The sequence below is a fragment of the Variovorax gossypii genome (assembly GCF_003965815.1).
GTDB classification, from domain to species: Bacteria; Pseudomonadota; Gammaproteobacteria; order Burkholderiales; family Burkholderiaceae_C; genus Variovorax; species Variovorax gossypii.
The window spans coordinates 167926-383919 of sequence record NZ_RXOE01000005.1 but is presented as its reverse complement, the minus strand read 5'-3'; the positions used below and the strand labels follow the sequence as shown (position 1 = coordinate 383919).

212 protein-coding genes and 6 pseudogenes (1 of these 218 only partly in view) are annotated in these 215994 nt (G+C 65.4%); 114 read left to right on the top strand and 104 right to left on the bottom strand.

Features of this window, described 5'->3' with window-relative positions; translation table 11 throughout:
• Both EJP69_RS20655 and EJP69_RS20650 read left to right on the top strand, forming a co-directional pair.
• Positions 1–502: YadA-like family protein (locus EJP69_RS20655; protein WP_206169366.1), on the top strand; the 502-nt coding region annotated here is incomplete at its 5' end.
• A 20-nt stretch (positions 503–522) separates the two neighbouring features.
• Positions 523–1371 carry an OmpA family protein gene (locus EJP69_RS20650; RefSeq protein WP_126472317.1) on the top strand — a complete coding sequence of 283 codons (849 nt, stop codon included), beginning with the start codon at positions 523–525 and terminating at the stop codon, positions 1369–1371.
• A 51-nt stretch (positions 1372–1422) separates the two neighbouring features.
• Here EJP69_RS20650 and EJP69_RS20645 read toward each other — a convergent pair.
• Positions 1423–2112, bottom strand: a pseudogene (locus EJP69_RS20645) (autotransporter outer membrane beta-barrel domain-containing protein); the annotation flags it as partial.
• Positions 2113–2134: 22 nt separating this feature from the next.
• Between EJP69_RS20645 and EJP69_RS20640 the strand changes: the two are divergent.
• The 3 genes and pseudogenes from EJP69_RS20640 to EJP69_RS20630 all read left to right on the top strand — a co-directional run.
• Complete coding sequence (locus EJP69_RS20640; protein ID WP_126472316.1) at positions 2135–2476, top strand: hypothetical protein; 342 nt, start codon at positions 2135–2137, stop codon at positions 2474–2476.
• Complete coding sequence (locus EJP69_RS20635; RefSeq protein ID WP_170217198.1) at positions 2437–3105, top strand: hypothetical protein; 669 nt, start codon at positions 2437–2439, stop codon at positions 3103–3105. Before EJP69_RS20640 ends, EJP69_RS20635 begins: the two co-directional genes overlap by 40 nt.
• Before the next feature lie 60 nt (positions 3106–3165).
• Positions 3166–3702, top strand: a pseudogene (locus EJP69_RS20630) (IS66 family transposase); the annotation flags it as partial.
• Between the two features lie 177 nt (positions 3703–3879).
• Here the strand turns inward: EJP69_RS20630 and EJP69_RS20625 are convergent.
• Positions 3880–4506, bottom strand: coding sequence for a TetR/AcrR family transcriptional regulator (locus EJP69_RS20625; RefSeq protein ID WP_093208558.1), 627 nt, complete (start codon positions 4504–4506; stop codon positions 3880–3882).
• A 58-nt stretch (positions 4507–4564) separates the two neighbouring features.
• On the opposite strand from EJP69_RS20625, the gene EJP69_RS20620 reads away from it, so the two are divergent.
• Both EJP69_RS20620 and EJP69_RS30120 read left to right on the top strand, forming a co-directional pair.
• Positions 4565–5293, top strand: coding sequence for a nitroreductase family protein (locus EJP69_RS20620; protein WP_126472313.1), 729 nt, complete (start codon positions 4565–4567; stop codon positions 5291–5293).
• An 86-nt stretch (positions 5294–5379) separates the two neighbouring features.
• Positions 5380–5685, top strand: coding sequence for a LysR substrate-binding domain-containing protein (locus EJP69_RS30120; RefSeq protein WP_420824228.1), 306 nt, complete (start codon positions 5380–5382; stop codon positions 5683–5685).
• 691 nt (positions 5686–6376) lie between these two features.
• On the opposite strand, the gene EJP69_RS20605 is transcribed toward EJP69_RS30120, so the two are convergent.
• Entirely contained in the window at positions 6377–7273 is an 897-nt protein-coding gene (locus EJP69_RS20605) for a helix-turn-helix domain-containing protein (protein ID WP_170217197.1), read from the bottom strand.
• Between the two features lie 136 nt (positions 7274–7409).
• Between EJP69_RS20605 and EJP69_RS20600 the strand changes: the two genes are divergently transcribed.
• Genes EJP69_RS20600 through EJP69_RS20590 form a run of 3 tightly spaced genes read left to right on the top strand, consistent with a single transcriptional unit; the run spans position 7410 to position 10592 of the window.
• Entirely contained in the window at positions 7410–8396 is a 987-nt protein-coding gene (locus EJP69_RS20600) for a Bug family tripartite tricarboxylate transporter substrate binding protein (RefSeq protein ID WP_126472310.1), read from the top strand.
• A gap of 3 nt (positions 8397–8399) precedes the next feature.
• Positions 8400–10142 carry a thiamine pyrophosphate-binding protein gene (locus EJP69_RS20595; RefSeq protein ID WP_126472309.1) on the top strand — a complete coding sequence of 581 codons (1743 nt, stop codon included), beginning with the start codon at positions 8400–8402 and terminating at the stop codon, positions 10140–10142.
• A gap of 24 nt (positions 10143–10166) precedes the next feature.
• A complete protein-coding gene (locus tag EJP69_RS20590) occupies positions 10167–10592 on the top strand; it encodes a GlcG/HbpS family heme-binding protein (protein ID WP_206169365.1) in 426 nt (141 codons plus the stop codon).
• Positions 10593–10599: 7 nt separating this feature from the next.
• Here the strand turns inward: EJP69_RS20590 and EJP69_RS20585 are convergent, their stop codons facing one another.
• Positions 10600–11541, bottom strand: a complete 942-nt coding sequence (locus EJP69_RS20585; protein ID WP_170217196.1) for a LysR family transcriptional regulator — start codon at positions 11539–11541, stop codon at positions 10600–10602.
• A gap of 87 nt (positions 11542–11628) precedes the next feature.
• On the opposite strand from EJP69_RS20585, the gene EJP69_RS20580 reads away from it, so the two are divergent.
• The 7 genes from EJP69_RS20580 to EJP69_RS30115 all read left to right on the top strand — a co-directional run bounded on the left by EJP69_RS20580 (position 11629) and on the right by EJP69_RS30115 (position 18266).
• Complete coding sequence (locus tag EJP69_RS20580; protein WP_126472307.1) at positions 11629–12603, top strand: Bug family tripartite tricarboxylate transporter substrate binding protein; 975 nt, start codon at positions 11629–11631, stop codon at positions 12601–12603.
• Between the two features lie 20 nt (positions 12604–12623).
• Positions 12624–13649, top strand: a complete 1026-nt coding sequence (locus EJP69_RS20575) for an amidohydrolase family protein (protein ID WP_126472306.1) — start codon at positions 12624–12626, stop codon at positions 13647–13649.
• A complete protein-coding gene (locus tag EJP69_RS20570; protein ID WP_126472305.1) occupies positions 13646–14551 on the top strand; it encodes a VOC family protein in 906 nt (301 codons plus the stop codon). Before EJP69_RS20575 ends, EJP69_RS20570 begins: the two co-directional genes overlap by 4 nt.
• A gap of 24 nt (positions 14552–14575) precedes the next feature.
• Positions 14576–15439 (top strand): fumarylacetoacetate hydrolase family protein, encoded by an 864-nt coding sequence (locus EJP69_RS20565; RefSeq protein WP_093208579.1) that lies wholly within the window; start codon positions 14576–14578, stop codon positions 15437–15439.
• On the top strand, positions 15436–16986 hold the full coding sequence (locus EJP69_RS20560) for a bifunctional 3-(3-hydroxy-phenyl)propionate/3-hydroxycinnamic acid hydroxylase (protein ID WP_240652245.1): 1551 nt from the start codon (positions 15436–15438) through the stop codon (positions 16984–16986). The genes EJP69_RS20565 and EJP69_RS20560 overlap by 4 nt, the downstream gene beginning before the upstream one ends.
• A 395-nt stretch (positions 16987–17381) precedes the next feature.
• On the top strand, positions 17382–17849 hold the full coding sequence (locus EJP69_RS20555; protein ID WP_093307632.1) for a hypothetical protein: 468 nt from the start codon (positions 17382–17384) through the stop codon (positions 17847–17849).
• Positions 17850–18017: 168 nt separating this feature from the next.
• On the top strand, positions 18018–18266 hold the full coding sequence (locus EJP69_RS30115; RefSeq protein WP_170217195.1) for a nucleotidyltransferase family protein: 249 nt from the start codon (positions 18018–18020) through the stop codon (positions 18264–18266).
• Here the strand turns inward: EJP69_RS30115 and EJP69_RS20545 are convergent.
• From EJP69_RS20545 to EJP69_RS20535, 3 genes are read right to left on the bottom strand one after another with little or no spacing between them, the layout of a single operon-like run.
• The gene (locus EJP69_RS20545; protein WP_126472304.1) at positions 18201–19541 is read right to left on the bottom strand and encodes a metal-dependent hydrolase family protein; all 1341 of its coding nucleotides are present in this window, start codon (positions 19539–19541) and stop codon (positions 18201–18203) included. The genes EJP69_RS30115 and EJP69_RS20545 overlap by 66 nt on opposite strands.
• A 60-nt stretch (positions 19542–19601) precedes the next feature.
• On the bottom strand, positions 19602–20390 hold the full coding sequence (locus EJP69_RS20540) for an alpha/beta fold hydrolase (RefSeq protein WP_093307619.1): 789 nt from the start codon (positions 20388–20390) through the stop codon (positions 19602–19604).
• 10 nt (positions 20391–20400) lie between these two features.
• Positions 20401–21270, bottom strand: a complete 870-nt coding sequence (locus EJP69_RS20535; RefSeq protein WP_126472303.1) for a fumarylacetoacetate hydrolase family protein — start codon at positions 21268–21270, stop codon at positions 20401–20403.
• A 186-nt stretch (positions 21271–21456) separates the two neighbouring features.
• Between EJP69_RS20535 and EJP69_RS20530 the strand changes: the two genes are divergently transcribed.
• Positions 21457–22326, top strand: coding sequence for a helix-turn-helix domain-containing protein (locus EJP69_RS20530; protein ID WP_093208587.1), 870 nt, complete (start codon positions 21457–21459; stop codon positions 22324–22326).
• Between the two features lie 190 nt (positions 22327–22516).
• Here the strand turns inward: EJP69_RS20530 and EJP69_RS20525 are convergent, their stop codons facing one another.
• The 6 genes from EJP69_RS20525 to EJP69_RS20500 form a co-directional block, all read right to left on the bottom strand.
• Positions 22517–22927, bottom strand: a complete 411-nt coding sequence (locus tag EJP69_RS20525; RefSeq protein ID WP_093208590.1) for a hypothetical protein — start codon at positions 22925–22927, stop codon at positions 22517–22519.
• 146 nt (positions 22928–23073) lie between these two features.
• Positions 23074–23619, bottom strand: a complete 546-nt coding sequence (locus EJP69_RS20520; protein WP_126472302.1) for a hypothetical protein — start codon at positions 23617–23619, stop codon at positions 23074–23076.
• 193 nt (positions 23620–23812) lie between these two features.
• Positions 23813–24160, bottom strand: a complete 348-nt coding sequence (locus EJP69_RS20515; protein ID WP_126472301.1) for a hypothetical protein — start codon at positions 24158–24160, stop codon at positions 23813–23815.
• A complete protein-coding gene (locus EJP69_RS20510) occupies positions 24157–24420 on the bottom strand; it encodes a type II toxin-antitoxin system ParD family antitoxin (RefSeq protein ID WP_256230371.1) in 264 nt (87 codons plus the stop codon). Before EJP69_RS20510 ends, EJP69_RS20515 begins: the two co-directional genes overlap by 4 nt.
• Before the next feature lie 350 nt (positions 24421–24770).
• Complete coding sequence (locus EJP69_RS20505) at positions 24771–25961, bottom strand: MFS transporter (protein WP_093208621.1); 1191 nt, start codon at positions 25959–25961, stop codon at positions 24771–24773.
• Positions 25958–26659, bottom strand: coding sequence for a class I SAM-dependent methyltransferase (locus EJP69_RS20500; protein WP_126472300.1), 702 nt, complete (start codon positions 26657–26659; stop codon positions 25958–25960). The genes EJP69_RS20505 and EJP69_RS20500 overlap by 4 nt, the downstream gene beginning before the upstream one ends.
• Positions 26660–26789: 130 nt before the next feature.
• Here EJP69_RS20500 and EJP69_RS20495 point away from each other — a divergent pair, with 130 nt between their 5' ends.
• On the top strand, positions 26790–27452 hold the full coding sequence (locus EJP69_RS20495; RefSeq protein WP_093208626.1) for a TetR/AcrR family transcriptional regulator: 663 nt from the start codon (positions 26790–26792) through the stop codon (positions 27450–27452).
• Between the two features lie 93 nt (positions 27453–27545).
• On the opposite strand, the gene EJP69_RS20490 is transcribed toward EJP69_RS20495, so the two are convergent.
• Positions 27546–28808, bottom strand: a complete 1263-nt coding sequence (locus EJP69_RS20490; RefSeq protein WP_093208628.1) for a type II toxin-antitoxin system HipA family toxin — start codon at positions 28806–28808, stop codon at positions 27546–27548.
• Positions 28801–29115, bottom strand: a complete 315-nt coding sequence (locus EJP69_RS20485; RefSeq protein WP_093208631.1) for a helix-turn-helix domain-containing protein — start codon at positions 29113–29115, stop codon at positions 28801–28803. The genes EJP69_RS20490 and EJP69_RS20485 overlap by 8 nt, the downstream gene beginning before the upstream one ends.
• A 464-nt stretch (positions 29116–29579) precedes the next feature.
• Between EJP69_RS20485 and radC the strand changes: the two genes are divergently transcribed.
• Together radC and EJP69_RS20475 are read left to right on the top strand one after the other, a co-directional pair.
• Complete coding sequence (gene radC, locus EJP69_RS20480) at positions 29580–30230, top strand: RadC family protein (protein ID WP_126472299.1); 651 nt, start codon at positions 29580–29582, stop codon at positions 30228–30230.
• 285 nt (positions 30231–30515) lie between these two features.
• On the top strand, positions 30516–30911 hold the full coding sequence (locus tag EJP69_RS20475) for an ATPase (RefSeq protein WP_093208635.1): 396 nt from the start codon (positions 30516–30518) through the stop codon (positions 30909–30911).
• Between the two features lie 208 nt (positions 30912–31119).
• On the opposite strand, the gene EJP69_RS20470 is transcribed toward EJP69_RS20475, so the two are convergent.
• The 5 genes from EJP69_RS20470 to EJP69_RS20450 form a co-directional block, all read right to left on the bottom strand.
• Positions 31120–31539, bottom strand: a complete 420-nt coding sequence (locus EJP69_RS20470; protein ID WP_240652244.1) for a nucleotidyl transferase AbiEii/AbiGii toxin family protein — start codon at positions 31537–31539, stop codon at positions 31120–31122.
• Positions 31536–32057, bottom strand: coding sequence for a helix-turn-helix domain-containing protein (locus EJP69_RS20465; RefSeq protein ID WP_093308082.1), 522 nt, complete (start codon positions 32055–32057; stop codon positions 31536–31538). Before EJP69_RS20465 ends, EJP69_RS20470 begins: the two co-directional genes overlap by 4 nt.
• A 428-nt stretch (positions 32058–32485) precedes the next feature.
• Positions 32486–32899 (bottom strand): hypothetical protein, encoded by a 414-nt coding sequence (locus tag EJP69_RS20460; protein WP_126472297.1) that lies wholly within the window; start codon positions 32897–32899, stop codon positions 32486–32488.
• Between the two features lie 11 nt (positions 32900–32910).
• Positions 32911–33195, bottom strand: coding sequence for an autotransporter outer membrane beta-barrel domain-containing protein (locus EJP69_RS20455; RefSeq protein ID WP_170217194.1), 285 nt, complete (start codon positions 33193–33195; stop codon positions 32911–32913).
• A 410-nt stretch (positions 33196–33605) separates the two neighbouring features.
• Complete coding sequence (locus EJP69_RS20450; RefSeq protein WP_126472295.1) at positions 33606–36020, bottom strand: ankyrin repeat domain-containing protein; 2415 nt, start codon at positions 36018–36020, stop codon at positions 33606–33608.
• 538 nt (positions 36021–36558) lie between these two features.
• Here EJP69_RS20450 and EJP69_RS20445 point away from each other — a divergent pair.
• From EJP69_RS20445 to EJP69_RS20435, 3 genes are all read left to right on the top strand, one after another.
• Complete coding sequence (locus EJP69_RS20445; RefSeq protein WP_126472294.1) at positions 36559–36999, top strand: hypothetical protein; 441 nt, start codon at positions 36559–36561, stop codon at positions 36997–36999.
• Positions 37000–37149: 150 nt separating this feature from the next.
• Positions 37150–37488, top strand: a complete 339-nt coding sequence (locus EJP69_RS20440; RefSeq protein WP_093307979.1) for a hypothetical protein — start codon at positions 37150–37152, stop codon at positions 37486–37488.
• A gap of 222 nt (positions 37489–37710) precedes the next feature.
• Positions 37711–38061 (top strand): hypothetical protein, encoded by a 351-nt coding sequence (locus tag EJP69_RS20435; RefSeq protein ID WP_126472292.1) that lies wholly within the window; start codon positions 37711–37713, stop codon positions 38059–38061.
• Between the two features lie 425 nt (positions 38062–38486).
• Here the strand turns inward: EJP69_RS20435 and EJP69_RS20430 are convergent, their stop codons facing one another.
• From EJP69_RS20430 to EJP69_RS20420, 3 genes are all read right to left on the bottom strand, one after another.
• On the bottom strand, positions 38487–38873 hold the full coding sequence (locus EJP69_RS20430; RefSeq protein WP_093208656.1) for a hypothetical protein: 387 nt from the start codon (positions 38871–38873) through the stop codon (positions 38487–38489).
• Positions 38874–39162: 289 nt separating this feature from the next.
• Positions 39163–39669, bottom strand: coding sequence for a DUF4189 domain-containing protein (locus tag EJP69_RS20425; RefSeq protein WP_126472291.1), 507 nt, complete (start codon positions 39667–39669; stop codon positions 39163–39165).
• A 64-nt stretch (positions 39670–39733) separates the two neighbouring features.
• Entirely contained in the window at positions 39734–40783 is a 1050-nt protein-coding gene (locus EJP69_RS20420) for a helix-turn-helix domain-containing protein (RefSeq protein ID WP_126472290.1), read from the bottom strand.
• Positions 40784–41098: 315 nt separating this feature from the next.
• Between EJP69_RS20420 and EJP69_RS29540 the strand changes: the two genes are divergently transcribed.
• From EJP69_RS29540 to EJP69_RS20390, 6 genes are all read left to right on the top strand, one after another.
• Positions 41099–41941 carry a PASTA domain-containing protein gene (locus EJP69_RS29540; protein ID WP_093208794.1) on the top strand — a complete coding sequence of 281 codons (843 nt, stop codon included), beginning with the start codon at positions 41099–41101 and terminating at the stop codon, positions 41939–41941.
• 176 nt (positions 41942–42117) lie between these two features.
• Positions 42118–42747 (top strand): hypothetical protein, encoded by a 630-nt coding sequence (locus EJP69_RS20410; RefSeq protein WP_206169364.1) that lies wholly within the window; start codon positions 42118–42120, stop codon positions 42745–42747.
• Positions 42748–42769: 22 nt separating this feature from the next.
• Positions 42770–43417 carry a hypothetical protein gene (locus EJP69_RS20405; protein WP_126472287.1) on the top strand — a complete coding sequence of 216 codons (648 nt, stop codon included), beginning with the start codon at positions 42770–42772 and terminating at the stop codon, positions 43415–43417.
• On the top strand, positions 43393–44028 hold the full coding sequence (locus EJP69_RS20400; RefSeq protein WP_206169363.1) for a hypothetical protein: 636 nt from the start codon (positions 43393–43395) through the stop codon (positions 44026–44028). The genes EJP69_RS20405 and EJP69_RS20400 overlap by 25 nt, the downstream gene beginning before the upstream one ends.
• Before the next feature lie 12 nt (positions 44029–44040).
• Positions 44041–44610, top strand: a complete 570-nt coding sequence (locus EJP69_RS30005) for a DUF4189 domain-containing protein (RefSeq protein ID WP_126472286.1) — start codon at positions 44041–44043, stop codon at positions 44608–44610.
• Between the two features lie 23 nt (positions 44611–44633).
• Complete coding sequence (locus EJP69_RS20390; RefSeq protein ID WP_093307969.1) at positions 44634–45134, top strand: DUF4189 domain-containing protein; 501 nt, start codon at positions 44634–44636, stop codon at positions 45132–45134.
• Between the two features lie 548 nt (positions 45135–45682).
• Here EJP69_RS20390 and EJP69_RS20385 read toward each other — a convergent pair.
• The 4 genes from EJP69_RS20385 to EJP69_RS20370 all read right to left on the bottom strand — a co-directional run bounded on the left by EJP69_RS20385 (position 45683) and on the right by EJP69_RS20370 (position 47750).
• The gene (locus EJP69_RS20385) at positions 45683–46102 is read right to left on the bottom strand and encodes a type II toxin-antitoxin system RelE/ParE family toxin (RefSeq protein ID WP_093208672.1); all 420 of its coding nucleotides are present in this window, start codon (positions 46100–46102) and stop codon (positions 45683–45685) included.
• Positions 46103–46107: 5 nt separating this feature from the next.
• The gene (locus EJP69_RS20380; RefSeq protein ID WP_093208675.1) at positions 46108–46425 is read right to left on the bottom strand and encodes a type II toxin-antitoxin system Phd/YefM family antitoxin; all 318 of its coding nucleotides are present in this window, start codon (positions 46423–46425) and stop codon (positions 46108–46110) included.
• A 741-nt stretch (positions 46426–47166) separates the two neighbouring features.
• A complete protein-coding gene (locus EJP69_RS20375; RefSeq protein ID WP_093208678.1) occupies positions 47167–47496 on the bottom strand; it encodes a type II toxin-antitoxin system RelE/ParE family toxin in 330 nt (109 codons plus the stop codon).
• Complete coding sequence (locus EJP69_RS20370) at positions 47493–47750, bottom strand: type II toxin-antitoxin system ParD family antitoxin (RefSeq protein ID WP_093208681.1); 258 nt, start codon at positions 47748–47750, stop codon at positions 47493–47495. Before EJP69_RS20370 ends, EJP69_RS20375 begins: the two co-directional genes overlap by 4 nt.
• A 320-nt stretch (positions 47751–48070) precedes the next feature.
• On the opposite strand from EJP69_RS20370, the gene EJP69_RS20365 reads away from it, so the two are divergent.
• From EJP69_RS20365 to EJP69_RS20355, 3 genes are all read left to right on the top strand, one after another.
• Positions 48071–48430, top strand: a complete 360-nt coding sequence (locus EJP69_RS20365; RefSeq protein WP_093208684.1) for a DUF2958 domain-containing protein — start codon at positions 48071–48073, stop codon at positions 48428–48430.
• 404 nt (positions 48431–48834) lie between these two features.
• A complete protein-coding gene (locus EJP69_RS20360) occupies positions 48835–49620 on the top strand; it encodes a DUF932 domain-containing protein (protein ID WP_170217191.1) in 786 nt (261 codons plus the stop codon).
• A gap of 406 nt (positions 49621–50026) precedes the next feature.
• Positions 50027–50653: a type IV toxin-antitoxin system AbiEi family antitoxin domain-containing protein gene (locus EJP69_RS20355; RefSeq protein ID WP_240652243.1), complete on the top strand. Its 627-nt coding sequence runs from the start codon at positions 50027–50029 to the stop codon at positions 50651–50653.
• A 4-nt stretch (positions 50654–50657) separates the two neighbouring features.
• Here the strand turns inward: EJP69_RS20355 and EJP69_RS20350 are convergent, their stop codons facing one another.
• Positions 50658–51053, bottom strand: a complete 396-nt coding sequence (locus EJP69_RS20350) for a helix-turn-helix domain-containing protein (RefSeq protein ID WP_240652242.1) — start codon at positions 51051–51053, stop codon at positions 50658–50660.
• A 478-nt stretch (positions 51054–51531) separates the two neighbouring features.
• Here EJP69_RS20350 and EJP69_RS29910 point away from each other — a divergent pair, with 478 nt between their 5' ends.
• Together EJP69_RS29910 and EJP69_RS20340 are read left to right on the top strand one after the other, a co-directional pair.
• A complete protein-coding gene (locus EJP69_RS29910; protein WP_240652241.1) occupies positions 51532–52098 on the top strand; it encodes a hypothetical protein in 567 nt (188 codons plus the stop codon).
• Positions 52091–53179 (top strand): relaxase/mobilization nuclease domain-containing protein, encoded by a 1089-nt coding sequence (locus tag EJP69_RS20340; protein ID WP_177213767.1) that lies wholly within the window; start codon positions 52091–52093, stop codon positions 53177–53179. The genes EJP69_RS29910 and EJP69_RS20340 overlap by 8 nt, the downstream gene beginning before the upstream one ends.
• A 51-nt stretch (positions 53180–53230) precedes the next feature.
• Here the strand turns inward: EJP69_RS20340 and EJP69_RS20335 are convergent, their stop codons facing one another.
• From EJP69_RS20335 to EJP69_RS20270, 14 genes are all read right to left on the bottom strand, one after another.
• Positions 53231–53941, bottom strand: a complete 711-nt coding sequence (locus EJP69_RS20335; RefSeq protein ID WP_093208690.1) for a TraX family protein — start codon at positions 53939–53941, stop codon at positions 53231–53233.
• A 28-nt stretch (positions 53942–53969) separates the two neighbouring features.
• Complete coding sequence (locus tag EJP69_RS20330) at positions 53970–54209, bottom strand: hypothetical protein (protein ID WP_093208693.1); 240 nt, start codon at positions 54207–54209, stop codon at positions 53970–53972.
• 19 nt (positions 54210–54228) lie between these two features.
• Complete coding sequence (locus EJP69_RS20325; RefSeq protein ID WP_126472283.1) at positions 54229–55341, bottom strand: LPD7 domain-containing protein; 1113 nt, start codon at positions 55339–55341, stop codon at positions 54229–54231.
• A 69-nt stretch (positions 55342–55410) separates the two neighbouring features.
• Positions 55411–57315 carry a type IV secretory system conjugative DNA transfer family protein gene (locus EJP69_RS20320; RefSeq protein WP_126472282.1) on the bottom strand — a complete coding sequence of 635 codons (1905 nt, stop codon included), beginning with the start codon at positions 57313–57315 and terminating at the stop codon, positions 55411–55413.
• On the bottom strand, positions 57281–58360 hold the full coding sequence (gene virB11 / locus EJP69_RS20315; protein ID WP_240652239.1) for a P-type DNA transfer ATPase VirB11: 1080 nt from the start codon (positions 58358–58360) through the stop codon (positions 57281–57283). The genes EJP69_RS20320 and virB11 overlap by 35 nt, the downstream gene beginning before the upstream one ends.
• Positions 58361–58397: 37 nt before the next feature.
• On the bottom strand, positions 58398–59729 hold the full coding sequence (gene virB10 / locus EJP69_RS20310; protein ID WP_093208703.1) for a type IV secretion system protein VirB10: 1332 nt from the start codon (positions 59727–59729) through the stop codon (positions 58398–58400).
• Positions 59726–60556 (bottom strand): TrbG/VirB9 family P-type conjugative transfer protein, encoded by an 831-nt coding sequence (locus tag EJP69_RS20305; protein WP_093208706.1) that lies wholly within the window; start codon positions 60554–60556, stop codon positions 59726–59728. The genes virB10 and EJP69_RS20305 overlap by 4 nt, the downstream gene beginning before the upstream one ends.
• Entirely contained in the window at positions 60553–61275 is a 723-nt protein-coding gene (locus tag EJP69_RS20300; RefSeq protein WP_093208709.1) for a VirB8 family type IV secretion system protein, read from the bottom strand. The genes EJP69_RS20305 and EJP69_RS20300 overlap by 4 nt, the downstream gene beginning before the upstream one ends.
• Before the next feature lie 153 nt (positions 61276–61428).
• The gene (locus EJP69_RS20295; RefSeq protein ID WP_240652238.1) at positions 61429–62493 is read right to left on the bottom strand and encodes a TrbL/VirB6 family protein; all 1065 of its coding nucleotides are present in this window, start codon (positions 62491–62493) and stop codon (positions 61429–61431) included.
• On the bottom strand, positions 62493–62732 hold the full coding sequence (locus EJP69_RS20290) for a hypothetical protein (RefSeq protein WP_126472281.1): 240 nt from the start codon (positions 62730–62732) through the stop codon (positions 62493–62495). Before EJP69_RS20290 ends, EJP69_RS20295 begins: the two co-directional genes overlap by 1 nt.
• A gap of 17 nt (positions 62733–62749) precedes the next feature.
• The gene (locus EJP69_RS20285; protein WP_240652237.1) at positions 62750–65986 is read right to left on the bottom strand and encodes a VirB4 family type IV secretion/conjugal transfer ATPase; all 3237 of its coding nucleotides are present in this window, start codon (positions 65984–65986) and stop codon (positions 62750–62752) included.
• Positions 65987–66010: 24 nt separating this feature from the next.
• Positions 66011–66376, bottom strand: a complete 366-nt coding sequence (locus EJP69_RS20280) for a VirB3 family type IV secretion system protein (protein ID WP_093208719.1) — start codon at positions 66374–66376, stop codon at positions 66011–66013.
• An 11-nt stretch (positions 66377–66387) separates the two neighbouring features.
• On the bottom strand, positions 66388–66765 hold the full coding sequence (locus tag EJP69_RS20275; RefSeq protein WP_240652236.1) for a TrbC/VirB2 family protein: 378 nt from the start codon (positions 66763–66765) through the stop codon (positions 66388–66390).
• Positions 66762–67328 carry a hypothetical protein gene (locus EJP69_RS20270; protein WP_126472280.1) on the bottom strand — a complete coding sequence of 189 codons (567 nt, stop codon included), beginning with the start codon at positions 67326–67328 and terminating at the stop codon, positions 66762–66764. Before EJP69_RS20270 ends, EJP69_RS20275 begins: the two co-directional genes overlap by 4 nt.
• 136 nt (positions 67329–67464) lie before the next feature.
• On the opposite strand from EJP69_RS20270, the gene EJP69_RS20265 reads away from it, so the two are divergent.
• On the top strand, positions 67465–68244 hold the full coding sequence (locus tag EJP69_RS20265; RefSeq protein WP_240652248.1) for a ParA family protein: 780 nt from the start codon (positions 67465–67467) through the stop codon (positions 68242–68244).
• Positions 68241–69179, top strand: coding sequence for a ParB/RepB/Spo0J family partition protein (locus tag EJP69_RS20260; protein WP_126472279.1), 939 nt, complete (start codon positions 68241–68243; stop codon positions 69177–69179). The genes EJP69_RS20265 and EJP69_RS20260 overlap by 4 nt, the downstream gene beginning before the upstream one ends.
• A 3-nt stretch (positions 69180–69182) precedes the next feature.
• On the opposite strand, the gene EJP69_RS20255 is transcribed toward EJP69_RS20260, so the two are convergent.
• Complete coding sequence (locus tag EJP69_RS20255; protein ID WP_126472278.1) at positions 69183–70160, bottom strand: GlxA family transcriptional regulator; 978 nt, start codon at positions 70158–70160, stop codon at positions 69183–69185.
• Between the two features lie 245 nt (positions 70161–70405).
• On the opposite strand from EJP69_RS20255, the gene EJP69_RS20250 reads away from it, so the two are divergent.
• A complete protein-coding gene (locus EJP69_RS20250) occupies positions 70406–71116 on the top strand; it encodes an autoinducer binding domain-containing protein (protein WP_126472277.1) in 711 nt (236 codons plus the stop codon).
• Between the two features lie 41 nt (positions 71117–71157).
• On the opposite strand, the gene EJP69_RS20245 is transcribed toward EJP69_RS20250, so the two are convergent.
• Positions 71158–71754: an acyl-homoserine-lactone synthase gene (locus EJP69_RS20245; RefSeq protein ID WP_126472276.1), complete on the bottom strand. Its 597-nt coding sequence runs from the start codon at positions 71752–71754 to the stop codon at positions 71158–71160.
• A 482-nt stretch (positions 71755–72236) separates the two neighbouring features.
• Between EJP69_RS20245 and EJP69_RS20240 the strand changes: the two genes are divergently transcribed.
• The gene (locus EJP69_RS20240; protein WP_093208812.1) at positions 72237–72809 is read left to right on the top strand and encodes a helix-turn-helix domain-containing protein; all 573 of its coding nucleotides are present in this window, start codon (positions 72237–72239) and stop codon (positions 72807–72809) included.
• Positions 72810–72879: 70 nt separating this feature from the next.
• Here EJP69_RS20240 and EJP69_RS20235 read toward each other — a convergent pair whose 3' ends face one another.
• From EJP69_RS20235 to yjjJ, 3 genes are all read right to left on the bottom strand, one after another.
• Positions 72880–73743: a DMT family transporter gene (locus EJP69_RS20235; RefSeq protein ID WP_256230360.1), complete on the bottom strand. Its 864-nt coding sequence runs from the start codon at positions 73741–73743 to the stop codon at positions 72880–72882.
• Positions 73736–75883 carry an aminodeoxychorismate synthase component I gene (gene pabB / locus EJP69_RS20230; protein ID WP_093307892.1) on the bottom strand — a complete coding sequence of 716 codons (2148 nt, stop codon included), beginning with the start codon at positions 75881–75883 and terminating at the stop codon, positions 73736–73738. The genes EJP69_RS20235 and pabB overlap by 8 nt, the downstream gene beginning before the upstream one ends.
• Before the next feature lie 351 nt (positions 75884–76234).
• A complete protein-coding gene (yjjJ, locus tag EJP69_RS20225) occupies positions 76235–77620 on the bottom strand; it encodes a type II toxin-antitoxin system HipA family toxin YjjJ (RefSeq protein ID WP_126472275.1) in 1386 nt (461 codons plus the stop codon).
• Positions 77621–78170: 550 nt separating this feature from the next.
• On the opposite strand from yjjJ, the gene EJP69_RS20220 reads away from it, so the two are divergent.
• Together EJP69_RS20220 and EJP69_RS20215 are read left to right on the top strand one after the other, a co-directional pair.
• Positions 78171–79865 (top strand): phage integrase family protein, encoded by a 1695-nt coding sequence (locus tag EJP69_RS20220; RefSeq protein ID WP_126472274.1) that lies wholly within the window; start codon positions 78171–78173, stop codon positions 79863–79865.
• A gap of 303 nt (positions 79866–80168) precedes the next feature.
• A complete protein-coding gene (locus EJP69_RS20215; RefSeq protein ID WP_126472273.1) occupies positions 80169–80357 on the top strand; it encodes a hypothetical protein in 189 nt (62 codons plus the stop codon).
• A 98-nt stretch (positions 80358–80455) separates the two neighbouring features.
• Here the strand turns inward: EJP69_RS20215 and EJP69_RS20210 are convergent, their stop codons facing one another.
• From EJP69_RS20210 to EJP69_RS20200, 4 genes and pseudogenes are all read right to left on the bottom strand, one after another.
• Positions 80456–82360 (bottom strand): tetratricopeptide repeat protein, encoded by a 1905-nt coding sequence (locus EJP69_RS20210; RefSeq protein ID WP_126472272.1) that lies wholly within the window; start codon positions 82358–82360, stop codon positions 80456–80458.
• A 95-nt stretch (positions 82361–82455) separates the two neighbouring features.
• Positions 82456–82671: pseudogene (locus EJP69_RS29905) on the bottom strand (DDE-type integrase/transposase/recombinase); the annotation flags it as partial.
• Positions 82672–83069: 398 nt separating this feature from the next.
• The gene (locus EJP69_RS20205) at positions 83070–84212 is read right to left on the bottom strand and encodes a sigma-54 interaction domain-containing protein (RefSeq protein ID WP_126472271.1); all 1143 of its coding nucleotides are present in this window, start codon (positions 84210–84212) and stop codon (positions 83070–83072) included.
• Positions 84209–85336 (bottom strand): acyl-CoA dehydrogenase family protein, encoded by a 1128-nt coding sequence (locus EJP69_RS20200; RefSeq protein ID WP_240652235.1) that lies wholly within the window; start codon positions 85334–85336, stop codon positions 84209–84211. The genes EJP69_RS20205 and EJP69_RS20200 overlap by 4 nt, the downstream gene beginning before the upstream one ends.
• A gap of 40 nt (positions 85337–85376) precedes the next feature.
• Here EJP69_RS20200 and EJP69_RS29525 point away from each other — a divergent pair, with 40 nt between their 5' ends.
• The 11 genes from EJP69_RS29525 to EJP69_RS20150 all read left to right on the top strand — a co-directional run bounded on the left by EJP69_RS29525 (position 85377) and on the right by EJP69_RS20150 (position 96463).
• Entirely contained in the window at positions 85377–85646 is a 270-nt protein-coding gene (locus EJP69_RS29525) for a hypothetical protein (protein ID WP_170217165.1), read from the top strand.
• An 8-nt stretch (positions 85647–85654) separates the two neighbouring features.
• The gene (gene ssuD, locus EJP69_RS20195) at positions 85655–86836 is read left to right on the top strand and encodes an FMNH2-dependent alkanesulfonate monooxygenase (protein WP_126472269.1); all 1182 of its coding nucleotides are present in this window, start codon (positions 85655–85657) and stop codon (positions 86834–86836) included.
• Positions 86833–88023 (top strand): acyl-CoA dehydrogenase family protein, encoded by a 1191-nt coding sequence (locus EJP69_RS20190; protein WP_126472268.1) that lies wholly within the window; start codon positions 86833–86835, stop codon positions 88021–88023. Before ssuD ends, EJP69_RS20190 begins: the two co-directional genes overlap by 4 nt.
• Before the next feature lie 349 nt (positions 88024–88372).
• The gene (msuE, locus tag EJP69_RS20185) at positions 88373–88975 is read left to right on the top strand and encodes an FMN reductase (RefSeq protein WP_126472267.1); all 603 of its coding nucleotides are present in this window, start codon (positions 88373–88375) and stop codon (positions 88973–88975) included.
• Positions 88976–89020: 45 nt separating this feature from the next.
• Complete coding sequence (gene sfnG / locus EJP69_RS20180) at positions 89021–90169, top strand: dimethylsulfone monooxygenase SfnG (RefSeq protein ID WP_126472266.1); 1149 nt, start codon at positions 89021–89023, stop codon at positions 90167–90169.
• Positions 90166–91074: an ABC transporter ATP-binding protein gene (locus tag EJP69_RS20175; RefSeq protein WP_240652234.1), complete on the top strand. Its 909-nt coding sequence runs from the start codon at positions 90166–90168 to the stop codon at positions 91072–91074. The genes sfnG and EJP69_RS20175 overlap by 4 nt, the downstream gene beginning before the upstream one ends.
• Positions 91074–91970 carry a branched-chain amino acid ABC transporter permease gene (locus tag EJP69_RS20170; RefSeq protein ID WP_126472265.1) on the top strand — a complete coding sequence of 299 codons (897 nt, stop codon included), beginning with the start codon at positions 91074–91076 and terminating at the stop codon, positions 91968–91970. The genes EJP69_RS20175 and EJP69_RS20170 overlap by 1 nt, the downstream gene beginning before the upstream one ends.
• Before the next feature lie 3 nt (positions 91971–91973).
• The gene (locus EJP69_RS20165; protein WP_126472264.1) at positions 91974–92987 is read left to right on the top strand and encodes a branched-chain amino acid ABC transporter permease; all 1014 of its coding nucleotides are present in this window, start codon (positions 91974–91976) and stop codon (positions 92985–92987) included.
• A gap of 53 nt (positions 92988–93040) precedes the next feature.
• Positions 93041–94363: an ABC transporter substrate-binding protein gene (locus EJP69_RS20160; protein WP_126472263.1), complete on the top strand. Its 1323-nt coding sequence runs from the start codon at positions 93041–93043 to the stop codon at positions 94361–94363.
• 32 nt (positions 94364–94395) lie between these two features.
• Positions 94396–95661, top strand: a complete 1266-nt coding sequence (locus EJP69_RS20155) for an SfnB family sulfur acquisition oxidoreductase (RefSeq protein WP_126472262.1) — start codon at positions 94396–94398, stop codon at positions 95659–95661.
• 1 nt (position 95662) lies between these two features.
• Positions 95663–96463: an ABC transporter ATP-binding protein gene (locus tag EJP69_RS20150; protein ID WP_126472261.1), complete on the top strand. Its 801-nt coding sequence runs from the start codon at positions 95663–95665 to the stop codon at positions 96461–96463.
• Positions 96464–96512: 49 nt separating this feature from the next.
• On the opposite strand, the gene EJP69_RS20145 is transcribed toward EJP69_RS20150, so the two are convergent.
• Entirely contained in the window at positions 96513–97406 is an 894-nt protein-coding gene (locus EJP69_RS20145; protein WP_126472260.1) for an SDR family oxidoreductase, read from the bottom strand.
• A gap of 126 nt (positions 97407–97532) precedes the next feature.
• Here EJP69_RS20145 and EJP69_RS20140 point away from each other — a divergent pair, with 126 nt between their 5' ends.
• Complete coding sequence (locus EJP69_RS20140; RefSeq protein ID WP_240652233.1) at positions 97533–98054, top strand: TetR family transcriptional regulator; 522 nt, start codon at positions 97533–97535, stop codon at positions 98052–98054.
• 281 nt (positions 98055–98335) lie between these two features.
• Here EJP69_RS20140 and EJP69_RS20135 read toward each other — a convergent pair whose 3' ends face one another.
• From EJP69_RS20135 to EJP69_RS20120, 4 genes are all read right to left on the bottom strand, one after another.
• Entirely contained in the window at positions 98336–98704 is a 369-nt protein-coding gene (locus tag EJP69_RS20135) for a type II toxin-antitoxin system VapC family toxin (protein WP_240652232.1), read from the bottom strand.
• Positions 98705–98712: 8 nt separating this feature from the next.
• A complete protein-coding gene (locus tag EJP69_RS20130) occupies positions 98713–98916 on the bottom strand; it encodes a type II toxin-antitoxin system VapB family antitoxin (RefSeq protein ID WP_126472257.1) in 204 nt (67 codons plus the stop codon).
• A gap of 584 nt (positions 98917–99500) precedes the next feature.
• On the bottom strand, positions 99501–99749 hold the full coding sequence (locus EJP69_RS20125) for a hypothetical protein (protein ID WP_126472256.1): 249 nt from the start codon (positions 99747–99749) through the stop codon (positions 99501–99503).
• A gap of 117 nt (positions 99750–99866) precedes the next feature.
• Entirely contained in the window at positions 99867–100310 is a 444-nt protein-coding gene (locus tag EJP69_RS20120; RefSeq protein WP_170217190.1) for a MerR family transcriptional regulator, read from the bottom strand.
• Positions 100311–100322: 12 nt separating this feature from the next.
• Between EJP69_RS20120 and EJP69_RS20115 the strand changes: the two genes are divergently transcribed.
• The 5 genes from EJP69_RS20115 to EJP69_RS20095 all read left to right on the top strand — a co-directional run bounded on the left by EJP69_RS20115 (position 100323) and on the right by EJP69_RS20095 (position 106016).
• On the top strand, positions 100323–100919 hold the full coding sequence (locus tag EJP69_RS20115; RefSeq protein ID WP_126472254.1) for a glutathione S-transferase family protein: 597 nt from the start codon (positions 100323–100325) through the stop codon (positions 100917–100919).
• A gap of 585 nt (positions 100920–101504) precedes the next feature.
• A complete protein-coding gene (locus EJP69_RS20110) occupies positions 101505–102326 on the top strand; it encodes an IclR family transcriptional regulator (protein ID WP_126472253.1) in 822 nt (273 codons plus the stop codon).
• Positions 102327–102531: 205 nt separating this feature from the next.
• The gene (locus EJP69_RS20105) at positions 102532–104112 is read left to right on the top strand and encodes an AMP-binding protein (RefSeq protein WP_240652231.1); all 1581 of its coding nucleotides are present in this window, start codon (positions 102532–102534) and stop codon (positions 104110–104112) included.
• A 106-nt stretch (positions 104113–104218) separates the two neighbouring features.
• Positions 104219–105214, top strand: coding sequence for a Bug family tripartite tricarboxylate transporter substrate binding protein (locus EJP69_RS20100; protein ID WP_170217189.1), 996 nt, complete (start codon positions 104219–104221; stop codon positions 105212–105214).
• Positions 105215–105293: 79 nt separating this feature from the next.
• Positions 105294–106016: an enoyl-CoA hydratase/isomerase family protein gene (locus EJP69_RS20095; protein WP_170217188.1), complete on the top strand. Its 723-nt coding sequence runs from the start codon at positions 105294–105296 to the stop codon at positions 106014–106016.
• Between the two features lie 70 nt (positions 106017–106086).
• Here EJP69_RS20095 and acs read toward each other — a convergent pair whose 3' ends face one another.
• The 13 genes from acs to EJP69_RS20030 form a co-directional block, all read right to left on the bottom strand.
• The gene (acs, locus tag EJP69_RS20090; RefSeq protein WP_240652247.1) at positions 106087–108009 is read right to left on the bottom strand and encodes an acetate--CoA ligase; all 1923 of its coding nucleotides are present in this window, start codon (positions 108007–108009) and stop codon (positions 106087–106089) included.
• Positions 108010–108111: 102 nt separating this feature from the next.
• Positions 108112–109023, bottom strand: coding sequence for an ACP S-malonyltransferase (locus tag EJP69_RS20085; RefSeq protein ID WP_126472249.1), 912 nt, complete (start codon positions 109021–109023; stop codon positions 108112–108114).
• The gene (locus tag EJP69_RS20080; RefSeq protein ID WP_126472248.1) at positions 109020–109883 is read right to left on the bottom strand and encodes a triphosphoribosyl-dephospho-CoA synthase; all 864 of its coding nucleotides are present in this window, start codon (positions 109881–109883) and stop codon (positions 109020–109022) included. Before EJP69_RS20080 ends, EJP69_RS20085 begins: the two co-directional genes overlap by 4 nt.
• Complete coding sequence (gene mdcG / locus EJP69_RS20075; protein WP_126472247.1) at positions 109880–110563, bottom strand: malonate decarboxylase holo-[acyl-carrier-protein] synthase; 684 nt, start codon at positions 110561–110563, stop codon at positions 109880–109882. Before mdcG ends, EJP69_RS20080 begins: the two co-directional genes overlap by 4 nt.
• Positions 110564–110578: 15 nt before the next feature.
• A complete protein-coding gene (locus tag EJP69_RS20070; protein ID WP_126472246.1) occupies positions 110579–111280 on the bottom strand; it encodes a biotin-independent malonate decarboxylase subunit gamma in 702 nt (233 codons plus the stop codon).
• A gap of 14 nt (positions 111281–111294) precedes the next feature.
• Positions 111295–112173, bottom strand: coding sequence for a biotin-independent malonate decarboxylase subunit beta (locus EJP69_RS20065; RefSeq protein WP_126472245.1), 879 nt, complete (start codon positions 112171–112173; stop codon positions 111295–111297).
• Positions 112170–112502: a malonate decarboxylase acyl carrier protein gene (gene mdcC / locus EJP69_RS20060; RefSeq protein WP_126472244.1), complete on the bottom strand. Its 333-nt coding sequence runs from the start codon at positions 112500–112502 to the stop codon at positions 112170–112172. Before mdcC ends, EJP69_RS20065 begins: the two co-directional genes overlap by 4 nt.
• A gap of 14 nt (positions 112503–112516) precedes the next feature.
• Positions 112517–114199, bottom strand: coding sequence for a malonate decarboxylase subunit alpha (gene mdcA / locus EJP69_RS20055; protein WP_126472243.1), 1683 nt, complete (start codon positions 114197–114199; stop codon positions 112517–112519).
• Between the two features lie 30 nt (positions 114200–114229).
• Positions 114230–115603, bottom strand: a complete 1374-nt coding sequence (locus EJP69_RS20050; RefSeq protein ID WP_126472242.1) for an SLC13 family permease — start codon at positions 115601–115603, stop codon at positions 114230–114232.
• 133 nt (positions 115604–115736) lie between these two features.
• Positions 115737–116651 carry a LysR family transcriptional regulator gene (locus EJP69_RS20045; protein ID WP_126472241.1) on the bottom strand — a complete coding sequence of 305 codons (915 nt, stop codon included), beginning with the start codon at positions 116649–116651 and terminating at the stop codon, positions 115737–115739.
• Positions 116652–116782: 131 nt separating this feature from the next.
• Positions 116783–117547: a malonate transporter subunit MadM gene (gene madM, locus EJP69_RS20040; RefSeq protein WP_126472240.1), complete on the bottom strand. Its 765-nt coding sequence runs from the start codon at positions 117545–117547 to the stop codon at positions 116783–116785.
• Positions 117548–117552: 5 nt separating this feature from the next.
• Positions 117553–117969, bottom strand: a complete 417-nt coding sequence (gene madL / locus EJP69_RS20035; protein ID WP_126472239.1) for a malonate transporter subunit MadL — start codon at positions 117967–117969, stop codon at positions 117553–117555.
• 369 nt (positions 117970–118338) lie between these two features.
• Positions 118339–119244, bottom strand: a complete 906-nt coding sequence (locus EJP69_RS20030; protein WP_206169362.1) for a LysR family transcriptional regulator — start codon at positions 119242–119244, stop codon at positions 118339–118341.
• Positions 119245–119330: 86 nt separating this feature from the next.
• On the opposite strand from EJP69_RS20030, the gene mdlC reads away from it, so the two are divergent.
• Genes mdlC through EJP69_RS20005 form a run of 5 tightly spaced genes read left to right on the top strand, consistent with a single transcriptional unit; the run spans position 119331 to position 126212 of the window.
• Complete coding sequence (gene mdlC, locus EJP69_RS20025) at positions 119331–120959, top strand: benzoylformate decarboxylase (RefSeq protein ID WP_240652230.1); 1629 nt, start codon at positions 119331–119333, stop codon at positions 120957–120959.
• 46 nt (positions 120960–121005) lie between these two features.
• Positions 121006–122457 (top strand): aldehyde dehydrogenase, encoded by a 1452-nt coding sequence (locus EJP69_RS20020; protein ID WP_126472237.1) that lies wholly within the window; start codon positions 121006–121008, stop codon positions 122455–122457.
• A 25-nt stretch (positions 122458–122482) separates the two neighbouring features.
• Positions 122483–123451: a Bug family tripartite tricarboxylate transporter substrate binding protein gene (locus tag EJP69_RS20015; RefSeq protein WP_126472236.1), complete on the top strand. Its 969-nt coding sequence runs from the start codon at positions 122483–122485 to the stop codon at positions 123449–123451.
• A gap of 52 nt (positions 123452–123503) precedes the next feature.
• Positions 123504–125228, top strand: a complete 1725-nt coding sequence (locus EJP69_RS20010) for an FAD-dependent oxidoreductase (RefSeq protein ID WP_240652229.1) — start codon at positions 123504–123506, stop codon at positions 125226–125228.
• Between the two features lie 18 nt (positions 125229–125246).
• Positions 125247–126212, top strand: coding sequence for a Bug family tripartite tricarboxylate transporter substrate binding protein (locus EJP69_RS20005; protein WP_126472235.1), 966 nt, complete (start codon positions 125247–125249; stop codon positions 126210–126212).
• A gap of 118 nt (positions 126213–126330) precedes the next feature.
• On the opposite strand, the gene EJP69_RS29520 is transcribed toward EJP69_RS20005, so the two are convergent.
• Complete coding sequence (locus tag EJP69_RS29520; RefSeq protein ID WP_170217187.1) at positions 126331–126474, bottom strand: hypothetical protein; 144 nt, start codon at positions 126472–126474, stop codon at positions 126331–126333.
• A 215-nt stretch (positions 126475–126689) separates the two neighbouring features.
• Here EJP69_RS29520 and EJP69_RS20000 point away from each other — a divergent pair, with 215 nt between their 5' ends.
• The 9 genes from EJP69_RS20000 to EJP69_RS19960 all read left to right on the top strand — a co-directional run bounded on the left by EJP69_RS20000 (position 126690) and on the right by EJP69_RS19960 (position 137515).
• The gene (locus tag EJP69_RS20000) at positions 126690–127319 is read left to right on the top strand and encodes a TetR/AcrR family transcriptional regulator (RefSeq protein WP_126472234.1); all 630 of its coding nucleotides are present in this window, start codon (positions 126690–126692) and stop codon (positions 127317–127319) included.
• Positions 127316–127864 carry a MarR family winged helix-turn-helix transcriptional regulator gene (locus EJP69_RS19995; protein ID WP_126472233.1) on the top strand — a complete coding sequence of 183 codons (549 nt, stop codon included), beginning with the start codon at positions 127316–127318 and terminating at the stop codon, positions 127862–127864. The genes EJP69_RS20000 and EJP69_RS19995 overlap by 4 nt, the downstream gene beginning before the upstream one ends.
• Before the next feature lie 83 nt (positions 127865–127947).
• The gene (locus tag EJP69_RS19990; protein WP_170217186.1) at positions 127948–129657 is read left to right on the top strand and encodes a tannase/feruloyl esterase family alpha/beta hydrolase; all 1710 of its coding nucleotides are present in this window, start codon (positions 127948–127950) and stop codon (positions 129655–129657) included.
• Positions 129658–130509: 852 nt separating this feature from the next.
• Positions 130510–131334 carry an IclR family transcriptional regulator gene (locus EJP69_RS19985; protein ID WP_126472231.1) on the top strand — a complete coding sequence of 275 codons (825 nt, stop codon included), beginning with the start codon at positions 130510–130512 and terminating at the stop codon, positions 131332–131334.
• A gap of 7 nt (positions 131335–131341) precedes the next feature.
• Entirely contained in the window at positions 131342–132541 is a 1200-nt protein-coding gene (locus EJP69_RS19980) for a M24 family metallopeptidase (protein WP_126472230.1), read from the top strand.
• Complete coding sequence (locus tag EJP69_RS19975) at positions 132538–133830, top strand: pyridoxal-phosphate dependent enzyme (RefSeq protein ID WP_126472229.1); 1293 nt, start codon at positions 132538–132540, stop codon at positions 133828–133830. Before EJP69_RS19980 ends, EJP69_RS19975 begins: the two co-directional genes overlap by 4 nt.
• Positions 133827–134798: a Bug family tripartite tricarboxylate transporter substrate binding protein gene (locus EJP69_RS19970; protein ID WP_126472228.1), complete on the top strand. Its 972-nt coding sequence runs from the start codon at positions 133827–133829 to the stop codon at positions 134796–134798. Before EJP69_RS19975 ends, EJP69_RS19970 begins: the two co-directional genes overlap by 4 nt.
• Positions 134799–134907: 109 nt before the next feature.
• A complete protein-coding gene (locus EJP69_RS19965) occupies positions 134908–135915 on the top strand; it encodes an Ldh family oxidoreductase (protein WP_126472227.1) in 1008 nt (335 codons plus the stop codon).
• A gap of 61 nt (positions 135916–135976) precedes the next feature.
• Positions 135977–137515 (top strand): IS3 family transposase, encoded by a 1539-nt coding sequence (locus EJP69_RS19960; protein WP_126472226.1) that lies wholly within the window; start codon positions 135977–135979, stop codon positions 137513–137515.
• A 793-nt stretch (positions 137516–138308) separates the two neighbouring features.
• On the opposite strand, the gene EJP69_RS19955 is transcribed toward EJP69_RS19960, so the two are convergent.
• From EJP69_RS19955 to EJP69_RS19930, 6 genes are all read right to left on the bottom strand, one after another.
• Positions 138309–138656, bottom strand: coding sequence for an alpha/beta hydrolase (locus EJP69_RS19955; protein WP_126472225.1), 348 nt, complete (start codon positions 138654–138656; stop codon positions 138309–138311).
• A gap of 193 nt (positions 138657–138849) precedes the next feature.
• Complete coding sequence (locus EJP69_RS19950; RefSeq protein WP_126472224.1) at positions 138850–139755, bottom strand: LysR family transcriptional regulator; 906 nt, start codon at positions 139753–139755, stop codon at positions 138850–138852.
• Between the two features lie 38 nt (positions 139756–139793).
• Complete coding sequence (locus tag EJP69_RS19945; protein ID WP_126472223.1) at positions 139794–140600, bottom strand: oxidoreductase; 807 nt, start codon at positions 140598–140600, stop codon at positions 139794–139796.
• A gap of 41 nt (positions 140601–140641) precedes the next feature.
• Positions 140642–143719 carry an efflux RND transporter permease subunit gene (locus EJP69_RS19940; protein WP_126472337.1) on the bottom strand — a complete coding sequence of 1026 codons (3078 nt, stop codon included), beginning with the start codon at positions 143717–143719 and terminating at the stop codon, positions 140642–140644.
• A gap of 8 nt (positions 143720–143727) precedes the next feature.
• Positions 143728–144852 (bottom strand): efflux RND transporter periplasmic adaptor subunit, encoded by a 1125-nt coding sequence (locus tag EJP69_RS19935; protein WP_126472222.1) that lies wholly within the window; start codon positions 144850–144852, stop codon positions 143728–143730.
• Between the two features lie 82 nt (positions 144853–144934).
• On the bottom strand, positions 144935–145552 hold the full coding sequence (locus EJP69_RS19930; RefSeq protein ID WP_126472221.1) for a TetR/AcrR family transcriptional regulator: 618 nt from the start codon (positions 145550–145552) through the stop codon (positions 144935–144937).
• A gap of 106 nt (positions 145553–145658) precedes the next feature.
• On the opposite strand from EJP69_RS19930, the gene EJP69_RS19925 reads away from it, so the two are divergent.
• Positions 145659–147116 (top strand): efflux transporter outer membrane subunit, encoded by a 1458-nt coding sequence (locus EJP69_RS19925; protein WP_126472220.1) that lies wholly within the window; start codon positions 145659–145661, stop codon positions 147114–147116.
• A gap of 53 nt (positions 147117–147169) precedes the next feature.
• Complete coding sequence (locus tag EJP69_RS19920; protein ID WP_126472219.1) at positions 147170–147400, top strand: hypothetical protein; 231 nt, start codon at positions 147170–147172, stop codon at positions 147398–147400.
• Between the two features lie 46 nt (positions 147401–147446).
• Here EJP69_RS19920 and EJP69_RS19915 read toward each other — a convergent pair whose 3' ends face one another.
• Positions 147447–148142: a Crp/Fnr family transcriptional regulator gene (locus tag EJP69_RS19915; RefSeq protein ID WP_126472218.1), complete on the bottom strand. Its 696-nt coding sequence runs from the start codon at positions 148140–148142 to the stop codon at positions 147447–147449.
• 101 nt (positions 148143–148243) lie between these two features.
• Between EJP69_RS19915 and EJP69_RS19910 the strand changes: the two genes are divergently transcribed.
• The gene (locus EJP69_RS19910) at positions 148244–149833 is read left to right on the top strand and encodes a tannase/feruloyl esterase family alpha/beta hydrolase (RefSeq protein WP_170217185.1); all 1590 of its coding nucleotides are present in this window, start codon (positions 148244–148246) and stop codon (positions 149831–149833) included.
• A gap of 150 nt (positions 149834–149983) precedes the next feature.
• Here EJP69_RS19910 and EJP69_RS19905 read toward each other — a convergent pair whose 3' ends face one another.
• From EJP69_RS19905 to EJP69_RS19895, 3 genes are all read right to left on the bottom strand, one after another.
• The gene (locus EJP69_RS19905) at positions 149984–150490 is read right to left on the bottom strand and encodes a DUF421 domain-containing protein (protein WP_420824226.1); all 507 of its coding nucleotides are present in this window, start codon (positions 150488–150490) and stop codon (positions 149984–149986) included.
• On the bottom strand, positions 150487–151029 hold the full coding sequence (locus EJP69_RS19900) for a DUF421 domain-containing protein (RefSeq protein WP_126472216.1): 543 nt from the start codon (positions 151027–151029) through the stop codon (positions 150487–150489). Before EJP69_RS19900 ends, EJP69_RS19905 begins: the two co-directional genes overlap by 4 nt.
• Before the next feature lie 381 nt (positions 151030–151410).
• On the bottom strand, positions 151411–152346 hold the full coding sequence (locus tag EJP69_RS19895; RefSeq protein ID WP_206169361.1) for a LysR family transcriptional regulator: 936 nt from the start codon (positions 152344–152346) through the stop codon (positions 151411–151413).
• Between the two features lie 92 nt (positions 152347–152438).
• On the opposite strand from EJP69_RS19895, the gene EJP69_RS19890 reads away from it, so the two are divergent.
• The 6 genes from EJP69_RS19890 to EJP69_RS19865 are packed head-to-tail and all read left to right on the top strand — an operon-like array spanning position 152439 to position 157391.
• Positions 152439–153092 carry an RraA family protein gene (locus tag EJP69_RS19890; protein WP_126472215.1) on the top strand — a complete coding sequence of 218 codons (654 nt, stop codon included), beginning with the start codon at positions 152439–152441 and terminating at the stop codon, positions 153090–153092.
• A gap of 14 nt (positions 153093–153106) precedes the next feature.
• Positions 153107–154351 (top strand): aminotransferase class I/II-fold pyridoxal phosphate-dependent enzyme, encoded by a 1245-nt coding sequence (locus EJP69_RS19885; protein WP_126472214.1) that lies wholly within the window; start codon positions 153107–153109, stop codon positions 154349–154351.
• Positions 154344–155165 (top strand): ABC transporter substrate-binding protein, encoded by an 822-nt coding sequence (locus EJP69_RS19880; protein WP_126472213.1) that lies wholly within the window; start codon positions 154344–154346, stop codon positions 155163–155165. Before EJP69_RS19885 ends, EJP69_RS19880 begins: the two co-directional genes overlap by 8 nt.
• Before the next feature lie 25 nt (positions 155166–155190).
• Entirely contained in the window at positions 155191–155886 is a 696-nt protein-coding gene (locus EJP69_RS19875; protein WP_126472212.1) for an amino acid ABC transporter permease, read from the top strand.
• Positions 155887–155892: 6 nt separating this feature from the next.
• The gene (locus EJP69_RS19870) at positions 155893–156642 is read left to right on the top strand and encodes an amino acid ABC transporter permease (RefSeq protein ID WP_126472211.1); all 750 of its coding nucleotides are present in this window, start codon (positions 155893–155895) and stop codon (positions 156640–156642) included.
• 20 nt (positions 156643–156662) lie between these two features.
• The gene (locus tag EJP69_RS19865) at positions 156663–157391 is read left to right on the top strand and encodes an amino acid ABC transporter ATP-binding protein (RefSeq protein ID WP_126472334.1); all 729 of its coding nucleotides are present in this window, start codon (positions 156663–156665) and stop codon (positions 157389–157391) included.
• A gap of 51 nt (positions 157392–157442) precedes the next feature.
• On the opposite strand, the gene EJP69_RS19860 is transcribed toward EJP69_RS19865, so the two are convergent.
• Positions 157443–157949, bottom strand: coding sequence for a tetratricopeptide repeat protein (locus EJP69_RS19860; protein ID WP_126472210.1), 507 nt, complete (start codon positions 157947–157949; stop codon positions 157443–157445).
• A 165-nt stretch (positions 157950–158114) separates the two neighbouring features.
• Positions 158115–158351, bottom strand: coding sequence for a hypothetical protein (locus EJP69_RS19855; protein WP_126472209.1), 237 nt, complete (start codon positions 158349–158351; stop codon positions 158115–158117).
• 296 nt (positions 158352–158647) lie between these two features.
• Here EJP69_RS19855 and EJP69_RS19850 point away from each other — a divergent pair, with 296 nt between their 5' ends.
• A complete protein-coding gene (locus EJP69_RS19850) occupies positions 158648–159445 on the top strand; it encodes a winged helix-turn-helix domain-containing protein (RefSeq protein ID WP_126472208.1) in 798 nt (265 codons plus the stop codon).
• 1 nt (position 159446) lies between these two features.
• Here the strand turns inward: EJP69_RS19850 and EJP69_RS19845 are convergent, their stop codons facing one another.
• From EJP69_RS19845 to EJP69_RS19835, 3 genes are read right to left on the bottom strand one after another with little or no spacing between them, the layout of a single operon-like run.
• Entirely contained in the window at positions 159447–161744 is a 2298-nt protein-coding gene (locus tag EJP69_RS19845; protein WP_170217184.1) for a CHASE2 domain-containing protein, read from the bottom strand.
• Between the two features lie 17 nt (positions 161745–161761).
• The gene (locus EJP69_RS19840; protein WP_170217183.1) at positions 161762–163000 is read right to left on the bottom strand and encodes a FecR family protein; all 1239 of its coding nucleotides are present in this window, start codon (positions 162998–163000) and stop codon (positions 161762–161764) included.
• Between the two features lie 41 nt (positions 163001–163041).
• Complete coding sequence (locus EJP69_RS19835; protein ID WP_126472205.1) at positions 163042–163770, bottom strand: response regulator transcription factor; 729 nt, start codon at positions 163768–163770, stop codon at positions 163042–163044.
• 305 nt (positions 163771–164075) lie between these two features.
• Here EJP69_RS19835 and EJP69_RS19830 point away from each other — a divergent pair, with 305 nt between their 5' ends.
• The 5 genes from EJP69_RS19830 to EJP69_RS19810 all read left to right on the top strand — a co-directional run bounded on the left by EJP69_RS19830 (position 164076) and on the right by EJP69_RS19810 (position 170260).
• Positions 164076–166862: an ESPR-type extended signal peptide-containing protein gene (locus EJP69_RS19830; protein ID WP_126472204.1), complete on the top strand. Its 2787-nt coding sequence runs from the start codon at positions 164076–164078 to the stop codon at positions 166860–166862.
• Between the two features lie 46 nt (positions 166863–166908).
• A complete protein-coding gene (locus tag EJP69_RS19825) occupies positions 166909–167724 on the top strand; it encodes an OmpA family protein (protein ID WP_126472203.1) in 816 nt (271 codons plus the stop codon).
• Between the two features lie 410 nt (positions 167725–168134).
• The gene (locus EJP69_RS19820; protein ID WP_126472202.1) at positions 168135–168581 is read left to right on the top strand and encodes a hypothetical protein; all 447 of its coding nucleotides are present in this window, start codon (positions 168135–168137) and stop codon (positions 168579–168581) included.
• Positions 168582–168875: 294 nt separating this feature from the next.
• The gene (locus EJP69_RS19815; protein WP_126472201.1) at positions 168876–169487 is read left to right on the top strand and encodes a DUF6630 family protein; all 612 of its coding nucleotides are present in this window, start codon (positions 168876–168878) and stop codon (positions 169485–169487) included.
• Between the two features lie 77 nt (positions 169488–169564).
• Positions 169565–170260, top strand: coding sequence for a hypothetical protein (locus EJP69_RS19810; RefSeq protein ID WP_240652228.1), 696 nt, complete (start codon positions 169565–169567; stop codon positions 170258–170260).
• A 27-nt stretch (positions 170261–170287) separates the two neighbouring features.
• Here the strand turns inward: EJP69_RS19810 and EJP69_RS19805 are convergent, their stop codons facing one another.
• Positions 170288–171205, bottom strand: coding sequence for a LysR family transcriptional regulator (locus EJP69_RS19805; protein WP_126472200.1), 918 nt, complete (start codon positions 171203–171205; stop codon positions 170288–170290).
• A gap of 120 nt (positions 171206–171325) precedes the next feature.
• Between EJP69_RS19805 and EJP69_RS19800 the strand changes: the two genes are divergently transcribed.
• The 4 genes and pseudogenes from EJP69_RS19800 to EJP69_RS19785 all read left to right on the top strand — a co-directional run bounded on the left by EJP69_RS19800 (position 171326) and on the right by EJP69_RS19785 (position 174898).
• Entirely contained in the window at positions 171326–172030 is a 705-nt protein-coding gene (locus EJP69_RS19800; protein ID WP_126472199.1) for a type 1 glutamine amidotransferase domain-containing protein, read from the top strand.
• A 202-nt stretch (positions 172031–172232) separates the two neighbouring features.
• On the top strand, positions 172233–173435 hold the full coding sequence (locus EJP69_RS19795) for a major royal jelly family protein (RefSeq protein WP_240652227.1): 1203 nt from the start codon (positions 172233–172235) through the stop codon (positions 173433–173435).
• Positions 173436–173566: 131 nt separating this feature from the next.
• Positions 173567–174380, top strand: a pseudogene (locus EJP69_RS19790) (AraC family transcriptional regulator); the annotation flags it as partial.
• A gap of 92 nt (positions 174381–174472) precedes the next feature.
• Complete coding sequence (locus EJP69_RS19785; RefSeq protein WP_126472196.1) at positions 174473–174898, top strand: cupin domain-containing protein; 426 nt, start codon at positions 174473–174475, stop codon at positions 174896–174898.
• An 86-nt stretch (positions 174899–174984) separates the two neighbouring features.
• Here the strand turns inward: EJP69_RS19785 and EJP69_RS19780 are convergent, their stop codons facing one another.
• Positions 174985–175986: a LysR family transcriptional regulator gene (locus tag EJP69_RS19780; RefSeq protein WP_170217182.1), complete on the bottom strand. Its 1002-nt coding sequence runs from the start codon at positions 175984–175986 to the stop codon at positions 174985–174987.
• A 142-nt stretch (positions 175987–176128) separates the two neighbouring features.
• Between EJP69_RS19780 and EJP69_RS19775 the strand changes: the two genes are divergently transcribed.
• Positions 176129–179005, top strand: coding sequence for an endo-1,4-beta-xylanase (locus tag EJP69_RS19775; protein WP_126472195.1), 2877 nt, complete (start codon positions 176129–176131; stop codon positions 179003–179005).
• Positions 179006–179045: 40 nt separating this feature from the next.
• On the opposite strand, the gene rrtA is transcribed toward EJP69_RS19775, so the two are convergent.
• Together rrtA and EJP69_RS19765 are read right to left on the bottom strand one after the other, a co-directional pair.
• Positions 179046–179738: a rhombosortase gene (rrtA, locus tag EJP69_RS19770; protein WP_126472194.1), complete on the bottom strand. Its 693-nt coding sequence runs from the start codon at positions 179736–179738 to the stop codon at positions 179046–179048.
• Positions 179739–179798: 60 nt separating this feature from the next.
• Positions 179799–180071: pseudogene (locus EJP69_RS19765) on the bottom strand (IS3 family transposase); the annotation flags it as partial.
• A gap of 430 nt (positions 180072–180501) precedes the next feature.
• Between EJP69_RS19765 and EJP69_RS19760 the strand changes: the two are divergent.
• On the top strand, positions 180502–180780 hold the full coding sequence (locus EJP69_RS19760; protein ID WP_338067649.1) for a GSU2403 family nucleotidyltransferase fold protein: 279 nt from the start codon (positions 180502–180504) through the stop codon (positions 180778–180780).
• Between the two features lie 239 nt (positions 180781–181019).
• Here EJP69_RS19760 and EJP69_RS19755 read toward each other — a convergent pair whose 3' ends face one another.
• From EJP69_RS19755 to EJP69_RS19720, 8 genes are all read right to left on the bottom strand, one after another.
• On the bottom strand, positions 181020–181301 hold the full coding sequence (locus EJP69_RS19755) for a hypothetical protein (protein ID WP_148112196.1): 282 nt from the start codon (positions 181299–181301) through the stop codon (positions 181020–181022).
• A 66-nt stretch (positions 181302–181367) separates the two neighbouring features.
• Positions 181368–181901 (bottom strand): hypothetical protein, encoded by a 534-nt coding sequence (locus tag EJP69_RS19750; RefSeq protein ID WP_126472191.1) that lies wholly within the window; start codon positions 181899–181901, stop codon positions 181368–181370.
• Between the two features lie 254 nt (positions 181902–182155).
• Positions 182156–182539 (bottom strand): TA system antitoxin ParD family protein, encoded by a 384-nt coding sequence (locus EJP69_RS19745; RefSeq protein WP_170217179.1) that lies wholly within the window; start codon positions 182537–182539, stop codon positions 182156–182158.
• A gap of 126 nt (positions 182540–182665) precedes the next feature.
• Positions 182666–183796: a sterol desaturase family protein gene (locus EJP69_RS19740; protein ID WP_126472189.1), complete on the bottom strand. Its 1131-nt coding sequence runs from the start codon at positions 183794–183796 to the stop codon at positions 182666–182668.
• Between the two features lie 20 nt (positions 183797–183816).
• A complete protein-coding gene (locus EJP69_RS19735) occupies positions 183817–184899 on the bottom strand; it encodes a GNAT family N-acetyltransferase (protein WP_126472188.1) in 1083 nt (360 codons plus the stop codon).
• Positions 184890–185747, bottom strand: coding sequence for a hypothetical protein (locus tag EJP69_RS19730; RefSeq protein ID WP_126472187.1), 858 nt, complete (start codon positions 185745–185747; stop codon positions 184890–184892). The genes EJP69_RS19735 and EJP69_RS19730 overlap by 10 nt, the downstream gene beginning before the upstream one ends.
• Positions 185744–186982 (bottom strand): multidrug effflux MFS transporter, encoded by a 1239-nt coding sequence (locus tag EJP69_RS19725; protein ID WP_206169360.1) that lies wholly within the window; start codon positions 186980–186982, stop codon positions 185744–185746. Before EJP69_RS19725 ends, EJP69_RS19730 begins: the two co-directional genes overlap by 4 nt.
• Positions 186976–188829 (bottom strand): AMP-binding protein, encoded by a 1854-nt coding sequence (locus EJP69_RS19720; protein WP_126472186.1) that lies wholly within the window; start codon positions 188827–188829, stop codon positions 186976–186978. Before EJP69_RS19720 ends, EJP69_RS19725 begins: the two co-directional genes overlap by 7 nt.
• Positions 188830–188998: 169 nt before the next feature.
• Here EJP69_RS19720 and EJP69_RS19715 point away from each other — a divergent pair, with 169 nt between their 5' ends.
• From EJP69_RS19715 to EJP69_RS19630, 18 genes are read left to right on the top strand one after another with little or no spacing between them, the layout of a single operon-like run.
• On the top strand, positions 188999–189793 hold the full coding sequence (locus EJP69_RS19715) for a phosphodiesterase (RefSeq protein ID WP_126472185.1): 795 nt from the start codon (positions 188999–189001) through the stop codon (positions 189791–189793).
• A gap of 36 nt (positions 189794–189829) precedes the next feature.
• The gene (locus tag EJP69_RS19710; protein ID WP_126472184.1) at positions 189830–190921 is read left to right on the top strand and encodes a DUF6001 family protein; all 1092 of its coding nucleotides are present in this window, start codon (positions 189830–189832) and stop codon (positions 190919–190921) included.
• A complete protein-coding gene (locus EJP69_RS19705) occupies positions 190905–191468 on the top strand; it encodes a DUF6031 family protein (protein WP_126472183.1) in 564 nt (187 codons plus the stop codon). The genes EJP69_RS19710 and EJP69_RS19705 overlap by 17 nt, the downstream gene beginning before the upstream one ends.
• A complete protein-coding gene (locus EJP69_RS19700; protein WP_126472182.1) occupies positions 191465–192733 on the top strand; it encodes an aspartate aminotransferase family protein in 1269 nt (422 codons plus the stop codon). The genes EJP69_RS19705 and EJP69_RS19700 overlap by 4 nt, the downstream gene beginning before the upstream one ends.
• The gene (locus EJP69_RS19695; RefSeq protein WP_126472181.1) at positions 192726–193187 is read left to right on the top strand and encodes an aromatase/cyclase; all 462 of its coding nucleotides are present in this window, start codon (positions 192726–192728) and stop codon (positions 193185–193187) included. Before EJP69_RS19700 ends, EJP69_RS19695 begins: the two co-directional genes overlap by 8 nt.
• Positions 193184–194299 carry an SDR family oxidoreductase gene (locus EJP69_RS19690; RefSeq protein ID WP_126472180.1) on the top strand — a complete coding sequence of 372 codons (1116 nt, stop codon included), beginning with the start codon at positions 193184–193186 and terminating at the stop codon, positions 194297–194299. The genes EJP69_RS19695 and EJP69_RS19690 overlap by 4 nt, the downstream gene beginning before the upstream one ends.
• Complete coding sequence (locus tag EJP69_RS19685) at positions 194296–195309, top strand: fatty acid desaturase family protein (RefSeq protein WP_126472179.1); 1014 nt, start codon at positions 194296–194298, stop codon at positions 195307–195309. Before EJP69_RS19690 ends, EJP69_RS19685 begins: the two co-directional genes overlap by 4 nt.
• Complete coding sequence (locus tag EJP69_RS19680; RefSeq protein WP_126472178.1) at positions 195290–195808, top strand: dCTP deaminase; 519 nt, start codon at positions 195290–195292, stop codon at positions 195806–195808. Before EJP69_RS19685 ends, EJP69_RS19680 begins: the two co-directional genes overlap by 20 nt.
• Positions 195805–196413 carry a dCTP deaminase gene (locus tag EJP69_RS19675; protein WP_126472177.1) on the top strand — a complete coding sequence of 203 codons (609 nt, stop codon included), beginning with the start codon at positions 195805–195807 and terminating at the stop codon, positions 196411–196413. The genes EJP69_RS19680 and EJP69_RS19675 overlap by 4 nt, the downstream gene beginning before the upstream one ends.
• 15 nt (positions 196414–196428) lie before the next feature.
• Positions 196429–198372, top strand: a complete 1944-nt coding sequence (locus EJP69_RS19670) for a PEP/pyruvate-binding domain-containing protein (RefSeq protein WP_126472176.1) — start codon at positions 196429–196431, stop codon at positions 198370–198372.
• Complete coding sequence (locus EJP69_RS19665; RefSeq protein ID WP_126472175.1) at positions 198369–199589, top strand: hypothetical protein; 1221 nt, start codon at positions 198369–198371, stop codon at positions 199587–199589. The genes EJP69_RS19670 and EJP69_RS19665 overlap by 4 nt, the downstream gene beginning before the upstream one ends.
• Positions 199586–200710, top strand: coding sequence for a hypothetical protein (locus EJP69_RS19660; protein ID WP_126472174.1), 1125 nt, complete (start codon positions 199586–199588; stop codon positions 200708–200710). Before EJP69_RS19665 ends, EJP69_RS19660 begins: the two co-directional genes overlap by 4 nt.
• Positions 200707–201756, top strand: a complete 1050-nt coding sequence (locus EJP69_RS19655; protein ID WP_126472173.1) for a phosphoenolpyruvate carboxykinase (ATP) — start codon at positions 200707–200709, stop codon at positions 201754–201756. The genes EJP69_RS19660 and EJP69_RS19655 overlap by 4 nt, the downstream gene beginning before the upstream one ends.
• A 27-nt stretch (positions 201757–201783) precedes the next feature.
• On the top strand, positions 201784–202410 hold the full coding sequence (locus EJP69_RS19650; RefSeq protein ID WP_206169359.1) for a dephospho-CoA kinase: 627 nt from the start codon (positions 201784–201786) through the stop codon (positions 202408–202410).
• Positions 202407–204053, top strand: coding sequence for a hypothetical protein (locus EJP69_RS19645; protein ID WP_126472172.1), 1647 nt, complete (start codon positions 202407–202409; stop codon positions 204051–204053). Before EJP69_RS19650 ends, EJP69_RS19645 begins: the two co-directional genes overlap by 4 nt.
• The gene (locus EJP69_RS19640; protein WP_126472171.1) at positions 204044–204829 is read left to right on the top strand and encodes an HAD-IIA family hydrolase; all 786 of its coding nucleotides are present in this window, start codon (positions 204044–204046) and stop codon (positions 204827–204829) included. Before EJP69_RS19645 ends, EJP69_RS19640 begins: the two co-directional genes overlap by 10 nt.
• Positions 204830–204875: 46 nt before the next feature.
• Positions 204876–206012 (top strand): alanine racemase, encoded by a 1137-nt coding sequence (locus tag EJP69_RS19635; protein ID WP_126472170.1) that lies wholly within the window; start codon positions 204876–204878, stop codon positions 206010–206012.
• Between the two features lie 6 nt (positions 206013–206018).
• Positions 206019–206849 (top strand): hypothetical protein, encoded by an 831-nt coding sequence (locus EJP69_RS19630; RefSeq protein WP_126472169.1) that lies wholly within the window; start codon positions 206019–206021, stop codon positions 206847–206849.
• A gap of 161 nt (positions 206850–207010) precedes the next feature.
• On the opposite strand, the gene EJP69_RS19625 is transcribed toward EJP69_RS19630, so the two are convergent.
• A complete protein-coding gene (locus EJP69_RS19625; protein ID WP_240652225.1) occupies positions 207011–208267 on the bottom strand; it encodes an ABC transporter substrate-binding protein in 1257 nt (418 codons plus the stop codon).
• Positions 208264–209931 carry a cyclic peptide export ABC transporter gene (locus tag EJP69_RS19620; RefSeq protein ID WP_240652224.1) on the bottom strand — a complete coding sequence of 556 codons (1668 nt, stop codon included), beginning with the start codon at positions 209929–209931 and terminating at the stop codon, positions 208264–208266. The genes EJP69_RS19625 and EJP69_RS19620 overlap by 4 nt, the downstream gene beginning before the upstream one ends.
• Before the next feature lie 366 nt (positions 209932–210297).
• On the opposite strand from EJP69_RS19620, the gene EJP69_RS19615 reads away from it, so the two are divergent.
• Together EJP69_RS19615 and EJP69_RS19610 are read left to right on the top strand one after the other, a co-directional pair.
• Positions 210298–210987 (top strand): response regulator, encoded by a 690-nt coding sequence (locus EJP69_RS19615; protein ID WP_093209516.1) that lies wholly within the window; start codon positions 210298–210300, stop codon positions 210985–210987.
• A 44-nt stretch (positions 210988–211031) separates the two neighbouring features.
• Complete coding sequence (locus EJP69_RS19610) at positions 211032–212186, top strand: ATP-binding protein (protein ID WP_170217178.1); 1155 nt, start codon at positions 211032–211034, stop codon at positions 212184–212186.
• Between the two features lie 285 nt (positions 212187–212471).
• On the opposite strand, the gene EJP69_RS19605 is transcribed toward EJP69_RS19610, so the two are convergent.
• The 5 genes and pseudogenes from EJP69_RS19605 to EJP69_RS19585 form a co-directional block, all read right to left on the bottom strand.
• Positions 212472–212909, bottom strand: a complete 438-nt coding sequence (locus EJP69_RS19605) for a helix-turn-helix domain-containing protein (protein ID WP_093209512.1) — start codon at positions 212907–212909, stop codon at positions 212472–212474.
• A 322-nt stretch (positions 212910–213231) separates the two neighbouring features.
• Positions 213232–213534 (bottom strand): annotated as a pseudogene (locus tag EJP69_RS19600) (IS3 family transposase); the annotation flags it as partial.
• A 97-nt stretch (positions 213535–213631) separates the two neighbouring features.
• Positions 213632–213844 (bottom strand): type II toxin-antitoxin system RelE/ParE family toxin, encoded by a 213-nt coding sequence (locus EJP69_RS19595; RefSeq protein WP_126472166.1) that lies wholly within the window; start codon positions 213842–213844, stop codon positions 213632–213634.
• Entirely contained in the window at positions 213841–214149 is a 309-nt protein-coding gene (locus EJP69_RS19590) for a type II toxin-antitoxin system RelB/DinJ family antitoxin (RefSeq protein ID WP_126472165.1), read from the bottom strand. The genes EJP69_RS19595 and EJP69_RS19590 overlap by 4 nt, the downstream gene beginning before the upstream one ends.
• Before the next feature lie 536 nt (positions 214150–214685).
• A complete protein-coding gene (locus tag EJP69_RS19585; protein WP_093209508.1) occupies positions 214686–215318 on the bottom strand; it encodes a YkgJ family cysteine cluster protein in 633 nt (210 codons plus the stop codon).
• A 152-nt stretch (positions 215319–215470) separates the two neighbouring features.
• On the opposite strand from EJP69_RS19585, the gene EJP69_RS19580 reads away from it, so the two are divergent.
• Positions 215471–215994, top strand: partial view of a tyrosine-type recombinase/integrase gene (locus tag EJP69_RS19580; protein ID WP_126472164.1) — the 5' portion only. Its footprint extends 511 nt past the window's final position; only the first 524 of its 1035 coding nucleotides appear in the window; the start codon lies at positions 215471–215473; its stop codon lies beyond the right edge, outside the window.

Below are 215994 nucleotides of genomic sequence, written 5' to 3'. Positions count from 1 at the left end.
GAACGTCTCGCAGCTGCGGGGCGTGCAGGGCACGGTCGCCGCCATCGACCAGTCGACGGTGAAGTACGACACCAACGCGGACGGCTCGGTCAACTACAACAGCGTGACCATGGGCGGCAGCAATGCCACCGCGCCGGTCACAGTGCACAACGTGGCGCCGGGCGTGGCCGGCACCGATGCCGTCAACGTCAACCAGCTCAATGCGACCAGCGCCGGTCTCAACAACCGCATCAATGCCCTGGGCGACAAGGTCGATGCCAACACGCGGATGCTCTCGGGGGGCATCGCGGCCTCGGCAGCGATGGCGGTGGTCACGCCGGTGGAGCCGGGGCGCTACCACGTGAGCGGTGCGGTCGCAGGCTACAACGGGCAGGCCGGCATCGGCTTCAACCTGCTCAAACGCTCGGAGAACGGGCAGACCACCCTGCATGCGGGCGTGGGCTGGGCCACCGGCGGCAGCAAGGCCATCGTGCGCGTGGGCTTCGGGTTCTCGTTCGACTGAGCGCAAGAGGAACAACATCCATGAAAACACACACTACATTCCATTGCCTCGCACTGACCGCCCTGGTGGCGATGCTGGGAGGCTGCGCGACGGGCACCGCCGTGCCCGAGCAGAGCGGTGCGGCGCCTGCCGCCACCGACTCCGTGCACTTTCCTGAGGCGGGCAGCGCCTGGCTCAAGGGCGGCACCTTCGTCAATGTGGAGCAGTTGCGCCGCGTCGGCCGGGGGATGACGAAGAACCAGGTGCGCGAGCTCATCAGCTATCCGCACTTCGGCGAAGGCCTCTTCGGCCCGAAGGAGTGGGATTACCTGTTCAACTTCCGCACCGGCCGTGGCGACGAATTCGTCACCTGCCAGTACAAGGTGGTCTACAGGGACGGCCTCTCCGATGCGATGTACTGGAAGGACCCGGCCTGCGCGGGTTACCTTTCGCCGAAGGTCGATGTGGCGGCGCCGGTGCCGGCGGCTGCCGCCGCCTCCGCGCCGCAGCGCTTCAGGATGGCAGCCGATGCGCTGTTTGCCTTTGACAAGTCGGGCATGGCCGACATGTCGGCCGACGGACGCGAGCAGCTCGACCAACTGGCCGCCCAGCTCAAGGGCCAGTACAAGCGCTTCGACGCGATCACCGTGATCGGCCACACGGACAGGCTGGGCAGCGACGCGTACAACCAGGCGCTGTCGGCTGCGCGGGCTGCAACCGTGCGTGACTACCTGATCGCACGGGGCCTGCCGCCGTCGGCACTGCGCGCCTTCGGGGTCGGCAAGACGCAGCCGCTGGTCTCGTGTGTCGACGGCCGGCAGCGCGCCCAGCTCATCGCCTGTCTGCAACCCAATCGACGCGTCGAACTCGAGGTCACCGGCGAGCGATAGGCCGTCGTGGTCTCGCGGCGTGGCTGGCGGGATCTCTGCCCCGCCGAGGTTTCACCACTTCATGCGCACGCCGACGGACCCGTTGATCGAGCTCTTCACTCTGGCGTTGCCGCCGCTCGCCCAGAGCTTGCCGACTTCGCCGTAGAGGCTGGTCGACTGGCCCAGCGCGAGCGTGAAGCCGCCCGCGAGTTCGGTGCTCGTGCCGCCGGTCGGCGCGGAGATGTCGGTGGTGGTCGCGCCGTTCACGAAGCGGGCGACGTCCGCGCCGCTCGATGTCCGGTAGACGTTGAAGCGGCCGTACGGCTGCAGCGTGCCGACGCCCGTAGCGATCTCGCCCTTGACCCGCACGCCCGCACGGGCGATCCAGCCGCTGTCGGCCTGCGGCTGGACGACCGCACCGGCGATGACGGAGTTGTTCAGGTCCATGTGCTGATGGATCAGCTGCAGCTGCGGCTCGATGCTCCAGCCGCTGCCGCCCAGCGCGAAGGCCTGCCCCACTTCGATCGAGCCCAGCAGGCTGTTGCCCTTGCCGCTCGTGCCCGGGCTCGCCAGGGGCTCGACCGTGTAGCGATGGCGTCCCGACTGCGCCACCGCGTCGGCATAGAAGCCGCTGTCGCTGGTGTAGGTGCCGTACACGCCCAGGTACTGGCTGCGCAGGTCGTTGCGGCCCACGCTCAGGTTCTGGATGCCGCTGGCAAAGCCTCGCACGCTGGCGCCGCCATCGAGCTGGCCGACGTAGACGAAGTACGTGGCGAGCAACGGCGTGACCATCAGCCAGGACAACGACGACGCTGGCTCGGTCGGGGCCAGCGTGCTCCTGGGCAAGGCTGTGCGGTTGCTCGACCTGAGCGGTGACATCTATCTGCGGTTTTCTGCGATCAACTATTTCGGCGATGGTTTGTCGATCACTGCCGCCAAGGGGAGCGGCAGCCGTCCTGTTGAAACCGAAAGCCGCAACGGCGCGGGCGGTGAAGTGAGGGTAGGCGGCCGCTTCGCATTCCTGCCGCGGCGAGGATTTGTCTATTTCGAGGCTTCCAGCCTGGCCGCCAAAGGCATCCGGCGGACATGGAGCCTGCGCTCGGGCTTGCGCTACGAGTGGCAATGATGGCAACAAGTCCTCTGTGCTGGCTGGCGCGTTGGCTGAACGAGCGCGGCGCTTGGGCTGCAATGGTGGTGGCTGCCGGCCTGGCCTTCGCGCCACTCCTCGCAATGGCCGGGGATGGAGAAAGAAAGAGCTTCGCCTGGGGCACGCAGGTGACGCGGGACAACGTCGCCTTTGAGTTTCAGGAAGCCCGGTACGCCAACCTCGTCGTGGACAGCAGCGCCGCCGATTCACCGAAGCAGTACAAGGGCGACTTTGTCCTGCTCCACGTGAAGATCACGAACATGGCGGAGCAGCCGCTTTTCGTGAGGTTCCAGCCCGTGTTCAGATTGGTCGATGCGGCCGGTGCGTTGTACGAGCCCCATGAGATGCTGACTCGGCTGGTCAACCCGCCAGAGGCAGGTCAGACACCGTTCGGCGAGCCGCTCGCAGCCGGTCGATCCATGCAAAGACGCGTGCTTTTCTCCGTGCCGAAACAGCCCTACAGAGCCGTCGTCATCGTTCCACGCAGCACCGAGAAAGCCGACGATGGGGTCGTGACATATTCGGGGCCATACTTCTTCTACGACCTGGCACCCCTTCGCGCTTCGTTGACGGCAAAGAGCGCCAGGACCGCTGGGAAGGGCCCGTGAGGCAACTGTGTCTGCGAACGCCCGACCGATCCATCTGAAGATGCAACAGGTCTTGAAACCCGCAAGTTCGTGGAGCTGCACCTGGCCAACAAGAGCACGCTGACGGCCGCGGCCATCGAGTTCATCTGTCAGCTCTACGGCATCGAGCGGGAGGCAAAGGACTTGCCTCCTGAGGAGCGCTTGCGAGAACGACGAACGCGCGCGGCGCCGATCGCGCAGGTCCTGCACAGCAGGTTGCTGGATTTCCGGCCGAAGGTGCCCGATGGCTCGGCGACCGCAAGGGCCGTGGACTACAGCCTGAACCGCTGGGCGGCGCTCACGCGCCACCTTGGCGACCCGGCCTTGCCCATCGACAACGATTTCGACGAGCAGCAGATCAGGCCATGGGCCACGGAACGCAAGAATTGGCTGTTCGCCGGGACGTTGCTGGCCGGGCAGCAAGCCGCGGCCATCATGAGCCTCATCCAAACGGCGAAGCTCAACGGCCACGATGCTTCTGCATACCTTCGTGACGTGCTGATGCGTCTCCCGACCCAACGGGCGCGCGACCTTGCAGACCTGCTGCCCCATCGTTGGATGCCCTCAAGCTCACAATGACAGCACACCGCTCCTGAGCGGTCGCCAGGAATGCTGAGCGCGAACGCCAGAGTCATCGTTATGAGACGGTTTGCGATGCTGCTCAGCCTGATGGCCACGCCGCTACCTCCTCCGCGCGAAGCGCCAGTTGATGCCAACGTCTTCTTCGGACCTCGACTTGGTGATCACTTCGTCCACTCAGGCTGATGAGGCCCGGCGCTGCAGGTACCCTTGGAGCAAGGCGACCACCTCTTCCCGGAACTGCGGGAGGCCGAGCACTTCAGGCCGATGCGTCGCCGCGCCGTTGATCACGGCCCGCGCAGCGACCACGCCGATCTCTATCGCGACCTCGGGATTCGGCACGTTCTTCATGAACGGCCGCAGCGCCTCTAGCGCCTGGCGCCGGAGCGCCGCTTCATCCTCCGTGGGGCACTTCACCGACCGCGGCAGCTCCTCGGCGAAGGCGCGATGAAGGGCGGGCGCGACGCGATGCTCGTCCACGATCGCGCCCACCAGCAGCAGGAGCGCATCGCGCAAGGAGCGCTGCCCGGCCAGCCGGGGCAGCGCCTCCACCAACTTGCGGCGCGTCTGCTCGATGTGGCGGCGCTGCAGCTCGGCGACGATGGCCTCCTTGTTGGGGAAGAACTGATACAGGGAACTGATGTTCACCCCGGCGCGCTCGGCGATCGCATTGGTGGTGAAACCCTCCCAGCCGCGCTTCACCAAAATGTAAGCCGCAGCTTGCGTAATGGCGTCCACCGTGGCCCGCGAGCGCGCCTGCCGAGGCTGTTTCCGGGGGGATGTGGTCGGCCGCACGGTTTTCATGGGCGCGAAGCTCCAAATGCAAGTTTCAAAAAAACAAGTCAAAGCTTACTATTTCAGCATGCAAAAGCAAGACACATCGCCGCTCTGGACTGCCTTCCAGGACGTGAATCGACGCCGGCGCGCCATCCGGGAATTCGCACCGGCGGCGCTGCCCGACGCCGACGTTCGCGCCGTGCTCGAGGAGGCCGCCCGGGCGCCTTCGAGCGGCAACCTACAGCCCTACCAGCTCCATTGGGTGCGCGAACCCGCATTGAAGGCGCGCCTGGCCGAGGCCTGCAGCGGGCAGCGTGCCGCGGTCTCCGCACCCACGCTGGTGATCGTCGCAGCGAGCCGCGAGATCGCGCTGCGGACGGCGAGCCAACAGCTTTCCTACGTCGAGGCCTCCAGCAGCCTGCCCGAGCGCTCGAAGGACTACCACCGCGGGCAGGTGAAGATGTTCCGGCGCGTCCTGGAACTCGGCTCGTGGGCCCTCTGGACGCCGCTCGCAGCGCTCGCCGCGCTCGTGCGACCCAGCCTGGCGCTGCTCCCCATCGGCCACCTGGGGAGCCGCTCGTGGGCCGCAAGGAACGCGAGCTTCGCGGCGCAGACCCTGATGCTGGCCGCGGCCGCCAGAGGCATCGACTCCTGCCCGATGGAAGGCTTTTCGGCACCCAGGATCTGCCAGATCCTCGGGCTGCCGCGAGGCACCGTCATCCCTGTGGTCATCGCCCTGGGCCACCGCGCAGAGAAGGCGCGGCTCGAGCACCAATGGCGGCGGGAATGGCCGGACCTGGTCGTGGAGCATTGAACCCGCTCGCCGGACGGCGCCACTGGCGGCATTCGGTCTGTGCGCGCCCAGCGGACTCCCGGATCACTTCAGGTTCGACTTGAAGAATTCGGGTCAACGCGCACGTCACCGGCCGGCTCGTATTCGACTCGAGTGGCATGGTCGTCGCCGGGGCACTTGGCGGGCGCGGTCTGGCCTGGTTGCCCGACGATGCCGTTGACGAGCACCTCTCGTCCGGGCGCCTGGTCGCTGTGCTGGAGGACTGGCCGCAGACCAATACCGGATACCACGCCCACTACGCCACTCTTCCCCTGCGATGGGCGTCGTGGTCAAGGCTTTGCCTCAGGTCAGTCGCGGCGACTGACTGCTCGGGCGACCTAGGAGTTTCTGCAGTGGGTCGTTCACCGTCTTGAGACCAGTGCCGCCGGGCGCCGCCCGTTGAGCCGCAAGCGGTCGTCGAGCCGGCGCCGCGCCCACCGTCAACACGACTTCGCCGTGCGCTTGCGAAAAATCGGCCGCAACAGTGCCGCTCCAACGCGCGCATCCCCCAGCGCCAAGCGCTCATGTTCTTCTCCTCAAGGCCGCATCGGGCATGTTGTTGGTTCGTGCCAGCCGCGCAGGAAGCCGCGTGGGCTGCAATGAGGAAACTAATAGGGGGTCGAGGAGGAGCTTGGTGGTTTTGTCTCTATTTCTTCGCCAGCTGTGCTGCAGGCACTGCACGTGCGCAGATCGACCGCGGGATCTCGACTCTGTCTGCGTCGACTCCGAACTCGTCGTGAATCGATCATGGAGGGCGTCGGGTCATGCTGGGCGGGCCCGGGGCTTCGTGCTCGATTGCGCGAGTGCCTGCTGATGCCCGAGCGCGGCCGCGTCGTCATGCGAGCGGATGCTGATCAACTGCGTGACGGGAAAGGGTTGTCGGCTTCGTCGGCTTCGGGTCGCGTGACCAAGCCGGTCCCGACGGTTCGCGATGCATGGGAAGTACTGCGCCTTCGTGACCATGGCCATGGGGTTCCGGCCTGCAGGGGGCGCGAAGTACCCGGTGGCGGGGTCGGGCAGGAGGGCGTGTGCTCCGCCGAGACCGGTGATTGGGCCCGCATGTGCCTAACGAGGTGTTTTGACCCCCTGGGCCGCCAGCGCACGGTACTGTGAAGGCGAGTGGCCGGTGGCGCGAGTGAAGAACTTGCTGAAGTAGGCCGGGTCCTGGTACCCGATGGTGTCGGCCACCTCTGCCACGGACATGGGGGTATAGGCGAGCAGTCGACGCGCTTCCAGCATGAGTCGCTCGTGCAGCAGCTGCAGGGCCGACTGCTGCGTCGCATTGCGGCAGCTGCGGCTCAGGTGGTCGGGTTTCACGCCCAGCTGCTGGGCATAGAAAGGAAGGCCGCGGTGCTCGCGAAAGTGCTGCTCTGCCAGCGCACGGAAGCGCTGGACCAGCGCATCGCGCGCACCGGGCGCCTGCGTCTTCTGGATGTATGCGCCGTGCAGGCGCAGCAGCAGGACCGCAAGCAGGGTGGCGGTGGCCAGCAGCGCAGGCACCCGGCCAGCATCGTGGCCGTGGAACTCGCGCCCCAGCATGGCGAAGAGCGTGGCGCATTCGGCGTGCGCCGGGGGCGCCAGCTCCGTCAGCAAGAAGGAGCTGCCCAGGCTCGTCTCCGCCAGCTGTGTGCCGGCCAGGAGTTGCTGCAGCGTGGCGCTGGGAATGGTGAGCTGATGCCCCGAAGTGTCGCGTGTGTGGTGAAAGCCGTGCACCGAGCCCGGGGCAATCAGCAGGATGGCCGGGGCATCGGCCTGCACCGCTCGCCCATCCACCGTGCCGCTGATGCGACCCCGCTCCAGAAACTGGATCTGGTGCAGGCCCTCGTGGCGATGCGCCGGAATCGTCCAGTCCATCTCCCGCCCGCGCACCGCCACCAGCTCGTAGTGCAGGCAGTCGTCGGGCTGCTCATGACGGACTTCACGGAAGGGGACGAGGAGGAGGGGCCTGGCAGCGGATTTCACGGCGTGCAGATCGTGCAGATGCGATCGAGGCCGGAAAACTACCTGCCATGGTGCGATTTGTCCATTCGCGGCAGCCCTCGGTGGCCTCACGATCGATGCATCGACAGCCAAGGGCCCCAGACCCAGGAGACATGCCATGGACCGCAGAGACTTCCTTCATCTTCTTCAGGCGGGCAGTGCGCTGGCCGCGCTCGCCCCCTGGGAACGCGCGCTCGCGCAGCTCAACGGCAATGCCTCCATCGTCTCGGGCTTTCCCGCCGGCGGCATGGGCGACCACGTGGCACGCCCGCTCGCCGAGAAGCTGCGCGGCAAGTACGCCGCCAGCCTGGTGGTGGAGCCGAAGACAGGGGCGGGCGGGCGCATCGCGGTGGAGTACGTCAAGCGTGCGGCGCCCGATGGCCTGACGATCCTGCAGATTCCCAGCTCGCCGATGACGCTCTATCCGAACACCTACAGGAAGCTCAACTACGACCCGATCGCCGATTTCGTGCCGGTGACCAGCACCGTCAACTATGCCTTCGTCCTGACGGCCGGCCCCGGTTTGCCGACGGACGTGAGGACGGCGTCGGAGTATGTGAAGTGGGCCAAGGCCCATCCGCCGCAGGCCAACTACGGCGTGCCGGCGGCCGGCTCGGCGCTGCACTTCGTCGGCATGATGCTGCAGAGGGCCGGCGGCGCGGAGCTCACGGCGGTGGCCTACCGGGGCGGCGCGCCGCTGCTCAACGACGTGCTGGGCGGTCAGGTGCCGGTGAGCGTGAGCGTGCTCGGCGAGGTGATGCCGTACATCCGCGCTGGCAAACTGCGGGGCCTGGCGGTGTCGAGCGCGCAGCGTTCGCCCTTCCTGCCGGAGGTGCCGACCTTCGTCGAGCAGGGCTTCCCCGACATCGTCGTACAGGAGTGGCTGGGCTGGTTCCTGCCGGCGCGCGCGCCGTCCGAGACCGTCCAGCGCCTCAATGCGCTCGTGCGCGAGGGTCTCGCGGCGCCCGAATTCGTCGAGGCGCTGGCCAAGGTCGGGCTGCAGCCGATGCACCAGGGCGCCGACGAATTCGCCCGCATCGTGCGTGCCGACCGGCAGCGCTGGGCCCCGATCGTCAAGGCGGCCCATTTCACGGCGGAGGACTAGGACATGGCGCTGCAAATCAACGGCGCGCAGGCGTTGGTGCGGCTTCTGCTCGCAGAGCAGGTGCGGGAGGTTTTCGGCATCGTCGGCGGCAAGCTGGGGCCGTTGCTGCACGCGATCTCGCAGCAGGAACGGTTGCGCTTCCTCGGGGTGCGGCACGAAGGCGCAGCCCCGATGATGGCGGCCGGTGTCCATGCCGCGTCGGGGCGGATCGCGGTGGCGCTGGGCGAGATGGGGCCGGGCGGTCTCAACCTGGCCTCCGGCCTGGGCGTGGCCTTCAACAACAACCTGCCGCTGCTGGCCATCACCACCAACCAGCATCGCGCCGCCTGCTATCCGCACAGCGGCATGTTCATGGACCTGGACACCGTGGCGCTGACGCGGCCGATCACCAAGTGGAACGCGGTGGTGCATGATGCGCGCCGCCTGCCGGAGCTCGTGCGCCGCGCCTTTCGCGAGGCGCTGAGCGGACGGCCCGGCCCGGTGCACCTGGACATTCCGCAGGACGTGCTGAGCCAGTCCTGCAGCTTCGAGGAGGCGGAGTTCGACGTTGCGCCGGCGAGCTATCGCTTCGTGGGGCGTGTCCGGCCGCATGCCGACGATGTGCGCCGCGCGGCAGCCCTCATGGCGCAGGCCAGGCGCCCGCTCATCGTGGCCGGCGGCGGCGTGGTCGCGAGCGGCGCGGCCGCCAGCGTGCGTGCGCTTGCGCAGCGTTGGCAGGCGCCGGTGCTTCCCACGCAGATGGCGCTCGGCGTGGTGGCCTCGGACAGCCCGCATTTCATCGGCCATGGCGGCCTGATCGCCGGGGAGCCCGTGCGGCTGGCCTTCGAGCGCGCCGATCTCGTCCTCGCCGTGGGATGCCGCTGGTCGTCCTGGATGTGGGACGCGCACGGGCCGCTGGCGCGGCGGTCGCAGCGGCTGGTCAGCATCAACATCGATCCGTCGGCATTGGGGCACCCCGCCTTGCACGAACTCGCACTGCAAGCCGATGCAAGCGCCGCGCTCGAGGATCTGCTCGCAGCCGGTGATGCCGACCTGGAGCGTGCCGTCGACAGCGGCTGGCTGCGCGACCTGCGGCAGGCGCGCGAGGCGTACGCGTCGCGCCTGGCGGCACTGGGGGAGGAGGGCGAACCGGGCGAGGCCATGCACCCCGCGGCGCTGGCGCGCGCGATCGGCGAGGCCTTGCCGAAAGACGGCCTGGCCGTCTTCGACGGCGGCCACACCAGCTTCTGGAGCAACGACCTGACGCCGGTGCACGACGTGCGCACGCGCTTTCACGAGCCGGGCATGAGCCACCTCGGTTTCGGCCTGCCCTATGCCATCGCGCTGCAGGCGCAGCAGCCTGAGCGGGCCGTCACGCTCATCACGGGCGACGGCTCCTTCGGCTTCACGCTCAACGAACTGGACACCGCGCGACGTCACCGCCTGCCGGTGCTCATCATCGTCCACAACAACGCCGCCTGGGGCATCATCCGTGCCGGTCAACGCAATGCGCTCGGTTTCGAACTGGGCACCGCGCTCGACGGGACAGACTATGCCGCCATCGCGCGGGGTTTCGGCTGTCACGGCGAACGTGTGACGGCCCTGGCCGAGGTCGGGCCCGCCATCCACCGCGCGCTGGCCTCGGGTCTGCCGGCCGTGCTCGACTGCCGCACACGCTTCGTGCCGCACCCCGCCATGCCTGCCTTCGCCAGCATGAACCGCTATGGCTTCGAGGCTGTCGCCGGCCCCGGGGCGGTCGCTCATTGAATGAATGAAAGAAAAGGAAAGCCCGTGTCCAGCCTGACCCTGCAGCAAGCCCGCACCATCATCGATGCGGCCCTCGCGAAATCGAAGGAAGCCGGCTACCAGCCCATGGGCATTGCGGTGCTCGATGCCGCCGGCCATCTCAAGGCCTTCGTGAGCGAAGACGGTGCCAGCATGTTCCGCTTCGACATCGCGCGTGCCAAGGCATGGGGTGCGGTGGGCATGGGCGTGGCCAGCCGCAAGCTGGCCGAGCGCGCGAGGGACAACCCCAACTTCTTCGTCGCGCTGGCCGCCACGGCCGAGGGCAGGTTCCTGCCTCAGACCGGTGCGGTGGTGATCCGCGATGCGGCTGGCACGCTGCTGGGCGCGGTAGGTGCCAGTGGCGGCACCGGCGACGAGGATGAAGCCATCTGCATCGCCGGGGTGCAGGCGGCGGGGCTGAGCGCCGGTTGAAGCACCTTCAGCCGGCGGCCTGCCAGTCGGGCAGGCGTGCGTTGGCGTCGCGCCGGTTCACTTCGTAGAAGAGTCCGCGCAGCCAGCGGTTGGATGCATCGTTCTGCATGCGACGGTGCCAGTACTGCTGCACCTGGAGCTGCGGCGGCTTGAAGGGCAGTTCGATGGTCTTCACCGCGATATGCCGCTGCACCACGGTGGCGATGTCGTCGGGCACGGTCGCCACCAGGTCGCTGCCGGGCAGCAGCGACAACAGGCTCATGAAATGCGAGAGCTCCAGCGTCACGTGCCGGTGCCAGCCCTTGTCCTCCAGGAAGCGGTCCAGCATGTGCTCGCGCCCGTCGGGCCGCACGACGATGTGCCGCGCCGCCAGGTACTGCCGCGCCGTCATGCGCGAAGGCGCTGCCGCATTGTGCGCGCAGGCGATGCAGGTGTAGGACGTCCTGAACAGCGCCTGGCGGAAGTAGCCCGCCTTCTGCAGATCGGGAAAGAAGCCCACGGCCAGATCGGCCTCGCCGGCCTCCAGCGCATGGGCGGCCGCCGTGCGCGGCATGGAAAGCGCACGCAGCCGCACCAGCGGCGCTGCCTGCCGCAGGCGTCGCAGCACCCCGGGGAGAAACGCCACCTCGCCGATGTCGGGGGTGAGCAGCGTGAAGCTGCGCTCCGCGCTCGCCGGATCGAAGCCAGCCGGCTGAAGGATCTCCGCCTGGATCGCCTGCACCACGCGTTGCACCACGGGGCTCAGTGCCTGCGCGCGCGGCGTGGGCTCCATCTGCGCGCCGGCGCGCACGAACAGGTCGTCGTCGAAGGTTGCGCGCAGCCGCGCCAGGGCGGCGCTGGTGGCGGGCTGGCTCAGCCCGATGGCTTCGGCCGCGCGGCTGACGCTGCGCAGCCTGGCCATCGCATCGAACAGCACCAGCAGGTTGAGGTCGACCGATCGAATATCCATGAAATGGATTTTATGTATCTGCGTCATCGACTGTTCAGATGTTGGGAGGCTTCCTAGCATCCAGGCTCCAAGAACAAAGGAGACTCCATGCAACGCAGAGATTTCGTCCGGACGGCGACGCTGTTTCCGCTGGCGGGCAGCGGGCTGCTTCGCGCACAGCCCGACTGGCCGCAGCGCCCCGTCAAGTTCATCCTTTCGCAGCCCGCGGGCTCGGGGCCCGACATCCTCGCGCGCTACGTGGCCGACCGGCTCGCGCGAAGCTGGGCCCAGCCCATCGTGATCGAGAACAAGCCGGGCGGGCAGAACGTGATCGGCGCGCTGGCGGCGGCGCGGTCGCAGCCCGATGGCTACACCTTCTACTACGCGACCACCGCGGCGATGGTGACCAATGCCTACACCTTCAAGGCCCTGCCCTACGACCCGGCGAAGGATTTCGCGCCGGTGCGGCTGGTGGGGCGCAGCCCCTTCGTGATCGCTGCCGCGGCGAACTTCCCGGCCAGGAATCTGAAGGAGGCGCTGGCGCTGGCCAAGGCGCAACCGGGCAGCATCGCGATCGCCACCGAAGGCCCGAAGACCTTCTCCGGCATGCTGGCCGACAGCGTGGCCGGGATGGCCGGCGTGCGTTTCAACCATGTGCCCTACACCAAGGCGCCCGATGCACTGCAGGACGTGATCGGCGGGCGGGTGCCGCTGGTCTGCCTGCCCGATGCGGCCCTCACCGCGTACCTCTCCTCGGGGAAGGTGCGTGCACTGGCCGTGAGCACCGCCGGGCGGCAGCCGGGCATGCCGGACGTGCCCGCGCTGTCCGAGACCTTCCCCGGTTTCGAGTACACGGGATGGAACGGTCTCTTTGCGCCGGCAGGTACGCCCACGGAGGTGATCGCGCGCGTCAACCGCGACCTGGAAGCCGTCATGCAGCAGCCCGAGGTGCTGCAGCGCCTGCAGACCCTCGGCTCGCAGGCCGAGCAGCGCATGTCGGTGCCGGAGTTCGAGGCCTTCATGCACAGCGAGCGCGAGCGCTGGGCCAAGCTGGTCAGGCAGCTCGACATCCGGCCCGAATAGCCCTGCGCTGGAGAAAAGAAATGACCCGTTGCAGCTGCGGCATCGATGTGCATGCGCATGTGGTGCCCGAGCACTTCCCGAGCTACATCGGCTCCAGGCTGCCGGCCGACTGGCCCTCGATGGCGCCCGCCCACGCCTGCCATCGCCACGTGATGATCGCGAACAAGGTGTACCGCACGGTGTCTGACCGCTGCTGGAGCACCGCACGCCGGCTCGAGGATCTGCCGGGCATGGGGCTCGCACTGCAGGTGATCTCGCCCATGCCGGAGCTCCTGTCGTACTGGATGGCCGCCCACGACGCCCACCAGTTGCTGCGCTACACCAACGATTGCATGGCCGGCATGGTGACGCAGGGCAACGGCCGCATCGCGGCGCTCGGCGCGGTGCCGCTGCAGGACATCGACCTGGCGATTGCCGAGCTCGAGTACGTCGTGGGAACGCTGGGGTTCGCGGGCGTGGAGATCGGCAGCAATGTCAACGATGCGCCCGTGGGTGCCGCGCAGTTCGATGCCTTCTTCGAAGCCTGCGAGGCCCTGGGGGCCGCGGTGTTCGTGCACGCCTTGCGCCCGGCCGGCATGGACCGGCTGGTGGGCCCCGCGCCCTTGCAGCAGGTGCTGGCCTATCCGGGGGACGTGGGCCTGGCGGCCGCGTCGGTCATCACGGCCAACCTGCTGCTGCGCCGGCCGCGCCTGCGCATCGCGTTCAGCCATGGCGGCGGCACGCTGGCCACGTTGCTGCCTCGCCTGCAGCAGGGCTGGGAAGTGTTTCCTGCGCTGAAGGAGAGCATCACGGCCTCGCCCGCGGAGCAGGCGCGGCGGCTGTTCTACGACACGCTCGTGTTCGACGAGCCCCTGCTGCGCCACCTGGTGCATCGCTTCGGCGCCGACCAGTTGATGGTGGGCACCGACTACCCCTTCAATTTCCATGACCGCACGCCGGTGCAGCGCATCGAGGCCGCCGGCTTCGATGAAGCCACGGTGGCGGCCCTGGTGCATCGCAACGCCGAGCGATTCCTCGGCCTTCCCAAGAAAGAGACGACCCTATGAGCTCCCCCTGGATCCAAGGTCTGCGCAGCGTGGCGCTCGAGGTGCCCGACCTCGCGCAGGCCGAAGCCTTCTACACCGGCACCTGGCGGCTGGAAGTCGCCCACCGCGGCGATTCCGTGCTGTACCTGCGCGGCACGGGCGGTGACGGCCACCTGCTGGCGCTGCACCAGGGCACGGAGGTCCCGCGCATCCGCCAGGTGACGCTGCGCGCGCGCAGCCGGGAGGCGCTCGATGCCGTGGCCGCCCGCGTCGTGGCCGCCGGCGGCACCCTGCTGGCGCCGCCGCACGAACTCACGCGCGATCCCGCCGGTGGCGTCGGCCTGAAGTTCAGGGACCCGCACGGGCGCATCTTCCAGGTGGTGCACGGCGACAGCCGGCAGCCCGAGGGACCCGCGGTCAAGGACCGGCCCATCCGCCTGACCCACGTGGTGCTCAACAGCCACGCGGTGGACGAGACGCAGGTCTTCCTGCAGCAGGCGCTGGGCTTTCGCCTGGTAGACCGCACCGGGATCATGGCCTTCATGAACTGCGATCGCGATCACCACACCATCGCCATCGGCATCTCGGACAACGATGCGCTCAACCACATCGCCTTCCTCATGCCCGACTTCGAATCGGTGATGCGCGGCGGCGGCCGCATGAAGGACGCGGGGTTTCCCATCCAGTGGGGCCCCGGCAGGCACGGCCCGGGCAACAACCTCTTCAACTATTTCATCGATCCCTTCGGCGTCGTCATCGAGTACACGGCCGAGGTGGAGCAGATCGACGACGGCTACGAGGCGCACGGCCCCGAGCACTGGAAGTGGCCGCCGGGCCGCGTGGACCAGTGGGGCATCTCTGCCGCCCCCGGCGCCGCCCTGAAGGACGCACAGCGGCGCATCTTCTTCGCAACGAACCCCTGATTTTTCCAACCGAGTGACATCCCGATGAAATTCACCACCTACCTGCGCCAAGGCGCGCCGCGCCTGGCCCTTGTCGACGCCCAGGACCTGATCGATCTGAACGATGCCGACGCGCTGGTGCCGGCCGACCTGCGCGCCGCGCTGAGCGCCGGCGTCGACCTGCAGGCCGCGGCGCGGCAAGCACTGAGATCGGGTCAGCGTCAGCCCCTTGAAGGCGCGAGGTTGGCGCCGCTGGTGCCCGAGCCCGGCAAGATCGTCTGCCTGGGCCTCAACTACTACGATCACGCCAAGGAAGGCGGTCGAGAGAAGCCCGACTACCCCTGGTTCTTCTTTCGTGCGCCCTCGTCGCTGTTGGCCCATGGGGAGGCCGGATGGTTGCCCAAGGTGTCGACACGCTTCGACTACGAGGCCGAACTGGCGGTGGTGATCGGCCGCAAGGTGCCTCGGCACACGCCCCAGGCCCAGGCGCTGGCTTATGTCTTCGGCTACAGCTGCTTCAACGACATGAGCGTGCGCGATTACCAGAAGCGCACGCCCCAATGGACCATCGGCAAGAACTTCGACCGCACCGGCGGCTTCGGACCCGTGCTGGTTACCGCCGACGAATTGGCGCCGGGCGCCGCGGGCCTGCGCATCCAGAGCCGCCTGAATGGCCAGGTGATGCAGGACGCCAATACCGACGACATGATCTTCAGCGTCGCCGAGACCATCGCCTTGCTGGCACAGGTGCTGACGCTGGAGCCGGGCGACGTGATCGTGATGGGCACGCCCGCCGGCGTGGGCCAGGCGCGCACTCCACCCGTATGGATGCGCGCGGGCGACACCATCGAGATAGAGATCGATGGCGTCGGCCTTCTCTCCAACCCCATTGCGGATGAGGCGGCGTGAGCACGAGCGACATCTACGACGTCGCGATCGTCGGATACGGCCCGGTGGGGCAGGTGGCCGCAGGGCTGTTGGGACAGCGTGGATTCAAGGTCTACGTGTGCGAGCGCATGCCGGATGTCCACCAGATTCCCCGTGCCATCTCGCTGGACCACGAGATCATGCGCGTGTTCCAGCAGCTGGGCGTGGTCGAGGCTGTCGAGCCTTACATCGAGCCGTTCACCAACTCCGAGTACCTCGGCGCCGACGGTCAGCTGATCCGGCGCATGACCATGGTGGCGCCTCCCTATCCGCAGGGGTACACGCCTTCCATGGTGTTCACGCAGCCGCCCGTGGAGCGGGCACTGCGCGCGCGCGTGGCGCAGTTGCCCAACGTGACGGTGGACCTGGGCGTGGAGATGGTCGCGCTCGCGCAGGACCCGGAAGGCGTCATGCTGCAGATCGGCTCCGGGGGACAGGCTCGCACCGTGCGTGCGCGCTACTGCATGGCCTGCGACGGGGGCAGCAGCGGCGTGCGCACCCAACTGGGCATCGAGATGCAGGACCTGGACTTCGACGAGCCCTGGCTGGTGGTCGATGTGCTGGTCAACGAGCGCGGCCTTGCCAAGCTGCCGAAGGTGAGCGTGCAGTACTGCGAGCCGCAGCGCCCGTGCACCCTGGTGATCGGTCCGAAGAACCATCGTCGCTGGGAGATCTCGATCCTGCCGGGCGAAGACCCCGCGCAGGTCGCCACGGCCGAGCACACCTGGCAGTTGCTGTCGCGTTGGCTCACGCCCGACGACGGTCAGCTGTGGCGCCAGGCGAGCTACCGCTTCCATGCGCTTGTTGCCCAGCAGTGGCGCCATGGGCGCGTCTTCCTGGCCGGAGACGCTGCGCACATGCAGCCGCCTTTCCTTGGACAGGGCATGTGCCAGGGCGTGCGTGATGTGGCCAACCTGAGCTGGAAGCTCGCGGCCGTGCTGCAAGGCGAGGTGCGGGGCGACGCTGGCGAGGCGCTGCTCGACAGCTATGGCACGGAACGCCGGGCCCACGTGCGCGAACTCACCAGCCGCATCAAGGGCGTGGGAGTCGTCATCTGCGAGCGGGATGTGGCCAAGGCCAGAGCGCGCGATGCTCGCCTGCTGGAAGAGTGCGCAGGCCAGGTGCAGGACACGCCCCGCCAGGACATCCTGCCGCGCCTGGAAGACGGGTTCCTGTCGGGACAAGCCAGCGCGGCACGCGGCGGCCTGTTTCCCCAACCGTGGCTGACTGGTGCAGCGGGAGCCCGCCAGCGCATGGACGAGCTGGCAGGCCATGGCTGGCGGCTCGTGCTTGCACCGGGCGTCGAGCGGGCTGGTGACGCTTCGATACCTGGCCTCACCGTGGTCGCGCTCGGCAGCGCGGACGATGTGGAGGGTGTTGCGGCCCACTGGTTCCAACGGCACGGGTGTGTCGCCGCGCTCCTGCGGCCTGACAACTACGTCTATGGCGTGGCCGGGACCGCCGCCGAAGCGGCTGCCCTGTGCGAGGAGGCTGCGGCGGCTCTTGGAGCGTCGGCCTGCATTGCGTGAGGGCATCGCGCAGTGAGCGAAAGAGGAGGCCGAGGCGCGAGGGACGCCCTGTTGCGGCGCGTGCCCCGGTTCGTTCGCGTGTTCCACCGCATGGGGGTGTCGATGGCATGCAGGCCGCGCGACAGCCATCGCTGCCAGCCCGGCGTGCATTCGGGCGCCAGCCGGGCAAGGACTGCGACGAACAAGGAGCCCTCAAGGGAATGCTCGTGAGGCAGGGCGCACGGCCTTCCTGTTGAAGGATGAAGCCGTAGGAGAATCTCCCGTTGCTCACGCCCGCCATTCGCCGGCGGCAGGTCCACAGGTTCCAACGGGAAGGATGTCACGCCATGGGATGCAGCATTTCGCGCAAAGAGGGTTCACAGGGCTCACGCATCGGACTTCGTGCTGCCACGGTCATGGCGCTCGCCCTGTCGTTGGCGCCCATGCTGGCGGCCGGCCAGGACCCCGACATGAGATGGTCGCAGGACCCCGCGACAGGGTGTCGCTTCGTGGCACCGGCCTCGCTGGGTGCGGCGCCTACCTACTGGAGCGGAAGCTGCCAATCCGGCAAGGCATCCGGGATCGGCATGCTCCGGACCCGCGTCGGTGCGAATGCGGGCTATGCGTTCTACGGCGAATTGCGCGACGGCATGCCGGTGATCGGTGCCGTCGATCTGGAGGGCGGCTTTCGGGTGGGGCGGTTCGTTGCTGGAGACATCGGGACGCGCGACACCGAATGGCAGGAGCGGCACGATGGCTTCGAGGCCGCCTTGCGCGCGGCACGCGCGGTCAGCGCGCACTATGCCGGGCAGAAGAATACCGCTTCGGCACGGCACTACAGTGCCGTCGCGAAAAAGCTGGAGACGCAGCTGGAGGGAGATTGACCGCGGGCTTCGCCTGCGGCGTTCGCAGAACGGCCTGCGGGCGCCAGTTGCATTGACGACGCTGATGCCAGAACTGCGCTGGGAGGCGACGAACCAAGCGACTGTGCATCACAGCTCCTGAAGAGTCTTGGTCAAGTTGTCTCCCCGTTGCGCTCGCTCCAAGAGGGGGTGTCTACCTGGCCGGAACATGCGACATGTGTGGGAGCCGGCCTGAAGGCTGTCAGCCCACTCCACACCGTGGCCCCGCATGGATGGGATGACTTGTTGCCCTTCGGGTCAGACGCAATCCCGTCCGAGCGGGCGCTGCTGCTGCCCGCCGCGACCTGTCAACGAGCAGCGGAACCTGGTGGGTCAGTGCATCTCTGCCAAGGCTTCCTTGACGCCCTGTTCCTGCAGCGGTGTGTCGGCGCCTGCTAGATGCAGCGCGGCATGCGGCGGCACGGGCGTGGCGCAGTCCTTGTGGACCACGCCGTCCTTCATCACCAGCTGCACCTTCGCCGGGTCCGTCAGCAGCGACAGGTCCTGCAGCGGGTCGCCATCGATCAGGACGATGTCTGCGAGAAAGCCCGCTTTCAGCTGTCCCAATTCATCGGGACGTTGCATGATCTGGCTACCCAGCCGTGTCGCGGCCATCAGCGCCTCCTTCGGTGTCATGCCGATGTAGTCGACAAAGTACTGGAGGTCGTTGGCATTGGTGCCGTGCGGCATCCAGGCAAAGCCGTAGTCGCCGCCCGGCAGGATGCGAATGCCGCGCCTGTGCATCTCGCGCAGCGAAGCCGATGCGATTTCCAGCTCGCGTTTGTATCCCATCTGAGTGGCGACGGCTTCCGTGATGCCGTACTCCGCCGCGTTGTAGGTGGTGCGGATGAGCCAGCCGATGCCCGGCGCGACAAAGTGCCGGTCCTTGGCCGCCTCGAGCATGTCCAGCGCTTCCGAATCGGCAAAGCTGGCGTGGTAGACCATCTCGATGCCGTGGCGTACGCACTGCTTGACCGATTCGCTGGAGCGCGCGTGCGCGGCCATGCGCTTGCCGTAGCGCTTGGCTTCCTGCGCGAGCATGGCGACCTCGTCTTCCGCAAACGGCGACATTTCCGCGGGCAGGCCGGCGATGTACTCGCCCGACAGATTGATTTTCAGGTGATCGACGCCGTACTTGATGAAGGTGCGGGCCGATCTTCGGATGTCTTCGGGGCCGCTGCAGACGCTGCCGAAACTGAGTTCTTCGAACTTCATGTGTGGCAGCGTGTTGTCGCCCAGCGCGCCGATGGTGGTGATCTCCTGGCTGCCGGCCAGGTAGCGCGGGCCGGGGAACTCGCCCGCATCGATGGCGTTGCGCAGGACCACGTCCAGGCGCGGCTTGGCCGCCGCCGCGCCGATCGCGCAGGTCCAGCCCATGTCGAGGTAGCGCTTGGCCACGCGCACGCACCAGAGCATGTGCTCTTCGGGCGGCATGAACTGAATGGCCGCGAGAGACGGCTGGTCGTTCCACGAGAAATGCGTGTGGGCCTCGGTCATGCCCGGCATGAGGAAGCGGCCCTTGCCGTCGATCACGCGCGCGTCGTCGGTGCTCACGCGCTTGGGAAGGCGCGCCACTTCGACGATGCGCTTTCCTTCCACGAGCAGATCGCCGGTGTAGGGGTCTTCGCCCGAGCCGTCGAAGATGCGGACATTGGTGAATGCAATACGGGTCATCGTTGTCTCCTTCGGCCTGTACGGCCGGCCATGGGTGGTCGAATGGAATCCGGCGCCGCCTCAGTGCAGTGCCGCGTAGAAGGCTTCGAGCTCTTGCGTGCAGCGCTGCGGCTGCTCGAAAGTCGTCCAGTGGCCGCATCCGTCGAGCACGACGAGGCGGCTGCCGGCGATGCGTTCCTGCATGACGCGGACGCTGGCCGGCGGGGCCACACCGTCCTGGTCGCCGGTGACCAGCAGCGTAGGGACGTCAAGGCGTTCGAGTGCGGCCGGCTGCGCATCGGCCAGCGCCGCACAGCTCTGCGCGTAGCCCTCGGGCGACTGGCGCATCACGCTCTCCCGCACCAGCGCGAGCACCGCCGGCTGCAACTCCTTCGTCTGTGCGCTGGTCGCGCCCTTCACGATGGCATCGGCGATCTCCTGCATGGCCGCCGCGCCGCCGCGCGCCGCGTGGGCACGGGCTGCGATGCTGGGGCGCGCGGCATCCGAGGGCGCAGCCAGCGGCCCGAAGAGTGCCAGCGATCTCACCGTCCCGGGGCGGCGCAGCGCCAGATGTTGGGCGACGATCGTGCCCATCGAGTGCGCCATCACATGCACCTTGCCGATGTCGAGCACAGAGAGCAGGCTCACCATCGCGTCCACGTAGCGCTCGATCGACAATGCCTTGCCGTCCGCGGGCAGCGGTGACCTTGCGCTGCCCGGCAGATCGGGCCGGATGCGCCGAAAACCGCCGAGCGCCGGCAACACGGGCGTCCAGGCGTTCGAGGAGCCGCCGAGCCCGTGGATGCACAGCAGTGCCTCGCCGTCACCGTCGATTTCGACGCTCAGATCGTTCAGTACTTGAGTGGTCATGCACAGCCCCTCAGACGAACTTGTTCTCGATGGCGCCGAGCCGGTCGATCTCCACACGCACGACGTCGCCGGCGCGCAGGTAACGCGGCGGGCTCATGCCCATGCCCACACCGGCTGGCGTGCCGGTCGCGATGACGTCGCCGGGATAGAGCGTGATGCCGCGCGAGATGGTCTCGATCAGCGTGGGGATGTCGAAGATCATGTTCTCGGTCGGGCCGTCCTGGCGCAGCTCGCCGTTGACCCAGCAGCGCACGCGCGTCCTGGTGCCGTCGAACTCGTCGGCGGTGACGATCCACGGCCCCATCGGGCAGAAGGTGTCGAAGGACTTGCCCATGTCCCACTGCCCGTGGCGCACCTGCACATCGCGCGCGGTCACGTCGTTGACGACCATGTAGCCGAACACATGCGACATCGCGGCGGCGCGTGTGATGTTCTTGCCGCCCTTGCCGATCACGACGGCCAGCTCGGCTTCGTAGTCGATCTGCGTGGACACCTCGGAAGGCACGAACACGTCGTCGCGCGGGCCCACGACGCACTCGGGTACCTTGGTGAAGACGATGGGCCATTCGTCGGTCCTGGCCGCGTTGTCCTTGAACACAGAAGTTGCCAACTCCTTGGCGTGCGCATGGTAGTTGCGCCCCACGCACCAGAGGTTGCGGCGCGGCTTGGGCAGCGGCGCGTCGAGCACCACGTTGTCCAAGTCGATGGCGGGACCGGCGACCTCCGGAAGCGAGCCGCCATCGGCCAGCGACTCGATCAGCGTCAGCACGCCGCCCTCGGCCTGGGCCTGCGTGAGCTGCAGTGGGGTGACGGTCATTCCGTCGGTGGAGACGAGGCCGACCTTGCGGTGGCCTTCGCTCGTGAAAGTGGCGATTCGCATGAAGAGTTGCTCCTGTGTTCCAGCGATGCGGCAACTCTAGAAATTGCGAGCCGAACGCGCTTATCGGCCGGTCCGGCGGCATATCAAATCGTCTGGTGTGCTCCTAAGGACTTACCCGGGGGCGCCATGCCGGCCAGGGGGCGGGGGAGGAACAATCGCGGCAAACCACCTCGATGAAGCACGCAGATGCAGGAAGCCTATGCACTTCACGAAGGCGCGTTCGGCACGGCGATCGTCCTGGAGGCGAGCGCCAATCTGGTGTCGCACGCGCACTCGGAGACGCAGCTCGCCCTTTGGCTGGGCGGAGCGCGCGCGTGCGCGCATGTCGGCGCGGAAACCGTGCCCTACAGCGAAAGCGTGGCGCTGGGCGTGAACGCGTTCGAGGCGCACGACATGGTCCGTCTGGACGACAGCGGCTCGAGCCTGTTCATCGTCTTCATGATCAAGAAGGAGTGGCTCGACGAGCTTGGCCAGGCGAAGGACCGCAGCTTCCGGTTTCCCTCGCCGCGCGTGCCCATCGGCGCTGCGCTGCGCCGTTCATGCTGGCGCGTACTGGACCTGATGATCTCCGCGGGCAGTGGACGCGAGCGGATCGACCAGGAAGTCGAGCGCTTGCTGGAGGCGGCCATCGCGGCCTCCACGGCCGGCGGCGTTGATGCGCCCGTTGCGGGCGGCATCGGCGTTGCGCTGGACCATCGCCTGCGCGCCGCCATCGCCCACATGCGTGCCCATGTGTCCGAGAAAACGACCATCGACGAGATCGCGGCCAAGGTCGGTCTTTCGCGCGCGCACTTCTTCGCCTTGTTTCGCGACCAGTTGCACACGACGCCGCAGGTGTTCTGGAGCGGGGTGAGGGTCGAGGAAGCGATGCGACGCGTCAGTGAAGGCGGCGAACTCACGGACGTGGCGCTCGACCTGGGGTTTTCAGCGCCCGGCAACTTTTCGCGCTTCTTCAAGGAACACACCGGGATTTCGCCCTCGATTTTCAAGCGGGCCACACGTGCGCCTTCGCCAGTCACTGTCACGGGAATACCGCGTGAAGGCCAGCCGTCCTAGGCACGTGGAGGCGCTGCCGCGTTGCCTGCCACCGGATCAAAGTCAAACGCCCCATCGCCGTCAATCGCTGAACAAACACCAAGCAGCATCAATGTGGAGCGTCTGGGCGCAGGCGACTGCCTTCGCGTCTGAGGCGGGCATTGCCCGTCGCGACACGAACGACGGCTGCTGGCCGTGAGCAGATTTGTCGCTAGAGGCACATAAACAGCAGGAGGCTCTTGCCCTGACCAATCGCCTGCCGAGCAAATCCGCTCATCGCCTCTACGACCGGCTCAACGCCAGGGCCGTCGGCGCCCATATGCACCAGTTCATCGTGCTTGGCCCAGGACATTGCGACTTCCGCGACGGCGCCGGACTGCACCGCAGAAAGCCTTTGCACGAAGTCCTGCGGAAATTCAAAGACCCATCGCTCCTCCGTGTGCGCAAGGAGGTACTTCTCACCCTCAAAATCCACCGCGCCAGTTCCGCCGAGAGCGGACCAAAGTCCGGCGAGCGCCATGTTGTCCAAAGAGTTGAACTGCAAGCGAGGCCAGCTACCAGAAGCAGCGGAAAGAATTTCGGGTGCATCGCCAGTCGAGGCAATCAGGATGTCCGTGAGCATGCTTGATAGATTTTGAGCGTTGAAATCGTATGACTGCTCGTGGCCGCCTGTGGTCGTTCATGCCACCCCAATGCAAGATTCACTATACGCACAAACCCCCGGGGCGACCGGCTTGGGAGAGTGCGCCATCTCGCGTGGTACGCCGTCTAGAGAAAGTCGCGCCAAGGCGACGCATCTAGGGCGGCTTTTGCTTGTGCCACGCCGCCCTCTTTGTAGGCATTGGCAACTGCGACAGTGGAAGATTGCAATTGAAGCAATTCGCCTGTCGTTGGTCCACGTCTCAGGGCAGTAGGCTGCTCCGGGATTCTCTCGATGATTTCGCGCAGTTCTCGAATGACTTTCTGATGCTCCAGATGCCGCTCACAAGCTGAGCCGCGCACCTCACTCAGAGCCAAATCGACGATCCATCCGTTGTGGGGCACGCTGTCGCGAGCCCGTCGTAGATGGCTTGCATAGGCAGCGTGAGGTCGGAGCGCAGCAAGAAAGGATGCTTCAACGACGCCCTGCCACGAATAATGAGTAGACAGATCGGCTACAAGTTTTTCGTCCAGTGCGCTGGCCGCTTTTGCGCATGCATATAGCGTATCGAGCGGCTCATACTTCACCAACGGAAATTGACAGAGAAGCGAAGCCAACTCCCGCCCATCGTCTCGCAGTCTTGTCCAGAATCGAAGCGCCGCTTGCGGCTTCATGAAACGGAAATAGGGAACCTCATGTAGGAGGCGGAGCACATCGGATTCAACGTAGAACACATCGCACCTACTAAATTCTTTCGGGTTGAATGCTTCGATCCGAAGCTGGAGGAATTTCGGCCGGCGACAGGCGGCTAGTCCTTGTATATCAGCTTGCTCTCAATGTCCGGTCCTGGCCGAGATTTGCCGCTGCTCAGGCCCTGAATTCCCGAATCACTTCGATAGCGCCCACGATGTTCTCATTGAGTTCGTCGAGGTCCTCGGCGGGGATCCACCATTCCGTATGGTGGTCACCACCTACTTTCTGAATCTCGTAGCGGTCCATGAAAGCCTTGCGCACATGGAATCGCGTCACGCAACCATATCCGCTTGCCTTGACATTCCAATCGCTGGCGATGTCGATTGCGTACTGCTCGTTGGTGACGGGGTAGAAGATGGCCTGCTCCGGCAGGCGTGGCGGCCATTTGGTAAATCCACTCTGCCGCACGAGTGCGATCTCCTCAGGTCCGGTAGGGCGGTAGAGGACAACGGTGTCACTCATCTCTTGCTCCTGCGGTGCGTCATCGACGAACTGGCCTGCGCCGATCCGGCATGGGCGATCTCGGCGCGCAACGCGTCGAAGTGCACGGCAGTCCATTCGTCGGAGGGTCCGGATTCAAGTCCGGCAAGGAGGGCTGTTCGGAGTTGCTCGCGCTCCAGGTCCCGGCGGATCAGGTCGCGCACGTATTCGCTGACATTGCCATAGCGACGTTCCGCGACCTGTGCTTCGACAAACGCCTTCATCTCATCCGGAAGGGAAATTTCATCATCGTCATGCGATGCACTCTACCGTGCCATGGCAAGCCTTGCCATAGAGGATGGGCCGCCTGGCTTGGCGCGCGTTGGTCGACGGCGGAGTTTCGTGCTGTGCAATGCCGGCTGGCACGGCGATGGGTGGCGATCGCTTACCCAGCGAGCTCGAAGATCAACTGCTCCGGAAAGTGGCCTAGATCCGACTCTCAGTGGCCCCGTCGAGGGTTTCCATGAAGGTCTCTGCTGGACGCAAGCAAGGCGCGCACCAAGGCGACGAGTCGTGCGCCTTGCCCATGCGCGTCGAGACACCCGGCCGCAGTTGACGCCTCGTCGCGACTCGCAGGCTTTCGCAGGCCTGCTCAGTGCCCTTGGCGTCCAGCCACGCGGAACGAAGGCAGCGCGAAGAAAACGGCCAGCGCGCACAACAGTGCCGCGAGACCGGCGAACGGCAGCGATCGATCGATCTCATACAGCGCGGTGCTGGCGGCCGGCGTCACCACCAGCGCTGCGCCCTGCATCGCGGCGATCAGGCCCGCGACGGCGCCTTGCCGGTCGGAGGGCACGGCCAGCGATGCGCCGGCCATCGACCCGGCCACTAGGAAGCCCGCCCCCGCGCCAAGCAGCGCGAAGGCCGCGACGTAGGCGCCCATCGTGGCCGTGCCCAGCAACGCCAGCAGGCCGGCCACCCAGAAGGTGCTGCCGGCGACCACCATGCGGCGTGCCGGCCATCCGAGGAACCTGGCCTGCAGCATCTGCGTGCCGAACAGGGCCAGCCCCGTTGTCGTGAGTGCCGTGGCCAGCTTCGGGCCGACCTGCGACGTCTCGAGACCGAGGCGGTCCTGGAAATAGAAGCCCGCGATGATCTGGATGGTCACGATGGCGATCCATGACATCAGGCTCGCGGCCATCCACGGCCGCAGCTGCGGCGCGAACGGGCTGACCGACGGGGGCTTTCCGCCCGCGGGCGGCCCGATGCCTTTCGGCACCGTCGCCCACACGACGAAGAAGCCCAGCAGGCACAGCGCCCCGGCCACCACCAGCGGCCAGGCCACACCGCGGACCGCGAGCAGTCCGCCGATGGCGGGCCCGAGCACCAGGCCTACGCCGCTGGCCGCACCGATCAGCGCCATGCCACTCGCGCGCTCGCTCGCCGCGGTGTGGTCGGCCATCAGTGCCTGCGCCGCCGCCGGCACCGCGGGCAGGAACGCCACCAGCAGCGCACGTGCGCCGGTGGCCAGCAGCAGCAGCCATGTGCCTGCGAGCAGGCCCGACAGCCCCTGCAGCACGATCGCCGTGAACAGCACGTACGCGCCGAACATGCCGGCAAAGCCGGCGAGCATCACGCGGCGCCGGCCCCACCGGTCGCTGGCCAGTCCCCAGGGGCCGGCCATCACAGCCATCGCCAGCGAGCTGATCGACAGCATCCATCCGCCCTGCTGCACCGACAGGTGCAGCGAGCGCACGAGCGGCGCGAGGATCGGCAGGATCACCGCCGTGGTGAGCCCCGAGAGTGCGACGCTGGCAAAGACCACGGGCTTGATGTTTCTCATGCCGGCTGCTCCTGCCGGTCGTCGGTGGCCGGGCGGATGCCGCGGTACAGCGAAATGGAACCGGTCGGTGTCGGGATCACCGCGGTCTCCTCGACCTCGGCGAAGCCGGCCTCGCGCATCAGCGTCGGCACGATGCCGTCCGCGTTGGGCTGCGTGTCCTGCACGCCGTCGACCGCCTGCACGAGCTTGAACAGCCAGCGCATGGTGCGCGTGCGCTGCAGGCCGTAGTCGGCCATGTGCAGCTCGCCGCCGGGCCGCAGCGCCGCGTGGATGGCCGCCAGGCCCGCGCGCTTTTCCGCAAGGGGCACCTGGTGCAGGACCAGGCTCGACACGATCTTGTCGGGCCGCAATGGCGCGAGCAGGCGCGCCGCGTCGCGCAGGTAGCCCTGGCGCAGTTCGCAGGCGACGCCGGCGTCGGCCAGCTTCCTGCGGGCACGCTCGAGGATGCGTTCGTCCGGATCGATGCCAACGAGTTGGCCGGGGGCTGCGTCCTTGCCCAGCAGCGCCAGCAGCACCAGGAAAGAGCCAGTGCCGCAGCCGATGTCGGCAATCACCTCGCCGGGCTTCGGCGCGAGTTGCGACAGCAGCGCCGAGCGCCAGCGCCGCTCCTGCGTGAAGAGGGACACGATGGGGTCGTAGGCCCCGAGGACCGGCACGGCCGGAGTGAAATCGCGCGACGGGCGCAGCGTTCTGTTCATTGCGTTTCCTTGCATGGATCGAATGTCGAAAGGGGTTCGAGACGAAAGAGCGGGCGGGCGGCGGCCGCTCGCACCGCCCCGGGGTTTCGATGCATCGCGGTAGCGGTCATAATCTGAGTAATTACTCGCAATGTCTACTCGCATTCGAAAACCAACCAAGGCCGCCGCCGCGCGCGCGCCGGCCCTCAACCTCAGGAAGCAGGCGTCGCAGGAACGCTCGCGCGCGACCGTCGACGCACTGATCGAGGCCACTGCTCGCGTTCTGGTGCGCGAAGGCTTCGAACGCGCCAGCACCAACCGCATCGCCGCGGAGGCGGGCGTGAGCATCGGCTCGCTCTACCAGTACTTCCCGACCAAGGAGTCGCTGGTGGCCTCGGTCATCGAGCGGCACAAGAGCGAGATGCTCGGCATCCTGCGCGATGCGCTGGCCCGGGTCGCGCAGAGGCCGGTCGGTGAGGCCATGCGCGAGATCGTCGACGTGATGATCCGCGCCCATCGGGTCGACCCGCAGCTGCACCGCGTGCTGGTCGAGCAGATACCGCGCACCGGCCGCTTGGCCGAAGTCGAGGGGTTCGAGCGCGAGGCCAACGAGCTGGTGCGGGCCTTTCTCGAGGCGCATCGCAGCGAACTGCGCCGCGCCCTGGACCTGGAGCTGGCCACCTTCGTCTGCGTGTCGACCGTGGAGACCCTGGCGCACGGCGCCGTGCTGCATCAGCCGCAGCTTCTCGCGGACGACCGGGTGGAGAGCTTCATCGACGAAGTGACCCGGCTCGTGCTCCAGTATCTGACCTAGGTTGCCGGCCTGTCGGTGCGGCCTTTATCGGTCTTCGAGTCAGGACCGCGAGGCTGCCGCGTGCCGGGTCTTCTGCGGCCTCTGCGGATCGCTTTACCGGAGTCGCCCGATGTTGTCGTTGATTCGACCTTGAATCGCGCGCATGGTGTCCTGGGTGATCTGGCCAGGGTAGGTGTTCCTGGCCATCACCGAGAATCCGGCCGCTGCGTCGCAGATGCCGTCAATGAGGCGGCCTGCGTCGTGACCCGAGAGCTCCGCCTCTTGCTGGCCGAGCAGCAGCAGGTGCTTGCGCTCGACCTCCAGAGCCTCGCCCATCACGTCCATCTGGTGATAGCCGCCCGGTCCTTCGCAGAAGGTGACGTCATAAGCCGGCGCCAGCCGCCATTGCCCGGTCGAGGACATGACGTACGCGAAATTCTTCGAGTGATCGTCCCGGTTGTTGAAAGCAACATTGAAGACAGCGCGCTTGAAGGCGGCGGATTTCTCCCGCACATCGTTGGTGCAGATCTGGGTGGCGCGCAAGAAATTGGCGTAGTCCAGCGCTCCTGGGGTCTGGAAGTCCGCGCCGGTGAAGGCAGCGAGGCTTTGCATCGGCACCCGCACCTCCCCTTGCCGATCGAAGCGCCTGGTCGCGAAGGCTGCCTGGCCGTTCGGGAGTTCGCTGTACCCTGTCTGCGGCGTCTCGATGCCGCATTGGCGCAGGCAGTCGGCGTAGACGGCTTCGATCGCACACACTTCGGGGTGTTCATGCTGGCCCGGGAACTTCACCAGCCATGCCTCCAGGCCGGGCGCACTTGCGGTGGTCAAGGCGCCGGTGCCGGGGTCGCGATAAAGCAGTGCCTTGGGCCTGGCTCCCTGCGGCGAGCCGCCCATGCGCAGCAATTTCTGCAGGAATTCCCCGCCTTCGCCATTGAGGACCTCCCGGATCTCGGCGGCCAGCTGGGCAAGGGGGATTCCCTCGTTCGGCGCAAGCACTTCGGCGGCCACGGGCTCGAAGGACATGGCTCCCATCGCATGGGGTCCGATGTACGCCAGCCGCTCCAGAGGACCGATGCGTGCGGCATTGAGGCCGCGCCGCTTGAACAGGCGGTCCATCAGCAGCATGCCCCAGCCGTCGGGCAAGGCGTCATAGATCGGCCCGGGAAGTCCCAGTTGATGCGCAGGGAAGTCCCTGCGCAGCTTCGGGCCCTTCAAGGGGAGGGTGTAGGCCGACAGTTCCAGCCCCCTGCTGCGTGCTTCATCGCTGTATTCGAATGCGATGAGGGGGCGTCCGGTGATGGCGGTGGAGGACACGAGCGTGCCCCATCGCCAATGCTCGCCCCAGCCGTCATAGAAGACGTCGACTTGCCTAGGCATTCCCGGTCTTCCTTCTGACGCGGTGTCGCGTGGCGCTGTTTTCGTAGCGGAGGATGTCTTCCACGCTGTCGAGCTTCGGTTTGAACAGCTCCTCCAGCTCCTGCGCGCGTCCGAGCAGCATGGCCACGCGAATCACGTTCTCGAACGTCACGTTTCGGCCGGCCTCCAGGTTGGACACCGTGTTGACCCCGAGGCCGGCGCGCGCGGCCACATCGACCTGCGTCATCTGCTGGGTCAACCGCTCCTTGCGAAGACGCTCGCAAAGTCGCTTGAGCAGCTCCTCTGGAGTGCTGATTTGTAAATCCATTGTGTTGTAGATTATCTCGGTTTTTATTGATTAAGCTATGTAATAGGGGAATTAAATATGGATGGTCCGCCGTTGCCGACGCCAAGGGAGAGAGGACGGGGCTGGCTGCTGCGTTCAGCGTGCGCGCTGTTCGCGGACCTCGCGGTCTTCTTCGAAACCCGACCGCAGTACTGCGGCGTGCTGGCGCCAGTGTCGAGCATCCCGCCTGCAATGGACGCGCGCTCGCCGTGCGGCGGCGAATGGGATCGCACGCGGGTACCTTCGTGACCGGTGTGTGGGTTGGGGAGGGCTTGCCTGTGATCCCTGAGGCTACCCCCTCGTTCTCGCGTTCAAGGCCCTGCGCGCGCACCGTGGGTGCGTGCTCGGCGCGTGCCGCACGCCTGCGGCGGCCTTGAGCGCTGCGCTGCGACGGGGTGGCGGGGTCTCGCAGGCAATCCCGCCTGTGTCACCCACAGGAGTTCGTCATGAACGCACTTTCCTCTTCCTCGTCCTCCTCCGTTGTTTCGTCTTCCCCGGCTTCCTTTCATGGACCGTCGGCCTTCACTGTGCGCGAGCTTCAGGTGCTCGATGCGCTGCGTCCGTTCCTCGGCGCCGAAGCCGAGGGGCTGTACGCGGCGCAGGGCCGTTCGCTGCACAAGCTGGTGTGCTTCGCGCGGGACTCGTCGCTGCCGGGGTGCGCGCAGCTGCTGTGCGGGCTGCGCCTGGCGCGGGAGCTGCTGGCCGAGGAACTGCGCCCGGGCGAGGCGTTCCGGTCGCTGTACGCCGTCTCGGACTACCTCAAGCTGCACTTCGCGGGGCAGGCGCACGAGAGCTTCGCGGTGCTGTTCCTCGATGCGCGGCACACGTTGCTGGCGTTCGAGGACCTGTTTCGGGGGACCTTGACGCAGACGGGGGTCTATCCGCGCGAGGTGCTCAAGCGCGCACTGCAGCACAACGCCTCGGCGGTGATCCTGGCGCACAACCACCCGTCGGGGGTGGTGGAGCCGTCGCCCGATGACCTGGCGGTGACCGAGGCGCTGAAGTCGGCGCTCGCGCTGATCGACGTGCGGGTGCTCGACCACATCGTGGTGGGCGCGAACCGGGTGGCCTCGATGGCCGAGCGCGGCCTGCTTTGAGCGCGGCCGCGGGGGCGCTGCGGCGCCCCTGAAGGGATCCGGTCCGGGCGGGTCGCGCGGTGCGCGTGCTGCCCGGATCCCGGGGAGCCAGAAAGCGGGAGAGGGAGAAGAGGGGGCGGTCTTGCTGGTGCCTTCAGCGTTGCACGGCGTTCTCGCCGTCAAGGGCTGCGCGCAGCGGCTGGGCGCGGCGCTGGCGGCCTGGCGGCCGTCTTCGACCCCTGACTGCTGCGCTGCGCCGTGCGGTCCCGGCGGCGGGCAATTCCGCCCGGACAACCGGAGATCGTCATGGACGAGAAATCACACGTTTCGATGGAACAGCACCTCTGCCTGGTATGCGGCCTGGGCTTCGACACCGGCGGCATCCTGTTCGACAGGCGCCTGCGCCAGAGCATGAAGCGCCACACCGTGACAGGCTGGGGCCTGTGCGCCGAGCATCGCAGGCTCTTCGAGGAGGGCTTCGTCGCGCTCATCGAGTGCGACCCGCAGCGCAGCGGCGTGCCGGCGGACCAGGACCACATGCGGCCCGAGCAGGCCTGGCGCACGGGGCGGCTTGCGCACCTGAAGCGCGAAGTCCTTGTGCGTGTGGCCAACGTGGCGCTGGCGCCCGATGTGCCGTGCGTCTTCGTCGAACCCGGCGTGATCGAGCGGCTGCAGGCGATGGTCGGACCCGAGGAGGACTGAGGATCCGTTGAGGTCCTTCGTGCGCCGCTTCGCGAACCGCGAGGCGGTGCACTTCTGTTCTTTTGCGACGGTTGCAGGTCGCAGGACTGGCTGCCAGACGGGCCCTCACGAAAACCCAAGCAGGTGCTGCCGTAGGCCGTCGAGAGACCCGGACATCGTGACGGCCGGTTCTATTTTTCATTACCGACTCGATCAATGCCGAAGTCGGCTAATGGATTCGCATGCTTCCAAGTACCGTGGAACTGGCGGATGTTTCGACATGGATCGGGCGCCCCTCGTAGTCAACGATTTCGCAATTCGGCTGCGTCAGTGCAGCCCCGACCACGACGTCGATTTCGCCTGCGGGCAGTTGAAGCTTGATGAACTCTGCGTTTTCCTCGTACTCGCTGGTGAGTTCCTCTGCGGGGCCACCAAGGCGAGGATTCACGTGTCCCAGGTACTGGAGGTCGGGTACGAAGAGATCGATGTCCTTGCTGAAGCGGTGGTCGAAGCGAAGCATGAGCACGGTGCTGCCGCCGAAGGTCCATTGCGGATCGACTGTGACTCTCTCCAGATGCGACATGAGGCCGAGTGCCTTGGGCCAAAGGCTGCGCCACGGGCCTTCGCGCGTGAAATCGACCTTCGTCATTGCCACATGGGCCTGAAGCACTGCAGTTCGTGCGCCAGGTGCCGCATCCGGTCCCAGACCCGGGCCTTCGCCATGCCTTTTTCGGCATGGATTTCGTCCACCACCTTCGCGAGCAGCGAGACAGGCGCTTCGTCCAACAAGACCTGCAGATGCGGCCGGATTCGCAGTGGGGCGTCATCCGTGACGAGCGCCGTTTCCAATTGCCTGGCGGTCATCGCCGACTGGTAGCTCACGCCGGCCGTGGCTGCAGCGCGTTCCAGCGCGGACCTGGCCGGAGCAACTTTCCTATGAGAAGACGAAGCATGGGTCGCGCCGGTCGTCGTGACGCTCATCGACAGGCCGATGGATTCGAGCAGGGCGACGGCTTTCGAGATGCTCAGGTTGCCGATGGACTGTTTCTCCACGGCATTGACGGTCGAACGCGAAAGCCCGCTGATGCGGGCGAGGGTGTCTTGGGTGAGCCCCATCTCCATCCTGCGGGTGCGCACGGCGTTGCCGATTTCGTGAAGGGTGGACATGTGTGCATTCTGTCGAACTAAAGGGCAAATGTCCAATATATTCGACATCTAGGTGATGCACATATGGTGCTGCCTTGGGATTGCCCATGTCGGCTCGCCGCGCGGCGGGGAGGGAGGAGCGCTGACGGTGACGGGATCGCCATGGTGGCGGTGCCAACGCTGCATTGAATGAAAGCGATGAGAAGCCTCCGTGAGACGCAAGAGGTCAACCAGAATGCTGCAATGCCTGCATGAGACAGGATTCCATCAATCTCCCTGGCGGATCTCACTTCGGCGCGGCAAAGATCAAGCACGCGCGTGTTGCGCCTGACGTAAGGTCTTGACTACGACAACCGTTGCAGTAACTGCTATCCACAACATCTTGCGGGGCAGGTGCGAGCGAGGTGTCGCTGGAAGAGCTACTGGGAATTTTCGCGGCTTGCGGCAGCTCACGGTGCCCCGCGCGAGACCACGATCGAGGCGTTCTCGAGCATGTTGACCTCGCCCAATAGAACGCCGGCGGCCTGCGCAGCCATCTCCTCGGCGGCGCGTGCCTTGCTGGCGATTTCCGCCAACTTGCGCACGCGTTCACGGGGAGGCAGATCGACTTCACAACTGAGCAGGTCCAGGCATGCCTTCAAGGCCTGACTGGCCGACATGAGGCACATATGGGTCGCGAAGCGGGTGCGATTGCCCAGCTCCGTGTCCTCCTTGACCCTGAGCTCAGACTCCGTCGGCGGCAGTCCACCCAGATTGGTCGGCTCGAAGTAGTGCGCTGGCGTGGCTCCAAGCTCCGTTTCCGCGAGCACGAAATTGACGGCTTTGCTGGCTGCAGCAATGGTTGAAAAGTTCCGAGCGGTCATCGCGATCTCCCTCAGAAAGCCCAATTCAGAGTGAAATTGAATCCGTGGTCCTGCAGTTCGTCGCGGTACTGGCCCGCGTAGGAGGTCTCTCGCCGCGGGCGCAGGGTCGGTGTCGCGAACCTCGCATTGATGCTGCCGCCTTCGCTGTCGAGCGCCGCTAACCCGCCGTGCTCGGCCAAAGCGTCGCCATGCATCCGCACGGAGGCGAAACGCACGCAAGGCTCCAGTGCCACGGATCCCACATCGACGCGGCGCCCGGCTTCACGGAACAGTTTGCTGGCGCAGAGTGAATCCATCCGCATCTCCTACAAGTTGCGTCTTGCAGATGATGGGGCCTGCCGCGCCGCCCCGACAACATGCGGTGTAGAACGAAAGTCGTTCAAAGTTCGTAAAAAACTGAGCCGCGTTGCCTTGAAGCGACGTCTGAATGGAATGGAGGCGCCGCGCGGCCCGACATGCCTCATGGTGGCCGGCTTCCTGCCGGGCATGGGCGTGGTCGTCCTGCAGCTGGCCGCCAGCGCGATGAGGGTCTGTTCGATGCACTACAGGGACATGGCGGCTGCAGAGGGAGGGCTTGCCTGTGAAAGCCCTGAGGCTCCCCCTCGTTCTCGCGTTCAAGGTCCTGGACGCGCACATGCGCGCGTGCTCGGCGCGTGCCGCGCGCCTGCGGCGGCCCTTCAGCGTTGCTGCCCTGGCCTCTCTGGTGTTAGCGGTCAGCGCCCCAGGTCTCGCCACACATCAAGCCCTGGGCGCGGTCGATGTCGCAGGCAAGTGCATCGCGTTTCTTTTCGGCAAGGCCGGCTCGCAGATAGCCAAGGCCGTAGTAGACGTCCCGGTGACTTGTGACGACGCCCAGAATCGGGCCCCAGTCTTCGCGCGGCAGCCAGTCCGCCAGCGACGCCAGCACCTCGTTGTCCAACGCCCGCGCCAGCTGGTCATGGTCGGCAAACAGCCAGGCGATGCGCCGGCGCCGGTCGGCCAGCGGCAGATCCGAGCGCGCCAGCGATTTGATGGCTTCCGCGGTCCACGGGCCGGGAACGCCTGCGGTCTTGAAGGCCTGCAGGCGCGGTCTGTCCAGCGCTTGTACCGCGGCCTGGTAGTCGTCGAACTGCGTCTTGCGAAACACCTTGAGGAACGTCTGGAGATCCAGGCTGTTGAAGGCATCCTTTCGAGTGGAGGCGGCCGCAGAAGGGGCGACCGCGTTCAACGCGGAAATGCCGTTGCATCGCACACCGGCCCTGTCGCCGACATCGCACTGCGCATACAGCGCCTCCTCCAGCTCGGGCAATGCCGTCGTCTTCATCAGCGCAGGCCCCTGTGCCGACGACTTCCATTCGAAGGTGAACGGCAGCCTGAGCGCCCCATGGCACCTGCCGTACTGCATGCCGTCGTGGAGGTAATAGCGATGGCCCGTCACCGTGTCCTGGACCGGCATCAGCCGGGGCACGCCATCGTCGCCGCCCATATCGGTGTTCAGACGCTTGACCTTGCCGCCGCGCTCGCGCCAGACCTCGTACCGGTCGCTCGGATCGGGGCACGAGGGCGTGGGGTTGTTCTCTGGCCCGGTGAAGGTGTCCACGAGGCCGCCCACATAGCCGTCGACCTGCGAGCTGCCTCCCACCAGCAAGCTGCATCGAGCATCACCGGGGAGTTCGATGAGTTGAACCGTTTCAACGCGAACCTCCACGGTGTCCTGGTCGCCTTTCACCGTCGCGTGGTTCAGGAGTTCGCGGTACAAGGGCTCGGTCAGTTCGAAGGTGCAGTTCGCCTGCGCGTCGACGAGCCTGGGCTTGCCGCTCGCCGTGTTGTCAATGAAGGGGCTCACGGCTGGCACCAGTGACTTGGCATCGGCTGCGACGCGCTTGGCGTCCAGCCCGCGAATCGGCCGGGCTGCCCCCTGCGATGCAAGGAAAAGCAGCTTTGCGTGGGTGTCGGCCTCGCTGGAGGTTGCGCAGTCGGGGTACTGCGAGCCGATGAGCCGGAACTGGCTCAGTATCGTGATCGGTACGGTGTCGCGGGCGTTGCCGAACTGCGCAAGCATGACAGGCCAAGCGGCCTCGAAGGCCTTCGCGCCCATCTCGGCAGGCGCACACTGCAACGCGGTGTTCGCGTCGCGGTTGGCGTAGCCGCTGGCGAACAGCTCGCCCCAGAGCTCGGGCTGGATCCGCCCGGCCAGCGAGGGCCACTCGGTGTAGTCGATCGGTCGAGGCAGATGTCGCCACAGCGTGCGCCAGAGCTCCGGTGCCAGCCCGTAGGCGGGGAGGGCGTCGCCCGAGGACCCGAGCAGCGCGGCACGCTGCGCCAGGCCGCGCACCGCGGCGTTCACGCGACGCTGCAGGACCGGAGCGGGCACGCCCGACAGGGCCGCGTCCAGGCCCGCGGCGGAGCGGCTGTGCATCAGTACCAGGTCGCTCACGGCCTGATCGTCGTCCATGATGCGGGCATAGACCTCGGGGTTCAGGCGGGCGGCCAGCGCAGTCCATTGACCAACGGCAGCCTCGCTGGTGGCCGTCCGGTCGCTCTGGGGGTTGTAGGAGGTCACGGATATCGCCACCCGGCGCATGTAGTCCCGCGCCAGCTTGTCGTCGGCGGGGGAGCCGAAGGTCAGTGAAGCGATGCGCCTGGCATCCACGGGCTGGGGTGGCGGCTTTGCTGATGACGCGGGCGTCGTGTCGGGCACGAGGCCATAGGTCGACTTCAGTGCCAGCAGGACCTTTTCGCGCTTGTAGCGAACGCCGAGTGTCACGGCGGTGTCCGTGCCGCCCTGGAGCGTCTTGCGCGGATCCGCGCCATGAGCAAGCAGCCAGATCGCGGTGCGTTGCTGGCCCGCGCGGATGGCGTGGTGGAGCAGGGTGCCGAGGTGCCGGTAGGCATTGGGGTCCGCGCCGTCCTTCATTTGCTTCGCCAGATAGGTGATCAGGGCCGTCTCGTCGCGCGCCGGCAGGTCATCAGGCTTCGGAAAATCCCAGTAGCCCTGCTCCGGCTCGGCGCCTGGCATCGAAAGCAAGGCGGCGAATGCGTTGTCCGTGGCGTCGCCGGAAAAGGCGCTCGCCCCCGTGGACAGAAGTACGAGCGACAACGCGATCACGGTGCTTAGCCCTAGATTCAGGATCTTCTTCATGGAACTCTCGCGGGTGACGGGATCGCCATGATGACGGTCTCATCACCGCATTGAATGAAGATGGTGAGAAGCGCCCGTGAAACGCAAACAGCAAGGCCGAGACCATGGGATGACTGCGTCGGACGGGATTCCACCAATCTACTCAGCGGAGTCCACTTCGGCGCGGCGAAGGTCATGCACACTGCGTCCCGATGTTCCACATCAGATCCTGACTGAGACCACCATTGCAGCGAGCGCTCCGGTCGAGAGAAGGTTTTCGGCACCGCCTGCAAGAAGAGCACTACACATGGATGAAACACGTCAATCATCGGCCGCCACCTGGCGTTGGGCGTCGTTCGATTCATTGATCCCAGGTTGCAGCTGGCGCGTCAACACAGCAAGATTTGAAGGATATGAACCCTGAGTCCGTGCCCGCCGAATGCTCCTGGCGAGGCATGCTGGCCGGAAGACCGGGGCATCGCCTGGCGCCCGCGTGGTGCTTCTACCCATCGATGTTCTTCTGCCAGGGGGCCGCTGGTTGTACACAGGAGGCTTAAGGATGAAGCGACTCGACGCAATCCCCTGCTTGCTGAGCGTGCTGGTACTGTTCGCGCCATCGGTCCATGCGAGCGGACATTTGCCGCTGCGCCAGACGCCATCGGAATCATTCGCCAGCTTCGACGCCTGCGTGGATCGTCTGCGACAGCTGCATGCACAGGACAAGATCGGCGCAGACAAGGGGTCTCAGCCGATCGAGAACGGCGCAACGCGCGAAAAGATCGTCGATACCAAAGGCGTCGTGATCGACGGACGCGATGCAGCACACTACAACGCAGAGATAGGCTGGTCGGTTCGCTCGCCTGGCGGCGACGCCGCCGGCAATCGCTGGATCCAGAGCAACTACACGTTCGAGCGCTGGACGTGGACCTGCAGCGGCACTGCATTGAGCGGCACGATGGAGGGCGGCTTCACATCGCCGTCGTTCGAACCGCTGCGCTAGGAGGTGAGCCATGGCATATTGTTCAACGGTAGCTCGTTTGCACGGCAGTTGTACTTCTTCGCTTGCGGTTCGCCTCCTCGAGTGAGACGTCTTGATGTCCCCGCATCGCTCGCATTGCAGCCGCTGCAAATCCAAGCAAAGTCAACTCCTGTGAAAGCAATTTTTCTTGTCGCGGCACTCTTCGGTTCAACGGCGTTTGCCACGAAGCCCGTCATTTCGGTTTACGAGGGTCTGCCCTGCCGCACGGTCCTTGGGCATCAGCGAGACCCGTCGGTCCGCGCCCAGTTGCATCAGTACACGCGCGGCTATATCTCCGCATACAACACGTACAACCCACAAAGGATCTACCCAGACCTCTCTGAGAAGATGGTCGTGGACCACGTGGTGAAGCATTGCCGGAAGAACCCCGGCTACGGCACGCTGAACGCGATCAGGAGCATGGCGCTCGAACTTGGAGCTGCGGATTTCCCTCGCTCCAAGGAGCCATAGCTTCACTCGATCTATCTCAAGAAGGGAAACGCGCGGAATCCTGTTGCCCGGCACGAGAAAGTCCGTGATTTGCGCGAACAACTTGCCCGACCAGGCTCATGCGATGCCAAGTCGCCCGGGGGATGCAAGGCGTCCACCGCGTGTGATGAACGTACAAGTCCGACGACACGCCAAGCTTACGGCCAGCGAAACCCCCCTATTTGCTTGCAGGAAGGCCAGCCGATGCCAAGACTCGCTTCGCCACCCATTCCCACGAAGCTTTTCGAGTTGCTCAAGGACTATCCGGAACAGATCGCGCGGCTGCAGAAGGTGCTTGACAAATTCGCGGACCACGCCGCACCAAGGCTGCAGCCATTCGATGAAGCCATCTGGTCGCTTGAAGATGAGCTGGCAGATTTCGCGACCCAGGCACACGACGAACGGCAAGCGGCAGAGGCCAGCGGCGACACCGCCGCGATCGAGCGGGCGAGGGAAAAGGAACGGGCGATGCTCCGGGCGCGCTCCAAGGCCCGCTGGCTTGGCCATGACGGCTTTTGGAATTGCTTCCAGGAGAACAAGGAGGTGTCCGAATGATGCCGCCAGTGGACCGTTGGACGAGGCCCCACCAGGCTCACCGGTCGATGGACCTCGAATTTTTTGCAGGAGGCAGGTGCGATGCCTAGACTCGCTTCCCCACCCATTCCTCCGCGGCTGTGCGACGTGCTCAGGGACCATCCGGTGCATCTCGAACAGTTGCAGCAGGGGCTCAACAAATTCGCAGGACGCGCCGAGCCGAGTCGGCCCCTTTGAAGAGGTTGTCTGGGTCATCGAGCCGGCATTGGATGCCTTTGTCGTCAACGCCATCAAAGAACAGAAAGTGGCTGAGGCATCTGGCGAGTCCGCCGCGATTGCCAAGGTACGCACGAAAGCTGCGGTGATGGCCATCGCCGGTGGGAAGCGAAATGTTGAAGCCGCGCGCCCTTCAGGATGCAGCAGCGCACGGGCTGGTGCGCCATGCCTTACCGAGGTGAGGCCGGATTCTGCGCGCGCGGCACAAGAATGCCCCGCTCGATCAGCAGCGCCAGCAACCCTGTGTAGGTCGGGCAGGCGTGGCTGGCATTGCGGGCAAGCGCGTCGTCGATCCCCGCCCTGTCATCACGCATACACGCATACTGCCTCGCATCCGAGGGGTGCAATTGAGCAAACGCGCCGCACAACTGCACGAAGGCCACGACCTCCTCGAACATCTTCGTGTGTATTTCCATGCCGACCATCATGTCGGAGGTGTATCCGCACTCGTTGTCCACCTTGGCGGCATAGGCGCGCAGGTCGTAGCGAGGTAGCCAGGGCGGATCCAGCCCGTCCAGGCTGCTGGCGATCTCGTCAATGCTGGCTGTCAGTGTCATCGTGCAACTCCTCTGTGACGCCCGAAAGTGATGCGCCCCGGAAAGGTCTGTGTACCTTGGGGGCGGACATCTCTACTTCGGTTGCCTTGGCAAGCTGAATGCGGTGCAGCCACAGTGCAGCTCGGTGCACCGGTCGCTTGGTATCTCTGCGTCGACCCAGCCTGGAGGACGGGGCTTCCGAACGTGTCCGGCAGTGTTGATGCAAGCCACGCAACCAGCCAGAAGGATTTTGAGTCGCATCTTTTCCACTCTTCGTAAGCCATGACGCTGGCAGTCTCTGGACAGAGACCTACGGCCAGGAGTCCCGTCTCGGCAGGCTGCAATCGGTGTAGTACACATGGCATTCGGTATCGCCATCGCTGCGGCAGACCGCCATGGCTCTCTGTATGGCCTCTTCCTTGGTGCCGGCGTAGGCCGTACTGAATCCACGACCCCCGACGATCATCGCTGCGCATCCATTGGCATAGGAAATCTGGAGCTTGCAGGGCGCTCCCCCCTTGGCCTGGCAATCCGCCAATGCCTTGCCTGCGGCACCTTGCTCGCTGCGCTCCCCGGTGGCAGTCCCGAGCACACCCTTCACTCCATCGGTGGCGATCGCCCCCCAACGAGACCCCAACTGGAGGGGGGCGCCATGGTCGTTGGGCTTGGGGGATTGCTGCGAATTGGGTGCGGGCCCGCAGGACGTCGCGCTATAGGGGATCCAACCCGAAGGGCAAGCCACCTGCGCGCGAGCCTGGGGACCGAAGAAAAGCACGCTCTGCGAGGCCAGGAAAAATATGAGGAGTGCTCTTTTCATGGTCTTGTGATCTCTTCGCTGCCGTCAGCTTCAGAATCGGCCGGTCGGAACGCTGAACACCCGATCAGTTGTTGAGCACACCGAATGGCAACGTCCATCCAGGAAGGCTGCTCCCCGCGTTCAATGGGACCTGACCGTAGGGCAGAAACGCCGGGCCTGAGCGGCGCTCCATTGTCTCCTTCGGCGTATGACCGAACTCGGCCTTGAAAAGACGATAGAAGTACTTCTCGTCCGAGAAGCCATGGCTCCATGCGATCTCCGCAATTCGCACATGTTGACGCTGAGGGTCACTGAGCACCTGATAGGCATGACGCAGTCGCCTGCGCCGGATCTGCCGCATGATCCCGCCGTCTTCCTCGAACAGTTGATAGAGCTTGGCCCGCGACACGCCGACGTCCCGGCAGATCCGCTCGGGCGTCAGATCAGGCTCCAGCAGGTGCGCATCGATGTGATGCCGGATCCGCTCGAGCAGGCCCCTGCGGATGGGGCTGCTCGCCTCGTGAATCGCCTCGACCGTTGGCGAAACGGCGGCAGCCATGAGCAGCAACGTCGACTGGACGACGCCGGGCACGTCCTTGTGCTGCAGGCTGGAGAGATTGCGAAACAGCGACAGTATCTGATCGCCCAGAAGCCGGCCGATGCCGCTTCCGAGCGTTCGATCATGCAGAAGTGCAGCAGAGCCGGGCAGCAGGTGCCTGGGCACGACGACGCTGATCACGTCCCCGGCTTCGACCATGCAATCGTTGATCTGCGCGACATCGTAGAAGAACAGATCACCGGACTTCTTGATGGAATCCGGGCCCATCGATCGACGGGTCACTTGCCCGTTGAGCAGCAACGTAAAGCGAAAGGATTCCTGGCCGTCCAGTCGGATGCGCCGTGCGTTGCGATGGACCGCGTAGGTCAAAGGCCGCGGCCGTTTGGGCCAGCGTCTCCCCGAGATGACCAGCGGGCCGAGTGCCGCGCCGGTGGCTTCCGCATCGAATGCGCCGTAGCCGTCATCCTCGAACCTGCAGTCGCAGAGGTTGTCCTTGACCCAGAGGTGAAATCGATCCCGCTCGGGGTAGTCGACCGTGGAAAACCTGAAGACAGGAACGGCGTCCGACTCATTCATGGCAACGAGCTCTCTTCTCATGACCCAAGCATCATCGCCGAGCGGCGTTGCAACGCAGGCACGCTGCGCCAGGAACATCGCATCCTGTGAGCCTGGACGGCATCGAGGCATGCATCGGATATCTTCGCGGAGTCGCGACATCGAGCGCGCATCCTAGTCCCGCACTTTCGGGACCAAGGTGCAATTTCATCTACATCAGGTGGAAACTGGACGCCGCCATACCCGCTACGCTTCGACAATCGTTGCGTCAGCCACGCCTCGAAACCAACGTCTTCCCAAGCTCTCCTCATGCTGTCACGCCCATTTCCGAACCTCATGGATGCATCTGCCGTGTTGGGGGCTGCGTTCACGCTCAGCCTCGCACTTTCGCTGCCGGCGGCTGCGCAACCGAATGCACCAACGGATGCGTCCGCACCGCGCGTGGCGTCCGACCTGAAGGACATCCGCATGAAGGCGATCGCCAACCTGCCCAAGGCGGGCGGCAGCGCCAGCGACCGCGACGGCTGCCCGTGGCGCGTGATCCAGCCGAAGTCGGCGGCGGCGCGGCTGGTGGCCGCACAGGGCTGGGCCGTGATGGCGGACCTGCCGCTGGGCGCCTACCGCGCCGTCAGCTTCGCCGGCCAGATGGAAGCCGGCACCAGCGGCACCTGCAACATCACCCAGGGCAACGTGGCCGTGTTCGACGGCGACAAGCTCGTTGCGCTCGCCTACGGCAAGTCGGCAGACGACACCGCCATCGGCAACCTGACCGCGCTCGAAGGCGGCGCCGTGCGCGTGTGGGACGGCGACATCGTCGGCTCGCCGGTGGGCGATCTGCATGTCGAGGCCGACGGCACGGTGCGCCTGGGCAAGCTGGCCGATGAAGAGTCGGTCTGCAAGGGGCAGGCCAAGGTGCCGAACGTCTACGGTATGCCGATCGACAAGGCGCGCAAGGCGTTGGCCGACAAGGGCTGGAAGCCTGTGCGGGGCGGGGCCAGCCCTGAACCCAGGCAGGCCGCGCTGGTCAGACGCGGCATCACCGAGGCCGAGTCCTGCGCTGGCACCGGCCTCGCCTACTGCGACTTCGGCTATGCCGGTCCGGCCGGCAGGCTGACCCTGACCACCGTGGGCGAGAAGGACCTTCCAACCGTCTCGGACTACGACGTCAAGTGCCGCTGAATGCGCAGCGCCTTCGCTGACTTCATCGAACCCGAGGAGCCCTTCACATGCAATGCCTGTCCGCGCGCGTGCGTCGCACCAGCCTGCGTGCCGCATCGGCTGGTGCCTTGCTGATCTGCCTGAGCGCGTGCGAGCCCGCTGCAACATCGCCTGCATCGCCGCCTGCCAACTCCACCATGGCCCCCGCAGCCACCCCTGTCCCGGTCAGCGCCGAGGCATCGTCCCTGCAGGGGTTGCTGGGCGTGCTCGGTGGCCAGGCCGCTGCTCCCTGGGCAGCGTTCGACAGTGTGGCGGGCGTCCGCTGGAGCGACGCGAAGCCGCTGGACAACCCCGATACCGTCTCGCCCGACGCCACGCACTATCGCGGCGGCGACATGCTCCTCGCCGGCTTCGGCGAAGTGGATGTACCCGATGGCAAGGTCGGTGCGCAGGCCGGCGTCAAAAAGGACAACGAAGGCCACGTCGGCGTGGTGCTCCACGGCAATGCGAGCGATGTGCTGTCGATCGCACTGCAGAAGTTCTACCCCAGCGACGACACGCAAGGCATCCTGCAGCGGCAGTTCGGCAGCGATGCCGCGGTCAAGCCCATTGCCGGCCGTTGCACGCTCGACGATGGCACGAGCGCACCGAACACGCAGAAGAACGCCTTCTACGAGCTGGGCATCCCCGGCATCGCCATGCCGCTGTTCGCGGAAACCTATGTCGATGAAGACGGCGGCAACCAGGGGCCGGGTGTCACGAACTTCGTTTTCTATCGAAACAAACCGCTGCAGCGGATCGCAGGCATGCAGTGCAAGGCGTCCTGACCCCGAAAAGGAAAGAGCTCCCGTGCACCCAATCCCTTCACGCATTGCCCTGCGCAGTCTGCGCGCCCTCGCGATGTCGGTTTCGCTGCTCGCAAGCGCTGCATACGCCCAATCGCCGCAGACGGCGCCGGCCAACGACACGCCGCTCAAACTGCTGCTCGGCGATGTCGTCAGGCAGGCCTCCTACAACCCCTACGCACCGCAGCCCGGCATTCGGTGGACGAACGGCAAGGATGCGGGCCCCGAAGCCGAAGGCACGATCGAGCTGCCCGGCGCACCCGGCAAGCCGTCCGTGCAGGCTGTGCTGACCATCGAGCGCGATGCGAAAGGCCGGACCACGTCGGCTGGCGTCTTGATCCCGCCGGCCGGCCGGCAGAAGCCGACCACGCAGTTCCGCGAGATCCTGCGGCAGCAGCTCGAGCCCGGCGTGACCGTCACGCTGCTCGCCGACCACTGCGCGTGGGACGAAGGCGGCATGGCGCCCTGGAGCAGGGACGTCTTCATGCGCCTGAGCTGGCCCGGAGAAGGGCGCCAGCTGTTCGCGCGCGGCAGGCTCCAGGCCTGGCCCGATCCTGCTTCCAGTCCGGTCCATTCGGCATTCTTCTTCGATGCCGACGATCCGTCGGCGCTGATCAAGCAGATGGGTTGCCAGCGCGCAAAGCAACCATAGAGAACGGCTCGGTCATGCGTCATCGCACTGCGTTGCCTTTGCTGCTCTGTCTGCTTCTTCAGCCGGCCGGATGGGGTCATGCCCAACCGGCCGATCGGGAGCAGGAGATCGAACCGCCGGCGCTGACCCGGCAGGTCCCGCTGCGCTTCAAGCGCCACAACTTCCAGGCGCTGTGCTACGACAGCGTCGGCTGTACGGTCGTCTACAACGGCCACCAGCAGGCGCGGCAGCCCGACGGCAAGGCCTCGCCGCCCAAGCCCGCAGACGACAACGGCAATGCATGGGGATCGACGGAACTCGGTATCCGCAACTTTCCTGGTCCGGCCGAGGTGCGCTGGACATCGAAGGACGGTGCGACGCACGAGGCGAGCGTCGACATCGGCCGGATCTTCCGGGACGAGCTGGTCTGGCATGCCGTTCCCAGGGAAAAGATGACCGACTTCCACGCAGGCCCTGTCGCCGGCGCGCCGGATATGTACCTCGAGGTGGACGACCGCACCATCAGCGTCTACACGGCGATGTTCATTCCGACGCGGGACGAGCAGATTCCCGGCAACAAGGACAGCAATTTCCGCAAGGACATCTTTCTTGTCTGGCGCAGGACTTACTGAGGAGGGTTGAATATGGCCAGGAAACTGCATGAGCGAGACACATGGTCCGCATCGGGATCTCCGGTCACCATGAGATTCCTCCTGCCCCTGCCCCTGCCCCTGCCCCTGCTCGTCTGCCTGTTCGGCATTCAGCCGCTCGCTCACGCGGAGGGCGGCTGCCCCGCCGGCACGGTTCCCGAAGGCGGCCCGGGCGCGTCCTCCTGCCGGCCTCTTCCTGGTCCTGGCCAACCGGGGGCGCAGGCCCCGTCGGGGCCCCGGAGCGTCACGTACATCGAGCGATGGGGGGCCGTTGCGATGGACACCCACGCAACGGCGAATGTGGGCGCTTCGCATGACAAGTCCAGCCGCACCGAAGCAGAAAGGATCGCCATGGAGAACTGCCTCTCCCTGGGTTCCAGGAAGTGCGAGCTGATCTCGACCTATTCCAACGGTTGTGTGGCATTGGCAGAGAGCACCGCTCACTTTGGAATCGCGAGCCGGCCCACACCGAGCGACGCTCAGGGCGCGGCGATGAAGCAGTGCGACGAAGCTTCCTGCAAAGTCGTTTTCACCGACTGCAGCAAGGCAATCGCCGTTCGCTGACCTGCAGAGCCGACCCGAGGTAGATGTCGATGAGAGCGCAAGTACTATTGCTTTGCTGCGTGCTGGTGATGAGCACTCAGTCTCATGCAGAGGGCGGTTGCCCAACTGGCATGGTTCCCGAAGGCGGGCCAGGCACGTCCTCGTGCCGGCCTCTTCCTGGCTCCGGCCAAGCCGGGGCGCAGGCCTCGTCAGGGCCGCGAAGCGTCACGTACATCGAGCGATGGGGAGCTGTCGCCCTGGACGCCCAGTACACGGGCAACATCGGTGCGTCGCGCGACAAATCCAGCCGACCCGAGGCGGAAAGAATCGCCATGGCGAACTGCCTTTCCCTGGGCTCGAAGAAGTGCGAGCTGGTCTCCGCATATTCCAACGGATGCGTCGCGCTCGCGAAGAGCGACACGCACTACAGCGTTGCGAGCGCACGCAAGTTGAGCGAAGCGGAAAGCACCGTGCTGGAGCTGTGCGCCGATACCTCCTGCAAGGTCGTCTACAGCAGGTGCAGCATGGCGGTGCCCGTTCGCTGAGCCGCCAGGCAAGCCAGGGATACCCCGCATGAAAGTGGCAACCCCATTGCCCTGCTGCCTGCCAGGCACGGGCGCGGGCGCGGGCACGCAGCTTCACGCGGAGGGAAGCGGTCCTGCCGGCATGAGTCCCGAAGGCATGGCGAGCACGTCTTCGTGCTGACCCATGCCGAGCACCTGGCCGTGGTTCTCGTGGAGGGCTGGCCAGTCCGGCCGGGGTCCAGCCGGTCGCGCATGACGCTCAAGCGCACGGCCGGGTGCCTGTGGCCCACGGTCGCCGGCCATCCGGCGCCGTGACGCGGTGTAGCCGCGATCTCGGTCCGACGCGCTTTTCTTGTTTTCCTTCTGCCTGCCTCTCGGTGTTCGTGCGGCGTGCCGAACGAGCACCGGCAGGTCGTACGGCCCCGGCAACTTTAGAGTGCTGTCGTATGCCAACAAGGCCCAAGAAAGACGCCGGCGGACCCTGCGGGCGTCGGTGATGCTCCTGACGCCGTGCGGCAGGCGACCGGCAAGGATGGGCCTCTGACCGGCATCCGGCGCGGTGCCTGCGCCTATCTGTTCCTCGCAAACAGATCGCACCCGAGCTGCTTCTGATGTTTGACGGCCAGCAGCTGCTCGGCGCCCGACGGATCTGACCTGGTGCGCAGGTGGACATAGAGCACCAGATGATCGTCCATCGCGTATTCGCGAATACGCGCATCCCGCCCGAGCCCGGACAACTGGGAGACGATGCGTTTGCCGATTCTTTCGGCTTCCACCGAGTCGACGGATCTTTCCAGGAACAGGCGTCCCATGCCCGGATGCCGCTCCAGGTTGGGCACCACCGTCTCGGTCAATGCAACCAAGAGACGGTCGTAGCCTTCGATGAAGCCGTTTTCCAACCAGTACGTCTCGATAGCTTCCAGATTCCGGGCGAAGCTCGCTGCGTATCGGACGTTGGCTCGAGGTTCATCGCCGTCGGCGTCCCGCATTTCAGTCAGTCCTTGTCGCGCCCGCCGGTCGCCGTCCTGCGCTTGCGCTTCATCAAGGCGCTGAGCCCCGCTCTGGCGTCAATGGTGCGGCCGGCCTTGACGTCGGCAAGGCCTTTGTCCACGTCTTCCAACAAGAGCAAGTGGACATGCGCGCGTTCCAGCCGGTGATAGTGATCCAGTCGCTTGATGTCAATCACGGCGACCGCCGGTTCACCGTTCTTGGTGATGATCTTTTCCGCACCGTTCTGGACTTCCAGCACGAGATCGGACAAATGTGTCCGAGCCGTGGAGAAGGGGACGATGTCGCGCACCGAGATGACCATGTGAGTCTCCTGGGACTTTAAGTGCTCTTTATTTTGCTCAAAATAAGGTTCTCTTGAATTGTTGAATACGGCTGGATGGCCCGGCTTGCGAAGAACCTTGCCCGGGTCTTCGCCGTTGCGGATGACGATGGGCCAGATGAGCGCCTAGTGGCAGCCATGAGGTCCACGGTGCGTTGCCGCGCCGCCTGCGGATCGAAGTACCGGCGCGCCGATGTGCCAAAGCAAGGGTGCGTGCGCGCCGTGCTTGTTCTTGCCGGTCTTCGGCATGCCGAACACCGGGAAGGGGGCGCCGCTTCGTGCTCGGCGCGTGCCGCGCGCCTGCGGCGGGCCCTGAGCGCTGCGCTGCCGCGTGAGCCCGGGGTGACGCAGGCAATCCCGCCTGCGCGTCACTCAGGAGCTCCTCATGGCTTCATCCGTGCCTCTCTCCGCTGCGTCGGCTTTTTCTTCTTCCTCCTCCTCTTCGTCCTCGTCCTCTCCATCGACCTAAGCCCTCGTCGCCAGGAAGTCCCTGTCGCGGTGCCCCTGAAGGGATCCGTTCCGAGCGGGGCGCGCGGTGCGCGTGCTGCCCGGATCCCGGGGAGCCAGAAAGCGGGGGGAGCAGAGGGGGAGAAGAGGGTGGGGGCGGTCTTGCTGGTGCCTTCAGCGTTGCACGGCGTTCTCGCCGTCAAGGGCTGCGCGCAGCGGCTGGGCGCGGCGCTGGCGGCCCTAGGGGCCGTCTTCGAACCAGGCCTTGTCAGGCCGTCAGACCTCGCCCGGTACCCGCATCCGCGCAGGAATGTCCTGCTGCCCATGCAAGACACGCCACACATCGATGTGTGGCCCGTGCTCGACGTAGAAGACCAGGTGTGGATAGCGCGTCAACGGCCAGAACCGCAGCTCCGGCAGATTCAGTTCGTGCGCGTACCGTGGTGAGCCGGTGGACGGGTGGCGCGCAATGTGCGCGTAGGCCTCTTCCAATGCGTCGATGAAACCCAGCGCGGCATGCTCGGCATCTTCGCTCGGGTAGTGCTCAATGATCGCGTCTACGTCCTCGTGGGCTTGCGCGCGCGGGACGATCTCCCTGGCTTTCACTTGCGCGCGCTGGCCTTCGGCTTGCCGGCTGCACGAACCCGGTCGCGCAGCGTCTTGAAGTACGCCGCGTCGGCCGGCCTCCCAGGCGCTGACGCGGCCCCCTCGAGCAGCAGGCCACGAAGATGCACACGCTCCTGATCCTTGCGGATCAACTCACGCACGTACTCGCTGCTGGTCCCGAATGCGCGCGTCTCGACTTGTTCGTCCACGAAGGACTTGAGCGCGTCGGGCAGGGAAATGTTCATCGTGCTCATGGCGTGATGATAGATTTGATGGCAAATTTTGGCAAGAATGACCTGAATTGAACCCGAGACGGCGCGATACGCCTCCCGCCCATTGTGTAGGTCTCAGGCGCGGCTCGCTTCGTCGAAGAGAAACAAGGCGGCAGTGGTGGTGCGTGGGGCTGGCTTGCTGGCTCCTTCATCGTGGCACACCGTTCTCGCCGTCAAGGTCTGCGCGCGCCTTGCGGCGCGCTGGCGGCCCTAGGGGCCGTCTTCGAACCCTGACCGCTGCGCTGCGGCGTGCCCGCGACGGTACTGGGCAATCCCGCCCGCAACCGTTCAAGGAGAACGCCATGGCTGCTTCCAGTTTTTCATTCCTCACCGACGCGCAGTTCGCGCAACTGCTGGCCAACGGCATGCCCTCGTGGGCGCAGGCGGAGTTCGATCCGCTGCCGGTGGTCAAGCTGTTCACGCCCGATGCGGGTGCCACCTGGCTGCTCGGCGCGATCGACCCCGGGGACCCTGATATCGCGTTCGGCCTGTGCGACCTCGGGATGGGCTTTCCGGAGCTGGGCTGCGTACGCCTGTCGGAGCTGGCCGGGCTGCGTGGCATGCTGGGGCTGCCGATCGAGCAGGACCTGCATTTCCGCGCCGATCGGCGCCTGAGTGCCTATGCGAAGGTGGCTCGCAGCGCGGGGCGCATCCAGGCCTGAGGCGCGTGGAAGGCCCTTGAAAGCCTGGCCGCCGGCATGCCCGGCGGTTTTTTCTTGAGCGTCCGGGACATGGCGCAAGACGACAGCTCAAGATGGTGAGAGAGGGGCCGGGAGAGGATAGGTCCAAGCGGGAGGGGCTCGCCTGTGTCGGGTCAGGGTATCACGCGGTTCTCGCGTTCAAGGCCCTGCGCGCGCACGTGCGTGCGTGCTCAGCGCGTGCCGCGCGCCTTCGGCGGCCCTGAGCGCTGCGCTGCCGCGTGAGCCCGGGGTGACGCAGGCAATCCCGCCTGCACATCACTCAGGAGCTCCTCATGACTTCATCCATGCCTCTCTCCGCGTCGTCTGTTTTTTCCTCGTCTTCGTTTTCGTCCTCCTCCTCTCCAACGACTCATGCCTTTGCGGCCATGAAGTCCCTGTCGCCGCAGGAACTCGCGGCGAGCGCACCGGCGGTGTTCGCCGAGGAGGCCGCGGCCTGTACCGGGCCGAAGTATGTCTTCATCAGCACGCGCGAGATCGTTCGCGCACTCGGGGAGGCGGGCTTCGCACCGACGCTGGCGGTGCAGACCCGCTCGCGCCGCGGCGACGCGGATCGAGAGGGCCATGCGCTGCACATGCTGCGCTTTCAGCCGGTGGTGCAGTCGCTCTCGCTGAGCGACGTGCTCGGGGAGATCGTGCTGATCAACTCGCACGACGGGCGCAGCGCCTACCAGTTGCGCGCGGGGCTCTACCGACCCGTGTGCACCAACGGGTTGCTCACCGCGATCGGCGACTTCGGGCTGGTCCACGTGAGCCATCGCGGCAACGTGGTGGCGGGCGTGGTCGAGGCCGCGCATCGGATTGCGGGCGACTTCGCACGGGTGGGCGAAGCGGTCGAGGCGATGCGTGCCACCGTCCTTTCGCAGGCGCAGCAGCTGGACTTCGCGCGTGAGGCGCTGGCGCTGCGCTATCCGGGCCAGGGCGAGCCGCCAGTGCAGCCTGCGCAGTGGCTCGAGCGGCGGCGTTTGGCCGACATCGGTGACGATGTCTGGCGGACCTTCAATGCGGTCCAGGAGCACGTGCTGCGCGGCGGCGTGTGCGGCCGCACGGCCACCGGCCGCGCGATGCGTACACGGGGCATCGGAGCCATCCGCGAGAGCGTGCGGCTGAACACGGGCCTGTGGCGCCTGGCGCTCGCGCGCATCGGCCGCTGACGCGGCGGGCCGGAGCTTCGGCTCCGGCCCTTTCCTTCTTGCTTACGACCTCCGACGGACCGCAGGCGCCGAGGCATCTGGTTCGTTTCTTGATGGAGCGGTGATGGAATTTACCTGCGAGCTGTCCATCGATTGTCCCGTGGGCAGACCGTGGGCCTCGCGAACTCTTTCTTTCCAAGCACCGGGAGTACGGACATCAGCATTTTGGAAAAAAACTGGCGGCTTCCGCCCGCGCAGTTGAATGCAAATCTGGCCGCACGAGCGTGGGCAGGTGGCTGGGGCCATGCGTGGATCCTCGATGAGGGTGCGTGTTGCCCGGTCCCCGGTGCGAATGTGCCGCTGTGCGTCGTCGACGCCACGCTCTCATGTTCCTTGATTTCGTCAAACGCTTGCAGGTGACGGTGACATGGCCCCTGCTGCCCGGATCATCCTGCTGGACACTCACACCCGACGCATTCTCGATTTATTGGCCTGCAAGGGCATCTTGCGACCGAAGGATCTCGGCGCCCTTGCGGTGCCCCGCAGCGCATTGGCGCGTCTGAGCGACGCAGGTCTTCTGGAGAAGGTGGGGCGCGGCCTGTACGGCCTGCCCGAACGCTGTGGTTGCGAGCACGAGACCTGGCGTGCCGTTGCGACCCAAGTTCCCCGGGCGGTGCTCTGTTTGCTCAGCGCACTGCAATTCCATGAGTTGACGACACAGCCGCCGCGCCAGGTCTGGATCGCCATGCCGCGCGGCAGCCACACGCCGCGCATCGGGCATCCGCCGATCCGGATGATTCGGGCTTGCGGCGACGCCTATTCGGCAGGCATCGACGTGGTTGAGCGCGAGCAAGTGCGACTGCGTGTCTATGGCGTGGCCAAGACAGTGGCGGACTGCTTCAAGCACCGCAACAAGATCGGCCTGGACGTGGCGCTGGAAGCCCTGCGGACTGCGCGCATGCAGCAGAAGGCCACGGTGGCCGAGCTCTGGCACTACGCCAAGATCTGCCGCGTTGCGAGCGTGATGCGTCCCTATCTGGAGGTGCCTGGATGAGTGGTCATCGCGCCGCGGCGGTGCGAGCTACCCGTTTGTTGTCGCCAAGGTGCGCTTCGACGATCCCGATCCGCTCCGGAGGCACGACGGATAGGGGTGGCACTGCCGGTGTGTTCAGGTCGATGGCAAGCCCCAAGGCCTCCAGCACATTCATGTACGCCCCCATCGTGACCGAGGGCACGCCGCGCTCGATCCTGAGCAGTGTCATGCGTGAGATCTTTGCGGCTTCAGCGACTGTCTTGGCGTTGATCTTTAGCGCCTTGCGACGCGCGTGAATGCGCTGTCCCAGCAAGGCGAGACGGTGGTCCGCTGTGGCAATGAGGACGGGGGACGGGGAGGGCATTCGGTTCTTTGAATCGGTCCAATACGGCTGAATCTTTCCATCGAGCCGGCGTCCCATTGTCTCCTTGTCGCAGGAGGCCCGCGGGAGAGGGATCGGTACGTAGCAGCGAAACCCCTCCCGCCATGTTCGGCATGCCGAACATTGCGAGGGTCATGCAGGATATCTGCCGCAGCCGCGGCAGGCATTCGGATGGATTGCTTGCGCACCTGCCTGAGACAGCGATCAAGGTGATCGCCATCCATCACGGCGACTGCCGTATTGCCTGCTCGCTTTGCGAGCATCTTTTTCCGTGTCGTTCCAAACCTCCAGCGCAAGTCCGGCAGACATGGCCGTTCCGAAAAAGAAGGGGCGTGTGACGCGTCGAATTGACCGGATGGTATCCCGCTGATCCTGAAGCCGTGCGCTGGCTTGTTTTGAACCACGGACCGTGCGAGCAGAGCATGGAGAGGAAGATTGAACGGGGAGTGGAGTCCTTGTGCGGCTATGAGGGCAGGATAGACTGCCGTCAGACATTGTTAACAGCCAAGGCGTTGCGATGACCAAGCCCTCTCGATCGAGCGTGATTGGGACCCGGGTGCCGCCCGAAGCGAAGGCGCGGTTCGCCGCGCTGGCCTCACATCATCAACTCAGCGAATCAAGCTTCCTCTCCAGGCTGATCGACGATGCGCTGACGGTGCACAGTCCGACGGCGCGTATTGCCCCTGAACAACCCGGCTCGCCCGATGCAACGGTCCGTGGTGTTGCGACGGATCGCATCACGTTGCGACTTCGCCTAGAAGACCGCGTATTGGCGGCGGAGCGTGCGAGCGCCCGTGGCATGAAAACAGGCAGCTACCTGGTCATGCTGATTCACAACCATGTCCATGGCTCGGCAGTGATGCCGCCGACCGAACTGGACCAGATCAAGGCCGTCAGCGCTCAACTGGCAGCGCTGGGAAGGCAGCTTCGAATGTTCGGCATGCCGAACACTTGTGCGCAGCCGGTGGCCGTGGAACTGGGCGACGTGGTCGCCATGGTCCGGCGGGAGGTGGAGGCTGCACGTGAGGCGACGGCCGCCGTGGTGCGCCGAAACCTCGTGAGCTGGGAGGCCGTCCATGCCTAGGCAGACCCTGCGTCTGGCGCGAAGCCGTGTTGGACCGTCGACCGGCGCCGAGCGCGACATGGCGTTGGACATCGTGAGCCATGGACGGCGAGGGCCCGGCGGCAAGCTGCGCTTCGGCGCAGACGAGCTCGCACAGATCCGGCGCACGGTGGGTCGCACGCCCGAGGTGATGGTGAAAGTCTCTGGCGGTGGCCGCGACGCCGGCGGCGTCCGGGCGCATCTGGACTACATCGGGCGGCACGGCAAGCTGCCGATCGAGACGGACGAGGGGCTGAGGCAGCAGGGGCGAGGCGCGGCCAGCGAGATCACGCTGGACTGGCAGTTAGACCTGTGCAGGAGCCAGCACAAGCCGAGGCCGACTCCGGGCCAGAAGGACACCCGCGCCAAGCTGGCCTACAACATCGTCCTGTCGATGCCGGCAGGCACACCACCAGAGAAGGTGCTGGCCGCGGCGCGTGTGTTCGCGCGCGAGAACTTCGCGCTGCAGCACCGTTATGCCATGGTGCTGCACACCGACCAGCCGCATCCGCATGTGCACCTGGTGGTCAAGAGCGAGCATGAGTTCGAGCCTGGCAAGCGCCTGTACATCCGCAAGGACACGCTGAGGCAATGGCGCGAACAGTTCGCTGCCTTGATGCGCGAGCAGGGTGTGGCTGCCAATGCGACGCCACGGCAGGTGAGGGGGCAGATCCGAAAGCCGCACAAGGATGCAATCCATCATCGGCTCCGGGCGCTGCAGGCATCGAGGCAACTATCGTCTGACGAACGGGCCAGGTGCCCATCACCGAAGACATCGACCTTCATGCAGACCAAGCTGAGCAGCGTGCTGCGGATTCTCCAATCAGGAGGGAAAGGTCTCGATGCCGGTCAGGAGAAGATGCAGCACACCCGAGGAGAGGTGGAAGCAGACTGGCGCGCAACGGCCGATCTGCTGCGAAGACAGGGAGACGACGAACTCGCCGCGCAGGTGGATCGATTCGTCGCACGCATGCCGACCGTTCAGACCGATGCACGACAACTTGCGGAGCGCTGGAAGGAGCAGGCAAAAGGCCGGACTGCGGAGCGTTCCGTCGCCAGGTGACGGGAATCGCGGGGCCGGTAGGTCTTGTTTCGTGCAGTCCCTTCAGGTGGATCACATCGGCTGCAGCACGCTGGCAATCAGCGAGAGGTGCGTTGGGTAGAAAGCGTAGAAGATCCAGCGGCTGCGCGGCATTGGGATATCGACCTGACTCGCTCCCCAAATCAAGAGCAGCGCGGCCAAGGCAGCGAAGTTGCCATTGATGATTGCGAGCGAGGCCGTCGCCAGGACCCACCCCAGCAGTTGCAGATGGCCAGGCTTGCGCAGGAAGGCCCAGGCGCCCAGGCAACTGAGCAGCGCTGGCCACCAGAATTCGACCATCGCACCACCGAAGACAAAGGCAATCAACGCAGTGCAGCGGCGAAACCATCCACCTTGTCCGAGTAACCAAGCGATCAGCACCGCCAGCAGGAGCGTGGCGAGGATGTTCAAAGGCCACCAGCCCACCAGATGGACGAAGGGAGGTGTGGCCAGCAGTGCAAAGATCGCCAGACGCTTCATGACTCGCAGATGCACACCGGCTGCAAGAGCGTTAGGGCGCGCCAGATGGGCCATGAGCACGAAGCCGAAGAGTGGCATTGCCATGCGCCCCAGAGCGTAGAGCGCAGGGATTGCCTCATGCAGCAGGTACTTGTTGATGTGGTCGCCCGTCATGAGCACCAGGCCCACCCACTTGAGTGCTTCAAGCGAGCCTTCTGAGACCGTCCAGCAGGTTGTTGGCGCCGGTTGTTTAACCCGAGTGCATGCTGTTTGGCTTCGTGACATGACGTGTAGGCTCGGACTATGGCGCGGCTCAATACGCAGGGCGCTGATCGATGCCGTCGTCCCGCAGCTTTTGCCACACGGCGCTGTACTGCGCGGCGAGCGCCGGTACAGTGCGGACGACCAGCACGAGCGGCAATGCCAGGCTGGGCGTGAAGGCCGCCATGTACGAGAGGGGCTGCACAGGCGCGCACGTGGGTGGCGCGCCTTCCGCGAGCGCCGAAGGCAAGAAGATGCAGGAAAAGCCCGCGGCGAAGGCCGCGAACTTCAACGCCGCACTCGGGAGCCGCCTAGAAGCGCTCATGGCTCGGCTCCTCGTGATTCCGTGCCGTGCGCTGACGGACGTGCTGTGGCACATGGTCAGGCCGCCGGTCCGGAAGGTGGATGGATCGGCCCTGTGCCAGCGCGTCAGCCATCCGCTCACGGATCAGCTCCATGAGCCGCTGCTGTCCACCCTGATCGCTGGTCAGGCGCCGGGCGTACTGCTCGGCCAGTCTGAGGCATTGCGCGGCCGCGTGCAGTTCCGGGTGCTCGGCCGGGATCGCGTCGGCCTGCAGCTCTCCGCTGCGCACCTGCTGGGCAGATCGTTCGATCGCGCGAAGGTGGTCCGGCGTTTCGATGCTCCATCGGGTGCGTTGCGCGACCACCTTCTTTTCGCCGACCATTTCGCCATGCTCGTTGTGGGTCGCCACGCGGACATTGACTGGATGGGTACCATGCTGTGTGAGCACGACCTGATCCCCGATGCGCGGCTGCGAAGCCGACTCGACAAGGGCGCGCTCGAGGTCCGCGCCCCAGATGGTGCGATCGCCGCCTTCGGTGCGAAGTTGTACGTAGAAGGACATGCGCGCGCTCGGATCGAACCGGTATGGCGCTGCGGCGGCCGCCATCAGCATGCCTTGGATGCGATGTCTCGATGAGCCATTGCTGCCGGGCACCGATACCGCCTGTGGCGTCGGCTTGCGTTCAGGCTCCTGTGAGGGTTGCAAACCCTTCAGCGCACGTTGAACCTGAAGTATTTCAGCCGGAGTCGGCTTGTAACCGTGGACCTCGATTCCGTGCAGTGTGGCCTCGCGCCACATGCCTTGTCGGAAAGACTCGGTACCCTTGAGCTTGAGCACCCGCCAGCCGCGCGCCTGAGCAATCGCCACGACGCCTTGCAGCGCCGCGCGGTTCTCGGTTCGCACACGGATGCGGTTGCCGTCGTCGATGAAGGCCAGGGTGCGATCCGGGAAGAAGTAGCGATCGTCAATGCGCAGGTAGAGGCGCTCGACCGTATCGGGGACCTTGTGGCGGCCGCGGCCCGCAGGAGGCGCGCTTCCTTCGGCTTCGCCGGCAAAGTCCTGCGAATCGGTGTCTTCAGCGCCGCTCGCGGCTTTGTCTGAGGAGTGGTCTTTGGACATGGGCTTCCTCCGGATGAGTGCTGCACGCTGAACGATCGGGCGATCCGAGGTGCATCGAAGTGATATCCATCAGTCCAGGATCCGTGCCACGAACTCGTCGGCGTGGCGCCGGAGCTCCTCGTCGCTGAGTTTCTCTGCGGGAATCACCACGTCGCCAAAGTCGAAAGAGAAGTCTTCCAGCTTCAGGTCGCGGCCCGCCGCTTCGTTGTCAAAGGGGGTTGGGTTCGCGTTGGCCATTCCCTGCTCAGCACCGGGCGTCGCCGCCCGGGAGTCGCTGGTGGCACAGCCGCGATGATCCACATCCAGCTTCGGCACCGGTGGTGGCGGCAGTTCGCGCTTGGCGAAGAACTTGTCACGAAAGTAGAAGATGCGGCGCGCGAGCACCGGCCGCAGTCCCTCGTAGAACAGGATCATCCGATCCGGTCCAAGCTCCTTGACTTCCTGGGGCAGGAGCAGGCGGCGCGCCTGTTCGCTGATGCTGACCGTCGTCGCCTTGCCGGAACCTCCCGCGCCACCCCACATCGGCCGGCTCACAGTCTTCTGGCGAACGGTACAGGTGCCCAATTCGCGCGAAATCGCCTCGGCGTCCTCGTACTCCTTGGGCGGGAACACGATGCGCGCGGCCAGCATCTTGCGGATCGACTTGGCGCCTTCGATGCCGTACTTCTCGATCAGCTGCGAACCGGACTGGACGATGACGACGGTGCGCACGTTGTAGCCAGGCAGGAAGGCCGTGGATTCGGCGATGACAGGGATGCGGCCGAGGGCCGGGAACTCGTCGAGCATCAGCAGGAGCTGCAGCCGAAGCTCGGGATTGGTTTCCGGGAGTTCCCGCGTCTGCAGGCCGATGGCCTGCTGGAAGAAGAGGTTGAGCAGCGGCTGCAGCCGGGCGATGTTGTCGGGATTGATCTGCACGTAGATCGAGATCGCACGCTTGCGCAGGTCGCGCAGATCGAAGTCGTTGGCCGAGGTGGCCGCATCGATCATCGGGTTGAGCCACAGGTCCAGGCGGCTGGTGAAGGTCTTGCGGATGCTGGAGGCGGTGGTCGGCGCAAGGTCGATCACGTCGTAGAGACTTCGCACCGCCTGCTGCGACAGGGGATAGCCGGCGCGCTCGCAAGCTTCGATCACGCGCTTCCAATGCTTCTGGAAGCCCTCGGCATCACTGGCCATTCCCTGGCGCAGCACCTCGCCCAAGGTGCGCGTGCTGCCTTCGGTCTCGAAGAGGTAGAGCGCGATGCCCAGGAACAGGGAGCGGGCCGACGAGGTCCAGAACGGATCGCCGGCCAGCGGGTCGGGAAAGAGCATCGTGCCGATGCGCTGGAGGTCGTCGATGCAGCGGTAGGGGGACCCGGACACGTAACCGAGCGGATTCCAGCGCGCCGAGCACTCGTGTTCCGACAGGGGATCGAACAGGTGCACCTGCTGACCATGCGCGGCCCGGAAACCTGCCGTGCGCATGAAGTTCTCGCCCTTGATGTCACTCACGATGGCGGAGCCGGGCCAGTTCAGCAGGTTGGGGATGACGACGCCGACACCTTTGCCGCTGCGCGGTGGCGCCTCGAGCTCGACGCCTTGCTGGCCGGGCAGGACCAGGTAGCGACGGCCCAGGTGCCCGAGGATGATGCCGTTCTCCTTGAGGAGGCCCGCCCTCCCGATCTCGCGCCGGGTGGCGAATCGGGCATCGCCGTGCAGGGGCCGGCGCCTGGGCAGCATCGTCGCCCCTACCAAGCCCAGTAACAGGACCTCGGAGGCGAGCAGCGTCGTGACCAGCGCACGCCGTACATCGGGCCGCTCGCCATGGGCCTCCCAGTACTGGCGAAGCGTGAGCAACGAGGCCTCCCGCGTCGGCAATCCCATGGCCATCAGGAAGGCATGGGCCGCGACATACAGGCCGACCACCGCCGCAGCCAGCAGCGCGACCGAAATCCTGAACAGGCTAGGCAAGCCCTCGGAGCTTGGTGCCTGGGTCATACCAGATCTCCTGCACGATGCGCCGCTGCCGGCCGTCTTGCCTGTCTCTCGCACATTGCACGACGATGTCCACGCTCATCTGTGCCAGTTCCACCCCCTCGCGGGTGCTCATGCCGTGGCCCGCCTGGCTGCGCTTCATGAGCTGCGCCAGCGCCACGAAGGCCAGCTCGGCGCTGTCCGCATGCACGCTGGTGATCGAGCCGGGGTGTCCGGTGTTCACGGACACCAGGTAGTCGTAGACCTCCTCGCCCGTGCGCAACTCGGACACGAAGACCCGGTCGGGCCGCTGCCGCTTCGCACTGGCCAGCAACTGGCCGGGCGTGACCTCGGCCTGACCCTGGGCGCCCTGCGAGTAGAAGAGCCTCACGTGATTCGGCTGATTGCGCAGCGAAAGCTCCATGACGTCCTCGATGGTGACGAGACGGTCCTCGGCGGGCACCTCGAGGATCAGTGCTTTGCCCACCGTCGTCTTGCCGGAGCCGGTTGCACCGGAGAGGAGGATGTTCTTGCGCAGCTGGACCGCACGACGCAGGAACGATACGAACTGCATGCGCGCGAGGAGGTCCACCAGTTCCTTGTCTTCGATGGATCGGGGCGTGACATCGGATGACCGGGCTCGCGTCGCGGGAGCGCTGCGTGTCGGCGCGAAGAGGCGCATGCCTTCCAGGTCTTCGAGCGTCCAGAGTGCGTTGGACGGACGCCGGATCGTGATCGAAACGGTCTGCGCGAGCGTCGCGGGTGGGAGCACGACCTGAATCCGTTCGCCGCCCGGCAGGGTGGCGGACAGCAGGGGCTCGTTCGCCGAGACGCGCTGCCTGGTGAAGTTCGCCACGAGCTTGGCAATGGACATGCACCAGTCGAAGCTGGCAAACGGCAGTGCCTCACGGGTCCAGCCAGACTGCCGCTCCACGAAAGCCGCGCCGGGCGCGTTGATGCAGATCTCGGTGACTTCGGGATCGTCCAGCAGGCGATTGAGCGGGCTCAGGAAGAGGGCGAGGGACGAGGGCGGCTCGATGGACTCGGCAGCAGGCGCGGGTTCTCGCATGGCTTGTCCGCCTTCTGCCGCGTGGCCAGGTTCCCGGTCAAGGCGCGGTGGGATCGGTTCGAAGCGCATAGACACCCCTGAAATCCACATCGCGGGCGACCAGAATCTGGATCCGCTCGCCCTGGTTCTTGATGACGGTAGGCGGGATCGCGATGGTGCTGCGCAATACCTCCGTGATGACATCCCGATTGCCCTGGGGGGCGAGCACCACGCCGCCGCCGCTGGCAAGACGCGCGCCGCGCTGCTGTTGAGCGGCGATGGCTTGCATCGTGCCGTCGATCACCGAGATCAGGAGCGCCGCGCCGAAGCGGTCCCAGAAATGGGTGTCCACGAATCCCGGGAGGCCGTTGCGTCCGAGCTCATCCGTGCCCGGGGAGGCCAACTGGACCACCACGCCAGCGGGGGTGCGGGCTTCGTTCCACACGACGAAGACCCGGCCCTGCCCCTGGCGTGGAACGCCGCGCTGTTCGCCGACGTATTTCGTGCCGCGTTCCAGCAGCACGACCCTGCCATCGGCACCGTAGATGTCGCTGCTGCCGATGCAGGTGGCCATGCCTTCGTAGGTGGAATCGATGGCTGTTTCCAGGGTGCAATCGATGAACGTGCCCTTGGGCAGCAGCATGCGCCGCGTGGGCAGCAGCTGGGCTGACACCGCTGGGGTGGAGGTGGGGCGAAGGCTGGTTGCGAGGCTGCTGCCAGCGGGCGTCGGCGAACCGGCATTGGGAGCCTGCAGCGCCCCGATCAACTGCGCCATCCCGGGAACGCCGCCGGGCACCAGGATCGGCTCCGCCGATGCTGGTGGTGTCATGGCTCCTGTGTGCAGCGGCGCCTGCGTACGCCGGAGCACGGGAAGTCCCAGCTGACGCTCCAGCGCGATCTGCTCGGTCGTCTTTGACGGCGGACTCGTGTTGGTCACTGCTGGCGAGGGCGGTGTGAGCGGGCCGGGTGTCATCGGCACCGGGTCTGGCGGAGTCCCGGGAATGGCAATGCGACCCAGCGGCGGCACCTTCATCTCCCCGCCGGCACGAACTGCGCTCGCCTTTCTCGCGGCCTCTTCGGCATCCCGCGTCTTGGTGTACTGCGTGCTGTAGTACCAGAACAAGAATCCGGCGCCCAGCAGGATGATCGTGGCCAGTGCCAGGAAGCCGCTGATACGGGCCTGGATGGAGCGCTCGCGATTGACCGACGGGATGGTGCGCTCGCCACGGATCGTCGTGCTTGTTCCGGCCGCAGGATGCGGCTCGCGCGGTGAATCCGAGGTGCGCCGTGAAGACAGAATCTCTCCGGTATCCGGGTCGATATCGGGTACATCGGATGCCTTCGGTGTCTCGACCCGGGTACCATGGCGAGGATGGTCCGGAACGCTCATGGACCCTCTCCCGTGATGACGCGTTGCACGCCAGGTGCCGTGGTGTTGGTGGGGGCGCGCGCGCCACTGCCGGCGAAGGACTGATTGACGATGCAGCCGACCAGCTTGCCGCGACGCACCACCAGGCGACGTGCCACGCGGTGGACAACCACTTCGTCTTCTTCGACGTGGAAGTTCAGCAGCGATTCGGAGCCATCGTCGTTCCGGACGAAGAGGGCCGGAAAATCCGAACTCGACCGGAAACGCAGCCGGGTGTGCACGCCATCGTCGTAGGCGCTCACGGGTTTGAGTGAATCGCTGCCGCAGAACCAGTAGTCGGCGTTGCGTGGCCGGTTGACCGTCTCCCGATTCAACAAGGCCTCCGCACGGCGGCGCTCCACTTCCTTGGCCGCAGCGCGGGCTTCGTCCTCCGGATAGACGAAGCGCACCGAGTAGATCATGCGCTTGCTGGCCACGCCCGTGGACGTGGCTGCCGAAACGGCGTAGTCGAAGTGGTAGACCCGTCGATTGGTCAGCACGGTGAAGTTGGTGGAAGCGCTTGGCTCCTTGGGCTTGATGAAGAAGTGATTGCGCTCGGTGCCGACGTCGAAGGCACCGTTGTCACCCGAGCCCAGGTTCACGAATTCTTCGCCCTCAGCGAACTGCAGATGGATCTGGTAGCCGACGTAGCCTTGGAGAATGATCACGTCATCGGCGTTGTAGGCGACCACCCGCACCCGCGCGTCGACCTTGCCGGCCGGTGGCACGGTCGCTGCTGCAGCAAAGGGTGTGGCGAACGCCAGCTCCGCCGCCAAGCCGATCGCGAGTTGTGCACTTCGGCGTGTCATCGCACATCCTGCTTGCCGGGTGCCGCGCCCATCGTGGCGACTTCGGGCTCTCGCCGATATTCCACGACACGAAAACCCAATGGATTGAGCGAGCGCGTCTTGTCGTCCTTCGACGGGCGGACATAGGCGAAATCGATCGTGGAAACCCAATGACTGGCCTGCTCCTCCCCGTTGCCGCCCGCGCGCGTGGAACGGGTAAAGCGCACCTGGGCCAGTCGGTCCTTGCCGCTGTCCAGCTTGAGGAAAGTGATCGAGCGCACCTGCGTGCGAATGGAGGTGCCGTCCTTGTAGGCGTTCAAGGGCGAGGCTGGGTTGTCGGTGGCCCACAGGCTCGCCCATTCCTGGTTCAGTCGCGGCGAGTTCTGGGCGGCGACCAACTCGTAGTCCGCCTCCGCGGTGCCGTAGAAGTAGCGCTCGCGTGCGATCACGTAGTTCTGCAGGAGGTTGCGGGTCACCAATTGCTCGATATCGGCTGTTCCTTCGTAGGTGGGCACGATATCGACGATCCCGCTGCTGCTGTCGACCCGGATGAGAACAGGGACGGGCTGCTTCAGAGGCGTAAGGCCGGCGACGGCGGCGGCCGCGAGGACCGCGATGACAATGGACACACTGGCAACGATCCACGCGACCTTGGCGGAGTGCTCCGCCCGACGCGCGCGGTCGAGTTCCCAGCTCTGGGCCTCGAGCAGATAGCTTTCCGGCGCGGCGTCACGGCGCATTGACTGCTCCCGAACGCGGCGTGCGGGCCGGCGTGTTGATCGGCGTGAGCGGACCCTCGCACTCCGGTGGCTGGGGTGGACGGGTGCCGCAGGCCGCCAGGAGAACGGCCAACATGATGAGCGCGACGCAGGGTTTCATCGCATGCACCACCGCTAGCGATTGCGGGAGGAACTCGGCATGACCCGTTCCCTTGGAAGGACCGTACCGCCGCGGCGCGATGCGCCGATCTGGCCGACGGAGGCTATGCCGGCACCTACGCGATTGCCTGCCAGACGGCGGAATGAATCCCACCGCCCGCCAGGTTCTCGACGGAGGCCGTCGAGCAAGCCGCGACCGAATTCGTTGCTGGTTCTCTTCGTAGTGCCGAGCCCCCATTGAAGCGTTCCGCTGATGACACCAAAGGTGCTGAGTGCGACACCGCTTGCAAGCCCTGCTGCGATCGGCATGACTTGGCGCATCACCAGGAAGACCAGGGCTGAGGCGATGCAGACCCTCGCGCTGGCAGCAATGGTGATTCCTGCGCCCGTGGCCGCCGCACTCGCCGCATACGCCTTCACAATGTTGAGAAGCAATGCGGCGGCGAGCACGGTGAGCACGCCGATGAGCGCGTAGTTCGCCAGCTGTGCGGTCCAGGATTCGAAGAATCGCCGGGTGGCATCAAAGAAGAGCAGGATGATGAAGACCGGACCCAAGGCAAGCAGGATCGCAATGGCCACCTTCGACAGACCGAGCAGGAAAGCCGTCACGACAACAGTCAGACCGACCAGCAGATAGACCAGGAATCCTGCGATATAGAACGCAAAGTCGCGATCAAACACACTTCCCTTGTTGAGGAGCTGTTCAGCAACCGCCGTTCCGTCAAGCCAGACCTGATCAATCACATTCACGACAGTTGTGGTGCCGACGAAGGAGGCCGCCAACTGCTCAGGTGCCCGATAGAAGGTGTCCGTGATGACCTGGTTGTAGGTCCACAAGCGCAGCCCTGCACCGAGGACGATTGCGATGGTGAGGATGCGCTTGACGCCCTCCCAGATGGGCTCCTGGATTCGCCCGGCGAGGCTGAGGCTGCCCCAGATCATTACGTAGACGGTCGCGAGCGTCACGGCGGCGGGCTCGATGGCGGACGCGACCCGCGCCGAGTGCGTGCCAACATAGTTGGTCAGTTGACTGTCGAGCCAGGAGAAGAATTGAGCAAAAAAGCCCATGATCGAGATCACTAGTGAGCGTTGCCCTGCGGGATGGGAACCGGCTTCAGGTCGCGCGTGCTGCCGATATCAAGTTTTTGCTGCGTCAGTTGGCCGCCGTTCGGGTTCAACGAAGAAGCTGGCGAAACGGCCGGCTTCGCGTTTGCTGAGGGCGCGGTCTCTCTGGGCCGATGATGGAAGAGTCGACACGCCCCGACTCCCGTTGCTGCGGTGGAGATGCCCGCGAGGAGCATCAGGACCGTCTTCTGCATGGATAGGTCCTGCATGCCTAGTAGGTGACGGCGGGAAGGCCCCTTGTCGAGCCAATGTCCGAAGCAGACTGCTCCCGAATGCGCTGCTTGCGCGTGAGCTCCTCGGATTGAGCGATCTGATAGAGGCTCTGCAGCTTCGTCTGTTCATTGGTGAGCATGCTCTGCTCGGCCTGGATCCGAGCCTGAAGGTCCTGGATGGCCTTGGGGTCCTGAGCGGTGGCGATGCGGTTGATCAACTGCTGCAGCGCCGAGAAGCGCTGACTGGTGTTCTGGTAGGCACTTTGCGTCATTCCGTTGAGGAAGGCCGCGGACTGCCGACCCTGCTCGACGATCTGACGCAGCTCGGGGCTGAGCGCATCCATCTGCGTCCCGGAAAGGACGCTGTTGGCTTTCATGATCGACTGGACATGCCCGGCCAGCCCGGTGTAGCTCGCCGATGAGCCATTGAGCGTGCTCATCAGTTCGCCGTACGTGGGCGGCAGGTAGTTGCGTGCGTGCTCCGGAATCGGCAGCAGTTGCTCCATGCCTCGCGTGCCGGTCATGGCGCCGTAGGTCTGGGCCAACTGATCCTTCGAGGCCTTCAATTGGTCGTACTGCCTTTGCATGGAGGAGATCTGCTGTTGCCAGTACATGATCTGCTGCATCAGGTTGGCAACGGCCGTGACGTCGATCACCGGAATGCCGGCCTTCGCGCCTGGAGATGCCGTGAACACCGTCGCGGCAAGAAGGAAAGAAAGGAAAAGACGCCTATGCATGGGAGACCTCCAGGGCGAGGTTGAACGGGCGGGATGGATGGCCAGGGCCGCGCGGAAAGGGGCCAGCCACTGGTCGGGCTGGGGCCCGTATCTCTCGATGAAGTCGCGCATGAGGCGGACGTTGCCGGTGCGCCCCGAGATGACATGCAGGACTTCGTCGAATCCTCGCAGATCGAGCTGCGCGACCACGCTCGCATGGTTCTGCTTGATCAGAAACTGGCGCGAGCCAGGTTCGAGCTCCTGCTTGATGAGTGCGAACTCCCGGTCCGTGAGGTTGAAACCCTGGGTGTATTCGTCGTAGTCCGCATCCGGATTGGGAAACAGGATCTTGGTGGGCGTCTGCTCGACGATGGTCCGCGCGATGCTGGATCCCAGCACGTGACTGGTGCTCTGGGTGAAGGTGGCGATGTTCGCGTTCTTCTTGCGCCAGGTCTCCAGGCCATTCTTGGCGAACTGCGTGAAGGCTGGGTCGCCGAGGAGCTTGGCGAACTCGTCCATCCAGCACACCAGGGGGCGGCCGTCCACCATCTGGTGGACCAGATGGAAGAGGTACATGGTCAGCGGCGCGCGGATCGTCTCGTTGTCGAGGAAGTCGGTCACGTCGAAGCCGACCAAGGCGTGACGGGCAAGCAAAAGGGTCATCTCGTCGTGGTCGTTGTCGAAGACCCAGGCATAGTCCCCGCGTTCCGAGTCACACCATTTGCGAAGACGCGCGTGCATGCCCTCCGGATCCGTGATGTCCAGGAAGGCCGCGAGCCGTGACAGCCGCCTGAAGGGGCGCTCGAGCTTGAGCGTGCCATGCAGGGCCTGCTCAAGATCGTCTTCCTGGCGCACCGTCAGGAGGTCGTTCGGTGTGCGCATGACAAGGCGCTTGAGCCAGTGCCTCATGAATTCGAGGTTGTCCGGAACGGACGCGTCCAGCTGCAGTGGATTGCAGCCGGTGGGCGCGCCGTTCTTCAGCGGCAGGTATTGGCCGCCCAGCGCTCGCACGAGGATGTGCAGTCCCTCGTCCTTGTCGAAGATGATCTGGGTGGCGTCGAGGCGATTGCAGATGGCGACCATGCAAAAACCAAGCAGGGTGGTCCGGCCGGAACCGATAGGCCCCAGGGCCGTGATGTGTCCCACATCCCGCCGGCTGCCACCTTCGGGGCTGCGCGGATCGCTGGTGTGCAGCGAGAAATGGTAGGGGGAGCCGGCCCGCGTCATGAACACGGTCAGCGCATCGCCCCAGTAGTTGCCCATCGCGCGGCCGGTGGGGAAATTGTGGAAGGGCGACATGGCCGCGAAGTTGCGGCTGGTGATGGGAGCCTTGCGGCTGCGGTAGGAGAAGTTCCCCGGCAACTGTGCCCAGAAGGCCGCCTCCAGCGCCAGGTCCTCCCTGGCCACCACCATGCCGGTGTCGCCCAGCAGGTAGCGAGCCCGGGCCACATGGTCGTTGAGTTGTTTCAGTCTGTGGACTCCCTCGGGCTCGCCGGCGGTGGTGTCGTCGTCGGACAGCACGTGGAGGCTGAAGTGATGGTCGCCAACCACGAAGCGATTGCTCATCAGGTCGTCGAGCGCGTCCTCGAGCTCTTCGGCCTGCGAGACCGCCAGGTCTCCAGCGGCCGCCATGCGGTGGTGCTGGCGGCTCATCATGTCGGTGGCTGTGCCCTTGGCGAGGAAGGTGAAACTCTGGGTCAGGACGAACGGAAACGGCGCCGTCAGCAGGGCGCTGAACATCCCCGGCGCGGTGGGCGTCGGATATTCCTTGATGCCCAGGAAGGCGCCGATGCGGGTTCGAGTGTCCGTTCGGTACTCCATGGCCTCGTTGCCGAAGAAGGGACGGGTGGTGGCCAAGGCTTCGTTCAGCGGCGAGCGAGGCAGTGGCATGCGCTGCCATTCCCCGTTGATCAGCAGGCCGTGGAACTCCAGCAGAGAGGAAAAGAGTGCATCCTTTTGCGGCAGCCTGTAGACGCCCAGCACCTCCGGGTCGTAGCGTTCCAGGGCCGCCAGGAGTTCCTGGCGCAGCTTGCCGCAGGCGTCGAGGGAGTCGCGCAGTTCCATTCGTGCACCCGCCGGATCCGCGCGCCTGAGAAGACGCAGTGCAGCGTCGCCGATGTGCGTGGGTTGCGGCCGGAAGACCAGCGACAGGTAGAGCTCGTTGACCATGAGCCGTTCGCTGGCCATCTTCTGGCGGTAGCGCTGCTCCACCTCGCGGGCGAAGCCAGGGACGGTCCGGCCCTGCGGGCACATGGTCTCGCGGCGCCGGATCACGTGGGTCCACAGCGCCAGGTTGGGCGAGGCGATGTTGCGCAGCAGGACGTTGAGCCGCTCGTGCCAGCTGTTGATGTCCTCGTCGTCCGCACTTTCAAAGGACGCACCGGCCAGCCGCAGTGTCTGGACATAGTCGCCCGCGCATGTCCGCACAACGTGTTCGTCCACGTGGGATGCGAGCGGGATCATGGCTGCGGCACGGACTTCGCGGCGCAGCGTCTTCTTGGAGCGGGAGAGCAGTGGCATCGCGCACGTCCCTGGGCTGGGCGTCTAGATGAACACGTCGGCGCAGCAGGAGCGCCGGCGGCCGCGAAGATCCGGCAAATCCACCACCAGCGGGCTGTACGAGCTGGCGCGCCAGAACCGCAGGTTGCCAACCAGAAGGGCTGGCAGACGCGTGCGTCCCCACAGCTGCAGCAGATCGAAGAACCTCGGCTCGTAGAGGCACACCAGGTAGAGCACCCCATGGACCGGCACGAAGGCCAGCAGCCAGGCGAGATTCGTGGTGACGATGAACGACTCGGTGGTGACGACGATGTTGAACATCATGGCTGCATAGGTCACGCCGCAGACCATCGGGGGCCGCGTCATGCCCACGAAGAGAGGGTCGGCGACGATGCCCAGGCAGCGGCTCATCTTCTGTCTCCTCAGACCCCGAACAGGCCCCGGATCCAGGACACGATCTGCGGACCGCCGAAGACCAGCACGGTCCCGATCACCACGGCGACCATCCACCACCAGCTCAGGCGTCCGAACCAGGCCATGGCCCCGGAAACCATCACGGCGACTGCCGCCAGCGGCGTCAGGATGGCCACCAGTTGCTGCTGAGTGGCGTTCGCGCCGGTGGCGAAGGGACTGCCTCCGAAGGCGATGGCGGGAAGGAGGGCTGCGAACACCGTGACCCGCAGGAGCGTGCGGCGGCTGAAGCGTCGACGGCCTGCATGCGCCGAGCTTGCCCCTGCCGATTCGGCGACGCCTCCGGCCCGGGTGGAGGGGGGCGAACTGTGAACCAGGTATGCGGTCATGGCGCTACTCCGGCAGATGGAAGGGATCGGTTTGCAGGCCCTGCCCAGGGTGCGGGTGCGGCAGCCGGCGATGCAGGCAGTCTTGCCGCCTGGCCGTTGCCGTAGACATCCCACCAGGGGGCAGGGGACTCGTTCCAGCCCGCGATCGCGCGATGCCGGCCGTGGCCGGCGACGGGCCTGGTCGGCAGGGCACGCCCGGTTGCGTGGACCATCGAAGCCATCTCCCGCTTGAGGCCTGCGATATCGCCGAGCAGGCGAGCATGTTGTTCGTCGGCTTCGTTGACGGCCTGCGTGTCGGACAAGGCAAGACGCTCGGCTCTGCGGCGCACGAGGCTTTCGAGCTGCCCCTCCGACTTTCTCAGCTCCTGGCGAAGAATATCGATGCGCTCCTTGTCGCGGGCTGTCTGTTCGGATGGGGCAATCACCTGCACCGAAGCGGGCAGGGGCTGGGCGCAGAGGCTTCCCGCACAGACCATCAGTCCGGCTGCGGCACGCAGCGAGAGGCAGGCTGCTCGCCCGCCTTTCAGCATGGTGCCAATGCAGTGACCATTCGTTGCTCGCATGGCCGCACTGTCTACCTGCGGTTGCGCGCGTGTCGACTGTCTCTTTTGTCAGTGGCGGTGCGGCGATTCGCGGCGCTAGATTCGCGCGATTGGCCCCGCGCAGCCAGCGAATCGCGAGGAGCAAGCCTTGGGCAATGTGGTCGTCTTCGGCAATCAGAAAGGCGGTGTCGGCAAATCGACGCTGGCCGTGCTGTACGCATTCTGGCTGTCCGATGTGCATCGCCAATCGGTGTGCGTGATCGATCTCGACACCCAGGCCAACAGCACCAAGTCGCTGCGTCGGTTCGCGACTGGCGTCGAGACGATCGAGCTCTTCGAGCAGGGCGGGACCTCGACGGTGGCAACTGGCGGGCAGTCCATTGCGATGGTGACGGGTGGAAGGCTGCTGGCCGATGTCGAGCTTGCAAAGCCGGAGGAGGTGATTCCCGCATTCCGCAACAACGTGATCCGCCTGGCGCGGGACTTCGACGCGGTCGTGATCGACACGCCGCCGGCACTGGGGCTGCGCATGAGCGCGGCGCTGATGGCGGCGACGGCCGCCGTCTGTCCCATCGAACTGGAGGAGTACAGCATCGACGGTGTCACGGACATGCTCAAGACCATCTTCGGCATCCGGCAGCGCTACAACCCGCGGTTGCGACTGGCCGGGATCGTGCTGAACCGCTTCAACCCGCATTCGCTGCGGCAGAAAGCGGCGATGCAGGAACTGGCCCTGAATTTCCGGGAGTTCGTCGTTCCGGCACGGATCTCGATCCGGTCGGCCATTCCCGAGGCATTGGCCGAGGGGGTGCCGGTATGGCAACTGCCGAAGAGTGCGGCACGCGCGGCGAGCCTCGAAGTGCTGCAGGTGTTCGAGCTGTTGCAGCAACGCATTGCAGATCCGGGCGAGGCGGTACGGGCGGAGACGAAGGGATGATTGCGCACGGTAGCCTGGATCTGAGCGCGCTTTCGCAGTTCAGAGCGACCGACCTGCTGGCGCAGGCGACGGCCGTCCGCGCCGCGGCGGGTGCACCGCAGCAGGCGACGCTGGACAGCATCGAGTTCGACCCCGCACAGCCGCGTCGCGCCGTACGGGAGGCGGGTCTCGCGGAACTGGCCGAGTCGATCCGCCAGCATGGTGTGCTGGAGCCGGTGTCCCTTCGATCCCACCCGGCGCAGGCGAACCGGTACATCGTCAACCGTGGGGAGCGCAGGGTGCGGGCCGCGCGCCGTGCCGGTCTGATCACCATTCCGGCTTTCGTGGACGAACGCATCGACCCGTTTGCACAGGCGGCCGAGAACCTGCACCGCGAGGACATGTCTCCATTCGATCTGTCCACCTTCATCGCACAGCGAGAGAAGGAGGGGCATTCCCGCGCCGAGATCGCACGCAGGCTGGGCAAGTCGCGCTCCTTCATCACGGAGATTGCCAGGCTCGGAGATGCGCCGGAGGAACTGCGGCGGGCGGTGGAGGAGGGAAGGATCGGCGGCGATGTGCGGATGCTCTACCGGTTGGCGGCTGTCGCCCGCGAGCGGCCAAAGGCGGTTCAAGCACTTCTGGCACAAGGCGGGCCGATCAACCGCGCGCACCTGGAAGAGGTGAGCGATAGCCTGCCGCGTTCCGCCCCCGCAGGCTCCCCCGGATCATCGGCCAACAGCAGCAAGGCAACCAAGGTGGTCAGCGGCGGACACACGGTGCTGGTGGTGGAGCACGGTGGGCGGCGTGGAACTCTTCGCATCAAGGCGCAGGAGGGCAATGTCGGTGAGGTTCGCTTCGGTGATGGCAAGCGCGTCCTGCTCCCCTTGGCGGATCTGCGGCCGGTGTGCTGGGCGACCGAGGATAGCGATGCCGGCAGCTTGTCCCGCTGTTGACGGCTACGGGAGGCCGGCGCCGCTCGCCGTTGTGTGAAGACGCCGGTATTCCCTCGGCGTCATCCCCAGGCCGCGCAGAAAGACCCTTCGCATCACCTCCTGGGATCCGTAGCCGCATTGCGCGGCGATGGCCTTGAGCGGGCGCTTGCTGGTCTCGATGAGCCGGCAGGCCGAATCGAGACGGATCTGCTGCACGGCACATCCCGGCGTGAAGCCTGTCGCGCGCACATGGAAGCGCGCAAACGAGCGCGTGGACATGTGGATCTGCCTTGCCAGCCGCTCGACGCCGAGCTCCTCGCGCAGATGCATCGCAATCCACTGGTGCAATCCGGCGAGCCTGGGCTCATCCGAGGGCTGCTCGATCAGCGCGCTGCGATAGCGCCTCACGCCGTAGCGCTCGCTGAGCGGATCCGGCAGGCGCGAGGCCAGCGTGTTCGCGAACGCTTCTCCCCAGTCGGCTTCGATCCACGACAGCGCCAGGTCCAGCCCCTGGCCTGGCTCGATGCTTGGCCAACCCTGCGTGGCCATGTGGTCGGTGAACGGGGATGCGCTCTCTTCGCGCAACTGCAAGTGAGCGCGTGTCGCAGGGATGTCCTGGAGCCGCACAGTGCCTACCGGTGACAACGGGGTCCCGGGCCCCAGGACGGCGCAGCGGACCAGGCTCTCGCGGCTGTTCATGAGCCATTCGTGCAGGTACTGCGCGTCCGCCGCTTCGCCGGCATCCGGCAACACATCCGGCCGGAGGGCGACGACAAGCGTATTCGTACGGCCCGCGAGCTGACGCGGCAAGGCATCCGTGGACAGCGACACGCCGCTGGAGCCAATGACAGGACCGCCTGAGGCAGAAGCCAGGCGCACGTCATAGGCTGCAGGCTGGTCTTCCTGCTCGAGCAAGCTATTGGCCGCCTCGAAGACGCTCAGCATGCCGCTGATGTCGACGAGGGGAAATCCGGGCAGCAGCAGGAGCCATACCTTGTGCATCGCTGGAGGTCATTGGTTTCGTATTGGGATCGGAACCGCAGTTCGAACCATCTTCCTGAACCCATGCTGAATCCCACGGCAACGCGAAGTCCTGGTGCGCGAGATTGGCAGAAATGGTGGTCATTTGCCGTCTCGGGAGCGCGTGGCGCTTCTAGACTGTCCAGCCGTTGCCACAAGGACCTGCTGGAGAGCAGTCATTGCGCCCACGATCAGATCAGGGCGTCGGCGATGTGGGAAGAGCACCTATGAACGACTGGACACAAGAGGTCCTCGGTCGCTTGATCGAGGCAAGCGAGCCGTCCCAGGTCCTCGAGCAGATCAGCGTGGCTGCGCGGCATCTCGGTTTCGAGCAATGCGCCTACGGCTTGCGCACCTTCGTGCCCTTCACCCGGCCCCAGACCCGGATGCTCAGCACCTACGACGCGCGCTGGAGTCACCGCTATCTGGAGGCGGGCTACCTGCAGATCGACCCCACCGTTGCCCATGGCGTGCGCAGCGCAGCACCAGTGATCTGGAGCGATCAGGTGTTCCGCAGGACACCGCAGATGTGGGACGAGGCGCGCTCCTTCGGTCTTCGCATCGGCTGGGCGCAGTCGGTCTTTGAGCCCGATGCGCGCGTTGGCATGCTGTCTCTGTCCAGATCGAGCGAACCGCTCACGGCCGCGGAGATGCGCGCCAAGGATCACTGGCTCCAATGGCTGGTGAACACCGCGCACCGTGCGCTCATGGACCACCTGGGAGAGAGTCCGCTCGCGGGGTCGGAGCCGCTGACAAGCCGGCAGGTCGAGGTGTTGCGCTGGACGGCCGACGGCAAGACGAGTGCGGAGATCGCGGTCATCCTCGGCATGTCGAAGTCGACGGTCAACTACCACCTCCGCAACGCCATCGCCAAGCTGCACGCCAACAACAAGAACTCGGCCGTGGCACTTTCCTCGCGCCTCGGTGTCCTGAACTGAACGGTCGACGGCTTCTTGGCGTGGCCGGTCTGGGCGCCTGTTCATGAGGTCGCATGACCGGAGGAGGTCCGCAGTGGACGCCATGCGCTGTCCACGTCGATGAAGCAGGCGAACAGGTACTGCCCCTCGACCAGCATCGGCGGCGCTATCCGATGCACATAGAGGCCGGCCCGCCGGAGAATGCGCTCGATGCCCATGGGCGAGGCGCTGATCAGCCGCTGCCCGCCTTCCCTGGCGACCACCTGCATCGCCACGCCCAGCATCTCCAGCGCAAGCGGGGACTCGCAGGGGACTTCGCTTCCTCCAAGGTGCGCGCCGTCGACAGCGGCGAAGCGAGACAGCTCCCAGATCTGCGGCGAGCACGGTGCCGGGACATCCCCGAGGAGTTGAGGGAAGACCGTGGCCAGCAGGTAGGGCCGGTGCGTGGGCAGCAGGCGGCTTGTACCCACGATCTCGCCCTTCGGATTGCGGGCGATCAGGTAGATGGTGTCCTTCCGGTCGAACTCGTCCAGCTCGAATCGTGCCCGCGTGTGCAGCCGCCAGCCCAGCTTCTCGACAAAGACGTGATGCCGGTAGCGCGCCATGTCGAACAGCAGTCCTGCGGAGAATGAGTCGACTCGTCCTGCGATGATCTCCATGGCGTTTCCCCTCTGGTCGATGAGGCCCGCATTACAGCCTGATGAAAATCGCGCGGAAACTGACAGAGTTGATAGGGGTGTCGGCAGGCGTCGGGGCTGTTCGGCGTACGCAGGCTTTTTGCACCCGATGCAAGCGGGGTGGACCGAGACCCGCGGCGACCGGGTTCGCCGGCTGCGAAGGCTGTGGACGGAAATGACGCGGTGCGCAACAGTTGATAGAAAGGGCGGCGAGAAGAACACTCGGGCCCCTGTTCTACCAAGCCCTGTCATGCGTTTCTTCCGCTTCCCCCGTGACCGTCGGCAGTGGCGCCCGGGTGTCCGCGTGGTGGGCCTGGTCGTTCCCGTGCATGTGCCGCTGGCACCGGGCGGAACAAGAAGGCGCTGAGTGCATGGGACGCAAGCAGGTCGCATCGCCGTTTCCTTCCGCACGACGGATCAGGCTCCCGGCGTCGCTCACGACGCCGCAGGCACCCGCGGCGCCGGTGCGAAGCCCCTGCGCCTCGCGTATCGGGGCACAAATCAAGGCACTTCGCATCGCGTCCGGCGTGTCAGGCGGGCAGCTCGCACAGCACGCAGGCATTTCGTCCTCCATGCTCTCGCGCGTCGAACGCGGCCTGGTCTCTCCCTCGGTCGAGACGCTCGAGCGCATCGCCGGCGGACTGAACGTGGCTGTTTCGCGTTTTTTTGCCGATGGATTCGACCGCGCCGACTTCTGCCACGTGCCCGCTGGCAAGGGATTGCGCGTCGATTGCGCGGGTGCGATGGCAGGCTACGGCTATGAACTCCTGGGACACCTGCAATCCCGAAAGCTCGCCGTTGAACCCTATCTGATTCACCTGGCACAAGGGGCTGAGCCCGACACGGGGTGCCAGCACGCCGGGCTCAAGTTCCTCTACGTGCTCTCGGGTCGCCTGAGCTATCGCTACGGCGCGAAGGTGGTCGAGGTCGGGCCGGGCGATTCGCTGCTGTTCGAGGCAGGCGCACCGCATGGCATGGACACGATCAGCGAAGCGCCGGTCATCTGCCTGTGCACGGTCTTCTCGTTGCGGGATTGAAGGCGAATCCGCGGGCCTTGTGCCCCGGCCAGCCCATGCGCAGCAGAATCTGCAGCGTCCGCCCGTTCGCTCACGGGCGGCGCGCCGCCCAGATGGTGAACGCTCCCGAGGCGAGGATCAGGACGGCGCCGAGTGCTGCGAGAGGCTGTGGCACATCTCCCCAGATCGCGTACCCCAGCAGCAAGGCCCAGACGATGAAGCTGTAGCGAAAGGGCGTCACGACGGACAGGTCGACGCCGCGGCAGGCGGCGATGAGCGCATAGCTGCCCAGCGTCGCGCAGCTGGCGGCAGCGGCCAGCGCGGCGATTTCACGTTGCGTAGGCACGATCCATTGCTCCGTGAAACCCAGGAGCGCACCGGCCAGACAGACCGCGAGCGTGGTCGCGGCAGCGATGAGCGATGAGGGGACCCCTGCCGGGATGCGACGCGTCACCAGGTCACGGCCGGCCAGCGAGGCAGCGCACAGCAGTGCGCAGACATGGCCGGCAGTCGGGACATCAAGTCGAGTGGCCGGCTGAATCACCAGCAAGACGCCCGCGAAGCCGGCGGCGGCGGCGACGAGCCGGCTGCCTTGCCAGGGCTCCCAGCGCAGCGCCATCGCGGTGACGGCAATCATGAGCGGCGCGGTCATCATGAGCGTGCTGACGGTGGCGAGCGGCACCAGCGACAAGGCGAGCACGGAAGCGAGCGCTGTCGTGATCTCCAGCCCGCAGCGCACCCCGACAAGGGGGCGCAGTGCCGTCCGCCATCGGGCACGTGCTCCCCAGGCTACGACCAGGACGAAGAGAGTGGCGAAGAGGCCGCGCACGGCAAGCACCTGCCCGGGAGGCAGGTGCTGCGCAGCCAGCTTCACGAAGACATCGTTGAACACGTAGCAGCACATCGCCACCAGCATGAGGGCGATCCCCCGGCGGTTGGCATGTGCACTAGCCATCGCTGGAAGAAGGCGGGAGCGGTGTCGGATCTTGCGAGACCGTCGCTTGCGCATCAGCCGCCGTCCCCGGCCGTGGGCCGAGCGGCGCCCCGCAGCGCCGGAGCACATCCCACAGGGCTTGTGCCTTCAGGACGATTTCCTCGACCTCGGCGTCCGGGTCGGACATGGCGACGATGGCCCCTCCGGCGCCGATGGAGATCCGGCCATTGACGGCCACCAGCGTGCGGATCACGATGTTGAGCTGGGCCGCGCCGTTCAGCGACAGGTAGCCGATGCTGCCGGAGTAGATGCCGCGGGCAGCACCCTCGATTTCATCCAGGATCCGCATGGTGCGCACCTTGGGCGCACCGGTCATGGACCCGCCCGGGAAGGCCGCGCGCACGCAGTCCACAGCCCCGAGGCCTGGGCGCAACCGGCCGCGGATCGTGCTGACCAGCTGGTGCACCGTGGCGTAGGTTTCCACCGCGAACAGGCTGGGCACGTGGACGCTGTCGATCTCGCACACCCGGTTGAGGTCGTTGCGCAGGAGGTCGACGATCATGAGGTTCTCCGCGCGCGTCTTCTCGTCGCCGACCATCGCCTCGGCGATCGCCAAGTCTTCGGCGGGTGTGGCGCCGCGTGCCGCGGTACCCTTGATGGGTTTGGATTCCACGTGACGGTCGGCCGAGATGTGCAGGAAGAGCTCTGGCGAGGCACACAGCACGGCGCGACCGCCAGCGCGCAGGTAGGCCGCATAGGGCGCGGGGTTGTGCTTGCGCAGCGCCCTGTAGACCTCCAGCGGATCGATGCGCCCTTCGCCGATCAACTGGTTCGTCAGGCAGACCTCGTAGGTCTCGCCCTGCAGGATCTCATGCTGGCAGCGAAGGATGAGGTCGCGATAGGTGTTCAGGTCCACCCGCCATTGCAGTGAGTGCAGATCGCTGGCCGCATCCGCCGTCGTGTCACGGGCCGGTGTCCGAGCATTGTCGATGCATTCGCGCATGGCCCGCATCCAGCGGGCGTTCTCCTTCCCCAGAACGGCCTCGTCCAGACAGACGATCCACGCCTGCTGTTCGGCATGGTCGAAAGCGAGGAAGCGGTCGGCGAGGATCCATGTCGCATCCGGCGCGTCGGCGTCGTGCATGCGCGCCCCGTCGAGCTCGCGCTTGAGTTCGTAGCCGAAGTAACCCACGAAGCCGCCGGCGAAGTCGAAGGGCAGGTTTGGCCCGTCGGGCTGCCGGCCGGGAATATGGTCGCGCAGGTAATCGAAGATGCTTTCCTCGCGTACCTGACCGGCGTCGCCCCGATGCACCAGCAGTTCGCGTGGCGCCGTGCGGTAGGTCAGCACCAGGGCCCTGGGACCGCTCGCGTCGCCCATGAAGGAAAAGCGCGCGCGCCCGGTTTCAGCGAGGCTGCTGTCGAGCCAGAAAACGCTGTCGCTTGGCGCGAATGCCGCCATGAACACCGCCTCGGGTTCGGCGGTGGTATCGATGCACTCGGCATGAAGCGCGAGCGCCTGCGGCCCTTCGAGCCGAAGGGGCGGCCCGAGGCGATGCCTGGCTTCGCGTCGCGATGCCTGTGCGTGCCATTCCTGGGTCAGTTCCCGGAAATTGCGCAACAGCCTTGCACCGAATTCCGTGCAGATCGATTCCGGGTGGAATTGCACGCCCCACCATGGCCGCGAGAGGTGGCGCAGCGCCATCAGTGTGCCGTCGGATGTCCAGGCCAGGGGTTCCAGGGAGGCGGGCAGTTGTGTGACTGCGAGGGAGTGGTAGCGCACCGCCTCGAAACGGTCCGGGATGCCCTGGAAGAGATCGCGCTGCGCGTGCGAGATGCGGTCCAGGCGTCCATGCATGGGCCGCACAGCCAGGTCGACGTGGGCGCCGCAATGGTGGGCGATGGCCTGGTGGCCAAGGCAGACACCGAGCACAGGCTTGCGGGAGCGCTGCAGCGCATCTGCGGAGATACCCAGATCCGCGGGATGCTGGGGACGCCCAGGCCCCGGCGAGATCACGATATTGTCGAACGGCATGCGCTCGACCTCGTCCCAGCTCATCTCGTCGTTGCGCACGACGACCGGTGGCTCGGCGTTGCAGGCGGCAAGGTACTGGTAGAGGTTGTAGGTGAACGAATCGTGGTTGTCGATCAAGAGGGTGCGCATGGGGACTCCTTGGCGCATGGCTGCACTTGCATCGTTGACGAACCGCTGGAGGGGAGCCACTGCGCAATGTGCCAGTTGCCCCAGGGGTGCCTATGTGCGAAGCACGCTCGAAGCGGAGGCGTTGTCCTCACGGTGCCTGGCCAATGGCCGAGCGGTCGTGGCGTGCGGGAGGAGCAGCGGTAAGGGCGGGTTTGATATCGACATGTGGCCCGCGTTCCTCGACGGCGTGGCCATTCATTTGTGCCTTTTCCAAGATCTCCCCGCCGCTACTTCTTGTCTTCAAGGTCCAAGCAGAACTGATGAAGTCCAGGACCAATCTCGGTCGTGATTGGACGCGCTGGGGTTCAAGCGTCAGATACGGCTGCTTCTTCGAAGTGTCCGGGAGTTCTGAGCGCACATGTCCCGGAATTCGGTGCTGATTCGCTTGTCAGCTTCCGCGCTCTCCCAAAATGCGATTGCGGCACGCGCAGCCCGCTGCCAGGCACCTCGCTCGGAGGGCAGAGGCAACTGCGGGGTATAGGTCCTCGGGGGAAGTTCCACGCCGCGCACAGGAGCGTAGGTCATCGGAAGCATGTCGTAGATCGGAGCCAGCTGTAGTACCGCCCGCTCGGCATCCTGGATGGGCTGGAACGCCAGGTTGCCGTCGTGCATGTCGGTATTGCCGATGAGCTGTCCGAAGTGCCAGACAAGATCGATGCAGCGCAAGTCTTCGTTGGTGACCCAGCCTCTCTGGACCAGAGCCTCGACGCCTTCTGGCCAACGGCGCCCGCCACTGCCGACAAAGGTCGAGTTCAGGGTGCTCCAGGAGACGACAGGAGAGCGGCCGATGGCGCCATGCCTGTCGAACCGATCGACCTCGAGAAATGTTCGGCCCGCAAGGAGGTGGATTCTTGATTGGGGCACTTTGATGCCCGCATGTGTGGTCAATGCGCAGGCCGCAAGGTGCTCGCACACGAGCAGATCCGACCAACGCCGGGTGCCTGGGGAATCATCGGAGCCGGAGAACTTCACGAGAACATGCCGGTCTTCCCCATCCATGCTCCGCATGGCGGTGAACTTCGGAAACTCCCCGCCTGCCGACGAACCGGCCACGCCAAGCTCCAGCATGTCTGCAGCGAGTTGTGGATAGGATTGCCGCAGCTGATCGTCGCTCAATCCATGGGAGCCGAGACCCTCGCTTTGCGCCTGAACCTGCGCAAGCCACGTTCTGGCCGCAGCCTCGCCGACAAGCAGATCGCCTGGAACATCGGTACCGAGCAGGGAGAGCGCATACAGCACGTCATCGTCCGACCAGGTCGTCGGGTCATCGCTCACCTTCAGCAAGGCTGCATGGTGTCGTGCGAAGTTGCGTCCCAGGAAGCCTTGAGGTCGCATGTCCTGCAACATGTACGGCAACCCTTCAAACCATCCCTGCCGCATTTCGTCGTCCAGTGGCCAGCCGAGCCTCTCGGAAAACTCAGCGGCAGTCCCGTCGGGATACAGCAGGTCCAGCATGGCAACCTCGTGCTGGTTGCCATCGCGATCAATTCGGAAGAGCGGGATGGGATTGAGATCCCCTCTGAGCGCGCGGCGGGCCGCGTACTTTGTGCGTCTGGCGTTTCCGCGGATGATGACCTCGGCCCCCGCTGCGCGGATGACTCGGCTCAGGGTAGGGCGGCTCACGTCCATCGCGTCAGCAAGTGCGCCAGCCTGAAGGGGCCCCTTGGCTCGGAGGATCGCAACAGGATCAGCGGCCATGTGAAACGATATATGGAATGATCAAATCTTAAATTTATATTGAGAGAGTAACCATGGCAATCTAATTTGTGAAACGATGTGTGAAACGATTTCATGTCGGGGGCAAATTTGATTGCCCCGGAGACGATTTGAGGCCTTCGGCTCCACCGACTCCGGAGGCGGCAGTCCCGTGGCGACCCGCTCCTGAGTACTCTCCTGCCGAGTGACGTGGGCTTCGATTCACTCCCAATCGTGCCGCCTGCATCGGTCGAAGACTTTGCGGACGTCGGGAAGTCCTTGGATGCAGGGAGCCCGGGATCGCCGCGGGCCAGGCGACTGATGTACTCGTGGCGTGGCCGGTCGAGCAGTTCGCGCGAGGGGCTTTGTCGACGATGTGTCGTTCGCGCATCACCAGCACGCGTCGCACAGCAGGCGCGCCACGCCGAGGTCGCACGAGACAAAAGCGATGGCCTCGGACCTGAATGGAGGCCGCGGAATGTCAAAGCCTTTTCTTCTATAAAGATAACTCTTCTTATCACGATAGTAACTTTTCGAGGCTAAACTGAAGATCATGAAAAGGAGCACGGTGCACGGGGTGGAGTCAGAAAGCGCTGGTTTCCCGACCTTGTCGCAGTTGGCGGCGCTGCGCGGCTGGTACGCCGGTTTACCGGCTCGCGCGGCGGTGGCCCAGTATCTTGGGCAGAGCAGGGCGACTGGACAGTCGTCCCGCGCCATGCTGAGTGGCATCCGGCGTCAGTTGGCGCAGTACGCGCGGCAGCGGCACCGGGACGATCTCGCCTTGTTGATCGCCCATCCCACCGCCGAGCGCGAGGAGCGTGCCCGGGCGGTGAGGGACGCGATCGAAAAGCTGCAGCAATTGCCGATGCCTGCGCCGATGGTGACGGACGCTGTTGACCGCTGGCTGCCGGCGCGCGCCGCGCGTGCTTTGCAGGCCTGCGGGATTCGGACTCTGGCGGATCTGACGGTACGCGTCCCGCGCCGGCGCCGGTGGTGGGCTGCCGTACCCGGGTTGGGCGCGCGCGGTGCGCGCCAGATCGAGGAGTTCTTTGCCGCAGACCCTGTTCTGACCGAGCGGGCGAGGGCGTTGGTGGTCGCGCCGAAAACCGAGATTTCACCGTGGGAACACCTGATCGTGCCGCAGGAGGTCGATGGCTCCCGAGGTACCTTCAGGGCGCCGCAGGCCACTTGTACGCTGTCGGCGAGCAATGACTATGAGGCCGTCCGGGCCTGGCTTTCGCTGCAGGAGTCTGCAGCCACCCAGCGCGCCTACCGAAAGGAGGCAGAGCGGCTCATGCTGTGGGCAATCCTCGAGCGCGGCAGGGCACTGTCATCGCTGACGACAGAGGATGCCATTGCGTACCGCGCATTCTTGCGACGACCCTCGCCGCGGGAACGATGGGTCGGCCCGGCGCGGCCACGTACGTCTGCGGAGTGGCGGCCTTTCCAAGGGGCACTGGCACCGCGCTCGGTGGCCTATGCGTTGTCGGTGATCGGCGCGTTGTACCGGTGGCTGATCGAGCAGCGCTACGCGCTAGCCAATCCATTCGCCGGCGTGAAAGTCAAGGGCGCAGGGCACGGGGGGGCCTTCGACGGATCTCGCGTATTTACAGAGCATGAGTGGAGCCTGATCCGCTCCACGGCCGATGGCATCGAATGGATCGGCGGATGGAGCGAGGAGGGGGCTCAGCGACTGCGCTTTGTGCTGGATTTCTGGTACGCGACCGGCCTTCGGCCCAGCGAAATGGTCGACGCCCGACTGGGCAGCATCGAGCCGGACGCGCAGGGCGATATCTGGTTGAACGTCGTGGGCAAGGGGAGCAAGCGCGGCAAGGTCGCCCTGCCGCTGCTGGCTCGCGGCGCGCTCGATCAGTACTTGGCCCAGCGAGGTTTGCCGGTGACACCTTCTCGCTGGAGCCCGAACACCGCATTGTTGCCAGGCTTGACAGAGGACGAGGCAGGGATCAGTGCATCGCGCCTATGGGCTGTGATGCGCCGCTTCTTTCTCCATGCCGCACAAGCCCTGGAGAGCGTGAATGCGTTCGTAGCGGACAAGCTCAAGCGTGCGACACCGCACTGGATGCGGCACACCCATGCAACCCACGCCCTCGCACGGGGTGTCGAGCTGACCACCGTACGAGACAACTTGCGGCACGCGTCCGTAGCGACCACGTCGGTGTACCTGCATACCGATGAGGTCAAGAGAGCGCGGCAAATTGGAGAAGCCTTTCCGGCTCGGATCTCCTGATCAACGAAAGGATGGTGAGGAGCCGCTCACGTGCGGCGCGCAACCCGAACATGGATCTCGGGAAACTTGTCGTCGTAGAAGGCAAGCCTCGTCTTGGTTGGGCACGAAGGGAGGCCAAGAAACCCCTTCTGCGTCTCGCCGGTTGGCATTCACCGGTATCGCGTGTATCGTGAATTTGCTTGTTGCTTGCGTCAACTATCGATCCTGATGGCACGCCTGTACTGAGTACTGATGTGTGCTATGGATGGAAATACTTTCATCCACGAGGGCCGTTCGGGGCTGTGGACATACACGATCAGTGTGTTGAAGAGCGGCGAAGGCGACTTCTCCGCAGCGGGCGACATGGCCCTTCATGGCGAGCAGCGATGCAAGCTCGTGCTGTGCCAGCCGTGCACTTCCATCGAAGCCGGCATCGACATGCTCAAGTGCCGATGCATCGACTGGATAGAGACGGCGGATACGGAGACGGAACCCGCCGACAGCGTTCTCTGACGCATATCAGGACGTCGTTTCCGACCAGCCAGCCGTGAAGCGTCGCGCTAGGGCCCGCTCACCCTGTTTCAGGAGCAGCGAAGCTTGCCCCAGCGCGCTCAGCCTTCAGCTTCGTCGCTGGAAAGCTCGGCGAGCTTGGCCGCCAGCGCCTCGCGCTCCGGCTCGAACAGCACCGGCAGGTGCCGCCACGAGTCGTAGAGCGTGGCTAGCCAGCAGCAATAGCCGCTGTCGGGCCGGTGGGTTTCCAGGCGCTCGAAGCAGCGGTGGATGTCGAGCGCATGCGCGGGTTCGTCCTGGCCGATCCACGCCAGCGCCTGGATGGCGGCGTTGGTGGCCCAGTCACCCGGGCCGAACAGCACTGACAGCAGCAACTCCCGGCGGCGCGAGCCTTTCCAGCCCTCGTCGACCTGCGCCAGCACCTGCGCGGCCACCAGTTGCACGCGTGGTACCCAGGCCAACGCGGGCGTGCCAGACGGCAGCGCCGGCGGATGCACCATGCAGGCCAGCACGTCGAGCGACCGGTCTTCACCCGAGGCAGGGCCCAGCGCCAGCGCCACATGGCTCGCGGCGGCCCAGTTGGCAGTAGGGCGGTAGGGCGCGCGGGCCAGTTGGGCGATGCGCTCCTGCACGTGTGCCGCCGGTGCAGGCAGAGCCGCCCGGCCGTCGGTGCCGGTGTAGCGCCAGAGCGGGTATGCCACGGGTTCGACAGGTTCGCGCGGATCGGGTCGCGGGATGTTCTCGAACTTCATCTCCAATTCGGCTGGCTGTCCGGCCGCGGCGAATTCGAGCGCGAAGGCCAGTGCGTTCGACGGTGCCTCCAGCGACGACACGGCCATGGAAATGCGGTTGGGCTTCTGCGGCTCCAGCGGGTCCGCGACGGACGGCCGCGGCTTGCTCAGCAGGTTGTCCCGCACCTGTCGCAACACGTTGGCGCTGGCGTCTTCCGGCTCGGACACGGCTGCGAAAGCGTCGACCCAGAGCCGCCGGGCTCGTTCGTTGCCGGCCTTCGCCGCATCGAGCAGGCGGTCGCTCCATGCCTGCTCCTGCGTGAGTTTCCATTGGCAGAGCCAAGCAGAGGGCTGCGCCCAGGCATGGCCGGCCTCGCGGGCGAGCACCTGCTCGTACCAACCCAGCGCGGCCTGCCAGTCTTCGTTCTCGAGCCAGCCGTCGCCCGCTTCGAGGAAGGTGCTCAGGGTGTCGGGGGCGTGCGCAATGGCGCGACGGAACGCTGTCTCGGCTTCGGACATGCGGCGCTGCTGCCGCAGCACGAGGCCGATTGCGGTCGCGACATGCCAGTCGGGCGCGTCGGCCAGCGGGCCCGCCACCTGCAGCGCCTCGTCGAAGCGTCCTGCGCGCCGCAGCAGGCCGATGTGCAGCATCCGCCATGCGGCTTGCATGTCCTCGGGCGGGGTGAGGCGTCCGAGCACCTGCGACCAGCGCTGCATCGTCTGCAGCCTACGCGCGCTGGCCAGCCGCGCCTCGGAGGAGGCCTCGATCAGAGCCTTGGCCAGCCGCAGTTGTGACGTGGACGATATCGATTCGAGCGCGCCTTCGGGCTCGACCCATCCGAGCACCCAGGCGTCGAGGTATTTCGCGTCGGGCGCCGCCTGCATGACTGCGACGATCAACTCCACCGCCTCCTCGAGCCGGCCTTCGTGCTGCAACAGCCAGGCGCGCAGTGCCTCAGTGCTGGCATAGCGTTCTTCCGCCTCGGGCAGCAGCGTGCCGACCGGATCTGCGCCGGCGCGGGCCGCGTACTGCTGCGCCAGCGCGAGCCAGGGCGCATGGGCCGGGTCCAGCTTGAGCAGGTTGGCGAGGTGCTCGGCACCGTGCGCCAGGTTCTCCCCGCCATCGAGTTCGCTCTGAGCGATGAAGAGCTCGAACTCGGCGGTGCCGGTTCGGAATTCGGCCGCAGGCTTCTTGTCGGACTCGTGCGCGGCGTACGGATCGACCTCATCCATTCCGGCGGTTCGATTCCTGAAAAGGCGCTTCCACCATGACATGGCCACTCCTCCCTGTTGTGTCGTGTGCTCCACGCATTGTCCATGCGGCAGAACTGGTGCCGTCCGTGTGAGCAGACTCCGAAGATTTTTACGTGGAAAGTCTCCCCATACTTGATGGATTGCCACAGCCGCTCGATGAACTCGTTGTCGCTCCAGCAGTCATTGCCATCCATTGAGACGCAGATACCGTGGCCAACGAGCAGGCTGGTGAAGGCTACACTCGCAAATTGGCTGCCTTGATCAGTGTTGAAGATCTCGGGTGTGCCCTATCTGGCGATCGCTTCCTCGACCGCGTTGGTACAGAACTCGGTGTCCACCGAAGTCGAGCTTTCCCCCCGGTGACACCTTTGCTGCGCAGCAGATACGCAGCATGCGCACGCCAGCGAATGGCAACTCCAGGTGCAGCTTGTCGATGTGATGCATCAGCGTCAGGTCTGCATCGCTCACCGGCTTGGCCCGTGATACGCGCAGCGGCGGCTGATGCTCACGATTTCAGCCTGCCGTTTGATCGGTAATGTCGACAGGTCCTTCAATATTCGTCTTTGCAGGCCTCGTGTTAGGCGTAGATGCCGAGGCGGACGGCGCGCGTCATGGTTAGAACTAGTTCGTGACGCAGTTGCCCCTAGCGCGTGTGGGCGATGCCCGTCTTCGAGCCTCTATATTTTTTGACAAAGCATAAATTCATATATTCGAAGAAGCATGGGCGCCGCTACTTCAACGCAGAAATCTCCCGGCTCTTGATGAGCCGCGAGCGCAGCACATTGCGGCTGATGCCGAGCAGCTTGGCCGCCTGTACCTGGTTGCGGTGGCAGAACTCGAAGGCCGTGCGCATCACGGTTTCCTCGATCTGCTCGAACAACTGCTCGTTCGGCTCGTTGAAGAGGTCGCGCAGCACGGCCTCCAGCGCCTGTTGCGGCGTGGCGCCGGCCGGAGGCTCGTCTTCGGGTGTGCGCCGCTGGATGTTCAGCGAGGACAGATGTAGATGTTCCGCGCCCAGCACGCCGTGTTGGCAGATCAGCAACGCGTGGTGGATCACGTTCTCCAGCTCGCGGATGTTGCCGGGCCAGCCGTGCGCGCCCAGCTTCTGCTCCGCGCTCGCATCGAGGCGCACCGGGCCGTAGCCCAGCCGCTGGCGGTATTCCTCGATGAAGTGCCGTGCCAGCGGAAGGATGTCGCCGGGCCGCTCGCGCAGCGTCGGCAGCGCGAGGTGCACCACGTGCAGTCGGTAGAACAGGTCTTCGCGGAAGTTGCCCGCGGCCACCGCGTCCTGCAGCCGCACGTTGGTGGCGGCCACCACGCGCACGTCGATGGGCACGCTCTTGCGCGAGCCCAGCCGCACCACCTCGCGCTCCTGCAGCACGCGCAGCAGCTTGACCTGGATCGACAGCGGCAGGTCGCCGATCTCGTCGAGAAAGAGCGTGCCGCCGTTGGCCGCCTCGAACCATCCCGTCTTGGCCGAGAACGCGCCGGTGAAGGCGCCTTTCTCGTGGCCGAAGAGCTCGCTCTCGACCAGGCTCTCGGAGAAGGCGCCGCAGTTCACGGCCACGAAGGGCCGGCTGCTGCGCCGGCTGAGGTCGTGCACGTGCCGTGCGATCAGCTCCTTGCCGGTGCCGGTCTCTCCGATGATGAGCACGTTGGCATCGCTGGGCGCCACCAGGCGGATGCGCTCGAGCAGCGCGGCCGAGCGCGGGTCCTGGAACACCTGGGCGGTGGCGCGGATCGAGGTGGTGAGCTTGCGCGGGTTGGGCAGTGTGAGCAGCGTGGATGGCGCGGGGGCCTCCCAGTCCTCGTCCGGTGCGGTGGACGCATCGGCCGGCGGCAGCACGGCGAGAGGGCGGGTGTAGGCGGTCATGAGTAGAAGGTCGGTACGGGGTATTGCTGCTTGAGGGCCCATTCGCCGAGCTCGCGCAGCTTGTAGGCCACGGGGTCGTGCAGGGACTGGGTGCGCAGGTTGCGCCAGTGGCGGTCGAGCCGCAGGCCGCCGTGCGTGGCACGTGCGCCGGCCACGTCGAACATGCGCGTACAGATCTCCAGCCCCGTGTTCGTTGCCGCGACCTTGGCGGTGGCCACGGCCACCGCGACCTCGCCGCGCTCGGCTTCGGTTAGCGCGGGGCCACGCCGCCATGCCGCATCGAGCCGGTCGGCCGCGCGGTCGGCCAGCACCCGCACGCTCTCCAGGCCGACCCAGAAGTCGCCGTAGTGGCCGAGCACGTAGGGGTCTTCGTGCATCTGCGCAACCTTGGCCGCATGCCAGGGGCGCGACTCGTGCAGCGTGTAGTGCCTCGCGTCGTCGAAGGCACCCTCTGCGATGCCGAGGTAGATGTTGGCCAGCACGAGCTGCGATACCAACGGCCGCAGGCAGGCGAAGGGGGTCGAGAGCGGGCCTGGATCGGACAGCACCTCGTGCTGCTCGACACGCACCTTCTCGAAGGTCACGCTGCCGCTGTCGGTCTGGCGCTGGCCGATGTTGTTCCAGTCGGGTGCGACGAAGATGCCCGAGCGGCCGGTGGGTACCGCCGCGACGATGAAGGCGCCGCTGCCTTCCTCACGCGCCGAGGCGATCAGCATCTCGGAGTCGAGCGCGCCCGAGCAGAAGCTCTTCTGCCCGGTGAATTCGCGCCAGCCCTCGTGCGCGCTCGACACCGTGCGGTCGTCCAGCGGATTGAGCGCATTGCCCCAGAACCATCGTCGGCGCGCGGTCTGCTCGAACCACGGCTGCCATTGCACGGGTCGCGCGAAGAGGCGCACCGTGGCGAGCATCAGGTGATGAAAGCCGAACACGTGCGCGAGCGAACTGTCGGCCTGCGCGAGCAGGCGCACGACATCGAGCGTCTCGCGCCAGTCCGCGCCGCCGCCGCCGAATTCGCGCGGGATGCTGAGCGCGAGCAGGCCGCTCTCGCGCAGGGCATCGCGTTCGGCCTTCGGTGTGCCGCCGCGCTCGTCGCGTTCCACCGCAGTCGCCGCGAAGCGCTGCATGAGGTCGCGGGCAACGTCGCGAGGTGATTCGGAAACGGGAATGGAAAGAACTGAACTCACTGAACTCACACAGGCCCTCGGTGATGTGCAGGCAGCACGGATGCTGCGCCAGCAGCATGTTGGCGGCGACCATGCGCCCGGCCAACGATGCGATCCGTATATCGATCCTTGTTTTGCTTCCATGGCAGCAGCGGAGGCGCGCCGATGCGCCGCGCGCAGCAGATGTGGTGCTCGGCTGCTGCTGGAGCAGCAGAAATTGCGAGCTTCGACGCGTTTCCACAGGCGGAGCGACTGGCACGCTAACTGCTGAATCACCTCATGCAACTTTTCTGGTTTCTTCCCACGCACGGCGACAGCCGCTACCTCGGCACCTCGCGCGGCGCGCGCACCGTGAGCCATCGATACCTGCGGCAAGTAGCGCAGGCCGCCGACGAACTGGGCTACGAAGGCGTGCTGATTCCGACGGGGCGTTCCTGCGAGGACTCGTGGGTGGTCGCCTCGTCGCTCGCGGCGCAGACCGAGCGACTCAAGTTCCTGGTCGCGATCCGCCCTGGCATCATTTCGCCGACGGTCTCCGCGCGCCAGGCCGCCACGCTCGACCGCTTCTCCGAAGGCCGCCTGCTCATCAACGTGGTGACCGGCGGCGACCCCGACGAACAGCACGGCGACGGCAGCTTCCTCACGCATGCCGAGCGCTACGAGGTCACCGATGAATTCCTGCGCATCTGGCGCGGCGTGGCGGCCGGTGAGACCGTGAATTTCTCGGGCAAGCACCTGCGCGTGGAGAACGCGAAGACGCTCTATCCACCCGTGCAGAAGCCCTATCCGCCACTGTGGTTCGGTGGCTCGTCGGATGCGGCGATCGCACTCGCGGGTGAGCAGGCCGACGTGTACCTCACCTGGGGCGAGCCACCGGCCGACGTGGCCGACAAGATCGCGAAGGCCCGCGCCGCGGCGGCGAAGCATGGCCGCACGCTGCGCTTCGGCATCCGGCTGCACGTGATCGTGCGCGAGACCAGCGAGGCGGCATGGCGCGCCGCCGACGAACTCATTTCCTACGTGACCGACGACACCATCGCGGCCGCGCAGAAAGCCTTCTCGCGCTTCGACTCGGTGGGCCAGCAGCGCATGGCGGCACTGCACGGCGGGCGGCGCGACAGGCTCGAGGTGTCGCCCAACCTGTGGGCGGGCGTGGGCCTGGTGCGCGGCGGTGCGGGCACGGCGCTGGTGGGCAGCCCCGAGGAGGTGGCTGCGCGCATCAAGGAATACGCCGCGCTCGGCGTGGAGACCTTCATCTTCTCGGGCTACCCGCATCTCGAAGAGGCGTACCGGGTGGCCGAGCTGCTGTTCCCGCTGCTGCCGCTCGACCATGTGCGCCCGGCTGGGCACGCCAACATCACCGGGCCCTTCGGCGAAGTCATCGCCAACGACATCGTGCCGCCGTCTTCACAGGATGTGCAGGTTGCGCAGGTGCCCGTGCGTGAGAAGGCTGCCGCATGAAGCATTTTTCCGCGGAGGCCGGCGACGAGGTCGTGCCGTGGCATGCGAGCGCGCAGCGCGTCGCGCAGGCGCTGGCGCAAACCGCCGTGGAACGCGACCAGCTCGGCGGCACGCCCAAGGCCGAGCGCGACCTGCTGCGCGACAGCGACCTGCTGATGCTCAGCGTGCCGGCCGAGTTGGGCGGTCTGGGTGCGAGCTGGCGGCAGACACTCGACGTGGTTCGCAGCTTCGCGCGTGTCGACAGCTCGGTGGCGCATCTCTTTGCCTTTCATCACCTGCTGCTCGCGACCACGCAGCTCTTCGCTCAACGCACGCAATGGCAGCCGTGGATCGAACAGACCCGCGAGCATCGCTGGTTCTGGGGCAATGCGCTGAACCCGCTCGACAAATCCACGCGCGCCGAGGCCGTCGACGGCGGGCATGTGTTCTCGGGCCGCAAGAGCTTCTGCTCGGGTGCCAGCGACTCCGACATGCTGCTCGCCTCGGCCCTCGATGCGAACGACCGCCTGCTGATCGGCGTTGTGCCCACGCGGCGCGCGGGCATCACGGTGCTCGGCGACTGGGACAACATGGGCCAGCGCCAGACCGACAGCGGCAGCGTGCTGTTCGACGGCGTGCACGTCGAGGCGAACGAGCTGCTGCTCGACCCCGGCCCGCTGTCGACGCCGTTCGCCTGCCTGCGCCCGCTGCTGGCGCAACTGATCCTCGCGAACATCTACCTGGGCCTGGGCGAGGGCGCGCTCGAGGAGGCGAGGGCGTTCACGCTGCAGCAGGGCCGGCCCTGGCTGTTCTCGACGGCATCGACCGCGAACGAAGACCCGTACGTGCTCACGCACTACGGCGATTTCTGGCTCGCGCTGCAAGGCGCCCGCCTGCTGCTCGACCAGGCGGCCGCGGCCTTCGATCAGGCATGGCTGCGCGGCACTTCGCTCGACGAGCAGGAGCGTGGCCAGGTGGCTGTTGCAGTCGCCGCCGCCAAGGTCGCGAGCACGCGTGCGAGCCTCGAGGTGGCGCACCGCATGTTCGAAGTGACGGGCGCGCGTGCCACCACCGCCGCGCTGCGCCTTGACCGTTACTGGCGCAACCTGCGCGTGCATACGCTGCACGATCCGGTGGACTACAAGGTGCGCGAGCTGGGCCAGTGGGCGCTCAACGCACGCCTGCCGCAACCCAGCTTCTATTCCTGAACTTCGCCATCGCCATGCCACGGGCCCGCGGCTTCGCGTCGCAGGCCCGTCGTGCTTTTCGGCTCCCATTTGCGCTGCTTTTGCTGCTGTATGGGAAGCAGTTTTCCCGTCGGATTGCTGCCTGGCGTTCATTCGATGCCCGCATACCGATCTGCTCCAAACGACTATGGCTGCGCAGCTGCTGGCTGATCAGCAACTCACCCGCAGCCTGCTTCCGATTCAGCATGCGCGCGAATAGCCATTTCGCTCTAACTCCTTGATTCATAAGGAAAAAGGAAGTGGCACGCCATTCGCATATATCCAGCGTGCCGCGAATCGATCGTGGCTTCCAAATAGAGGTCATATCAACATGAGTCGAAAACTGAAAGTCGTCGCCGTCTCCGGCAGCCTGCAGCGTCCCTCGCGCACGCTGGTGCTGGTCGATCAACTGCTGGCCGCGCTCGGCGACGAGATCGCCATCGATGCGCGCGTGATCTCGCTCGGCGACATCGGCCCGCAGTTCGCCGGCGTGCTCTACCGCAACCAGTTGCCTGCTGCCGTCGAAGAGAGCATCGCGGCCATCGAGTCGGCCGACCTGCTGCTGGTGGCGAGCCCGGTCTATCGTGGCTCGTACACCGGTCTCTTCAAGCACCTGTTCGACTTCGTGCATCACGAGGCGCTGACCGACAAGCCCGTGCTGCTCGCGGCCACCGGCGGCAGCGACCGCCACGCGCTGGTCATCGACCATCAGCTGCGCCCGCTCTTCAGCTTCTTCCAGGCGCTCACGCTGCCCATCGGCGTCTATGCGGTCGAGAAGGACTTCGAAGGCTACGAGATCGCCAGCCCCGCGCTGCGCGAACGCATTGCGCTGGCCGTGGCGCGTGCCGTGCCTCAACTGCGCGCGGCCTCGGTGCCCGACACACCCGCCACGCCCGCCGTTCGCAAACCAGCGCCCGTCGCGCTGGCCGCCTGAGAAGCCTTCCTCCCGATCGACCGTCCACACAGAGAGAAACCCGTCATGAGCCAACCGTCGTCCTCCACCGCCGCCCCCGTCAAGTTCGCCTACTGGGTGCCCAACGTCAGTGGCGGCCTCGTGGTCAGCACCATCGCGCAGCGCACCGACTGGAGCCTCGAATACAACCAGCGCCTCGCTGTCGCGGCCGAGAAGGCCGGCTTCGAGTACGCGCTGAGCCAGATCCGCTTCACGGCCGGCTACGGCGCGGAGTACCAGCACGAGTCGGTGTCCTTCAGCCAGGCACTGCTGCATGCCACCACGAAGCTCAAGGTGCTCGCCGCCATCCTGCCCGGGCCGTGGAACCCTGCGGTGGTGGCCAAGCAGATCGCCACCATCGACCACATCTCCAACGGCCGCATCGCCATCAACGTGGTCAGCGGCTGGTTCAAGGGCGAGTTCCAGGCCATCGGCGAGCCGTGGCTCGAACACGACGAGCGCTACCGCCGCTCCAACGAGTTCATCCGCGCGCTCAAGGGCATCTGGACGCAGGACAACTTCACCTTCAAGGGCGACTTCTACCGCTTCAGCGACTACACGTTGAGCCCGAAGCCGGTGCAGAAGCCGCACCCCGAGATCTTCCAGGGCGGCAGCTCGCGCGCCGCGCGCGACAACGCGGCCAGCGTGTCGGACTGGTACTTCACCAACGGCAACACGCCCGAGGGCCTGAAGGCGCAGATCGACGACATCCAGGCCAAGGCGGCGCAGAACGGCCACACGGTGCGCATCGGCGTGAACGCCTTCGTCATCGCCCGCGACACCGAAGAAGAAGCCAGGGCGGTGCTGGCGGACATCATCGAGCACGCCCATGTCGAGGCGGTGCATGCCTTCGGCGACGCGGTGAAGCAGGCCGGCAAGGCGTCGCCCGAAGGCGAGGGCAACTGGGCCAAGTCGACCTTCGAAGACCTGGTGCAGTACAACGACGGCTTTCGCACCGACCTCATCGGCACGCCGCAGCAGATCGCCGAGCGCATCGTGGCGCTCAAGGCCATCGGCGTTGACCTGATCCTGACGGGCTTCCTGCACTTCATCGAGGAGGTGGAGTACTTCGGCGAGAAGGTCCTGCCGCTGGTGCGCAAGCTCGAAGCGGAGCAGGCCGCGCGTGCAGGCCAGGCCGGCAACGCCGGCAAGGCGGCGCTGGAAGCCGTGGCTTGAGCCTCGCCGTGATGCCCGATCTTTTCTTCGAGGCGGGACCGATCCCTCTGGGCGTCGACCCGGTGGCCTTCGTGCCGGCGGGGCGCACGGCGCCGGTCGGAGAACACGCCGCGACGTCGGCCGCGCTACGGCTGGAGGGCATAGAACTGTCCTTCGGCGGCGTCACCGCGCTGTCGGGTGTGGACCTGTCGATCGCGAAGGGGGAGATCCGTGCCGTCATCGGCCCCAACGGCGCGGGCAAGAGTTCGCTGGTCAACGTCATCAGCGGGCTGTACCGGCCCGACCGCGGGCGCGTGTGGATCGGCGGGCGCAGCTTCGGCCACGTGCCGACCGCGCGGCTGGCCCGGCTGGGCGTCGCGCGCACCTTCCAGAACCTGGCGCTCTTCAAGGGCCTGAGCGTGCGCGACAACATCGTGCTCGGGCGCGTCGATGCGGCGCGCTCCACCTTCGTCGAGCAGCTCGTCGGGCTGGGCCGCGCACGCCGAGAACGCGAGGATGCGCGCGCGCGGGCCGACGCGATCATCGGTTTTCTCGGGCTGGGCGCCGTGAGCGAGCGGCTCGCGGGCACGCTGGCCTATGGCCTGCAAAAGCGCGTCGAACTGGCGCGTGCGCTGGTGGCATCACCGCAACTGCTGCTGCTCGACGAGCCGATGGCCGGCATGACCGTCACCGAGAAAAGAGAGATGGCGCATTTCGTGCGCGCCGCGCGCGACGAATTCGGCACCACCATCCTGTTGATCGAGCACGACATCGGCGTGGTGCTGGGCCTCTCGGACCGCGTGGCCGTGTTCGACCACGGCCGCAAGATCGCCGACGGCACGCCCGCCGAGGTGCGCGGCGACCGGGCTGTGATCGACGCCTACCTGGGCGTAGCCCACGACGACGACACCGGGGGGCAGGCCTGATGGACGGCTTCGATCTCGGCTTCTTCGCAGAAGTGCTCGTCGGCGGCCTGCTTTCGGGCGTGATGTATTCGCTGGTGGCCATCGGCTTCGTGCTGATCTACAAGACATCGGGGGTGCTCAACTTCGCGCAGGGTGCGCAGCTGCTGTTTGCGGCACTCACCTTCGTGAGCCTGGTCGAGCGCGGCGTGCCCTTCGCGCTTGCCCTCGTGCTGACCTTCGCTCTCATGGTGGCGCTGGGGCTGGTCATCGAGCGCACCGTTCTGCGTCCGCTGGTGAACCAGCCGCCGATCACGCTGTTCATGGCGACGCTGGGCCTGTCTTACGTGATCGAGGGCGTGGCGCAGCTGGTGTGGGGCACGCAGGTGCATGCGCTGGAGCTCGGCATCGCGGACGAGCCGCTGGAGTTCCTGGGCATCATGGTTTCGACCTTCGACCTGTTCGCTGCCGCCACGGCCGGCGTGATGGTTGCGCTGCTCTCGGCCTTCTTCCGCTACACCCGCGTGGGCCTGGCTTTCCGCGCGGTGGCGGACGACACCTATGCGGCTATCGCGGTCGGTCTGCGGCTGCCGCGCATCTGGGCCACGGTTTGGGCCGCAGCCGGCGTCATCGCGCTAGTGGCCGGCCTGCTGTGGGGCGCGCGGCTGGGCGTACAGTTCTCGCTCTCGCTCGTGGTGCTGAAGGCATTGCCGGTGCTGGTGTTGGGCGGGTTCGACTCGATCCTCGGCGCAATCGTCGGCGGGCTGGTGATCGGCGCGCTAGAGAAGTTGGCCGAGGTGTATATCGGGCCCTTCGTGGGCGGCGGCATCGAGAGCTGGTTCGCCTATGTCGCGGCGCTGGCCTTCCTGTTGATCCGGCCGAGCGGGCTGTTCGGTCAGAAACTGGTGGAGCGTGCCTGAGCCATGCGTACCGTTTCCGTGCCCCCATGGACCTGGCCGCTGGCCGTGCTCGTCATCGCTTTCGGCATCGTGCCGTTCGTCGCGTCCGGCTATGTGTTCGATGCGCTGCTGATCCCGTTTCTCGCGCTGTCGCTCGCGGCTGTCGGGCTCAACCTGCTGACCGGCTATGCGGGTCAGCTTTCGCTGGGTACGGCCGCCTTCATGGCGGTCGGCGCCTTCGCCGCCTACAACTTCAACCTGCGGGTGGAGGGGCTGCCGCTGCTGGCGAGCATCGGGCTCGCGGGCCTCGCCGCAACCGTCGTCGGGCTGGTGTTCGGCTTGCCGAGCCTGCGGCTGCGCGGCTTCTACCTGGCGGTGTCGACGCTGGCCGCGCAGTTCTTCGTGCAATGGGCGCTGACCAAGTTCAGCTGGCTCAGCAACGACAACCCTTCGGGCGTGATCGACGCGCCGGCGCTCGAGGTGGCGGGGTTCGTGTTCGACACGCCCGTACGACGCTACGTCTTCTCGCTGGCCGTGGTGACGGTGCTCACCCTGCTGGCATGGCGGCTGGTGCGCACGCAGACGGGCCACCACTTCATCGCCGTGCGCGACAACGAGCTGGCGGCGCGCGTGATCGGCGTGCCGGTGCTGCGCACCAAGCTGCTGGCGTTCGCGGTGTCGTCGTTCATCGTCGGCGTGGCGGGCGTGCTGTGGGGCTTCGTCTACCTGCGCACGGTGGAGCCGGCGGGCTTCAACCTCGACCGCTCGTTCCAGATTCTCTTCATCGTGATCATCGGCGGGCTCGCGACGATCCGCGGGGCCTTCCTCGGCGCCGCGCTGATCGTGGTGTTTCCGCTGCTGCTCTCGCGTGCGGGCAGTTTCCTGCTCGGCGGCTGGTTCGATTCGGGCGTGCTCGACATGAGCCAGCGCATCGTGCTCGGCGCGCTGATCATTTTTTTCCTCGTCGTGGAGCCGCAGGGGCTGGCTGCCCTCTGGGACCGCGCGCGCAAGCGGTTCGCGGGCCCCTCTCCAGCCTGAGCGCACGACACCTTTCCTTTTTCCTTCGCATCCCAAGAGTCTTCATCACCACCATGTCCTTCATCAAGCATCTGAAAACCGCGGCTGTGGCCGTCACCCTGGCCGCGAGCGTCCTGCAGTTCGCGCATGCCGATGGCAACGAGCAGTTCTTCCCGCTGCAGAGCTATCGCGTCGGCCCCTATGCGGCGGGCGGCACGGGCTTCTTCGGCGGCTTCATCGACTACCTGAACCTGGTGAACACGCGCGATGGCGGCGTGGGCGGCGTCAAGCTGACCTGGGAGGAGGGCGAGACGCAGTACGAGGTGGAGCGCGGCGTGGAGGTGTACGAGCGCCTCAAGCAGCGCCCCGGCATCGCGACCTGGAACCCGCTGTCAGTCGGCATCGCCTATGCGCTGATCGACCGCGTAACGGCCGACAAGGTGCCGCTGCTCACCATCAACCACGGCCGCACCGACACCACCGACGGCCGCGTGTTCAAGTACATCTTCCCGCTGCTGCTCAACCCGTACAGCGAGACCTCCGGCATCGTGAACTACATCGCGGGCAAGGAGGGCGGCGCCGACAAGCTCAAGGGCAAGAAGATCGTGGTGCTGTACCACGGCTCGCCCTACGGCAAGGAGACCATCCCGATCTACGAGCTGCTGGCGAAGAAATACGGCTTCGCGCTGCAGCAGATCGAGGTGCCGCACCCGGGCAACGAGCAGCAGTCACAGTGGCTCGCCATCCGCCGCGCCAAGCCCGACTACGTGGTGCTGCGCGGTTGGGGCGTGATGAACCCGGTGGCGCTCAAGACGGCGCAGAAGACAGGTTTTCCGGTCGACCACATTGTGGGCAACGTCTGGTCCAACTCCGAGGAAGACGTGATTCCCGCGGGCGACGCGGCCAAGGGCTACGTGGCCATCACCACCGTGGCGGCGGGTGCCCAGTACCCGGTGCTGCAGGAGATCACCAAGACCGTCTACGGCGCGGGCAAGGGCAACCTGCAGGACCCGAAGCGCATCGGCAGCGTGTATCACAACCTCGGCGTGCTCAACGGCATCCTGAACGTGGAGGCCATCCGCATCGCGCAAGCCAAGTTCGGCAAGCGCACGCTCACCGGCGACGAGGTCCGCTGGGGCCTGGAGAACCTGAAGATCGACGAGGCGCGCGCCGCCGCGCTCGGCGCCAAGGGGTTGTTCCACTCGATCAATGTGACCTGGGACAACCACGAGGGCGATGGCCGCGTGGCCTTCCAGCAATGGGACGGCAGCAAGTGGAACGTGGTGTCCGACTGGATCGCGCCCGACTGGAAGCTGCTGCGGCCGATCATCGAGAAGTCTTCGCTGGCCTATGCCAAGGAGAAGAACGTGAAGGTGCGCAAGAGCATCGACGACTGAAGCCCGCGTACGAATTCCAGAAAGGCAACACCATGTCCGCTGTTCTCCAATCCCACGCGGCCGGATCGGCTGCCGCCGCCGCGAACGATGCCGTGCCCGGCTTTCCGCTATCCGACACGCCTGCGCACGTGATCCGCGACGACGCCGAGGCCATTGCCGTGGCGCACGCGCTGGCCGCGAAGCTGATCGTCGGCGCCTCCGAGCGCGACCGCCTGCGCCGCTGGCCGGTCGAGGAGATCGACGCCTATTCGCAGAGCGGTCTCTGGGCCATCAACGTGCCCAAGGCCTTCGGCGGGGCCGAGGTGTCGTATGCCACGCTGGCCGAGGTGATCGCGATCATCTCGGCGGCGGACCCATCTCTTGGGCAGATCACGCAGAACCACCTGGGCTTCGTCGCGGCGGTGCGCACGGTGTCCGACGCCGCGCAGCAGAAGCTCTTCTTCTCCGACTTCCTGCGCGGCGTGCGTTGGGGCAATGCGTTCTCGGAGTCGGGCTCCAGGCGCGCGGCCGACTTCGAGACACGCTTCACCGACGCGGGCGACCATGTGGTGGTGACCGGCAAGAAGTTCTACTCGACCGGTGCTTTGCTCGCGCACTACGTGCCCATCGTGGCCAACGACGAGCAGGGAAGGACCTGGTACGTGGTGGCCGAGCGCAATGCGCCGGGCCTCACCGTGATCGACGACTGGTCGGCCTTCGGCCAGCGCACCACGCTCAGCGGCACGGTGGTCATCGACCGCGTGAAGGTACCGAAGACACACCTGATCCCGGCCTACAAGGGCTACGACGCGCCGTCGGCCGACGGCGCCATCTTCCAGATCATCCAGGCGGCGGTCGACGTGGGCATCGCGCGCGGCGCCATCGCGGAGACGGTTGATTTCATCCGCACCAAGACGCGCCCGTGGATCGACAGCCAGCGCGACCATGCGTGGGAAGACCCGTACTCGATCCAGGCGGTGGGCGACCTGCAGATCCGCCTGCATGCGAGCGAGGCCCTGCTGGAGCGCGCGGGCCGCGCCATCGACCGTGCCGTGGCCGCGCCCGACGCCGAGAGTGTGGCGGCGGCGCAAGTCGCGACGGCCGAGGCCAAGGTGCTTTCCACCGAGATCGCGATCCTGGCGACCAACAAGCTCTTCGAACTGGCGGGCACGCGCTCGACGCTGGGCCAGTACAACCTCGACCGCCACTGGCGCAATGCGCGCACGCACACGCTGCACGACCCGGTGCGCTGGAAGTACGCCATCGTCGGCAACTACTTCCTCAACGGCGTGAAGCCGCCTTTCCACGCCTGGAGCTGAGGTGACGGCCCCTTTGCTACGCATCGAGGCCGTCGAGGCGGCGTACCAGAGCTCCATCGTCGCGCTCCATGGTGTGAGCCTCGACGTGCGTCCCGGCGAGATCCACGCGCTGCTCGGTGCCAACGGCACGGGCAAGTCGACCACGCTCAAGGCGGTGTCGAACCTGCTGCCGGCCGAGCGCGGCCAGGTGACGGCAGGGCGCATCGTCTTCGACGGGCACGACACGGGCCGAACCAGCCCTGCCGACCTGCTTCGGCTGGGCCTGGTCCAGGTGCTGGAAGGGCGGCACTGCTTTCGTTCGCTGACGGTGGAGGAGAACCTGCTGACCGGTGCGCTCGGCCGTGATGCGCGGCGCTCCGAGATCGCCGGAGACCTCGCCCGGGTCTACGCGATCTTTCCGAAGCTGAAGGACCGGTGCGGCACGCTCGCCGGCCTGAGCTCGGGCGGCGAGCAGCAGATGACGGCCATCGGCCGTGCGCTGATGTCGCGGCCACGGCTGCTGGTGCTCGACGAACCCTCGATGGGGCTCGCGCCGCTGGTGGTGCGCGACATCTTCGAGCAGCTGCGGCGGCTCAACCGGGAGGAGGGCTTGTCGATCCTCGTGGCCGAGCAGAACTCCACCGTGGCGCTGCAGTACGCCGACCGTGCGACGGTGCTCGATGCCGGCGTGGCGGTGCTTGGCGGCGATGCGCAGACCCTGCGGCAGCGCGCGGACATCCAGGCCTTCTATTTCGGGGAGGGCGTCGCCAGCAGCGCTCTTGTCGATGAGGTGGCCGTTGCATCACCGCACGAGGGCGCATAGCGGCGCCATCCAGGGCAAGGCCACGACGCCGCCTGTCGTCCGGTTCGCCTCAGGTGCCCGGGTAGTGGCCGGCCACGATGTCTTCGAGCAGCGTCGTATGCGACGGCGCCCAGTTCAGCAGCTCGCGCGTTCCTGTACTCGAAGCAGGAGCGTCGGCGCCGAAGAACATGCCGATCCAGCCGAAGTGCTCGGCCGCACGGTCTGACGGAATCGATTCCACCGGAACACCCAGGGACTGGCCGAGCGCAGCGGCAATGTCGCGCGCGGCGATGGCCTCCTCGGCGACGGCGTGCAGCACGGTACCGGGCTTTGCCTTGTCGACCGCCAGTTGCACCAGCTTCGCGGCATCGAGCCGATGGACGGCAGACCAGCGGTTCTGGCCGGCCCCGAGATACGCAGAGACGCCTTTGGTCCGAGCTGTTTTTGCCAGCGTCGCAACAAAGCCGTGGTCGCCTCCGGCACCATGGACCGTCGGCGCAAAGCGCACCACGAGCGAGCGGACTCCGCGTTCGGCCAGGCCGAGCGTGTAAGCCGCATTTCCGACGCGAGGGTGAACCGCCGAGTCCGCCATGTCGGCCTCGAGGCCGATCCGCCCAGGTGCGAGACCCAGCGTGCCCGAGGCGATCAGCAAAGGGCCACCGGTGCCCTGCAGCACATCGGCGAAGGCGTCGATGGCCGCACGATCGGCCCGCGCCGCGTCAGCCATCTGCGAGAAATCGTGCTTGTACGCGAGGTGTACGACGCCGTCTGCCTGGGCTGCTGCAGCGCGCAGGCTGGCCAGATCGTCGAGCGAGCCGTGGATCGCCTCGGCGCCGAGGCCCCGGATCCTGGCCGCGGCCTCGTCATTGCGGGCAAGGCCGAGCACGTGGTGCCCGGCGGCGATGAGTTCGGTAACGCTGGCTGAACCGATCCAGCCAGAGGCCCCGGTCACGAGAATTCGCATGCGCACGTCCTTTGATGTCATTGAGTGACATAATTGTAGGCCTATGATGTCACTTTGTGTCAACACTGCGAGGATGCGATGGGTCGATGGGAGCCTGATGGCGAGGGCCGCCTCCGAATGGCGGCCATGGAACTGTTCGCGGAGGTCGGCTACGAGCAGGCGACCGTCGCCGCCATCGCGGAGCGCGCGGGACTCACTTCGCGCACGTTCTTCCGCTACTTCACCGACAAGCGCGAGGTGCTTTTCAGCGGTTCGGAAGTGCTGCAGGAATCGATGGTGGCGGCGCTCCGCGGTGCTCCGACGGATGCGACGGCCATGGAAGCGATGGCTTTTGCGCTGCAGGCGCCCGCCGACTTCTTCGACGAGGATCGCCGCGACTTTGCCCGCGTGCGTGCCTCGGTGATCGCCGCCACCGGCGAACTGCACGAGCGAGAGCTCATCAAGTTGTCAAGGCTGTCGGCGGCAATGGCAGAGGCCTTGCGCGCAAGAGGATTCGGCGAGCCCGACGCGAGCCTGGTGGCGGAGGCGGGCATCGCGGTCTTCCGCGTTGCGTTCGCACAGTGGGTGGGGCTCGCCGAGCGGCGCACCTATGGCGACATCGTCGGTGCACTGCTGGTGCGGCTGAAGACGCTGGCCGCGGTTCATTGAGGTCCGGCAGGGCTGCCCCAAGCCGGCCACGCGGCGCCGGACCTCCATCGGAACAGGCCTCACAGGATTGCCTATTTCTGCTCACGCAGGCTGTATTTCGGCTTGATTGATCCACGCCGTGGATTGGGCTTTGAGGAACTCAATGGCAACCCCGCCAGCAGAGCGACACAGCACAACCTTGCAGCGCAGCGCGCCAAGTAGCCATGAACTGGAAGCCACTTGTATCCGAGTGCGCGAAGCTGGTCACGACTGGCGGCATCGGATCAAGCTGTGCAGGGAAACTAATGGATAGGGGGGCGGTATGTCACCCCAAAACGCTGAGCCAGATCACCAAGCCGCCGATCGAGCGTCCACAACTCAGCACCCGGTGTCATGAGCGTTGAGGCCAGGAGAGACAGGTCCACGAGTCCACATCCCAAGCCAAACAGCCGCTCCTGCTCAATGAAGGCGAGCACCTCCCGCAAATTGGCTTGCGGCATCTGTTGCAGGCGTCCTAAATCCCGAAGGGTCTGTGTGCGTGATGGAGGAGTACCGCACGCGAGTTCTCCAAGCACCATCGGATGCATCATCACTCGATCCATTCCAAGGAGACTCACCAAGCCGGTGTTATGCGCGCGGAAATGGTCGACCCAAACGGAGGTGTCGACCAAGATGGGCGTCACGAGTTCACGTCCTCGCGACGACGGGGAATGTCGCGAATTTCGGGCGCACGTGCGCCCAACGCAGCGAGGCGCTTGGCCGCTTGAACCCTAACGAACGTTTTCACTGCTTCCCTGAAAAGATCCGCCTTGTCCATGCTCGGATCTGCAACTTCAAGTGCTTCGTTGTAGAGGGCGTCCTCGATGGTGACAGTAGTTCTCATGGCAGGCCATCATCAATATTGATGCATTATAGCATCAATAGTATCTTCAGCCGATCTGTGTTCCGGGCACCCGAGGCAGTGCCCCGGTCTGAAACGGTTCCTTGATTAGGAGAATCCTCGACAGATATGCGGTCCCACGAAACGATAGTTGGCGGGACTGCGGCGAGGCTTTCCTTTGGGAAATCGATTTCAGATGCTTTCCGAAGAAACGATCGATGAAACGATTTTGAGCAGGGCTTTAATATTTAACATAAGATATATTATATAAATTCTTGACATCATTGCCGGACTCGTAGATGGTGACCAGCCGGACTTTGCCCTCGGGGCTAACCTGGGCCCGCCGCGCGGGAACAACAAATTGCTGACACCTTTGACAACAAGTTCAAGACAACCGAACAACATGTGCCAGACACCCGCGAAGGCTGAACAACAAGTTCGAGGCAGCCGCGCCAAGAAATACCCGCGGGAAACAACATACTCAAGACAGTCGCGATAAGAAATGAACGGCCGGCGCTTCGTTTCGGCGCCCCGAGATCGATCAGCCCGATCGCGGACATCTCGTTCTTTTCGTTGAGCGCCACGTGCTACCGAAGCCCTGCACGGGCCAGTTCTTGCTCTGCGCAAAGTCTGGCTTCCTGTTCCTTCAATAGATCCGCGAGCGCCCGTTGCGTCGCTGACCGCTCTTGTTCAGTTTCCGACAGCAGGCGCTTCTCTCGTTCTGCCGCTTCGAGTTTCATCTTTCTCGCATCCTCCGTTCTTTGGGCTTCCTCTTTGCCAAGAGAACGGCGCTGTCCTTCTTGTTCAGCATTGGCTTGCGCGAGTCGATACTTCAAGCGCTGCACTTCCCGTTCGCTCTCGTGTTGTCGGCGCGAAACTCCCGACCTGCGGACGGAACTGGGCAAGCCGACGCGTACCCAGGCATGCGGCCGTCAGCGATCCTGCGGCATCTCCTAGCCCATTCGGGTCACCGTCGACTCCAGTTCCTCGCAGCCGTCGGCCTCGTATTTCGCGAGCAGCACGGAGATCTCGCTGCGAACCCGACGCAGATCCTCGATCTGGGCATCGATCCGCTCGGCCACCGCGGACAGCCGCGCATGGGCCCGCTGATAGTTCACCCCTTCGGTATCGATCGCGTTGAGCACGCTGACCATTTCGTCGAGCCGGAAGCCGAGGGATTGCGCCGGCTTGATGAAGCGGATCCGTTCGACGGTCGCCCTGCTGAACTCGCGGTATCCGCCCGCGCTGCGTCCCTGGGCGTGCAGCAGTCCCAGCCGTTCGTAGTACCGCACGGTATCCACGCCTACCTCGCCCAGGCGCGCGATCTCGCCGATCTTCAAAAAGGTGTTGACTCTGGAGTCAACACCCGGGTTTAGCCTTGGGTCCATGATCACCATTCTCTTCACACCATGTGCACCGTACTCTACGTTTCTCCCCTCTCCGCCAACAGCTACCGCGCGAAGCTGGTCCTGGACCTGCTGGGCGTCTCGCACGAGACAAGGAAGGTCGACCTCCGAACGGGCGAGCATCGCAGGCAGCCGTTCCTTTCGCTGAACCCGTTAGGCCATGTGCCCGTGCTGGACGAGGATGGCCGGATCATTCGCGACAGTCACGCGATCGTCTTCCATGTCGCGCAGCGGCATGGCAAGCCATGGCTGCCGGACGCGGTGCACGCCGAGATACTGCAATGGCTGTTCTTCGATGCGACGGAGCTGCACCACGGGATCGGGTTGGCGCGCAATCAGCTCCACTTCGGTATCCCCACGAACCTGGAGGCCGCGCAGTCGCGAGCCACCAAGGCCATGGGCGTGCTGGAGGCACGGCTGAAAGCCCACGACTGGCTGGTCGGCGACTCGCCGACGCTGGCGGATCTCGCGTGCTATCCGTTCGTTTCGATCCGCGATCAGGCGGGAATCCATGGAGCGTGGCCTGCCCTGGAGGCCTGGTCGCGGCGCATCGAAGCGCTCCCGGGCTTCCGGTCGATGCCACACGCCATGGACAGCTGAACGCCCTGTATCGGAGCACGACCCGCAACAGGCGGCCTCGCAGGTCCCCCCGATGCGCTTGTTCAAGACGCCCGCGAAGGCCTAACAACAAGTTCGAGATAGCCGCGTTAAGAAGCGCCTGCGGGAAACAACGTACTCGAGGCAGTCGAGATAAGAAACGAGCGTCTCAGGTCCAGTCCTGCGGCGACAAAAATGCGGTGGACGCATTGCTGCGCGAGGGAGAGTCGGCCATCCGCCACTACCTTCTCGCCAAGCCTTCGCTTTTAAGGCATTGATCCAACATCGCACATGGCTGCCATTGTTGAAACGGGTCCGTCAGCAGGATCCGCAACTCGTCGTCTACCTCGCCCCATCGCGAATGCATCTCTCGCAGATCGCGCTGTGACTATCCTCGATCTCCAAGTTGAGGTGATCGAACGCAAGGGGCATGAGCAATACCCCGAAACGGGATGCTGAACGCCATTCGTTCCTTATACTCATCAGTAAGCGACTAGCCTGTATGCCCTCTTGCCTGGGCCTACAGATCTCCATTTCATTCGGTGCTCCGTCACCGCGACGCCATTCAATTCTCGCCAGTCGAGCTCCGTGGAACCCTCTCAGATCTCTCCTGCTTCCCGGAACCAAGCCCTGCGGGCCACCGGTGCCGATCAAGGTGAGCCCGACACGCGTCTGTTCGTCGGCTCGATGGAAAAGGGGATGCGCGTGCTCGAGCTGTTTAACGAGCATCCCATGCCACTGTCGATCGGTGACATCGCCGACAGGACCGAGATGGGGCGCAGCGCAGCGCAGCGCTACGTATACACATTGCACCAACTCGGCTATCTGAACAAGGACGCGGAGTCGAAGAAGTACTTCCCCTCCCTGAAGCTAATCGGTCTGGTGCGTGGCCTGCATCGCCATCGGTCGCAAAGGGACCTTGCCTATCCGTTGTTGCAGGCGCTGGCCGCCGAAACACTCGAAACGGTGTCGTGGGTTGAACTCGACGGCGAGGACGTGGTGGTAGTGCAGAACATTCCGGGAGGCCACATCACGGCCGTCAACCTGCCAGTCGGCAGCCGCTTTCCGGCCCTCACTTCGTCTTCCGGGCAGGTGCTGCTGTCGCTTGCGCCCGAGACGCAGTTGTCGACCATGCTCGACGCGCTGGCGCCTGCTGTGCGTGCACGCTTCGGTACGCGCAGCCGAGACGAAGTGCTCGCCATCTTCCGCAAGGCGGCAAAGGACGGCTACTCGTTCACCGAGAAGAACTTCGCGGAGGACGGCGTTTCCGTCTCTGTTCCGGTCACCGACTCCGGGCGCATCGTGGCAGCCATCAATGTCTCGACTGTGCATGCGCGCTTCGATCTCAAGAAGGTGCGTCAACTGATCCTGCCCAAGCTTGAGCAGGTGGCGCGCGAAGCGTCAATCTGAATTTTCGGTTCCTCCGACTCCTTGATTTCCAGCCGCCTTCTGCGGTCGTCTGCGCTCGCCTATCCGGGGCGAGTGCACGTGTCTACGTAGAGCTCCTTGTTGACAACGGCGTGACAACGCTACATCCTTGAGTCTAGAAATTGCAAAACGATTTTTGTAATCGAATGGCAATTTATTTGGTCGAATCACTTTCATCGGAAAGAGGATGTCTCTACAGATCGAAATTCCGGCGCAGGCTGTTGCGATGAATGAGGTCGGCGACGAAACAATCGGCGCACTCTTGGCTCGTCGCGCGCATCAGCATCCTCACGAAACCTATTGCACCTTTCAGGGCGAACGAATCAGCCTCGGCCAGTTGGACCGCAGGGTCAACCAGGTCGCGGCAATGCTCAGAGCGCGGGGGCTGACGCGCCGCGATCGCGTCGCAGTCATGCTGCCCAGCCATCCAGAGCACCTCTATCTGATATTCGCGCTGGCGCGGCTGGGCATGGTTAGAGTGCCGATCAATGTGCATTTGATTGGCGCGCCGCTGGAGCACCTGCTCACGGAACTCGAGCCGAAGGCGCTCATTGCTGACGTTGCCTACAAACCTGCGCTCGAGGGCCTCGGGATGCGCCTGCCGCTTGTCATCTGGCGCAACGGAACGGACGACCAGTTCGACAGCTTCGCCGCCTGCGCCGAAGACGCCGTGTCGCCCGAGGTGCACGCCGACGACGTTATCGCACTGAGCCCCAGTTCGGGCACCACAGGCGCACCCAAGGGCGTACTGAAGACAGATCGCCACTTGCGCGCGGGTCCGACTGCGGTGCTTCGGCTCACCGGTGCCGGCCCTGGTGACGTCTTCCTGTTCTGGGAAGCGCTTCATCATGGTTCCGGCGTGGCCGTAGCTATCGCGGCGCTTATCGGCGGCTTCCAGCTTGCAATGCTGGAGCGCTTCAGCGCATCGAGGTTCTGGGACGACGCGCGGCGGCACAGGGCCACGCATATCCACTACCTGGGCAGCGTGCTGCCGATGCTTCTGAAGCAACCGGCGCGCTCGGACGACCGTCAGCACGCCGTGCGCATCGCCTGGGGCGGCGGTTGCCCCTCCCATGTTTGGCATGCGTTCGCCGAGCGTTTTGGCGTCGAGATGCGGGAGGGTTACGGACTGTCCGAGCTCATCACCTTCGTGACTGCCAATGTCGATGGCACGCCGGGCTCCATCGGCAAGCCGCTGTCCTGCTACGAGATCTCGCTGCTCGACGATGAAAGCCGACCGGTAGCCGAAGGGATCAACGGCGAGATCGCGATACGTGCCAGGGATGCGCGCCTGGGCTTCATTGGCTACTTCAGGAACCCGCAGGCCGATGCCGCCGCGCGCCGAGGCGACTTTTTCATGACCGGTGACCTCGCGCATGCCGACGCCGAGGGCAACCTCTTCTATGCCGGGCGCAAGAAGGACATGCTGCGCCGTAGGGGCGTCAACATCTCCGCATGGGACGTGGAGCGTGTCTTCGCGCAGCACGAGGCCGTGGCCGAAGTAGCGCTCGTGGGTGTACCCAGCGAGCTCGGCGAGGATGAACTGAAGCTCTTCGTACGTGCACGCGACGGCGTGCGAATCGATCCCATGGCTCTGATCCAGTGGTCGAGCCAGCGTCTTCCCTACTTCCAGATCCCGCGCTACATCGAGTTCATCGACGCGTTCCCGAAAACGCCCACGCAGAGGATTCAGAAGAAGGAGCTCTCCCGCCATGTGGCCGGCGTATGGGATCTCGACGCTACCGACTTCCGGCCGGCCGGGCGCTGATGCGTGGAGGCGGCGCTTTCTTCTGTTCCTCCCCTCCTTCTTCCCTTTTTTCCTTTTTCTCGCCTCCTCCCATTCATTCATTCACTCATTTGGAAGGAAAGACAACATGACCCGAGCAGAACTCAGTTCATGGTGGCAGTCGGCAGCGGCGGGCGCAACGATGCTGTTGTTCGGCATGTGCTCCCATGCCGCCACGGCCTTCCCTGAGAAGCCGATCACCCTGGTTGTCGGCTTTCCCGCCGGCGGCGGCGTGGACGTGGTCGGCCGCACCATCGCCCAAAGCCTGTCGACGAGGATCAAGACCCCGGTCGTCGTCGACAACAAGGCGGGGGCATCGGGCGCCATCGCCGCGCAGTCGGTAAAGAGGGCCTCCCCCGACGGCTACACGCTGCTCATGGCGCCCACAACCTCCTACGTCATGTCCGAGAAGATGATCGGCGCCGAAGCCGCCGGCTACGAAATCACCAAGGACTTCAAGCCGGTGGCCACCGTCGGCGAGCTGCCGCTGGTGATGCTCGCGTCGAAGCAAAGCGGCATCGCGTCATACACCGACCTGAGCGCGCGAGCCCGGAAGGACCCAGGCAAGCTGGCTTATGGCTCCTCCGGCAACGGCTCGACCGAGCACATCGTCACCGAGTGGTTCAGGCAACAGGCCGGGGTAGACCTGCTGCACGTGCCTTATAGAGGCTCCGCGCCCGCCACGGCCGACCTGTTCTCCGGCGAGATCCAGATCATCGTGACCACCTCGCCCACGGCACTGACCAACCTCGCCACCGGTCGGGTCACCGCGGTGGGTGTCGCCTCCGCGCAGCGGCTGCCCGTGATGCCCGACGTGCCCACTTTCGCGGAGCAGGGCCTTCCACAGTTCGTCGCCGCATCGGTGTACGCCGTGCTCGCGCCGAAGGGAACGCCCGACTCCGTCGTGGCCGCGCTGAATGCGGCCCTGAACGAGGCACTGAACGACGAGGCAACACAGCGTCGATTCGCCCAGCTCGGCGTCCAGACGGTGCACAGCACACCAGCACAGGCGCGCGAACTGCTGCAGAACGAATCGACCAAATGGGAGCGCGTGGTGCAGCCAATCAGAGCCGCGGTGCGCTGAACAGGAACGAACACGGGAACCCTCCATGAACGAAACTCCCTCAACGCCCCGTTGCGTCACCCTCGACATCGCCGCTGCGGTGGCACGCATCACGCTCGATCGCCCGCAGTCCATGAATGCATTCAACCGCGAGCAGCGCGAACTCTTCCGTGAGGCGCTGCTGGCGGCCGACGCCGACGACACGGTCCGCGCCATCGTCATCACCGGCCGCGGCAAAGCCTTCTGCGCGGGGCAGGATCAGCACGAGAGCGCTGCGATGGACGCCGCAGGTTCGGCCGCGCGGATCGACAGTTACCTGGAGTTGTACGAGGTGTTCCGCGCATTGCGCAAGCCCGTCATCGCACGCATCAACGGCGTGGCGGCTGGAGCGGGGCTGCAGATCGCGCTGATGTCTGACCTGCGCATCGCATCGACGCAGGCGCGCTTCGGCATGACCGAGTTCAAGGTCGGTTCGGCGGCGATCGTCGGCAGTGCACTGCTGTGGCCGATCATCGGCGAGGCAGCCATGAAACGACTGGTGCTGCTGGCAGAGATCGTCCCGGCCGGGCCTTCACTCGAGCTTGGTCTGGTGCACGAAGTGGTGGAAGACGAGCGTCTCGACGAACGGGTGGCCGAGGTCTGCGCGCTGATCGCGGGCTGGTCGCCGACCTCGGTGGCGATCACCAAGGCATGGTGGAAGGAGATGGGCGACGAGCTGTTCGTGAAGGCATGCGCCGCGGCGCGGCGCGGACACGCCGCCAATTTCGCTTCAGGCGCTTACTCGGAGGGGGCCAGGAAGTTCACTGAGCGCAAGCGGGCCTGAACCGCACCGGGCCCCTGGGCAATCGCGCGCGACGTTTGACCATCGCCGTGCCACTCGCCGTGGTGTCACGTCAATTGGACTGCGCCAGTTGTTCCAGGATCGCAGGGTTCTCCAACGTGGATGTATCCTGTGCAATGCCCTCCCCCCTCGCTACGGAGCGCAGAAGGCGGCGCATGATCTTGCCGCTGCGTGTCTTTGGCAGGTTGTCGCCAAAGCGGATGTCCTTGGGCTTGGCGATCGGACCAATCTCCTTGGCAACCCAGTTGCGCAGTTCGTTGGCGATCTGCCTGGCTTCGTCGCCGCTGGGACGTGCGCGCTTGAGCACGACAAATGCGCAGATCGCTTCGCCGGTCGTCTCGTCGGGCCGCCCGACTACCGCGGCCTCCGCGACCAGATCGGTACACGAAACCAGCGCCGACTCGATCTCCATCGTCCCCATGCGGTGCCCAGAGACGTTGAGCACATCGTCGATGCGACCGGTGATCGTGAAATAGCCGGTTGCCGGGTCTCGGATGGCGCCGTCGCCCGCGAGGTAGCTGCCCCCGAGCTCCGGCGGGTAGTAACTTGACCGGAAGCGCTCCGGATCGCCCCAGATCGTTCGGATCATGCTGGGCCACGGCTTTCGCACCACCAGGATGCCACCCTGCCCGTCGGGCAACTCCGCGCCGGTTTCATCGACCACAGCTGCCGCGATCCCTGGGAAAGGCAGCGTGCAGGAGCCGGGCACCAGCGGTGTCGCGCCTGGCAGAGGCGTGATCATATGGCCACCGGTCTCGGTCTGCCAGAAGGTGTCGACGATCGGGCAGCGGCCACCACCCACATGCCGGTGGAACCATTCCCAGGCGGCGGGATTGATCGGCTCGCCGACGGTGCCCAGGATACGTAGGCTGGCAAGATCGTAGCGCTGCGGATGCACCTGCTCGTTGCCTTCGGACGCCTTGATCAGCGAGCGGATGGCCGTGGGGGCGGTGTAGAACACAGTGACCCGGTGATCCTGGATCATCTTCCAGAAGCGGCCGGCATCAGGGTAGGTAGGCACCCCCTCGAATACGACCTGAGTCGCACCGAGGGCGAGCGGGCCGTAGGCGATATAGGTGTGCCCGGTGATCCAGCCGATATCGGCAGTGCTCCAGAACACATCGTCCGGGCGCAGGTCGAAGGTCCACTGCGTGGTCAGCGCCGCGTGCAACAGGTAGCCCCCGCTGGAATGCTGGACGCCCTTGGGCTTGCCCGTGGAGCCGGAGGTATAGAGGATGAAAAGCGGATGCTCTGCGCCCACCCATTCGGGCTCGCAATTCTGCGGCTGGCCATCCGTTTCCTCGTGTAGCCAGCGGTCGCGCGACGCATCCCAGGCGATGTCACTGCCGGTGCGCCGGTAGACGAGAACATCCCTCACCGTCTCGCATCCGCCCAGCGCAATGGCTTCATCGACGATGGCCTTGAGCGGCAGGCGCTTGCCGCCGCGCAGTTGCTCATCGGCCGTCACGACCATCACCGCACCCGCATCCTGGATGCGGTCGCGCAGGCTCTGTGCGGAGAAGCCCCCGAACACCACCGAATGGGTGGCCCCGATCCGCGCGCAAGCCTGCATGGCGACGATGCCCTCGATACTCATGGACATGTAGATGACAACGCGGTCGCCCTTGCTCACGCCACGCGCCTTCAAGGCGTTGGCAAGGCGACAGGTGCGCGCCAGGAGCTCCCGGTAGTCGATCCGAGTCACCTGGCCGTCGTCGGCCTCGAAAACGAGGGCTGTCTTCCCGCCCAGCCCTCGCTCGACCTGGCGGTCCAGGCAGTTGTAGGACACGTTGAGCATCCCGTCTGCAAACCACTTGAAGAAAGGAGCCTGACTGTCGTCCAGACCAACAGTGAAATCCGACTTCCAGCTCACGAACTGGCGTGCCAGCCGCGACCAGTAGCCGCTGTAGTCGGCTTCGGCCTCGGCCACCAGGCTCCGGTAGGCCTCCATTCCGGCCACGTGCGCGCCCTTCATGTCAGGAGGCGGAATGGGACTGCTCTTTCTTGCTTCGTTTGCACTCACGATGATCTCCATTTGTCTGCTCAGCGGTTTGAAAGAAGTCGTCTCGCGATTGATTCATCGGTCGGAGTAGCTTTCGAGCCAGCCGACGACGGCCGCGACGCTGCGGAAGTCATCGCAGGAACGGGCGGGAATCGAGGGGCAATGTCGGTTCCAGATGCGGGCAAGCGCCTGGCCTGGGCCAACCTCCAATACGCAGCGAACCTGTCGCGCCACAATGTTTTCCATACATTCGTCCCAGCGGACTGTGCCTGCGATCTGCGTGGCCAGCGCAGCCCCTGCGGACTCTGCATCGCGGATGCGGTCCGCCGCGTTGCTGAACAGAGGCACCTGCGGCGAACGTAATAGCACCCCGCCAAGTGCCTGCGCAAAGCCTTGTGCCGCCTCACGCATCCACGGTGTGTGAGAAGCAACATTGACACGAAGACGCGTGCACTGCGCACCCTCGTCCGAGGCAATGCGCTGCGCGTATGCCAGCGCAGCCACCGGGCCGCCGAGGACCACGCTTTCCGCCCCGTTGCGGATCGCAACGGCCAATCCGCTTTCCGTCAACAGCCGTGAGAGTCTTGAATCTGGCAGACCGTTGATGGCCAGAAGGCCACCCGGTACGCGTGCCGCGCACTCGTCCATGGCCTCGGCGCGCTGTTGAGCCAGCGCCAACGCCGCCTTTGCATCCATCACGCCGGCCGCGCTGAAGGCTGCAAGCTCCCCGACGCTGTAGCCCGCGATGGCGGCGGGCCGCGCCACCTTTGGCGCAAGTTGGGCCCAAGCTGCCGATGCAAGTCCAGTCAACAAGACCTGCGCGTTGTCGTTGCGCTCGGCCCAGGTCGAATCCGCCATCGCCTGGCGCCAGTCCTCGACGCCCAGGCGCTGGCTCATGTCGTGCACGACGGCATCGTCGTCGGCCAACCACGGCAGCATTGCGGCGTGCTGGGTGCCTTGCCCGGAAAACAGCAAGGCGAAACTCATAGGTCCGCACACACGCGAGAGATCAGGCAAGCGGCCGCCAGGGTGTCCGCCGCGCCGCCCGGCGAGAGACGTCGCAAGACAAAGTCGTCGGCGATGGCCTTTGCCTTCTGAATGCCCTCAGGCTGGGCCGCACCGCCCTCCTCCACATATCGCCGCGCAGCCCGCTGGGCATGGCACAGCCCCTCCAGGCCTCCACGATGAGCCAGGTTGCAATCGTCCAGGACCGCCATGACGTGGAACAGCGTGTCTAGCCGTGCCTGTTGTGGGGTCAAGCCGCGGTGTAAAGCCGAGCGCAGCGCAGGGACGGCCGTGTCGAAGAGCACGGGAAATCCCATCGCGGCCTCTTCGGAAGCACTTCGCAGGCCGTGCCGTCGAGCGGTGATGCCCCCCGGCAGCGTGGAAGTCCGCATCGCCCGAACTGAAAGCGCGCCGCCCCAGCACCGCACCAATGCTTCGCGAAGCTGCGCCGGATGAGATACGCCGCCTCGTTCGCGCACGACAGCACCAGCCGACGCACACAGAAGGCCGAGCATGAAGATCGAACCCCGATGAGTGTTGATGCCAACCGTGGCCGCAAGCATTCGCGCCTCGGCGTCGATGCCACAGCGCTCCAGCACCGCAAAGCCCGCCCCCTGAAACCCCGCAGCAGCAATCTCGGCAAAGTAGTGCCGCAGTGCGAAAAGGCTGCGCATGAAGGTGTGCCCATCCATGTCGTCGTGGCTTCCGCTATCGGTCAGGGTCACCAAGCCCGGCTTGGGCGCCAGCGACAGCTCGTCGTACAGCGCGAGCGTGGCAGCGCGCCCTATCGCCGCGGTCGGCAGTTTCGCGGGCGCCCTCTCTTGTCGCGCGACCGCTGTCATGACACGGCTTCCACCGAACCGCGACGCCCACACCAGAGCGCGTCGCGCTGAAGACTCACGCCGTCCAACTGCTTGACCAGCACCGCCTGCGCACGCCCTGCGCGCCAGGCTCTCCATTCGCGCCACGCGACAGCTGCACCATTGCCGAATATGAGTTCGCCGTCCAGCCGAGGTGAGGTATCACCGTAGCAATGAAGCAAGTCCGCAATGGCATCCGCATGTTCTGCCCCTTCCACCGGGACTGCCAGATCCAGATCTGACCCCGCCTGTACATGGTCACAGCCGCTGATCGCCTGCCAGCCGTAGCTGCCGAAAACGCGCGCTGGCGCTTCGTATTGCTCGAGTTCCTCCGTCAACCGATGCATCGGTCCGTACGCGTGAGATGGCAGCGTTCCGAGCAGCTCGCCCAGATAGGGAAAATCGCAGAGCTCCAGCAGTTCTTCACCCTGCACTCGCACGGCGAGCTTTCGGCATCCCCAGCGCGAAGGCGCCGACAGGCCGAGCGCGACGCTGCCATGGACGGTCGAGTCCGTCGCCTGGCGCGTCACAACCAATGGCAGTCCTCTCGCAGCCCAATGGGCCAGGCACTCGCGGGCCTGCGTGTCCCACTGCCGCTCCAGGATGACGCACCAGCCGCCTCGCGTGAGCTTGACGAGCTGGTGACGGCGCAGGTCGACCATGGTGCGCGTGCCTTCTCAGTCCGCCAACAGGACGCGTTCGATGACGTCCGCTGCAAGCCGGCGGCCACCTCGTTGCGCGCCGTCCTGCGCTCGCAGGTCCTGGCTCGGCGAGCTCGCGAGCGCATCGCGCAGCGCGCCCTTGAGGTCGCCCTGCCACACGGACCGCACCCCGCCCATGGCCACATAGTTCTGCACGCCTGGTGCGAACACCGGGTTCGATTGCGACAGCAAGCGAAGTTTGTCCTCGGGCAGCTTGGTGACGCGCGCCATCGCGGGAATCCGCATCACGCGGATCTCGGCTTCCGGCAAGGCGTAGCAGGCATCGGCGATCAGGCCCGAAGTGATGAAGCCACCGGACAGAGCTTGGTCGTAGACCAGTCCGATCACGCGATGACCACGGCGCCTTGCGAGGTCAATGGCCGTGCCGAGATGCGCCATCGCGCGATTGATGCCGAGCAGTTCGTCACGCCTGCGCAACTGCTGGCCCTGGGTGTCGATCAGCAGCAGGATCGGCCGGCCGGCGTGTTGCGCGATCGTGTCGAGCACCACGCGTGCTTGCGCAAGCGCGAGTTCTACGCCGATCGGCGCATGATGGATCGTACCGATCACCGTGATCGGCTCGCCATCGAATATCACCTCACCCTGGAGGAAATCACCGGCTGCGCGCATACCGTGATAAGGCCCGAAGAGCTGGGTGACGAGAGAATTCCATTGCATCTGATGTTCCTCGGTCATTGGTTGCGCAACGCACGTACGGCGTCCAATGCAAGATCGGGCACCGCCTGTGCATTGGCGACGCCGAGCGCGCGCCAAAGGAACGTGGCGTCATCGCCGCCGGCGTCTTCGGCGGGCAGGATGTGGAGACGCTGCACGAGCAGGTCGTGCTCCTTTTCCAATGCATCCAGGGTCAATGGCTGCGCCTTGTCCAATGCAGCAATCGCCGCCTCTCGGAATGCGGTGACATCGTCCTCGACCAGCGCGTCGCAATCGCCAGTCAGCCAACGGTGCTTGCCGCCGGTGGTGCGCCAGACCAGCGCGCGGTCGCGCGAATCGAATTCCTCCACGCCGTGCGAGGCCTCTATCACCTCGGGCCCCGACATCGCCAGTCGGCCGACATCACTCATCACGATGTGGTCGGCGCAGCGCGCCACTATGCCCATGCCGCCGAAACAACCGTTGGAGCCCCCAATCAGGACGACGACAGGGATGCCGGTGCTACGGACATCGAGCACCGCACGCATCACCTCCGACACCGCGATCAGCCCCGCATTGGCCTCGTGCAGTCGCACGCCGCCCGACTCAGCCAGAAGGAGCACGGCCGCCGGCCGGTCGCGCTGCGCCCGCCGCAAGAGCCCGACAAGCTTGGCGCCATGCACCTCACCGACACCACCGCCCATGAACGCCCCCTCCTGCGCCGCGACGAATACGGTCCGGTCGGCCAGCGTCGCGCGGCCGATGACCACGCCGTCGTCAAAGGCGCAGGGCACGCCGAGTTGCGCCAGATGCGGACTGGTGACCCGCTCGACCGGCGGCACCCACTCCTTGAAACTGTCCGCATCGAGCAGCTGCGCCAGCCGTTCGCGCGCCGAGCATTCGGCATAGCTGATCATGTCCGGCCTCCTTTGATTTCGGCCACGGCTTGGTCCAGGCGCAGACTCACCACTGCAGGCGTCGCCCCCATGTCGTTGATCGAAACGCGCACGCCGGCCAAAGGATGGCGGCCGTGGAAGTCGTTCATCACGGCCCGCCAGATCGAGCCGAAGCCGCGCGCCGAGGTCTCCACCCGCACGATGCAATCTCGACCAACGGCTGGCTCGAGCATTACCTCGAGATTGCCGGAGCCGACCACACCGACCAGCACTGGCGAGAAAGTGCCGGCCGGCCGGCCTCCGGAAAAAGAAAAGTCCAGGGTCTCGAGCCCTGCGGGAACGTCGCTCATCGTCGAATCTCCGGCTACCAATTTCTGAAACGCTTGGGCGGCTGGTACAGGCCGTCCGAAGCTCGTACCAGGTCGCGCATGCTGCGTGCGGCCAGCAAGTTGCGCGTGGCTTGGCGAGGATCGATGCCGAGGTCCTCCGGTCGGCGAATCACGCCGCGGTCACGCAGGTTCTCCACCATGCGCTGGTCGCGGGCCAGGCCCACGGCGGTGTACCCTGCCACGCCGCGGATCGCCTGCTCGCGTTCAGCGTCGCTGCGGCACAGCAGCAGGTTGGCGATGCCCTCTTCGGTCAGGATGTGCGAGACATCCTCGCCATAGATCATGATTGGCGGCAGTTCCATGCCTGCCCGCTCCTGCAGCGTCCAGGCATCGAGCCGCTCAACGAAGGCCGGCTGCATGTGCTCGCGGAAGGTTTCGACCATCTGCACGACCAACTTCTGCCCCCGCGGTGTGCCTGCCGCGCCACCACGTCCGGCGCGCGCTTCGCGTCCGGCCTTGAGCCACGCGGGGCTGGCATGGCGACGTCCGCGCGCGTCAGCCCCCATGTTGGGGGCGCCCCCGAAACCGGCGATGCGATCCAACGTCGCGGTCGAGCTGTTGCCGTCCAGGTCGATCTGCAGGGTCGATCCGATGAACATGTCGCACGCGTAGTGGCCCGCCGCCTGGCAGAAGGCGCGGTTGCTGCGCAGGCTGCCATCGGGACCGGTAAAGAACACATCAGAGCGCGCCCGGATGTAGTCCTCCATGCCCAGTTCGGAACCGAAGGAGTGCACCGACTCGACCCAGCCCGCCTCGATGGCGGGAATCAGCGCCGGATGGGGATTCAGTGCCCAGTGCCTGCCAATCTTTCCCTTCAGGCCCAGCGATTCGCCATAGGTGGGCAGCAGCAACTCGATGGCCGCCGTGTCGAAGCCGATGCCGTGGTTCAAGCGCTGCACGCCATACTCGGCGTAGATGCCCTTGATCGCCATCATGGCCATCAGTATCTGAATTTCGCTGATCTGCGCAGGATCTCGCGTGAACAACGGTTCGATGACGTTGGGCCTCGGGGCCTTCACCACGAAGTGGACCCAGTCGGCGGGAATGTCGACGCGCGGCAGTGTCACCGTCTTTCCGTCAACCCATTCGTTCACCTGTGCGATCACGATGCCACCCGAGAATGCCGTGGCCTCAACGATCGCCGGCGTGTCCTCCGTGTTGGGGCCGGTGTAGAGATTGCCCTGGGCGTCCGCAGCTTGCGCCGCAACCAGAGCGACCTTGGGAGTCAGGTCGACGAAGTAGCGCGAGAACAACTCGAGGTATGTATGGATGGCGCCGATCTCGATGCGCCCGCCGGACACCAGCTTGGCCAGACGTGCACCTTGGGGCCCGGAGAAGCTGAGATCAAGCCGCGCAGCAACGCCGTTCTCGAAGATGTCCAGGTGCTCCGGCAGCGCCAGTACCGACTGAACCATATGCAGCCCGTGCACGCGCTGCGGGTCGAGCGTCACCAGCGCCTGCGCGAGAAAGTCCGCCTGCTTCTGGTTGTTGCCTTCGAGGCAGACGCGGTCGCCGGGCGAGAGCACCGCGTCGAGCAGCTTGCCGACGGCGTCAGTTTCGACCCGCTTGCCGGTAAGGCGCGAGCCAAGCGCCTCGGCGGCGCGCACCAGCCGGGCGGCGCGATCAGCGGCTTTGAGATTCCATGACATAGGGTTCATGCATTGCCTGCAATTGGAGGTAGCTGGCGCCTAGAGCACCACGAAGAGAAACCACACGACCACCGGAGCGACCAACGTCACGATGGCGCCGTACACCATCAACTGCCTGAAGAACACGTCGCGGTCCACACCCTTCGCATTGGCAAGCACCAAGGCTCCGTTGGTCGAGAACGGACTGACGTCGACGATGGTCGAGGAGATCGCCATGGCCGCGATGAAGCCGATTGCGCTGACGGCGTTGTCGCCCTGCAGAAAGGGCACCCCCAGCGGAATCAGCGAGCCGAGCACGGCTGTGGACGAAGCAAAGGCCGACACCACAGCGCCGACGAAACACAACAGCAGGGCCGCCATCAGCGGGGACGTCAGACCCGCCACGCTGTGACCGACGAAGTCGATCGTCCCCATCTTTTCCATCACACCTACATAGGTGCTCACGCCGACGATCAGCATGATCTCGGGCCAGGACACCTGTCCCAAGGCACGCTTTTGCAGGTTGGGTGCCATGAGCGTGAGCAGCAAACCGATAGTGATTGAGACAAAGCCGATGTCCTGCTTGAAGAACAGCGTGAGCCCAGCCAGTGCAAGCAGTCCGAGCACGGTGGCGATCTGGTAGAGCCGCATCCCATTGGCGGCGCCCCCCTCCTGTAACGGCGCCATCAATGAACCTTCTCCCGAGGTAGCGATGCGCCGCTCCTCTGCGAACGACTCTGCCTCCGCGTCGCCGTAGACCTGCGCGCCCGCCTGCCCGTGCGCGACCGGACGTAGCGGCGGCACACGCCCCTCGGAGTCGGCCTTCTGACGCACCAGCTTCATCCCACCCATCAGGAAGAACAGCAGCAGGGACACCGCAAGGTTGACGCCCAGGCTCGCCAGCATGGTCGTCGTCTCGCTCAGAGGCAGGCCGGCCCTGGCGACGATCTTGTTGGTGATGCCGCCGTAGATGCTGATCGGCGAGAAGCCGCCACCTTGAGCGCCATGGACGACCATGAGGCCCATGAGCAGCGGGTTGATGCCGTACCTCGCGGCGAATCCGAGCGCAATGGGCGCGATGATTGCCACGGCAGCGGGGCTGACGGCTCCTACTGAGGTGAGCAAGGCCGCGATGGCGAACATGATCCAGGGAATGGCTGCGATGCGTCCACGCACCGCCTTGACCGCCAGTTTCACAAGCCAGTCGATCGTGCCGTTGTTCTGGGCCAATGCAAACAGGTAGGTGATACCAGCCAGCGTGAGGAAAAGATCCGCGGGGAAGCCTGCAATGATCGCCTTGGCATTCATGGCGGCCACCAGCGTCCCGACCAGGAATGCGCCGACAAAGGCGATCACACCCATGTTGATCGGCAATACCGTGGCAAGCACGAACATGCCGATCAACGCATAGATCGATATCCAGTGAGAACTCATCCGATCGTCTCCAGAGGTTTTATGGGTGCGCACTGTGTCCGTGCATCTGGGGACGAACGGTACGCGCCCCCTCTGGAGCGATCAATGAAGCGAGCAGTTCGATCGTTACGCCAAGCGAAACGTTCGCAGGGCTCTAGCGCAATTCGGCTTTGGTCATGCGGCACACCGAAAGCAGCATCAGCAGGTTCGGGTCGCGCTCGCGCGTTCGAAGAAAGTTGAGCGAAATGGTCTGTCGCATCAAGTATTTGGTCTGCAGCGGAATCAGCTGCACCTTCTGCGGCATGACGCTGCGAACACGTCCCGGCAGCAACGTGTAGCCCATCCCCCCGCTCACCAGATTCATCAGCGAGAAGATGTCGCCAGTCTTCATGACGACGTTCGGTGAGAAGCCCGCGACACGAAATGCATCCACGAACCCGCTGTAAGTGACAAAACCCTCCGTCAATGTGACGAAGCGTTCACCTGCACAACTCGCCAAATCGATGCGCTCCATTGCCGCATAGTGGGAGCCCACCGGCGCCGCGAAATAGATGTCGTCCTCGAAAATCGGCTCGGATTCGACATCAACTGCGTTATCGGGAGTCCCCATCAATGCTGCATCGATGGCGCCGTCACGCAGCTTCTGCAGCAGGTCGGCGTTCGAACCGAGGATGAGTTCGGCCTGAATGTCGGGCTTGCGCAGCTTGATGCCCATCACCAGCGCGGGGATCGTGCGGTTGGTCAGCGAATAGAGCGAGCCGATGCGAATGTGGTCGGATGAATATCCGGCCACTTCACGCGTGGAGCGTACGCCATCCGCCATGGAGCGAAGCACCTCGCGCGCGACCTCGGCCAGCGCGTGGGCCGCCTCGGTCGGATGCAGATTGCGCCCCTCGTGCCGGAACAGGGAGCAGCGCAACCCCGACTCCAGCGCATGCAGGGCCCGGTGGATGCTGACCGCACTGGTCTCGAGCTTCTCAGCCGTACGGGCCAGGTTGCCGGTCTCCATGAAGACCAGAAGAATCTCGAGCCTGCGAAAGGTTATGTCTTCGTCGATGTGGAGGTGCATGATCAGACCGGAGATGGAGGCGAATCGTAAGGCAGACCGCATGTCCCCTCAATCGATACCCCCGTCTCTGAACAGCCCGAGGACGGTCCCTGCTGGACCTTTGTCGCAGCGCAATTCAACGCCTGAGGACATCAGCCCATGAGGGCTCTGATGGTGAAGAACAGCACCGAAGGCCCCATCAGGCAGCCCAGCCCCGTATGAAAGGTTGCGATCAGTGCCCCGTAGGGTACGAGTTTGCGGTCGGTGGCGGCGAGTCCGGCCGATACACCACTGACTGTGCCCGCCAGCCCGCCAAACACCATCGCGGAACGCGGCGTCTTCAATGCGAGAAACCGGGCTGCCATCGGCGTGCCCACCATGACGATGATCGCCTTGACCAGGCCCGTTGCGATGCTCAGTGCCATGACGTCCGGCGTCGCCCCAATGGCCGCACCCGTGACTGGACCAACGATGTAGGTGATGGCACCCGCGCCGATCGTGGTCATGCTGACCGGATCCGAGTAGCCGAAGCCGTACGCGATGCTTGCGCCCACGATGAAAGGCAGAACGGTGCCCAGCATCAGCGAAACCGCTCCGATCAGTCCGGCTTTGCGCGCTTCGGTGGCCTGCACTTCGAAGGCCGTGGCGACGATCGCGAAATCGCGCAGCATGGCACCGCCCATGAGGCCGATGCCGCTGAACAGGGAAAGATCCGCCAGCCCCTTGTGGCCGCCTGTGTGAACGCCGCCCCAATAGGCAAGCCCCAATCCAATGACGATGGCGATGGCCGAACCATGCACGCGGCCGAAGGTCAAGCGCTTGGAAATCTGCCCGGAAACGAGCACGATCAAGCCAACCACTGCGAAGGCGGCGATGAGCTCGTTGTGCACCGCCGCCTTCTGAAGAATTTCGAGCATGGCCCTTACTCCGTATCGGTGAGCAGAGGGTTGTCATGCCGCATGGACTCGGAAGCTGACGACTCGGCTTGCCGTTCGGTGCGGTTAATCGCCGCGATCACGATGGCACAAACAGCCACCGCCGCCAACGCCGAAAGCAGGGCCACAGGGCCGCCGCGCAAGGCGGCCACCATATCCTGTTGCGCGGCCATCGCCACGACGACCGGGATGTACATCGCCCCCCAGTACTCCACACCGAGCTCCGTCAGTTTGGGCAACTTGTCGTTCTTCTGCATGTAGAGGCGCGCAAAGATCAGCAGCAACATCGCGATGCCAACACCTCCGACGTTGGTCTTGACACCGAGCGCCTGCCCCAGGAGGTCGCCGATGAAAATACCCAGTAGATGGCAAACAGCCAGCAGCGCGGTGCCGAAGATGATCATGGCCTTGTCTCTTGGTGGTGTGCCCCGCGAAGACGGGACCTCTTTTCTCTGGGGGTGTACGGTATCGGCGCCCTCCTCTGCGATCAATTAATGATCGGGCGTGACGATTACGCTTGGCGGAACGATTGAGGCTGAATTCGGTCAGCTGGTATTCAGGCTAGCTTCCGATGCCTTGGGGCCAGCGGGCCTGCAAGATGAGCATATGGAGTGCCGCCTGTAGGACATTGAACGCTCAGTCCCACGGTCCACAGCAGACCAACCTGAAACCTGGCGGAATCAACTCTGCTCGTCGCAGCATGATTCCCGCGCTTCGTTCCGGCCGCAGCGCTTGACAGAGGCGACGGCTTGACCAACGACCTGCCTGCAGGATCAGCGTCCCTTGTCCTCGAACAGCCCGACAAACAATCGCCGTATCCATTGCAGAGCAGGGTCCGCCTCGAACCGGCGGCTCCAGTGCATTGACACCGTGAACATGCTGCGGGGTAGGTCCGCGGGCAGCAATGCGTAGCGCTTCGCATCCAGGAAGCGGCGCGCGATCGCCTGAGGCATCACCACGGCGAGGTCCGTGCGCGCGATGATGGCGGGCAGCGCCATGAAGTGTGCCGAGGTCAATACGAGACGACCGTCGAGACCCAACTGCTGGAGGATGCGCAGGGTTTCGGAATGCGAACGCACAGCCACGTACTCCAGCTTCCGAAGATCCTGGATCGTCGTCTTGCCCTTCGCGGCGGAAGCCATCGGGTGCCCGGCGCGCACCACCACCGCGTAGCGATCGCGCAGCAGCTCGACGCGTTCCGTACCGCTGATCGAGGGCAGGAAGCCGAGTGCGAAGTGGATGGCCCCGGTCTCCAGCGCATCGGCGATCTCCCCGTGCGGCAGTGGCGTCGTATGCACCCGGATGCCGGGAGCCGCCGGGTGCAGCGCCGCCATCAGCTCGGGCAGAAGCCTCGCTTCCCCGATGTCGTTCATGTGCATCCGCAGGGTCATCTTCGAATGCGAGGGATCGAAGGTGTCCTCCTCCTTGAGAACGTCCTGGATGGCGGTGAGGGACGGCTGCACCACGCCTGCCAGGCGCTCGGCTCGCAACGTCGGTCGCATGCGGCCATGCGCACGCACGAAGAGAGCGTCGCCGAGTGTCAGCCGCAGGCGCGTCAGCCCCTGACTCGCTGCCGGCTGCGACAGCCCCAGTGCTTCGGCCGCGAGACTGACGCTGCCCAGGCGATAGACGGCCTCGAACAGGCGCAGCAGGTTCAGGTCCAGCGACTCTCTATTCATCCAATGCATTCTGACTTAGTCAGTTCATTGTATTGATGAATACGACGCCGCTCGTGACACTGCCCTCAACCAACCAAGGAGCAGCAATGAATCGACGCGTCGAGTTCCACTCGATGAAGACAGCGACGGCGAATGGCACTGTGTCGGTGCGGGAGGCAGTTTTCGGGCTGCTTCGCGCGTTCGGCATGACCACCGTCTTCGGCAACCCAGGCTCGACGGAGCTGCCGCTGTTCATGGACTTCCCGGACGACTTCCGCTACGTGCTCGGACTGCAGGAGTGCGTGGTCGTCGGCATGGCCGACGGCTACGCGCAGGCGACGCACAACGCCGCATTCGTCAATCTTCATTCGGCAGCCGGCGTCGGTCACGCGATGGGCAACATCTTCACGGCCCATCGCAACCAGACGCCGCTGGTCATCACCGCGGGCCAGCAGGCGCGTTCGATCCTCCCCTTCGAGCCCTTCCTCGGGTCCACGCAGGCTCCCGAACTGCCGAGGCCGTACGTGAAATGGAGCGTCGAGCCGGCACGCGCCGAGGACGTGCCCCTGGCCATCGCGCGTGCCTATTACATCGCGATGACGCCGCCGCGCGGCCCCGTGCTGGTGTCGATTCCATCGGACGACTGGGGCGTGCAGACCCTGCCGGTCGACGCCCGCGAAGTCAGCCGCCATCTGCGCGCCGATCCAGACCTGCTCGCGCGGGTGGCAGCCGCACTCGATGGCGCCCGTGCGCCGGCCTTCGTTGTGGGCGCGGCGGTCGACCGCGACGGTGCCTGGAACGAGGTCGTGCAGTTGGCCGAGCGTCACAACGGGCGCGTCTATGTCGCACCGATGTCGGGCCGCTGCAGCTTCCCGGAGGACCATCCGCTGTGGGCAGGCTTCCTGCCGCCCATGCGCGAGCGCATCGTCGAGCGGCTTGTCGGGCACGACGTGGTCTTCGCTGTCGGCGCGCCGGCCTTCACCTACCACGTCGAGGGCCACGGCCCCCATCTGCCGGAGGGCACGCAGCTGGTGCAACTGACCGACGACCCGCAGGTCGCGGCACGGGCTCCAACGGGGACTTCCGTCGTCAGCAGCATTCGCCTCGGATTGCTGGACCTGCTCACGCTGAGTGCGCCGCCACGGCGGGTGATGCCGCCGCGCCGCGCGAGGCCGCCACGCGTGGCCGACCCCGCCCCGGGCGAGCGGCTTCCGGTCGCGTGGGTGCTGCAGACGCTGAACGACCTGCGTGCGCGCGACAGCATCGTGGTCGAGGAGGCACCGAGTGCGCGGCCCGTCATGCACGACCACCTCCCTATCTTCGAGTCGCAGACCTTCTACACGATGTGCAGCGGCGGCCTGGGCTACGGCCTCCCCGCAGCTGTGGGCGTAGCGATGGGCAGGCCGGGCGCGAAAGTCATCGGCCTGATCGGCGACGGCTCCGCGATGTATGCGATTCAGGCCCTGTGGAGTGCCGCGCAGATGGCCCTGCCGGTGGCGATCGTGATCCTGAAGAACCGGCGCTACGCGGCGCTGCACGAGTTCGCCCGGATCTTCGGCTACCGCCCGGGTGAGCAGGTGCCAGGCACCGAGCTGCCCGACCTGGATTTCGTGGCACTCGCGGCCGCCCAGGGCATGCGGGGCCTGCGCGTCGAGCGCGCCGAGCAGCTGCGACCGGCGCTCTCGCAAGCACTGCAGGCGACCCGGCCCGTGCTCGTCGAGGTCGAGGTGGCCTGAGTCCACCGACTTTTTTCTTCCATAACTTCCTAGGAGACAACAAGCCATGGGCACGATATCCATGTTGATCAACGGCGAGGCCCGCCGGGCCAGCCACGGCGCCACCTTCGAGCGCCGCAATCCACTCGACGGCACGATCGCGACCACTGCACCGGCCGCCACGGCGGCCGATGCAGTGGCGGCGGTCGAGGCCGCCGCCGCGGCCTTCCCTGCCTGGTCCCAAACCGGCCCCGGCGAGCGCCGCGCATTGCTGCTGAAGGCGGCGCACGCCCTCGAGGCCAAGGCGCAGGCGTTGAGCGCTGCGATGGCCTCGGAAACAGGTGCCGCAGCCCCCTGGGCCGGCTTCAACGTGCACCTGGCGGCGGGCATGCTGCAGGAGGCCGCCGGCATCACCACCCAGATCGGCGGCGAGGTCATTCCCTCCGACATTCCCGGCAACCTGGCCATGGGCGTGCGCCGTCCGGCCGGCGTGGTGCTGGGCATCGCGCCGTGGAACGCACCCGTGATCCTCGGGGTGCGCGCCATCGCCACGCCGCTGGCCTGCGGCAACACCGTGGTGTTCAAGGGCTCGGAGCTCAGCCCTGCGACCCACGGGCTCATCGTCGAGGCGTTCCGGGACGCGGGCTTCCCGCCGGGCGTCGTCAATTTCGTGACCAACGCGCCGGCCGATGCGGCCGAAGTGGTCGAGGCGATCGTGGCCCACCCGGCGTTGCGCCGGGTGAACTTCACCGGCTCGACCCGTGTCGGCCGGCTGATCGCGCAGACCTGCGCGAAGTACCTCAAGCCCGCCGTGCTGGAGCTGGGCGGCAAGGCGCCGCTGGTGGTGCTCGATGATGCCGACCTCGACGCCGCCGTGAACGGCGCCGCCTTCGGTGCCTTCGCCAACAGCGGCCAGATCTGTATGAGCACCGAACGCATCGTCGTCGACCGCCGCATCGCCGATGCCTTCGTCGACAGGCTGGCCGCCAAGGCGACGAAGCTGCCGCTGGGCGATCCGCGCGAGGGTGTCGTGGTACTGGGTTCCGTCGTCGACGCAAGCACCGTCGAGCGCTGCAATGCGTTGATCGACGACGCGCTCGCCAAGGGAGCGAAGCTCGTGTGCGGCGGCAAGGCCGAGAACACGCTGATGCCCGCGACGCTGCTCGACCATGTGACACCGCAGATGCGCATCTACCACGAAGAAAGCTTCGGACCGGTGAAGCCGGTGGTGCGCGTCGATGGCGTCGACGAAGCGGTGCGGGTGGCCAACGACAACCCGTACGGGCTGTCGGCCGCCGTGTTCGGGCGCGACATCGCTCGTGCCTGGGCGGTGGCCAACCGCATCGACTCCGGCATCTGCCACGTGAACGGCCCGACCGTGCACGATGAAGCGCAGATGCCCTTTGGCGGGGTGAAGGACTCGGGCTACGGCCGCTTCGGTGGCCGCGCCGGCATCGAGGCCTTCACCGAACTGCGGTGGATCACGGTGCAGACCACCGAGCGCCACTATCCGTTCTGAGCAGCCGGTCTGGAGAACAACAACCATGAAGAAACTCCTGCTGAAGGTCGCGGCACTCTCGCTCGGCCTGTGCGCATGTGCCATCTCGCAGGCCGAGGACTGGCCGAAGCAGCCCCTCAAGATCGTCGTCAACTTCGCGGCCGGCGGGGCCGCGGACCAGCTTGCCCGCGTGGTCGGCGCACCGCTGCAACAGGCGCTGGGCCAACCCGTGGTGATCGACAACAAGGGCGGCGCGGGCGGCAACCTCGGCGGAGAACTCGTCGCCAAGTCGGCACCGGATGGCTACACGCTGCTGATGAGCTCCGGCGGGATGGTGTCGATCAATCCGCACATCTACGCCAGGATGCCTTTCGATCCGGCGAAGGACCTGGTTCCAGTGGCCGCGGTGGCGCGCGTCCCGTTCTACCTGGTGGTTCGCAGCGACAACCCCGCGAAGAGCTTCAAGGACCTGATCGCGGACCTCAAGGCGAACCCGGGCAAGCGCGCGTTCGGCTCGCCGGGCAACGGCAGCTCACCACATCTGGCCGCGGAGATGATGACCGGCCAGACCGGGACATCCGCGGTGCACGTGCCCTACAAGGGCGCGGCCCCGGCACTGACGGATCTGCTGGGCGGCCAGATCGACTTCCTGTTCGATCCCGGCATCGCGATCCAGTATGTCAAGACGGGCAAGCTGCGCATGCTGGCGGTGGCCAGCCTGAGGCGCTCGCCGCTCGTGCCCGACGTGCCGACCCTGGACGAACTCGGGCTCAAGGGCTTCGATGCCGATGCCGTCTTCGGTCTCTACGCCCCCGCCGGCACCCCACCGACCGTCATCAAGCGGATCAATGCGGAGGTCAATCGCGCGCTCGAGTCGCCTGCGGTGCGCTCGCGCATCGAGATCCTCGGCAACGTGCCAGAGCCGCTCACGCCGGCCGCGTTCGGCGAGAAGGGCGTGGCCGACTTCAAGCGCTTCGGCGCGGTGATCAAGGAGCGCGGCATCCGCGCGGACTGATGGGGCCATCCGCGATGCATCGGCCCTCTTTCGAACCCAAGGAGAACAGACAGTGACAGACGCCCTTCGGCTTGAAGAAGGCACACGACAACCGGTGATCGAGACGGACGTCCTGGTCGCGGGCGGCGGCCCCTGCGGGCTGATGCTCGCCAACGAGCTCGGCCGACGCGGTATCCGCTGCATGGTGGTCGACGCCAAACCAGGCACCGCGTTCAATCCGCAGGCCAACGCGACGCAGGCGCGCACGATGGAGCACTTCAGGCGCCTGGGCTTCGCGCAGGAGATCCGTGCGCTCGGCCTGCCGCCCAACCACCCGACGGACATCGCCTACCTGACCCGGTTCGCACACCGCGAGCTGGCCCGCATCCGCCTGCCGACGGCCGCGCAGGCCATCGTCGACGTCAAGACGATGAGGGGCTCATGGAGCGCTGCCGAGCTGCCGCACCGTGTGTCGCAGAAGTTCGTGGAAGCCACCATGCGCCGCCATGCACAGAGGTGGCCGTCGACGGACGTGCGATACGGCTGGAAGCTGGAAAGCTTCAGCGACGAAGGCGAGTCGGTTCGCGCCACCGTGCAGCCGACCGCGGGCGGCGCACTCCAGCACGTGGTCGCGAAGTTCCTGGTTGGCGCCGACGGGGCGCGCAGCTTCGTGCGACAGCAACTGGGCATCGACTGGGGTGGCGTGACCGGCATCCAGCGCGAGTTCATGGGCGGCAAGATGTTCGCGATCTACCTTCGCGCGCCGAGCCTTCTGTCGGTGCTGCGACATCCCAGGGCCTGGATGTACGTGATGGTCAATCACCAGCGGCGCGCCTTCATGGCCTCGGTGGACGGCGTGGCCGAATATGCGTTCCATGCGGCGCTGCGACCCGGGGAAGATGCCGACGGGTGGAGCGAAGCCGATGCGCGACGCGTCTTCGCCGAAGCCATCGGCGCCGAGGTTCCGATGGAGATCCTGTCCATGGGCACCTGGCTCGCCGGGCACGCGCTGGTGGCGCGCCGTTTTCAGCAAGGACGTGTCTTCATCGCAGGAGATGCCGCCCACCTGTTCACGCCCACCGGCGGACTGGGCTACAACACCGCGGTCGAGGATGCCGTGAACCTGGCCTGGAAACTGGCGAGCGTGGTGCGTGGGCAGGCACCGCTTTCCCTGCTGGAGAGCTACGAAGCCGAACGCAGACCCTTGGCCGAACGCAACACCGGCTACGCCATGCGATTCGCGGACTCGGTGGGACTCTTCCAGGCGGGCGCCGAGTTGGAGGAGGACTCGCCAGGAGGTGATGCCGAGCGCGAGCGCGCAAGACATCACTTCAATGAGCATGCAAGGCTGGAATTCAACATCCCTGGGGTGACGTTCGGGGGGCGCTACGACACCTCGCCGATCATCGCGCACGACGGCACCGCCCTGCCCCCCGACGAACCCAACAGCTACACGCCCACCGCAAGCCCCGGCGGCCGTCCCCCGCACGCTTGGCTCGATGACGGACGCTCGCTGTTCGATCTGTTCCACATCGAGTGGACCCTGCTGGCGCTCGGTCCGAATCCTCCCTCCACTTCGGAGTTCGAGGACGCCGCGCGGACTCTCGCGATCGACCTTCGCGTCGTGCACGTGGCACAGCCTTCGGTGCACGCGCTTTATGAAGCACCGCTCGCACTCATCCGCCCCGACCAGATCGTGGCCTGGCGTGGCGCGACGACGCACGGTGCGGCGGATGTTCTCTCGCGCGCCACAGGCTACCTGGCAAATGCCGGCGAGCAGCTAGCAACGACAGACTGACAGAAAGCAAGACAGAAGATGAAGAATCTCCCCTCCCCGTTTCGTTGGCTCTCGCTCATCGCCATGCTCTGGGCGATGCCTCACCTGGCCATCGCGCAGAACTGGCCCACCAAGCCGGTGCGCCTGGTCGCTTCGTTTCCGCCCGGCACCCCGGGCGACGTCATCGCCCGGTTGATCCAGCCCGCACTTCAAACCGTATGGAGCCAGCCGGTGATCGTCGAGAACAAGCCCGGCGCAGGCGGGAACCTCGCTGCCGGAGAGGTCGCCCAATCCAAGGACGAGCACACCTTGCTGGTCGGGCCAGACACCGTGCTCACCATCAATCCGCACCTCTACAAGAGGCTGGGTTTCGACCTTCGGACATCGCTCAAGCCCGTCACCTATTTCGCGAGCTTCAACCAGGTGCTTGTCTGCAATCCGGCCACGGAGATCGTGTCGCTGCAGAAGTTCTCGCAGTTGCCGGCCTCGCGGACCTACGCATCGGGCGGGGCGGGAACGCCCAGCCACATGACGATGGAGATGCTGCAATCGACGCTCGGCACCAAGCTCACGCACGTCCCCTATCGGGGACCCGGGCCGGCTGCGCTGGACATCATGGGCGGCAACGTGGACTGCGGCTTCATCGTCGCGTCTGTGGTCCTGCCGCACATCCAGAGCGGCCGGCTGCGCGCGATCGCCGTTTCCGGCAAGGAAAGATCGGCCTTGCTGCCGGCCGTGCCAACGGTGGCCGAGAGCGGCCATCCCGGCTTCGACGCGACCTTCTTCGAGACCTTGATGGCGCCCGCCGGTCTTCCTGCACCCGTCGTGGAGAGGATCCAACGTGACGTCCGTACTGCCCTGCAGACGACCGCCATCCGGAGCCGGCTGGCGGAGATGGACCTGCGTGTGGAAGCCAACTCATCGCAGGATGCACTGAGTCGCAGCCGGGAGGACTTCGCCAAGTGGGGAACCATCGCACAGAAGACCAAGCTGCAACTGGATTGAGGGCACAAGGTCCGCACGCGCAACCGCAGACATCAAAAGTTCCCCCGGATGGAGTTCCTGCTGGCCGCAACTAACGGGCGCCCTTCCCAAGATCGTGAGGGGCCCAGCCATCCCGCTATCAGATCGAAAACAGTCTTTTCAGCAGAACGAGCACGCCGAACAATCCGGCCAGCAACAAAAAATAGGCCAATGGCGCGCCCGCCATCGTCTCCCACCATTTTGGCGGACCCGAGGGGCTTGGCGATTTCTTCCTCAGAGCCATCTTCGACTCCTTTTCAACACTCGCCAAGGGCCGCGACGAAGGTCAGGCCGTAGGCTAAAGGGGGAGCGCATTGCGATTCTCCTGGGGAAAGACGCAGTGCCGATATGGGACGCGTCGGCATTTTAAATAGACAGAACTGTACTTAAATGTATTCAGACACTGGCGAGCTGTCAATTAAAATGGTCAGACGTGTATAGAAATAAGCAGGGCACGGTATGCGGGTAAAGACCGAAGCGAAGCGCGACGCCATCGTCCAGGTGGCATCGGAAGTCTTCAGGGAGTTGGGATTCGAGGGCGCCTCGATGGTGGAGATCGCCGCGCGCGTGGGCGGCTCGAGGGCAACGCTCTATGGCTACTTCCCTTCCAAGGAGGAGTTGTTCGTCGCGGTGATCCTCAGCTCGGCGAAGAGCCACTTCGATCCGATCTTCGAGGCACTGGGCCAGGAAGCGGACGACGACCTCGAACGGGTGCTGCAGCGCTTCGGAGAGAAGGTCCTGGCGGTGGTTTGCTCGCAGGAGGTCATCGAGGCGCAGCGGGCGGTGATTGCCGAGTCCGGTCGCAGCGACATCGGGCGGCTCTTCTACGAGGGCGGTCCCAGGCAGGGGCTCACCGCGATGGCCGGTTTCCTTGAACAGCAGATGCGCAAGGGCCGGCTGCGAACGGCCGACCCGACGGTGGCGGCACACCACCTGAGGGCGCTGCTGGATTCGGAGACCGTCAAGCCGCGGCTGCTGGGCATCCAGGGGCCCATGACCCGCAAGGAACTGCGCGAGGCGGCGCAGCGAGCCCTGCAAGTCTTCCTTGGCGGCTATGCCGCAAGCGGCGGCAGTGCGACGCGCGCGTGACCAACGAGACGCTTGCCGAGGGCGCCGGGACGCTCACGATGTCTGGGCAGGGGTCATGCAAGACACAGTCGCCGTTGGCCGATGCGCCAATCTACGACGTCGAGGCGGACTTGAGCCTTCTGATCCGCAGGATCCTGTCGTTGGCAAGCTTGACCGTGAACACTCGACTGCGGGACGTTGACGGGCCTACGGAGTCCCAGTGGCGGCCACTGCACCATCTGCTACTGAATGGCCCGCTGCGGGTGGTCGAGCTGGCGCGATTCTGCGAGGTCGATTCGGCCGGCATGACTCGGCTGATCGATCGACTGGAACGTAAGGGGCTGTGCCGCCGGCAACGTTCGCCCTTGGACCGGCGCGTCGTCGAAGTTTTTCTCACCGAGCGCGGCGCTGCGTCTGCTCGGGAGGTCGCGCCGGTGTTGGAGGGCGTGCAAGCCGATCTGCTTGCGAGCTTCAGCGAAGATCAAAAAAACGAGGTGCGCCATCTGCTCGCGCGCGTTGCACACGTTGCGCAGGCCAATTCCCAGATATCGCGCATCAAAGCATAGACAGCGAGGGCCACTGCATGTCTGTGTACATTGGCGCTGTGGCTACGACGGCTGGTTGTGTATTGAAGGAATCTGGAGACACCATGAATCACGTCAATATTCGGACGTTTTCTTGCGTTAGCTTCGCGCTGCTTGCCTTGGCCTTGTCGGCGTGCGGCACAGTTCCGAACGCCGACCGGCTCGCTGGCTCCTGCGCCGGCCTCGCACACCATGCCATCACACCGGGCGCAACGGGATTGCCCAGCGGCAAGGCTTCGGTCACATCGGCTGTTCTCATATCGGCCTCGGCCGCAACCGTCAACGACGGGGCGTTCGCGCCAGCTCTTCCGCAGTTCTGCAAGGTCAGCGGAACCATCGCATCTCGCGACCCCGCAGCACAGCCGATCAACTTCCAGCTGAATCTGCCGACCACCTGGAACGGCAAGGCCGTCCAGTACGGGGGCGGAGGTTTCAATGGGGTGCTGATCACCGGGCTGGCTCCTCTGCGAGACGCGGCGCCGGACGATGCTCTCCCGGTTGCGCGGGGCTATGCGACCTTCGGCCACGACTCCGGCCACCAGGCCTCAGCGTTTCCCGCTGGTGAGCCCGGCGCCTTCGCGCTGAATGACGAGATGCTCGAGAACTTCGCCTTCGCCTCGTACAAGAAGGTGAGAGATGTGGCTGTGGACGTCATGAGCGCGTACTACGCGCGTCGACCGCAACGCATGTACTACTTCGGCGGTTCCGAAGGGGGACGGGAAGGGCTGACGATGGCACAGAGGTTTCCAGCCGACTACGACGGGATTGTCAGCGTCGTTCCCGTGATCAACTGGACCGGCCTTTTCCATGCTTTCGTGCGAAACCAGGTACTGCAACAGGAGGACTGGCTGCAAGCCGGAAAGACGGCGCTTATCGCCAAGGCCACCTCCGATGCTTGCGATGCGCTCGACGGCCTCGCGGATGGCGTCGTGAACAACTACATGGGGTGCCAGGGCCGGGTGGATCTTCAACACCTGCGCTGCCCCGGCGGCAGCGACGCGGGCGTGCACTGTCTTTCCGACGCCGAGTTGCGCCTGATGCGAGCCATCCACTCTCCCTACGTATTTCCTTTCACCATCGCCAACGGTCTCACGACGTATCCCCAATGGCTCTACGGGCACGAGGACAGCCTCGACGGCTCCTCCGCTGTCAACATGGTGCGCTGGGTCACCGGCTCGGCGCCACCCGCTGGGCCGCCTGACGCAGTACGCAATGCCACCCAGTGGATCTATGGAAGCAGCTGGATCCGCTATGGGATCGCGCGCGACAAGAACTACGACGTGCGTCGCTATCGTCCCGAGGATTTCCGCGAGCGGGTACAGGCAACCTCGGCGCTGATGGACTCCACGAACCCTGACCTCTCGGCTTTCTTCGCGCGCGGCGGCAAGCTGATCCTTCGAGAGAACGCGGCGGATCGCGCTCAGAGTGCGTTCATGGGCATCCAGTATCACGATGCGCTCGTGGCGCGCCTGGGCGCAGCGGCAGTCGAACGATCGGTGCGGCTGTACGTCTCGCCCGGGTCGACGCACTCCGGCAATTCGCGCGCGGTGGCGGGCGGGCCGGCAGTGCCGACGATGGTAGACCTGCTGGATCCGCTGGACCGGTGGGTCAGTGCTGGAGATGCGCCCGCGAATGCGCTGGTGCAGGTGGTGAAGGCGCCCCTCCCGCCGTTTGCAATTCAGGCCTCGCGCCCCATGTGCCGCTATCCCGGCTACCCCCACTACATCGGCGGTGACCGTGCACAGGCGTCCAGCTACGAGTGCCGGCACTCTTGAATAACGGTGAAGAGGTTTCGAACTCCGTTCGCCCAGCCAGCGCAAGGTGATTTGCGCACGCCATCTTGAATGCGCTGCCGTGTCAGTACCTTGGGGCCCATGTGGAGGTGAATTGCGTCGCCGCGTAAGCGCCTCGGGCTGCAGCAACGCGTTTGTAGTATCAGCTGATCCAGTTCGCCGGCGCGCGATCGTCGGTGTCGACGGCACGTCAGACAGCGCCGATTCAGGCCGGCGCGGGGATCCTGAAAGATCATATGGAAGCGCTTATGCAACGCGGCAGCACCCTTCGACATCAGCCCACCGATCAATACCATTGAACACCGCACGATCTGCCCTAGGACGCGTCAGGCCGACGATCATGTGCGCTACGGCGGACCTGCCCCCACCAGCCCGAAGCTGCCGCCACGCGCAACGCTGAAACTCACATCCTGCACAAGCTAGCAAAGATCAAAAGCGCGAAGTGCGCCGGCTGCTCGCGCGCATCGCAAACAATGCCCTGATTGGTGATCAGTCATCCAGGCGCCCGTAGGGAGCGCCGGCCTGGGGAAGCCATCGCCGTGACCTGCAGGCTGCATTGCACTATCGCTCCGCCCCCCCGCGAACCCACATCTGCCCCGGGGGCGTGAGGCGATGAGGTTGCGCGCCGATTTGTCGCCGTGACGCGGAAGCCGTCCTTACCCCGTTGTCACCAATCAACCCTTTCTTCCCATACCAGGGGCGTACTGCTTTTGTCTCAGCCGGCACTTCCGCCGCCATTCCACCCCGCGCGCCCACGCTCCCGCCTCCTTGACAGGCCGATGACATCGAGAGCAAAATTCATTTATAGGAACACTGTTCCTATTATAGGAACATATGACGGCAAATCAATCCCTTTCGAGAGGACTGGCGTTTCTGGACGCCATCAATGACAGCAACCAACCGCTCGGTATCCGCGAAGTGGCACGAATGCTCGACATCAGCCCCTCGATCGCCCAGCGCTTGGCGAACTCGCTGATTGAAGCGGGCTATCTCCAGCAAGTGCAGGAGACAAGGAAATACAGGTTGGGCGTCCGCGCCTTGGCGCTGGGGTCGACCATGGTCCGAAGTGATGCGCTCTATGCGACTGCATCACAGGAACTGGGCTTCCTCGCGGAACACCATCAACTCAACGGCTACTTGGGTGTCGTGCAACAGGACGCCGTCGTGTATCTGCACACCGTGCAAAGCCATGGTGCCATCGCGATACGCGCGGAAGCAGGGCAACGCGTGCTGCCCCATGCGACAGCACTCGGCAAGGCGCTGCTTTCGGAACTTGCTTCGGACAGAGCCGTGGCGGTCCTGGGAGTGGCTCCCTTCACGGCTCGTACGAAGCACACCATCACCAGCGCGCGTGCGCTGCAAAAGGAACTCGAAGAAATCCGGAAACGGGGCTATTCCATTGCCGACGAAGAGAACGAGATCGGCGTGGTGTCCATCGGCACGCCGATTCGCAACAAGGATGGGTTGGTTGTGGCGGCCATCAGCGTGGCTTTCCTCAAGGCACAGCGGGGTCCGAAAGAGTGGCCCGAGATCGCCGATCTGGTGATGCGAGCAGGCCAAAGGTGTTCTGCGGCTATCGGCTACGCCGCCGATGCTGCTCATGCCGCCTACGAGTCACACGCCGAATCCAGCACTCCTCGCAAACATTCCACGCACTGAACAAGCCATGAAAAACACCCTCTTGAATCAGCAACGCCTTGTCGATATCGCAAAGAGAAACGGCATCGACGCCTTTGTAGCGACCTCCCCGGAGAACGTCACTTATGCCAGCGGCTACTGGGCGCTTTCCCAGTGGATTCGAAGAGGCCCTCAAGTGCATGTGCTCCTGCCAGTTCAGAACCTGGAGGCCTCCCGCATCATCGCTCCTACTTCCTTGCTGGACCAGTTTGTCGATCAAGAGGATGTTTGGGTCAGGAATGTCTCACGCTACGGCTTCTTCCATGTCGATCGAGGCGAAGATCAGCTTGGTCGATCCGATTCCCGGCTTCTCGATCTGTTCGGGCAGCCAGACGAGAAAGAGGCCATCAGCGCGCTGGTGAAGGCGCTGCAAGCCGAAGGCCTCGACAAGGCGACTCTGGCAATCGACGAACTCGGACTGATGCCCGGCCACTGGGAACGACTTCAGCAGCAGTTGCCCGACGCGAAGCTCGTGCCTGCAATGAAACTGTTCAGGGAGATCCGTGCCGTCAAGACGTCACAGGAAATCGAGCGACTCCGCAGAATCGCCACCATCACAGAGCAATCCGTCGATGCTGCGCTACAACTAGCACGCCCAGGTATCACCGAACTTGAGATGGCGCGCGTGTTTCATGCGACCACGGTCGAAGGCGATGCGACTCCGGTTCTGGGTTGCCTCGGTTTCGGCTCCCGGTCCGCAATGCCGAATGTCTATCCATCGGAAGCCGAGCTCAGGATGGGTGACGTCATCCGATTCGACGCCGGCGGACGTTACCGCCACTATCGCGCTGATCTGGCCCGCATCGCCGTGCTCGGGGAGCCGAGCAAGAAGATCCGGGCATATCACAAGGCGCTTCACAACGGCGTGCTTGCAGCCTTTGAAGCAATTCGCCCCGGCGTACAAGCCTCCAAGGTCTACGAAGTTGCCATGGATGCGACGCGGAGATCGGGCATTCCGCACTACTCGAGAAGCCACGTCGGTCACGGCATTGGCTTGGACGGCTACGACATGCCGGATCTCATCCCTAGCAATGACCAGATCATCGAGGAGGGAATGGTCATGTGCGTGGAAACCCCGTACTACGAGTTCGGGTGGTGCGGCCTCCAAGTCGAGAACACAGTGGTCGTTCGCAAGGACGGGGTCGAGCTGTTGCACGAGGAAGATGGCGACCTGAAGGTGCTCGCATGAGCACGCCCGCCTCGCTTCGATGCCTGCGCTGCGGCACCCACCACGCACTGGACTATCAAGGCCCTGGATGCGCAAGATGCCACGAAGGCCTTGCGAGCAACCTTCGCGTCGAGTACCGCACAGGGGACATCGGTCATTGGAACTTCCGGGAATCTAGTTCTGCGAAACGGGGGATGGGTCGCTTCAGTGCCATGCTACCCGTGCAACAGGATCAACTGGTCACGCTTGGCGAGGGTGAGACACCGCTTCACGAAGCCGGCAGGTTGGGCAAGTATCTTGGTATCCGAAATCTCCACGTCAAGGACGAGTCTCGCAATCCCACTCATTCATACAAAGATAGGCTGAGTGCGGTCGCCGTCTCCTATGCAAAACAGCGGGGAGCACCGGCTGTTGCCACCGCATCGTCCGGAAACGCCGGCGCATCTTTGGCCGCCTATGCCGCCCGCGCCGGCATGCCATGCGTCGTGGCTTCCATGAAAGGGGCCTCTGGCCCGATGGTGGCCCAGATCCGCAAGTTGGGCGCCCATCTGATATTGATGGAAGACAAAGCGATGCGCTGGCCCCTTCTTGCCGAGGCTGCGAAGCGGTACGGGTGGTTCATAACCTCCCCGTATTCCTCTCCCGTTGTCGGTAGTACACCCTTCGGCATCGAGGGATACAAGACTATCGCCTACGAGATCTTTGAAGACTTGGGTCGCGCTCCTGACTGGATCGCCTTGCCGGTTTGCTATGGGGACGCGTTGGCCGGAATTCACCAAGGCTTCTTGGATCTCGAGCGGGCCGGCGCCGTGAAGCGTGTTCCCCGCTTCATCGCGGCCGAGGCATACGGCTCTCTTGGGCGAGCGATTGCGTCCCGCGCAGATCGAGTCGAAGCAGCTCCCATCGAAAGCGCCACGCTGGCCTCTTCTGTCGGCGGGGCACAAAGCGCGTACCAGGCACTCTTGACGCTGAAGCAAACGGACGGCATCGCGATCCAGGTAGGCAACGACGGATTGGTCGAACTGCAGGAACTCATTGGTTCGCTTGAGGGCCTTTGTTTCGAGCTCGCGAGCGTCATGCCGTTTGCCGCGGTGCGCCAGTTGCGGGACGAAGGGACCATTGCAGCCGACGATTTGGTTGTTTGTCTCGCTACGGCATCCGGTCTGAAGGACATCGATAAATCGACGCTCGACTGGGAAGATGTTCCCGTCAACAGCGAGGCCCAGGAGCAGGTGCTGGAGACGGCACAGATCGCTGTGCAGCAGATCGCAACCCAAATGTCGCACGTACAGCCTGGAGTGACACCATGAACCGTCGAACCATCCTTGAGGCAGGATTTCTCGTGATCGCATCGCAGTTCTTCGGCCTGGCCTACGCACAAGACGCGTTTCCCTCCAAACCCATCCGGATCATCGTGCCATTTGTGCCCGGCAGTGCCCCAGATGTCTTCGCGCGGGTGGTCGCGGATCGAATGACGACCGTCGTCGGGAAGCCGTTGATTGTCGAGAACCGCCCCGGAGCCACCGGCATCATCGGGACGGAGATCGTGGCACACGCTCCTGCCGACGGCTATACGTTGCTGGTCGCCTCACCTTCAACTACGATTCTGGCGGCCTCCAACAGAAAGCTGAGCTTCAATCCGACCAAGGACCTGCAGCCTGTTTCGATGGGGGCGTACATGGTCCCCGTACTCGTGACCGGCGCCGGATCACCGATCAAGGACGTCGCGACCTTGATCGAAATGGCAAAGGCCAGGCCCGGCAAGCTGGTCATTGCATCAGGGGGCGTGGGTAACTCGCAGCACTTGGCCGCGGAGATGCTCAAGCAGATGGCCGGCATCGAATTGCTGCACGTTCCGTTTCAGGGAACCCCGCTCATCGTGCCCAGCCTCATTCGTGGGGAAGTCGACCTGACCTTTGCCGATGCGAGTGCTCTTCCTCTCATCAAGGCCGGAAAGATCCGTGCAATCGCCGTCGGCTCTCCCGCACGCAGCAAAGCGCTTCCTGATGTTCCGACAGTAGCCGAGTCCGGGCTGCCTGGCTTCAGCTATCAAAGCTGGTTCGGGATCATGGCGGCTGCACCGACGCCCGCCCCGGTTGCTGCCTTTTTGAATCGCGCCCTCAACCAAACGCTGCGGGATCCTGAAGTCCAGGCGAAGTTGTTTACTGCTGGCCTGGAGGCTGCACCCGGCACTCCTGAGGCCATGAGTGCATTCATTACGGACGATATCAAGCGCTGGTCGAAAGTGATTCAAACCGCGAACATCAAGTTCGACTGATCAACGGCGGCCGGGATGCACGCATCGTCCCGAGCGCGGGCATCGCGTAAGAGAACTGCGATTGCTCCCGATCCATCGGGCGTCCTCTCAAACCTGCCCATCTGGTTTCATGCACACGACGACTGTTTCCATCCAAGAGTTCGAGGCGGTTGCGGCTGCTGCGCTTCAATGCCACGGCGCTTCCGAGGTCGCGTCCAGGGAAGTCGCCAAGGCCCTGAGGCGAGCACAGCAGCGCGGCAATCCGCATTGCGGCCTCGGACATCTCGAAATCGACTGTCGCCAACTTCTTTGTGGCCGGGTGGACGGGCAGGCTGTGCCGACCAAGTCTCTCGCCAAAACGGGCCTGATTCAAGTCAATGCGGCAAACGGATTCGCACAACCCGCTTTTAGTCTTGGCCTGTCCGATGCATTGAGTTGCGTCGAAGCGCTGGGTGTCGCGGTGCTGGCTATCAGCAGGGCCTACACCTGTGCAGCCCTGGGGTATTTTCCCGAAAGAATTGCAGAGCATGGCTTCATTGGCATCGCGTTCACCAACGCCTCGGCGAGCGTGGCTGCGCCTGACGGCGCCAAGCCAATCCTCGGGACCAACCCCATCGCAATGTCGGTTCCGGATGGGAAGGGTGGGATCGCGTTTCAGTTTGACCAATGTACGAGCGCAGCCAACTTGCGCCATGTGCGCCAAGCCGCTCAGCGGGGACACCCCATCCCGCCCGGTTGGGCTGTGACGCGCGATGGGACGCCCACGGTCGATGCGGCTGAAGCCCTTGCAGGCGCCCTTCTATCGTCGGGAGGAAGCAGGGGCTTCGGGATCGGATTGATGGCCGAGGTTCTGGCGTCGTTCTTCACGAATTCAGCGATGTCATTGGAAACGAAGAGCCTGCATGTGGATTCAGGCTCACCACATGGTTTAGGGGTCTTCTGTCTGTTGCTGGATCCAACGGCAATCGCTGGTGACCAGTTCTGGGTCAACCTAGGAAGATTACAGGATGCGATTCTTGCCCAGCCTGGCACGCGTTTGCCAGGCACCCGAAAAGACGTCCGAGAGGAAATAGCCGTCGAGTCCACGATGTGGGAAAAGGCTCAATCACTAGCCGCTTCACCTTTTCGAAGGGAGTAACTGTTGATTTCCATCCAGAAGGGGGGTGCGGACGAAAACTTGGACTACCAGGAGGTAGTTCATGTATTCCTACGAAGATCGAATTCGAGCGGTTGAGCTCTATATCAAGTTTGGCAAACGCGTCAGACCCACGATCCGTCAGCTGGGTTATCCAACGAAGAATTCTCTGAAGGGCTGGTACAACGAATACCAGCAGAAGCTCGACTTGCCAATGGGCTATGCGGGCCGCAGACCCAAGTTCTCGCAGGAACAGAAAGACGCAGCGGTCGATCACTACCTCGCCCACGACCGCTGCATTGCTGCCACCATGAGGGCACTGGGCTACCCGTGTAGAGGGACGCTAACCGCCTGGATTCGCGAGGCCCTACCTGAGGCTAGAAGGGCTATCGTCGGCAGCACGGGGCGACGAAGGTATTCCGGGAAGCTGATGCAAGCTGGAGTCATGGAGCTTTGCACGCGCGAGGAAAGTGTGCAGGCCGTCGCCGAAAAGTTCGGCGTGTGCCGGCCAACGCTGTACAACTGGAAGAACCAACTTCTAGGACGTGAGGCACCCGCATCCATGAAACGCACCAATCAATCTCCGTCCTCGCAAGAGCGCGACGAACTCGAGCGCCAGGTCGAGGCGCTGCGCCGCGAAGTCAAGCAACTTCGCCTCGAGCAGGACATCTTGAACAAGGCCAACGAACTGTTAAAAAAAGGCCTGGGCGTCGACCTGCAGCTCCTGTCCAACCGGGAGAAGACACTGCTGATTGACGCCCTCAGGGAGCACTATGGCCTGCCAGAGCTCCTTGCACAGTTGGGTCTTGCGCGCAGCTCGTACTTCTATCATCGGGCCCGTGCAGCGATGGGCGACAAGTACCTGGAGGTGCGGCAATCCATTACCGACATCTTTGAGTCGAACCACCGCTGCTATGGCTACCGCAGGCTGAAGGCATCGCTGACCAGGCAGGCCGTCGCGATCTCCGAAAAGGTGGTGCAGCGGTTGATGAAGCAGGAAAGCCTGGTTGTTCCGAAGCCCAGGAAGCGCAGGTATGCGTCATACCTTGGCGAGATCAGCCCAGCGCCTGAGAACCTCATCAACCGCGACTTCCAGGCCGCGGTCCCCAATGAGAAATGGCTCACGGACATCACGGAGTTCCAGATCCCGGCTGGCAAGGTGTACCTCTCGCCCATCATCGACTGCTTCGATGGAATGGTCGTCAGCTGGACCATTGGGACCAGTCCGGACGCTGAGTTGGTCAACACGATGCTGGATGCAGCCATCGAGACGGTGGCGGACACAGCCGATCGGCCCGTGGTCCACTCCGACCGAGGAGGCCACTACCGCTGGCCGGGCTGGCTATCAAGAATGAGCGACGCGAAGTTCACCCGCTCGATGTCTCGCAAGGCATGCTCACCTGACAACGCAGCTTGCGAAGGCTTCTTCGGTCGGCTGAAGAACGAGCTGTTCTATCCTCAAGACTGGAAGAACGCCACCATTGAGCAATTCGTCGAGACGCTCGACTCGGACATCTGCTGGTACAACGAGAAGCGGATCAAGATCTCTCTTGGCTCTCCCAGCCCCATCGAATACCGGGTGAGCCTTGGACTCGCGGCATAAACCAGTCCAAGTTTTTATCCGCACCCCCGCCGGGTCAGGATTCCATGGAAATCAACAGTACAAGCCCGATCCTCAGAGTAGCGAGTGGCGTTTCGGGAGCATGGGGCAACCGCATCCGGCCACGTGCCCGGGATGCGGCGGTAAGCTGGAATCCGACTACATCAATCCCGGGTTTCGCGTGAAGAAGCGCCGCAGAGATATCACGGCTACTCATGACGGCTATCTCCTGGTCTCGGCGCACCTGCGCAAGGTGCTCCAAGAGGAGGGCGCCACGAGAGGGGATTTTGTTGCACTACCGGCCGACCCAGACTACTTCTGGCTGCGTCCCCAAATGACACTGCCATACTCTGCAGCTGAACGGGCAAGACGTTGTTCGTCGTGTGGCCGATTTGCCGATGAAGTCGTTCCCATGCCGCTGTTCTTGAAGGAACTCGTTCAGCCCCTCGCTGCAGGGGTATATCGCTCATGCCTCGAGTTTGGCTCAGCACCTCTGAAGGCGTTTCAGGTCGTCATCGGGGTGCGTACCGCACTGACGATCCAATCAACCTCCTTGCTGGGTATCGAACTCGAGCAACTTTGTGCGTAGCTGTCCCTGCGCCCCGGCCGCCGGCTCACGCTCTGGCGCCGAGCAGCGGGCCCTGTTGGCTCACAGCCATGCGTCCATCTCGCGTGCCGGCAAAAGCGCGGTGGCCATCACCCGCTCGATGAATGCCCCGTACTTGATGGCACCGATGAGGTCCACGCCTGTCTCCGTGGGCATCTTGATGCCTACGACATCGGCGCCATCGAGCGTTCACTTTGCAGCATTGACTTGCCGCGGCTGATTCACATACTGGGAGGGAATAGCGTCTCTGTAGTAGGCCTTTCCGGTGAGATTCTGATTTGCCGAATGCGCCTCTTTGACTGCTTCGGCATTGACGGTATCTCGGGACTTCGAATACCCGAGCGGCGCTATGACTCCGCTGGATGCAGCCTCCCGATAAGGGTCTTCCTTTTGCGCAACGGCTGCTGCCTCTGCATCGACTTCCGTCCGAGAGCGAACGCCAGAGCTCTGGAGTACGCCGTCGTAAACCTCCGCCTGGGCAGTTGACGCAAACATGAGCGCAAGAATCGCGCTCTGAGCAATTTGAAACTTCTTCATGGGGGTCCTTGAAAATTGTCGGCCAGTACTTCCTCGACTCAAACTTTCATCGATCTGAAAGTTGTCGTCCGGGGAACGCAATTTTCTGGTGCTTGTTTACCGTCTGAGTACGAGCACACAGCAACGCCGCGTTTTCAAAGAGGAAACCTCGTCCCTCTTCGCCTGGCATGTCGAGCAGGTCGGCCGCTCTCGCTCAAGCACCGCGAGCATTCTTGAGAGCCTTGATCCGGCCCTCAAGAAAACTCAGGAAGGCGCGCTGTACGGCCGTACTGTGCCGCCTCTGCAAGTAGACAGCCGACAACCACATGTCGCTGCGAACGAAGTCCGACAACACCGGCACCAGCCGTCCGCTCTCGATGTAAGGCGCCAGCATCGCCGTAGGCAAGTAGAGAACCCCCGCCCCCAATAGCGCGGCCTGGATCAGCGGAGCCGCCTCCGTTGCATTGAGGCGTCCGCTCACGGGAACATCCAATGGAGCACCGCCCACTTCGAAACGCCACTTTGGTTGAGGGTTCAGATGTGTACTGACCAGCGCGTTGTGACCCGCAAGTTCGCTGGGGTGAACTGGCATGCCGTGCGCTGCCCAGTACATTGGCGCCGCACAAACGCTCAAGTCCATCGCAAGCAGTTTTCGAACAATGAGGTTCTCATTGGCCGTCGGCGCAAACCGAAGTGCGATGTCAATGCCGTCCTCCGCCAGGTCTACGATCCGGTTGGTGAGGACCATATCGATGCTGACTTCCGGATAGTGACCCAGGAAGGTATTGATGAGCGCTGGAAGCTGCGTCTGGTCTATGCCATGCGGCGCGGAAATGCGCAGCCGTCCTCGGGGAGTCAACGCCCGATTCTGGAGTTCTGCTTGAGTTTCCTCCACCAGCTCCAGCATTGGCTTGCTTCTTTCGAGCAGCAACACGCCGGCGTCCGTCAGACTGACAGCGTGGCTGGTGCGGTTCAGCAAACGGACACCGAAGCGACTTTCCAGCGTCGCGATGTACTTGCTGACGGTTCCTCTGGACAGCTTCAGCTGACTCGCGGCGCGGGAGAAGCTGCCGGAGCCTGCGACTTCGCTGAAGGCTCTCAAGAGATCCAGGCTATCCAAGGGTTTCTCCCGGCTGTGCGAACCACAAGACGGACTCTTCAGGTGAGGCCGAGTTTCTTCCGCAGGCTCGCATCGACAGGCCCTGCGGGCATGAAGCGGCGCAGTTTCGTCAGGATGGACGCCTGCCCCGGTGGCGTGCAACGCATGCGCCAGGGCCCCAGTGCCGCTTCAACGATGGTATTTGCCACGCTCTGCGGCCCAGGCGCACTGCCGACGCTGTCGGCCACGGAACGCTCGACCAGGTTGCGTTCGCGGTCGTAGTCCGCGATCGGCGAGTTCGCACGGGGCGCGTTGGCGTCAAGGTTGGTCCGGGTGAACGCCGGCTGCACCAGCGTCGCGCGAATGCCGAACTGCCGCACCTCGTGGTCCAGCGACTCCGACAGCCCTTCGACTGCATGCTTGGTGGCCGCATACATTCCCATGTACGGCGCCGGCAGTACACCGAACACCGAGCTGACATTGACGATTCGCCCGCGACGCTGCTCGCGCATATACGGGAGCACTGCACGTGTCGTGCGGAGCATGCCCAGGACGTTGGTGTCGAACAGCGCTGCGGCCTCGGTCGTCGCGGTCTCCTCGACCGCGCCGATCATCATCATCCCCGCGTTATTGACCAGCACGTCGATGCGCAGGGCCCTGGCAATGATGGATTCGATACCGGCCCGCACCGAGTCCTCTTCCCGGACATCCATCTCGACGAACTCGACGCCGGGCAACGCGGGCGCCTTGCGCAGGTCGCGCGCGGTGCCGAAGACCCGGCAGCCTCGCGCGGCAAAGATTTCCGCAGCGACGCGTCCGATGCCCGACGACGCGCCGGTCACGACGACAACCGATGAAACCGACATGATGCTTTCCTTCGATCTGAATGAATTGGTGAAGTGCGGTGTCAATGCGACGCGGGGTTGCCGTCGCCCGGCCTGATCCTGAACCAGATGGAATACATGGCCGGCAGAAACACCAGGGTCAGAACCGTGCCCGCCAAGGTGCCACCGATCAGCGTGTAGGCGAGCGCTCCCCAAAACACCGAATGGGTCAAGGGGATGAAGGCCAGGATCGCGGCCAGCGCCGTCAGGATCACCGGCCGCGCACGCTGCACGGTGGCTTCGACGACCGAATGGAACGGGTCGAGCCCCTCCTGCTGGTTATGGTGGATCTGCCCGATCAGGATCAGCGTGTTGCGCATCAGGATGCCCGACAGCGCCACAAGGCCGACCAGCGCATTGATGCCGAACGGTGCCTGGAAAAGAATCAGCGTCGGCACCACGCCGATCAGGCCCAGCGGACTCGTCAGGAAGACCATCACCATCGCCGAGATGGAGCGCACCTGGAAGATGATGAGTAGCAGTGTGGCCGCCAGCATGATCGGGAACAGCGGCAACATGGCCTTGGTTGCTTTTTCCGATTCCTCGATGGAGCCGGCCTGATCGATGCGATAGCCGCCCGGCAGCTTGTCGACGAGGGGCTGCAGCTGATGGGTGATGGCCGTCGATACGTCCGGCGGCTGCAGGCCATCGGCGATGTCGCCGTGTACGGTGATCGTAGGCATGCGGTCGCGCCGGCGCATGACGGGTTCTTCCATGCGTATGTCGACCTCACCCACCTGCGACAGCGGGATGCGTTGCCCGTTGGCACCGGACAGCGTGAAGTCCGCAATTCGCGCAGGGTCGAGGCGGGTGACGCCAGCCGAACGCGCCACAACCTGCACCGTGCGAATGTCCTCGCGCACGGTGGTGACCGGCACGCCGCTCAGGAAGAACTGCAATTGCTGCGCCACCGCGGTGGAGGTCAGCCCCACGGCCTGCAACCGGTCCTGGTGCAAGGTGAAGTGCAGTGTGGGCGTGCGCGTACCCCAGTCGGAGTTGACCGTGCGCATCATCGGACTCGCATCCATGACCTGCTGGACCTCGGCCGCAATCTCGCGCAACCTCTGCGGATCCGGCCCCGTGACCCGGTACGCGACTGGGAACGGCGAATACGGGCCGAACACGAGTTGGGTGACGCGCACCCGCGCCTCGGAAGCCAGCCCATCGGTGATCGCTTGGCGCAGCCGGTGCTTCAAAGCCTCACGCTCTTCCTGGCTGGCCGTGCGAACCACGATCTTGGCGAACGACGGATCGGGAAGCTCCGGCCCCATCGCGAAGAAGAAGCGCGGCGCGCCCTGCCCGATGTAGGCCGTGACGATATGGGCCTCCTCTTGCTTGGCCAGCCAGGCCTCCACCTTCGCAGCGGCATCGCTGGTCTGCGCGATCGACGTGCCATAGGGCATCTGCACCTCGACCAGCACCTCTGGGCGATCGGAGATCGGGAAGAACTGTTTCTTGACCAGCCCCATGCCAAGAATCGCCGCCACGAAAAGGCCGACCACCGCACCGGCGACCAGCCACTTGCGCGCAATGACGCGCCCCAGCACCCCGCGCAGGCGGTTGTAGCGCGGCGTGTCGTAGATCGCGGCATGGCCACCTTCGACCTTCTTGAAGTCGGGCAGCAGCTTGACGCCCAGGTAGGGAGTGAACACCACCGCGACGACCCAGGACGCGATCAGCGCGATGCCGACGATCCAGAACATGTTGCTGGTGTACTCGCCCGCGGTCGATGGCGCGAAGCCATTGGGCATGAAGCCGACGGCCGTGACCAGCGTGCCCGAAAGCATCGGCGCCGCGGTATGGCTCCAGGCGTACGCCGAGGCTGCGACGCGGCTGTAGCCCTCTTCCATCTTCACCACCATCATCTCGATGGCGATGATCGCGTCGTCCACCAGCAGGCCCAGCGCAAGGATCAGCGACCCGAGCGTGATGCGATCGAAGTTCTTGCCGGTCGCGGCCATCACCACGAAGACAATCGCCAATGTCAGCGGCACGGCGGCGGCAACCACCAGGCCCGCGCGCCAACCCATGCTCAGGAAACTCACGAGCATCACCACCAGCAGTGCGGCGAAGAACTTGACCATGAACTCGTCGACCGAGGCGGCGATGTTGACGGCCTGGTCCGTGACCTTGGCCAGGCTCATGCCCAACGGCTGCTCGGCATTGATCGCTGCGACCTCGTGGTCCAGCGCCTTGCCCAGGTCAAGGCCGTTCCAGCCTTCTCGCATGACGACGCCCAGCAGCAGGGTCGGCTCGCCACCGTTGCGGATCATGAAGGTCGCCGGGTCTTCATAGCCGCGCTTGACCGTGGCGATGTCCGACAGCTTCAGGGTGCGGCCCTGCGCCACAACCGGCGTGTCCCGGATCTTCTGCAGTTCATCGAAAGAGCCGTCCAGGCGGATGAACACCTGGGGGCCCTTGGTTTCGACGGAGCCCGCCGGCGTCAGGGCATTCTGGCCATTGAGCGCACCGAACACGTCCTGCGGACCAATGCCCAAGGTTGCCAGGCGCTCGTGCGAGAACTCAACATAGATGCGTTCGGATTGCTCGCCGGCGATGTTGACCTTCTTGACGCCTGGCACATGCAGGAGGCGCTGACGCAACGTCTCGGCGTCGCGCACCAGCAGGCGCGGCGCTTCGCCCTTGGCCTTGAGCGCGTACAGCGCAAAGGTGACGTCCGCGTATTCGTCGTTGATCATCGGCCCGATCACACCGGCTGGAAGGGTTCCCGCCTCGTCGCCGAGTTTCTTGCGGGCCTGGTAGAACTGCTCCTGCACCTGCGAAGGTGGCGTGCTGTCGAGCAGGGTCAGGGTCGTGAAGGCCAGCCCGGGCCTGGTGTAGGTCTCGGTGCGGTCGTAGTAGCGCAGCTCCTGCAGGCGCTTCTCGAGTTTCTCCGCGACCTGGTCCTGCATCTCCTGCGCGGTGGCGCCGGGCCATGCGGTGATGATGGTCATCACCTTGACGGTGAAGGCGGGATCTTCCGCCCGGCCCAGCTTGAAGAACGCAACAAGACCCGCCAGCGAGATCAGGCAGATCAGGAACAGGGTGATGGAGCGCTCGCGCACAGCGAGCGCCGACAGGTTGAATCGACCTTCGCTCACCGACGCGCTCACGGACGCACTCCCGGCTTTGCCGCATCAACGGCAACGACCTGGTCTGCCACCCGCACCTGCTCGCCCTCGTGCAACAGGTGGGCGCCGAGCGCGACGATCCTGTCGCCTTGCTTGAGTTGGCCGGCGGCGATGCGTGCGCCGTCGTCATCCAGGTGCTCGACCACGACCGACCGCCAGTTGACCTTGGCCGGCTCGCCGCCGATGACCCACACGCCTGGTCCCTTGCCAGCATCGAACAGGGCGCCGATCGGCACCTGTACGCTCCCTTGCGCAGAGGAAAGCCCGTCCGGAACCCGGATGGTGACCGTGGCGCCGAGCGGCGCATGGGCAAGGTCACCCTTGAGCACATAGCGCGCCTCGAAGGTGCGCGTCTGCCGATCCGCGGCCTCCGAGAGCTGCCGCAGCGTGGTCGGCACGGTCGCACCCTCCTTGCCGAAAAGCGTGGCCTGTCCGGCGGAACCGACCGCCGGGCGCAGGGTTTCCGGCAGCTGGACAACGGCTTCGCGCGGACCGGCGCGGGCCACGCGCACCACGACCTGCCCCGCGCTCACGACCTGGCCGGGTTCGGCCAGCGTTTCCATGACAACGCCATCGCCGTCCGCCACGAGCTCGGCATAGCGACTCGCGTTGCGGGCCACGTCGGCCTGAGCCTCGGCCGCGCTGAGTTGGGCTTTGGCGGCATCCGCGGCCGCCTTGATCTGGTCGTAGGCCGATGCCGAGATTGCACCGGTGCCGCGCAGATCGCGGTAGCGGGCTTCATCCTCCGCCGTCTGCTGCGAGCGCGCCCGCGCGGCGGCGACCGCCTCCAGCTGCGCATGGGCTGCGAGCTTCAGATCGGCAGGATCGATGCGCATGAGCAATTGGCCGCGCTTGACGGCCTGCCCCGCGTCCACCAGCCGGTCCAGCACCTTGCCGGAAACCCGGAATCCCAAGTCACTCTGGACCCGGGCGGCTACGGTGCCGGTGAAGGCGCGCGATGTGACACCAGCCCCTTGGACGGTGGCGATGCGCACCTGCGGCGCCTGGGTGCGCGGATCGGACGGCGATTTTTCGCCGCAAGCGACCAGCGCGAACGGCAATGCGCAGATGACTGCAGAGGTGGCAAGGCGGCGCCAAAGCATGAGGGTCCCAGTGACGAAGTGATCAGGACCCGCATTCTGAGACTAGTGACTATTTCAGTCAATGGTCACAAACAAATTTAGTTCATGGCGAAAGGCTGCGCAGCACGAGGCTGGACAGTTGCACCGGCGCCTGGGCCGCGTGATCGAAGCTGTACTGCAGGAGCAGCGGATTGATGTAGGGGTGCATGACGAGGTAGATAGCCCCCGCCGCCTCGTCCAGCGGCGTCTTGCGCTCGAACTCACCCATTTCCCGGCCTTCGCGCAGGATGTCCTGGAGCAATTGCCGAATGCGCTCCTCATAGACGACCACGGTCTGCCAGCGCTCGCTGGCGGCCGACATCGCGATTTCATAAAGCTTGCGATCCTCGGAGAACAGTCGAAGGGTCGACTCGACCACCGACTTGAACATCCGGCGCAGTTTCTCGGGCGGGCGGTCGGCGACATCGACCGCCGCCCGGACCTCGGCCTCGATCTCGCGCAGGCAGTTCGCGCAGATCATCTCGCCGATCGCCTGCTTGGACTCGAAGAACTTGTAGATGTAGGCCTTAGAAAATCCGATGGCCTTGGCGAGGTCGGAGACGGTCGTCTTCTCGTAGCCATACCGGCCGAAGTGCTCGGTGGCCGCGGCAACAATCTGGTCCCGCACATCGTGATCGGCGGGGCCGCGCGCCACAGCCGGGGAAAGAGTTGCATTGCTCATGGCAGACAGCTTACCGCGAGCAAGGGAAATCAACAACGAGTGACCATTTTGAATTATAGTCACATCGATCTGACGTTTTCTTCCCCCTTCTTTCCGAAAGAAGCCCATGCTCCAGCACATTCTTGTCCCGCTCTTCGCTGCCGGCCTCGTCGCAGGTTGCGCAGTCGGCCCCGACTATGTCCGCCCCGAGACGCCCCTGCCGCCGCAGTACCTCGGCCAGGCGGCCGTCGATGCACGACCTGCTTCCACCAGCGTCGACCGAAACGCGTGGTGGACTGGTTTCGGCGACCCGCAGCTGGCTCGGTTCGTCACGCTTGCGCTGGCGCAGAACCTCGATCTTGTGCAGGCGTCCGCGCGCATCGATCAAGCACGCGCCGGGCTGGGCGCGGCGAATGCCGCTTTGCTGCCTTCCGGAAACCTCAGTGGGCAAGCCGCCCGGGCCTATCAGTCCGTTGAAACGCCGCTGGGACAGGTCTTGAACTCGAGGCCCGGCTTCGACCGCCACGGCAGTGCCTACGAAGCAAATCTCGGTGCAAGCTGGGAAGTGGACGTTTTCGGCGGCCTGCGCCGTGGCCGCGAAGCGGCACTTGCCGAGTACCAGGCTTCGGAAGCAGGCGCGGCCGCCACGAGGTTGACCGTGGCGGCGCAGACCGCCGACATCTACATCAGCATCCGCGGACTGCAGACCCGGCTGGACGTGGCGCGCCGGCAGGTGCTCACGCAGCAGGAGTTGATGTCCAAGGTCCATCTTCTGTACGGCAAGGGGTTGGCGGCCGAACTCCAGGTGCGGCAGGCCGAAGGCGCGCTGGCCCAGGTCCAGGCATCCGTCCCGGCGCTCGAGGCTGGGCTGGACGCGGCGATGAATGCGCTGGATGTGATGCTGGGCTCGCCCCCGGGCACACATCGGGCGGAATTGGCCGACCCGGGCGCCATCCCCGTCGCCCCGCAGATCGCGGACGCGGGAACGCCGGGCGACTTGCTCAGGCGGCGGCCAGACCTGATCGCGGCCGAACGCCGCCTCGCCGCATCGAATGCACGCATCGGTGTCGCCATTGCCGAGTACTACCCCAAGCTTTCCCTGAGCGGCCTGATCGGCAGCGCGACGTCGGTGTCCGGCGGCAACCTGTTCACCAGCGGCGCAAGCCAGGCCGCCGGCGTGCTGGGCCTGCGCTGGCGCCTGTTCGACTTTGGCCGCATCAACGCGCAGATCGATCTCGCCAAGGGCCAGGATGCCGAACTGCTGGCCGCGTATCGGCTGGCCGTGCTGCGCGCTACAGAAGACGTGGAAAACGCTTTCTCGACCCTGGTCAAGCGCGAGGAACAAGCCAGCGTTCTTGCGCAGGGCGTCGACTCGCTCGGCCGCGCGCGAGGCGCGTCATTCGCCGCCTACCAGAAAGGCGTCGTCAGCCTGATCGAGGTGCTGCAGGCAGACGAAAACCTGCTGCGCGCTTCCGACGCGCGAGCACAGGCGCAGACCGAGTCGGCACGCGCCGCGGTCACCGCCTTCAAGGCATTGGGGGGTGGCTGGCAACCAATCGGAACCGACGCGGTTGCAAGCCGATAGACAGGTGCCGTCCGTGTACGCCCTTCGTGCGCACTTGAACTGGGGAGATCCAAATGAGCGATGACCGCGGTGCTACGGAAAAACCCGCGCCAGGTTTCTGGCGGAAATTGATGCTGGCGCTTGAAGGCATGGACGAGTCCTGTGTCGCGGACTTGGAATCGCGCATTCGCATGCTCGAAGTCGAGGTAGCTCGACTGGGTGACATCGAAAGAAGGCGCGGCAGCGCCTCGCCGCACGACGCTACCTGGAGTGCTTCTGACGCCTCCGGTTCGATGACGTCCTGACCCGAAGGCACGAGGTCTTGGGCGGCCACCGAATGGCACGAGGCCCTCACTCCGAGTGCTCGCGCGCGTACACACGCAGGCCATCGACGTTCAAGACGTCGATGCTTCCGTAGCGGATGTGAAGCAGCCCTGCTTCCTCCAACTCGTGCAGGGCGCGATGGGCAACCTGGCGGGAAATTCCGGCCAGCCGGCCGATCTCCTCCTGCGATATGTGCAGGACTCGTTGGGTCCGGGGGTTGAGCTGAGGATTGAAGAGTTCGGCCAGGCAGCCTGCCACGCGCGAACTGATGTCGTGCATCCGGTAGCTCTCGGCCAGCGCAATGAATTGACCGAGCCTTGCGTTGAGCTGATCGATCATGAAATGGCAAAAGCTCAAGCTGTTGGCGACCAGGTAGTGAAAGGTCTGGCTCGGCATCAACGCAATGCGGGTGTCGCGCAGCGCGACAACGCCGTAGGGACGCAGCTCCCCCTTGAGCACGGAACCTTCCCCGAGCCAGCCGCCATTGGTGACCCCGGTCAATGTGGTGCTTCGGCCATCCGCCGACAGGACGTCCACTTTGACCATCCCTTCGACGATTCCGATCCAGTGCGTCGCCGCGCTTGATTTGTGGCAGACGATCTCACCGGCCGAATAGAAGCGGTCCTGCGTCTCCAGTTCGACACGCTGGAGTTGCTCGCGCGTCAGACCGCCAGCCCAAGCAGCCGCTCGCAACATCGAGATGGTCTGCGCGTGATTTGTCATCGGAAAGACTTTCTTCCCCGGCCTTAGTGCCTAGCATGCGCTGCGCAGGCGATGGCCTGAGTCGTCTGAGTTTATGTGGCAGTACGAACAGGAGACAAATCATGAGAAACCCTCTCTCGATGGCAGGCTACGCGCTGCTGAGCATTCCCATCCTGCTGACCGCCTGCGGCGGCGGAGGTGACGGCGCAGGCAACTGGCCGGTGCTGTTCCCGGCGCCGGCGCCAACGCAAACACCGCCACCGCAACCGGCACCGGTTGCGACAACGCAGGAGACGTGCGCGATCTTCGCCGGCGCTTCGCTTGCTGGCGCAGCGCTCAAAGAGGCGACGCTCGTTCCGGCGGCAGCAGGAGCCGCGGAGTTCTGCAAGGTCACGGGCACCCTTCATGGCACGCTCAATTTCGAAGTGCATCTGCCCACCGTGTGGAACAACAAGCTCCTGTATGCGGGCGGCGGCGGTTGGGACGGCAGCATCAACATCACGCCCGTCTCGCCAAGCGGCGCAACTGCGGGTTACGTACTCGTGGCCTCGGATGGCGGGCGCCAGGGAAACGCCCTGGACGCTTCGGCCTTCCTGAACAATCCCACGGCCCAGGCGGACTTCGGCTATCTCTCGATCCATTCGGTCCATGAGGTCACCAAGGAGATCGTTCGCAAGCGCTATGGCTCGGATGCCGAGTTCAGCTATTTCGAGGGCTGCTCCAACGGCGGCAGGGAGGCATTGATCCAGGCCACGCGCTTCCCGAACGACTTCGACGGCATCGTCGTGCGTGCGCCGGCCTACTCCTTCACCGAGTTGTTCCAGGCCTTTGTGGCGAACGGAAAGGCGCTCGCCGCGCCGGGCGGGCAATTGAACGATGCGAAGGTCTCGCTCATCGGCAAGGCCGTCACCACGCAGTGCGACGCCCTGGACGGTGTGTCCGACGGCATCGTGAGCAACCAGGAAACCTGCACGTTCAACCCGGTGGCGTTGCGCTGCACCGCAGGCGATGCCGACACATGCCTGACCGACGCGCAGATCGCGACTGCCAACACGATCTACTCCGAACTCAAGCGCAAGGACGGGACAACCGTCTACCCCGGCTGGGGACCTGGCGGCGAAGACCAAGGCTGGCCCCTGTGGGTGACAGGCTCCGCCATCGGCGGCACCGGCCTCCAGTTCCAGTTCGGGAGCGGCCTCGTGAAGTACTGGGTCACGGGCGATCCGGCCTTCGACGTGCTGGGCTTCGATCCGGAGTTCTATTCCGCGGGGCTGCGGCTCGCGGCCACCACGCTCGATGCGACGCCGGACCTTCGCTCCTTCTTCGGCCAGGGCGGCAAGATGATCCTCGCCCATGGAACGAACGACTGGGCCATCAGCTACAAGGGCTCGATCAAGTACTTCAACGACGTAGCGACCACGCTCGGCGGCGCATCCACGCGGGATGCCTCGATGGAATTCTTCCTCCAGCCGGGCGTTCAGCATTGCGCCGGCGGTGTCGGTCCTGACACCGTCGACCTGGTGGACGCGGTCGCGAAGTGGCGAGAGGGTGGCGCCAAGCCCTCCATGCAAAACATCGTGGCGACGAAGCTGGATTCGACGACCAAGACGCCGGTACTCGCGCGCCCCCTGTGCAGGTACCCGACCTTTCCGAAATACAAGGGCAGCGGCGACGTGAATTCGGCGGACAGCTACAGCTGCCAGAACTCTTGAGCGTCTTCGTTTGCCGAGTTCACCCTCCTTTCCGTGTGTCCGGCCGCCGCCTCCCGCGGCCGGTTCACGGCGAAGTACCAGACTGCCGCGACATTCATGGCACTACGCGCCAGCGGAGAAAGAAGGAGCAGGCAGACAAAAGAGGGGCTGTCAGGACCGCCGCCTGACGATGCTCAGCTTGCCGTCGCGTTCGAGCACTGCGCGTTCCACCTCGTCCAGCCGCACGCCGCCGGCCTGCTGGCGCAGGGCCTCGTCGAGGTCCTTGCGGGACACCAGTGCGTGACGCATGGCGTCCTCGTCCATCCGGCCGTCGCGCACCAGCGTGATTTCGTGACCGTTGACCAGGTCTTCGAAGCCTTGCCAACGCATGCTGGCCAGGGCGACCAGTCGGTGGGTGACGACGAGCGCAACGCCGGCCGCCATGGTGCTCCAGAAAGGAGAGGCACCGACCACCGCGCGGCTCAGTACCGCGCCGAGCAGCACCGTGATGCAGGTGTCGAACGGACTCTGCTGCCCGAACGAGCGGCGCCCCGATGCGCGGATCATCGCGAGCGCGAGGAAGAAGACCACCAGCGCCCGTGCGCCCATCTGCCAGGCTGCGAGTTCCGACCCTTCGCCGAAGAGCCAGTCGATGAACTGCATCGGCGTCGTCATCATTGGGCTGGCGGCTTGGAGGTCTCGGGTGGCTGGTGGTGGTCGGAGGCTTGCTCGCTCTTCTCTTTCTTGAACACACTGAGTGTCCCGTCGCTCTCCAGTCGCGCGACGCGCACCTCCGAGAAATCAGCCACACCTTGCTCTCGCAGCTTGCCCCTCAGCTCGTCCGTCGTGATCATTTCGCGCCTGAGCGCGCGTCGGTTCAGGCGGCCATTTCGAATGAGCACCTCGGGGCGAGGCTCCAGGAAGCGCGCAACGGGCTCGAAATGAAAGCTGAGCCAGTCGAGCGCAAAGTTCCACGCAACCAGGGTGGCGAGCAACACGAAGCCGTCGTCGAGGGACTTGTATTCACCCTGCATCGCATTGCTCGATGCATCGGCGACCAGCACCACGAAAAGCAGATCGGCCACGCCCATCGAGCCGATGTCGCGCCGCAACACGAAGCGAAACACGAGAAGCAGAAACCAGTACACGAGCGTGCCGCGCACCACCATGTGCCACACGGGAAACTCGCGGGCGAAAAGTTCGGCGACCTCGCTCATGGTTGTATGAATTCCTGGAACTTGAAAATCGACCGACACTCAACTTAGGGCGAAATGCGGTGGCGCCATGTCAGAGAGCGCTTCAGCGGCTTGTAGGCGCCGCAGATGCGGACCAACGAGAAGGAACCACGGCATCTAGCAGTTCCGCATATCAATTGGATGGCAGGGATGCCGTCACGCCGGGGCCACGGACGGTGGCCTGCACGGACCCGTTGCCCTCGCGATGAAAAGGAGAGACACCGGTTCGCGCCGCAGGTCCAGGGCAGTCAGGTCTCTTCCGACCCGCCTGCCCCGCGTGCGACCGGGCAGCATACTGAGCCTGACACCAGGAAGTGCCATCTGAAATGTCGTGGTCCATGCATACGGCCTTAGGTTGCCCTCTTAGCTGAGACTGGACCGACGACCGACTGCCGTTGCCGTCTGGTAGAGGCGGGTGAAATCGCAGGTCTCCTGTGCCAGCCGGACCACCGAGGCCATCAGTGAACTCCGCTGGTCGCGCCGGATCACCGCAGCGTAGGGCGCATCGGGCAGCGCGGGGCGCACTTGCAGTACCTCCAGCAATCCCTGCCCCACGAGGTTCTGCACGGCGGCGGGCGGAAGGTAGCTCACGCCGAAGCCGGAGACGGTGAGCCCGATCAGCGCGATCAGGCTGTTGCTCACCACCAGGTCTGCCGCCTTGAGCCCGTGCGACTGGAACCAGTCATGGAACAGGATGCCGGTGCCGGACTGCGGGCCTTGCGTCAGGATGCGGTAGTCCGCCATCGCCTGCACTTTCAGCGGCTTGCCCCCGTGGGCCACCAGTCCGGGCTTGCACATCCAGCGCAACCGAAGCTTGCCGACGGGCGACACCTTGAAGCGTTCTTCCCGGAACGTGTCGGCGACGATCATCAGGTCGATCTCACTGGCCAGCAGCTTGTCGCGCAGCCGAGAGCCGGTGTCCACCTCGGGATCGATGATGACGCCGGGATGGGCTTGGTAAATGCGCTCCACGAAGCGCGGCAGCCAAGTCATGGCCGTCACCTCGGTCACGCCGATACGCAAGCGCCGCTCGGGCTCGCCGGACTCGAGCGCGCCTCGCATCAGCTCTTCGCGCCCCTGCAGCAGGCGGTCGGCCAGGGCGAAGACTTCCTCGCCCTTGGATGTCAGGCGCGCCGTGCGCAACGAACGATCGAACAGCGGCGCATGGAAGAGCGCCTCGAGTTCCTGCACGCGCTTCGACACGGCCGACTGGGTCGTGTGCAACTTCTGCGACGCACCCGAAAAGCCGCCCAGTCGCACCACCCAGTAGATCGCCTCCAGCTGCTTGAAAGTCACCATCGGCGCCGCCCTCCGGGTTAGAAAAAAAGTGATGCTAATTAAATCGGAAATATCGCTTTTATTTGCTGTTTCGACTATCCAGAATTCACCTCATGCCTGTCTCCGACCTGATCATCCACCCCGCCCCGCCGCGCGCACCTTCCGCTCTGGTAGACGCATTCCGCGGCGTCGTCACGCCGCACCTGAGCGACAACCTGGCCCGCCTTGCCGGCATCGTCGGCCTGCACCGGTTCCATGGGAACCGCAAGCTCGTCGGAACCGCTGTGACCGTCAAGACGCGTCCCGGCGACAACTTCGCCATCTACAAGGCGGTGATGGACATGCAACCCGGCCACGTGCTGGTGGTCGACGGGGGCGGCGACCTGAACAACGCCTTGGTCGGCGAGTTGCTCCTGCAGTACGCGCTGCAGCGCGGCTGCGCCGGCTTCGTCATCGACGGCGCGATCCGCGACAGCTCGGCCTTCCGGGAGCGGGACTTCCCCTGCTACGCACGGGGCGTCACGCACCGCGGTCCCTACAAGAACGGCCCGGGGTCGATCAACGTCCCGGTCACCGTGGGTGGCCAGGTCGTGCATCCCGGTGACATCGTGGTTGGCGACGAGGACGGCGTTGTCAGTTTTCCTGCCGCGCAAGCCTCCCGCCTGCTGGAGGCCGCGCGGCTCAGCGCGGCCAAGGAAGCGGCGATCCAGCAGGAGATCGCCACCGGCCGCGTCGCCCAGAGCTGGTTGACGGCCATCGGGCTGTAAGGAGGGATGCCACCATGACCCAACTCCTTGCCCACCGCCTCGACGCCATCAAGCCGTCCGCCAGCATGGCTGCGAAGCAGCGCGTCGACAGCCTTCGCGCCGCCGGTCGCCCGGTTGTCGATTTCACCATCGGCGAGCCGGACTTCGCCACGCCGCCGCACATCGTGCAGGCGGGCATCGAAGCCCTGCTTGGCGGCCAGACCCGCTACACCGCCTCGGCCGGCACCCCGGCGCTGCGCCAGGCGATCGCCGCGAAGTTCGACCGCGAAAACGGCCTGGCATACGCGCCTGAGCAGATCGTGGTGGGCAGCGGAGCCAAGCAGATCATCTTCGAGGCGCTGGCCGCGACGCTGAATCCCGGCGACGAAGTGATCGTGCCGGCGCCCTACTGGGTGTCGTATCCCGACATGGTCGCACTGCACGGGGCCGTGCCCGTGGTGGTGCGCTGCGGCGAGGAACAGGGCTTCAAGCTCACCTCCGAGGCCCTCGAACAGGCAATCACGCCGCGAACACGCTGGCTCATCCTCAATTCGCCCAACAACCCGAGCGGCGCGGTGTATTCGCGCGAGGAACTCGAAGCGCTGGCCGCAGTGCTCGCGCGGCATCCGCATGTCTGGCTGCTCACCGACGAAATCTATGAGCACTTCGTGTTTGGCGAAGCCCGCCATGTGTCCATCCTTGCGGTGGCGCCGGAGCTGCAGGACCGAACGCTCATCGTGAACGGGATGTCGAAGGCCTATGCCATGACAGGCTGGCGCATCGGCTACGGCGCAGGCCCCCTTCCCCTGGTCAGGGCGATCGCGCTGCTGCTGTCGCAAAGCACGAGCTGCGCGAGCAGCGTGGCACAGGCCGCGGCATCGACGGCGCTGCAGGGCGACCAGACCTGCGTCAACATCGCATCCGAGGTGTTCGAGCAGCGGCGTGACAGGATGGTCGGGCTGCTGCGCCAGGTGCCGGGTCTGCGGTGCCTGTCGCCCGACGGTGCCTTCTATGTGTTTCCCAGTGTCGAGGGCCTGCTCGGTACCCGTACGCCGCAAGGCAAGATGCTCGCGAGCGACCTCGACGTCATGATGTACCTCCTAGACGAGGCGCAGGTCGCCACCATCGACGGCAGCTCGTACGGCATGCCCGGCTACCTGCGGATGTCCTTCGCCACTTCCACCGAGCAGATCGGGGCGGGCTGCGCCGCGATCGCCCGCGCCATCGGCCTGCTGCAACCCGCCACCGCTTCTTTGTCCAAGGAAAACGACCATGCCTAAGCTCTTGCCGCTCGCCCTACCCCTGCTCGCCGGCCTCACTCTGAGCGCCGCGGCGGCCCACGCCGACCAGTTGGAGGACATCAAGAAGCGCGGCACCCTCGTGTGCGGAACGCTCGGCATCGCGGAGCCTTTCAGCTTTGCCAATCCCCAGACACGGGAGACCCAAGGGTACGACGTCGATTTCTGCGGTGCCATCGCAAGGAGCCTCGGTGTGAAGCTGGAGCTGAAGCTCGTGGCCGTTCCTGCGCGCATCCCCGAATTGCAGCAGGGCCGCGTCGACGTGCTGGCGGCCAACTTGGGCTGGACCGCCGAACGCGCGGAGCAGATCGCCTTCAGCGACAGCTACTACGTGAGCCTGACCAAGGCCGCCACCCGGCGAGCAGACAAATTCGCGGCGGTGAACAACCTGTCGGGCAAGCGGGTGGCCACCGCCAAAGGCTCGACCTCGGAGGCCGCGGCGCGCAAGGCCATTCCCGACGTCCAGGTCATCACGTACCAGGATCCGCCGTCGATCTTTCTCGCGCTGCAGCAGGGAAAGGCCGATGCCGCCGTGGCTTCCGAACTGGTGCTCGTCAAATGGAAAACGGAGGTCGAGGCCAGTGCCCCGATCGACGTCCTGGAGCCGGCGCTGCTGAACGAGAGTTGGGGCATCGGCATGCGCAAGAACGAGACGGCTCTGATCAAGCACGTAAACGGGGTGCTGGAAAGCATGGAGAAGTCCGGCGAAGCTGCGAGGATCTTCGACAAGTGGCTCGGGACCGGCACGCCCTACAAGCTGAAACGCGGCTTCCAGAGCGGTCCCATCAAAGGCTGACCCATCTCCTGCCAGGCGAGCTGCCGTGAACCCCATCGACTTTTCCGTGCTGTTGCGGGGCGACAACCCGCAGTTGATCGCGAAGGGACTCGCCACCACGTTCGAGCTCACGGCGGCGGCCTGGCTGCTGGCCGTCGTGCTCGGCACGCTGCTCGCCCTGCTGCGGATGGCGCCGAACCGCGCAGCGCAAGGTTTCGTGGCGGGCTACGTCGAGTACCACCAGAACGTTCCGATGCTGGTGCAGCTTTTCCTTTGGTATTTCGGCATCCCGACCCTGCTGCCGGGCGATTGGCAGCAGTGGATCAACCGGCAGGGAAGCGAGTTCTTCTTCGCCTTCTTCGCAATCGCCCTGGCCATGGCGGCCTACATGTCCGAAGGACTGCGCGGCGGCATCCGTTCGATCCCCCAATCGCAGCTGGAGGCTGCCCGGGCCCTCGGGCTCACCTTCTTGCAGTCGCTGCGGCAGGTCGTGCTGCCGCAGGCCGTCCGGATCGCGCTGCCCACCTTCGTCAACCATACGGTGCTGCTGTTCAAGAACTCCAGCCTCGCCATGGCGGTCGGCGTCGCGGAGCTCACTTACGTCACCCGCGACATCGAGAGCCAGTCGTTCCGGACCGTGGAGGTGTACCTCTTCACGACCCTCGTGTACCTCGGGTTCTCGTTCCTGATCATGGCCGGCGGCAGCCTGGCCGAGCGCCGCTTGCGCATCCCGACGAGGTAAGAAGGCATGAGCGAATTTCTGGCCATCCTGCGCGACCACGGCATGCTGCTGCTGGTCGGGCAGTATCCGAGCGGTCCGCTCGGCGGGCTCGCGATCACGTTCGCGCTCGCGGTGCTCGGCATCGCGCTGGCCTTTCCGCTCGGGGTGCTGCTCGCGCTGGCGCGCATCAGCCCCTTTGCCGTGCTGCGCTGGCCTGCCACGGTGCTCGTCTACGTGGTGCGCGGCGTGCCGCTGCTGATGTTCATCTTCTGGGTCTACTTCTTCCTGCCGATGCTGATCGGGCGGCCGGTGGGCGGTTTCGCCACCATGCTGGCCACGCTCGTGATCTACGAGGCGGCCTACCTGTCGGAAGTCGTACGTGGCGGCATCGAAGGGCTGTCGAAGGGCCAGATGGAAGGCGCGCGCGCCGTGGGCCTGAGCCACATGCAGGCGATGCGGCTGGTGATCCTACCGCAGGCGCTCTACAACATGATCCCTGCGATGCTGGGTCAGTTCGTGTCCACCATCAAGGAAACTTCGCTCGGCTACGTGATCACTGTCAACGAGCTCACGTTCGCTGCCAACCAGGTCAACGGCGCGCTGATGACCAAGCCATTCCAGGTGTTCGTGCTGCTTGCCGTCATCTATTTTATCCTGTGCTTCTCGCTGACGCAGCTGGCGCGGCACCTCGAGCGGCGCATCGCGACCCGGCGCGCCGGCCAGCCTGCCGTGTCGGCCTCCCGGCCCGTCCACCCCGTTCCAGTTCCTGCCGAGTGAACCCCATGAACACCTCTCCCATGATTGCCTTCGAGGCCGTCGACAAGTGGTACGGCGAATACCATGCGCTGCAGCACGTGACGGCGGAAGTCGCCCGCGGTGAGGTGGTGGTCGTCTGCGGCCCTTCCGGTTCCGGCAAGTCCACGCTGATTCGCACCGTGAACAGGCTGGAGGAGATCCAGAAGGGCTGCATCCGTTTCGATGGCCGCGACATCCACGCGAAGTCGGTGGACGTCAACAAGTTCCGCAGCCAGGTCGGATTCGTCTTCCAGAACTTCAACCTGTTTCCGCATCTTTCGGTAGCTCAGAACATCATGCTGGCACCCACCAGTGTGCTCGGCCGCAGCCGGGGCGAGGCCCGCGATCGCGCCGAGGAGTTGTTGGCGCGCGTGGGCCTGGCGAACAAGGCCGATGCCTATCCGGGCCAGTTGTCAGGTGGCCAGCAGCAGCGGGTGGCGATCGCACGCGCGCTGGCCATGGACCCGCCGGCCATGCTGTTCGACGAGCCGACGAGCGCGCTCGACCCGGAAATGGTCGGAGAGGTGCTTCAGGTGATGAAGTCGCTCGCGCGCGACGGCATGACGATGATGTGCGTGACGCACGAGATGGGCTTCGCCCGCGAGGTGGCCGACTGCGTCTGGTTCATGGACCACGGCGGCATCGTCGAGACCGGCTCGCCGGAAGCGTTCTTCGCCAATCCACAGAGCGAGCGGGCGAGGAAGTTCCTGTCGGATCTGCGAATGCACTGAGGTGTTTGGTCACCAGTCATTTCAACGTCGGCTTGTCCAGAAGGACATCAGCTATTGAGTCTCCAGAGACTCCAATGTAGCCTGCGCATTTGGGTATCCGCTGTCCTTTGCCCGTCTCGTCCAGTAGATGGCCCTCTCCTTGTCGCCATCATGCAGATAGATCTGACCCAAGTTGTACTGCGCAGGAGCATGACCGAGTTCGGCGGCCATCAAAAGCCACTCCATGGCCTTCGTCTGATCATTCAGAGCAGAGCGATAGTGTCCGTAGACGTTGAAGGCAGCTCTTTTGTCGCCCGCATTCGCCAGCTCCTTTTGACGCACTAACTCTGCATCCGACATGGTTGCAATGCCCGCAACAAAGACATTGGGGTCATACCTGATCCCTGTTGGTGGAGGCGGGCGGTTGAAATGAGGAATGTTGGTACATGCTGCTGTACTCAACACTGCGAACGACGCAATGACGATGTGCTTCATTGAAGACAAGAGAATATAGAGAAGATTTTCCTGCAGCATTGCGGTCACGGAGTCGCGCCCGTTTGAACCGCTGACCAGGATCATGAGTGGGTGCCTCTGGCACTTGCAAAGATGCGCGGCGTGCCAAGCACTGGGGTTGCAACGCTCGAGGCAAACCGCCGCGCCAAGAGCAAGAACCACACCTTGCCGGTCGGCAATTTGCACGGTAGTTCGAACAACGAAAAAGGAGCGCGTGTGGCCGCGCTCGGCTTACTCCTTCTTTCTGCCGTCCCTTAACGCCAGCACCACGGTGCCCGCCGCGCAGGCGGCGAACAGAATGCCCGAGGGCACGGCGCCGATGTTCGCCATGAGCCAGCCGTAGAGATCGATCAACATGCCGATGATGCGGTTGCCGCTCGTCTGTCGGCTCAGATCGTTGGCAATGAACGCATTGAACGAAAGCACCCCGAACACCAGCGCCAGGAACGCCGTCACGATCCACTTCATTTCTCTCTCACTCCATTCGTCGGAATAAACGGGTGCGGATGCTGCCACGCGGGGCCGTGCGATCGAAGCGCTTGGCGAGAATTCATCAGATTCCAGCGCGCACTTTCCTTTCGGCGCAGCACAGTCATTCACAAAGCAGCCGATGTCGGTGCAAGAAAAGTCACGCTTCGCGTTCCCGATCAAACTGAATGTTCACCAAATCTCACGGCAGGCTTTTGACGTTCTTTCATTTCGACAACGATCTGCAAATGCCGTCCCGTTTGCCGGGCACATTCACGGAAATCCATCCATAGATCATGAGCTTCGATACAGTCGGCGCCCTGCCCCTGGCACTCCTGTGCGCGAAAGAGTCCCAGGGACCGAGTCTCCACGACAGACTGCAGCAAATGGGACACGAGTGCCTGGCGTTCGCCGAAGCAGACGAGGTGCTCGTCGCGCTCGGCGGCGGGCGGCGCTTCGCATTGCTGCTGGTGAGCCAGCACGACGAGGCATTGCACAGCGGCCTCATCGCCGTGAGCAAGGTGCTTGGCATGCCCGTTCTGCTCACCGTCGCAGACGGGCACTGGGAGCTGCTGTCGCCCAAGGGCAACGACACCGCGCCGGCCGGGATGCTCGCCGCGGACGTGTCCCGCATGAGCAATGACGAGCTCGACTGGCTGGCGTGCGCCCTCGCCCGGCCCCGCCGCGACGGCACACCGATGGCTCTGGGCCACGCCCACGGTGCCACCGCATGGGGTGACTACCGCTTTCACGAGGATAGGCACGTCGTGCAGTTCAGGAACGACGAAATCCAGCTACAGCCGCGCCAGTTCGCCTTTGCACTGCAGGCGTTCCGGAACCTGGGCCGGGTACTGGCGCGGGAGTGGCTGTGGAACGCGCTGTGGGGCGCGGCCACGCGGCGCGATGGCAACCGGGCGCTGGACGCCTGCGCCTCCAGCGTACGCCGCAAGCTCGGGTTGCATGGGGAACACGGCTTCCTGCTGCGTTCGGTCTATGGGCAGGGATATCAGCTCGTCGCGATGCAGCGGCACGGCTCTTGCGTCACTACCGTCACCGCCGCTGCTGCTCGAAGCGAGGCAGCCGCCGCAGCCTGAGTCAAACCTGGCGCGGAAGCAGCATCCAGAAAGTGCTCCCGGCATCGGGAGCCGCGATGCCGTCGATCGTGCCGCCATGGCGGGCGACCACGGTGCGCACGAATTCGAAGCCCAGTCCGTGCGAGCGAATGCCCTGCTCGCCGGAAGGCTGGCCGACCGAGGCCTCGTTTGTTCCAGAAAGCAGCTGCTGCAGGGTCTGCTCGCTCATCCCCGTTCCCTGGTCGATCACCGCGATCGCGACTTCCCGCTCGTCAGCGGCAAGGCACAGCTGTACGCCGGACCCCGGGGGGCTGTGCCTGATCGCGTTGTTCAGCAGGTTGACCACGGCCCGTGTCAGCAGTGCGGCGTCGACGCTGAGTTCGATCTCCTCGTCCTCTTCGGCCATCCGCAGCACCAGCTCCGCCTGCCTGCGGGATGCGTACGCGGAGACCTGATCGCGCGCGTCTAGCAGTAGCGCGCCGAGGTGCGCGGGTGCGAACCTGTACTTCCCGGTCCAGGCGTGCGAGACATCGAGGAACTCCTCGGCCAGTTGCAGCGTGCGCAATGCCTCGCGCCGGATGGCAGAGGTAAGGGGCGAGGCACCGGCATCGAGCTCTTCCAGGTCGATCAGCGCAAGGATGCTGGCCTGCGGATTGCGCAGGTCGTGCGAGAGGAAGCGATGCCACAGCTCGCGCTGCTGCTGCGCGCGGCGCTCGGAGGTCAAGTCCGCCAGCGCCACGATGTAGCCCGACGGCGCAGGCGCTGCGCCCGGAATCACCGGCGCGATCAGCAGCTGGAAGTGGCGCTCGTCCTTCGTCGCGTACTCGCTGTGGACCTGCCCGATCCACGCAGGAGAAGCGCCGTCGGTGTGAGCGAGCGTGTTCGACTGGCGCCGCATCGAGCGCAGCAGGTCCGGCAGGTGTTGCAGCTGACGAGTCGCCGCTTCGGAACAGTTCGCTACGCCCAGCAGTTCGCGGGCGGCGGCGTTGCTGCCCACCACCAGACCCTGCGAGTCGCACAGCAGCACGCCGACCGGCATCGCCTGGATGGTGGATTCGGCCAGCACCTGCAGCCCGACCATGCGCGATATCGCGCAGTCGAGCACGCGGTTGGAAGGCAGCGCGTGCCGGGGCTGGCGCCAGTCGGCGGGTGGGAGTTCGAAGGCGCCTGCCGGCAATGCCTGCAGCAACTCGGCGCGCTGCTGCAGGTAGCGAAGCTGGCTGCGCTGGCGACCCCAGTTCCAGATCAGGTAGAGCGCCAGCAGCCCGACGACCGGCGTTGCCGGTGCCAGCCACCAGCGCAACCAGTAGAGCGCCGCCACGCTGACGAGAACGCTTCCCAGCGCAACGCCGACGAGCCGCGTCAGGCCCGCACCCTCGAAACGCCAGAAGAGCCATGCGGCCAGCCACAGCGGCAGCGCTATCCAGAAATAGCTCTCCAGCCAGCCCGGCACGCGGATGGAGCGGCGGTGCATCAGCTGATCGATGGCGTTGGCGTGGACCTCCACGCCAGCGAGCAGTTGGGCATGCCCAGCCAGCGGCGCCACGACCTGGTCGCCAAGCCCCGCCGTGGTGCTGCCCACCAGGACGATCCTGTCGCGCAGGAACTCCCGTGGCAGTTCGCCGCGCAGCACGTTCACGTAGGGAACGGTGCGATAGCTGCCGCGCGGCCCCGCGTAGGGAATGAGCAGCCGGTCGGCATAGCGCCAGCCCGCGCCATCGGTGACGCCCTGCGACCGCGAGGACGGGGGCACGCGCCCCGCCATGAGCAGGCCGATGTAGGGCCGCGCATTGTCCGGCGGCCCCAGCCGCATGAAGAGACTGCGCGCGATGCCGTCGGCATCGAGCACCAGCTCGGCATGGCCGACGCCGCTGGCGCGCTCCCGGAACATGGGAAGCGGCGAGAGGAACTCGTCGGGCGCGACGCGCGGAATGCTCGGCGTGCGGTTGGCCTGCAAGGGCAGGCACACCGGCAGCCGCCCCATGGCCTGCGCGAGGCGCTCGTCATGCACGGCGTCGTCGCTGGGTTCCATCAGAAGCAGATCGAGCATCACCGACTTCGCGCCGGCATCGGCGAGCCGGTCCAGCAGCTTCGCATGCGTCTCGCGCGGCCAGGGCCATTTGCCCAGCGCGGCGAGGCTGGATTCATCGATCGCGATGATCAGTATTTCAGGGGAAGGCGACTGCGCGGCCAGCGGAAGCGCGCGGTCGTAGAAATGCATGTCGAGCTGTTCCAGGCCGGGGCGCTGGGCCAGCCATACCAGCAGGGCCGGAAACACGATCAGCGCCGCCAGTGGCGCGCCCAGGGCTCGCAATCGCATGGTCCATCGACGAAAACTCATCGGACGGGCACATCGATGCTGCCGCCGGTGAATGGCTCCCCGTAGTGCGTTCCGTCTTCTGTCTCGCTGACGCGCCAATGGTAGCGCCCACCCAGCACAAAGGGCCCGACGATCGCGCTGCCGGCCTGCATGTCCTGCAGGTCGACGAGTCGGATCGCGAAATCGGGGTCGCGCGAGATCTCCAGCCGGTAGCGCCTGTCCGGCGAGCCCCACCACAGCAGCTCGACGCGGCCGTCGTCCTTCCATCGCACCGATCCGGTCGGCGAAGGCATGTAGAACAGCAACTCGCCCGGCATGCCTTCGAGATCGGCGGCATCCACGGCGGCGACCCGCAGGTAGTAGAACCCGGGCGGCAGGTCCTTCGGTAATGCGAGCGAGGTGCTCGCACTGGAGCCTTCGACGAGCGGCGCGAGGATCGAATCGTCCTGCGCGATGCGCCAGCGATAACCCTGCGCGCCGGGGACCTGTTCGACCTCGACGCCGGGCGACGTCGGCGACATGGCGCGGCTCGTGAACTTCGGCGCGGCGAGCAGCGTACGGACCTCCGCGCCAGCCGGGTCGCTCCCGCCGCCGTCGAACACGCTGCCCTGCCCCGCTTCGAGCACGAGCTGCCGCGACCGCGGCGAACTGCGCACGGCCACGCTGCCCTCGATGACCTCGCCCACCGTGCGCCCGCCGTGCTCGCGCACGCGAAACTGGGTGCCTCGCACGCTGAGCACCAGTGCGCGCGAGCGGATGTGGAACTCCTGTCCGGAGGCCCGCTTGTGCACCTGTGACTCGATCCCGCCACCAAGCAGCCTCAGGCCGACACGGTCGCGCCCGACGGTCTGCAGCTCGACCGTGCTGCTCGACGGAATCACCGAGCGGCTGCCGTCGGGCAGCCCGAGCGTAAGGAAGGCGTCCCGCCCGGTGGCCAGCGTGTCGCCCGCCTGCACCGGCATGCCCTGGGCCACGAGCACGTCCGGCTTGCCGGCGCGGCGCTGCCAGGCCTGGCCGGTTACGGCGAGCACCATCGCCTCGCCTTCGCCCAGCGGACGACCGTCCGCGAAGTACAGCACCGTTCCGGGGTGCAGCCGCCTGGGCTCTCCCACGTTGTTGCGCTGCTGGATCTCGGGCCAGCGGCCCGGCTGCCGGTAGTGCTGAGCGGAGATGCCCCACAGCGTGTCGCCGGGCTGCACCACGTGCGAGGGCTGGGCCCCAAGAAGGCCGCTGAATACGCATGCCGCCAATGCCACCACCGACGCGATCCGTCGGCGGCCTCCCTGCGCTCGCAATATCACGGGCGCCCTTCCTGCGCGAGGCCGAGCTGGTAGCCCTGCCCGTAGACAGTGCGCAGGATCATTCCTCGCCGCGCATCCAGGTGCAGCTTCTTGCGCAGCCGGTAGACATGGCTGTCCAGCGTGCGCGAGGGCGCCTCCTCGGTCTCGTAGCCGGCCGTCTCGAGCAGGTGGGCGCGCGAGACCGTCTGGCCGAGGCGGCTGAAAAGCAGCAGCGTCAGGTTGAACTCGCGGCTGGTCAGCGTGTAGCTCTCGGGCTCGGCCTCGGCCGCCTCGCGGTAGTGCACGACATGGCCAACGGGGTCGAGCGTCCAGCGGCCGATGCTCAGGGGCGTGTCGGGCGATTGGGGCTTGCTGCGCTTCATCAGCCGCAGCACCCGAGCCCGGAGTTCGAGCGGGCGGAAGGGCTTGGTGATGTAGTCGTCGGCACCGGAATTCAGCACCTCGGCCACGTCGTCATCGGAACCCCTGGAGCTGATCATCAGCACCGGAACCGAGCTCCCCTTCCACACGCGTAGCCAACGAAGCAGCTCGAGGCCGTCCATGCTCGGAACGGACCAGTCCAGGATGACCAGGTCGAAAGACTCGCGCCGAAGCTCCCGCTGCAGCGCGAGTCCGTCGGAAAACCCCTGGCAGTGCACGGTGCCCTCGCGCCCCAGCTGCTGCTCCAACGTGCGGATCAGAAGAGCCTGCTGGGAGATTTCGTCTTCGACGATCGCGATGCGCATTGCTTGCCTTGGTACCTGGGAACGCTGAATTCTGGTGGATGGCGAACCGGAAGAATCTGACGAATTCGAGCAGTCGCGCAGATGCAGAAATGTTAGCAAAAGGTCACATTTCGGCGCAAAAAGCGTCGGGATTTCTCGCGAAATCTCGCATTCGACTGGGAGCCTGAAACCCCTTCACGAATCATCCGCACCCTTCCCGCCCCGGGTACCAGCCGCTTCGGCGAGCCGGCGAACCGGAGGCGACCGACTGGCAAGAAGCACTTGCGGCCACGGGCTTGGCAGGCGCCTTCAACTGGATATTCGTGATGAACAGAATCTACCGCTCCGTCTGGAGCGAGGCACTCGGTGCTTTCGTGGCCGCCGCGGAAACGACGCGCTCCAGGGGCGCGCGAGGCTCGGCGCGCAGCACGCTCGTTGCTGCCACGGCAGTCCTGTGCGGAACCGGCGCCGCCTGGGCCGGCCTCAGCGTCAATGGCGGCTCAATGTGCATGTCCCAGGGCGGGCCCAGCCAGACGTGGACCTGCCAGGTGCCCAACAACAGTGGCGGCTTCGCCATCATCAAGGGCTTGCCCGACGACGGCACCGGCGCCTCGCCCAACTGGCCGGCCGTGGCGAATGCGGCAGCGGCGGCGCTAGGCTCAGGAGCGCTGCTGTTCGGCAACACGGCCACGGCAGCCACCGGAGCGGGAAGCACTGCCATCGGAAACGGCGCGAAGGCGACGCAGTCGAACACGCTCGCGCTAGGCACCGGCGCATCGGCAAACCAGTCCAACGCGCTCGCCATCGGCACGGGAGCCACAGCGACCAACGCACAGGCCCTCGCCATCGGTGCCAGCGCCGCCGCGCGCGGCACGGGGGATGTGATGATCGGCTGGCAGGCCGGCCTGAGCGCCGCCGCCGGCAACCGCGACAACGTCGCCGTGGGCGCACGCGCCGGACAAAACATCAACGGCGTGCAGAACGCCTACCTGGGCAATGACGCCGGCCTCAGCGTGACTGGAGGCGCCAACACCGGCATCGGCACGCAGGCCGGGCGCCGCGTGCAAGGCAGCAACAACACCGGTATCGGCGTGAATTCGAGCATGGACGTGATCGGCTCGAACAACACCGGCCTGGGCGGCTACGCGGGCTGGATGGTCACCGGTCAAGGCAATACCGCCATCGGCATGTTCTCCGGATTCACCGTCAATGGCGACAGCAACACCGCCTTCGGAGACAACGCCGGGCAAAACATCACCGGCAATAACAATGTGGCGATGGGTACACAGGCCGGCAACAACGTAAATGCGAACGGCACCGTCAGCATCGGCAATCGCGCCACGGCCAGCAAGGACAGCAGCATCGCGATCGGCGACGGAGCGACCGCCAGCGGCACGCAGTCGATCAGCATCGGCACAGGCAACAACGTGCGTGGCAACAACAGCGGCGCCATCGGCGACCCGAGCATCATCGATGGCGCCAACAGCTACAGCGTGGGCAACAACAACAGCATCGGCAGCGGCGCGAACAACACCTTCGTGCTGGGCAACGGCGTCAACATTCAGGTGACCAATGCAACCGCCTTGGGCAACGCCACGGGCGTGACTGTGGCCAACGGCGTGGCACTCGGCAGCAACTCGGTTGCATCCACCGCAGCCGGCATCGTGGGATACGATCCGAGCACCGGCACCACCGCGGCGGCCGGCACCAATATCGCCAGGACCGCCAGCACGCTGGGCGCCGTGTCGATTGGCGACGCGGCCAACGGCGTGTACCGCCAGATCACCGGCGTGGCCGCGGGCACCGCGCTTTCCGACGCAGTGAACGTGGCGCAACTGCAGGCAGTGGCGACACAGGCGGTGGCCGCGAGCAACAAGTGGATCACCGGCTCGCAGACCACCAGCTACTCGGCGCCGGTCGCCACCGGCAGTGAAAGCACGGCCGTCGGGTCGGGCGCGGTCGTCAACGCCAACAACAGTGTGGCCGTCGGCACCGGTGCCACCGCAACCACCGACAACAGCGTGGCGCTGGGCAACGGCTCCACAACCACCACCGCGACACCCACGGCCAGCGTCACCATCCAGGGCCAGACCTACAACTTCGCGGGCGCCAACCCCGCGGGCGTGGTCAGCGTCGGCAGTGCGGGAGCCGAACGCCAGATCCAGAACGTGGCCGCCGGCCAGCTCAGCGCCACAAGCACCGACGCGGTGAACGGCAGCCAGCTCTACGCGACCAACCAGGCGATCAACAACATCCAGACCGGCGGCGGCATCAAGTACTTCCACGCCAACTCGCAGGCCGCCGACTCGCAGGCCGCGGGCGCAGAAAGCGTGGCCGTCGGCCCACAGGCCATTGCGCTGGGCGCGAGCGCCATCGCCACTGGCAATGGCGCACAGGCCAACGGCGCGGGCAGCATCGCGCTCGGCGCGAATGCCATCGCCACGAGCAGCAACGGCGCGGCCATCGGCGCCGGCGCCACGGCGGACCGCGCGGGTATGAACGGGCAGAAGGAACTGTTCTCGAACGTCTCGGTGCTGTCGACGCAGGGCGGCGTGTCGGTGGGCTCCACCGGCAACGAGCGCCAGATCACCAACGTGGCCGGCGGCACGCAGGCCACCGACGCAGTGAACGTGCGCCAATTGCAGGCGGTGCAGCAGAGTGCGGTGCGCTACGACACCAATGTGGACGGCACGGTCAACCACAACAGCGTGACGTTGGGCAACGGCGGCTCCACGGGGCCGGTGACGGTGCACAACGTGGCGCCCGGTGTGGCGCCCACCGATGCGGTCAACGTGCAGCAGCTGAACCAGGCCAACGCGGCGAACGCCGCCTACACCGATGCGCGCGTCAACCTGATGGGCAAGACGATCAACGAGATCGGCAAGAAGGCCTACGCAGGCGTTGCCGCGGCGATGGCGATGGAAAGCGCGCCCTACGTTCCGGGCAAGCTGACCTATGCGGCCGGCATGGGGTACTACGAGCAGCAGGCCGCGATGGGCGTCTCGCTGCGCAAGACCGCCGACAACGGCCGCTGGAGCGTCACCGGCGGCGCGTCGGCCACCTCGCGCGGGACCGTCGCCTTCCGCGTCGGCATCGGCGGCGTGTGGGACTGAGCACGTGTCTGCGTCCAACCGATCGAATCAATCACTTGTGCCAGAAATGTCAAAACCAATCATCCCCGCCGTCCTCGCGGCAGTGCTTCTTGCCGTTGCCTCCTGCAATGCCTTCGCTGCGGAGGAGATCAAGTTCCCCGAACTGAAGAGCTCCTATCTCAAGACCGGCGATTTCGTCGGCCCCGACCACGTGCGGCGCGTGCGGCCCGGGCTGAGCAAGGACCAGGTCCGGCTGGAGTTGGGCAATCCGCACTTCGACGAGGGCATCTTCGGCGTGTCGGAGTGGGACTATGCGTTCAACTTCTACACCGGCAAGGGCAACGACCAGGTGACCTGCCAGATGAAGGTGCGCTTCGCGCGCGTCGAAGGGCAATACCGGGTGGAAAGCACGCATTGGAAGAACCCCGACTGCGCCCTTTTCGTGCAGCCGCCGGAGGTGGTGCCCGTTGCCGCGTCGCCCACGCTGCTGCCGCCGCAGAAGGTCACGCTGAACGCCGACGGCCTTTTCCGCTTCGACGGCTCCGGGCCGAGCGACCTGCTCCCCGAAGGCCGCGAGCGCGTCGCGCGCCTGGCTGCCGACATCCGTGCGAACTTCAAGGTGCTGCACTACGTGACCGTGACGGGCTACACCGACCGCCTCGGCACCGACGCCTACAACCAGGCCCTGTCGCAGGCCCGTGCGAACAGCGTTCGCGATCTTCTCGTGCAGGCCGGCATCGACAGGAGCAAGGTGCGCGCGTCCGGCATGGGCAAGCGCCAGCCCGTGGTGAGCGACTGCGAAGGCACGCACGCCACGCCGGAACTCGTGCGATGCCTGCAGCCCAACCGGCGCGTCGAAATCGACGTGGTGGGAGGGACCTGAGGAGCGCGGCGGCCGGGGCGCTGGTTGTGCGCTGGTGGTAGTCGGGCGGCTCTTGCATGACTCGGCGCAGCACACGGCAAGGCGCTGCGTGCGCCTTCCGGGCAAATGAGATCTACGTGTTTGCGTACGCTCGGCAATGTGATCCCGCGCCCTGTGCATTACGGTTCGGGGTTACGCAAAGCTCAAGCTGGCCACAAGCATCGGACCATGGCCGAAGGAATTTCCGTGAGTGCTGCCCAAAGCTGCCGGGTTTCATGGCCGCTTCATGCCTGCAGGAAATACACCGGCGAATGGCCAAGCCTATGATCAGAAACATTTTTTGAGGAGGAGACCGTGACCAGAGAATCCGCGCCACGCAGCCAATCTCGCAGGTCGCGCGGGATACGTTGCGTTCGCCCCAAGGAGGGCATATGAGAAAAATCTTGCCTCTCTGCACCCTGGCATTGCTGTTTGCCCTCTCGGGTCAGGCCGTCGCAGGTGCAAATACAGCGCAATTGGACTGCACCGGGAGTCATGCGGGGCAGGTACTCACCTTGGTGGGGAGTATTCCCGCCAGCATTGTTGAGGTCGATCTAAAACTCTCCTACCGCGGGCAAACCATACGCCTGGTTTCACCAAGGGCGGAAACCTCCGAGTCCACCGATTTCCGTCATGGCATCTTCAGGTTGGAGGCTGCGCTGTCGGGTTCAAACAGGCTCCAGCTTCAGGCCAAGCCCAAGAGCATCAAGTACAGGGGCAGCATGGGTCGTGGCAAACTCAATGCGAGCTTTGGAGCCATCCTCAAAGATGCGCCCGAACCCTTTAAATCCGTCCTGAAAGGGGCTGAGCTCAGTTGCATCTATGCATATGAAATCTGAGTAAAGGACGAAAAATCGTTCAATCAGGCAAATAGCTACCCGACGGTTATTTACCGGTTAACTCCGGCGTCAGGTCTTGGGTAAGTCTGACGATGGCCTGCATGCGACGCCAAGCCGACTTTCGGAACGCCTCGTGGCTGTTTCAGAAACGAGGAGATGGAACGGTCGAAACAGAGAGAGATGCGTTCTGGGACGCACTCGCGGGTTGTGGAAATGCCGCCTCGACTGCAATTGATCGGCGGGACTGTCGACTCAGCCCAACCATCGCATCGCGTCATATCGACAGGGAACTCAATGTTCAAACGTATCGCCAAGCTATTTGGTCACGGGACCGAGCCGAAGCCCGATCAAGTTTGCTCGGCTCCTCTCGCGCTGAACCAGATTGCAAGTGGCGCTGAAGACGAGTCCACTTCGGAACGAAGAGAAGCCTCGGCGCATTTCATGCGCCTGCTGACGGCTCACTTGGCTGAGGACGAACGGCGTCGCCTCGTAGACATGATGCTTGCCAGCTTCGATACGTATGGCAACTCATCGGAAGCGCTCGAGGAGATTGCCTTGGGCAAGGCTGGTCAAAAGACCGGGCAATGGCTCGTCATCCAGTGCGATTGGAAGGCGCCCGAGGAGTTGGAGTGGCAGGTCGCTGAGGTCTCGGCCAGCTTCGGAATTGCTGAACGATGGAGTTGGGGCCTCTGCGACGAAAGGGCCAGAACCGTGCCTGGCGGCCTCAGCGAGGCCGCGAATTGGGCTGCGCCGCTCGGCTTCGAGATGCTCCACATTGACCTGGGAAGCGATACCTACTTTGCCGTCCTGATCAAAAAGGCAGAGGTGGAGCGTGCATACCAAACCGCACTTTCTGCTGGGCTGAAAGTGCTCAGGACGCCCGAATTCAAGCAATCCCATGCGTGAGAGACCGGAACCCATGATCAATCGCCACACAACGCAAGGAATCCCAAAAATTCGGAATCGATGGTTGACCGGGAGTGGTGGCATTCCGCGACGGATTCAACCGGTCGGGCGACTTTGAAGAGGCTGACAATGACGAGGCCAAGTTCTCCCTCATTCATGCAGCCGGCCGGGAAGCGAGTCGCCAAGGCCTGATATCTTGCAATCCACCTTACATGCGTCCCTCGATGAAAAAATTGCTACAGCTATTTCTCTGTGCCCTGTTCGCCTGCCACGCTCACGCGGCACCTCCGTACTCGGGGGGTCAAGCGAGAGCGCTGCTCACGCATCTCAGCGCCCATGTGTTGATCATCAACTCCGATCTGACCTTGATCAAGAAGAAGCCGGCGAGCGAGTTCGACTTGTTGACTTACTACCCGCTGTCCAAAACCAAACTTGACGAGTACAAGCGCAATGGCCACATCGCCAATACGAACGACGACATCGCTGACTTCGTAACCTACAAGATCAAGGACTACGAGCTAACCAATGAGAAGAACGAGAGGCTGCAAGTAAAGGAGGGCAGCAAGGCGTCGTCGCTGCAGGATTTCGCGCTCTGGACCTACGACAATGTCCTGTGCAGTCAACGAGGTTTCCACGTGAAGCTGGACAAACCCTTCGAACGGGTCAAGGGGCACATCACGCTGATGTTCGAGATGCCTGGAAGCATCACACGCGAAATCCGGATTCCGATCAATCTCGCCATCACGGACAAGGACCCGCGGCCCGAAATTTGAAAGTGCGCTCACTCAGGTCAGGCATCTTCATTCGTCATCCATTCCGCCCACGGTCGCGACAAATGAATCGATCAGCGCTCTTGATGCCGACGACAGCCTCCGGTGCGGTGCATAGATCACGGAAAACGGCCGCGAGCGCCCACGTGCCTGTGTCAGCACCTCGACAGCTCGTCCCTGTGCAATGAGATCTTGCGCGATGAAGTCATAGGTCTGGCAGATGCCAAGGCCGCTCTGGGCAAGCGTGACCACCCCCAGTACATCGTCCGAGACCTGCAAGCCGCCTTGTGGCACCCAATCGATGTCGCGTCCATCCGCCCGCAGGATCCAGGGCGAGACGCGCCCCGTGCTGGGCATCACGAAAGCCAGGCAGCGATGCCGCGCCAGGTCGCCGATGTCCGCGGGTGCACCGGCACGGGCGATATAGCTCGGTGCGGCAATCAGGCACATGGCTGCATCCTCGAGCTTGCGCGCGACCAACCCGCTGTCGGGCAGGCTGCCCATGCGGATGGCCAGGTCGTAGCCTTCCGCCACGAGATCCACATTGCGGTTGGCGATGTTCAACTCAATACGCACCTGCGGGTGCTGAGTCGAGAAGCGCTGCAGCAGTCCAGGCAGCCGGTGATGGGCATAGGTGGTGGGGGCACTTAGTCGCACGCTGCCCTTCAATTCATCGCCTTGTCCCTGCATCGTGCGTTCGGCATCGTCGATCAACGCGAAAGCCGCCCGCGCCTGCTCCAGGTACAGCCGCCCCTGCTCGGTCAGGCTCAGGCGCCGGGTGGTGCGTCGCAGCAGCTGCACGCCCAAGCGGGCTTCGAGGCGCGTGATCGCCCGGCTCAGCACTGACGGTGTCGTGGCCAGCGCGACCGCGGCCGTGGTCATCGACCCCTTCTCGACCACCGTGACGAAGATCTCCACGTCACCAAGGTGATCGAATCTGCGACTCATTTAGTCCTTTCAAGAACAAATATTTTCCCCTAGGGCCAGTTTATCTCCGAAGGTGCAATCAATACATTCAGGTCATCGCAGCACTGCGGTTCTGCACTTCCCTGCTACAGGAGTAACACGATGACTTCCACTGCCACGGCCCCTTCGCTCAAGCCCGTGCTCATGGTCCTCACAAGCCACGGCACCAAAGGCACCACGGGCGAGCCGACCGGTTTCTATCTCGGCGAACTGACCCATCCCCTGGCCGAACTCGAAGCTGCCGGCATTCCCTGCGAACTCGCTTCGATCCAAGGCGGTGACCCGCCGGTCGACGGTCTGGACTTCCAGGACGAGGTCAACACTCGCTACTGGGCGGATCTCGACTTCCGCGAGAACCTGAGCCATTCGCAGCGCCTGGGCGAGGTCGACGCCTCGAAATACAGCGCCATCTTCTTTGCCGGCGGCCACGGCGCGATGTGGGACTTCCCCACCAGCGCCGATGTCTCGCGCGTCACCCGCGAGATCTATGAAGCGGGTGGCGTGGTTGGTGCGGTGTGCCACGGCCCCGCAGCACTGGTCAACGTGAAGCTGAGCAACGGCGCCTACCTGATCGCGGGCAAGAACGTCAGCGCCTTCACCGACGACGAGGAGCGCGCAGTTCAACTCGACGAGGTCGTGCCCTTCCTGCTCGCCAGCACGCTCGAGCGGCGCGGTGCACACCACCATCCGGCGCCCGACTGGACGGCCAAGGTCGTCGTCGACGGCCGCCTCGTCACCGGGCAGAACCCGCAGTCGGCCGCCGGCGTCGGCGCTGCCATGCGCGATCTGCTGCTGGGCCGGGGCTGAGCGTGCCGCAACCTGGCCGAACGCAATCGATGAATCACATGCACAAGCACCTGTGCTCCCTCGCCGCCGCCGCACTCTGGATGCCTTGCGCGCCAAGGCGGGGCCTCTGATCGGTGCCTTCGAATTGCTGCAGATGCACCGGCAGGCCTGAGCCGCCGTCGGTTTTTTATCTTCCTGTTTCGAGCTTCTCATGACTCTTCACATGCCCAAACTGGCTTCCATCGCGCTGGCCGCGCTCGTAGCCCTCTGCGCGGCGGCGCATGCCGCCGATACCACGCCCCTCGAACGCTGGCGCAGCTATGCCGGCGTCAGCTGGGAACCGTCGAAGGACGGTGCGGACCCGGCCCCCTTCGCCGGCTCTGTCAGCGCACCGATCGCCGGGCTGCATTTCGATGCACGGGGCGCCGCCTACGTGAGCACGCCGCGGCTGGTTTCTGCCGACGCCCCGGCAACCCTCAGCGTGCTGGACATCCGCGCGCAAACGGGACCGGCTCGGCTGACGGCGTTTCCCTCGGTGCAAGGCAATGCGGTCACGGCCGCGCCGGAGCAAAGCCTGCGCAACGTCCTGGGCTTCCATGTCGATCGCAAGAACGGTTGGCTGTGGGCGCTGGACATGGGCTTCGTCGCCGGAGAGACCGAAGCGCCTGCAGGCGCCCAGAAGGTGTTGGTGCTCGACCTGAAGTCGGGTCGGACGGTCAAGCGCATCGCCCTTGACGGCGTGGCCGATCGCAAGGGCAGCTTCCTCAATGACATCGTGGTCGATGAGCGCCGCCGCGTCGCGTATATCTCCGACAGCGGCATGCGCAGTGCGCCCGCCAACATGGTGGGCTTGATCGTGGTGGACTTCGCCTCGGGCGAGGCTCGACGCGTGCTCGACAAGCATCCGGGCCTGCAGATCGAGCCTGGCGTCAAGGTCGTTTCCCATGGCTCCGAAGTGTGGCCCGGCAATCCACTGCTGCTCGGCATCAACGGCATTGCGCTGTCGCCTGATGGCCGCACGCTGTACTGGACCGTGACGACAGGGACCCGCGCACGCGCCGTTCCGACTGCAATCCTGCGCAGGGCTAATGCGAGCGATGAGCAAATCTCAGCAGCCATCCACGACCTGGGGGCACTGGGCGGCAACACCGACGGGATCGTGACCGACGCCAAGGGAGCGCTCTACATCGCCGACGTCACGCACAACGGCATCGTGAAGTACGAACCGCGCACGAAGACAATGTCGCTGATTGCATCCGATGACGGTGTGCAATGGCCAGACACCCCCGCGATCCTTCCTGGCGGAGATCTGATCTTCACGTCCAGTTCCTTGAACAACCACTTTGCGGGTTCGGTCAAGAGCGGGGACGAACGCTACGACCTGTGGCGCCTGCCACTCAACGACCGCAAGGCGAAGCTCCGCTGAGCGCCTGATCTCAGCGCAACAGGGGATGTGGATGAGCAGCAAGGTCGCTGGCGCATCGTGCATCGCGCATCGCTGCGGCAGCGACGGTTGTCCTTCTCGTCTGCCCGCGTGGTTTCGATACCATACCGGCCATGAGTCGCGCACCAGCACCCGCCGCACCTGTCGCGTGGGTGAGGCATACGGAACCCATCGACGGAAAAGCGCATTGAGGCGCGCTTTCACGGCAAGGCATATGCGATGCACCGCCACGACACATACGCGGTCGGCAGTACGCTGGCCGGCGTCCAAAGCTTTAACTACCGGCGCAGTCGGCGCGACAGCCTGCCGGGCCACACGATCGTGCTGCACCCCGACGAGGCCCACGACGGTCAGGCGGGTACCGACGAAGGGTTTCAGTACCGCATGATCTACGTCGAACCCGCGCTCTTTCAAGCGGTGCTCCAGGGGCGGGCCTTGCCCTTCATTGAAGGCGGCGTGACCACCGACTCGCGCCTTGCGGCCGCGACCCGGAACTTGCTGCAGGATGTCGATGCCCCGCTCGAACCGCTCGAGTACAGCGAGGCAATAGCCGAACTGGCGCTCGCCCTGGAAACAGTGGCGGGTACACCCGCACGACGACCGAAGGGCGACTTTCTCGCCGCGCAGCGCGCACACGACTACCTGCACGCGCACCGGGCGCAGGTCATCACGCTGGACGACCTCGAAGCTGCCACGGGGCGTGATCGCTGGAGCCTTTCGCACGACTTTCGCATGTTCTACGGCACAAGTCCCTACCGCTTTCAGACCATGAGGCGGCTCGACATGGTGCGCTGCATGCTGGTGCGCGGCACCTCGCTGGCCGACGCCGCAGCGGTGGCAGGGTTCGCCGACCAGAGCCACATGACGCGACACTTCGCAAAGACATTCGGGCTGACGCCCGGGCGGTGGTTGCGCATCGCGGCGAGCGAGCGCGACGTTTGGCGATTGGCCACGAACGTTCAATACAGCTGTGGGAGCGCTGCTTATCTTCGACGTCATTCCCAAGAACGGAGCAATCGATGTCCCTGCCCTCCAGCTCAACCACAACGCCAGCCGAGCGTGGCCAATGCCAAGCCATTGACCTGATCCAGAAGATCCACCGGATCGATGATTACTGGCAACCGCGCGTCGTCGCCGAAATGAACGACTACCAGTTCAAGGTCGTGAAGGTACACGGCGAATTCCAATGGCATGTGCACGCCGAGACCGACGAGACCTTCATCGTGCTTGAAGGCGAACTGCACATCCATCACCGTGCCAGCCTTTCCGACGAAGGCGTCATCGTGCTGCGCGCGGGACAGATGGCGGTGGTGCCCAAGGGCGTGGAACACAGGCCTTCTGCGCAGGCGGAGGTGAAAATGCTGCTGGTAGAGCCGCGAGGCGTGGTGAATACGGGTGATGGCGCGCCCGGGGTACGGACTGTCGAGAATGATCAGTGGATCTGAGACGGGACCTTCGTAGGGGTTCTACTGCCTCGGCGTAGAACTGCGAGCAGCGGCCATGTTGCTTGGCGGACGCGCGCCCCGGTGGCTTAGGACCCGGCGCCCGGCGTCGCCCTTTCAGCCAATGCCGCTTCGGCCTGATGGTCCGCCGTGTTGCGGATCACATCCATGAACGCCAGCGCGGCCGTGCTGGGTGGCTCGCCTTGCAGCGTGATCAGGCCGAAGTCGGGCATGCGGGTGGGGAGCTCGGTCGCGATGCGCGTCAGCAGCCCGCGCCGTACATACTTGTCTACCAGCGCGGCGGGCTGCAGCGAGAGCATGGTCGTGCTCTGCAAGAGTTCCAGCGCGAACAGGAACGACGGCGTCTCGACGATGCCCGAGGTGAGCGACAGGCCCGTGCTGCGGAAGATATCGTCCGACACCTTTCGCAGTGCCGTGGATGTCGGGTACAGAATCCAGGGCCAGTTCGACAGCTCCCTCGGTCCAGGGGCGTTCGGTCCGCGCAACGGATGGTGCACGCCCGCGGTGATCTGCAACCTTTCACCGGTCAGGTTCTCGTAGTGGAACTGGTCTCGCTGGGATTCGTCGGTGAAGCGGCCGATCATCACGTCGATCTTGCGCTCGGCCAGCCACACGATGAGCTGGTCGCTGCTCTGCTCCAGCACCTTCACCACCAGCAGCGGCCGCAGGCGCTGCAGCTCGGCCACCGCGGCGGTCAGCAGATGCGCCGCACCTGAGACGGCGCCGATCGACAGATGGCCGTGCCCTCCCTGCTTCAGGGTGCTGAACTCGTCCACGAACTTGCGATAGCCGTCCAGTGCCGAGTGCGCATAACGCAATGTGAAGAGCCCCAGCTCGTTGGGTTGCATGTCGCGCGGCAGGCGATCGAACAGGCGCGCCTCCAGCATCTCCTCGATGTCCATCAGCACCTTGGTGGCCGCCGGCTGCGTGATGTACATCTGCTCGGCAGTCAGGCGCAAGTTGCGCGTCTTTCCGAGGATGTCGAGGAACTGCAGGTGCCGGAAACGCAGACGCGAGACCTGCGCCAGCATCAGGGGTTTACCAGAGGTCTTGCCTGAACTCATCAGCATTTGGAATGGATGCTAGCGAAAAAGTCAGTGGACCGTCAGGGGGCCGTCACCTAGCCTTCGGGTCGGTCAACCAGGGCTCCGCAGAGAGCCGGCGAGTCGCGGCAAGTTCGCCGCACCCCGCATATTCCGTTCCGGAGACATCATGAAAATCAGATCACTGGGTCTGGCGACTGCACAGCAGTCCGCATTGGCCGGCCCGCCTTCGCGCAGATCAAGGAACACGTGCAACGAGAACTTCCCGATCGTCGGAACCACCAGGAGTATCGGGATCATGTTCGGCAGACTGGACATCAAGAGCCTCCTGATTGCGCTGCCAGCCGGACTTGTGATCGCGAACGCCACCCTGGCGGCCGATCGGCCAACGAACCCCGCCGATTGGCCGGCGCTGAAGGACGTGTACAAGAACCACTTCCTGATCGGCAGCACCAACCTCGACGCGCGCAACTTCGGCGCCGACGTGGTGCCGGGCGAGAACTCGGTCGCCGCCATGACCGTGAAGCATTTCAACGTGGTGACGCCCGGCAACGCGATGAAGCCGGAGTTCTGGAATGGGGGAATTAGCAATCCGACCCCGAACTTCCTCACGAACCTGACCTCGGGCATCAACGCCGACATCGGCGCGGCCAATGCGCGCGGCGTCAAGGTCACCGGGCACGTGCTGGTCTGGCATAACCAGTCGGCCCAGTGGCCCGCCCCCAATGTCCTGACTGCGAGCGGCGGATGGGAAACCCCGTGGGACTACGCGACGGCGAAGATGAATCTGGAGTACTACATCCGGACCGTGGCCGGCCATTTCGACCAGGAACCGTTCAAGACCTACGCCTGGGACGTCGTCAACGAAGCGTTCAAGGACAACCCCGACAACCCCGCCGACTGGAGAAACGCCCTGCGTACCGGCTACAGCCCCGAGGAGCGCCCCTCCCGATGGGCCCAGGCCTACGCCAAAGGTGGGAAGAGCTGGGACTACATGTATGACGCTTTCTACGCCGCGCGCCAGAACACGACCGCGATCCTGAACTACAACGACTTCAACGACAACGAGCGAGCCTCGAAGGCCACCACGATCGCTTCGATGGTCAAGGAATTTAATGAGCGGTACGCGGCCGAATCGGCCGCAGGCAAGGGGCGGATCCTTCTGGATGCGAAGGGGAATCCAAGGCCGCTGGTCGACGTCATCGGCACGCAGGGGCACTGGGACATGAGGCTCAACCTGGATGCCTTCGAGAGGACCATCAAGACCTATCTCGAGACCGGGGTGAATGTCGATCTGACAGAGTTGGATCTCGCACCGACCCTAGGCCTGGACAAAGGCCAGCGGATCCAGAACGGCCCGGAGATGGATGCCCTGTTCGAGGAGCAGGGCATCCAGTACGCAAAGCTCTTCAGCCTGCTCAAGGAATACGCCGCCGGCCCGGGAGGCCGTCACCCCGAGTACAAGGGCGGCGTGCACCGGGTGACCTGGTGGGGGATGACGGACCCGGGCTATCACACCAACGGCTATCCGTGGTCCGGCGTCGGGCAGCCGAAGGAGGCGTACTGGGCCACGACGAACCCCGAGCAGTACCTCATCGATGCGGGCTTGCCGCCGAACGGGGTCGCCGCGACCTTCAGCTATGGTGGAGAAAGCTTCAAGGCCAGGACCTGGGGCGGCAAGAACGCTCAGGCGATGATCGACATCAACGTGCCGGTCGGAACGAAGAACGTCGTCTTCACCGCTGCCAACGTCTCGCTGCCCGCGGGGTTTGCCGTCGAGAGCATGAAGTTCAATCCGCCCGACTGCGCCGTGGTTCCCGGAAAGCCGTGCCATGTGACGGTGACCGCGCGCGGGCCCGCACCGGCCACTGCCTCTGTGGAGAACACGGCCACCTTCGTACTGTCCTTTGGCAAGATGACCGTCGGGTGGATGGATGCCGCCAACGCCCTGGAGGCGCCCTTCTCCTATGCGGACGTTCGCTTCAGCGACGGCGTGACCGCATTCAAGCAATACAAGACCTCGTATGGAAGCGACGGCATGGCGAGGGCGTCTGGCGTCGCTGAAACGAAGGCTGTGCCGAAACATGGTCGCACCACGCTCGTCCTGCAGCCGCAAGACCCGATCGCCGGTCCCTTCGGGCTGAGGTTGCAAAAGGATGCGTCGACGGAGAAAGCCTGGCGACTCGCCACGAGATTCGAACCCGGCAGGACTTACATGGTCGTATCCGGCGAGTCGGCTTTCAACGGACAGACGCAGGCCGCTGCGTTGACCAACAGAAGCAAGCCCGCGACCACGGCCTCGCCGGAATCACTGTCGCGCACGCCCGTCGTCCTGCGTGGCGACATCCTTGTGCCATCGCGCAATTCGAATGCGCCCCCGGGCGAGCCCGCCCTGGCCCAGGACAACCTCAAGTTCGTCTTCGAGGAGGCGAAGAGCCCTGCCGCAGGACCGTACGCGGCCCAGGAAGGGCACACAATGCAGAGCTTCATCCATGGCACCAACGCCTACCCGCACATCGTCTTCAGAGGCAACGGAGCGACTGGCACCGTCGTGGCGGGTCAGAATTCGCTGATCACGCGACAGACGAACGGCCAGGAGGGTTCGCAGATCGCCGAAAGAGCGCTGGATCAGGCCGTGTGGTTCAACACGCCCATTGACCCGAAGTCCGGCGAGATGAAGATGTTCCTGTACTCCGAGAAGGACGGCGTCAAACAGCATCATGTCCTGAAGGAAGTAGGCGATGGCGAGACGCCGAACAGGGACGCCGGGAACGCCATCAGCCAGCGGCAGGGATCCGTCGGCGGATTCGTCGCCATGCAGGCGGAGAGCCCCAAGGAGGGCACGAGTGTCAGGCTCTACGCCTACGACATCGAGTCCTACACGTCGGACAATGAACCGCCGACGACGGAGCCCCCCTCCCCGCCTCCGGTGATGCCGATCGCCTTCCCATTCCGCAGAAGCGGCGGATCGCTGGACACGGGCGACCTCGCGCTCGCACTGGCGGCCCTCGCGGCGCTTGCGATCGCCCGCCGCCGCCGGCCCTGAAGAGGTGAAGCCGGCACCGAGGCCTGGCCTCGGCGCCGGCTCAGGCCCGCCGCAAGTACGTCCACGCGCCCTGCCAGAGACAGAGCGCCAGCGCGCACAGGGCGCCGTACAGGTGGGCCTCGACCATCACCTCGCCGCCGATCAGCGCACGCTGCACCTCCGCAGGCGGATGGAACATCTGCCAGCCGATGCGTGCAAGGATGGCGACCAGGACGATCAAGGCCACGCGTTCGCCACGCCGGGCGCGCGGCAACAGCACCCAGATGAACAGCCCGTAGAGCACGCCCGACAGGCCCGCGTAGTTCGTGGCCCCAGACGATGCGACCAACAGCAGGATCCCCACGCCGAGGGCCAGCACAACGATCGCGGTGGCCCAGGCGCGCCAACTGAGGGTGCCCGCCGCGAACGCGGCGCACAGTACCAGCCCGCCCACGTTCATCAGGCAATGCACCCAACCGAGATGCACCGCATGCGCCGAAAGAAGACGCCAGGGCTGTCCGCCGAGCACAGCCGCGCGTTCGTAGCGCAGCACTTCGTACACCGGCTCGCCGCCCGCCTGCAAGGCCAACACCAGGCAGGCGAGCCCGATAGGAACGAGCCAATTGGCGAAGGATCGTTGTGGGAGAGGTCGCACGGCGCGCGGCCTGTTCAGGGGGGCGGGGAATTGCCCATGAGGCAGTCGAAGGTGCTCGGTGACTTTTTTGGTTTTGGCCGCATTCTGACCCAAGCCCATGTCGCGGTGGGGCCTTGAGCGGAAGTCTGGTTGGGGGTGCGGATAAAAACTTGGACTGGTTTATGCCACAAGTCCAAGGCTCACCCGGTATTCGATGGGGCTGAGAGAGCCAAGAGAGATCTCGATCCGCTTCTCGTTGTACCAGTGGATGTGCGAGTCGAGCGCCTCGATGAACTGCTCAGTGGTGGCGTTCTTCCAGTCCCGAGGATAGAACAGCTTGTTCTTCAGCCGACCGAAGAAGTCTTCGCAAGCTGCGTTGTCAGGCGAGCATGCCTTGCGAGACATCGAGCGGGTGAACTTCGCGTCGCTCATTCTTGATAGCCAGCGCCAGCGCGATTCCCCGGATGGTGTGTCCGTCCGCGCGTGGGGCACCGGTCCTCGCAGGTGAGCTGCCCGTACGAGCCCGAACGGGAACAGGAGAGGAGGGAGGGAGAGCAGGGAGAAGGGCTGGCCGAAAGGCAAAGAGAGGCTCGAGGTCACAGATGGCGCGTGGCTCGCGAGGGACACGACCAGAATATGAGATGCAAGCTTATCGACGCGTTCCCGGATTTCGAATTGAACGTTGCCGAGCGCAAGCACCCTGTGTGGGGCCCTGCTTTCGAAGGTTCCAAGCGAACAAAACGTTGATTCCGCGAGCGGTCGACGCCGGGAAAGAAGGTTGACCTCGGTGGGCGTTTCAGCCTAGAGGGCTTGCACTCTGGGATGCAGACAGCAATCTTGCTGACACCAGTTCACGGAGGAGCAGGCCTCCACCGGCGAAAGGATTCTGAATTCACTGCGCTTCAGCCAGATGGTGGTTTCCACGACCGGTGAGATCGCACTCATGGACACGATGCATCCCCTGGATTTTGCGGATGTGAAGCGTGCCCTGGCTAACCATCCAAAGCGCGATCCCCGCAAGCGCTCGAAAGACCTGCTGCAGGCGGAACTTGTGAAGGCATTGGTGCGAGATTACATGCCCCAGTACGCGCGGCCAGAGGCACCGAATGCAGGGCATGAACCTGGGCAGCCCGGAGACGCCGACGCCCCTTCTTTAGGCTGAGAGCCTGCGATGTCCTCTACCTGCGATTGACCGCACGGAATACGGCTTCGACTGGGCTCTGTTCCGGCGGATGGGACCGTTGACGTCCGAACGGCCCACTCATGACCTGTCCAAGAAAGAAAAAGTCCGATGCAACCGAAATGCGTCTTGAGGGAAATCGCCCTTGGCGAATATGGTAACCCTCGGAACGACCGCCGCCGAGATCGTCACGCCCTCGACGGTTGGAAATTGTTCACTATTTAAAAATAGAGAATGCATTGAATGTCGGGTACCAGACATTCAATACCGATCAGTTCCTCTTCTCCCTCCTTCGCACCGATAGATTCCGCGCCACTTCGAGGCCTTGCACGGTCGCGCGGCCTCAAAATCGCGACCAGCTTGGGGTTCTCGATTGCAGCCTGTTCGCGGCGAAGCTCGAGGTGGATGTCGCTTGCGACAGCGGGGCCAGGAGCCAGCGTGAGCGAGACGAACTCTGCTTGCTGGTCGCTGGCCTTCGATGCGATGCCTCCCGCGTCGACCATGCGGCGCCACTTGTGAAGGGGGCAGGATTCCATGGAAATCAACAACCATGAGCATCGACGCGCTCGTCAACTGTCGTTGCCAGGCGGCGCAAACAATGCGCGATAGGTGGGAGACATGAGTCGCGAGAGTTGCGGCCACTGTCGATCCCAGAAAGGACCACCGGGGATGAGTGATGGATCCAGTGCGTCGGCCACATGGATGCCATGTCGCAACGCGACCTTTTTTCCGGCATCGTCAATGGCGAGCTTCGCGACTTCCTTGAACAGCGCCTGCAACGGGCTTCGTCCAGTGCGCGTGGCCTCGGTGTCATGCTTGGCAGCTTCCGCGCGCAGGAACTCGCGTGCAACGTCTATTGCCAAGCGTAGTTGCATCTCCCCCTTGCTGTCTTGTTTCTCCTTCAGCTCGTACAGATTCACAAGCCTGCTGCGCAAGACGTGAAGCTCATGCATGATCCGGAATGAAACATCCGCGCGCTCGACCGTGACCGCTCTGGCCCGCACCTGCTCTGGAGTCAGTCCTATCAAGCTCCACAGCACATCGACGTTGATGTATTCGTCATCCGGGAGGAAACGAAACGCCTGGCCAACGAGCGATGTCATGGCGCGCGGACTGGGAAAGAAGGTCTGGCCATTTAGCGCATCGGCATACCGAAACACGCTTGCCCGTGCACCCGCTGAATCGGTCAGAAAATCAACATCGCGTGAAATGGCTGCGATGCCTTCCGGAAGGCCGATTCCATAGCGCTCGACTCATAGCGCCAAGGATTGGCAACCGATGTGAATGTCATCACCCGCGACCTTGATCAACGCGAGAAAAACGCCCGGAGGCGTGTCGGCCTCCTTTCCTGTCGGCTTTACCAACCCTCGCCCTCCGTCGGCTCTGGATCGATTTGTCGCTTGAAGGTGAATCCCTCCAGTGCTTCCTTGCGCACGACGAAGAGGCTCTTGGCGGTTCGCTTGCCGTTGGCAACTTGATCGGCGTCACTCATATGAAGCATTCGTATCCGCTCGGATTCGGACATCTGGAGCTTGCCCAAGGCCACAGAGACAAGCTCGTCGGCAGAACCCTTCGCTCCCAGGAGATGCATCGCGGATGCTGCGCTGATGCCCGCTGCCTCGAGGGCGGCCCCCAAGCGCGCCCAGTGCTCCATCTGTTGAGCGATGGGGCGCCCAAGAGCTTGGCCGGTCGATTGCGCCAAGCTGTACAACTCGTCTGAAACACGGATGGACTGTGCCATGGTAGAACTGTATGTGGCATATTGCCACATGTCAAAGTGCTCGCACCGGTGACCCTTTTGGTAAGGGCTGCAGAACGATTCCGTATTGTTGGAGAGAGCTAGGCGCAGGCGCCCGCGTTTCGGCGTCTACCGCCCAGCTATATATGCAACCGCCGGACTCAGGAGCATCGTTTGCAGGCCCCACGCCCAGCGGACACGGATGGCGGACTCCAGCACCGCCCCGGTAACCCAAAACCCGGCGACGGTCAGGCCGAGCATCGCCGCATTGGTCCAGAACGAGGCGGCATCCGCGTGCCACAGGAACAGGAGAATGGCTGCAAGCCAGAGAACGAGTTGCGCGATGGCGGTCCACTGCTGGACAGGCGTGAGTGCCGGGTCGTAGCGCCTGACCGTATCCGGCGACTTCAATTGGATGGGAAATCTCTCGGCCATGTCGGCTGGCTGCCAACCCGGAGGCTTCAGCCATACGCGCAGCTTGTCGCTCCACCTGCGCGTATGCCATGCGGTGCGCGCCAGCGTGACGTAGACGTTCAGGAGCGCGCGCAGCGGATTCCAGCTGTCGAGCGGCCTGACCGTGCCGTAGATGCACGGCTCGCGCTCTTCTGCAAAGGTTCCGAAGAGCTTGTCCCACACCACCAGCAAGGCGCCGTAGTTGCGATCGAGGTATCCGGCGTTGACGGCGTGATGCACGCGATGGTTCGATGGCGAGGAAAAGACATGGTCGAACCAGCCGAGCTTGCCGACGTGTTCGGTGTGTACCCAGTAGCCGTACAGAAGAAGCACCATCGCCGCAATGCCGAAGTACTTGGGCGGCACGCCGACGATCGCCATCGGCAGAAAGAAGATCCACCCCAGGATCGCGACCGCACTCCCCTGCCTTAGCGCGATCGAGAGGTTGAAGTCCTGGCTCTGGTGATGCACGGCGTGGGCCGCCCAGAACACCGCGCATTCGTGGCCCGCGCGATGCACCCAGTAGTTGCAGAAGTCGAACAGGATCACGGCGGCCAGGAGTCCGATCCAGCTGTTCCAGAACTCCACGCTCGACCAGCGCGAGGCGAACGGAAAGACAGCCGTATAGAACCCGATCTGAAAGAACGGCGTGCACACGGCCACCACCTGGCTGAGCAAGCCGTGGCTCAGGTTGCTGATGAAATCGTTGAGCCTGTAGGTGTTGCGCCGCTTGATGCACCCCCAGGCAAACTCGCACGCGATCAGCACGGCGAAGAAAGGGATGGCGTAGATGATCGTGCGGTACATGGTGCCTCCTTGCGACGGGATCAGCGGCCGTCGGAAGTGGCCGCCGCCCCCTTCCCCGCGGGTCGATAGATCGAAGCCAGGGTGTGGCGGATCAGAGGCGCGAGAAGCCGCGTGAGCCACCGGCTGCGGTGGCGCACGGCGATCCAGATGTCTTCGTGCTGCGCGCCGAACTTGCGCTTCATGCTGTGGTTGGTCGATCCGAGGTCGACGCAGGTGCAGCCGCTGCTCGCTGCGTACTCGATCGAACGCGCGACGACCTGATACCAGAGCTGGAGTTCTCGCGAGACTTCGTAGTCCATGCCGATCACGAGGCACTTGAGCTTTGCGCGCTGGTGAAGCAACAGGCCGAACCCCACCGTCCTTTCGCCCTGCGAGATCGTGAGCATCCGCGCGGCATCGAGCCGCCCGAGTGCCGCGAAAAGCCGGTGCGGCAACGCGGGCGTGCGTGCTTCCGTGGCACGCGCGTTCACGGCCAGGTAAAGGGCGTAAGCCGTGTCGATCAGGTGATCGAAGCTCCGGTGCACCTTGACCTCCAGGCCTGCCGCATCGCCGTGTTCCATCACCTGTCGCAGGTTCCTCCGCTTCTTGGATGGCAGCGAATCCAGGAAGTCCTGCATACCCCCGCCCGCTGGCAGCGCAAGTCGGCTGCGGTCGTAGCACATGTGCGTGATGAAGCCCGCATCGGACATCGAGCGCATCGGCTCAACGTCTGAGTCCGGCGAGAACTCCTTGAGCACGAGGATGTCGCAGCGGATCGCCGTCTTCACGTACGCCTCGAAGCCGGCAAGGAACCCGGCGAAATCCAGCGCCTCGGCGTCGAACCAGTAGGCCTTGCCCGCGGCGACGGTGCCGCCCAGCACCAGCACGCGCAGTGGGACGAAGCGCATCACGCGCATCTCGGCGACCGAGCAGCAGGCGAGCGCGCGCACCTGCCCCGCAGCGTCGGTGGCTTGTACGAAGTGATAGGTAACCCCGGGGTCGGCATCGGCCAGCAGTTGCAGGAAATCGGGATCGAGCGAGAGCTCCTTCTCGGCGACCCGTGCATTCCATCGCGCCCGAAAAGCCTCGTCCAGGGGATCGACCGGGTGGAAGGTCAGCGGCATGGCATCTCGGGCTGCGGTCTTCTGACCATCAGGCTGATCGTGTAGGGGCCAACGCTGTTGAAGCGCGATGCGCCGAAGCGGTGTTCGCCGATCTTCTCGAAGCGGAAGTTGGAGAAGACCCGCTGGTCGTTCGTCTCGGGGCTGCTGCTTTCCAGCCGGTACAGGAGGTCGAAGCGGTCGGCCAGCAGGCGAAACGGTTCGAACATGCGCCGCGAAACGCGCCGGCCCTGGTGGGCCGGGCGCACGCATCCCATCTGGGCGTAGATGCAGCGCTGCGGAAAACCCTGCTCGCGCAGCGTCTGCAGCGAGGCGCGCACCAGCGCGTTCGCGGCACCCGCCGCGGCCGCCGCGCGCAACGGCCCGTAGCTGCGCAACGCAGCCGGGGCGCCGAACGCCGCCAGGTGCCACCAGGGCTCGGGGCGGGGCATGGCCGGCGGGAGCCCCCACAGCGATGCGCCTCGGACCTCGCGTCCCTGCGTCGTCTGCGCGGACTCGAGCAGCACCAGCCCTCCTTCGAAGGTCGCCGCCATGCACAGGTAGTCGATCACGCGCGCGATCTTTTTCCGGGCCCGCCCGCTGTCGCCGCAACGCACGCGCGCCACCTCCGAGGGAGGCAGCCAGGCCAGCCACCCCTTGTCCCGGTTGTGCACGAAGGCGTGCGCCATCAACTGTGCGGCGAGGGCCACCTGCTGCCTGGTGCATGCGATCTCGACGCGGGGCCGGTCCTGCAGGTCGGCATCCGCCATGTTCAGGTCCGCGATCAGTTCGTGCAGTCCCTGCAGCAGCGCCGGCTCCACGTTGGGCGCTCTCAGGGCACGGGATGCCGATGGCATGGTGGGTGCGGTCATCCCGCCACCTGTGCCGGCAGCGCCGCCGCAACCGGCTGGAAGAGGCGTCCGCGCTCGGCCATGAGCACCATCGCCAGCGCCGCGCAGCCGCTGGCGATCGAGCCCAGCGTCATCGGTACCGCGGTGCCGTCGAACGACTGCCCGATGAAGATGCCGATCAGTGCGCCGCCGACGTTGATCACCAGGCTCTGGACCGCGGAGGCCGTGCCTGCGATGTGCGCGAGCCGCGCCATGGCGAGCGAGCCGAAGTTCGCGAGCATCAGGCCGAAGCAGAACATCAGCGCGGACTGCAGCGCCGTGAAGATCCATGGCCGTTCCATGCCCGACCATGCGACGGCGCCGTGGACGCAGGCGACGAACAGGTAGCCCATCAGCGCCAGGTGGGAGGTGCGCCGGGCGCCGAAACGTCCCACGACGCGTCCATTGAGCAGCGCCGCCAGCGCGACGCAGGTCGCGACCGTGCCGAAGACCAGGGGAAACACCTCGGGTGCGCGGAACACGTTCGCGAACAGCTGCTGGCCCGACGTGACGATGCCGAAGAGCGCGCCCACGAGCGCGGTGGACGCCAGCGTGTAGCCCAGCGAATCGCGCTGGCGCAGCACGCAGCCGATCGCCTGCGCCACCGTGCGCGGCGACAGCGGCATCCGGCGCTCGCGCGGCAGCGTCTCGGGCAGGCGCAGCGCCACCCACGGCAGCAGCGCCGCGCCGAAGAGCGCGATCGCGGCAAACACCCACTGCCATGACGACAGGGCCAGGATCGCGTGGCCCAGCGAGGGCGCGAAGATCGGAACCCCCAGAAAAAGCATGAAGGCCAGCGACATCACGCGCACCATCTCCTCGCCCGAATGACGGTCGCGGATGATCGACAGCGCAAGCACGCTCACGCCGCCACCGCATCCCTGCAGCACGCGCAGTGCCACCGCAGTGCCGAAGTCCGATGCCAGCACGCTCAACCCCGCGAAAGCCGCATAGAGCGACAAGCCCAGGAGCATGAACGGCTTGCGCCCGTAGTGGTCCGACAGCGTGCCGTAGACCAGCTGGGAGACGCCGAACCCGATCAGGTAGGCGGTGATCAGCCACTGCCGGCGGTTGTCCTCGCCGGCATTCACCGCGGCGCCGACCTCGGCCAGGGCCGGCAGCAGCGTGTCGACGGCCACCGCGTTGACCGACATGACCGCCGCGGCCAGCACGATGAATTCCTTGGCGCCCGGCATGGCGCGGACGGGCTTCAGCATGCGGCGGCAACGCAGAGCGGGGACGCGGCCTCGCCCGCCGCGAATCCGACGGAGCCCGGCTGCCGCGCCGCGTGCACATACTGCGCCTCGACGAGGTCCGCGCGGCGCGAGAGGAAGCGGCGCTGGTTGATCGTGCCCTTGTCGGTCAGCTCGCCGAAGGCCGCGCTCGGCGGCTCCATCAGCACGCAGGCCCGCGCGAGCGACTCGCTCGATCCGGTGTGAACGGCGTTGTAGGCGGCCACGGCCTCCTCGAGAAAGCGCAGCAGCGCCGCCCTGTCCTCGCCCTGCCCGAGCGCTTCGTCGGCCGGGGCCGCGAAGTCCCGCTGCACGAGCTCGGCGTTCAGCCAGAGGAAGACCACCAGCCGCAGCCGGCCGGAGCCGGCCACCACGACGTCCTGCACGAGCGGGCCGGTGTGCGACAGCAGCTGGGCCTTGATGCGCCCCGGCACCACCCAGATGCCGCTGCCGAGCTTGAATTCGTCGCTGGAGCGCCCTTCGTAGCGCAGGCCCGCGTCGGGGTTGGCGGGATCGACGAACGAGACCAGATCGCCGGTGCGGAAGAACCCCTCCTCGTCGAACGCCTCGCGCGTGCGTTCATCGTCGTCCAGGTAGCCGGGGGTGACGTTGGGGCCCTTCACCGCGACGGCGTACAGGCCCCGGCGCGGCGAGAGCCGCAAGCTCATGCCCGGCAGCGGCAGGCCGATCTCGCCGGTGCCCGTCGTCTCGAAATGCGTGATGGCCGAGGTCGATGTGGTCTCCGTGAGCCCCCATCCGCTGGCCCAGCGCGCGGCGTGCCCGGTGGTCCGGCGGCACACCGCGTCCATGCGACGCCAGAGCTCGGCGGGCAGCGGCGCGCCGCCGTACACCAGCAGGTCGAGCCGGCGGAAGAAGGCTTCGGCGAAGGAAGCATCGGCCTCGAGATGCGGCAGCAGCGCCGCATAACCGAGGGGGACGTTCGTGTACCAGGTGGGCGACACCTCGCGCAGGTTGCGGATGCTCTGCCCGATGTCCTTCAGCGTCGGCCTGCCCTGGTCGATGAAGAGCGTGCCGCCGTTGCGCAGCGTCATGTTGAAGCTGTTGTTGCCGCCCGAGGTGTGGTTCCACGGCAGCCAGTCGCACAGCACGGGCGGGCTGTCCTCGAGGAACTGCCACAGCTGTGCCATCTGCTGCTGTTGGGCGCAGAGCATGCGCTGCGTGTGGATCACGATCTTGGGCAGTCCTGTCGAGCCGGAGGTCAGCAGGAGCTTCGCCGGTGTGTCCGCGTCGATGCGGGCCCTGTGTTCGCGAAGGCGTTCGCCTGTCGCGCCATCGGCATCGTGCGCCACGGCGCCGGCGAGCATGCCCGCCGACAGCCAGCGGCACGATGCGGCTTCGCCGTGCGGAGGGCGGCAGGCGCCCGCATCCGCGATGTACGCCAGGCCGGGGCGCACGCGCTGGGCCACGCTTTCGATGCGCGCGAGTCCCTGCGCGCTTTGCAGGTGCACGGGCGACATGGGGAGCACGATCACGCCGATGGACATCGCAGCAAGCGACAGCAGCGCGTGCGTGATCGAGTTCGCGTCGATCAGCAGCAGCGTGGAGCCGGCGCATGCGCCTTCCTGCAGCAGCACCTGCGCGACGGCGTGCACGCGCTCGTGCGCCTCGGCATAGCTCACGCTGCACCAGGCCTCGTCCCTGTCCTCGCGTTGCGCGAGGAACATGCGCTCGGGTGCATCGCGTGCCCATGTGTCGAGGTGGTCCAGCAGCGTGGGCGGGTACGGCTGCAGCGGCTGCCGGGTCGCGTAGAGCACATCGCCCTCGCGGTGCGTCATCACCGTCGCAGCAGGCGCGAGACGTGGCGAATTCATGATTCCATTCCTCCTCGATCGCAACGGTCCGATGTCGATCAGCGCGCGTTTTTACGTCAAAGCCATTGCGTTGAGTGCGTCGTGAATACTTTCCTCCGCTACGCCATCGGGCGTATGGCTGCACGCCTTTCGTGACAACACCATGACGGCCTGTTCGTCGAGGAGTCACATGCTCATTGCGCAGTTGTCCGATCCGCACATCCGGCCCGAAGGCGTGCTCTACCAGGGCGTCGCGAATTCGAATCGCATGTTCAACGAAGCGCTTGCGCATGTGCATGCACTGGACCGGTGCCCCGATCTGCTGCTGATCACGGGCGACCTCGTCGACGAAGGCCGGCCCGAGGAGTACGCGATGGTGCGCGAGCTGCTCGCGGCAACGCGCATCCCCTTCCTGGTGATCCCCGGCAATCACGACCACCGCGAAAACTTCCGCGCGGCCTTCGGCGACCAGCCCTACCTTCCCAGGGAAGGGCCGCTGCACTGGTGCGTCGAGGACCATCCCGTGCGTCTCATCGGGCTCGACTCGTGCCCCACAGGAAAGCACCACGGACACATCGATGCCCAGGGACTCGCATGGCTTGCCCGCACGCTGGCGCAGGACACGGTCAGGCCCACGGTGCTGATGCTCCATCACCCGCCTTTCATGAGCGGCATCCCCTACATGGACACGTACCGCTACATGGAGGTGCAGCAGCTCGAGGATGTGGTGCGCGCCGCGCCCAACGTCGAACTCGTGCTGTGCGGCCACGTGCACCGCACCATGCTGCGCCGCTGGGCCGGCACCGTCGTGTGCACCTGCCCGAGCACCACCACCGAGATCGATCTGCAGCTCGCCCCCGAGGCCCCGCCGCAATCCCACATCGGGCCGCGCGGCTGCATGCTGCACCTGTGGGACAAGGCGCACGGCATGGTCAGCCACGTGAGCCACATCGGCGCCTTCGAAGGCCCCTACGGGTTCGCCTGAGCGCGCGAGGACATGGAACACCGGAGCATCCAGACAGTGAACTACCCGGATTTCGTCACGGCCAATGCCGCTGCATTCCTGCGTGACCGCCACATCGGCTTCGACCTGCTCGCCACGCTGGCGCGCGAACAGGGCTTCGACGACGCGCAGGTGCTGCTCACGAGTTCGCCGGTGCACGGCATCGCCACCGCGACCAGCGACATCGACCTCATCTGCGTGACGCCGCAGGCCGTGAGCCGCGGCCAGATGGCCACGCAGATCCACCGCGACGGCCAGCACTGCGAGATCCTGCCGATCGGGGCGCAGGACCTGGAGCGCGCCTTCGCCGATCTCGCCGCGCTGTCCCGGCGTGCCCTGCCGCAGCGGCTCGCGGACTACCAGCGCTGGGACGGCGAGCACGCCGTGCGCAAGAAGTACCTGGAGCGCATCGTCTACGCCGTTGCCACCGACGGCCATGCGCACCATCTCGGGCACCTGCCGGCATTGGTGCCGGTCGCGGCCGCGCAGGAGTACGACGCCTTCCACCAGAGCCGGGTGTGCGCGATGCTGGCCGAGCGCGCCGGCGAGCCCGAAGGGGCGCGCGGCTATCTGATCAACGCCTGCCTTTTCGCGATGGCGGCCGCGCTGTCGCTCGGCGGCTGGGTGCTGTCGAACAAGAAATGGACGCTGCGTCGCTGGCACGAGGCGGCAACATCCCGCGTGGGGCTGCTCGACCCGGTGCTCAAGGACCGGCTCACGGCCCTGTGGTCCGCGGTCTGCGAATTCGCGCCCGCCGCGACCGCGCTGGAGATCGCCGCGCTGGACGAGATCGCAGCGCGGCTCGCCCTGCTGATGGACGCGCTGTCGCTGGCCGACGCCCTGCCCCACACGGCGGCTTCCTGCACACAGGCTGCGCTCGACAAGCGATCGGCCTTCCTGATCGGCGATGACGGCTACGCCCGGCTCGCCGCGACTGCCGGGATGCAGGCGGCACCGCCCGACCTCGCCGGCCTCGCCACCCTCACGAGCACGCAGGCGGCCTCGCTGCTGCGCGGCGCGCGCAGCGGCGCCTTGAGCTTCTCGCTCACGGCCATCGACGCCTGCGCGGAAGACAAGGACAAGGAAGACACCCATGCCCTCGCCGATTGAGTCACGGTCTTCTTCGTCCGCCCGGACCTTGCGCTGGTTCCCGCGCATCCACGCGGGCTACCGCTTCGATGCGGGCGAGCATGTCACCTCGACCATCAGCGCCGCCTGGCTGCTCATGACGGAGCTGCGCGCGTACATCGAGGATCTGGCGGGCGCGCGCGACATTCCGGACGCTGCGGCGCTCGTCAAGATCAAGATCGCCGAACTGCTGCTGCAGGTGGACGCGGTACTCGGCCGCGCGGTGGTGCCGCACGAGATGCATCGCCTGCCGCTGCTCATGGCCTACGGCCTGAGCGACGTGGCGGCCATGGACGGTCCCGCCGCCACTCGCCTGCTCGGCCTGGACGTGCCCACCGACGGCGCGGAGGTCGACCGGCTCATCGGCGTGCTCGAGGAACTGCTCGCGGCCTTCCCGAGCGACCTCGTCGATGCACTGCAACCCGAGAACCAGGGCCACGTGCTGCGCTTCCTGCGTTCTGCCAACAAGGCGTGCGAGCGCGTGGGCTGCGATGCCGGCTTCCTCGCGCCGCTGATGACCTCGCTATGAACGACGATATCCCGACCGGGCGCAAGAACGCCTTCGCGGACCGCTACGGCAGCGTCTTCGGCCGCCAGCAGGGACTGATGCTCAAGATGGCCGGGCTCGCGAGCTCCGAGTGCAGTGCGAGCGGCCCGTGGATCGAGGACAGTGCGGGCGCGCGCTGGCTCGACTTCGGTTCGTTCGGCGTTCACCTGCTGGGCCACGGCCATCCGCAGGTGGCGCAGGCGCTGACGGCCCAGGCCGCGCGCATGGGGCTCTCGTCCAAGATCCTGGCCAACGAGCCGATCGTGGCGGCCGCCGAGCGGCTGCTCGCACTGGGCGGCGAGCCGCTGGACGGCATCATTCTCGCGAACACCGGCTCGGAAGCCGTGGAGGCCGCGCTCAAGCTCGCGCGCATCGCCACCGGCCGGCGCCGCATCCTGGCGTTCCGCCACGCCTACCACGGGCGCACGCCCGGCGCGCTGAGCGTGAGCCACGGCTATGAGCGGCACGGCGCCCTGCTGACCGACGGACAGTCGAGCTTCATCGAGGTCGGCGACCTGCGGGCCGTGGAGGCCGCCCTGGCCACGGGCGCGTACGCGGCCGTGATCATCGAGCCGGTGCAGGGCGAAGGCGGCATCCGCCCGGTGGCCACGGCCTTCCTGCAGGCGCTGCGCGAGCTCACGCGCGCACATGGCGTGCGCTTCGTCCTCGACGAGATCCAGACCGGGCTCGGCCGCACCGGCCAGCTGGTGTGCCCGGTCGCGCCCGACATCCGCCTGCTGGGCAAGGTGCTCGGCGGCGGCATGTTCCCCGTGGCCGCGGCGCTCTTCGATTCGGCGCAGTTCGGCGCCGCCGCGCGCGACCCGGTGGTGCACGCCTCGTCCTTCGCGGGCAGCCCGATGGCGGGCGCCGTGGTGAATGCCGTGCTCGACGTGGTCACCGAGTCGTCCTTCGCGCCCCGCGTGGCGAGACTCGGCGAGCGCTGCCGCGAACTGATCGCCGAGCGTATCGGCCGGCACCCGGCGGTGGCGCAGGTGCGCGGCGAGGGTTTCATGATCGGCGTCGAGTTCAAGGACATGAGCGACGCCGGCCAGATGATCATCGAGGCGGCCAAGCGCAAGCTGCTGATCGCCTTCTGCCTCACGGCACCGAACGTCGTGCGCGTGTACCCGCCGGCGGTCATCGACGAGCCCACGCTGATGGACGGCATCGAGCGCTTCTGCGCCAGCGTGGTCGCCCTGCCCTCCCGCGACCCCCTGCCCTCGAAGGAGCCTCTCGCCAATGCCTGACGTCAATTCATCGCTCGCCATGGGTCCGATGGACCGCGAACTTCTCTGGCGCACGCTGTGCGACTTCGAGCACTACCCGGACTTCATGCAGGACGTGCTGGAGGTGCGCGTGGAGCGGCGCTCCGCCACGGAGATCCTCAGCCACTGGCGCGTGCTGCTCAACGGCAGCGAGCTCTCGTGGACCGAGCGCGACCTGCTCACCGATGACCACCGCATCGTGTTCGAGCAGACCGACGGCGACCTCGAGGTGTGGCAGGGCGAGTGGCGCGTGCTGGACGCCGGCGACGGCAGCCTCAGCGTGGAGCTCGACGTGAGCTTCGATCTCGGCATCCCGTCGCTGGCCGAGGTGCTGCACCCGATCGGCGAACGCGCCATCCGCGCCAACAGCCGCCAGATGCTGGAGGGCATCCGCACGCGCATGGCCGCCGCGGACGGCCTGCTGGTCGGCTCATGAAAGTACTGCTCAGCGGCGCGAGCGGCACCGTCGGCATCCCGCTGGTGGCTGCCCTGCTGGCGCACGATGCCGACTTGCGCCTGAGCTGCGTGCTGCGCTCGCAGAAGGCGCGCTCGGCGCTCGCGCAGACCCTGACGCCCGTGCAGCGAGAGCGTGTCGACTTCATCGAGGCCGACCTGTCGGAGGGCGCCGGCGTCGATGTCGCCGCGGGCCTGCTGACCATGGACGACACGCCTACGGTCGGCGTGCACCTGGCCGCCGACGTCTCGTGGGACAAGAGCTGCGAGGAGATGCAGCAGCTCAACGTGCAGGGCACGCGGAATTTCGCGCGACTGCTGCTGGCGGCATCGGCGCGCCCGCACATGGTCTACGTCTCGACAGCCTATACGCAGACGCACGACTGGGACTATCGCAACGGCTACGAGGAAAGCAAGGCGATGGCCGAGCGCAGCCTGCGCGAGGAGTTCGGTGCGCGGCTGCCGATCTCGACCTTCAGCTGCAGCCTGGTGGTCGGCGACAGCCGCACGGGCGAGATTGCGCGCTTCAACGGTCTCTATCCGTTGATCAAGTTCCTCGCCGCCTTCAATCCGCCCTTCCTCGTGGGCAACAAGGACGGATTGCTCGACATCGTGCCGGTGGACTGGGTGGTTTCCGAGCTGCACGCGATGGTGCTGCGATGCGCGGCCGACGGCACGCCGCACGAATGCGTGGCCTCGGCCGGACCGCACCGCGTGCGCTACGAGACCACGGTGCGGCTCATCGAGGAGCGCATCGCGCTCGCGCGGCGTCGCCATGGCCTGCCCGAACTCGCGCCGGTGCCCATCCTGCGCGACCGGCAATGGGGCTTCCTGAAGCGCGCGCTCGCCGCGTGGCAGCCGCCGGGCATCTCGCGCTCCGATTTCCGCTACTTCGAACGGCTGCTGCGCGTCTACGGCACCTATGCGAGCAGCGATCGCGTGCGCGCGCCGCTGCACGTGGGCACGCCTTCGCCCGACCCGATGGCCTTCCTGCCGGGCGTGGTCGACCACTGGATCGCGCACCACCCGCGCACCGTGAGGCCGCAGGCTTCCACGGCGTCGTCCGCCCCGGCGGCACAGGAGCAGCCCGCATGACGGCGACCAGCATGGGCACCACCCTCGGCGGGCAGCCGATGCGCCTGCCCTTCGGGCCGCAGACGCTGCAGGCGCTCGCCACGCTGCGGCCCTGGCGCTGCGCGGCGCAGATCCTCACCCAATGGCTGGTGTGCGCCGTCGTCATCGTGCTGGCGCAGCGCCTGAAGCAGTGGCCCGTGACGATTGCCGCGATGCTGGTCATCGCCACGCGGCAGCACGCGATGCTGGTGCTGATGCACGACGCCGCGCACTGCCTGCTCGCGCGCAATCGCCGCATCAACGACGTCGTCGGCAACCTGCTGCTGGCTTTCCCGCTGACCCTGAGCGTGGCGCGCTACCGGGCCCACCATTTCAGGCACCACCGCTACCTCAACGGCGAGGGCGATCCCGACGTCGCCGACTCGGTGATCCCCGCCACGCGCGGGCGCTTCCTTGCGCTGCTGCTGCGCGACGTCTCGGGCCTCACGACCCTGGCGACCCTGCGTTCGGCCAACAGCTTCGGCCTGCTGGGCCTGTTCTCCCGGCAGTCGCCGGGAAGCCTGCTCGATCGCGCCCTCGCGGTGGCCTTCGTCGCGGTGGTGGCAGCGCTGGTGGCCGGCTTCGGCGTATGGCGGGAGTTCGTCCTCTACTGGCTGCTGCCGATCCTGCTGTTCATGCCCGCGATCCTGCGCGTGCGCGGTATCGCGGAACACGGCGGGCGACTCGGCAACCCCGCGCGCACCGCCGCGCGCAGCCTGCGCGTGGGATGGATCGAGCGCTTTCTCTGGGCGCCCTGCCACATCAACCGCCACTGGGAACACCACAGCTGTCCGGCCGTGCCCAGCTACAACCTGCCCGCGCTGTCGCGCCTGCTCGCGGCCGGCGACGCGCATTGCGCCGCGGCCAACCCGACGATGGGCTACTTCGTCGGGCCGCGCTCGCTGATCCACGAGCTCTACCCGGCCGCCCGGACGAATCCCGCGCCCGCCGACGGCGCGGAGAAAGGCATGCATGGTCCTCACGGGAAGTGAAATCCGCCGCATGCGGGAGGCCGGCTCGATCGTCATCGAGCCTTTCGACGAGCGCCAGATCGAGCAGAACTCGTACGGCTGCTGCCTGGGGGCGGAGATCCTCGAATACAGCTCCGACCAGATCGATCCGCACCTCGGGTTGCAGGTGGTGCGCCACGTCATCCCCGAGGAGGGACTGGTGCTGCAACCCGGGCGCTTCTACCTCGGCCAGACGGCGGAGCGCATCGGCGGGGTGCACTTCGCCAGCGAGCTCTACGCCAATCTCTCCACCGCCCTGTGCGGCATGTTCATCCAGACCAGCGCGCCGCTCGGCCACACGGGCGCGGTGATCTGCTGGACGCTGGAGATCGTCGTCACGCAACCGCTGCGCGTCTATGCCGGCGCGCGCATCGGCAAGGTTTGCTTCTGGACCAACCTCGGCGGAGAACTGAGCTATCAGGGCCGCTACGTGGGTTCGGAAGGTGTTGTTCCCTCGCGAATCATCATGGACTCCAAATGATCCTCACCGGCACCGAAATCTCCCAGCGCGTTCACAGCGGCGACATCACCATCGCGCCGTTCCTTGCGAAGAACGTCAATCCCAACAGCTACAACTTCAGGCTGGCTCCCCGCATGAAGGTGTACCAGGAGGGGGTGATCGACATCAAGGAGGAGAAGCCCACCGAGGACATCCACATCGGCCCCGAGGGCTTCGTGCTGGAGCCGATGCGGCTGTACCTCGCGACGACGATGGAGACCATGGGCAGCACGAAGTTCGTGCCGACCTATGCGGCGCGTTCGTCGATCGCGCGGCTGGGCATGTTCATCAACCTCTCGGCCTCGCTCGGCGACATCGGCTTCGTGGGCAAGTGGACCATCCAGCTGCTGGCCATCAACCGCATCCGCGTCTATGCCGGCATGGACATCGGGCAGATGATGTTCTGGAAGGTGCAGGGCGACATCGACCTCTACGACGGCAAGTACCAGGGCGCGACCGAGGCCTATGCCTCGCGCATCTTCATGGACTACCAGAAGAAGGCGATGCCGGCGCCGGTCGCGGCGCCCCCGATCGTGCACCCGCTCGAAGTCGTCGACGCCCGCGCCGCCGAGCTGGACGATGCCTGAGAGGGAGCGCCCGCCATGTCTTCCAAGTACCGCACGCTCGTCGCCCTGTCGCATGCCGTGCCCGTGCCCGCCCTCTTCGCGCTCGACGACATACTGCTGGCTTCGCTCTGGAGCAACCATCGCGCCATGCGCGACGAGGCGCAGGAAGTGTTCGCTGGCATCCGTCTCACCGCGGGTGCCTTCCTGGACCGTGATCTCGACCGGCTCGATGCGGTGGCCACCCCGCGATGGGTCGACGATGCAGACGTCCGCCTGGCGGCGCTCTTCACCGGGGCAGGTCTGTCGCCCAAGGACGCACTGGCGGTGCGCTCCTCCGGCGGCATCGAGGACGGCGCGGCGCACAGCTTCGCCGGCATCTTCGACTCGGTGCTGCAGGTCGAGGGCCTGGCGGCACTGAAGGCCGCGGTCTCGCAGGTGTGGCGGTCGGCCTTCTCGCGCCGCGCGGCCATCGAACGGCTGCGCTGCGGCCTGCTCGACGCGCCGCTGGAGATGACGGTGATCGTGCAGCGCATGGTCGCTGCGCGCTGGGCCGGCGTGGCCTTCAGCCACGACCCGATCGACGGGCGGCCCGAGATGCTGATCGAGGCCGTGCAGGGCCTGGGCGACGCGCTGGTGTCCGGCGCCGCGGCCCCGCAGTCGGTGCGCTGGAGCGAGGCTGGCCTGGCCGGGGACGCCCCTTTGCGCGACGAGCAGGAGATGCTGGTGGCGCTGGCGGCCGTGGTGCGCACGGTCGAGGGCCAGCTCGGCACGGCTGTGGACGTCGAATGGGCCTTCGACGGCGAGCAGGTGTGGGTGCTGCAGGGGCGCCCCATCACCTCGCTGAACACGGCGCAGGACGCCTCGGACCATGCCGAGTGGACCGACCTCTACCTCGCACCCGACGAGGACATCGGCGCGTTCCGGCCGCTGCCGGGTTTCGCGAACTACTTCCGCTCCAAGCGCCGGCCGCTCGCGCTGCTCGCGCATGCGCACGGCGTGGCACCGGGTACGGCGCTGCTGGTGCGCGGCAATGCGGGCGGCTTCGCCGATGCCTCGCGCATGCAGGCGCTGTGCGCGCGTTTCGGCGAGGACAGCGTGGTGCTCGACTTCTCGGACGGCCTGCGCCAGCAGGTGCTGCCGACCGGTGAGCTGGCTGCCCGCCTGCGACAGGTGCTGGGCGCGAAGGCATCGACCTTCGTGATCCGCGACTACGTGCGCGGCGACTGGGGACTGATCACCCAGCCCACCGCGGAGGGCGGCGTGCTGTGCGAGTGCTCCACCGACGGCCTGCTGGCGATCAACCGCGGATCGGCGCTTACGCACACCTTCTTCATCGACGACGAGGCGCGGGTGAGCGATGCGCAGCCCACCGTGGCCGCACCGTTCGGCGCGCGCGAGCGCGAGCAGCTCCACCGCGCCACCCATGCGGCGGTGGAACGCTTCGGACCGGTCCAGCTGGAATGGGTCGCGAGCGGCGGCCGGCTGAGGCTGATCGATTTCTCGCCGATCAAGAGCCTGCACATCGCGCAAGGAGGCGAGGGGCACCACGAGGAGGAGGGACGGCGCACGATCTCCCCCGGCTTCGCGCATGGCGCGGTGCTGGTGGTCCCGGCCGACCGGCAGCTGGAGGACATCAGCATCGCGGCGACCGTGTCGATCAGCCACATGCCGAGCCCGGAGAGCCTGGGTCCCGCCATCGCCCGCCTGGCCGAACGCGCACGTGCGGGCGGCGGCTCGATGATCGTGGTGACGCCGCGTCCTTATGCCGCGCTCGCGGCGCTCATTCCCTACGTCTCGGGCTTCGTGTTCGAGCAGGCCTCGATGCTGTGCCACCTCGCCATCCTGCTGCGCGAGAGCCAGGTCCCGGCGGTCGCTTCGCGCGAGCTCCACGCACGCGGGCTCGAGGGCGCCAGCCTGACGATCGAGGCGCGCGCGGCAAGCGCGGCACACGCGGTGCACGGCAGCCGGGAGACGGCGTGACCGAATCCGTCTATTTCCTGGTGCATGCCAACGCCGCGCCGCGGCGTCCCGTGGCCCTCCTCGCGTGCTTCGGCAGCGGCCTGCGCAGGGGCGCGAACAGCTTCTACGTGCGAGGCGGCGACCTGCGGCTGCAGGCCGTCTGGCTGCCCGACGGAAGTCGCCACGCGGTGCCGCCGGATTCGCCCGCCTTCGAATACCGCAGCTTCAGCGCGACGCAGCGCGCGGCCAGCCGCCGCTTCAGCGCCTGGCTGTGCGAGCGCCACCCCGAACTCGCGCCTGCGCTCGAGGCCGGCGCGGGGCTCGCGCCGCGCCTCGCGCCGGCCATTGTCGCCATCCGCGAAGGCGATGCGCTCGCCTTCCATCATTTCGTCCAGCAGGGCGAGCTCGGCAGCCTCTTCCTGCGCTACCGCGACGAGGCGGCACCCGACGCGCCGCTGGCCTGGCAGCACTTCGAGGACCTGCTCGCGAGCCATGCCCCAATGCTCGCCGCGCTGCGCCCCGCGCTCGGCGACGAGTGCTGGTACACCAAGTGGCGGCCCGACCTGGAGATGGAGCGCAAGTTCACGTTCCGGGACATTCCCGACACCTGGCGGCTGCTGATGGCATTCCACGACGCCATCGCCGACGGCGCGCTGCCCGATTTCGTGCCCGAGATCGACCGAGAGATCCAGGTCTGGGACTACGAGCAGCACATCTTCGAGGTGCTCGGCGCGAATGCGGAGAGCGGCTACGTCGCCTACATCCCGCAGGCGGACGGCCGCATGACCGTCAAGCGCAAGTGGTTCATCGAGAACAGCGAAGTACGCCGCGAATCGCTCTGGGGCAACCTGGCACTGGACATGGGCGACATCGAGGCGCACCTGCGAACGCTGACGCCCGAGGCCACGCGGCGGCTGCCGTCGTACCGGCGCAAGCGCTTCGACGCGCAGTTCGAATCGCTGGCCACCGGCAACATCTTCGGCATCTACATGGACGTGTGCCGCACGCTCGACGATGCACACGTCTTCTCGCAGTGCGAGGTCGAGTACTGCCGCACGCGCAGCTTCGGCGAACTGCGTTCGCTGGAGCAGGACTTCGATGCGATCTCGGGCTTCGTGGGCGAGTCGCTCGCGCGCTGGGGGCAGGCGCACCAGCAGGACCTGTACTCCAAGCTCGACTTCGTGCGCGAGGTCGCGGATGCCCGCCGGGCCCGAACCGCCGAGCGGAGAGCCGCATGAGCAGCCGCACATCGATGATCGTGTTCGGCAACTGGCGGCTGCGCCATGCGGAACCCTCGCCCGAGGCGGCCCGGCGGCTGCGCGTGCAGCGCGTGCCCACCCGATGGGGCGCGCGGGCGGCGCAGGCGGACTGCCGCGGCGCGCATGCGCTCGTCGCGCATTGCGTGGATGCGACATGGCAGCCGGTTTCCGGCACCGTCGCTGCAGCGACGGGCCACAACGTCGATCCCGACTGGGTCCCCCTGGCCCACGTGGAGCTCGACGGCGGGTTGATGCACATCAGGCACCTGGTCGATCGCGCGGACCGCCACGTGGCGCACTTCATCGCGCCGCCGGTGCCCGTGCAGCCTTTTGCGCCGCCCCTGCTGTACGAGCAGCTCTGGCAGGCCTTCCAGGCCAACCACCTGCAGACCAACAACTACGAATGCCACTATGCCGTGCACGCCGAGCCGCGGGAGCTGCACCTGACCCTGGACACGACGGCGGTGCCGGACGTGCTGGCGCTCGGCGACGCCTGGCTCGATGCGCTCGACGCCGATGCAGGTTCCCCCTTCGTCGCGCAGATCGGTGACGAGCTGCAGCACGGCGACCACGACAACGTCCTGTGCCGCGTCCTGCCCCACCTGGAAGGGCGCAGCGGATGGGCCAATGCCGCGCTCTTCAGCCGCAAGCGCCGCTCGACGGTGCTGGAGCCGCTGGCCGAGTTCAGCGCGGTGCTGCGGCGCGACGCCGCTGCGCCGTGGACGCAGGAGCGCCATCCCGACCAGGTCCACGGCACAGCCGTCGAGGTCGACCTGGCGCAGCACTTCGACCTGCCGCTGCGGCCGGTGGCACGGTGGCGCCACACGCGCGCCAGCACGGGCTGCGAATCCCTCGAGACGGGCAATCTCTTCAGCGTGGCATTTTCCTGCGCGCAGGCCGCGACGCCGATCTTCCTGTGCTCGATCGGCTACCTGCGCACGCGCGGCGACGGCAGCGCCTCGCTGGTCGCCCAGGAGCAGGCCGCGCTGCGCGACAAGGTCCTTGAGTTTCTCCGGCCGCTGGGGCTCGACGCCCGCCCCGCCGCCGAGGGCCTCGCCCATCTGTACGAACGCATTGCCGAAGGAAGCCCCCGCCCATGACGGACAACCTCTTGACCAACACCGTGTTCAGCCTGCGCCTGCGCGCGCAGGAGACCTCGAAACCGCTGGCGGTTCGCCTGCGGACCTTCCTCGCGCCCTACCTCTGGGCCGGTGCGGGCGATGGTGAGGCGGACCTTTGCGTCGATCTGCACGCGGTGGACGGTTTCCTGCCCGAATGGCGTGCCCGCTGCACCGCGCCGATGACGATCCGCGAGACCTATGCGGTGGGCTTCACGCTCAAGGTGCTGCGCGGCGCGCTCGACGATGGCACCCAGCTCGCGTGGGACGCGCACACGGGCGTGGGCTACCGCTACAGCGTTGCGCGCCGCGAGGTCGCGTTCTATGGCGACGAGGCGACGGCGTTCATCCACCTGATCGAGCTCGTGCGCTACTTCGGCCTGCTGGTCGAACAGGCCAAGGGAACGGCGATCCTGCACAGCTCGGCCGTGCTCGACGAGAAGACGGGAGGCGTCATCGCCATCGCGGGCGTCAAGGGGGCGGGCAAGACCACCACCATGCTGGATCTCGTGCTCGGCCACGGCCATCGCTATTTCTCGGGCGACAAGCTGCTGCTGGACGTGGTGGACGGCCGGCTGCGCGCGCGCGGCTGGCCCGACTACCCGCACATCGGCCTCGGCTCCCTGCGGCAGCACCCAGCCCTGATCGAGCGGCTCGGCGGCCAGGCCGACGCCGCGCTGGATCCGGCGCGCGCCGACTCCGACAAGATCCTGCTCACGCCCGAGGCCTTTGCCGGTGCCGTCGGCCGCAGCCCGGTGGGCAGCGGCCGGCTCGAGCGCATCGTGCTGCCCGAGGTCGCGGTGGACCGGGCGCTGAGCCCCCGGGCGCTGCGCGGCGAGGACATCGACGACCTGCTGCGCGACCCGCGCATCTTCGAGTGGCCGCACACCTTCGTCACGTCCACCTGGCACGGCATGCCGCCGGCCGACCAAGCGATGCAGCGGCGCGTGGCCGCCCCCGTGGCCGCCGCGCTGGGCACGCTGCCCTGGATCAGCACGCCGGGCCGCTCGGCGCTGGTGCACGCCTGAAGAACACGCACGCAAGGACGCACAACCATGGCGAACCCCATCGCGCCGCAAGCGCCTGCATCGCATCCGGGACTCTGCCTGTGCCTGGTGGCGCCCAGCGGCTCGGGCAAGAGCACGACCGCGCAGCTGATCCGCGAGTGGCTGCTCGCGCGCGGGCATTCGGTCGAGGTCGTGAAACTGGCCGAGCCGCTGTACCGCATCCAGGCGATGTTCTATGCGGAGGCCGGCATCGCCCTGACCCCAGAGACGCAGGACCAGAAGCTGCTGGAAAGCGTGGCGACGCACCTGCGGGCGATCCATGCACGCGCGCTCGCCGACGGCTTCCTGCGGCGGCTGGCGGCGTCGCGCGCAGACGTGGTGATCAACGACGACCTGCGCGACGACCGCATCGACTGGCCCGCGCTGCGCGAGGCAGGCTTCGTGGTGGTCAAGGTGGCTGCGCGCGCGGAGGTTCGCGCGCAGCGGCTGGCCGAGCGCAACGATCTCAGCGTCGTGAAGGACAGCCCGCTCGACCTGCAGATGGCGCGCATCGAGGCGGACTACGTCCTCACCAACAACGGCAGCCTGGCCGCGCTGCAGGCCCAGGTGGACGGCCTGTGCCGGCTGCTGCTCGCGGGCCAGCGTGCCGACGCGGATGCCGAGGCCGTGGCATGACCCTCGCGAAGGGGCTGCTGTGGCTGCTGGTGGACGGCCTGTCGCACACGCTGTGGCAGCAGCTCGCGCCGATGCTGCCGCTGCGCGTGGATTGCGCGCTGCCGCTGGAGCCGCTGTCGCCCAACTGCCAGACGCCGCCGTCGCTCTTCAGCATCTGGAGCGGGCTGGATGCCACTGCGCACGGCCTCACGGGCTATGAAATCCCCGATGCCGAGGCGGCGGATCCGCTGGGCGTGGCCGACGCCTTCTCGCGCTGGCCGCGTGATGAGCCGATGGTGTGGGACCGCTGGGCCGCGGCGGGCGGGCGCGTGCGCACCAGCGCCGTGCCCTTCGTGCAGCCGCCGCGGCTTGCGGGTGCGCTGCTGTCGCACACCGAGGTCTATGCGCGCCTGGTGAGCCCGCCCGCGGTGCTGGCACCTGGCGACGTGCTGTCGGTGCCGGCGCTGCAACTGCATTGTCCGCTGTCGGTATCCACCGACGATGGCGCCATGGTGCTTCGTGGCTTGCCGACGGGCGGCGACCTGCGCGTGCCTTTCGGCGGGACCTGCCACATTGCGCTGTCCCCTGCCCTGCCGGCGGCGCTCGCCGGCGACACCAACCGCGCGGTCGCGGTGCACGCCCAGCGCGTGGAAGGCCAGCCGCGGCTGTGCTTCCTGGGCTTCCAGCCGGTGTTCGTGCATGGCCGCGACGCCGCGCTGCGCCGGCTGGCGTTGCGCCATCGCGCCTGCAGCGTGGGCAACCCGGCGAAGCTGCATGCGAGCGGCGCACTGGGTCGGCATGTGGACCAGGGCGGCGACGGTTCGGCCGAGTTGCTGCTGCTGGACCTTCTCGAGGTGATGCACCGCAGCTTTCTCGACGACATCCTGTGGAGCCTGCGCGCGGGCGGCGCGGAACTCGCGGTGGCCTACTACCCGGTGATCGACCTGGTGTCGCACCAGCTGCTGCGCCACCTCGACCCTGCGACGGCGACGCTGCAGCCCGCACTGGCCGGTGCGATCCGGGCGCGGATGGCGCGCTGGCTCTTCGAGCTGTTCGATGGCTGCCAGGCACAGCTTGCGCCGGGGTGGCGCTTCATCGCGCATTCGGACCATGGCATGCAGCCGCTGAGCCACGATCTGGCGCCCAACCGCTGCTTCGCCTCGCAGGGCTGGCTCGCGACGCACGACGACGGCCGGATCGACACGCAGCGCTCGATGGTGTTCTACCACCCTGCGGAGAACGGCTGGTTGGCCCTGCACCCATCGCGCATGGCCGCGGCGGGCGTGACGACGCAGGCGCTCCTCGAGGCGCTGGACGGCGCCCTGCCGCCCGGGCTTTCGGGCGCCTTCCGGCTGGTCGAGGGGCCGGTGCTCGAACTGGCCGATGGATGGACCAGTCCCTGGTACCTGCAGCCACCGACGGCTGCGCGCCTGCTGAAGTCGCCGCACCTGCCCTTTGCCGCGGAAAGCCGCAAGGGCGGCGACCACACCTGCTGGTCCGATGCGCCCTGGCTCAAGGGCGTTTTCCTGGAGCCGCACCTGCAGCCGGGTGCGCCGGCATGGCAGGCACCGCTGACGCTGACGCAGCTGGCCCCCGCGCTGATGGCCGGCCTGGCGCGCCCCGTGCGGGCTGCGGCGCTCCCGCAGGCGTACGCATGGCACTGAAGGCGCTGCTCATCGACATCGACGGCACCCTGATTTTTCGGGGCGAGGCGATCGTCGGAGCGAACCGGGCGCTGCAAGAGGCCGCGGAAGCGGGCCTCGCGGTGCGGCTGCTGACCAACATCAGCGCCAGGTTGCCGCATCACATCGCCGCGGGGCTGCGCGCGGGCGGCATCCTCGTGCCCGAGGATGCCATCCAGACCGCGGGCATGGCCTGCAGCGCCCATATCCGCGGCCAGCCTGGCGCGTCCTGTCACCTGCTGGTGCCCGATGCGATGGCCGGCCTCTTCGAGGGCATCCGCCGGGACGACCGCCAGCCCGACTTCGTTGTGGTCGGCGACGTGGCCGAACGCTTCGACTATGCGCTGCTCAACGATGTCTTTCGCATGCTGCGCGATGGCGCGCGGCTGGTGGTGCCGCATCGCAACCTCTACTGGTTCGATGGTGAGGGTCCCGCGCGGCTGGACGCGGGCGCGTTCATCGTGGGGCTGGAGGCCGCGGCGGGCCAGACGGCTGTCGTCACGGGCAAGCCCTCCCCCGTGTTCTTCCAGGCTGCGCTCGATGCGGTCGGTGTCACGGCCGACGAGGCGCTGGTGGTGGGCGACGACCTGCTCACCGACATCGAAGGTGCGAGGGCCTCGGGCATCGCGAGCGTGCTGGTGCGCACCGGCAAGGGCGAGACACCGCGCGCATCGGAGGCAGCCGCTCCGAGTGCGGAGCTCCAGAGCATCGCCGGCCTGATGCCCTACCTGCGCGACGCGGGTCATCTCGCACGCTGAGCGGACGACCGGAAACACATCACAAGATTCACGAGGGACAGGCACCATGGAGTTCGACACCGCCCTGCGCACGACGGAGTTCGATGCGTTCTACACATTCAATCCCGCGCGCCTGATGCGCGCGACCCGGGACTTCGTGGAAGGCTTTCCAGGCAGCGTGCTGTATGCCGTGAAGGCGAACCCGTTGCCGCAGGTGATCTCGAGCGTGCGCGCCGCCGGCGTCGCGGGCTTCGACGTGGCCTCGATCGCAGAGGCCCTGCTCGTGCAGGCCGAGGCACCGGGTGCGCGAAGCTGGTTCATGAACCCCGCGAAGTCGCGTCGTGACATTGAGCGCGCCTGGCGCGAACTGGGCCTGAGGGACTTCGTGGTCGACTGCGCCGCGGAGCTCGACAAGCTGCTCGAGGTGCTGCCCACCGGGGAGCCTTCGCTGCGCGTCCACGTGCGCTTTCATTCGGGAGCTTCTGACGCGCTTTACGACCTGAACAGCAAGTTCGGCGCCTCGCACGAGGAGACGCTGCGGCTGCTCCAGCGCATCGCGGCGCAGACCGCATGGTCGTCAGGCCTAGCGTTCCACCCCGGCTCGCAGACGATCAGCATCGAGCCCTACCTCACGGCGATGCAGACGGCCGCCCGGCTGATCGAACGGGCCGACGCCCGTGTGGCCTCGCTCGACATCGGCGGGGGCTTTCCTGCGCGCTACGACAACATGCCGATGCCGCCGCCTGCGGCCCTGCTCCAGCGGTTGGGCGAGTTCGTCGCCTCGTGCGCGACGCTCAAGCGCGTGGAACTGCTGTGCGAGCCGGGGCGCGTGCTGGCCTACGACTGCATGTCGCTCTTCGCACGCGTCATCCTGCGCAAGGACCGGGCGCTGTACTGCGGCGCCGGCATCTTCGGCGGGCTGCTGCCGGCACAGCAGTTCTTCCAGCTGCCGGTGCGGGCATGGCGCGGCGGTGAACCCATCGATGACGCGACGGCCGGCGGGCAGCGCGAGTTCGTGGTGTTCGGGCCGACCTGCGACAGCAACGACCGGCTCGCGTTCCCGTACGCGCTGCCCGAGCACCTCCGTGAAGGCGACTGGATCGAGTTCCAGCATGTGGGCGCCTATTCGGAGAGCGTGCGCTGCGCGTTCAACGGCTTTTCGGTGGATCACCTGGTGACGCTCGACGCGCACGAAGCGGGCTGAGCCAGCATGTCCGCCATCCGGCTGAACATCGAGGCCGCCATTCTCCGGAGCCTGGCCGAGCTGATCGAGGAACAGAACATCGCCAGCGAGGCGGAGCCGGGGACACCCCGGGTTCACATCGTCGCGACAGCGCACGAGCTGGTGCAGGCGGCCCAGGTGATGGCGCAGGCGTTCGTGCGCAACCGCGACAAGGCCTGGATCGCATGGCTGAGGCCGGCTGACGTCAGCCGCATCGGTTCGGGCGACTTCGTCGATGCCGAGCGCAAGATCGCGCGCGTCATCCACTACCTGCTGCGAGCGGCGTTGCGTGCGGGCGGCGTGGTCGTTCTGGAGACCGCGTGCGACGAAGGCCAAGGCGGCCGCACGGTCCGCGGTGCGGCGCTCAGGACCTTGCCGAGCGCCGCTTCGTCGGGAGCGAGCTTCTTCCATGATTTGACGGTGGGTGCGCCGGCCGCCCTGCGCGCCTACGGGTTGCGCCGGACCCTGGCGGCCCAGAGTGCCTCGATCGCCTTGCAGCGCGCGACCCATGCCATGCGTGTGCGCGAGGGGATCCCCTCGCGATGCATCTATGGCGGCATGGTCTGCGTGCGGCCGGACCACGAGCAAAAGCGCGTCGCTTCGCGAATGTCGCGGCCCTTCCAGCGATTGGCCGACGTCCACGGACTCTTCTACCTGCTCCAGAGCAGCAACCCGGATCGCAACGACGCCCGTGTCTTCAAGGGCTTTGGTTTCAGGCACACGGGTGAGTTTCTGTACGGTGCCTCGAAGCTCAACAGCGTCGGTCCCTACGCAGTCAAGCTGATGGTCAGAAGCCCGGCACCTGTGCTGCCGGAATAGGTGGCCGGGATTTCGCAGGCGCGCCTGCTTGCTCATCGGTCTCATCGGATGTCATGCGCTCGCCCGCTGTGCGGGACTCAATCTGGGACAGCACCAACTGTCATTCGCAAAGCGCATGGGATCGCAAGATTCCCGAGTGACAGGGGTGTCGCTGGTTCCGGTCACTGCTGAACCTTGCCGCTGCTGCTCACGATCGAAAGCTCGACGAACTTCGAGCCGTTGCGCGAGCCGCCGCTGAAGCCGATGACGTAGTCCCCGAGGTCGTAGTCGTTCATCGCGTTCAGCGCGGCGATCATGCCTTCGCGCGTGGGCGCGCGGCCCTGGCGCTGCACTGCTTCCACGATCACGCGCCCCGTGATATAGCCTTCCATCATCACGTAGCTTTTGGGCTCTTTTGGCTTTTGCTGGGCCACGGCTTCGGTGAACTCGCGCACCAGACGGCTGGTGCTTTTGTAGGGATTCGGCGTGACTTGGGAGATGACCACGCCCTTCAGGTGGTCCTCGCCCAGGCGCTGTGACAGCTGTTCGATGTCCGCGCCCGAGTAGGCGAAGAGCTGCGCCGTGCCGCCACTGATCCGATAGGCCTCGATGAACGCTGCGGTCGGCGCGCCATTGACCACCAGGATGATGGCCTGCGGCGCAGACTTGCTGAACACCTGCACTGCGTCGGCGATCGACGTGCTCGCGCTGCGGCTGCCGCCTGCGTAGGAGGTACGCGTCACGAAGCGTACCTTGGCCTGCGCAGCCGCCTGATCGGCGGCCGCGACGATTGCATCGGCCCCGGGGCCCGCCTCGTAGAGCAAGCCCAGCTTGGTGACGCCGACGGTCGCGAGCTGGCTGGTCAGCTTGGCCAGTTCGCCCGGGATGTCGGCCCGTACGTTGAAGAGGTGCGTGTGTGCGGGTGCGATGTCGGTGGTACGGTACCCCACCAGCGCGATGCGCTGCTGTTCCAGCTGCCGCGAGGCCAACAACTCGCGCAGGTTCTGGCTTCCGAAGTAGCCGGCCAGCACCAGCGGGCGCTTTTCAGCGAGCAGCTTGCGGGTCTGTTCGACGGTGGATTCCGGTCGGCTGCCGTCGTCTTCGGTCGCCAGCGCGAAGGTGTGGCCATTCACGCCACCTCGGCGGTTCACGGTCTCGAACGCCAAGCGCATTCCAGCGGCGTAGCCCTGCCCCTGCTTGGCCTCCAGACCGCGCATGGGACCCACTTGACCGACCACGACCTCGAGAGCGAATGCCTGGCCCGTCGTTCCCGCGGTGATCGCGATGATTGCGAACCACCGTGCGAGTCTCCCTGAGTTCATGGCTGGTTTCTCCTTTTGTTTTAAGGAGTGCCGAATATATGGAACATATTGATACATCATCCGCGGGAAATCCCGGATGGCTGGAGGGACTGAAAACGAGCCGGTGGTGGATTTCATGGCGACGTCCGCATACCTTGCCGAAAGGGGAACACTTCGTCGGCGATCTGGCCTTGAACGAGGCGGATCACACGGTCCGCGGCGCCGAAGTAGCGATCGTCATGAGAGATCACGATCAGCGTCTTTCCCAGCCGCTTGAGCTCCGGCAGCAGTTCCAGATAGAACACTTGCCGGAACTCGGGGTCCTGGTCCGCCGCCCATTCATCGAACAGCATCACCGGGCGGTCCTCCAGCCACGCATGGATCAGGGCAAGCCGCTTGCGCTGGCCGGTTGATAGATCGGTCGTGGAGAACGCCCCTTCTGCCAATTCCGTCTTGCCCGAGATCTTCAACCGTTCGAGAAGGGCCTTGGCTGTACGCTGTTGTTCAGGACTGGGGTCAACGAGTTCGTCGAACAGGAAGTAGTCGGAGAAGATGGCGGAGAACAGTGCGCGGTAGGCTTCACGCAGAGAGTCGTCCACCGCCACCCCATCGAGCAGGACTTGTCCTTGGCTTGGACGGTACAGGCCCAGGAGCAGCTTGACGAGGGTGGTCTTCCCACTTCCGTTTCCGCCCACGATGAACAGGGTCTCGCCTCGCTGGATCCGCAGATCGATGGGGCCTAGCTCGAACGGTGCGGGCCCCCCGCCGGGCGCATCGAAGCGGTAGTGCACCTGGCGCAGTTCGATGTGGCCGGCCAGTGCTGCAACTTGCACCGGATCGGACGCAAGAGCCTCTTTCTCTCTTGAGAAGTCGGCAGACAAGCGCGCGATCCGGCGGAAGGCCACCTGAGCTTGGCTGAAGAATGGCAACAGGGATGCCAGTTCTTCGATCGGCCCCTTCACGAAGAGCAGCACGATCACGAAGCCACTGGCGACTTCGGCGTCGAGGGCCAGCCAGGGGCGCGCTATCAGGATCGTCAGCACCACCAGAAAGAACAGCGCCGAATTGGTGCCCTCGGCAGCCCAGAACAGGCTGAGTGCACGGGCATTGCGGCGCGCCACTTCGTCGGCGGCGCTTGCCAGTCGGAGGCCATGCACATGCGCGCGCCGATGCCGGTTCAAACGCAGCTCCTTGGCCCCCTCGATCACAGCGCGATACTGTTTCTGAAGATCATCCTCAGCCACGCGAGCCGCGTTGAAATCGCGAATCCAGATCTTCGCCGCGAGGTAGGTGAAAACGATGCCGACCCCGATGGCTACGGCGCTCAGCATGAAGAGGACAGGAGAAAGTTTCAGCAAGTAGATCGCGCAGCCAGCAGTGACTGCAAATGCGGAGGCATGGCCGGCGAACTCCGCGGTGAATGTGCTGATGGTGTTGATGTCCTCGTTGAGGATCGCCTGCAGGCGGTGGCTCTTCATGTGCTCGATCGAGGCAACGGGCGCATGCAGGATCCTGAGTGAGACATCCTTGCGCAGCGCTGCGACGACCCTCTGGCCTGTGAAGCTGTTCACGATGCCAGCCAGCGCATGGCTGCCGACCGCGAGCAACCCCAACGCAGCCAATCCGACCGCAGTGGAGCGCGCGATCGCCGAGCTGCCGTGCAAGGCGCTGTTGATCTGTTCCAACAAGAGCGCCGTAGCCACGCCACTCATGCATCCCAGCATCGTCGCCAGGACGACCACGTATGCGAAGGGCCTGAGCAGGCGCCGAGTTTCAGCGGTGAACGTCGAGGATCTGTTCAAGGGCGATGCATCCGGGGGCACGACACGCAGCATGCAACGATGAAGGCGGGATATCTGGCCATGGCTGCGGCGTGGCTTGACGAGGTACTGCGTTCAGCGGGTGTTTGGTGCTGTGCCCCACATGCATGTCCTGCCGCATTCTTGCGTTGTCGGATGAAGGATTGCTGCACAAATTGCCAAGATTTGATCAAGATCGCGGCAATGTTCGACGGCTGCTACACGAGGCAAATGCCCATGACAAAAGGGCGGGGTTTAAGGGGGTGAGATTGCCCGAACGCGCCGGATAATGCGCACCCCGCCGAAGGCAACTCTTCAGCCCTGACAGCGGAAGACGCCGCTGCCCTGGCGGCGTGCACTGATTGCTCTATGGCCGACGAACGTATCCTGATAGTTGAAGACGACCCTCAGATTGCCGAGGTGCTTTCCGCCTACCTGCGTCACGAGGGATATCAAACGGCGCACTGCCGTGATGGCGAGGAGGCCCTTCGGATGTTCGGGCAGTGGCAGCCGACGCTGGTGCTCCTGGACTACATGCTGCCGAGACTGAGCGGCAGCGAAGTGCTGGCTGCCATGCGCCGCGCGGGCGATGTCCCGGTCATCATGGTGACGGCCATCAACGACGAGGCAGAGAAGCTCGGGGCGCTTCGCTACGGCGCGGACGACTACGTGGTCAAGCCCTTCAATCCGAAGGAAGTCGTTGCGCGCGTGCAGGTGGTCCTCAGGCGTTCCCGCACGCCTTCCTTCGCACCCCAGTCCCGGCTTTCTCAGGGCGTGCTCGAACTCGACCTCGATGCCGTGAGCGCGCATGTCGAGGGTGACTCGAATCCGCTGGAACTGACGATCACCGAATTCAAGCTGCTGTCGACCATGATGCGACATCCGCGCAAGGCCTTCAGCCGGTTCGAGCTCCTGCAGGCTTGCCTGCCCGAAAGCGATGCGCTCGAACGGGTCGTCGACACGCACGTGCACAACCTGCGGCGCAAGCTGGAGGAGCGTGGCGTCATGGGCGTTCCCCTTGCCGTTCGCGGCGTCGGCTATCGTCTGGGCGGCTTGTAGCGATGCGCTCGCGCAGATCGCTATGGGCGTGGCTCACCTGGCGCATGGTCGCCTTGGCCATTGCCGCGACCGCTGCCGTGCAGGCCGGGATGTGGGCCCGTTACAGCTATTGGGAGGCCCGGGCCGAGTCCAAGCTGCCTCCAGGGATTGCGGCCGAGATGCGGCGACTCGAGGCCGCACCGGAGGAGAACGCGAAGCGGCTGCAGGAGATCTACGGGATGTATGGCGATCTTTTCATGCCGCCTTCCGAAACCGAGGATCTGATCGTTCAGGCGCTGCTGAGCATCGCCATTGTTCCGTTCGTCGTTGTGTTCGGTCTGATCCTGGCAAGGCGCATTGCCCGGCCGGTCTCGCATGTGGTGGCGGCGGCGGAGTCGGTGTCGATCGGGCGCTTTTCCGCCCGGGCACCGGTGCTGGAGGCTGCGCCCGCCGAACTTCAGCGCCTCGCCATGCACTTCAACAAGATGGCGCAACGATTGGAAGCGTACGACCGGGAACTCCACGACTCGAGCGCGGCCATCGCGCATGAACTGCGTACGCCTCTGACCGCGGCGATGGGGCGGCTGCAAGGCATTGTGGATCGGGTGTTTCCGTTCGAAGAGGGCCAGATCGCCACGGTGATGGACCAGCTCGAGCAGATCCAGCGCATCATCGGCGACCTGCAGGTCCTGTCGCTTGCGCACGGCGGCAGATTGCAGCTGGAGATCACGGAGTTCGCCGCGCGCGAGTTCGTTGACGAAAGGATCTCATGGGCGACCCCCGCGCTGCGCGAACGGGGCGTGCGGGCCCTCAACCATGTCGCGGCTGCGCAGATGCTGCGTGCTGATCGGACCCGGCTCGGCCAGGTCCTGTCCGCGCTCCTCGACAACGCGGTGCGCTACGCAAGCGATGGGGGCCTTGTGGAGGTCGACTTCCTGGCGCGGGAGCACGGCGTCGAGTTGATCGTTCGCGATCGAGGGACGGGCATCGCGTCGGAGGACGACGACCTCTCGCGCTTCTTCGAACGCTTCTGGCGCGGAGAGCAGTCCCGCTCGCGGCACGCCGGCGGAACAGGCTTGGGTCTGTCGGTCGTTCAGGCCATCTGCAAGGCACATGGCGGACATGCATGCGCCGCGGCACGCGCAGGCGGTGGTGCGGAGATCCGAATCTGCCTGCCGTACACGGTGAAGGTTCCGGAGGCAGGCAAGCTGGTGACCTAGCCGTGCAGGCGGTGACACGGCCGGTGTGCATGGACGTGGCGTCGTCGCAGGGCCTCGCCGTGTCCACGAGCAGTTGGCACAAGCTTTGTGAAGAGGAGGTGTTTCAACAAGAAGTCGGATCGGTTCTTGTTGGAAGCTGCCGATCTATTCAGGCGGAGGCCTGTTCCGCCGAAAAAATTCGGGCGCAGCGGCCTTTGTCGGGCATTCGAGCCGTGCACGCTTGTTCGAATGCATGCGCTGGCCTGCTTCCTTCGGCTTCACTCCCAAGCAAGGCGGCGGCGCCTGCTACGTGTTGAGGCGCTGCGCAACCTCGCGAGCACCAAGGCCGCGCACGGCGGCAAGACTTTCGAGCTGCGCGGCTCGCGGGCGTGCTTTTCCTTGTTCCCAGTGGTAAATCGTCTGCCCGGAGACGCCAACCAACTGCCCGTAGTTCGCCGCGGACAGGCCGAGCTTCGAGCGGTGTGCCGCCAGCCTCGCTGCGCTGAACCGGCGCTTCGTGCCGGCTGCTTCTTCATCCTCCGAACCTGTGGCCGCAGTCGAGCGCGTCGTGCCCTTCACCACATGACGCAATTCCTTCTCAAGGACGCTTATCTGACGACGCAGATCGGCGATCAAGGCGCGATGTGCGGCCGATGCCTTCTTGAGTGTTTCGATCTCGGCTCGCACTTCCTTGCGAGCGACCCGGGAGATTTCGGTTTTAAGGATCAAGGCGATGTTTGGCATGAGCGCATTCTGCCTTCTTGTTTGCGGTGGTTTCCGTAGGTCGATTTCCTTAGAACGAAGATTGGGGCGGCAATGTGCAATGGCGGTTGTGTGCGTGGCCGTGCGCGGCGGACAGGCTTGGCGCTTGCTTTCGACGCATACGGTGCATCTCGGCTGGGCGCATTGCCTGGTGAACGCTGGCGGACTGGCGCTGTGCGGCGCGTTCGCAGCAGGCCCCCGTAGCTGGTGTGCCTGGGCCACCGCAATCATTGTGCTGGCTGTTGATTTCCATGGAATCCTGACCCCGCGGGGATGCGGATAAAAACTTGGACTGGTTTGATGCCGCGAGTCCAAGGCCCACCCGGTATTCGATGGGGCTGGGAGAGCCAAGAGAGATCTTGATCCGCTTCTCGTTGTACCAGCAGATGTCCGAGTCGAGCGTCTCGACGAATTGCTCAATGGTGGCGTTCTTCCAGTCTTGAGGATAGAACAGCTCGTTCTTCAGCCGACCGAAGAAGCCTTCGCAAGCTGCGTTGTCAGGTGAGCATGCCTTGTGAGGCATCGAGCGGGTGGAGTTCGCGTCGCTCATTCTTGACAGCCAACCTGGCCAGCGGTAGTGGCCGCCCCGATCGGAGTGAACCACAGGCACAGCGCATGTTCGTGACAGGATTTTCCAGTCATCAGGCGCACAACTGCGCGCTGTGAAGGACGCGCAAGATGCGAATGCACTCCTTGTCGGTCCTTTAAGCCGCGATGTAGGGTGTGCGGCGAACCACAAGTTCGCGGGTTCCTTCGATGCGTCCCGGGCGCCCTCCCTCCAGGAACCGCAGCAACACCAGCACCTGCGCGGCAATGCGCTCGTCCACTGAAATCGCCGCGCGCGGATCATCCTTCTGGATGAAATCGAAGATCCGCTCTCGATCTTCCAAGGCCGGCGGCGCCCACTCCAGTCTCACGCATGGCCTTGATTCAACTTATGCACCGCGGCCGTACGGCGCTTGGCGAAACGCGCTTCGACTTGTTCGTGATCCACACCCGGGCGCGGATCGTCCAAGGCTTCCTGCACCTTGGTCCGGAACCAGGCATCATGTGCCGCAGCATCGACCGTCAGTCCTGCGGGCAGTGCACCCTCCTTGGCCACGCGCGTCAGCACGATCCTCATCACGTCCGAAACGGTCAAGCCGATGTTGTCGAGCACCTCGGTCGAGCGCTCCTTGATGTCTGCGTCGATGCGAGTCTGTACCAGTGCATTGGCAGCCATGGCGGGTCTCCAAATCAGGAAAATGACAGACCCACTGTCATTCAGTTGCATGACAAATGCCGGCACACCAGGCTGTGACGAGTTGCCATGTGCATCACGTGGCGACCCTGGCGCAGCGAAAGCCAGACAGCCCGTACGCCCGCGACAGGAAAGGATGACCCAATGATCCGGACATGGGACGCCTTCCGCAACGCTTGCGTCGCATGCACCGGCACCATGCTGCGATACCTTGCACTGCCGAGCACCATGCCTACTGGCATTGCACGGCACGAAAATCACCTGACGTTCTCGCTCTCGATGATTCGCGGTGGCCCAAGGTTGGACCCGAACTGATGGTTCAGGGCCCCGGGGCGGAACTGGGGACGAAACGTTCAAGCCAGATCCTCGGCACAGCGAATGGCGATTCAGGACCGTCGGCCAACCGCATCCGGCCGCCCGCCCAGGATGCGCCGGCAAGGTCGATGCCATGAAGTGATGACCGAGATCGGTAGAGAAGTGAGGGAGAAAAACAGTCTTTCGCTCGTACAGATATCCCCTTACTCCTCTGGAAAAAAGTCCCGTATATCCGCATACAGCGTACCTGCCTGTGCCATGAGCGCGAAAGCCTTGAGCTTGGTGGCGTCTGCATAGGGGACTGTGGCCTGCCCTCCTTCGGAATGCCGGCACAAGAGATCGTCATCGTCCAAGTTGATCAAGGTGCGGCATGCCATTGGCCGGGACTCGTAGACCGAACAGCGACCTTCGCGAAGGAACGGGCAAGGCGTACGCGATCCATCCTGCAACCTCTGCTCCATCCCGGGCAGCGCTTCGGTCGACGCATGGTCGGTGATTCGCATGCTGCGTTTCGGAGCGCTCGGTAACTTGCCGCTGGCACGGCCCAAGAGCCTGGCCTCGACGAGCGAGATCGTCACCGGTATGTGGCAGCAATGGCTGCATCCCGTCCGACAGGCCGCCAGCGCCTCCATCGGTCGGGCCCAGGCAGAGGCCGCCCGTTGTAGCCAGATCACCCGTTGCAGCACCGTCTTCGCTTGCTGGGACGCCTTGAGCAAGGGAGCGGCATTCGCATCGGCGGCAAGGCCCGCCAGCTTGGCCTGTGCGCGCTGCATGGCCAACGGCAGGCGCTCATGCTGCTGATGGACCAGGTCCGATGTTGCAATGCCAACTGTCATCCTGGAAGCTTAAGTCACGAGCAGCCCCTGCAAAAATATACTAACGGCACGCGCTTATTTTTCCAGCCCAAGACCTCCTCCTCCCTCACAACCAGCAAAATGCTAACCAAATCCAACTCTTTGCCGTTAGTTTGTTTATTGCCTGGTGCCCGATGGTCGACTCCACCCTGCCCCTTTTCGATGAAATGCCTCCTGCTGGGCAGGTGGCCGCCTTCAAGGCAGCTTTCGATGCCTGGCTGGCCGAGCAGCGCGGCTCGGGGTCGCTGCGTCAGGACGGCTCGGTGGCCGTCTACGAGGACATGTGGGAGGCCTTCGCCGCATGGTGCTTGAGTCAATCGCCCGTGGTGACTCTGTCTTCCCTGGATCTCGCCGACTTGCAGGCCTTCCAGTCGGCCCGATTCGGCCGCAAGAGCTCCGACCTGTCGCTCACGCCGCGGTACGCGTTGCGCCTGATGCGGCTGATCGATCGGGTGCTGCGTCACCATGCATCCCGGACCGAGGCCGTGGCCAATCCCGCGGCCGCGGACTGGATCGCGGCCAACCCCGAGATCCGATATGCCGATGCCGCGCACGCCGATCCGCTGCCGGAGTACCTCTCGGTGAGCGAGGCCAGGCAGCTCATCGCCTTTCTCTCGAGCGCCCGGCCAAGACCTGGGAAATCGCGCGACGCGCAGGC

Coding starts and splice junctions, on each gene's coding strand:
- EJP69_RS20200 (WP_240652235.1), bottom strand. CDS start 85,336: ATGCAGCGCTTCGCGGCGACTGCGGTGGAACGCGACGAGCGCGGCGGC.
- EJP69_RS20205 (WP_126472271.1), bottom strand. CDS start 84,212: ATGACCGCCTACACCCGCCCTCTCGCCGTGCTGCCGCCGGCCGATGCG.
- EJP69_RS20425 (WP_126472291.1), bottom strand. CDS start 39,669: ATGAAAAGAGCACTCCTCATATTTTTCCTGGCCTCGCAGAGCGTGCTT.
- EJP69_RS20140 (WP_240652233.1), top strand. CDS start 97,533: ATGGAACTGTTCGCGGAGGTCGGCTACGAGCAGGCGACCGTCGCCGCC.
- EJP69_RS19635 (WP_126472170.1), top strand. CDS start 204,876: ATGGAGTTCGACACCGCCCTGCGCACGACGGAGTTCGATGCGTTCTAC.
- EJP69_RS20515 (WP_126472301.1), bottom strand. CDS start 24,160: ATGAGTGACACCGTTGTCCTCTACCGCCCTACCGGACCTGAGGAGATC.
- mdlC (WP_240652230.1), top strand. CDS start 119,331: ATGAATCGACGCGTCGAGTTCCACTCGATGAAGACAGCGACGGCGAAT.
- EJP69_RS20485 (WP_093208631.1), bottom strand. CDS start 29,115: ATGGATTTACAAATCAGCACTCCAGAGGAGCTGCTCAAGCGACTTTGC.
- EJP69_RS20130 (WP_126472257.1), bottom strand. CDS start 98,916: ATGAGAACTACTGTCACCATCGAGGACGCCCTCTACAACGAAGCACTT.
- EJP69_RS20080 (WP_126472248.1), bottom strand. CDS start 109,883: ATGACAGCGGTCGCGCGACAAGAGAGGGCGCCCGCGAAACTGCCGACC.
- EJP69_RS19700 (WP_126472182.1), top strand. CDS start 191,465: ATGAACGACGATATCCCGACCGGGCGCAAGAACGCCTTCGCGGACCGC.
- EJP69_RS29910 (WP_240652241.1), top strand. CDS start 51,532: ATGACCAAGCCCTCTCGATCGAGCGTGATTGGGACCCGGGTGCCGCCC.
- EJP69_RS20160 (WP_126472263.1), top strand. CDS start 93,041: ATGTCCTTCATCAAGCATCTGAAAACCGCGGCTGTGGCCGTCACCCTG.
- EJP69_RS29540 (WP_093208794.1), top strand. CDS start 41,099: ATGGATGCATCTGCCGTGTTGGGGGCTGCGTTCACGCTCAGCCTCGCA.
- EJP69_RS20155 (WP_126472262.1), top strand. CDS start 94,396: ATGTCCGCTGTTCTCCAATCCCACGCGGCCGGATCGGCTGCCGCCGCC.
- EJP69_RS20455 (WP_170217194.1), bottom strand. CDS start 33,195: ATGGATTCACTCTGCGCCAGCAAACTGTTCCGTGAAGCCGGGCGCCGC.
- EJP69_RS20520 (WP_126472302.1), bottom strand. CDS start 23,619: ATGAAGCCGCAAGCGGCGCTTCGATTCTGGACAAGACTGCGAGACGAT.
- mdcC (WP_126472244.1), bottom strand. CDS start 112,502: ATGAGCGACGTTCCCGCAGGGCTCGAGACCCTGGACTTTTCTTTTTCC.
- EJP69_RS20120 (WP_170217190.1), bottom strand. CDS start 100,310: ATGGTGATCATGGACCCAAGGCTAAACCCGGGTGTTGACTCCAGAGTC.
- EJP69_RS19970 (WP_126472228.1), top strand. CDS start 133,827: ATGAACCGTCGAACCATCCTTGAGGCAGGATTTCTCGTGATCGCATCG.
- EJP69_RS19585 (WP_093209508.1), bottom strand. CDS start 215,318: ATGACAGTTGGCATTGCAACATCGGACCTGGTCCATCAGCAGCATGAG.
- EJP69_RS19910 (WP_170217185.1), top strand. CDS start 148,244: ATGAGAAACCCTCTCTCGATGGCAGGCTACGCGCTGCTGAGCATTCCC.
- madL (WP_126472239.1), bottom strand. CDS start 117,969: ATGATCATCTTCGGCACCGCGCTGCTGGCTGTTTGCCATCTACTGGGT.
- EJP69_RS20495 (WP_093208626.1), top strand. CDS start 26,790: ATGTCTACTCGCATTCGAAAACCAACCAAGGCCGCCGCCGCGCGCGCG.
- EJP69_RS29520 (WP_170217187.1), bottom strand. CDS start 126,474: ATGGCTCTGAGGAAGAAATCGCCAAGCCCCTCGGGTCCGCCAAAATGG.
- EJP69_RS20650 (WP_126472317.1), top strand. CDS start 523: ATGAAAACACACACTACATTCCATTGCCTCGCACTGACCGCCCTGGTG.
- yjjJ (WP_126472275.1), bottom strand. CDS start 77,620: ATGGCCGCTGATCCTGTTGCGATCCTCCGAGCCAAGGGGCCCCTTCAG.
- EJP69_RS19685 (WP_126472179.1), top strand. CDS start 194,296: ATGACGGCGACCAGCATGGGCACCACCCTCGGCGGGCAGCCGATGCGC.
- EJP69_RS19820 (WP_126472202.1), top strand. CDS start 168,135: ATGAGAAAAATCTTGCCTCTCTGCACCCTGGCATTGCTGTTTGCCCTC.
- EJP69_RS20460 (WP_126472297.1), bottom strand. CDS start 32,899: ATGACCGCTCGGAACTTTTCAACCATTGCTGCAGCCAGCAAAGCCGTC.
- EJP69_RS19845 (WP_170217184.1), bottom strand. CDS start 161,744: ATGCGATTGCGAGCCCTGGGCGCGCCACTGGCGGCGCTGATCGTGTTT.
- mdcG (WP_126472247.1), bottom strand. CDS start 110,563: ATGGTCGACCTGCGCCGTCACCAGCTCGTCAAGCTCACGCGAGGCGGC.
- EJP69_RS19615 (WP_093209516.1), top strand. CDS start 210,298: ATGGCCGACGAACGTATCCTGATAGTTGAAGACGACCCTCAGATTGCC.
- EJP69_RS19915 (WP_126472218.1), bottom strand. CDS start 148,142: ATGACAAATCACGCGCAGACCATCTCGATGTTGCGAGCGGCTGCTTGG.
- EJP69_RS19590 (WP_126472165.1), bottom strand. CDS start 214,149: ATGGCTGCCAATGCACTGGTACAGACTCGCATCGACGCAGACATCAAG.
- EJP69_RS19655 (WP_126472173.1), top strand. CDS start 200,707: ATGACGGACAACCTCTTGACCAACACCGTGTTCAGCCTGCGCCTGCGC.
- EJP69_RS19805 (WP_126472200.1), bottom strand. CDS start 171,205: ATGAGTCGCAGATTCGATCACCTTGGTGACGTGGAGATCTTCGTCACG.
- rrtA (WP_126472194.1), bottom strand. CDS start 179,738: ATGGGCTTGGGTCAGAATGCGGCCAAAACCAAAAAAGTCACCGAGCAC.
- EJP69_RS20580 (WP_126472307.1), top strand. CDS start 11,629: ATGCAACGCAGAGATTTCGTCCGGACGGCGACGCTGTTTCCGCTGGCG.
- EJP69_RS19955 (WP_126472225.1), bottom strand. CDS start 138,656: ATGAAGAAGTTTCAAATTGCTCAGAGCGCGATTCTTGCGCTCATGTTT.
- EJP69_RS20430 (WP_093208656.1), bottom strand. CDS start 38,873: ATGACACTGACAGCCAGCATTGACGAGATCGCCAGCAGCCTGGACGGG.
- EJP69_RS19605 (WP_093209512.1), bottom strand. CDS start 212,909: ATGCCAAACATCGCCTTGATCCTTAAAACCGAAATCTCCCGGGTCGCT.
- EJP69_RS20445 (WP_126472294.1), top strand. CDS start 36,559: ATGAAGCGACTCGACGCAATCCCCTGCTTGCTGAGCGTGCTGGTACTG.
- EJP69_RS20105 (WP_240652231.1), top strand. CDS start 102,532: ATGTCTCTACAGATCGAAATTCCGGCGCAGGCTGTTGCGATGAATGAG.
- EJP69_RS19965 (WP_126472227.1), top strand. CDS start 134,908: ATGCACACGACGACTGTTTCCATCCAAGAGTTCGAGGCGGTTGCGGCT.
- EJP69_RS20490 (WP_093208628.1), bottom strand. CDS start 28,808: ATGCCTAGGCAAGTCGACGTCTTCTATGACGGCTGGGGCGAGCATTGG.
- acs (WP_240652247.1), bottom strand. CDS start 108,009: ATGAAGGGCGCGCACGTGGCCGGAATGGAGGCCTACCGGAGCCTGGTG.
- EJP69_RS19715 (WP_126472185.1), top strand. CDS start 188,999: ATGCTCATTGCGCAGTTGTCCGATCCGCACATCCGGCCCGAAGGCGTG.
- EJP69_RS20570 (WP_126472305.1), top strand. CDS start 13,646: ATGAGCTCCCCCTGGATCCAAGGTCTGCGCAGCGTGGCGCTCGAGGTG.
- EJP69_RS19795 (WP_240652227.1), top strand. CDS start 172,233: ATGCCCAAACTGGCTTCCATCGCGCTGGCCGCGCTCGTAGCCCTCTGC.
- EJP69_RS19930 (WP_126472221.1), bottom strand. CDS start 145,552: ATGAGCAATGCAACTCTTTCCCCGGCTGTGGCGCGCGGCCCCGCCGAT.
- EJP69_RS20015 (WP_126472236.1), top strand. CDS start 122,483: ATGAAGAAACTCCTGCTGAAGGTCGCGGCACTCTCGCTCGGCCTGTGC.
- EJP69_RS20100 (WP_170217189.1), top strand. CDS start 104,219: ATGACCCGAGCAGAACTCAGTTCATGGTGGCAGTCGGCAGCGGCGGGC.
- EJP69_RS20385 (WP_093208672.1), bottom strand. CDS start 46,102: ATGCGGGACGCCGACGGCGATGAACCTCGAGCCAACGTCCGATACGCA.
- EJP69_RS19735 (WP_126472188.1), bottom strand. CDS start 184,899: ATGCCGCTGACCTTCCACCCGGTCGATCCCCTGGACGAGGCTTTTCGG.
- EJP69_RS20575 (WP_126472306.1), top strand. CDS start 12,624: ATGACCCGTTGCAGCTGCGGCATCGATGTGCATGCGCATGTGGTGCCC.
- EJP69_RS20465 (WP_093308082.1), bottom strand. CDS start 32,057: ATGTCCACCCTTCACGAAATCGGCAACGCCGTGCGCACCCGCAGGATG.
- EJP69_RS20325 (WP_126472283.1), bottom strand. CDS start 55,341: ATGTCCAAAGACCACTCCTCAGACAAAGCCGCGAGCGGCGCTGAAGAC.
- EJP69_RS19925 (WP_126472220.1), top strand. CDS start 145,659: ATGCTCCAGCACATTCTTGTCCCGCTCTTCGCTGCCGGCCTCGTCGCA.
- EJP69_RS20145 (WP_126472260.1), bottom strand. CDS start 97,406: ATGCGAATTCTCGTGACCGGGGCCTCTGGCTGGATCGGTTCAGCCAGC.
- EJP69_RS19855 (WP_126472209.1), bottom strand. CDS start 158,351: ATGAAGTGGATCGTGACGGCGTTCCTGGCGCTGGTGTTCGGGGTGCTT.
- EJP69_RS20045 (WP_126472241.1), bottom strand. CDS start 116,651: ATGCACCTCCACATCGACGAAGACATAACCTTTCGCAGGCTCGAGATT.
- virB11 (WP_240652239.1), bottom strand. CDS start 58,360: ATGCGAGAACCCGCGCCTGCTGCCGAGTCCATCGAGCCGCCCTCGTCC.
- EJP69_RS20410 (WP_206169364.1), top strand. CDS start 42,118: ATGGCCCCCGCAGCCACCCCTGTCCCGGTCAGCGCCGAGGCATCGTCC.
- EJP69_RS20535 (WP_126472303.1), bottom strand. CDS start 21,270: ATGCGAATCGCCACTTTCACGAGCGAAGGCCACCGCAAGGTCGGCCTC.
- EJP69_RS20335 (WP_093208690.1), bottom strand. CDS start 53,941: ATGTCACGAAGCCAAACAGCATGCACTCGGGTTAAACAACCGGCGCCA.
- EJP69_RS20635 (WP_170217198.1), top strand. CDS start 2,437: ATGGAGCCTGCGCTCGGGCTTGCGCTACGAGTGGCAATGATGGCAACA.
- EJP69_RS20380 (WP_093208675.1), bottom strand. CDS start 46,425: ATGGTCATCTCGGTGCGCGACATCGTCCCCTTCTCCACGGCTCGGACA.
- EJP69_RS19850 (WP_126472208.1), top strand. CDS start 158,648: ATGAGCTTCGATACAGTCGGCGCCCTGCCCCTGGCACTCCTGTGCGCG.
- sfnG (WP_126472266.1), top strand. CDS start 89,021: ATGAGCCAACCGTCGTCCTCCACCGCCGCCCCCGTCAAGTTCGCCTAC.
- EJP69_RS19610 (WP_170217178.1), top strand. CDS start 211,032: ATGGTCGCCTTGGCCATTGCCGCGACCGCTGCCGTGCAGGCCGGGATG.
- EJP69_RS20270 (WP_126472280.1), bottom strand. CDS start 67,328: ATGCGAGCAACGAATGGTCACTGCATTGGCACCATGCTGAAAGGCGGG.
- EJP69_RS20555 (WP_093307632.1), top strand. CDS start 17,382: ATGGCGCTCGCCCTGTCGTTGGCGCCCATGCTGGCGGCCGGCCAGGAC.
- EJP69_RS19705 (WP_126472183.1), top strand. CDS start 190,905: ATGCCCTCGCCGATTGAGTCACGGTCTTCTTCGTCCGCCCGGACCTTG.
- EJP69_RS19755 (WP_148112196.1), bottom strand. CDS start 181,301: ATGGTCGACGCGGGAGGCATCGCATCGAAGGCCAGCGACCAGCAAGCA.
- EJP69_RS20390 (WP_093307969.1), top strand. CDS start 44,634: ATGTCGATGAGAGCGCAAGTACTATTGCTTTGCTGCGTGCTGGTGATG.
- EJP69_RS20290 (WP_126472281.1), bottom strand. CDS start 62,732: ATGCAGAAGACGGTCCTGATGCTCCTCGCGGGCATCTCCACCGCAGCA.
- EJP69_RS19670 (WP_126472176.1), top strand. CDS start 196,429: ATGTCTTCCAAGTACCGCACGCTCGTCGCCCTGTCGCATGCCGTGCCC.
- EJP69_RS20235 (WP_256230360.1), bottom strand. CDS start 73,743: ATGGCTAGTGCACATGCCAACCGCCGGGGGATCGCCCTCATGCTGGTG.
- EJP69_RS20285 (WP_240652237.1), bottom strand. CDS start 65,986: ATGCCACTGCTCTCCCGCTCCAAGAAGACGCTGCGCCGCGAAGTCCGT.
- EJP69_RS19985 (WP_126472231.1), top strand. CDS start 130,510: ATGACGGCAAATCAATCCCTTTCGAGAGGACTGGCGTTTCTGGACGCC.
- EJP69_RS20620 (WP_126472313.1), top strand. CDS start 4,565: ATGCAAAAGCAAGACACATCGCCGCTCTGGACTGCCTTCCAGGACGTG.
- EJP69_RS20600 (WP_126472310.1), top strand. CDS start 7,410: ATGGACCGCAGAGACTTCCTTCATCTTCTTCAGGCGGGCAGTGCGCTG.
- EJP69_RS19900 (WP_126472216.1), bottom strand. CDS start 151,029: ATGAGCGAGGTCGCCGAACTTTTCGCCCGCGAGTTTCCCGTGTGGCAC.
- EJP69_RS20505 (WP_093208621.1), bottom strand. CDS start 25,961: ATGAGAAACATCAAGCCCGTGGTCTTTGCCAGCGTCGCACTCTCGGGG.
- EJP69_RS19960 (WP_126472226.1), top strand. CDS start 135,977: ATGTATTCCTACGAAGATCGAATTCGAGCGGTTGAGCTCTATATCAAG.
- EJP69_RS19980 (WP_126472230.1), top strand. CDS start 131,342: ATGAAAAACACCCTCTTGAATCAGCAACGCCTTGTCGATATCGCAAAG.
- EJP69_RS20000 (WP_126472234.1), top strand. CDS start 126,690: ATGCGGGTAAAGACCGAAGCGAAGCGCGACGCCATCGTCCAGGTGGCA.
- EJP69_RS19645 (WP_126472172.1), top strand. CDS start 202,407: ATGACCCTCGCGAAGGGGCTGCTGTGGCTGCTGGTGGACGGCCTGTCG.
- EJP69_RS19800 (WP_126472199.1), top strand. CDS start 171,326: ATGACTTCCACTGCCACGGCCCCTTCGCTCAAGCCCGTGCTCATGGTC.
- EJP69_RS20020 (WP_126472237.1), top strand. CDS start 121,006: ATGGGCACGATATCCATGTTGATCAACGGCGAGGCCCGCCGGGCCAGC.
- EJP69_RS20470 (WP_240652244.1), bottom strand. CDS start 31,539: ATGACGAAGGTCGATTTCACGCGCGAAGGCCCGTGGCGCAGCCTTTGG.
- EJP69_RS19675 (WP_126472177.1), top strand. CDS start 195,805: ATGATCCTCACCGGCACCGAAATCTCCCAGCGCGTTCACAGCGGCGAC.
- EJP69_RS20355 (WP_240652243.1), top strand. CDS start 50,027: ATGGCCCCTGCTGCCCGGATCATCCTGCTGGACACTCACACCCGACGC.
- EJP69_RS30005 (WP_126472286.1), top strand. CDS start 44,041: ATGGCCAGGAAACTGCATGAGCGAGACACATGGTCCGCATCGGGATCT.
- EJP69_RS20475 (WP_093208635.1), top strand. CDS start 30,516: ATGGACGAGAAATCACACGTTTCGATGGAACAGCACCTCTGCCTGGTA.
- EJP69_RS19720 (WP_126472186.1), bottom strand. CDS start 188,829: ATGAATTCGCCACGTCTCGCGCCTGCTGCGACGGTGATGACGCACCGC.
- EJP69_RS20350 (WP_240652242.1), bottom strand. CDS start 51,053: ATGGGACGCCGGCTCGATGGAAAGATTCAGCCGTATTGGACCGATTCA.
- EJP69_RS20030 (WP_206169362.1), bottom strand. CDS start 119,244: ATGAATAGAGAGTCGCTGGACCTGAACCTGCTGCGCCTGTTCGAGGCC.
- EJP69_RS20320 (WP_126472282.1), bottom strand. CDS start 57,315: ATGACCCAGGCACCAAGCTCCGAGGGCTTGCCTAGCCTGTTCAGGATT.
- pabB (WP_093307892.1), bottom strand. CDS start 75,883: ATGCGCACCCTCTTGATCGACAACCACGATTCGTTCACCTACAACCTC.
- mdcA (WP_126472243.1), bottom strand. CDS start 114,199: ATGAACCCTATGTCATGGAATCTCAAAGCCGCTGATCGCGCCGCCCGG.
- EJP69_RS20085 (WP_126472249.1), bottom strand. CDS start 109,023: ATGAGTTTCGCCTTGCTGTTTTCCGGGCAAGGCACCCAGCACGCCGCA.
- EJP69_RS19690 (WP_126472180.1), top strand. CDS start 193,184: ATGAAAGTACTGCTCAGCGGCGCGAGCGGCACCGTCGGCATCCCGCTG.
- EJP69_RS19895 (WP_206169361.1), bottom strand. CDS start 152,346: ATGGTGACTTTCAAGCAGCTGGAGGCGATCTACTGGGTGGTGCGACTG.
- EJP69_RS19680 (WP_126472178.1), top strand. CDS start 195,290: ATGGTCCTCACGGGAAGTGAAATCCGCCGCATGCGGGAGGCCGGCTCG.
- EJP69_RS20300 (WP_093208709.1), bottom strand. CDS start 61,275: ATGCGCCGTGACGCCGCGCCGGAAAGCTATCTGCTCGAGGCCCAGAGC.
- EJP69_RS20340 (WP_177213767.1), top strand. CDS start 52,091: ATGCCTAGGCAGACCCTGCGTCTGGCGCGAAGCCGTGTTGGACCGTCG.
- EJP69_RS20545 (WP_126472304.1), bottom strand. CDS start 19,541: ATGACCCGTATTGCATTCACCAATGTCCGCATCTTCGACGGCTCGGGC.
- EJP69_RS20420 (WP_126472290.1), bottom strand. CDS start 40,783: ATGAATGAGTCGGACGCCGTTCCTGTCTTCAGGTTTTCCACGGTCGAC.
- EJP69_RS19640 (WP_126472171.1), top strand. CDS start 204,044: ATGGCACTGAAGGCGCTGCTCATCGACATCGACGGCACCCTGATTTTT.
- EJP69_RS19905 (WP_420824226.1), bottom strand. CDS start 150,490: ATGATGACGACGCCGATGCAGTTCATCGACTGGCTCTTCGGCGAAGGG.
- EJP69_RS19920 (WP_126472219.1), top strand. CDS start 147,170: ATGAGCGATGACCGCGGTGCTACGGAAAAACCCGCGCCAGGTTTCTGG.
- EJP69_RS20070 (WP_126472246.1), bottom strand. CDS start 111,280: ATGCAATGGAATTCTCTCGTCACCCAGCTCTTCGGGCCTTATCACGGT.
- EJP69_RS29525 (WP_170217165.1), top strand. CDS start 85,377: ATGGAAAGAACTGAACTCACTGAACTCACACAGGCCCTCGGTGATGTG.
- EJP69_RS19825 (WP_126472203.1), top strand. CDS start 166,909: ATGTCAAAACCAATCATCCCCGCCGTCCTCGCGGCAGTGCTTCTTGCC.
- EJP69_RS20220 (WP_126472274.1), top strand. CDS start 78,171: ATGAAAAGGAGCACGGTGCACGGGGTGGAGTCAGAAAGCGCTGGTTTC.
- EJP69_RS20595 (WP_126472309.1), top strand. CDS start 8,400: ATGGCGCTGCAAATCAACGGCGCGCAGGCGTTGGTGCGGCTTCTGCTC.
- EJP69_RS19725 (WP_206169360.1), bottom strand. CDS start 186,982: ATGCTGAAGCCCGTCCGCGCCATGCCGGGCGCCAAGGAATTCATCGTG.
- EJP69_RS19815 (WP_126472201.1), top strand. CDS start 168,876: ATGTTCAAACGTATCGCCAAGCTATTTGGTCACGGGACCGAGCCGAAG.
- EJP69_RS20245 (WP_126472276.1), bottom strand. CDS start 71,754: ATGGAGATCATCGCAGGACGAGTCGACTCATTCTCCGCAGGACTGCTG.
- EJP69_RS19865 (WP_126472334.1), top strand. CDS start 156,663: ATGATTGCCTTCGAGGCCGTCGACAAGTGGTACGGCGAATACCATGCG.
- virB10 (WP_093208703.1), bottom strand. CDS start 59,729: ATGAGCGTTCCGGACCATCCTCGCCATGGTACCCGGGTCGAGACACCG.
- EJP69_RS20540 (WP_093307619.1), bottom strand. CDS start 20,390: ATGACCACTCAAGTACTGAACGATCTGAGCGTCGAAATCGACGGTGAC.
- EJP69_RS19660 (WP_126472174.1), top strand. CDS start 199,586: ATGAGCAGCCGCACATCGATGATCGTGTTCGGCAACTGGCGGCTGCGC.
- EJP69_RS19830 (WP_126472204.1), top strand. CDS start 164,076: ATGAACAGAATCTACCGCTCCGTCTGGAGCGAGGCACTCGGTGCTTTC.
- EJP69_RS20625 (WP_093208558.1), bottom strand. CDS start 4,506: ATGAAAACCGTGCGGCCGACCACATCCCCCCGGAAACAGCCTCGGCAG.
- EJP69_RS20190 (WP_126472268.1), top strand. CDS start 86,833: ATGAAGCATTTTTCCGCGGAGGCCGGCGACGAGGTCGTGCCGTGGCAT.
- EJP69_RS19695 (WP_126472181.1), top strand. CDS start 192,726: ATGCCTGACGTCAATTCATCGCTCGCCATGGGTCCGATGGACCGCGAA.
- EJP69_RS19870 (WP_126472211.1), top strand. CDS start 155,893: ATGAGCGAATTTCTGGCCATCCTGCGCGACCACGGCATGCTGCTGCTG.
- EJP69_RS20165 (WP_126472264.1), top strand. CDS start 91,974: ATGCGTACCGTTTCCGTGCCCCCATGGACCTGGCCGCTGGCCGTGCTC.
- EJP69_RS19730 (WP_126472187.1), bottom strand. CDS start 185,747: ATGACCGCACCCACCATGCCATCGGCATCCCGTGCCCTGAGAGCGCCC.
- EJP69_RS20250 (WP_126472277.1), top strand. CDS start 70,406: ATGAACGACTGGACACAAGAGGTCCTCGGTCGCTTGATCGAGGCAAGC.
- EJP69_RS20170 (WP_126472265.1), top strand. CDS start 91,074: ATGGACGGCTTCGATCTCGGCTTCTTCGCAGAAGTGCTCGTCGGCGGC.
- EJP69_RS19740 (WP_126472189.1), bottom strand. CDS start 183,796: ATGTACCGCACGATCATCTACGCCATCCCTTTCTTCGCCGTGCTGATC.
- EJP69_RS19650 (WP_206169359.1), top strand. CDS start 201,784: ATGGCGAACCCCATCGCGCCGCAAGCGCCTGCATCGCATCCGGGACTC.
- EJP69_RS20005 (WP_126472235.1), top strand. CDS start 125,247: ATGAAGAATCTCCCCTCCCCGTTTCGTTGGCTCTCGCTCATCGCCATG.
- EJP69_RS19885 (WP_126472214.1), top strand. CDS start 153,107: ATGACCCAACTCCTTGCCCACCGCCTCGACGCCATCAAGCCGTCCGCC.
- EJP69_RS20370 (WP_093208681.1), bottom strand. CDS start 47,750: ATGAGCACGATGAACATTTCCCTGCCCGACGCGCTCAAGTCCTTCGTG.
- EJP69_RS19775 (WP_126472195.1), top strand. CDS start 176,129: ATGAAAATCAGATCACTGGGTCTGGCGACTGCACAGCAGTCCGCATTG.
- EJP69_RS19935 (WP_126472222.1), bottom strand. CDS start 144,852: ATGCTTTGGCGCCGCCTTGCCACCTCTGCAGTCATCTGCGCATTGCCG.
- EJP69_RS20050 (WP_126472242.1), bottom strand. CDS start 115,603: ATGAGTTCTCACTGGATATCGATCTATGCGTTGATCGGCATGTTCGTG.
- EJP69_RS20275 (WP_240652236.1), bottom strand. CDS start 66,765: ATGACCGCATACCTGGTTCACAGTTCGCCCCCCTCCACCCGGGCCGGA.
- EJP69_RS20565 (WP_093208579.1), top strand. CDS start 14,576: ATGAAATTCACCACCTACCTGCGCCAAGGCGCGCCGCGCCTGGCCCTT.
- EJP69_RS19975 (WP_126472229.1), top strand. CDS start 132,538: ATGAGCACGCCCGCCTCGCTTCGATGCCTGCGCTGCGGCACCCACCAC.
- EJP69_RS20585 (WP_170217196.1), bottom strand. CDS start 11,541: ATGGATATTCGATCGGTCGACCTCAACCTGCTGGTGCTGTTCGATGCG.
- ssuD (WP_126472269.1), top strand. CDS start 85,655: ATGCAACTTTTCTGGTTTCTTCCCACGCACGGCGACAGCCGCTACCTC.
- EJP69_RS19835 (WP_126472205.1), bottom strand. CDS start 163,770: ATGCGCATCGCGATCGTCGAAGACGAAATCTCCCAGCAGGCTCTTCTG.
- EJP69_RS19890 (WP_126472215.1), top strand. CDS start 152,439: ATGCCTGTCTCCGACCTGATCATCCACCCCGCCCCGCCGCGCGCACCT.
- EJP69_RS19990 (WP_170217186.1), top strand. CDS start 127,948: ATGAATCACGTCAATATTCGGACGTTTTCTTGCGTTAGCTTCGCGCTG.
- EJP69_RS19745 (WP_170217179.1), bottom strand. CDS start 182,539: ATGGCACAGTCCATCCGTGTTTCAGACGAGTTGTACAGCTTGGCGCAA.
- EJP69_RS20280 (WP_093208719.1), bottom strand. CDS start 66,376: ATGAGCCGCTGCCTGGGCATCGTCGCCGACCCTCTCTTCGTGGGCATG.
- EJP69_RS20500 (WP_126472300.1), bottom strand. CDS start 26,659: ATGAACAGAACGCTGCGCCCGTCGCGCGATTTCACTCCGGCCGTGCCG.
- EJP69_RS20255 (WP_126472278.1), bottom strand. CDS start 70,160: ATGCACAAGGTATGGCTCCTGCTGCTGCCCGGATTTCCCCTCGTCGAC.
- EJP69_RS19780 (WP_170217182.1), bottom strand. CDS start 175,986: ATGCTGATGAGTTCAGGCAAGACCTCTGGTAAACCCCTGATGCTGGCG.
- EJP69_RS20525 (WP_093208590.1), bottom strand. CDS start 22,927: ATGCTCACGGACATCCTGATTGCCTCGACTGGCGATGCACCCGAAATT.
- msuE (WP_126472267.1), top strand. CDS start 88,373: ATGAGTCGAAAACTGAAAGTCGTCGCCGTCTCCGGCAGCCTGCAGCGT.
- madM (WP_126472240.1), bottom strand. CDS start 117,547: ATGCTCGAAATTCTTCAGAAGGCGGCGGTGCACAACGAGCTCATCGCC.
- EJP69_RS20115 (WP_126472254.1), top strand. CDS start 100,323: ATGTGCACCGTACTCTACGTTTCTCCCCTCTCCGCCAACAGCTACCGC.
- EJP69_RS20065 (WP_126472245.1), bottom strand. CDS start 112,173: ATGATCAGCTATGCCGAATGCTCGGCGCGCGAACGGCTGGCGCAGCTG.
- EJP69_RS19750 (WP_126472191.1), bottom strand. CDS start 181,901: ATGACATCGCTCGTTGGCCAGGCGTTTCGTTTCCTCCCGGATGACGAA.
- EJP69_RS20360 (WP_170217191.1), top strand. CDS start 48,835: ATGAAGTCCCTGTCGCCGCAGGAACTCGCGGCGAGCGCACCGGCGGTG.
- EJP69_RS20365 (WP_093208684.1), top strand. CDS start 48,071: ATGGCTGCTTCCAGTTTTTCATTCCTCACCGACGCGCAGTTCGCGCAA.
- EJP69_RS20530 (WP_093208587.1), top strand. CDS start 21,457: ATGCAGGAAGCCTATGCACTTCACGAAGGCGCGTTCGGCACGGCGATC.
- EJP69_RS19785 (WP_126472196.1), top strand. CDS start 174,473: ATGTCCCTGCCCTCCAGCTCAACCACAACGCCAGCCGAGCGTGGCCAA.
- EJP69_RS19630 (WP_126472169.1), top strand. CDS start 206,019: ATGTCCGCCATCCGGCTGAACATCGAGGCCGCCATTCTCCGGAGCCTG.
- EJP69_RS19945 (WP_126472223.1), bottom strand. CDS start 140,600: ATGTCGGTTTCATCGGTTGTCGTCGTGACCGGCGCGTCGTCGGGCATC.
- EJP69_RS19880 (WP_126472213.1), top strand. CDS start 154,344: ATGCCTAAGCTCTTGCCGCTCGCCCTACCCCTGCTCGCCGGCCTCACT.
- radC (WP_126472299.1), top strand. CDS start 29,580: ATGAACGCACTTTCCTCTTCCTCGTCCTCCTCCGTTGTTTCGTCTTCC.
- EJP69_RS19625 (WP_240652225.1), bottom strand. CDS start 208,267: ATGAAATCCACCACCGGCTCGTTTTCAGTCCCTCCAGCCATCCGGGAT.
- EJP69_RS20435 (WP_126472292.1), top strand. CDS start 37,711: ATGCCAAGACTCGCTTCGCCACCCATTCCCACGAAGCTTTTCGAGTTG.
- EJP69_RS20210 (WP_126472272.1), bottom strand. CDS start 82,360: ATGTCATGGTGGAAGCGCCTTTTCAGGAATCGAACCGCCGGAATGGAT.
- EJP69_RS20305 (WP_093208706.1), bottom strand. CDS start 60,556: ATGACACGCCGAAGTGCACAACTCGCGATCGGCTTGGCGGCGGAGCTG.
- EJP69_RS20450 (WP_126472295.1), bottom strand. CDS start 36,020: ATGAAGAAGATCCTGAATCTAGGGCTAAGCACCGTGATCGCGTTGTCG.
- EJP69_RS19860 (WP_126472210.1), bottom strand. CDS start 157,949: ATGATCCTGGTCAGCGGTTCAAACGGGCGCGACTCCGTGACCGCAATG.
- EJP69_RS20260 (WP_126472279.1), top strand. CDS start 68,241: ATGATTGCGCACGGTAGCCTGGATCTGAGCGCGCTTTCGCAGTTCAGA.